Below are 230,686 nucleotides of genomic sequence, written 5' to 3'. Positions count from 1 at the left end.
TATTCTAAGACCACAGATAAAAGAGGTTTCTCCATTTCTGCTAAAACCATGTCATATACTTGAGATGGTTGCTCACCTTGCAACTGTGCAAAATAATGACGAACTGCGCGATCTACATGGATGCGAAGAGCGACATCAGATTGAGCCGTAAAAATAGGAGATTTGCTATTCATGCGTGTTAATCCGAAAAATCAAATATCACTTGGGTAAAGTGATATATAAATGTGGTCTAAATTACTGAGCCCTGTTTTAGATCCTAAAACAGTGACTCTAAAACAAAAGGACTATTAGCTTGCCACAAATCCTCGAATTGTGTAAAAAATAAGCGTAACAATAGTTAAATATTTGTTACAGCCTACTTTCAAAAACAAAAAAAACAACAATGCGCTTATAGGATTAAAGCACAGTTCGTTTAACGATTTTATTGTTTATAAATAACGAGGAGTAAGTAGGTCAAAGCATTCGTGGCGCGTATCATACCACTGTCTGCGAAAAAGTGAGCAAATTAACTGCACTTTTTTTTATTTTTTTGTCACTTTTTTATGCTTTTAGGGCTGTACAATTTCTAAACTATAGTTGTCGAAGCTATTTTTGCTTTTTTCAACGGTAAATTCGAATTTAAATGGGCTGTTTGAAGGGATGCGTTGAATCGGTTTTAGACTGTCTACTAAATAGTCTTGGGGTTTGAGTGTGATATCCGTAACTGTCTCACCTTTGTCTTTAAGGATGAGTCTAATCGAAGGAATCAAGACACTATCTTTATGATGATTGATCAACACACCCGAAAACATTGTTTCGTTTTTACTGTAGCGTTTAACTTTAACTTTCTCAAAACTTAGATATTTATATTGTTCATCAAGTGTTTTGCAAGTCAAAACACTACATGCATAGTTAAAGATACGGTTTAAAGCAGGGCTTTCATGCATAAGCTTTGGGTTAAACCATAAGATTTGAAAAGCGAAAACCAAAATGAGGACAATATTACCGATTCCCCAAAGACTGTAATATAGCCAACCGTGTTGTTTCGATGTTGGTTCATGATCAACCAATAAAGCATCTTCGGATAAATTTAAATTTGGTAAAGCCGTGACTGGCTCAGTATTAAAATAATTTAAATTGTTTAGATAGGTCAAAAGATCGATATTTGAGTTTTCAATTTTTTGATCGAAAATACTTAAAATTTGCATTTGCTTTTCAGCAAAGCTGCTATCAGGTTGGATAGAGGAGAATAGTGAACGATTGGTTTGTGTAGGAATCGTTTCGTTTGTCTCTGTATTTAAAAGATTGGTCAGTGCATTAAAGTTAATAACGCACTTGGGACAACAAACCATGCCCTGAGCAACACTGAGTTGTGAAGGGGTCACTTTATACACGGTTGAGCATTTAGGGCAGCGGGTTTGTTTTTCACTCATGAGGAACAATATTCTCAAATTGTTGTTTTGCGTTTTCCTGAAATGCGACACCAGTTCTCTTCGCGCTTTTCGATCTCTAATATATCAAAAAACTCAGAGTAAACACTAGAAACATCAGCAACTTGCTCTTCTATTACACCAGCAAGTGCGAACTCTCCCTCATTTTTAATTAAAGTTGAGAATTCAGGCGCTAAAGCCATTAGAGGTGCAGCTAGAATATTTGCAACTAGTATGTCCGATTGTTGACCTTTAAACTCGTTATTGAATTCTTCTGGTAAGCCAACGTACAGACGCTCAAGTACACCATTCAACTCTGCATTTTGTTTTGTTGCTAGAACAGCCTGTGGATCAATGTCTGTGGCATATACTTTTTTAGCACCTAATAGAAGGGCAGCAACACCCAAGATGCCTGACCCACAGCCGTAATCAATCACGATTTTATCTTTTACATCAGTCTTACCTAGCCATTGTAAGCATAGGAATGTACTGGCATGGTTACCTGTACCGAATGCTAAGCCTGGATCCAGTTTAATGTTGGTTGCATCTGCTTCAGGTGGCTCTAACCATTCTGGTACGATCCAATATTTTTCACCAATTTGAATTGGTTCGTAATAATCCATCCATGCGCGTTCCCAAACTTGGTTTTCTAAATACTCATGGCGCATTGGAACATCAGGGAGTTGTGCTTTTAAAAAAGCTTCTAAAGTATCAACATCAATTGGGTCATCTTCTTCTTGTTGATAAATACCCGTTACAATGACTTTATTCCAAAGAGGGGTTTCACCTGGTAATGGCTCAAGCAGTGCTTGATCTTCGGCATCATCTAGCGTAACGCTGACAGCACCCAAAGAAAGGAGCAAAGTTTCAGTTAGTTCAACTTGTTCTTGATCGACAGTAATATGAATTTGTAGCCAGTTCACAGGAAAACCTAAGTTAATGTATTTTGGTTATTGTAATAGATTCAGACCATGCAGAGGGATTATAAAATAGACTGATTACAATTTTAAGATGTTTTTTCAAACATAATTCTTTGATATAGCCTGAACAAAAAATAAGGATGCTGAACAGCATCCTTAAATAACTATATATAGGTGTCCAATTTCTTATGGAGCTGTTTGTTCAATTTGTGGAGCTGATTGTTCCATTGGAGGAGGTGTCATTTCCATAGGCTGAACAGGCGCACTCACTGGTCGAGGCTCTGATTGTGTTTCAGAAATTTTCGTTTGAGTTTCAGGCGTTGCATTATTTGCAGGCATTGGAGGTTGGAATGCTAATTTACCAGCTTCATTTGGCTCACATGTGCCATTAAAGACAACACCTTTGTAGGCAAATGAAATCATATCACCTTGTTTTTTGCCCTTACATACTTGTTGATACTTTTGAGTTTGTGCATCAACTGTGGTTTTTGCATTGGTTTGTGCTGTTACAGCAAAACACAGGCTACAAATAAGCGTCGAAAATAAAAGCTTAGCGTTCATATCATTTTCCTAAAGTATTTGTTGTGCACTAACAATGATAAGAATTTTTTAAATTGGAACAGTGGATATCAGGTTAATAGTTATAAGCCCATGTGTTAACAATGCATGAAAAGTGCAACATTAAGTTTTATTTTGTATATATTTAAATCAAGCTAAGCAGATGGGGATTACAAGAATATTGACGGATTTTGTCAACTTAATAGAAAACTTCTGTATAATACTCTGTCATTTTTTAAATACACATTACCACTATGCACTATCCTAAAGTTTACGACGTTATCGTAATTGGTGGCGGTCACGCTGGTACGGAAGCTGCGCTTGCGGCGGCTCGTATGGGAAGACAAACATTATTGTTGACGCATAATATTGAGACTTTGGGGCAGATGAGCTGTAACCCAGCGATTGGTGGTATTGGTAAATCGCACTTAGTTCGTGAGATAGATGCGCTTGGCGGTGCAATGGCGCTTGCTGCTGATAAGGGCGGTATTCAATTCCGTATTTTAAACTCGCGCAAAGGTGCTGCTGTGCGTGCGACGCGTGCTCAAGCAGATCGTGTTCGTTATAAAGCTGCGATTCGTCATACTTTAGAAAACCAAGCGAATTTGGATATTTTCCAACAAGCTGCTGACGATTTAATTGTTGAAGGCGATACCGTGAAAGGTGTTGTGACCCAAATGGGTATTCGTTTTGATACCAAAACCGTTGTACTCACCACGGGTACTTTCTTAGGTGGTGTCATTCATATCGGGTTGCAAAATTCGAGTGGTGGTCGTGCAGGTGATCCTCCTTCAATTGCTTTGGCGCATCGTTTACGTGAGTTAAAACTTCCAGTAGGTCGTTTAAAAACGGGTACACCACCGCGTATTGACGCGCGTACCGTTGATTTCTCTGTGATGACACCACAACCGGGTGATTTCCCATCTCCAGTGATGTCATTTATGGGTGATGTATCGATGCACCCTGAACAAGTGAACTGCTACATCACTCATACCAGTGAAAAAACACATGAGATTATTCGTGGTGGTTTAGATCGTTCACCTATGTATACAGGTGTGATTGAAGGGGTAGGTCCTCGTTACTGTCCTTCGATTGAAGATAAAATTCATCGTTTTGCTGATAAAGATTCGCATCAGGTGTTTCTTGAGCCTGAAGGTTTAGATACGCATGAGCTTTATCCAAATGGTATCTCAACCTCATTGCCATTTGACGTTCAGTTCAATCTTGTACGTTCGATTCGCGGTATGGAAAATGCTCATATCTTGCGTCCAGGTTATGCAATTGAATATGACTATTTCAATCCGCAAGCATTGAAATTTACGCTTGAAACTAAAGCAATTCAAAACTTGTATTTTGCTGGTCAGATTAATGGTACCACTGGTTATGAAGAAGCAGGTGCTCAAGGTTTACTTGCTGGTTTGAATGCAGCACGTCGTGCTTGGGAACAAGAAGAGTGGACACCAAAACGTGATCAAGCATATATGGGCGTACTGGTAGATGACTTGATTACATTAGGGACTAAAGAACCATATCGTATGTTTACCTCACGTGCAGAATATCGTTTGATGCTTCGTGAAGATAATGCAGATCAACGTTTAACTCCAATTGGTCGTGAACTCGGTTTAGTTGATGACGAACGTTGGGCTGCATATAGCGAAAAAATGGAAGCTGTTGAGCGCGAGACATCACGTTTACAACACTTATGGGCAGCACCGAATAACCCGATGGGTAAAAAGTTTGTTGAAATGACTGGTGCAGACCTAAGCAAAGAGTGCAGCGCGATTGATTTATTGAAACGTCCAAATATTAATTTTGGTCAAATTGCTGAACTTACAGGCTCAGAGGTTTCTGAACAGGTCGGTGAGCAAATTGAAATTGCTGTGAAATATGAAGGTTATATCAACCGTCAACATGATGATGTTGCTCAGATGAAACGCCTTGAAGAAACGAAGATTCCAGCTGACTTTGAATATGATGGTGTTTCAGGTTTATCTCGCGAGATCACTCAAAAGCTTAAAACAGTTCGCCCTGAAACTTTAGCGCAAGCAAGCCGTATCCCAGGTGTCACTCCTGCAGCAGTTCAGTTGGTGATGATTACGATTCGTAAAAATAATATGGCGAAGAAATCTGCTTAAATATTATTAATAGATTCTTGATCTTAGAACTAGAAAACACCCTTTTTATTAAAGGGTGTTTTTTTATGATTGAATTAATAGATGTGAAATGTTTGTTTGGATAGAGCAGGTGTGGTAAATGAAAAGTTGGATATTTTTATTTGTAGCGATCACAGCAGAAGTGATTGCGACATCTGCACTGAAAAGTAGCGAAGGGTTTACAAAGCCATTTGCTTCAATTGTTGTGATTTTAGGTTACATCATTGCATTTTATTGCTTATCTATGACACTGAAAACAATTCCAGTTGGTATTGCTTATGCGATATGGTCTGGGGTAGGAATTGTATTGATCACGACCTTTGCTTGGTTTTTCTATGATCAAAAATTGGATCTATGGGGAATTATCGGCATAGCATTAATTATGTGTGGTGTGTTGATTCTAAACCTTTTATCAAAATCTAGTCCGCATTGATTTATTTCCGAATAATAATTAAAACAGAACGAAGCGTTCGGTTTTAATTTAATGTTTAATCATTTTTATAAAGTAACTTCGATACCTAGACGCAGATTTTTCCTATCAAATTGAGTATTTGTATCAATTTCCGCATAAGCTTTTGGTAATAAACGACGAGCTAATTTATTGACCCTGTTTTCCATCCATCAGGAAATTTGTTTATTCGATATCTGCCAACAGATCAAATCTATACTGAGCTAGGTGCTACATATGTGGGTGATACAAAAGTTCATCCAAATGGTAATCTCAATAGTACATCCACTGATTTAAAAGGTTTTACAAGACTTGATGCTGCGATTGGTTATAGTGCAAATCCTTGGAATATTACGCTTGCCGTGAATAATTTAACCAACAAAGAATATTGGCGTTCGGACTCTATGCCTGGAACACCACGTAACTTCTTAGTAAGAGTTAACTATCAGTTCTAAAAGCGATTTTTAGCAATATCAAATAGAACCTTTAAGCGATAAAGGTACTTTTTAAGCTTAAATTATTACTGATTTAATAAATATTAATTAATCAATTGGTAAAATATTAAAATTATCTAATTGAATTTATGCAAAAGTTGTTGATTAAAATACTTTATTATTCTAGTATTTAAGTGTGTAAAAAATGTTCAAATTCAGCTTTTATCGGAAAAAATTATTGTGACATTACATTTGTTTTTGATTTAAAAGTGTTAATTGATAACATTTTTGTACACATTTGTTAGTATTTAAGAAAAGCATACATTAGAGATAATAATAATGAAGATAGTACTTTCAATACTTATTCTCTGTTCTGTTTTTATTTTGGGTTATGCGGTTTATGTTGATTCGCAGAACAAAAAAAGACAAGAGCTGATAAAGATTGTGAACGATGCAGAACATAGCCTAAATTCGATTCAACACAATCCAAATTATCTGAAGCATTCTCGATTAGCGACCTACCGAAGCGAATAATTAAGTTCTCAGGTTAAATGTCACAGGTTCATAGTGAACCGTACCGGGTTTGTCGGAGACCACTTTTCTTGAGAGAATGTCCCGATGAAAAAAGTAAAATACACCCCTGAAATCAGAGATAGAGCGGTTCAATTATTGATTGAATCTGAAAAAGATTATCCTTCTACTTGGGCTGCAATCACCGCTATTGCTCCCAAGATAGGTTGTACTCCTGAAACTCTACGTGTTTGGTATCAAAAATATTTAGATAAACAAAACCCAATTAAAGTACAGCAACTTTCAGATCAAGAACGTATTAAACAACTCGAACGTGAAAATAAAGAACTGCAACGTGCTAACGAAATTCTACGTAAAGCAGCCGCTTTTTTCGCCCAGGCGGAGCTCGACCGCCCACACAAATAATGGTGGATTTTATCCAGAACAATAAAGATCGATATGGTGTTGAAGCGATTTGTAGAATTTTACCGATTGCAGCTTCGACCTATTATCGGGCTTTAGATCTCGTTGATAACCCAGAACATCGAGCGAAACGTGCTCTGCATGATTTACATCATGCAGAGCAAATCAAACGTATTTGGAAAGAAAGTTTAGGTCGATATGGTGTGCGTAAGGTCTGGCAACAATTGAAACGTGAAGGTTATGTTATCGCACGTTGTACAGTTGCTCGATTGATGCAGAAGCTAGGTATACAAGGTGTTTGGCGTGGTAAGAATAAACAAACCACCCGTAGCCGAGATGATCAAAAACGAGCAGATGACTTAGTAAAACGCAATTTTAATGCAGATCATCCTGACCAGCTGTGGGTCGCTGACTTCACGTATATTCAAACTCATTCAGGCTGGGTCTATACCGCCTTTATTATTGATGTGTTCTCGCGAGCAATTGTTGGATGGAAAGTATCAACACGTATGAATACAGATATGGTGCTCGATGCACTGGAGCAAGCATTGCATGATCGAGGCATGCCAAAGAACGTGATTCATCATAGTGACAGAGGCGTGCAATATCTTTCCATTCGTTATACCAATCGTTTAGAAGCAGCAAATTTACGAGCATCAGTCGGTACGACCGGTGATTCATACGATAATGCTTTGGCTGAAACGGTGAATGGCTTATACAAAACAGAGGTGATTGAATATTTAAAAGCGGATTGGCAAGGTTTAGCGGATGTACAACTTGCGACACTAAACTGGGTAGATTGGTTCAATAAAGAGCGTGTACACAGTGCACTGGGTTATGTATCACCTTTTGAGTTTGAAGCAATGTACTATGATAAGATTAACCCGTTAGGTCAGGTGGCCTAACTTAAATAAAAAAGTCTCCGACAAACCCGGTACGGTTCATAGCTTTTTTTATCGGGTTGTGTCCAAGTTTTTATTAGAATCTGTTAAAATATTTACCATTAAATAAAAAAGCTGCATCTTGTTATGCGGCTTTTTACATTTTGAAATCGGAACCAAATTTATACATCTCCTCTGTATAGCAAGCGTGAAACTGGCATGTAGATTGCTTTTAGCCTTGTATACCATTTTGTGTACATTCAAAAAATTATTTGAAACACAAGCGTATAGATTTCATATTCTACGATCTTAGATTTTAACAGGTGCTATATGACAACGCCTAATGCTTCAGTTGGACTGTTAGAACGCTTATTTAAATTAAGTGATAACAAAACCAACTTTAGAACAGAAGTTCTAGCAGGTGTAACCACATTTTTGACCATGTGTTACATCATCATTGTAAATCCACTCATTCTTTCTGAAACCGGAATGGATCATGGTGCTGTGTTTGTTGCAACCTGTTTGGCTGCTGCAATCGGGTGTTTGGTCATGGGGATTGTGGCGAATTATCCGATCGCACTCGCACCAGGTATGGGTTTAAATGCATATTTTACCTATTCTGTGTGTTTGGGCATGGGGGTGCCTTGGCAAACTGCTCTAGCAGCGGTATTTGTCTCAGGTCTTGTTTTCCTTGCTATCAGTTTCTTTAAAATTCGTGAGGCAATCGTCAATGCAATTCCGATGTCTTTAAAGTTTGCGATTGGTGGGGGAATTGGTCTTTTCCTTGCATTGATTGCGCTTAAAAATGCAGGAATTATTGTAGATAATCCAGCGACATTGGTTGGATTGGGTGATATTAAACAGCCAACAGTATTGTTAGCATTATTCGGATTTTTAATGATTGTTGTTTTGCATCAATTAAAAGTTCGTGGTGCAATCATCATCAGTATTTTAGTTGTCACTGCAATAGCGACTGTTCTGGGGTTGAATGAATTCAAAGGTGTTGTAGGACATATCCCATCAATCGCACCTACTTTTATGCAAATGGATTTTGAAGGTCTATTTACTGCAAGTATGGTCGGGGTTATTTTTGTATTCTTTATCGTTGACTTGTTTGATAGTACCGGGACTTTGGTTGGTGTTTCACATCGTGCCGGGTTGCTTCAAGATGGTAAATTACCACGATTAAAGAAAGCCCTATTTGCTGACTCAACTGCAATTGTAGCGGGAGCTGCATTGGGTACATCATCTACCACCCCGTATATTGAATCAGCTTCTGGTGTAGCAGCTGGTGGTCGCACAGGTTTAACTGCGGTTGTGGTTGCTTTACTTTTCATCGGCTGCTTATTCTTGGCTCCTTTGGCACAATCCGTACCAGGTTTTGCAACTGCACCAGCACTATTATTTATCGGTGTGTTAATGATTCAAGGAATTACGCACATTGATTGGGATGATATTACTGAAGCTGTACCTGCATTTTTAACGATCGTATTTATGCCATTTACCTATTCAATTGCCGATGGTATTGCAATGGGTTTCATTAGTTATGCATTGGTTAAGCTGTTTACGGGTAAGGCAAAAACAGTACCTTATATGGTGTGGATTATTGCTGCACTTTGGGTATTTAAATTTGTTGCATTTGGTGGCTAAGCCACTTAAAACTAAGTGATAAAACCTTAAAAGGGTGTACCGTGTTAGGCAGCACCCTTTTTTATTTAGACGTGGAGTTTATATGGATCAAATCGAGCTGATTCGCGCTTTGCCCAAAGCCGAATTACATGTGCATATTGAAGGGACATTTGAGCCAGAGTTGATGTTCGCTATTGCACAGCGTAATCAGATTCAGATTCCTTATCAATCTGTTGAAGAAGTGAAACAGGCTTATAACTTTCATAACCTTCAATCGTTTTTAGATATTTATTATGCTGGCGCCAATGTGTTAGTGCATGAGCAAGACTTCTACGATTTGGCTTGGGCATACTTTGAAAAATGCGCAGAAGATCGAGTGGTACATACAGAAATGTTCTTTGATCCACAAACACACACTGAGCGTGGTGTTAAGTTTGTTACCGTTTTAAATGGTTTAAAGCGTGCATGCACCGATGCAAAAGAAAAGTTGGGTATTAGCTCTCAATTGATTATGTGTTTCTTACGCCATTTAAGTGAAGAAAAAGCGTTTGAAACGTTAGAACAAGCCTTGCCATTCAAAGATGACATTATTGCGATAGGTTTGGATTCGAGTGAAGTCGGGCACCCACCATCAAAATTTGAACGTGTTTTTGCCAAAGCACGCGAAGCTGGTTTCTTGATCGTCGCACATGCTGGAGAAGAAGGTCCTCCTGAGTATATATGGGAAGCTTTAGATTTACTTAAGGTGAATCGTATTGATCATGGTGTTCGTTCAGAAGAAGACGAGCAACTGATGACGCGCCTGATTGCAGAGAAAATGCCATTAACAGTGTGCCCGTTAAGTAACTTAAAGCTCTGTGTCGTGAAAGATATGGCTGAGCATAACATTCGTCGTTTGCTACAAAAAGGTGTGCATGTCACTGTAAACTCGGATGATCCTTCATATTTCGGTGGATACATGAATGATAATTTTATTGCGATTCAACAAGCTTTGAAGTTATCAAATGAAGAATTAAAGCAGCTTGCGATTAACTCTTTTGAAGCTTCGTTTATTTCTGATGATGATAAGCAGAAATGGATTACCGAAGTTAGAAAAATCTAATGCATAAAAAAACCGCGATAAGCGGTTTTTTTATATCAATTTTTATTTGGGTTGTCTTAGCATGCTGAGCAATACATTATCTTTGTCGATGAGATGATGTTTAATCGCTGCGAGAATATGACCTGCAATGAGTAAGCCCGCAAACCACGATATATAAATGTGTAGGGGTTTAACGATTGCTAATAAATCTGGATTGTCTTGAACTAGACGGGGAATTTCAAATAAGTATAAAACAGGGGCAGGATGACCAGCGCTCCAACTAAATAAACAGCCTGTAATTGGTAGAGCTAATAACATTAAATATAATAGAAAATGACCAATATGTGCCAAGGTTTTCATCATTGGTGACATGGTATTTGGTAGTTGTGGAGCTGGATGCGTATAACGCCAAAAAATTCTTATAACGACTAAAAAAATAATGGTTGTTGCAATATTCTTATGAAGTGTAATAACAGTGCCTTTAAACGTTCCATCAACTTCATAACTTAAAAAATTTCCACTGTAAAATCCAATAAGCCATGCAACGATAAAAATAACGGCCATGAGCCAATGTAATACTTGTGCTGTGCGAGTGTAGTACTGTGCTGAGGTTGACATCGCAACATCCTAGCTGTGATATGATTTTGTAGATTTTAAATAGCGTTATTTATTCCTCATACGGTGTATATGTAACAGAGCGTCTTGTCCTTGCAACGATTATTAATCGAAATCGATATGTTTAAATATGTAATAAGTCTGCACGGTCAATTGCTTAATAAAAAGCTTTGTGCAAAATACGCCTGCAATTAAGTCGCTATAAGGTTAAAAGTTGTGAAAAAATTATTGTTGGTTCTGCCGGTATTATTTGTTTTAAATGGATGTGTTGCACCAAATACAAATACTTCTACAACCCCATCTACATCTCAACAGTTAGGTGTAACGGCATTAAAGGTTGCGGTTAATGCTAAATGCATGAGTGAAATCAATACATTACCTGCATGGAAAACAGCAACACGTTTGATGACCACTGAACAGCGTGAAAATATTCAGATGGATGTTTGTGGGTGTGTAAGTGAAAAAGCGCCCAATAGTGTAACGACTTTAGAGTTGGCTACAGCTGCAATTGATCCAACTGCAAGAGCAACAATTGTCAATCAAGTGGTTGCTGAAACTGTTAATGCCTGCGTGTCTGAAGCATTGAAGAAATAAAAGTAAGATATATAAGCAAAGCTGAATGATTTTCAGCTTTGTTTCTTAGCAAAATAATTTTATATTTTCTTGTAATTTTAGATCGTTTTCAGATGCTTAAAACCTTAAATTAATCATGATATTATTCAACTAAAATGGTAATTACATGTATAAAAATAAATTTGTTTTGGCAATTTCAATGGTCTTTGCTTTGGCGGCTTGTACTACTGTGCAAAGTGGCGAGCAAAGTAATTTAAAATTAGGAACATCTGCAATTCAGTTTGCTGCACAGACTAAGTGTAATCATGATATTGATGATTTTGCAGCTTGGAAAATTGCAAGTAAATTAATGACAAAGACCCAGAAGAAAGAGAAGAAAACCCAAATTTGTAAATGCGTTGGCAAAAATGCACCTACTGTTTTATCACCTTCAGAATTGGCACTTGCTGCAGTGGATTCTAAAGCGCGAACAACTTTAACAGGTGTAGCAGTAGCTAAAACTATGAATGCTTGCGTATCAGAAGTGGTAAAATAGTTCTGTATTCAATTGACTTTGATTGGCTGCTAAAATGCAGCCAATTTTTTGCGAGTAAATTATGTTTGTTGCTGGTGTAGATGAAGCAGGGCGCGGTCCTCTAGTGGGTTCAGTTGTTGCAGCTGCGGTGATCCTAGATCCTAATAATCCAATCGAAGGATTAAATGATTCTAAGAAATTAACTGAAAAGAAACGCGAAAAGTTGTTTATAGAGATTAAAGAAAAGGCATTAGCTTGGTCAATTGCTGAAGCTACACATACTGAAATTGATGAAATGAATATTCTGCAAGCCACATTTCTTGCAATGCGCCGTGCGGTCGAAAATTTAAAAACCACGCCACACAAAGTAATTGTAGATGGTAATCAAATTCCAAAAGGGATTGAGATTGCATGTGAAGCAATTGTGGGAGGTGATGCGACTCATGCTGAGATTAGTGCAGCCAGTATTTTAGCTAAAGTTACACGTGATCATCAAATGAAGACCTTAGATGAATTATATCCTGATTATGGGTTCGCAAAGCACAAAGGTTATCCTACAAAAGCGCATTTTGAAGCTATTGCAGCACACGGCGTAATTGATCAACATCGTCGTAGTTACGCGCCTGTAAAAAAAGCTTTAGGTTTATAATTTCTTATAAATTGAGGTTTTAAATACAATTAAAGCGACCATCTTGTGTCGCTTTAATTATGTGGGGAGAATTCTGAAAATTAACGATTAAAGTTATTATGTCGCGGAAAATCGCTATTATCTTCTTCATACGAAAGTTGATAATCCTGATCAAGATGTTGTAAATGCTCATGCATGGCACGTTCATGTTGGATACGTTGGTAAATTTCCTCACGATGCACAGAAACTTCTTTTGGAGCATTAACACCAATACGCACCTGATTGCCTTTTACGCCAAGCACAGTAACACTGACTTGATCCCCAATCATTAATGTTTCTCCGACACGACGGGTCAGAATCAGCATGTTTATCTCCTTGCTAAACGCTTAAACTTGCGACAGGGAATTCATTGTTCGAAAGCACAGCCTTAATATACAGAAAATTCCAACAGAAATATGTAAAAAACATTATTTTTCGTACGTTCTGTTGAGAATCACTGAAAAACCTCTAAGGTTAATATAACAGAGCCACTGTAGTAAAAACTATAGTGGCTCTGTTTTTTTTGCTATTTACTTGAAAGTAAATATGTTTAACAAGCTATTAATTAAGCACGTGCACTGCTTTCGCCGTGTTCACGATCTAGACCAAAAGCTGTGTGTAAACAACGTACGGCAAGTTCTAAATAGTTTTCTTCGATAAGTACAGAAATTTTGATTTCTGATGTTGAAATCATCAAAATATTAATGCTTTCATCAGCTAATGCAGTAAACATTTTGCTTGCAACACCTGCATGTGAACGCATACCCACACCTACGATTGATACTTTAACGATATCATCACGAGTAACAACTTCACATCCTTCAATGCTGCTTGCTGTTTGCTCTAAAATCGCCTTAGCTTTTGCTAAATCATTGCGATTTACAGTGAATGTGAAATCAGTTGTACCATCTTCTTCAACGTTTTGGATAATCATATCCACTTCGATGTTGGCATTGCTGATAGGTGACAAGATTTTAGATGCAATACCTGGTTCATCAGGAACACCTAAGATCGTTAATTTTGCTTCGTCACGGTTAAATGCAATACCTGCGATGATTGGTTGTTCCATATCGTCTTCAGCCTCAGTCGTAATTAGTGTGCCTACATTTTGTTTGAATTCTTCATCGAATGCGCCGTCATCGTCATTATCAAAACTTGATAATACACGTAATGGAACTTGATATTTACCTGCGAATTCAACAGAGCGAATTTGTAAAACTTTTGAACCCAAAGATGCCATTTCTAGCATTTCTTCAAAAGAAATACGATCAACCTTTTTCGCTTTAGGTGCGACACGTGGATCAGTTGTATAAACGCCATCAACATCAGTGTAAATCTGACATTCATCAGCTTTTAATGCAGCTGCAATTGCAACACCAGAGGTATCAGAACCACCACGACCTAAAGTTGTGGTATTTCCTTCGGCATCAAAGCCTTGGAAACCTGCAACAACGAGAACACGACCTGCATCTAAATCTTTGGTCATGACATCAGTATCAATAGATTCAATACGCGCTTTGGTAAAAGCACTGTCCGTTTTGATACCAACTTGACGACCAGTATATGACTTAGCTTCTACACCAATTGAATTCAGTGCCATAGCTAACATGGAAATCGTTACTTGTTCACCCGTTGACACCATTTGATCTAATTCACGTGGGTCAGGGGTGTTGGTAATGGCTTTTGCAAGCGCAAGTAAGCGGTTCGTTTCACCACTCATTGCAGACACAACAACGACCACTTTGTGACCGTGATCATGCCAGCGCTTGACACGACGAGCAACATTTAAAATGCGCTCAGGAGTACCCATAGAAGTACCGCCATATTTTTGAACGATTAATGCCATAGTTGTTCCATATAAGCCATGACCCTGAGAGGCATCAGGGTCAGTTACACAAAAGTGAAGTTCTTATTGCTCAAGCCAAGCAGGCAATGCTGCAAAAACTTGATCAAACTTCTCGTTTAGTGGCGCGCCACCTTGTGCTAAGTCAGGTTTACCACCACCTTTACCACCTAGCTCTTGAGCCAAGTGTTTGATGATGTCACCCGCTTTTAGATTTGCAGCATATTGTTTAGCGACGGACGCGATTAAACTCACTTTATCGCCTTCAACGCCAGCTAAAATAATGACTGCATCTTCCAATTTTGATTTTACGCTGTCATGCAAATTGCGTAATGACTTTGCATCTAAACCTTTTACGGTTGTGATTAACGTTTGACGACCAGCGATTTCTTTAACTTGGTCTAATAAATCAGCAGCTTGGAAACTTGCTAATTTTTGATTTAGCTGTTCAATTTGTTTTTGCAAACTTGATGTAGTCTCAACAATTGCTTCAACTTTTTCTACAGTTTGGTCTTTCTGAGCTTTCAATAAACCATTAATTGTTTGGATATCGTTGTCAGCTTTTTGAACGGCTTCTAAAGCTTTAGTTCCTGTTACAGCTTCAATACGACGAACGCCAGCTGCTACACCACCTTCAGAAGTGATCTTGAATAAGCCGATATCACCTGTACGTTTAACGTGGATACCACCGCAAAGTTCGATTGAGAAGTTTTTCTCTTCGATAATTGAACCCATCGACAGAACGCGAACTTCTTCGCCATACTTCTCACCAAACAGCATCATCGCACCTTTGGCTTTAGCAGACTCGATGTCAAGCAATTCAGTTGTCACAGGAGTGTTTGCAATAACTTCAGCATTCACTAGACGTTCGATTTGTTGAAGCTGTTCAAATGTCACTGGCTGGTCGTTAGCAAAATCGAAACGTAAAATATCGCTAGCAACCAATGAGCCTTTTTGCTGAACATGATCACCTAAGATTTGACGTAAAGCTGCATGTAGAAGGTGAGTGGCAGAGTGATTACGCGCTGTTGCAGCACGAATATCTGCTTTAACTGTTGCTTCAACATTTTGAGTTGCTTTTAAGCTACCCATCGTCACGATACCTTGATGCACAAAAGCACCACCAGATTTCTTAGTATCTTGTACTTCGAAAATACCTGTATCGTTTTTGAATATACCTGTATCGCCGATTTGACCACCGCTTTCTGCATAGAAAGGTGTTTGGTTTAAAACGATAAGCGCTTCATCGCCCTCATTGATTTCATCAACTTGAGTACCGTCTTTGTAGATTGCAACGATTTGACCTTGACCTTGAGTTGCATCGTAGCCATCAAATTGAGTTTCACCTTCGACTTTGACAATACTATTGTAGTCAACTGCGAATTTACCTGCGTCACGTGCACGTTGACGTTGTGCAGCCATTTCAACTTCAAAGCCAGCTTCGTCGATGGTAAAACCACGTTCACGTGCAATATCAGCAGTTAAGTCAGTTGGGAAGCCATAAGTGTCGTAAAGTTTAAATACAGTTGCACCTGGAATCACAGTATCTTTCAACTGTGCAAGCTCAGCTTCTAAAAGCTTCAAACCTTGCTCAAGTGTTTTTGCAAATTGTTCTTCTTCACGTAGTAAAGTCGCTTCAATCACATCTTTTCGTGATGCAAGCTCTGGATAAGCTTCACCCATAACTTCGACTAATGGTTGTAGCATCTTGTAGAAGAATGTACCTGTAGCGCCTAGCTTATTACCATGACGTACTGCACGACGGATAATACGACGTAGAACATAACCACGACCTTCATTTGATGGGTTTACGCCATCAGCAATCAAGAAGCAGCAAGAACGAGCATGGTCAGCCAGTACACGTAATGATGGTTGTCCCTCATCTTGAATGCCGATGATATTTGCAGCAGCTTTTAATAAATGTTGGAACAAGTCGATTTCGTAGTTGGAATTAACATGTTGTAGAACAGCAGAAATACGTTCCAAGCCCATACCTGTGTCTACAGATGGAGCTGGGAGAGGATGCATCACACCATCAGCAGTACGATTGAACTGCATAAATACGTTGTTCCAGATCTCGATAAAGCGATCGCCATCTTCTTCTGGAGAACCAGGTAATCCACCCCAAATGTGATCACCATGATCATAGAAAATTTCAGAACAAGGACCACACGGACCAGTATCACCCATAGCCCAGAAATTATCTGATGCGTACTGACCACCTTTGTTGTCACCGATACGAATGATACGGCTTGCATCTAAACCAATTTCTTTGTTCCAAATATCAAATGCTTCATCATCAGTATGGTAAACAGTGACATATAAACGATCTTTAGGTAATGCTAGCCATTGCTCGTTCGTTAAAAAATCCCAAGCAAATTTTAATGCATCACGTTTGAAGTAATCACCAAATGAGAAGTTACCTAACATTTCAAAGAAAGTATGGTGACGTGCTGTGTAACCTACATTGTCTAGGTCATTATGTTTACCACCTGCACGCACACATTTTTGAGAAGAAACAGCACGTACATAGTCACGCTTTTCTAACCCAAGAAAACAATCTTTAAACTGGTTCATACCAGCATTTGTGAATAATAAAGTAGGGTCGTTGGCGGGAACGAGTGAACTCGAAGCGACACGTGTATGCCCTTGCGATTCAAAGTAACGCAAAAATGCTTCACGAATTTCAGCTGATGTCATAAAACGAGTACTCACAACCAAGACACTCCATAATTTTGAATTTGGCTATATGTAAAATAGGCGAGTTGTTTTTGAATTTTTGCAAACAAAGCGCATTTACATGGCGTAGATTTTAAAAGTGCTAAATTATAACGGAAAATGTGTGCCCGACCAACGATTTTGCAAGCAATATCATATAAAACTGTGTTTCAGCTAAAAATCTATATTCAACAAGGCTGATCATGTTTTACCATATAGCAAGAAAATATGATGTTTTGATGAATATAAGGGCTTTGCATGCAACGTGTCGCTATCAATGGATTTGGTCGAATTGGTCGAAATGTATTACGAGCATGGTTTGAAAGCCCTAAGCAATTTCAATTTGATATTGTAGCGATTAATGATATTGCTGATGTTCAAACATTAGTTCATCTCTTTAAATATGACACAACGCATGGTCGTTTTGCTGGTCAAGTCGATATTGAGATTGAGAACGAACAAATTTTTTTAAATATTCATTCAAATCAAAGACAACTAAGGCTGCAAGTATTTAAACAAGCGCAGCCTGAACTATTACCTTGGGCTGGTTTAGTTGTAGATGTTGTGCTCGAATGTACAGGTTTATTTCGATCGAGAGCTGATGCAACACGTCATATAGATGCAGGAGCAAAGCGAGTAATTATTGGTGCAGCACCATTTGATTCTGTTGATGCAGCTATCGTCTATGGTGTTAACCATGCTGATGTCAAACCTACTGATCAAATTATTTCTAGCGTTTCTTGTACGACACAGGCCTTAGTGCCTTTAGTCAAGATTATTGATGACGCTTTTGGCATTGATACTGCTCTCATGACCGAGATCCATGCAGTGACTGCAGATCAATCAGTTTTGGATCATGCTCATCGTGATTTACGAAGAGCCAGAGCGTCTGGACAAAATATTATTCCTACCACTTCAAGTGCATTGGGCGCATTAAAACGCGTGATGCCAAAAATGGATGGTCGTATAGATGGGTACTCTATTCGTGTACCTACTATCAATGTTGCAGCGATAGATCTTTCATTTGTTTCACATTCACCGATCACAGTTCATAAAATTAATGAAGTTCTAAGTAAAGCTGCTAAGTTTGACTATGCTCAAATTATGCAAGTGACCGATGAAGATTTGGTATCAAGCGATTTTAATCATTCGCCATATTCATTAATTGTTGACCTGACGCAAACGATGGTCGTGGGGCATCAAGCAAAAGTTTTTGCATGGTATGATAATGAGTGGGGTTATGCGAATCGCTTATTAGATTTGTGTGAATCTTTTTAATATTTAAATAATAAAAAACAATTTATTGGGGAATGTAATGGGCTTAATGATGGTTTGGGGATTTATTGGATTATTGCTATTGGCAGTTTTATTTTTGTTTTGGTTCTTGTTTAAAAGTAATCAACCTACTGATGCTGCAAAAGATATCGTTAGGCTAGAGGAAAAAGTCTTGCATTTAGAGCTGCACCTCAAAAAAGGTCTTGAAATTATGCAAGATATGGCAAAAAAAATGCATGTCCAACAAGAAGTATTAGATAAGACGATTGCGAATGTTGCTGCTTTAGAAAAGCAGAATGCTGAATTGGTGGGGGTTCTAGAAATCGTGGTAAAGGGCACAAAAGGCAAAAGCTAAGTTCATTTGTTTATTTGAGTTGTTTTATAAATCTACTACTTAGTCAAGCAGTTTCTTATTTGGAAAAATACTATAAGCATATTTTGCTTTAATTGTTTAAGTAACATTCGCCATCAAAAAGTAATATCTCACCAATCGAGAACAGTTCAATAGTATAGATGCTGGGCACTTCTTTTCATGAAACATAAGTGTTGTTTGTATTGATGAGTGATCTTAATATATTGAATCTATTTGTTAAATTTAAAATAACAAGTTGGTGGTTTGCTAGTTAAATGGTAAAGAATTATTCAAATTCGAAGGTGCATCACATAAATCTTCATGCTACACTACGCTGAATCGGGCATTCACCCGATTTTTTTATGTGGTTGCTTTTTATGTGGATGCCTCCACGTTAAACAGATTTTAGGTTTGGAACATGACCATTTCAGAGACATGGTTGCTCCCTGACGGGGTGGCAGATGTATTACCCGAACAAGCGCAAGTTGTCGAAACATTGCGCCGAGAAGCTCTAGATTTCCTCGCAGTTCGAGGTTATCAATTGGTGTATACGCCATTTATTGAATACATCGAATCGTTGTCTTCACTTTCAGAATCAAATCAAGATTTAGATTTAGTTACTTTCAAAGTTATAGATCAACTTTCTGGTCGCTTGTTAGGTGTTCGTGCTGATATGACACCTCAAGTAGCGCGTATTGATGCACATGTACGACCAATTGAAGGCGTCGCTCGTTATTGCTACGCAGGCACAGTCCTTCATACTAAACCACAGAATTTCAATGCAACGCGTGCGCCTTTACAGTTGGGTGCTGAGCTATATGGTCATGATAGCATCGAAGCTGATGTTGAAATGATTGATGTGATGTTGGGTTTAATTGAACAAGCGCATACTTTAGAAGGCGCTCATTTAGACTTAGGTCATGTAGGTTTATTCCGTAGCTTAGTTAAGCGTGCTGGTTTAAATAAAAATACAGAGAATCAACTTTCTGATCTTTATCAGCGTAAAGCTTTACCAGAATTAGCTGATTTTACCCAAGACTTACCAATGGGCTCTGATTTTTATGCATTAGGTCGTTACGCAAGTGATTTGGGTGCATTAAAAGCGAATCTTAGCCAAGATATTTTAAATGACGCTGACTTCAAAGCTGCATTTGAGGCTTTAGAAAGCACATTTACACAAATTCAATCTAAATGGTCGAATTTAAACATCGGTATTGATGTGATTGAGCTTCGTAGTTATCACTATCATACTGGTTTAATGTACGCCATTTACGCGCCAAATCGCGCAGCACCACTAGCTCAAGGTGGTCGTTATGACGGAATTGGTGAACACTTTGGTCGTTCACGTCCAGCGACTGGTTTTAGCTGTGATTTATATGCATTAGGATCTACTCAGTTTACTGAAATTGAAACGATAGTAGCTCCTCGTGGAAATGATCAAAATTTATTGAAAGCAATTGCAGATGCACGTCATCAAGGTATGCGTGTAGTGCAACTGTTAGGTAAAGATGATTTAAACTCTGTTCCTTATGCGACGCATCAAATGGTGTCACAGAATGGGCAATGGGTAATTGAAAAAATTTAATTGCTAAGTTTTGACTTAGTTTCCAATTTTAACAGCATGATGTAATGAGGCTATTATGGGCAAAAATGTTGTGGTACTTGGTACCCAATGGGGCGACGAAGGTAAAGGTAAAATCGTCGACCTGCTCACAGACCAAGCGGCTGCGGTAGTTCGCTATCAAGGTGGACATAACGCGGGTCATACTCTAGTGGTCGGTGGTAAAAAGACTGTATTACACCTCATTCCATCTGGTATTTTACGTGAAAACGTATTGTGCTTAATTGGTAATGGTGTTGTGCTTTCACCTGAAGCATTAATCAAAGAAATGGCGATTTTGGAAGCTGAAGGCGTACCTGTTAAAGAGCGTCTTCGTATTTCTCCAAACTGCCCATTGATTTTGCCAAATCATATTGCACTTGACCAAGCACGTGAGAAAAAGCGTGGCAATGCTAAGATTGGTACGACTGGTCGTGGTATTGGCCCTGCTTATGAAGATAAAGTTGCTCGTCGTGCTGTACGCGTAGCTGATCTTGTTCGTGGTGGTGCAGTACTTGAAGAAAAACTCAAGGAAATGCTTGAGCTTCACAACTTCCAACTTTCTCAATTCTATGGTGTTGAAGAAGTTAAGTTTGAAGATGTGATTGCACTTTGTAATGAATGGCGTGAGGTTCTTGCGCCATTAGTGATCGATGTAACTAAAGTGTTACATGATTATCGTAAAGAAGGCAAAGCAATCATGTTCGAAGGTGCACAAGGTTCATTACTTGATATCGATCATGGTACTTATCCTTATGTAACTAGTTCGAACACAACTGCTGGTGGTGTGAGTTCTGGTTCGGGTATGGGTCCATTACATTTAGATTATGTACTCGGGATTACTAAAGCATACACAACACGTGTAGGTGCAGGTCCATTCCCTACAGAGTTGCACTATGATGCAGCAACAGATACAGGTGATGCAATTGGTCGTCATTTAGGTACAGTGGGGCATGAGTTTGGTGCTTCTACTGGACGTCAACGTCGTTGTGGTTGGTTTGATGCCGAAATTCTTCGCCGTTCTGTTGAAGTGAACTCTTTATCTGGTATTTGCTTAACTAAGCTAGATGTACTTGATGGCTTAGAAGAAATTAAAATCTGTGTAGGCTATGAAGATGTTGATTCAGGCTGTGCAGGTTCTTCTGACGCGATTTCATTTGAAAGCTTGAAGCCTATCTATGAAACTATGCCAGGTTGGAGCGAATCTACAGTAGGTTTAACTCAGGTTGATCAACTTCCTGCAAACGCTTTGGCATATGTCAAACGCCTTGAGCAGTTGATCGAATGTCCAATTGATATTATTTCAACTGGTCCTGATCGTGCGGAAACAATTATTTTACGTCATCCATTTTCAGCTTAAGCTGAGTGAATGATTAAAAGCTCCCTTATAGGGAGCTTTTTTATTTTTAAAGCTTTATATATTTAAAATCCCTAGCAGATAATTAGATTTTCATTGCGATCTTTGTTATTTCACAGCTTGAAAAATCTTGATTATATTGATTGTACGTTCAAACAAAGAGGGCTTTAACTATGACGAAAAAGACGATTCGCTATAATGGATATGAACTTGCATGCCGATGTTAATTCATTATCAGCTTTTCATCGTTGGTGGGACTTATTTTGATCTGGCGGGTGAAAAAATAAGTCCTATACAATATGTATAAAAATAAAAACCTTATCTTTAAATATAAAAATTTTAATAAGTCTAAGAGAACCAAATGGTTCTCTTTTTTATTCATTATTTTCAATCTCTCTCACTGCATTATAAACAGCCGCAGGTTCGATATTGAGTAATTTTTTACCAAAACTTCTCAGCCACCAAACGAGTTGTGATGTAAATGGAACTGTTGCCACAACTTCTACAATATTTTCTTCTAGAGATGTAATCGTTTGATCTTTGCTAAGTTGGCTTTCATAAAAGCTTTGAGCTGTGCTTTCGCTCATTGTGAGTTTTAGCTCAATTTGTTCGGTTGGTTTGCTGTAGTCCACTCTAAAACCAAGAGCACCCGAATCAATATAGTGATCAATATCAAAGTTAACGGGATGTAGAGCACGACTTTCAAGAACAGTCGCTGCTTTAAAACGGTGCAAGGCAAATGTTTGAACTTCTGTTTTATCATTACGTGTACAAATAAGATAAATTACAGCACCTTTTTGAACCAATGCTAGGGGATTTAAGATATAGGTTTTATCTTCGCCTTGATTAATTCTGGCACGATAAACACATTCGATTTGTTTATCTTGCAATAAGCCTTCATAGATGGCTTGTTGCGCATTTTTATCGACCATTGGTGGTATTAAAGGTTGGTTCGCTGGCACGATACGAACTCGATTAATCCATTGGCGCACGTTATTTTGTGTTGAAAGACTACGTTTCGCTAAATCAAACCAAGGCGTCATCTCTTCGAGTAGACTCGGCGGTAGTAAATGGCGTAGGTGTTCTTCTACCATCATAAAAGTTACCGCTTGGGAACTAGTCATATGCGGTAAGCTTTGGATCGGTGCATCTGAACGCCAGCGCCAACCTTGTGGTACGGTTTTGTTGCTCTCAATCGGGAAGCGTTGTGCAATTTGATTTAAATCTCTTTGAATGGTACGCAAACTTATATCAATGCCTTCACGTTCCAATATTTCTTGTAGTTCACGTGTACCCATCCATTTACCAGTAGATAGGCGAGACAAAATTTGCCATTGGCGATAAAGGCTATTTGAAGTTTCTTTTTCTTGTATGGATGACATAAGTTCTGAATTTAACTCAATGCTCTAAAGTGTACACAATAAAAAAACTCACTTGATTTAGCAAGTTCATAACACAGAGATTACGCATTTACGAGTGAAACATGGCTAAGTTTAATAGAGTATATAAGTATTGGTTAAAAAATATACATATATTATAAGTGGCATTGAAATTGCTTATTAGAGATATAAATAAATGATGAGACGAGGTTTCTATGTCAGAACAAGAACACGATCTATTTATCACGACTGATTACTATGCGACGGAGCAAACAACAGCAGTAAATTTACAATCGTCTACATTTATTTCACAGCTCAAAGTTAATACAAATTTGTTTGAGCAGCTTAAATCAAAATTCTTTAATGAGATGCTAGATGATAAAAGTTTTAACGGTGAAGCTTCTAAGAAGATCGAGGAATGGTTAAGTCAGCGTAGTCTTGATGAATTAAAAAATCTAGGTGCAGCCGCTAAACAGCATTTTCTATATGAAGGGATTACGTTTAATGTTTATGGAGATCAAGAGGGCACTGAACGTACCATTCCTTTTGATTTGATTCCACGTGTTATTGAAAAAAAACAATGGGAAAAAATTTCTTCAGGCTGTGAGCAGCGTGTTAAAGCTTTGAATTACTTCTTGGATGATATTTATCACGGTCAAAATATCCTAAAAGAAGGCATTATTCCTGCGCAACAAATTATGACTCATGAAGCTTTTCAGCCTCATATGCTGAAGCACCACCTCAAAGGAAAGATATATTCACAAATTAGTGGTATCGATATTATCAGAGATGATCAGGGTGATTTTTTTGTACTTGAGGATAATTTGAGAACACCTTCAGGTGTGTCATATATGCTTGAGAGTAGAAAAATTAGCCAAAAATTGATGCCTGATTTATGTGTGAGTAATAATTTACAAGGTATCGAACACTATCCGAGTCTGTTGAAGCAATGCTGACGGAGAATGCTTATGTGGATCAACCTTTAATCGTGGTGTTAACACCAGGGCGTTTTAATAGTGCTTATTATGAACATGCATTTTTGGCACGGGAAATGGATGTACCCTTGGTTACGAGTCGAGACCTATTTGTTGAGAATGATAAAGTATTCGTAAAAACAATTCGTGGACGTCAACAAGTGGATGTAATTTATCGTCGTGTTGATGATGATTTCTTAGATCCTTTAGTCTTTAGACCTGATAGTACTTTGGGTGTTGCAGGATTAATGTCAGCATATTTGCAACATAATGTTGTGATTGCAAATGCACCAGGTACAGGTGTTGCTGATGATAAATCGGTTTATCCCTATGTTGCTCAAATGATTGAATATTATCTGGGTGAAAAACCAATTCTAAATAACGTACCAACATATCAATGTCGTGAAGATGATCAATTAGATTATGTATTAAATCATTTAGAAAAATTAGTGGTAAAAGAGGCCCAAGGCTCTGGTGGATATGGAATGCTGATCGGACCACAAGCAGATCAGGCACAGATAGAAGCATTTAAATTAAAGATTATGGCGACGCCACATTTATATATTGCTCAGCCTACTTTAGCGTTGTCTGTGGCGCCAACACTAACTGCCGATGGGCTAGCTGAACGACATATTGATTTACGACCATTTGTATTGAGTTCTCCTTATCGTACTGAAATAGTACCGGGAGGATTAACGCGAGTTGCGATGCAAGCAGGTTCGCTTGTTGTAAATTCCTCACAGGGTGGGGGTATTAAAGATACTTGGGTGGTAGAAACGTTACGTTCCTAATTTCCTTCTCATTGTTCAATCGACTCACTCATTTAATTGACTTGAATGAGTGATTTGAAAATTTTAAAAATAAAGGAGGATATCTATGACGTTACTCAGTTCAAGTGCTCAACATGTATATTGGTTGGGTCGTTATTTATTTAGAATCGGTTATGTTGCGGAGCAACTCCCTTTTGTGGATGATCAAAAAGCAGAAGTGTTTGCTCAAGGTTTGTGTTTGCGTATTGAAGATGCAGAAAATTTGAATCAATTTATGCTAGATGAGAAACAACCTTACTCATTAATTAATCAACTCGAAATTGCTCGTAATAATATCCAAGAACTTAGAGCTTTGTTTTCAGCAACTGCATATGCTGAATTAAACACGTTGATAAAAAATGCGACCAATACACCTGACATGATTTTAGAGCTAGTTCAAGATTGTCGAGAGATTTTAAAAAATGAGAAAGAGGAGATTTTTCTATTTTTTCATCTAGGTCAGTCAGTTGAACAAATCGACACACATTTTAGATTCCATAAAAATATACATTCTGTTCTTGATTCAATTGATCCGATGATAGTTCAGCTTTCTAATTTGGGTTGGAGTGATCTTCAACACAGCTGGAATGGATTGAAAGAACAACCATATCTGAATCAGTTTTATGAATTTACTTATAAATTGGAAAATCAATTTGAGGTGTATGCATGAAACTTATGGTAAATCATCAAACACACTATCGATATACACAAAATGCACGTAATAGCGTGCAGTCAATTAAGATGATGCCGCAAAGTTCTAAGCATCAGATTATTGAGAATTGGCATATCAGTGTACCAGGCGAATATCGTTGCCAACGCGATGCCTTTAATAATCTCTGGTTAACTGCAACACAGCGTCATGATTACCGATATTTGACGATCATGGCTCAAGGAATTGTAGACCTATTTGACACTGAAATCGGGCATTTCGAAAATGAAATTTCGCCTTATATTTTTCTGCAAAGAACCAGTCTGACTCATTGTGATCAAGAGATGTTATATTTCGCACAAGATATCGTTCGCACCAAAGATCGACAGCATTTAATTCTTTTATCTGAGAAGATATTAGAAAAAATGCCATACCAACCTGAGAGCACATCTGTCACAACATTGGCTACAGATGCATTTTATGCTGCTAAAGGTGTTTGCCAAGACCATGCACATGTCATGATTGCAATGTGTAAAGCATTACATTTACCTGCACGTTATGTTTCTGGTTATTTGTATGATCAGAATCAACCGCACCTTGCCAGTCATGCATGGGCAGAAGTATTTGTTGACAATCAATGGTATTGTTTCGATGTTAGTAACCAGATATTTAGCCCTCAAAATCACATCTATGTTGCAGTTGGTCGAGATTATCTTGATGTTGCTCCTATTCGTGGGGTTCGTGAACAGGGTGGTGTGGAGAGTATGATGTCGGTTGTTCAGGTTTTAGCGTGTTGAAGAAAAGAGAGCAAGATGACCTATTGTTGTGCATTAAGATTGGAGCAAGGTTTAGTACTCATCAGTGATACTAGAACAAATGCAGGGGTCGATCATATTTCAGTATTTCGTAAATTACATACTTTTGGTATTGAGGGTGAGCGTTTCATCGCACTTCAGACCGCAGGTAATTTAGCGACAACACAAGCAGTTTTAGGGCATCTACAAAATTCTTTAACACTGCATCAAGAGCCAAATCTATACACTGTAAATACAATGTTTGAGGTAGCTGAACTTGTTGGTAAAACTTTGCGCAGAGTTTTAGAAGACATCACAAGTAATACGCAAGAACAGATGAATTATTCATGTAGTATCTTGGTGGGTGGACAGATTAAAGGTGAGGAAATGCAGCTTTATAATGTTTACCCTCAAGGAAACTTTATTTGCGCGACTACGGATACACCTTATTTTCAGATTGGTGAAAGCAAGTACGGTAAACCTATACTAGATCGAGCTTTGCACTATACGATGCCACTTGATGATGCTTTGCGCTGTTCTTTGATTTCATTTGATTCAACGCTACGCTCAAATGTATCTGTAGGTTTACCTTTGGACGCTTTGGTATACCACAAAGATAGTTTCGTTATTCCTGAAGGTAAACGAATTAGTGAGGAAGATCCATATTTTACTCAAATTAGTAAACAGTGGTCAGAGACGCTACGTCGAGGTTTACAAGAGTTGCCAAAACCTACAGCGGATTACGGCTTATAAGAAAAAATCCAAGCTTTTGCTTGGATTTTTATTGATTAGATACGTTGTCTTTGTGGTCTATTACTTAGTCGGCATAAAAGTTCATAACCGATCGTACCATTTGCATTTGCGACATCATCAACCAATCGTGTTTTACCCCAAAGTTCAACTTTGGTGCCGACTTTAACTTGAAGATTAGTTGTGTCGATCGCAATCATGTCCATACTTACTCGACCAATAACAGGAGTCAGTTGCTTATCAATCGCTACGTAATTAGGTTTTATATATGCACGTGGATAGCCATCACCATAGCCAATAGAAACAATTGCAATTTGCATACTATTCGTTGCTGTAAAAGTAGAACCATAACCTACGCTTTCGCCTGCTTGTATTTGATTTAATGCAATAATTTCTGCTTCAAAACTCATTACAGGTTTTAAATCAAGTTCATTAACATCTTTATCTGCAAAAGGTGTTGCACCATAAAGCATAATTCCAGGACGTACATAATCAAAATGTAAGTTTGGATATTTATAGATAGCAGCAGAATTACAACAAGAGGCTAATATTGGTTCGCATGCATTTTTTACGTCTAAAAATTGTTGAATCTGTTGCTCATTTAACGGGTGATCTACATCCGCATTTGCAAAATGCATAGTGAGTACACAGTTAAAATTCAATGATTTTAGTTGATGAATAACGGCTATAATTTCATTACTCTTAAAACCTAAGCGATTCATCCCGCTATTTAGTTTTACCCAAACCTTAAGTCCTAAGGCATTATAGGCTTCTTTATTTTGGATTAACCATTCTACTTGCTCATGTCGATGTACAACGCATTCAAGTTTCTGTTGAATAACATCTTCCATCTCATCTTCAGTAAATACACCTTCAATTAAGGTGATCGGTTGCGTATACCCTAGTCGCCTAATCTCTAAAGCTTCTTCCAAACAAGCTACACCAAAAGCATCCGTTGCATTTAAGGCGGCTAAACAATCCTGTACTCCATGCCCATATGCATTGGCTTTCACCATACTTACAATTTGGGAATGTGGTGCAAGTTGTTTAACACGGTTTAAATTATATTGTAGTGCTTCACTATCAATATAAATTGTTGCTTGGCGCACCCTGAGTACTCCTTTGGGACGGCTAGAAAATAAGTCAGATTACAAAATATTATGCGTTATTCTTCATCATCAAATTGTGCATAGAATTCAGGTGAAAGATTACTAAAGCGAGTATATTGTCCTTCAAAGGCGAGACGGACAGTACCAATAGGTCCATTACGCTGTTTACCAATGATGATTTCTGCTGTTCCAGCCTCTTTAGATTCTTTGTTATAAACCTCATCACGGTAAATAAACATGATCAAGTCGGCATCTTGCTCGATCGCTCCAGACTCACGCAAGTCAGACATTACTGGCCGTTTATTTGGGCGATTTTCCAGGCTTCGGTTAAGCTGAGATAATGCAATTACAGGGCAGTTCATTTCTTTTGCTAATGCTTTTAAGCTTCGCGAAATTTCAGAAATCTCACCAACACGGTTATCACCCATACCTGGAACTTTCATCAACTGTAAATAGTCGACCATGATGCAACCGATTTTTCCATCATGCATTTTGGCAATACGCCTTGCACGTGCACGAACTTCAGTTGGAGGTAATGCAGAAGAATCATCAATATAAAGATGTTTTTCCTGTAATTGTAGAATAGTACCAGTTACTTTTGACCATTCGTCGCCGTCCAATTTACCTGAACGTAGATGCCCTTGATGAACCTTCCCATAAGAGGAAATCAAACGCATTGCGATTGAATCTGCTGGCATTTCCATAGAGTAAACAAGAGCAGGGAGGTTGCAATTAAACAGTACACTCTCGACTAAATTCATGGCAAACGTGGTTTTACCCATCGAAGGACGTGCAGCAACAATAATTAAATCGCCCGCCTGCATACCATAGGTTTTATTGTCTAATTCAAGAAAACCTGTAGAAAGTCCTGTGATGTTGCCATCCATTTTGGAAAGCTCATCTAATTTGCTAATTACATCAGCTGTTACTGAGCTGATCGACTTTGGACCTGAATCTTTTTTATTGTTGTTGTGCTGTTCCGCTAAAGAGAAAATATTAGTTTCGGCTAAGTCTAGAATTTCACTAACAGGGCGACCTTTGGTATCGTAAGCATTTTGTAAAATATCAGTACTGACTTTGATCATACTGCGTAAGGTTGAAAATTCCTTAATTTTGCTGGCATAGATCTCAAGGTTATAGAAGCTTGATGGTGAATCCGCCATCAATTGCATTAAGTATTCTTCACCGCCAATCGCATCGAGTAGATTCTGCTTAAGTAACCAGTCATTGACTAAAACTGCATCATAAGGTGAGTTTTCTTGCGCTAATTTTTCAATAGCTCGATAAATATACTTATGTCGAGTTGCGTAAAAATCATTTTCCTTGAGTAAGTCACCCACTTGTTCAAATGATTCTGCTACCGTCATTAATGCAGCTAAAACAGCTTGCTCAATCGCAAGATTATGAGGAGGCGTTCTAAACTCTTTTAGTTGACTTGAGTCATTCACTTTACTCTCAGCGTTGGGAGTATTTTTTGCAAAATTGGCATTTGCCTGTGACATAACAAGACCTAATAAAAAGTTGAAACCGTGAATGAATGACTATCTTAATCCAAATGGATACCAACAGGATAAGTTTATTAAAGAAAATTGTTTAAGTGATGAAAAAGTAGAATCAAAGCTTAAATCTAAATTATGGACATAAAAAAAGAGCATGTAAAAACATGCTCTTTTTTTGGAGAAATTACTCAGATACGATAGTAACGAGAACTTCAGCAACAACATCATGATGCAATTGGATTGCGATGTTGAATTCACCAGTGTGACGAAGCGCACCGTTTGGTAAACGAACTTCTGCACGATCTACTGCTAGACCAGCGTTCGTTAAAGCGTCAGCGATGTCACGAGTACCGATAGAACCGAAAAGTTTACCTTCATCACCAGCTTTAGCAGTGATAACGATATTTACTTCGTTCAATTGTTCAGCACGTGCATTCGCAGCAGCTAAAATAGCAGCTTCTTGTTTCTCAAGTTCAGCACGACGAGCTTCAAATGCAGCAGTGTTTGCTTCAGTTGCAGCTACAGCTTTACCTTGAGGGATCAAGAAGTTACGACCGTAACCAGCTTTTACTGATACTTTGTCGCCTAATTTACCAAGGTTCTTAATGCGTTGTAATAAGATAACGTCCACAGCTCACCTCACTTACTTATGGTTGTCAGTGTACGGAATCAAAGACAAATAGCGAGCTTGTTTAATAGCTAACGCTAATTGACGTTGATAACGAGCTTTAGTACCTGTAATACGGCTAGGAACAATCTTGCCGTTTTCAGTGATGTACTGTTTTAAAGTGTCGATATCTTTGTAGTCGATGTACGCAACATTCTCAGCTGTAAAGCGGCAGAACTTGCGACGACGGTAAAAACGTGCCATTGATGTTCTCCTTATTCAGCTTCTTGAATTGCTTGTTGTGCTTCTTCACGTTGAGCTTTACGCGCACGTTTTTCTTCAGCACTCTTAGCAAGTAAAGATTCTTCAGTAATTGCGTGTTCACGACGGATGATGATGTTACGAATGATTGCATCGTTATAACGGAACAATTCTTCTAATTCATCAAGAGTCGTTTGACCACATTCAACATTCATAAGAATGTAGTGTGCTTTGTGAATCTTGTTAATCGGGTAAGCCAATTGGCGGCGGCCCCAATCTTCTAAACGGTGAATTTGACCATCAGCTTCTTTGATCTGAGAGATATAGCGTTCAACCATACCTACAACTTGATCGCTTTGGTCTGGGTGTACCAATAGTACGATTTCGTAGTGACGCATTGTCAGCTCCTTACGGTTTAAGCAGCCCCTAACTTAAAATGAGTCAGAAGCAAGGAGTCATAACTTAAAAAGTTATGTCGCAAATTGCGAAGCTGCGATTTTAGACACCTTTCACCCAAATCGCAAGTAAATTCACGGTTTTTCACGCAGTAAAAAGATCACATAGCCTTTAAAATGCGGATCATAAACTGTCTTTAAGTCACTATATAATTTTCCATATTGCACAAAACCAATTTTATAAGGCAGTTTAAGACTTGCTATACGTTTTAAATATTCAGGATAATTGGGAATGGAGGTGGTGCCTTGATAGGTTTGGATCACTAGTTCATCAATATTTTGTCTAAGAAGTTTTAGGGTGCCTTGCTCTTTAAAATTTGTCCAATCAAGTAATCCTGTAATACTTAGTTTATATTGAGCGGGAAGTTGACTTCTGAATTGACTTAAAAAATATGCGTATTCATTTAGATTGCGGGTTTTACTGTCAAAATCAATTTGAATCCCTTCAATCTGATTGCCTAGATTTTTCCAATGGTTTAAGCGAGTTAAGATGGTTTGGTAATTTTGTGAACTCCAATCTAAGTGGTGGGTTCTAAAAACGAGCCAAATTTTTTGATTGGGTAGTTTTAAAGTACCAATACCTTGTGGTATCAAAATTGAAGTCTGTTTTTGTTTTGAATAACGGATTTCACCTTGCAGAATATAAAGCTCTTTAGCCTTTGAAAGATAGGGGGCAGATTTTATCTCACCCCAAATCCAAAAGGATTGAAATTGATTGGCATCGATAGTTGGAGTTGCTGGTCGACTCGGTTGGTTTAGTCCTAATATCAACAGCAACACACTAAAAAGAATACACCTTAACCACATCAAAGGATAAACCTACCAATAATATTTTAGTGATTTAGCCCATGTACTTGTTGGATAATCTCTTTTGATTTGATCGTACCATTGCTTACGTGTGTTTTTAGTCACTTCGATACCCCCGCAATCATTTATTCCACTCGGCGCATAACATTGAATTGCCCTATAAAGTGCATAAGCATGTAAATCATCTTTTCGAGAAGATTTGATAATGTCTTTATAAATTTCACCGCGAGCAAAAATTTTCCCACTTATAGTTGGTTTTTGTTGCTCGTCATAGCTGAGTTGTTGCAGGCTATAACCTTGTTCACTGCGCATAAACTCTCCCAAACAAATGTTGAGTAGGGGATCATTTGACAATTTACTGAGTTGTTGGGTCAATGTTAAGAGATTGTCGCATTTGAGTTGAGCCGTGATGTTTGATCCATTCCAAATAAAATTAGCAAACTCAGGTTTGTTTTTTAAGTGTTCTTTTGCACTTGAATATCCTTTGTATTCACTCGCATTTTTAGGCAAATATGAATATTTTTGTTGAAATAAATCGAATCTCTGGTGAACTAAACTTTTGCTTAATAAGGTATGAATAGCAGCTTGCTTTTGATCGACTGTGCTTTGATTTGATTGAATAATAGAGGTGGTCCCACATGTTTGAACAACTAAAAGCTTATTTATAAGTGATACTCTGCTCTAGTTAAGCTACCTTATTTTGTTGTGGTAGCTGGTCATAGTAAAACTCATCTGGAGTCATTTTGTCCAGACTCGAATGAGGTCGTTTCAAATTATAAAATTCAAAATATGCGTTTAATTGCTTCTTCGCATCCAAAACATTGCTGTAGGCTTTGAGATACACCTCTTCATATTTAACGCTCCGCCATAATCGTTCAACCATCACATTATCAACCCATCGACCTTTACCATCCATGCTGATTTGGATGTCATTTGATTTCAATACATCAATAAATGCATCACTGGTAAACTGACTGCCTTGGTCTGTATTAAATATTTCAGGTCGACCATATTTTTCAATAGCTTCATTTAATGTTTCTATGCAAAATGTAACCTCCATACTAATCGATACTCTATGCGCAAGTACCTTGCGGCTATGCCAATCAATCACAGCACATAAATAAACAAAGCCTTTTGCCATAGGGATATACGTTATATCCGTAGACCACACTTGATTACTGCGCTGAATAGCCAATCCTTTGAGCAGATATGGATATTTGCGGTGAGCTTGATTAGCCTGGCTTAAATTTGGTTTGCAATATAACGCATTAATGCCCATTTTCTTCATTAAAGTACGTGTATGACGTCGTCCTATATGATGTCCTTGACGATTCAACAAATCACGCATCATACGGCTACCTGCAAAAGGGTATTGCATATGTAATTCATCAATACAGCGCATCAGCTTCAGATCTGATGCACTCACAGGTTTTGGGCGATAGTAATAACAACCACGGGAGACTTTCAGCAGCTGAGCTTGCTTAGATACTGAAATCTGAAGTGAGTCATCGATTAACTTTTGTGGTTGAAGCGGCCCAGTTTCTTCAACACACCTTCTAAAAAATCAATTTCTAATGCCTGCTCACCGATTTTTGCATGTAGTTTTTTTAGATCGATGGGTGGTTCTGTTGGAGCTTTTGATTGATCGAAAGCTTGCGAGGAAGCTGAAATCAGTTGATTTTTCCAGTCGATAATTTGGTTTTGATGAACATCAAATTCAGCACTCAATTCAGCAAGTGTTTTTTCTGCTTTAATCGCAGCAAGTGCTACCTTAGCTTTAAAATCATTTGAATGATTTCTTCTTGGTCTACGTGCCATAAAATACTCCATATATTGATGTTTATAACATCATTTGGGGAGCAAAATATCACTTATAAGTGTTGTTCAAATTTCCTGATCCACCTCTTAATCTTGTCTAAACTATCTATATTTGCTTGTTGAGTTATAAATTGTTTTTGTAGATTTGGTTGGCTTATTTTCGCCTGCTTTCCTATAAAAGCTGAATAATCTTGTTTGATATTCAAATGTTTAGATAATGCGGTTTCAAATAAGCCTTTCTGATAAAGTGTACGTGCTTGAGCAAGCAGATTAGTCCAGTATTCTTCAGCAGTTTGATTTTGACCGAGTTTTTCCAATATTTGACCTTTTAAAAAAGTTTGGCTTAGTTGTAAATAATTAGTATTTTTAATATTTGACTTTGGTAAATAATTTAAAGCATCTTGGGGTTTATTCTGAATAAAAAATAAATGAATCGCTCTTAAATAGTTAAATAATTCAGGTTGAGTTTTAAAGAAATCTTTTTGTGCATTAAGTTGAGACCACGTAATAGGTTGGTAATGTTCAGTTTTGTAGTCACGCATATTCATTAAATTATATATCGTCAAGAAAAAAGGGTCCTTGAGATTTTTGAGTTCAAATGAATTGCTACTAAAAATGCGTCTGTCAATTTCCGCAGGAAGTTGTCCCATATCTAAATTGTAAAATTTAGATTTAGGATTTTGAATTTGCCATACGATCTCATTGACTAAAAGATCTTGGCGTTTAGATAACCAAAAACCACGACGTAAAAATCCACGTGCACTTGCTACATAACGACCATTAGGGTATGTATTTAGATAGTTCGTGATATGACCTAAGAACTGTTTTAGTAAATTTTGATTAATATTATCAAGGTATACATCACCGTATTGATCAACACCTGTTGCATAAGCTGAATTAAGTGTCGTCCGAATCAACATATATTGAGCTGTTTCTTTCAACCATGCATCTTCAACCGAAGTTAATACCGTAAAAATTTTCGTAGAAGATGAATAGTTAGCGTTATAAAACAAAATACTCGCATTTAAATAAGATGCGTATTGACGCGTGGTTGTTGACCAATTTGGATCGATAGAGATCAATGCAATTTTATTGTCACATTGATTCATCTTCTTGCGTTCATTGATCAGAACCAGCTTTTCATTTGCTGGAATTAGTTTATGGGTTTTAACTTGATCAATAAAAGCATTGTTGCCTGAATTAAAACTGTAACAACGTTCATCAAATATGATTTCGTCTTTTACTGCTAATTCATTTCTCTGATTCTGAATTTTATTCTTCGTTGCCAACGATACATTTGCAGCATCAAATGGCACATAACCAAAAGTCGCATCCCATAAGTTTTGATCTATCTGCATTGGTTCGATTTCAGCTAGACCCAAATCACTTAGTAATAAGGCAGTATTAGTTTGACTATCGTTTGAAGGATATAGAACAGGTAAATTACTGCAACCATTTAGATCGCGATCATCTAAGTGTAGATTTGGTTCACAGATATTTTCAGCTCCAGCATAAATACTTTGAGCTTGAATAGAAATTGCTGTGATAAAAGTATAAAAAATGGGTTTTAAAATCGATATATTTTGAAGTTTCATTTAGGCAATAAAGTATGAATGTTTTTATTGCACGAAATGATAACAATTGAAGCAGAGAATAAAAAGATAGAGGTTCCTCTATCTTTTTAGAAAATAGGGAAGGTGGGTGCAGGACTATTAAAAGTAAAACTGAAACTTAAACTAATTACAGTAATCAAAATCACTGAAAATAAGAAAAAGCGTTTTGCCCAAAGTTGGTCATTTTCAGCTTTAAAACCTAAAATACCAATGTAGAACCAGTATGCACACAGTAAATTACAAATCACCAAGAATACAATATTGGTATATCCATAGGCATATAAAGCATTCATCGCAATAGTAAATAAAATCACATAAATTAAGGATTCTATTTTCGTGCGTAGAATAGAGCGTGCTACAGGTAAAATTGGTACTCCTGCGTTTTTATAATCATCAAAACGATAGATAGCAATCGCCCAAGAATGTGGCATTTGCCATAAAGCATATGCAACAAAAATTAATAGGGCAGCCATATCAAATTGTTGAGTTACAGCCGTATAACCAATAACAGGAGGACTCGCTCCAGAAATACTACCAATTACAGTTTGATGGATTGTAGTACGTTTAGTCCACAAACTATAAAAACCGACATAGACAACAAAACCAATGACAGCAAACAAGAATGCATATGCATTTACAAAGAACCATAAAATGCCAAATCCAATTGCTCCTAAGACCAATGCATAGAGCATTGCAATTGTTGGAGAGATTGTCTTTTTAACAAGAGCACGATTCATCGTACGCTGCATTTTTTGATCGATATCTTGGTCAATCACATTATTCACGACACAACCAGAAGCAACTACAAAAGTTGTCCCTAGTAAGGTCAATAATAATAAGAGGATATCTATAGCGCCTTGGGCGGCTAAAAAGAAGCCGCCCAAGGTGGTAATAAAATTACCGAAGAGAATTCCTGGTTTAGTCAGGAATAAATACTTTTTCCACATGATAATCAGTTTAGATCATCATGTTGTAGTGTAGGTAATTCATAATCCATACTGAACCAACAAGAAGAACAGCGATACATAGGATTGTGTAGATGAATGCAATCAAGTTCCAGCGTTGTTCTGATGATGTATTCATGTGTAGGAAATACACAAGCTGTACAAGCACCTGAGCAACCGCTGTAATTGCGATTACAGTCATTAAAATACCACGACTAAAACCACCCGCCATCACCATTCCAAAAGGAATGATGGTGAGGACAACAGACAGGATGAAACCAACCGTGTACTGTTTGAAGTTACCGTGTGATGCACCTGCAGCATTATGGTCATGACCACTCATTAGAGAACTCCCATTAAGTAAACGACGCTGAATACACAGATCCAAACGATGTCAAGGAAGTGCCAGAACAAGCTTAAGCAAGCAAGACGACGTGTATTCGGTAGTGTCAAACCATTCTTTTTAATTTGATACATAAGTACCAGCATCCAAACTAAACCAGAAGTTACGTGGATACCGTGTGTACCAACTAAAGTAAAGAATGCTGATAAGAACGCACTATGAGTTGGACCATGGCCAGCATGTACAAGGTGCTGGAATTCATAAATTTCCATCCCAATGAACGTTGCACCAAATAAGAAAGTAACAAACAACCAAGCAATCACTTGATTAACGTTCTTTTTATAAGATGCAAGAACAGCGAATCCAAATGTTACCGAAGAGATCAAAAGGGCAAAGGTCTCAGTTAAAACAAAACCTAAAGAATCACCAAAAAGATCTTTCGCACTTGGAGTACCAGGCGGAATATGACTGCTTAATACAGCGAACGCAATGAAGAGTGATCCGAAAAGAATCAAGTCACTCATCAAATATGTCCAGAAACCAAAGACCGTTAAGTCTGTGTCATCGTGTTCGTGATGACCGTCATGACCGTGGTTGTCGTGATGAAGTACTTCAGCCATTTCCTTAGTCCTTCTTCAAGTGTTTTTCAAGTAACGCATAGCGTTCATTTTCAATACGTTCAACTTCTGCAGCAGGTACGTAGTAATCAACATTCTTAGTGAATGAGCTTACGATCAAGCTAACAACTGAAGCAACGAAAGAAACAACTACAAGCCACCAAATATGCCAGATCAATGCAAAACCAAGAACAGTAATGAACATTGCAATGATGAAACCAGCTGCACGATTAGTCGGCATATGGATATCTTCATATTTAGTATCGCGAGCGTAAGCTACACCATTTTCTTTATCTGTCCAGAAGCGGTCGATACCGTCAGCTGCTGGTAGATGTGCAAAGTTATAGAATGGAGCAGGAGATGAGGTAGCCCATTCAAATGTACGACCATCCCATGGATCGCCTGTGTAGTCCATATTTTGATGACGTTGTAAGAAACCAACGATAATCTGCATAAGGAAACAAGCAATACCGATAGCAATCAATACTGCACCGAACAATGCAATTGCTAAGTATGGATCCCATTCAGGGTTGTCATATGTATTCAAACGACGTGTCATACCCATGAAGCCAAGGATATAAAGAGGCATGAATGCAAAGTAGAAACCAATAAACCAGAACCAGAACGCAGCTTTACCCCAAGCTTCATTGAGTTTCCAACCAAACATTTTCGGCCAGTAGAAGATGATGCCGGCAAACATACCAAACACCACACCACCGATAATTACGTTATGGAAGTGAGCAATCAAGAAGAGTGAGTTGTGTACAAGGAAGTCCGCAGGTGGAACAGCCATAAGTACACCAGTTAAACCACCGATACCAAAAGTCACAAGGAAGCCAAGTGTCCAAAGCATCGGGGTAGTATAAGTAATGCGTCCCTTATACATTGTGAATAACCAAGAGAAGATTTTCACACCTGTAGGAATCGCAATAACCATCGTCATAATACCGAAGAATGCGTTAACGTTTGCACCCGCACCCATGGTAAAGAAGTGGTGAAGCCATACAACGAACGCAAGTACAGTAATTGCGATAGTTGCATATACCATTGATTTGTAACCGAACAACGTCTTACGAGAGAAAGTTGCAACGATTTCTGAGTATAGACCAAATGCTGGTAATACTAAGATGTAAACTTCTGGGTGACCCCAAGTCCAAATCAAGTTCACATAAAGCATTGGGCTACCGCCAAGCTCATTTGTGAAGAAGTGGAAACCGAAGTAACGGTCTAATGTCAACATTGCAAGCGTACCTGTTAATACAGGGAAAGATGCAATGATTAACACAGCTGTGCAGAGTGATGTCCAAGTGAAAATAGGCATGTCCATTAATTTCATGCCAGGTGCACGCATTTTAATAATGGTAACGAAGAAGTTAACACCAGATAAAAGCGTACCTAAACCTGAAACTTGCAGTGCCCAAATGTAGTAGTCAACACCTACACCAGGAGAATATTGGATGCCAGATAGAGGTGGATAAGCCATCCAACCTGTCGCAGCGAATTCACCTAACGCTAGTGAAGCCATCATCAACCCAGTAGCACCAGCAAATAACCAGAAACTTAGTGAGTTCAATAATGGGAATGCAACGTCACGAGCACCAATTTGTAGCGGTACTGAGATGTTCATCATACCTACAACTAGACCCATTGCCACGAAGAAGATCATGATTACACCATGTGCGGTAAAAATCTGATCGTAGTGTTCTGGGTGTAGGTAACCTTCACCACCGCCTTTAGCGAGGAAAAGTTGTAAACGCATCATGATTGCATCAGCGAAACCACGCAATAGCATGATTACAGATACAATGATATACATAATACCGATTTTTTTATGGTCTACTGATGTGAACCATTCGTTCCACAGATAGCCCCATTTTTTGAAATAAGTAATACCAGCAACAAGCGCGATACCACCTAAAACCATCATTGCAACTGTGACCAACACGATCGGATCGTGCGGAATTGCATCATGTCCTAACTTTCCAAACATGTCTTATTCCTCTGCAGAAGCTGTGGCATGTTCATCATTGGTATGAGTTGCTTCAGTTGCATGCTCAGCAGGAGCTGAGTGGTCTGCACCATGATAGTTGCTCATATAATGATTGATAACAGATTCGAATAATTTAGGCTCAACTGAAGAATAATAAGTCACAGGATGTGGCTCTGTAGGGTAAGGCTTCATTTCTTCAGCCTCTTGCTTTTCTTCTGGAGTCTTTGCTTTTGCTACAAGTGCTTCGATCTGATATTTAGAACGATTGCCATCTTTAAGAGTCGCTAATTCAGCTTGGTCAAGTGTACCTTTTTGAATTGCTTCAGCATTGATACTTGTACCATTACCCGCTTTAACAGCTTCTACCCACTGTGCAAACTCTGGTTCAGTTACACTATGTGCCTTGAAGCGCATTTGTGAGAAACCATAACCTGAATAGTTAGCTGAGAAACCACGGAATACACCTGGTTCGTCTGCTAAAAGGTGAAGATGAGTCTGCATACCCGCCATTGCATAGATCTGACCACCTAACTGTGGGATGAAGAACGAGTTCATCGTAAAGTTAGAAGTAATCTTAAAGCTTACAGGCGTTTTTTCTGGGAAGCGTACTTCGTTTACCGTTGCAATATTTTGCTCAGGATAGATAAAAATCCATTTGAATTGTTCAGCAATGGCTTGAACAGTTAAAGGCGCTTTATCTGACTCTAACGGACGGTAAGGGTCGTACTTGTGGGAACCCCACCAAGTTAACCAAGCTAAAATACCAATAATAATGACAGGAACACCCCAAACAACGATCTCAATTGTCGTAGAGTGTGCCCAAGTAGGTTTATAGTCTGCATCTTTATTCGATGCGCGATATTGCCAACCAAACCATAATGCCATGATAATTGATGGAATTACCACCAAAAGCATTAGATAGATCGCAGTCATCATGAGGTCACTTTGACCTTGACCAACTGGACCTTTATTGTTTAGTAGTACCATATCACCGCCACACCCAGTCAAGAGTGCAGCCATCGTTGATAAAGACAATACAGCTAAAATCGTTTGTCTCATTTTACAACCTCGGTGAAGAGTCCCATTCCCTAATTAAATTATGGGATAGCGATTAAAGTGTCGCATGATTGATAAGAATTTTTTGTGAAATGCTTGTCAATTATCCGACACCGCTACGTTGTAGGGCATTATGCCTCATATTGAAAAACTAAGCTACTGATAAAGTACGCTGAAATGTTTGTTTTCAAACCCGATTTATCTTGTAGGGATTCGGGTTCAGTTGTTATTTTTCTCTATAGATATCAATTTAATATATAAAAAAAGAGGAGTAAATCCTCTTTTTTATATCTTCACTTATTTATTGCTTTACGACTTTCGTTTTGGCTAATTTATCATGCAAAGTTTGACGTTTTTTGTTCAACATGAAGAATCCATAATCAATAATTGTGATAAAAGGCATAAATAGTAGATTCAGAATGATGAAAAGTATGCTTCTCACCCAGAAAGCACGAATTGTATTTACATTTGTGGTTGTCTCAGCATCTACGATTTTGATTTTGGCAATTTTCTTTCCAAGACTTTGACCTGATTTTGCAATCATGAATGCTTGTAACATCAACATGATAATAAGATATGCAAAAATACTGATCCATGCTTCATTTGGAATTAATTGAATAAGTTGTTGTTGCAGTTCAACAGCTTTACTAGATGCTACGTCTGTAGCCTGTAATTGTTTTTGAATTTCAAACAATTGAGTGTATTGGCTTTGATCAAAAAAGAAAGAGGGAATTGCTGCCATCGGTAGCCATAGCATTAGATCAAATATTTTTGCCAACGCACGCGACGCAAATGACGCCAGTTCAAAATTATCAGACTTCGTTTCAACTTTAATTTTGAAGCTTGAATTTTCAGCTTCATTTTTAATTGGTGTATTAAAAGTTGAATAACCTACAGGTTCGTATACAAGTTTGCCTTGAGTTAATTCTCCAAGAGTTTTCCATTCAGTCATACCTTCATGCCATGCTAAGTCAGTAAGTAAAACTTGTTGACTTGCGAGCATTTGGTTTACTTGTTCTAAACTGTAAGGTCCAGCTTGTTGATTGTTACGAGCCAAGTAAATTTGCATAATTTTAAAATCTCAAGAACTAAAGATGAAAAAAGACCCTACGAAAGAGGGTCTTTTTCTAATAAAGATTAAGCCTTTTTGATCTGCTCTTCTGCAAGGAAGAACCATGTATCAAGGACTGAGTCTGGGTTCAATGACACAGATTCAATACCTTGTTCCATTAGCCATTTAGCAAGATCAGGATGGTCAGATGGACCTTGACCACAAATACCAACGTATTTGCCTGCTTTGCGACAAGCATGAATTGCCATTGAAAGAAGCGCTTTAACTGCTGCATCACGTTCATCAAACAAGTGAGAAACAATACCCGAATCACGATCTAAACCTAGTGTTAACTGCGTTAAATCGTTTGAACCGATAGAGAAACCATCGAAATGCTCAAGGAATTGTTCAGCCAATAACGCATTGGTTGGTAATTCACACATCATGATGATTTTTAAACCATTCTCACCACGTTTTAAGCCGTTTTGAGCAAGTAGTTCGATAACACGTTTTGCTTCAGAAACTGTACGAACAAATGGAATCATGATTTGTACGTTAGTTAAGCCCATTTCATCACGCACTTTTTTCAATGCGCGGCATTCAAGCTCGAAACAATCACGGAAGTTATCTGATACATAACGACTTGCACCACGGAAGCCCAACATCGGGTTTTCTTCCTCTGGTTCGTATAATTTACCACCAATTAAGTTTGCGTATTCATTTGATTTGAAATCAGACATACGAACAATGACTGGTTTTTCCGCAAATGCAGCAGCAAGAGTCGAAATACCCTCAACTAATTTTTCAACATAGAACTCAATCGGAGAGGTGTAGCCAGCAGTTCGTGTCATCACTGCTGCACGTGTTTCGCGTGGCAAACTTTCAATATTTAATAAAGCTTTAGGGTGGACGCCAATCATTCGGTTAATAATGAACTCAAGACGTGCAAGACCGATACCTTCATTTGGAATTTGTGCAAAGTCAAATGCACGGTCTGGATTACCAACGTTCATCATAATTTTGAACGGTAGTTTTGGCATAGAATGAATTGAGTTACGTTGAACTTCAAAGTCTAACGCACCTTCATAAATAAAGCCTGTATCACCTTCAGCACAAGAAACAGTGACTTCTTGACCATCAGTTAATACTTCAGTTGCATTACCACATCCAACAATTGCAGGTACACCAAGTTCACGAGCAATAATGGCTGCGTGACATGTACGACCACCACGGTTAGTTACAATCGCAGCAGCACGTTTCATTACTGGTTCCCAGTCTGGGTCAGTCATGTCAGATACAAGTACATCACCGTCTTGTACTTTATCCATTTCTTTAATCGAAGTTACGACGCGAACTTTACCTGAACCGATGCGTTGACCAATAGAACGTCCTTCACAGATAACTGTACCGCGTTGCTTTAACAGGTAACGTTCCATTGTGCCGACATTTTGGCGACTTTTTACGGTTTCTGGACGTGCTTGAACGATGTAGATTTGACCATCATCACCATCTTTTGCCCACTCGATATCCATCGGTGAACCGTAGTGTTGTTCAATGATTAATGCTTGTTTTGCAAGTTCATGAAGCTCATGATCATTTAATGCGAATTGTTGGCGTTCAGGTTTTTCTACATCAACCACAACAACAGATTTACCCGCAGAACCTTCTTCACCATAAATCATTTTTTGGTGTTTAGAACCAAGATTACGACGTAATACTGCATGTTTGCCATTGTTTAAAAGTGGCTTAGATAAGTAGAACTCGTCAGGGTTAACTGCACCCTGTACAACCATTTCACCCAAACCATAAGAGGCTGTAATGAATACAACATCACGGAAACCAGATTCTGTATCAAGTGTAAACATAACACCTGCAGCACCAGTTTCAGAACGAACCATACGTTGAACACCAGCTGAAAGCGCAACAACACTGTGTTCAAAGCCTTGGTGTACACGATATGCAATCGCACGATCGTTATATAAAGATGCAAAAACTTCTTTAATCGCGATCAGGATATTATCGATACCACGAATATTTAAGAAAGTTTCTTGTTGACCTGCAAATGATGCGTCAGGTAAATCTTCTGCAGTTGCAGAAGAGCGTACAGCTACAGCGATGTCTGGATTACCGTTTGAAAGTACTGCAAATGCCTCGCGGATTTCTTTTTCTAATGCGGCGGTCAGTGGAGTATCAACAATCCATTTACGGATTTTTGCACCAGTCTCAGCAAGTGCGATTACATCATCTACATTAAGTTGTGCAAGTTCAGCCTGAATACGAGCGTTTAAACCGCTTTGATCCAAGAACTCACGATAGGCAGCAGCAGTTGTTGCGAAGCCACCAGGTACCGATACACCAGCATTGGATAAATGGCTGATCATTTCACCCAAAGATGAGTTTTTCCCACCTACGAGTTCGACATCGTGTTTCCCTAATTTTTCCAGACCGATTACGCGCGCTTCCAAAGTATTTACTCCACTTTTTTTGCAGTATGAATGACCATCATTGGTATGAAATTATACGAAAGTGCCTAGATTAACCGTTTTACTAAGCGACAGTCATGTTAGATGAGTTTACTATAAAGATTATAGAGCACTAAGACAAATGTTTAAGGAGAATTTTGATGCCCGTAAGTAAAGAAATTAAACGGAGCGTATATTTTATTTCAGACGGTACAGCGATTACGGCTGAAACCCTTGGGCATTCACTACTTGCTCAATTTCCGAACGTTGATTTTGACATTCATATTATGCCTTATATCACCACTGAAGAAGCCGCGATGAACGTTGTTGCTGAGATCAATGCTTGTCAAAATAGAGACGGTTCTTTACCCCTTGTTTTTGACACTTTGGTTGATCCACATGTTCGTGAAATCATCAACACAGCAAAAGCTGTTAATTTGGATGTTTTTGAAGGCTTAATCAGTAAATTATCTGATGAGCTTGGGACACCACCAACGACTTTAGTTGGTCAAACACATGCAGTAACGGATTCTGAATATTATAAGGCTCGTATTGATGCGGTTCACTTTGCGCTAGACAATGATGATGGTGCAAGAACTCGACATTATGATAAAGCAGATATTATTTTGATCGGAGTATCGCGTTCAGGGAAAACACCGACTTCAATTTACCTTTCTCTGCAATTTGGTATTCGTGTTGCGAATTATCCTCTCACAGAAGAAGATTTGGATGACAATCGTTTGCCTAAAATTCTCAAAGAACATAAGAATAAATTGTTTGGCTTAATGATCGATGCTGAGCGTTTGGTTGCGATTCGCAATGAACGTAAAGCGAATAGTCGTTATTCGAGTTTTAGTCAATGCCAAATGGAGTTGCGTGCGATCGAAGGTATTTATATTTCTGAAGGGATTAAATACTTAAATGTGACTGAAATGTCGATTGAGGAAATTTCAACGCGTGTTTTACAGATGACGGGTTTAAAACGTCGTATTGGATAAGATGAATGTTTATTGAGTATAGATAAAAAATCTATACTCAAATTTCTAATAAGAAAAACGGACAGATAAAATGAAAAACATCTTCATTTTTATTGCATTAATATTTAGCTCAATTATTCATGCCGAGACTTTAGCCCAGTTTGAAAGTAGGGTAGTTAAAAATTATAAAGACAAATCTTTTTATGATGTGAATCAGTCAATAGAGACTGAGATAGTGGCTAAAATCCAAAATGATAAATCAAGCTTTAGTTACTCTTTTCCTGTATTTCAAGATCACTATAATTTGAGAACTCATTATTCTCCTGACAAAAAAATAAAATTTTATACCTTCGATATCGGTGGAGGAGGAACAATGGGAGAGTTCTCTTCTTATTCACAAACACTTATTTACGGAAAGAATGTAGTTACTCCCATTGAGACTGGTTTCATTTTGGATGTTAAACAAAGTTTGTTGAACAAACAGCCAATATATTTGATTGAAAGTTATTATAAAGGAAGCAGTTGTGTTGGAACCTATGCTATTCAAGGCTTTAAATTATTAGCATCAGGGGAGGTGGAGGTTACAAAGATTTTTCAAACCAAGAAATCGTTGTTGGATCAAATTACAGTTGATTATGATTGTAATCATCATATGGGCAGCAGTGACACACCTGAATATATTCGTATCAGTAAAGATTTGAGTACCATAGATATTCTTTTATTAAACCAAAATTTCAAACCACTAAATAAGTATTTAAGATATGTCAAAAAAGATGCAGCTTATCAATATTTGGGTACAGTGAAGTAAGTATTTTCTAAGTCATACTTACTTCATAATTTAGAGTACCTAACTGTGTTTAATTTCCATCAGTAGGCTAAAGTTGTCTAAACGTTTTTGGGTATCGTATATATCACACGTGAAAATAAACTCATCAACATCATATTGTTGGATAATTTTACTTAAGCCTACTTGAACAGTATCTTTCGAACCAATTTGAGCCATCGCATAAAAGTTTTGTATAGCTAGTTGTTCAGCGCTACTTGCAAGACCTTCAGTCGATTTAACAGGAGGTTTAAGTTTTAAACTATCACCACGAATCAAGTTTAAAATACGTTGATAAGAACTAGTTGCTAAATATTGAGCCTCCTCATCCGTAGATGCAACAACAGTTGGAATACCCATTGATACATACGGTTGATCAAGATATTCAGAAGCTTGGAAATTGTCGCGATAAAGTTGAATAGCTTGTCCTAGCATGCGTGGAGCAAAATGTGATGCAAAAGAATAAGGAAGCCCAAGTTTCGCTGCTAACTGAGCACTAAACAGACTCGAACCCAATAGCCAAACGGGTACATGAGTATTTTGTCCAGGTGTGGCAATAATTTTTTGATTGGGTTGAGGCGCTTTGAAATATTGCAGTATTTCTAATACATCCTGAGGGAATTGATCTTCAGTCTCTTGGCGACCACGTCGAAGTGCTCGCATAGTTAAAGGGTCTGTGCCAGGCGCACGACCTAAGCCTAAATCAAATCGATTGGGGTAAAGAGTTGCTAGGGTACCAAACTGTTCAGCTACAACGAGTGGTGCATGATTAGGCAGCATAATGCCACCAGAGCCTAAACGAATATGTTGCGTGTGTGCGGCGATAAAACCTAAAAGAACAGCAGTAGCCGAACTTGCGATACCATCCATATTATGGTGTTCAGCTAGCCAAAAACGTTCATAATTTAGTTGCTCTACATGTTGTGCGAGTTCAAGTGCATGATGAAGTGAAAACTCAATACTTTTATCTTCGCGAATAGGTGCCAGCTCCAAAACTGAAAACTTTATCTCTTGTAATGATTTCATCGATATAACCTAAAACAATATATCGAAATAATGCGATATATTGTTTTTGATGTATATCGAAATTTTTCGATATATTGCCTCAATAATAAAAAAAGCACCCGAAGGTGCTCATATTAAATATTTAAAATCAACGATTTTTGTACCAACCACGATGTAAACCATTGTCGTGACGGTATTTGTAACGAGAGTTGTAATAACGTCTATCATCGTATGAGCGACGATTTTCATAGCGGTCATCATATCTTCGATTGTCTAGATCACGATCTTGACCTACTTTTTGACCTAAAACAGCACCACCTGCAGCACCCAGAGCAGCACCTACATAACCGCCATTGGTTCCTGCTACATTACGTCCTACAGTATAACCACCGACACCACCTAATCCTCCACCAATAGCAGCTTCAGTTCGATCGCGTTTATTACTTGACGCGGCTGCACCACCTGCACCACCAATCGCTGAACCAATCATAGCTCCAGTATTACCACCGAGTTGTTGACCGATTGCAGTTCCAACAACACTACCCAATGCTGAAGTCGCGGCAACACGAGTTGAATTATCCGCATGAGCAACAGACAGCATAGATGAGGTTGCAATAATAGTACTGTATAACCAAATTTTAGATTTCATATTGAAACTCCTTGTCCATTTTTTTGGACAATATTTTTTGCTTGAAACAAATGTAACAAGAATTTTGAGCCAAAATATGGAGTGCAAGCCTCAAAGTTTGATTCTTTTAGAAGGGTTTTGTATTGCTTGTATTACAAATGGAGAAATTGTGAAGATTGCCTATATTGGATATACATACAGTTCAACATACAGCAGTATGGTTAAGGAATAGAGTACAATAAACGGAGTTTTTGATCGGATTTAAAAGATGTTGTTGGAAAAAATTTTGCAATCGCAAGGGTTTGGTTCTCGAAAATACTGTCAACAAATTATCAAAAATGGTTCAGTGACGATTGAAAACCAAATTTGTGATAATCCGAAGCAAAATTTCCCAACAGAACATTTAAGTTTTGAAGTTTTTGGCGAAGAGTATTTATTTCGCGAGAATGTTTATATCGTGTTAAATAAACCTAAAGGTTATGAGTGTTCTCACCAAGCAACGCATCATAAAAGCGTATTCAGTTTATTTCCCGAAATTCTTCTACATCGTGGTATTCAATGTGTTGGGCGGTTAGATCAGGATACAACAGGATTATTATTATTAACTGATGATGGTCAATATTTGCAAGCTTTGACCAATCCGCGTAAACATGTTCCAAAAGTTTATCATGTCACAACAGCAGACCCTATTACACAAGAGCAAAAACAGGCTTTAGAACAAGGTGTTGAGCTGAGAAATGAAAAAGGAATTTACGCTGCTACGGATGTTCATTTATTTTCTGAACATCAGCTTTCTATGACGATTCACCAAGGCGTCTATCATCAAGTTAAGCGAATGTTAGCTGCAGTTGGGAATAAGGTGGAAGATTTACATCGTCATCAAGTTGGTTTATTAGAATTGCCAAAAATTCCAGAGGGTGAGTGGCTGTATTTATCTGCTACACAAAAACAGCTTAGTCATAATATTGCACTGGAAAAGTAATTATTTGAGGAAGCAATGAAAGGTATTGAATTCATCATCCCGCATAAAACCCATTTGCTCATAAAGTCGATGAGATTCAATATTGTTTTTTTGGGTTTCTAAACTAATGCGTAAAGCATTTTCGTGTCTTGCAAATAAAATAGCGGTGTCGATGAGTTGTTTTGCTGAACCTTGTTTACGGTAGGATGGGGTTACATAGACATCATCCAAAATATAGTAGGTTTCACAAGCAACTGATGAGAACGCAAGATAAAGTAAGACAAATCCTGTAAAGACATTATCTTTTACGTGAATAAAGATAACACTTTCCTTATTGTCAAATCGGTGCTTCAAAAATTGGTAGGATTGCTTAATGTTTGCAGAGGCACCATAAAATTGACGATATTCATCAAATAAAACAGCAAGTTGCTCTAGGTCTTCACGTGTTGCTCTCTTGACAATCATTCCTAAATCCATGAGTTATAATTTTATTTGGATTGTCAGAATATCTAAAAAGATTCAGCTTAAAAATTAAAAACTTGTTTAAAAATGCAACATTGTTAACTTTTGTCACTTTCACCAAGCAAAGCATTTAGTTCTTCAAACAAATCTTCATGGTCATCTTCTATGTCTGTAGATGTTGAATGATCAGCGGTTGTAGCATTTTTTGATTTTCTTAATTTCAGTAACTGTTCCATGTTGATGTTTTGGTTTTCAATCGCAAACGGGATAGATTTTGTCAAAACTACTTGTTTGAAGAAAAGTCGAACTGCTTGAGCAGGGGAGATACCTAACTGCTTAAAAACAGCAAAAGCTTGTTTCTTTTCCTGTGAATCAAGACGAACCTGATAAACTTCTGTTTTTCTCATGAAAAATATGACCAAATATTTTTTAATTATCGCTAGGTATTTTAAACGATCAAAAGCTAATTTCAATCGTTTTGAGTTGAAATAATGCTTTTTTTGTCATTACGTCATACTTACAATGTCAATTCATGGTTGGATCTAAAAATTCTTTGTAAATTACTGATCGGATCAATAAAACTAATTTCTTTTGCTAACAGTTGAAGTGGATGATTAAAGTCATCGTCTGCTTTGTGTAGCACGGTTGGATAAAAAGGATCATTTAGAATAGGAATATTTAGATGGTTGAGATGCACCCGAAGTTGGTGTTGTTTTCCAGTTTTGGGTGAAAGTTGATATTTAGCATGTTGGAAATTGTGTTCAAGTAATTCTATAAATGTTTCAGTATTTGCTGTTTTGTCATAGTTCACTCGCATGGTATAGAAGGGATGACCTTTTTCCATGTGTAATTCCAAAGACATTGGAAATTTGATTTCTGGTCGATATGCAGCGATAGCATGATAAGTTTTTTGTACTTTTCGTTCGGCAAAAAGTTGCTGATAGATTCCGCGTGATTCTGCTTTCTTACAGAAAAGCACTACGCCTGCAGTTTCACGATCAAGTCGATGTATTGGTGTTAGTTCAGCATATCCCGTTTGTTTTTTTAGTCTTACCAATAATGTTTCTTGAACGTATTGACCTGTTGGAGACATCGTCAGGAAATGTGGTTTATCTACGACAAGCAAATGTTCATCTTCAAATAGAATTTGATGCTCAAATGGCACATGTATTTCATGCGCCAGAAAACGATAATAGAAAATAAAAGTATTGGGCGTATACCTATCTCGAATACTTAATTTCATACCGTCTGAGGCATAAATTAATCCATCCTCAAAGCGTTGTTGCCACTCTATTGCTTGTATATGAGGGAATTGAACACATAAGTATTCAAAAATAGTCAATTCAGAGACATCATTGGGTAGAAAGACTTTACTGGCACTAACACCATTTATTAACGGAGGAGTAAATAGTGATTTTGCTGCTTTCATCATAAGATATTAAAGTAGGTAATTTAAACTGAAGGATATGGGTAGATATTGTGTTTATTTTTAATGCTGTCATAGCATTCAATACACACTACTGCCATTTGGTTGAAATTACGAAATACATCAGTCATTTCTTGTTCTTGTGTAAAAACATATTCACATGCTAAACACCAACCTTGAGGATTGGTTCGATCTGAAACGTTTTCAATAAATCCTAATGGATGTCCATGATTTTGAACTAAATGCCCACATATGACAGCAGCATAGTTTTGACCGTGGCATGCACAGTCAATTAATAAAGCTTCAGAAGACATATTGATCCTTTAATTTTTGAGATCATAATTGCATTAAAATGTAGCAGCTTTTCTTTACGGATTAGGCTTTAAAGCAGGGCAATGTTATCATAGCTACCATCCCAATTTTGTTTTATTTGCCATGTCGTATTCAGTGAAATTTACCCTAAATCATGAACAAGACACTCAACGTTTTGCACAAGTCTTATCTCAGCAGATTCGTTCAGGCATTATTTATTTGATTGGTGATTTAGGTGCTGGTAAAACGACTTTCACACGCTATTTTCTTCAGAGTTTGGGGCATCAAGGTTCTGTAAAAAGTCCGACATATACATTGGTTGAGCCTTATACCATCAATGGTCAAGAAGTTTTCCATTTTGATTTATACCGATTAGATGATCCATATGAATTGGAGTTAATGGGTATTAGAGATTATCTTGAAACGCCAAATGGATTATTTTTATTTGAATGGCCATCAAAAGGTGGTGATGAAATTCCACAAGCTGATGTTGTTATTGATATACAAAAATCAGATGATGAGTTAACTCGTTTTGTGACATTAGATGTAAATTCACAGCAGCTAGCCGATACTTTGCAGGAACAATTGCATGGTGCATGATTCAATACGTCGTATTCATACTCTTGATGCCGCACTAGCGAACCAAATTGCGGCAGGTGAGGTAATTGAGCGTCCTTCATCTGTAGTAAAAGAATTATTAGAAAACTCAATTGATGCTGGTGCGAATGAGTTGATTATTCGCGTAGCTCAAGGTGGTTCAACACTGATAGAAATCATAGATAATGGTCATGGTATTCATTCAGATGATTTACCTTTGGCTGTAATGCGCCATGCTACGAGTAAAATTAAAACTTCTGAAGATCTTCATGCAATTGTCAGTTTAGGTTTTCGCGGGGAGGCGCTCGCATCGATTGCTGCGGTGTCACGTTTAACATTAACCAGTAGTCAAGATGATCAAGGAATTGGCTATCAGGTCGAAGTGAATGGCACTGCGTTTGATCATCAACAAGTTCAAGCTGTCGCTGCACAGAAAGGAACACATATTCGTGTGCAAGATTTATTTTTTAATGTACCTGCGCGCCGTAAGTTTTTAAAGAAACCTAGTACTGAATTTGGTCATATTGAAGAAATAGTTCGCCGTTTGGCTTTGACTCATTTTGATATTCGTTTTGTTTTAGAACACAACGACAATATTCGCCTGAATTTACCCGTCGCAGATAGTGGAGAGTTACGCTATCAACGTGTTCAACAACTATTAGGTCAACAATTCATTCAAAATGCGTATTGGATAGATGCTGAAAGTATCAATATGCGTTTGTCAGGTTGGTTAGGTCATCCATCTGATGCACGTGCTCAAGCAGACTTGCAATATGTGTATGTAAATGGTCGTATTGTAAAAGATAAAACAATTTCACATGCTTTAAGAATGGCTTATGACGGGATTTTGCATGGTCATCAGCATTCTTCGTACTTACTTTTTTTAGAAGTTGATCCAGAAAATATTGATGTAAATGTACATCCAACGAAGCACGAAATACGGTTTTTGAATCAGCGTGAAGTTCACGAGTTTGTGCGACACTATGCAAAAGAAACCTTGTCACAATTTCAAACTGCAAGTGCTGATTTAGCCCAAGCGATGAAAGTGGAAGAATCCACAACAAATTTTAATTATCAATCGCAACCTAAGTACCAAGAACAATTTAATTTACATCGTAATCATGTTGAAACTGAATCCTCAATAAATGATCAAAATCAGATTTCAACTGATTTACTTACAGAGTTTAATCAAAGTCGTCCACAAGCTGTGCAATATAATTCAGTACCGCAAGAACCTCGTTACAATGGCTCAGTTCAACTCAATAATGCACTAAAAACTTATCTCGCTCCTTTACGAGATGAGAAAACATCATTTGAGCATGAAGATACTTCATCTGTGAAAAATGGTGACCTAGAGGGATTTAAAACTCGAGTAGACGAATTTCCACTCGGTATCGCAATTGCACAGCTTCATGGAATCTATATATTAGCTCAGAATACTGAGGGTTTAATTATTGTTGATATGCATGCCGCGCATGAACGTATTTTGCTGCAACAAATGAAATCAGCATGGGATAAACCTGAATTTTGGACATCACAGCAACTCTTAATTCCAAAAGTTGTTTCTATAACCCGTATGCAAGCCGTGCGAATTGAAGAATTACAACCTCAATTACAGCGTTTGGGTTTAGAAATCAACCAATATGGTGATGAGCAAGTAATTGTGCGTGGTGTACCTGCCATTTTACAAAAAGCTGACTTTGATCGTCTGATTCCAGAGCTGTTAAATGATCTTGATCCAAATGATGAAGCAAGAGGCTTATTGCAAAAACGTGATGAACTTTTAGCAGGAATGGCATGTCATGGTGCTGTTCGTGCACATCGTCAATTGAGTTTATCAGAGATGAATGCCTTATTACGTCAAATGGAACTAACTGAATTTGCGAGTCAATGCAACCATGGCCGTCCAACGTGGCGTGCATTCCCACTTCACCAACTAGATAAATTATTTGCTCGAGGAGAGTAGTTCTACATGTCAAATCAATTGCCCGTCATCAATTTAATGGGGCCTACCGCAAGTGGTAAAACAGCATTGGCATGTGAACTTTATGAGCGTGGAAATTTTGAACTTATTTCAGTCGATTCAGCTTTAGTTTATAAAGACATGGATATTGGTACTGCAAAACCAACTAAAGAAGAGCAGCAACAATATCCTCATCATTTAGTTGATATTATTACACCATTAGAAGTTTATTCTGCAGCGCAATTCGTCGAGGATGTATGTCCGCTGATTGATGATATGCATACGAGAGGCAAGACCCCGATTTTAGTGGGGGGCACAATGCTTTATTTCAAAGCATTGCTAGAAGGGCTTGCAGATAACTTACCTAATGCAGATGCGAAAACGCGGGAAGAAATCGTAGCAAAAGCAGAACAAGAAGGTTGGCAAGCAGTTTATGATGAATTAGTAGCGGTTGATCCAATTGCAGGGCAGAAATTTAAAGTCTCGGATAAACAACGCATTATTCGTGCGCTCGAGGTGTATAGATTAACTGGCGAGCCGATAACAAAACTACAAGCAGAACAACCTAAAAATCAACCATACCGTTACACTTTTCATAACTACGCTTTGATGCCTGATCGGTTAGAATTACATAAACGCATTGAGCAAAGATTGAGCAAAATGTGGGATATTGGTTTTTTGAATGAAGTGGAGGAGCTAATTGTTAAATACGATTTAAATGACAATTTACCATCCATGCGGTCTGTTGGTTATCGTCAAGCTTTAGATTTTTTATTAAAAAGTGACTTAAGTCTCAAAAATAAAGTAGAAATGGAGAACAAAGCGCTATTTGCGACACGGCAACTTGCCAAACGTCAATACACTTGGTTACGTTCTTTGCAAGAAATACACGATTTTAAAACTTACGCGACGATAAAGCAGGCGAAAGAAGACTTGCGAAACTTCTTTGGATAAAGCAAAATTCGCAGGCTGTCTTTTTATAATTTTTAGTTGAAAAATAAAGATAGTTTTTTTGCGCTGATTTAAAATTTTTTTTGGAGTTAAAAATGTCTAAAGGTCAAACTTTACAAGATCCGTTCTTAAATTCTCTCCGTAAAGAACGTATTCCAGTTTCTATTTTCCTTGTGAACGGTATTAAATTGCAGGGGCATATTGAGTCTTTTGACCAATATGTTGTTTTGTTAAAGAACACTGTAAGCCAAATGGTTTACAAACACGCTATTTCTACAGTTGTTCCTGCGCGTAACCCTCGTCCAGCTGGTGCTCAAGGTACTGGTGGCTTCCCAGCTCAAGGTGCTGCTGGTGGCTTCGGTGGTCAAGGTGCTGCTGGTGGCTTCGGTGGTCAAGGTGGCGGCTTCGGCGGTCAAGGTGGCTTCGGTGGTCAAGGTGGCGGCTTCGGCGGTCAAGGTGGCTTCGGTGGTCAAGGTGGCTTCGGTGGTCAAGGCGGCTTTGGTGGTCAAGGCGGCTTTGGTAGTCAAGGTGGGTTCGGTGGTCATCAAGGTGGCTTCGACAGCGAAACTAAATTCGAAGATGGTCAAGAAGACGAAAATAATCGTTAATTGATAATGATCGTTAAGAAAATGCCAGTCTAATTTCAGACTGGTATTTTTTTGTGTTTAAAAAGTCAGAATAAATATTATGGAAATGATTATTGCTGCTGCGTGTTGCAGTGTACTGGTATCGATTTTATTAAAGTTTTTAAAAACAAAAGGGTTTGATGTCTTTCAAATGATCGCATGGAACTATTTGAGTGCAAGCATCTTGTGTTTTTATTGGTTTAAAACTGACATCACGCATATCTCAATTCAGAATACTCCTTGGTGGCTTATTTTTCTTTTAGCTATTTTACTCCCTAGCATTTTCTTATGCTTAGCTAAATCATTGCAATTTGCTGGAATTCTTAAAACTGAAATAGCCCAAAGATTATCAGTTGTACTTTCTTTACTTGCGGCCTACTTTATATTTTCAGAACAATTTAGCCAGTTAAAATTAATTGGTGTCGGTGTTGGAATAATCGCAGTCTTCGCTATTGTTCTTGGACAGGCGACTGAGAAATCGCTTAAAGGCACCAGTGTTAGATCAGCGCTTTTCCTGTTAAGTGTTTGGGCTGGATATGCTGCAATTGATGTATTGCTTAAATATAGCAGTACTTTAGGACTGCAGTTTGCAGTGACATTAAATTTAACATTTATAGCTGCATTTATTTTATCAATAGGCTATCTCGCATTTGCGCAACCAAATTGGCAACCTAAAAATATATTTATGGGTCTACTTCTTGGTGGGATAAATTTCGCGAATATTGCCTTGTATGTAAAAGCACATATGATTTTTAAAGAGTCACCTGCAATCGTATTTGCTGGAATGAATATTCTTGTCGTAATGTTAGGTGTAGTTAGTGGCGTAGTGTTCTTTAAAGAAAAACTAACTACTTACACATGGATTGGTTTATTTGCTGGAATATTTGCAGTGCTGTGTTTAGCTAAATCAATGATGAATTAAGGGAGCTTTGACTCCCTTAAATAAAAATTATAAGCGAGTGAATACGACTTGATCTGGCAGTCGAGATTTAGGCAATTTTGCATTAAAGTCATTTTCACTACGATAACCTAGAGAAACAACAACGGATGCCTTTAAACCTTTTTCAGCTAATCCAAATTCTTGATTGATAGTATCTCGATCAAAGCCTTCCATTGGGGTTGCATCAATTCCTTCTAATCCTGCAGCGAATAGTAGTTGCCCAAGTGCAAGATAAGTTTGATTTTCCATCCAAGCAGAGAGATTTTTAAGTTCATTGCGATAAAACTCAACATAGCCTTTACGAGTATCTCGTTGCCCTTGTTTTGCGGTTTCATCTTTGAAGCGACCATTTAGTTCATCTTGTTGTAGTAATTGTTCTAAGTATTCAGCGCTGATATCAGTACGGGTACAAAATACAAGAGTATGCGAAGAATTTAAAACTTTTGCTGAATTATAAATGTAATTACCAGTTAGGGCCTTCGCAATTCTTTGTTTTGCCTCATCGGTTTCAGCAATTAAAAAGTGCCAAGGCTGAATATTTACTGAAGAAGGGCTGAAACGTAGAACTTCGAGTAGTTTTTCAAATTGTTGTTGTGGAATTTTTTTCTCTGCATCATATGCCTTTGTTGCATAGCGTGTTTTGGCAGTAACTAGAACATCCATCCGTCTTTCACTCAATTAGAAATTTTAATGATTTTACTTGATATTAATTACATCGAAAGTAGCTAAATGTGATTTTTTATAGAGATTTAAGTTTTACGAACGGTGAATAAGTTAGTCAAAAATATTCTACGTATTTACTCGATTAATATGACCATTTTTTGAAATCGAGCTTAAAGTTTTCTTGCTCATTTATCTCAAGTATCCAAGCCGTATCTTCACGCCAATCACCAAGGACAATACGCTTTTTATTGAAAACTTCGTGAATTTCAGGGCGATGGGTATGACCGTGGATTAAGAAATCTACTTGATGAATTGCATTTTCAACGGCATGTAGATTCACATCCATAATGTCATAATTTTTTAGTTGTTTAGTTTCACTACTTTTTTTACGAAAACCATTGGCAAGTTTTTGTCTAAAATTTAAAGGTGTGCGTTTTAGAATGCCCAATAAGACTGGATTACGTATCACTTTGCGAAAACGTTGATAAGCAACATCATCGGTACATAAAGCATCGCCATGTTCGAGGCGAAACTTCCTATGATTAATTTCTAGAATATAAACATCAGGTAAAAGCGTAGCATTAAATAATGCTAAAAACTTCTTACCCAAAACAAAATCTCGATTTCCAACTTGGAAATAAACATGATTATTCGCAGCTGTAAATTCTTGTAAGGCTGTAATAATTTCATCTAGCCATGGGGCACTATAATCATCACCAATCCAAGCATTAAACCAATCACCTAAAATATAGAGTTGAGTGTTTTTATTTTTATATTCTTTTAATAAAGCCAAAAACCCTCGAACGAGTCGAGGGTGATCAGGTGACAAGTGTAAATCTGAAATAAACAGATAAGTCACAAAGAATCCTGTTGGATAAAATTATTCAGAGATAATTTTAGCAGATTCGATAACTACATTCTCTAAAGGAACATCAGCATGGTAACCACGGTTACCAGTACGCACACCTTTAATTGTAGCTACAACATCCATACCTTCTACAACTTTACCAAATACTGCGTAACCCCAACCTTGTGCTGTTTTACCAGTGTGGTTTAAGAAAGAGTTATTTTTTACGTTGATAAAGAATTGAGCTGACGCAGAATGAGGAGCTTGCGTACGTGCCATAGCAATTGTGCCTTCATCGTTGCTTAAGCCGTTGTCAGCTTCATTTTCGATAGAATCACGAGTAGCTTTTTCTTTGAAGTTTTCGTCCATGCCACCGCCTTGGATCATGAAACCATCAATCACACGGTGGAAAATTACGCCGTCATAGAAACCGTCACGTACATATTCTAAGAAATTTGCAACCGTTTTTGGTGCTTTTTCAGCGTTAAGCTCAAGAACAATACGACCTTTGTTGGTGTTTAATTCGACTTGAGGAAAACTCATTACATTAATCTCCTAAACATGGGCAAATTGACCATGGGTTTTTGGTTGAGAGAAGCATAAGCAAACTGTAAACTACAAGGCAAGTAAAAAACGTTAAAATCTTTGATAAAAACCAAAGTTTGCGTTTTAATTTTCTATTTTTTAACAAGCAAGAAGTGATTTACACCTTATGAAGCCAAATGATGTTGTTTCAGAACTGCCAAAGACCCCGACGAATACTCATGCCTCTGTCGATGCTGCGCAGCAAGAACAACAGGCAGGCTTAGATTTCATTCGCCAAGTAATCACGGATGATTTAAAAGAAGGTCGTACTCAGAAAGTTGTGACACGTTTTCCACCTGAACCAAATGGTTATTTACACATCGGTCACGTGAAAGCGATTTGTCTAAATTTCGGTATTGCCGAGGAATTTGACGGCTTATGTAATCTGCGTTTTGACGATACAAATCCTGATGCCGAAGATCAAGAGTATGTAGATGGTATCGCCAATGATGTGAAATGGCTCGGTTTCGACTGGAATGGTGAACCTCGTTATGCTTCTGGCTATTTTGATCAACTTTATACATGGGCGGTTCAGTTCATTAAGCAAGGCGATGCTTATGTCGATCTGCAAACACCTGAAGAAATTAGACTTAATCGCGGTAACTTTGTAGAGCCAGGTAAGAACTCACCTTATCGTGATGCGACCGTAGAAGAAAACTTAGCGCGTTTTGAACAAATGCGTAACGGTGAAATTCAGGAAGGTGGTGCTGTTTTACGTGCCAAAATTGATATGGCTAGCCCAAATGTTCACATGCGTGATCCGATCCTTTACCGTGTATTACATTCAGAACATCATCAAACAGGGGATAAATGGAAAATTTATCCAATGTATGATTACGCTCATCCATTATCTGATGCTATCGAAGGGATTACGCATTCTTTATGTACATTAGAGTTCCAAGATCATCGTCCATTCTATGACTGGATTATCGAAAAAGTTCACTCTGATGCAGTTCCTCGTCAGTATGAGTCTTCGCGTCTAAATGTGGATTATACGATCACCTCTAAACGTAAACTACGTAAATTGGTTGAGGGTGGTTATGTGAATGGGTGGGACGACCCACGTATGCCTACTGTTGTTGGTATGCGTCGTCGTGGTTTTACTCCAGAAGGTTTACGTGATTTCTGTAAGCGTGTAGGTGTGTCTAAAACGGATGGTATTGTTGATGTAGCAATGCTTGAATTCTGTATTCGTCAGTCATTAGAAAATACCGCAGCACGTGGAATGGCTGTACTAAATCCACTTAAAGTGACTCTGACGAATTTAGCTGAAGAGTTAGATCTAACGCATGCCCGCCATCCAAACGTAGATATGGGTGAGCGAATTATCCCTTTAACTCGTGAAATCTATATTGATCGTAAGGATTTTGAAGAAGTCCCACCTAAAGGTTTTAAACGTTTAATTCCTGATGGCGAAGTACGCTTACGTCATGCTTATGTGATCAAATGTGATGAAGTGATTAAGGATGCGAACGGTGAAGTTATTGAACTTAAATGTTCAATTGATCCTGAAACTTTAGGTAAAAACCCTGAGGGGCGTAAAGTTAAGGGGGTTATTCATTGGGTATCAGCAACTAAAGGCGTACCTGCAGAAGTTCGAATCTATGATCGTTTGTTTACTGAAGCGGCACCTGATGCAGATGATGACTTCTTAGCAAATCTTAATCCTGAATCATTAAAAGTTGTGCAAGCTGTTATTGAACCTGCTTTAGCTCAAGCAAAGCCTGAAGATCGTTTCCAATTTGAACGAGAAGGGTATTTTGTTGCGGATCAGCATGATCATAATGCTGATAAACCTGTATTCAACCGCATTCTTGATTTGAAAGATAGTTTTAAAGTCGATAAGAAATAAGACAGCAAAAAGGGGGAATATCCCACTGCTGTCCCATAGTTTGCTTTAAATAAAAAAACCTGAGTCTAAATAGTTAAAATATGAGTGCAAACAAACACTTTAACTATAAAGGACTCAGGTTTTGTCACACCAGAATACCGTATTTCATCAATTACTCAAACCCATTCTAAGACAAGATTTTGAACGTCTGGCTAAACTGCACCACTCTGGGCAAAAATTAAGATCAGCCACCCGCTGGGATCAGTTTGTTGCCATATTGATGTCCCAACTTTCTTGTCGGCAAAGCTTAAGAGACATTCAATCCAATCTCGAATCCCAGCAGGAAAAGCTCTATCATCTTGGCGCGAAGAGAATTGCGCGAAGCACCTTAGCAAGACTCAACGAAGAACAGCCCGCAGCCTGTATCAGCAATTGTTCACACAGCTGCTTCAGCGCTGTGAAAACTCTAAAACTGCACATAAATTTAGATTCAAAAATCCACTGTATTCACTAGATGCCAGTCATATTGATCTTTCACTGTCATTGTGCGCATGGGCAAAAGTACATGAATCCAAAGCCAGTATTAAACTCAGTGTTGGCTTAAATCACAGCAATACCATTCCGATGGTATTGAAAATGATATGGTGCAAGGCAGAGCATTTAAATTTCCTGCTGGCAGCATTATCGTCTTTGATAAAGGATATGTTGATTATCAATGGTTTGCTCAGTTGACACTTCAGAACGTCAGCTTTGTAACCCGGCTACGCCCAAAGACAGTTTATCAAGTTAAATCAAGCCGCAGCGTATTAGCGACTAAAGGGATTATTGCGGATGAATGTATTGAATTGAGCAGTGCGCATGCCAAGAAAAGAGGCGCACCTGAATTATTAAGACGTATAGAGTTTTATGATACAGATAAGAAAAGAACATTCGAATTTCTGAGCAACAACTTTCATCTGGCAGCATCCACCATTGCTGCAATTTATAAAGACCGCTGGAAGATTGAGTTATTCTTTAAAGCCATCAAGCAGAATTTAAAACTGAAGTCATTTCTAGGTCGAAGCCGCAATGCGATACAAACGCAAATATGGATTGCATTAATTGCCTATTTGCTGGTGAACTTCGCTAAACACATGGCACAAGAAGGATGGAGTGTTCAGCGTTTACTGAGAATTATTCAGGTCAATTTATTTGAAAGGAAACTTTTAAGGTCACTCTTTGTGCCTGATAAAAAATGGCGAAAACAAGAAGAACCTCAATTGAGGTTCTTCTTGTGATATTTGTGGGACAGCAGTGGGGAATATCCCCCTTTTTTTATATCCTAGATAGTTGTCTATCTTAAAATATCAATCAATCTTAATTTCCTGGATTTATGTGGTAAAAGTAAACTATTAAAGTTACTAATAAAAACACAGCAAGTGCTAGGTAGGTGTTAACTGTATGAAAGCTTTTAATAAATTTTAGGATGTTCATTTCTATACCACAACAAAAATAAGACAAAAATGTAATTTTTAATATACATTTCAATTATCATTGTAACTCTAACTAATTATTTTTCAATAATCGTTGTCATGAGAATTAAATAATTACGTGTATTAAATTGTTAATATTAATAATAGTTCTTATTTGTTAGATAAAATTAATATCTAATCAATACACAACGTAATCATGATTTAGCAAATTTGACATAAATATTGCTGAATAACCATAGAGCAACTTTGTTCTAACTTATCAGCATATAATTGATTATCTGTTCTTAGTTGTGAAATCGAAACGCCTGTTTGTCTTATTTCACAAGTATGACCGATTAACCATCGTTCGAAATTATCTTTATTAATTTCGATATGAAATTGTAATCCCAAAATATTCTTTCCAATTTGGAATGCTTGATTTGGGTAAAGTTCAGAGCTTGCGAGTAGCGTAGCTTCGTCTGGCAAATCAAAAGTATCTCCATGCCAATGTAAAACATGAATATTTTCAAGAGGATTTAAAAGATTATTCTCTTTCTGATTTATTTTTAATTTATCCCAACCGATCTCTTTAGTATGACCAGCATAAACTTTTGCACCTAGAGCATAAGCAATCAATTGCGCGCCTAAACAAATCCCTATAGTAGGTTTGTTGTCTTTTAAGCGTTGTTTTAGTCCTTCGATTTCATGAATTAAAAATGGATAATCTTCTGATTCATATACGCCAATTGGACCACCCAGGATAATCGTTAATCCTTCATAGTTTAGTGCTTGAGTTAGATCATCTACACCAGCCTCAAAATACCTTACTCTAAAACCTAATTGATAGAATACATCTTCAAGAGAGCCGAGGTCTTCAAACGCAAGATGTTGAATTGCATAAATTGTCTTTGGAAATGAAGTTTGAAGATTCATAAATTTGATTAAACTCTTTTATTAATTTTGATTGAATTTTTATTCAACAAGCTGAGCTTGTGATATTAACTGGTACACCAATCGGAACGCAGTAAGCTGTATTGTAGCAAATCATGAAACTGATGTGACCAATAACCACCTTCTCTAAGACAACCTTTAAAATCAGTGTATCACCTTGTTTGGTCAATGACAGGAAGAAACCGATGATACCTGGGATAATAATTGCCAAATAAGGCGCTTTGTTTTTATTGGTCAATGATAAGGATGTAGGAAGATAACCAGCGCGTGATAATGCAAAAAATTGGCGAGAATAAGCATAAATAATGGAAAAGAAGCTTGCAATCAGTCCAGCTAAACCAACGAAATTAACAAAAGTTGCTAACCAAGAATCCTTACCATACACAGTAATGAGTGCATCAACTAAAGGGGCTCCAGAATTTTTTAATGTATCTGCACCTGCGGCACCAACACCTAAGATCAAAATCAGTAATGCGAAAGTCGTCAGGATCAACATTGCACCAATTAGTCCACGAGGGAGAGATTTCTGAGGTTCTTTTGCTTCTTCAGCTGCTAGAGGGACACCTTCAACGGCGAGAAAAAACCAGATGGCAAAAGGTACTGCTGCCCATATGCCTATATAGCCATTCGGTAAGAAGGCGTTTGCACCTGCTGCTGAAGTGGTAGATATATTAAAAAGATTAGAAAATTGGAAATGTGGCAGCATTGCTGCAATAAAAACAATCAATGCTAGAACTGCAATCGAAGTGATTGCAAAAATAATACTTAGCGCTTCACCAGCACCCTTTAAATGAATCCCCATAAAAATGAGATAACAGGCTAGATAAATCATCCACCCATTGATACCAAATAATGATTCACAATAAGCGCCAATAAACACAGCAATTGCAGCAGGAGCGATTGCATATTCAATCAATATCGCTGTGCCTGTCAGGTATCCGCCGAAAGGTCAAAATGCTAAACGTGCAAAACTATATCCGCCACCTGCAGTTGGCATCATAGTCGACATTTCTGACATTGATAGGCATAAGCACAAATACATAATCGCAACTAAAATGGTGGCAATAAACATTCCGCCCCAACCACCTTGAGCTAGTCCAAAATTCCAAGCAGCGAAATCCCCTGAAATAACATAAGCTACACCGAGCCCAATCAATAACACCCAACCAACAGATCCTTGTTTAAGTTGGCGTTGTGAAAAGTATTCATCTGAGTTAATAGACGTATCATTTGCAGTAAATGAGGGAGATTTTGAGTGATTCATAAAACACTCCAAGAAGATTTATTCATCTTATGAAGTGCAAAACTGATGCCTAAAATGTCGTTAGATGGGTTAGAAGAGTGTTTTTTATTCCATTTGGTAAAATATTTGGGGTTTTTATAAATTTATGGCTATTTTTTATACGCTGAATTTGTTTGTTTTTAGCGCTGATGGCTTGGCTTTTTTTAGAAAATGCTAAAATTTGGTGCATTTTTAAATTGAAGCTGACCAAATCAGAACTAGTTCATAACTGCTCTGATTCAATCAGCCAAATATAAATATGATTATTGAATTTTTTGTTCTAACCATTGGAACAATTGTTGGTAAACGTTTTCACGAACAGGTGGCGCCGACAGAACAAGATCATGTAAACCATTATGAATTGCTAAAGTTTGTACATCACCTTTCATTTTCTTAGCATTGTGAATCATATCTTTCACATCAAGAATCACATCACTTTGCTGCGCATCTATACCCCATTTTTTAGGATATTTAGATTGATGGGAATGCATGATCAGCGTTGGAATTTTCAAACTTACACCACGATGAATTTCTTTTTGCGCTTCATGAATCGCGTGAACGAAACACAAATGTACAAATGGCATAGATTTAGGTTTCCAATCTAAATTGAAATCCCACTCTCCATAAAAGTCTTTATGCAAACTTGGGGTATACCAAGGGTTTAGCCCACTTGGAAATTTGGCATTGGGTAAATGTTTACCTGCTTCACTTAATAGAGGAATACCGACTTTTTTCTCAATCACACTTTTATAAAAGTCATAAAATGGGCTATTTGCCCATAATGCTTTAATTAAACGATGATCAGGATAATGCGCAGCATATAAGGTTGAGATGAGTCCACCCGTTGAATGTCCTGCCAATAGAACTTGATTATGATTTTCTTTAGCGATCATCTCGAGTGCTTTACTGATTTCAGCATCATATTCTCTTAAATCAAGTACATAATACAATTTCTGATGCGGAAGCTTCGAACGACCATATTTTCTTAGGTCGAGCGCATAAAAGTCATAACCATGTTGATTAAATTTTTCAGCCATTTCGGTTTGAAAAAAATAATCAGCAAAACCATGAATATACAAAACAGCTTTTTTTGTTGGGTTGTGGGCTTTTTTTCGAATTAATGTTGCCACGACTTTGCCATCGTAATCATCAGCAAAATTTAAAGTCAGTTGCTGATAATCCTCACCTAATATATCTGTTTGATATGTATGAAGGTTTGAAGTATTCATTGTTATAGATCGAGTCAAAATTCATTAGCAAACACATTAAATGAAAACTATAAGTTGTCAATCCAAATCTGCGACATTGGCAGTTCTCTAAACAGCTAGATTTTTATTTTTATTAAAAAATCGTTAAGCTATGTGCTGTTGTTTTTGACTGACGAAATTATGAAACAAGAAACTGCACTGAATATACTCAAAGCTGGGGAAAATGTTTTCCTAACAGGTTCAGCTGGTGCAGGTAAAACCTATACGCTCAATCAATACATCATGTACCTCAAGGCGCGTAAAGTTCCAGTAGCGATCACTGCATCTACTGGAATTGCCGCGACGCATATGAATGGTATGACTATTCATACTTGGGCAGGGATTGGAATTAAAGATAGCTTGAGTGATGATGATCTTAAGCGTATGAAAGAGCGTAAGTATTTAAAAGAACATTTAGAAAATGCTCAGGTTCTTATCATAGATGAAATTTCAATGCTGCACGCTAAGCAGCTAAATCTTGTTAATCAAGTCTTAAAATATTTTAAAGAAAGCGATGAGGCTTTTGGTGGCATACAAGTGATTGTTGCGGGAGATTTTTTCCAGTTACCACCCGTAGGTCGAAACGGTGAAGCCAACCGTGATAAATTTTGCTTTATGTCTGATGCATGGGTTGAAGCTAAATTTCGAGTTTGCTATTTAACCGAACAACATCGTCAAGACGATGAAATTCTTAACCAAATTTTAAACGCTATTCGTGCTCAAAGTATTCAAAATCACCATATCTCAGCATTGCAGCAGTCTAAACATCACGATATAGGTGAGACGTTTACACGACTTTATACACATAATATGGATGTTGATAACATTAATTATCAGCATTTGAATGAAATTGATAACGAGAGCCATCAATTCAATGCGGTTGTTGATGGAAATGAAAAACTGATTGAAACCTTGAAATCATCTGTTCGCGCTCCAGAAGAACTTACCTTGAAAAAGCATGCCAAAGTTATGTTTGTAAAAAACAATTTTGATATGGGATATATCAATGGAAGCTTGGGAGAGGTGATTGGCTTCGAGGAAGATGATACACAAGGGATCTTGCCAAAAGTTAAATTGACGGATGGAACAACATTATTGGTTGAGCCAGAAACATGGTCAATTGAAAATGAAGCAGGCAAAGTGATTGCAAGCTTTCAACAAATTCCATTGCGTCTAGCATGGGCGATTACGATTCATAAAAGCCAAGGAATGACTTTAGAAGCTGCTGAAATCAATCTTACCCATACTTTTGAAAAAGGTCAGGGGTATGTCGCGCTTTCGCGTTTAAAATCACTAACAGGTCTAAAACTTCTTGGATTTAATGAGCAAGCTTTAGAGTTGGATAGTTTAGCAATAAAAGCTGATCGCCGTTTTCAAGAGCTTTCGAGTGAGGCGGAAATCAACTTTGAACAAATGGATTTGACAACTCAACATAATGCCTTTATTCGACACTGTGGGGGGACTTTGAACCCGACTGAAATTAGTCGAAATGAGAAAAAATTAAGCAAAGGAGCTAAGCAAAGTTATGCGGCTGCTACTTTGGATGAAACGAAGGCATTGTTTGAGGGTGGTTATGAAATTGAAGATATTGCTCAGGAGAGAGGTTTGACTCCAGCTACCATCATCAATCATTTATCGCGCCTTCACAAAGAGCAAGGTTTGGATATTTCAGTTGCACATCCTGGTGATGAAGTTGTTGAGGAAGTTCGAAAAATCTATAAACGATTGAGCAAGCGTAAAAATCCAGAACATTTTACGGATGATGGCTCTATTAAATTACGCCCGATTGTTGAAGCCACTAGTCCGAGAATGGCTTATGATCAGGTGCGTTTGGCATTGTTATTTATAGAATAGGACGACCATATGCCTCATATCATAGTGAACTATTCAGCTAACTTGATTGATTTAGATGAACTTCAATTATTAGAGCAAATTAATTCAACATTGCTTGACTCGAAGCAATTTGTCGAACAGGACATTAAGTCACGAATTTTCAAAGATCAGAGTTTTTTAATTGGAATAAATCTGCCTTTAGAAGCATATATTCATCTCAAGTTATATCTGTTAAGTGGGCGAACTGCAGAACAGAAAAAGCAACTTGGTGAAGCACTTTTACAGGCACTTAAAATAAAAAAATATTTACAATCTGAATCAGATTTTAAAACACAAATTTGTGTTGAAGTTATTGATATAGATAAAGATAACTATTTTAAAGATATCATTTGAAGCTGGTTTTCAAATGACATCATAGATAACGTTATTCTAATTTAGAAGTTCAATATCGACATATTGCCGAATCAAATTATCATCCAACATATGTACATAATCTAAAAATGCGACATTGAAACTACCCACAGTTTGAGCATGTTCATACGCCAATTTTCCAGCTATAGCAAAATGTATATGTGAAGCAAGTGCAGCAATTATAGGCGTGCTAACAGCGTGATACGCAGCAGTCAATGCACCTAATGCGCATCCTGTTGCCGTTATTTTAGGTTGAAGATAGCAGCCACCATTCACTTGAATCACTGTATTTAGTTGTTTGGAAATGATGAAATCGGATTCACCAGAAATCGCAATACACTCTGAATATTGCAATAAACTCTTTGATTGTTCATAAACATCTTGGCTGTTTAATGTGCTGTCTACACCTTTCGATACTGTTTGATTACCAGCTAGGGTGCTAATTTCAGAAGCATTTGCCCGAATAATATTGGGTTTAAAGTTTAATAACTGGTCTACTGTCTCGCTACGCCATCGCAAAACTGCTCCATAACCTACTGGATCAAGTACCCAAGGCGTTTGCTGCTGCTGTGCTGTCCGTGCAGAAATGAGCATCGCTTGCGTTTGTTCCGTCGTGGGGGTCCCAGTATTGATACTAAGCGCGGAACTAATTTTAGTGAATGCTTCAGCTTCAAAAGGATTGTCGATCATGGCTGGAGAAGCACCGGCAGCAAGCAAGATATTCGCAGTGTAATTCGTTGCAACGCTATTGGTGATACATTGAACAAGTGGGGCTTTGTCTTGTAAGGAATGCCAAGCCTCAATCACTTGATCAATAAGCTGTTGTTTTAAAGACATATCGAATCCTTACTTTATGAAACTAGTTGCTAAATTTTAGCGTGTAAAATAGTGGTCTTGATGTTTACACTGGCGACAAATCAACGAAACATAATCTTTTGCATCATAATCAACCGCAAGATCATTCGAACCACAATACATACAACGCTTTACTGAATAAAAATTTAAACGTGGTTCAATCTTACGCCATGACTTCCAAATTGGTTGGAAAAAAATACTTTCATCATAACCAAGAAATTTAAATAACAAGACTTCACTCATTTTACTCAACGGAATGTTATGAGGCCTTGGTAAAGTGCTTGTTTCCCAACGCTCAGTTGTTGCTCGTTCTCGATACTGCTCTAAGGTTTTTTTCAAAAGATTGGTGTTAATAAACTTTTCATTTTTAACTTGTAGCGCTTTTTGCTTATACAAATATTCCAATGCAGTTTGAATCAAATAAAAGAGTTGACCAACAGCTAGATTTTCCATTAATCGATAGCAAAAGCTTTGAAAAGAGCGATTACCTGCAATTTGGATACCCCACGTACGACAGTAAAATTGCATAAACTGGACAATTTCTTGATATAAAACAAGATAAAGTGCATCTTTTACTTCATCTACTGTTTTAAATGGAATACCTAAACTTAAATTTTCGTAAAACCAATATCGAAGCTGCTGAGCAACACTGAATAAACTTGGATCAGAATAGCCATCAAGTCTTATATTTAAGTAAAAACTTTCTGTCTCGATACTTGAATCTGGAGATTTTAAGATTCCACTATTTAATAGCTCTTTAACAATTTGATTTTGAAATAAATAGTTTGGAGTAATCTCATGGTACTTAATATTTTTCCAATGAATGAGTTCATCATGTTGAACATCTTCACGGGCATATCCATCAAGTAGACTTAATAAGAACAACTTATGAATAAAGCTGAGCTGATTCAAGCTGTAGATGACTTCGTCTTTGACTTTGTATTTACGCTGTTCTTGAATTTTTGTTTGTTGTGTTTGTTTCTTACGCTGAGCTGTACATTGGTCACAATGGCAATTTAACTTACTGCTACTTGTAAAGACTCGATGTTGGCAATGGCTACATTCGTGAAATTGAATTTCTTGTGAATATTGTTCAGCTTCAACCCAATACATTGAAGCGTGGCATAAAGGGCAATGGCTACTTTCATCTAACTGTTTTTGTAGAATCTGTAATTCCATTGAATTATTACCTCTGAACCTCAAAACGGTAATTATACATGTAGAGCATATTCTATGATGTAAAGATTAAAATAGATTTACAACGATGAGATGAGTTGGATATGTGGCAATTGTCTTGATTTGAAATTGAAGATATTCCGATTGGATAAAATCTCAAATGCTGTTGTTGAACAATATTAAAGTGTGAATCGGTTCTTATTAGTTTATCAATATGTGATTTTATTGAAAAATCTTCTAATTTTAAGCAATTAAATATGCTTAAGTCTGATTGACTGTTACTCAGCATTATAATAAATATGTATCTCAGATGGATCTATTTTGCATTACGGAGCGATTTATGCAAAAAAACTCACTCATGAAAGGACTCATGGGCATGTCATTAGCTTTATGCAGTTTGATGACTTTTCCAGCTACACCTGAAGGTTTTTGGAAAAGTATTGATGATCGAACTGGTGAACAACTTTCAATTATCGAAATAAAAAAGAAACCTGATAATACATATACTGGAACGATTGTGTATCGCTATCCAGTGCCAGGTGGAGCAGTATTGACGAACTGTGTTAAATGTCCTGAACCTTTTAAAAATAAACCAATTTTAGGACTGCAAATCGCTTGGGGTTTGAAAGAAGATCCTAAGAAACCGAATCAGTATATTGATGGTCGGGTCTTAGAGCCTAAAACTGGTAATATTTACAAAGGTAAAGCTCAGTTAAGTGCAGATGGTAAGCGTATGCGTATGCGAGGCTATATGGGCATCTCTGCACTAGGTCGTACGCAGGTATGGATTCGTACTGATAGCGCAAATCCATAATTTATACTTATTAGGAAAGCCTGAACAAGAATGTCAAGCTTTTTTTATTTGAATAAAACATTGAAATTATGTGAACAATAACGATTAATCATGTTGCTTTTATAGTCAAAAGAACTCATGCGTACAGTGTAAATTGTTTAAAACTATGTTAGTTTTCGCGCATTAAATCTATAAAGATGAATAATTTAGTTTTTTAAAATGACGGGGTTAATATGTTGAATCAAATGCTCATGAAAGGAATCATGGGGCTAAGTTTATCGTTTGTGAGTGCGTTAGGTTTTTCTGCGTCTATCGAAGGTTACTGGAAAAGTATAGAAGAGCGTACAGGTGAGCAGCTTTCAATTGTTGAGATCCGTAAAGGAAATGATGGGCGTTATCACGGGAAAATTGTCTATCGTTATCCAAATTCACATGGTATTGCCTTAACAAACTGTTCAAAATGTCCTGCACCTTTTACCAATAAGCCGATATTGGGACTGCAAATTCTTTCAGGATTTAGAGAAGATCCAAATAAACCTGACTCATATATTGATGGTCGTGTGTTGGAACCGACGTCGGGTCGCATCTATAAAGGCAAGGGGGTTGTGACTGGCGAAGGAAAGCGTCTTCGTATGCGTGGTTATATGGGTGTTTCTGCACTTGGGAGAACGGTTGTTTGGCTAAGAACGGATAGTGCTAATCCATAACTTCTAAATGAATAAAAAAACCTCGATTAATTCGAGGTTTTTTGTTGGGTTGAATTTAATTAAACAGGGCATGGTAAATTTTCGTCCTCCTGACAGATTTTTTTAGCAGCGAGTAAGGCTTGTACCTTTTTGGTTGGGACTTTTTCTTTACCTAAGGCATCGTAAATATTCACAATATTTGTTACTTCAATTGGTGTAATACAAATGCCTTCTGCTGATAAAAAGACTGAAATAACTTGATGATCAATTCCAGCCGTTGCGAGATCGTGAATTGCTTTAATGTTTTCTAAACGATATAGATGCGCTTTTAATTCCATAATAAAACCCTCACTTGTTATTTTTACATACCTACTTTGGCATATATGATTAAGCAATAACCGTGCACAAAATGTTAAACACGGCGAAAAAATGTAAGTTAGTCGATGAGTGACATTTGCTTTTGTATTTTTGATTTAAGAATGGAAAACAGTGTTGTAATTTTGTCTAAACGATAAGTTGATTCAACGTTTAAATTTGAAATTCGTTTATACAAACCCAATAAAACTAATCAAAGTGATACTGTGGTTCTAAAGACAGGATTTATAAGTTGGCGTATGATTTGCAAATCAAGAAGTCTTGCCAACAAGACCATCTAACGACATGATGAAAGATTAAGGATTACTGATGAATATTGCGGCGCAACCTCCTGTACAAGCAGATCAAACCATTTATTTGAAAGACTATCAAAAACCATCTTTTTTAGTTGAATCAATCAACTTAGATATACAAGTCTATGATGATCATACGATTGTTGATTCAACATTAGTGATGAAGAGACAAGCGACAGGTGCTTTAGTTTTATTAGGACGCGATTTAGAACTTAAATCCATTCGACTCAACGGTGAATTATTAACTGCCGATCAATATGAGTTAGATACAGAGCAATTAACGATCACCGATGCACCAGATGAGGTCATTATTCAAACTCAGGTAATCATTCATCCAGAGTCTAATACCCAACTGGAAGGTTTATATAAGGCGGGTGATTTATTCGTTACCCAAAATGAACCTGAAGGTTTCCGCAAAATTACCTTTTATCCAGATCGTCCTGATGTATTGTCTGTCTTCACAACGCGTGTAGAAGCAGACAAAAAATATCCTGTGCTATTGGCAAACGGTAACTTACTGGAAACGGGTGAGGCAGGTGAAGATCGTCATTTTGCAATTTGGCAAGATCCAACCAAGAAACCAAGTTACTTATTCGCCTGTGTGATTGGAGATTTAGCGGTATTGAGAGATCGTTATACAACTTCTGAAGGTCGTGATGTTGCCTTAGAAATTTACGCGATCGAGAAAGATATTCCAAAATGTCATATTGCGATGGAAGCATTAAAGCATTCGATGCGTTGGGATGAGGAACATTATGGTCGTCCTTATGATCTAGACAACTATATGATTGTGGCAGTCAGCCAATTCAATATGGGTGCGATGGAGAATAAAGGCTTAAATATCTTTAATACCTCTTGTGTACTCGCTGATGAAGAATTTACGACTGATGCAGCAATCATGCGTGTTCAATCGGTGATTGCACATGAATATTTCCATAACTGGACTGGTAACCGTATTACTTGTCGTGATTGGTTTCAGCTTTGCTTAAAAGAAGGCTTAACTGTATTTAGAGATCAGTCTTTCTCTGAGGATTTACAGTCGGCAGCAGTACAGCGTATCGATGATGTTGCTGTATTAAAAGCACATCAATTCCCTGAAGATGCAGGTCCTTTATCTCATCCTCCTCGTCCAGATCATTTTGTGGAAATCAATAATTTCTACACAGCGACAGTTTATGAAAAAGGTGCGGAAATTAACCGCATGATGGCAACACTTTTAGGTAAAGAAAAATATCGTAAAGGCACAGATGAATATTTCCTTCGTCATGATGGTCAAGCGGTTACTGTTGAAGATTGGGTTGCGGCACTCAGTGCAGGCTCAGGTGTAGATTTATCAAATTTCCTTACGTGGTATAACCAACCAGGTACACCTAAGCTAGAAGCAAAAGGTGAATACGATGTGGCTGCAAAGACCTATCATTTGAACTTGAAACAAAGTCTAAAAGCACACCCTAAATATCCAAACTTGAAAGCTGTGCCAATCCCAGTTGCTTTAGCATTGTTCAATGCAAAAACAGGTGAGCAGTACACTTTGCATAGTGCTGATCTGTTTGTAAATGATGTAAAAGATGGCGTTTACCTATTTGATCAAGATGAAGCTACTATTGAATTCACAGATGTGACCGAACAACCAATCGCTTCATTACTACGCAATTTCTCTGCACCAGTGAATTTAAGCTTTGATTATTCAAATGATGATCTAGCTTTCTTGATTCAACATGAAATCAATGGTTTTAACCAATGGCAAGCGACACAAACGTTGCTAGAACGTATTTTGTTAGAAGATCATCAAGCAGATACCTACATCCAAGCAATTAAAAATACGCTGCCTGATTTGGTCAATAAAGATCCTTTACTAGCATCACGGTTGTTTGACGTTCCAAGTGAAAGTTATTTAGGTAGCCGTATCGATCAAGATTATGAACCAGAATTAGTACGTGAAAAACGTGAAGCAGTTATAAATCGTTTGGCGCGTGAACTTGGTTCATTCTGGAAAGAAACCTATTTAGCGCTTGATCCTGACTTGCAGAAAGAATTTTCTTTGGCAATGGGTGTACGTGCACTGAAAAACATCATGTTAAATATGTTGGCACGTCAAGGTGATGAATCTGCTTTCGATTTGGCTTATCAGCAGTATCAGCAAACAGGAAATATGTCTGAGCGTTTAGGTGCTTTGCGGGTTCTTGTTTGGAATGATGCACCTCAAGCCCAGTCGGTATTGGATGATTTCTATAATCGTTTCAAAGATGAAGCTTTATCTTTAGATCAATGGTTTACGATTCAGTCATCTAACCCTAATGCGACTGCAGAAACCATAGAATACCTCACTAAGCATCCTGATTATGATCTAGCTACACCGAATCGTATTCGCTCTGTGAGTGGTGGATTATCTAATAGTCCCGTGAATACATGGAGTTTTGGCGTTGAACATTTCATTAATCTTGCGACTTATCTAGATGAGAAAAATCCAATTTTAGGTTCTCGTTTATTACAAGTGTTGTCACGTTGGTACACCTTAGCCGAACCTCAGCGTTCTCAGGTACAGCAAGCACTTAAAGCAATGCAGCCGAAAGTTAAATCTAAGAATGTTTCTGAAACACTAAATTCTTTACTCAGTATTTAATCTAAAGTAAGTTTTACCTTTAACCACAATCGTTTACGGTTGTGGTTATTGTTTTTATCATTTATAGAATTTCCCTCAATTAAAAAATTATAAAAAATAGAAATGGGAGCATTATAGGAATAATCACACATGGCTTTGAGTGTATTTGATCTTTTTAAAATCGGTGTAGGTTAGAGGTGGTCCCACATGTTTGAACAACTAAAAGCTTATTTATAAGTGATACTCTGCTCTAGTTAAGCTACCTTATTTTGTTGTGGTAGCTGGTCATAGTAAAACTCATCTGGAGTCATTTTGTCCAGACTCGAATGAGGTCGTTTCAAATTATAAAATTCAAAATATGCGTTTAATTGCTTCTTCGCATCCAAAACATTGCTGTAGGCTTTGAGATACACCTCTTCATATTTAACGCTCCGCCATAATCGTTCAACCATCACATTATCAACCCATCGACCTTTACCATCCATACTGATTTGAATGCCATTTGATTTCAATACATCAATAAATGCATCACTGGTAAACTGACTGCCTTGGTCTGTATTAAATATTTCAGGTCGACCATATTTTTCAATAGCTTCATTTAATGTTTCTATGCAAAATGTAACCTCCATACTAATCGATACTCTATGCGCAAGTACCTTGCGGCTATGCCAATCAATCACAGCACATAAATAAACAAAGCCTTTTGCCATAGGGATATACGTTATATCCGTAGACCACACTTGATTACTGCGCTGAATAGCCAATCCTTTGAGCAGATATGGATATTTGCGGTGAGCTTGATTAGCCTGGCTTAAATTTGGTTTGCAATATAACGCATTAATGCCCATTTTCTTCATTAAAGTACGTGTATGACGTCGTCCTATATGATGTCCTTGACGATTCAACAAATCACGCATCATACGGCTACCTGCAAAAGGGTATTGCATATGTAACTCATCCATACACCGCATCAGCTTCAGATCTGATGCACTCACAGGTTTTGGGCGATAGTAATAACAACCACGGGAGACTTTCAGCAGCTGAGCTTGCTTAGATACTGAAATCTGAAGTGAGTCATCGATTAACTTTTGTGGTTGAAGCGGCCCAGTTTCTTCAACACACCTTCTAAAAAATCAATTTCTAATGCCTGCTCACCGATTTTTGCATGTAGTTTTTTTAGATCGATGGGTGGTTCTGTTGGAGCTTTTGATTGATCGAAAGCTTGCGAGGAAGCTGAAATCAGTTGATTTTTCCAGTCGATAATTTGGTTTTGATGAACATCAAATTCAGCACTCAATTCAGCAAGTGTTTTTTCTGCTTTAATCGCAGCAAGTGCTACCTTAGCTTTAAAATCATTTGAATGATTTCTTCTTGGTCTACGTGCCATAAAATACTCCATATATTGATGTTTATAACATCATTTGGGGAGCAAAATATCACTTATAAGTGTTGTTCAAATTTCCTGATCCACCTCTGTCCTTCAAGTTCACATACTGTCGCACCGATGCGAGCAGCATATCGTTTTGTCGAGGTATTGCAACAACGCCGTGATTTAGAAAAGGTCAAACAGATTAAAATTTACTTATACGGTTCATTATCTTCAACAGGAATTGGTCATGCTACAGACAAAGCAACTTTACTGGGGCTAATGGGTAATGATCCTGAAACAATCAATATTTTAGAAAGTCATTTAACTCTAGAACACGATTTAAACTCTAAAATTTTAAAAATTGCAGGGACTCACTCCATTCCATTTGATGCGAATCAAGATATCCTCTTTATAGATGAAGCTTTGCCTTATCACCCGAATGCAATGAAAATTATTGCATTTGATCAGCAAAACAATGAAGTCTATGCCAATACTTATTATTCGATAGGGGGCGGTTTTATCTTAGATGAGAGTCATATAGACCAAGGAAGTTTTATTGAAGATAAAACTCGGATTCCTTATCCATTTCAAAGCGCAAAGGAACTTTTAGCACTTTGCAAAAAGTATCAGTGCAGCATTAGTTATTTGATGCTAGAAAATGAAAAAAGCTGGCGAACTGAAACTGAGATACGTGAAAAAATCATGGCAATTTGGCATGTGATGCAATCTTGTATTCAAAGTGGTTTACAGCATGATGGCATTTTGGCAGGTGGATTAAATGTAAAACGTCGCGCGAAAAGTATTCACCAACGTTTATTAAGAAAAGAACATAGCAATCTGATCGCGACCACTTTTAATGCAATGGAATGGGTGAATTTATTTGCACTTGCAGTAAATGAGGAAAATGCAGCAGGTGGTCGAGTCGTGACTGCACCGACCAATGGTGCGGCTGGCATTATCCCCGCAGTTTTATCTTATTACGTGAATTTTTCCGAAGATGAATCTGAGGATACGATTGTAAAATTCTTTTTAAGTGCCGCAGCAGTTGGGATTTTATGTAAATTGAATGCTTCTATTTCTGGTGCTGAGGTTGGCTGTCAGGGTGAGGTCGGTTCAGCATGTGCAATGGCCTCAGCTGGTTTAGCTGAAATTCTAAATGGAACACCTGAACAAGTTGAACATGCTGCCGAAATTGGATTGGAACATAATCTAGGACTGACTTGTGATCCTGTGGGGGGCTTAGTACAAATTCCATGTATCGAACGTAATGCTATTGCTGCTGTAAAAGCCATTAACGCAGCACAGATGGCGCTCAATGGTGATGGTGAGCATTATGTTTCTTTGGATAAAGTCATTCAAACCATGAAAGAGACAGGCAAAGACATGTCCGATAAATATAAAGAAACCTCGAAAGGAGGTTTAGCTGTAAATTCGATAGAGTGTTAAGCATTATTTAAATGATTGAAAAACAGAAATTGGAAATCTCATAGAAAGGGTGTTTATAGCATCCTTTTTATTTGACAATTAGTATTGTCATAAATAGTATGTGATTAATTTTAAAACAAGATGGATCATTTACATGGAAATAAAAACAATCACATTACCCACACGTGACATAGAAGTAGAAGTTTATGCACCTGCTGAAAAATCAGAAAAAGTACCTGCTATTTTATTGCTACATGAGTTGTTTGGCGTACTTGATGTCTATCGTGAAGATGCTCAAGATTTAGCAGACCGCGGCTATTTGGTTTATGTACCCAATTTATTTAGTGGAGGTGCAGTTAAATACTGTATTCGTGCAATGGTCAGTAAGGCTGGGCGTATCAATGCCACTGATAGTGATGTTAATCAAGAGATTCATGTATTACTTGATGCATTAAAGGCTGACCCACGCTCAAATGGTCGACTTGGTATGCTTGGTCAATGCTTAACAGGTGGTTACGTTATCCAAATGGCAAAACGTGAGGATATGCTTGCACCTGTGGTCTATCATCATTCTTTGGGTATTCAGGGTGCAGGTGTACCGAAAAAAGAATCCTTGGATGATATCCGAATTCTACAAGGTCATTGGTCAACTGTAGACCCATTTTGCCCAGCAACGAAACGTAACAAACTCATCAATCAGTTAGGTGATCGTGTAGAAGCTTATACTTATAATATGCCGCATGGTTTCCGCAGTGTGAGTCGAGGTTTACCCGAGGCGAAAGTCGTTTGGCAGCGAACCTTAGATTTCTTTGAAAGAGAACTAAAACAAAATTCAATATAAATAAAATTAAGAGAAGTTTATTATTCTTCAATGTTTATGAATATTTACAAAGAAAAAGGAGGGGGGTAAATGTCTTATAAATACGAATATGCTGGTTTTTGGATTCGTTTAGTTGCTTCCATTATCGACTCAATCATTGTCGTTGTTGCTTTGCTACCAATTACGCTTTTATTTGGTAGGGAAGCAACGAGCTATTCATTTCAAATGACTACAGCATCAGATTGGTTTTGGCAAATTTTGATGGCAGTGTTCTATATTTTTTGTTGGGTTAAATTTGCAGGTACACCGGGTAAACGTCTATTACGCTTAAAAGTTTTAGATGAAAAAACTGGAAATCATGTCACTGTTGGGCAAGGGATTATCCGTTATATCGGCTACATACCTGCCACGCTTGTTTTGTTTATTGGACTTATTTGGGTTGCATTTGATTCAAAAAAGCAAGGTTGGCATGACAAAATGGCAAAAACAGTTGTTGTGAGAGAGTTGTAAAAATAAGGCTGACTGTTGCCAATATTATCTTCGTAAAAATCGCCGTATATGGCGATTTTTTTATATTTAAGTATCAAAATTCAGAACATTAGGAAAGATCATCCCACCAATGTTGTATAAGTCTCGAATAGATTCACATAGAATAATCGAGAATTGATAAAAATGAGAACGATATGAGTTCAGAGGCACATTCGATGAGTTTAATTGCACCAGTAGTTTTACTGGCGGCAGCCGTAATCGCGGTACCAATCTTTAAACGTATAGGATTAGGTTCGGTCTTAGGATATTTGATTGCTGGCTTGGTAATTGGTCCATTTGGGTTTGCCTTTTTTCATGATTCTGCCGCAATTCTGCATGTAGCCGAACTTGGAATCGTCATGTATTTATTCGTGATCGGTTTAGAAATGCAACCATCACATCTATGGAGTTTAAGACGGCAAATCTTTGGATTAGGCACCTTACAAATAATCGTCTGTGCTTTGGCGTTAACAGGTGTTGGGCTATTATTTGGATTCACATGGCAAGTTGCTTTTATTGGTGCGGCTGGTTTTGTATTGACTTCAACAGCCATCGTAATGCAACTGCTTGGTGATCGAGGAGACATTACTCAACCTCATGGGCAAAAAATTGTCTCAATTTTATTGTTTGAAGATTTGCTGATCGTACCTTTACTTGCCATTGTAGCCTTCATGGCACCGAACCACGTCGTGGAAAGTACCTCAACTCGTTTAGAAAGCATCGGTCTTGGATTAATTGCAATTGCAGGTTTGATTGCAGCGGGATATTGGTTACTGAATCCATTGTTTAGATTATTAGCGGCAGCTAAGGCTAGAGAAGTGATGACGGCTGCTGCATTACTCGTTGTGTTAGGTGCAGCACTGTTAATGCAAGTTAGTGGTTTATCGATGGCAATGGGAGCTTTTCTCGCAGGGGTCTTATTATCTGAATCCACATTTAGACATCAAATTGAAGCAGATATCGAACCATTTAGAGGGATTTTACTTGGGCTGTTTTTCTTAGGTGTAGGGATGTCTCTAGACCTATCCGTAGTGAAACAGAATTGGCAATTGATCGTCAGTGGTGTGATTGCAATGATGTTTGCAAAGGCATTGATGATTTATATTGTTGCTCGCGTAACTAAAAGTTCGCATACCGAAGCTTTAGATCGGGCTTTACTCATGGCTCAAGGTGGTGAGTTTGCATTTGTCTTATTCGCAGCCGCAGTAAGTGCGCAAGTCATCGATAATACTGTTAAATCAAATCTTACGGCTATCGTCGTTTTATCTATGGTGCTAACGCCAATTCTTGGGATTATTTTTAAACGCTACACCGTATCGAAACAAAAGCTATCTCTTGAAAATGTAAGTATTGCTGATGGATTAACAGGAAGTGTTTTGATGATTGGATTCGGTCGATTCGGTCAGGTTACCAGTCAATTGTTATTAGCCAGAGGTGTTGATGTCACGATTATCGATACTGATATTGACATGATTCAAAATGCAGAAAAGTTTGGCTTCAAAATCTATTATGGTGATGGATCACGACTCGATATTTTACATGCATCTGGAGCCGCAACAGCGCAAGCGGTTGTGGTCTGTGTGGATAGTAAAGAAACCACCAACAAAATTGTAGAACTGGTGAAGCACCAGTTTCCTCTTGCTAAGCTTTTAGTCCGTTCTTATGACCGAGAGCATTCATTACATTTGGTGAAACATAATGTTGATTATATGATTCGTGAAACTTTTGAATCTGCAATCAAATTTGGTGGCGTTATTTTGCAGCAGTTGGGCGTTGAACAGGAAGAAGTAAAACGCATTACGCATGAAATACGTGAACGTGATGAAGAGCGTTTTGAAACTGAAATCGCGGCAGATGATGTGTATGCAGGCGTAGGATTACAATATTCACATCGCCATCCAAGACCAACAGCTCCATTGATTCAACCTAAAAAAGCTGCTCGAATTTTAAATGACGAAGAGACTTTAAAGGATTTAGATGAAAAGTAAGTTTTCATTATTTTATTAGCTAGAAATAAAGCCTTAGTCATTCTAAGGCTTATTTTTTAACTTAAATTTAAACAAAATTAAAATGAAAATACCTAAAATTAATCCCCAAAATGCTGAACCTATACCCCAAAATTGAATACCTGAAGCACTGCACAAAAAAGTTAATAAAGCAGCTTCACGTTCTTCTACATTTGAGAATGCAACTGCAATATTATGGCTAATTGTTGCAAACAGTGCGATACCTGCGAGTGCGACAATAAAGATCTGCGGAAATGACATCAGTAAACTGACGAGAGTTGCAGCAAAAAGTCCCATTAAAATATAAAAAATACCGCAACTGATTCCTGCAATATAACGTTTACTCGGATCAGGATGAACTTGGTCATCTAAACTTACAGCAGCGCTGATCGCAGCAAGATTTACTGAAAAGCAGCCAAATGGTGCAAAAATCGTATGGGCAACACCTGTCCAACCTACCAGTTGATTGACATGAGGGTGATAACCATAACTTTTAATCATCGCAATCCCAGGCAAGTTTTGTGAAGTCATATTAATTACAAACAAGGGTAATGCTAAACCAAGAATTGCGGACCAAGAAAATGACGGCTGCATCCAAATCGGTTGAGTGAGTGACCAAGAAATTGCTTGAAGTTTAAAATCAATAAACAGTGGGCAAATTGCTGCACCTAAGATTACGGTAAGTACGATGCTATATCGAGGAAATAAGCGTTTTGAAACCAGATAAATAATGAGCATGCTAAGAATGAAACCAAGGTGAGTTTCTAAGCTACTAAATATCTGAATTCCAAATTTTAATAAAATTCCTGCCAACATGGCACAAGTTAGACTTTGAGGAATATGTGCTAATAACTTTTGGAAAATACCTGAAAATCCAACAAGTGCGATTGCAATCCCACAGACAAGAAACGCACCAATAGCCTCGTATAAATCGTAATGTCCTGTAGAGGCAATAATCAATGCAATGCCGGGTGTAGACCATGCAGTAGCAACGGGATATTTATACTTCCAAGAGAGGATTAATCCAGATAAACCGATTGCAAGCCCAAGTGCCCAGAACCAAGAGCTAATTTGTGCTGTATTTGCACCTAGAGATTGAGCGCCTTGAATAACTAATATTGCAGATACACTGATACCAATCAGAAAGGTAATAAAACCCGCAAAAACGGCTGGGATAGAAAAATCTTGGATTACACGTTGCATCTATGCATCTTTAATTGATTAAAATTTATTGAAAAGTATAGCGTTAATGTTCTCTAAATCGTAGCTAAAAGATGATTGAATAAATTGATTAGTTGTTCAAATATGTATTAAGAAATAGTAGAAGTAGCCAAACGCAAACCGAAACCAAAGAATAAAATGCCGACAATAAATATCCCGCTTGCCGCTAGTTTATAATTATCTTTAAAAAAGCCTGCCAATTTTACACCTGAAAAAATGAGTGCTGTTAAATAACTAAAACTAATGATTTGCAAAATGATCGCTAAGATCAAAAAACTTAATGCAGGATATGCATAATTGGGTTCTACAAATTGCACGAAAAAAGATAAGAAAAAAAGGATGGCTTTAGGATTGAGGAGGCTAATGCTCAATGCAGTACGATAGGGATGTACCTTATCAAGTTGAGGTAAATCAGCCAGTTCAGCATTGATTGGTGGTTTTTTCCAAGTTTGATAAGCACCTTGTAGTAATTTAAAACCTAAGTATGCGAGATAACATGCACCTGTTAATTTCAAAATAATAAATAGGATTGGAAATGCTTTAAGTAAAGATGCTGCGCCAAGTACCGTACAAAGAATTAATACGAAATCACCTGTAAAAACGCCACATGCAGCTAAATAACCAGTTCGAATACCATAGCGAGAAGCAACAGACATTACGTATAAAGAGTTCGGACCAGGTAATAACACAATTAAGATTGTACCAATAATATAAGTGGTTAAATCTGTTATACCAAACACGATGAACTCATAAAAAAACTGATTTTCGTTAATATAACAAAAATCAGTTTTTATAGGTGAAAAATCGACTAATTAAGCTTTGATTTCAGCATCAATACCAAAAGACTGACGTAGTAGTAAACTTAACTGATCACGTGCTTTGATAAAGCCATCAATACCGCCTTGTAGTAATTGAAACGCCATCAAATCTTGCTCTAATTCAGTCTTAAAGCTTTCTTTGGTTTGTGTATTACGCTCGATTTTCTCAGCTAGTTTTGCTGTTGCTTCGCTTAATTGTGGTTCAACAATTTGCTGGTCTTGCTCTAGTTGAGCCAAAAGATTTGGAGCAATCGTTAGTAAATCACAACCTGCTAAACCAAGTACTTGTGCTGTACTGCGGAAACTTGCACCCATCACTTGAGTTGGAATGCCTTGTTGCTTGTAGTAGTTATAAATCTTTTTCACTGATAATACCCCTGGATCTTTTTCAATCGGGTATTGGTCTACACCTTCAGCTTTTTTATACCAGTCTAGGATACGACCAACAAACGGAGAGATCAGCGTAATTTTCGCATCTGCGCATGCCTGAGCTTGATGCAAACCAAACAGTAAGGTGAGATTACATGGAATACCTTCAGCTTCTAAAACTTTTGCAGCTTGAATACCTTCCCATGTCGATGCAATCTTGATCAAGATACGTGATTGATCTATACCATATCCTTTATATAGTTGTGAAAGTTCACGCGCCTTAGCAATCGTTGCTTCAGTATCATAAGAAAGAGATGCATCCACTTCAGTTGAAACACGACCATCAATCAATTTTAAAATTTCAACACCAAATTTGACGGTCAAAATATCAATCGTACGCTCAATTAATGCATCACTTTGATAGCCTTCTTCTTTTGCTTGATAATAAGCATCTTCGATTAGTTCTTTGCTTTCAGGCTGTTCTGCTGCAGCAGTAATCAATGATGGATTTGTTGTTGCATCAAGAGGACGGAATTTTTCAATTGCTTCTAAATCACTACTATCAGCTACAACGGTTGTTAAATTCTTTAATTGGACTAATGCATTTTGAGTCATTGATATAACGTTCTTAATAAACAAAATTATAGGTAACTTCTTTATAGCACAAACTAAAAGAAAGCAAAGCACCGTTCACTGGATTTAAATAGCGAATTACTATTTTATATTTGATCTTTACGTTGTTTACGTATGTGCTCAATTAAAAATTGGGCAGCAGCTCCTAAATTACTTTCTCTGCTCCATACCAAATCAACATAATATTCAAATTTAGGTGTGAAGTCGTAGATCTCTAAAACCTTTAATTTTTTCTTCAGTTCTGGGTTCTCATTGAACATTTCTAATGGCAATACACCCCAACCCAGATTTCTCACAATCATCATGCATGCTGAATGATGGTTATCAGTACGCCAGTACTCTTTAGAAAATAGGAGTTCTGGCTTGATGGTATTGTCCCGACTTGCGACAACAATTTGGCGTGTTTGCACCATTTGCTCAAATGAAACTTTATTCAACTGTGCGATGGGATGATTTATTGAGATGACAGGAATTAAAGCTTCTCTTTTTAACTCAACAAATTGTTCGCGGCTATCCAATTGTTCACGTTCAAACATTAAAGCCAGCTGAGCAGATTGATCGAGCAACATTTGTAAAGCATCTTCCTGTGGAGCAGAGACGATATTGATAGCTAAACTCGGAAAGTTTTGTTCGAGCAATGTGATGTAATCTGTCCAATTGGTGTGCAATAGTTCTGATACCACGACAATATTTAATGTGGATTCCAGACCGTTACTCAACGCGTGCGCATGCTGCTTCCATTGATTCATTTCAATCAAAAGCAATTGAGTTTTTTCATACAGCACTTTTGCCGCATCAGTAGGAATAGGTTCACGTCCGATACGGTCAAATAAATTGAGGTTTAAATCAATTTCTAAGTTTGCAATTGACATGCTTACCGCAGAAGGGACTTTACCTAACTTTCGTGCTGCTGCTGAGAATGAACCTGTTTCCATGACGGTTTGGAACATGAGTAGTTGTTCTTGATTTATATTCATCTGTCAATAAAACTGAAAGAATCTGATTGGATTGATCAAAATTATAAAAATAAAATGAGCCATATCCAAACAAAAGAGTGTTTTAAAAATGTTGATTTCCAAAAGAAGGCTCATTCATGCGATCAGTTATGAAGTGATTTTATTGGTCATCATCGCTATCGCGTTAAGTTTTATTTTTAGTATGCCACTTGAAGTCACAGGTGTTTTAGGTGTGATCATGGCTGTTATTTCAGTGATCTGGAATATGATCTTTAATCACTATTTCGAGAAAGTTGAGTTTAAATATCAGTGGGAAAGAACGATACCTGTTCGTATTATGCATGCTATTGGGTTTGAGGGCGGTTTGATGCTCGCAACTATTCCAATTATTGCTTATATGATGAATATGTCATTTATCGAAGCATTGATTCTAGATTTTGGTTTGACCATGTGTATTCTGGTTTATACATTCATTTTCCAATGGTGTTATGACACGATTGAAAACCGTTTCTTTCCAAATGCAAAATTTGCATCTTAAAAGTAAATGAGTTTATAAAAAGCACTTTTCTGAGTGAGTTGAAGAGTGCTTTTTTTATGCAAAGAGATTCAATTTAGTGAGCATAAAGCTTGGATTATAAATTTAGATTTTAAAATTGAACTATCAAAATGCGATCTTTTTATTAATCTTCAAAAATAGCCTAAGTAAAATTCAATGATAATTATCAAATATAGAATTTCTTATTTATCTAAAAAACATCATGCTAAACTAAGCCAATTGTCCTTTAAATTGCACGATTTTCTCTATGTTTCAACAAGAAATCTCTCAATTAAACTTACAACAATTCAAAGCTGGCGAAAAACGCTGGATTGGTTCGCTACTTGGGTCATCTGCTGCACTACTATTCAAAGAAATTGCCACTCAGAATTCTAATTTATATGTAATTGTTGCACGAAATAATCAACATCTTGCACAGCTTGAAAGTGAGCTTGAATTTTATGGCATAAAACCAACAATCTTTCCTGACTGGGAAATATTGCCATATGATCGCTTATCTCCGCACCAAGATATTGTCTCCGAGCGTTTGGCTATTTTATCTAATATGCCACAAAAGGGGATTTTATTAATTTCTGCTAGTACTTTGGCTCAACGTGTTGCACCTTACTCATGGGTTGTTGGTGAGCATTTTGATATTAAAGTTGGTCAAAAACTTGATTTAGAAGCACAGAAAAAACAATTAGTCCAAGCTGGTTATCGCTTAGTTGATACTGTTTATGATCATGGTGAGTTTGCAGTTCGTGGCAGCATTATGGACATATATGCATCAGGACAAGATCAACCTATTCGTATCGACTTATTTGATGATGAAATTGAAAGCCTGAAGTTCTTCGATCCTGAAACGCAAAGAACAACTGAATCATTAAAAAATTTTACTGTATTACCTGCTAAAGAGTTTCCTCTCAAAGAAGGTAGATCAACATTCCGAGATCGCTATGCGGAAAGTTTCCCTACCGCAAATCCCAAGAAAAATCCTATCTATCAAGATGTACTCGAAGGTATAGCAACACCAGGGTTAGAGTTTTATTTTCCTTTATTTTTTGATAAAAAGTTAATGGAAGCGCAAAGTATGTTAACGACATACTTACCAAAGAATTGCGTTGTAATTACAAATAATGAAGTTGAAGATGAATTAATTAGTTTTTGGAAGGAAGTCGTTCGTCGTTACGAAGATCGTCGTCACAATATTGATCAACCGATCCTTCCTCCTGAAGATCTATTTTTAATGCCTAATCATGTTTTACAGGCATTAAATCAATTTCCAAGAATTCTTGCTTCGGCAGATACTTTCGACGAGAAAGCTGGTGTTCTAAATTTATCAGCAGAGCAACCTCCAAAACTCGCTGTAGATCCTAAAAAAGAGCAGCCTTTTCAAGCTGTTAAAAATTATATCGATCAAATTGAATTTCCTGTGCTTTTAGTCGCTGAAAGTGCAGGACGACGCGAAACTTTAAAAGATGCGCTGCGCTCAGTTTTAGGAGAAATTCAAACAGTCGATAGCTTTGCTCAATTCCAAAAGGATAAGCTAAAAGTTGCGATTACCAGTGCTCCTTTAGACCGTGGTTTACTTCTCACAGATCAATTATCAGTTATATCTGAAAATCAACTTTACGAACACAGAGTTGTTCAACGTAGACGAAAACGCCAGCAAGAAGTCTCCGAAGAGTTTTTAATTCGGAGTCTAACCGAACTGAGTATAGGTGCGCCTGTCGTACATATTGATCATGGTGTTGGACGTTATGCGGGATTAGTTACCTTAGAGATTGATCAGCAAGATCATGAGTTTTTACAACTTGATTATGCTGATGGGGCTAAGGTCTATGTTCCTGTCACCAATTTGCATTTGATCAGTCGCTATAGTGGTGGAGATCCTGATCTTGCGCCTTTGCACAAGTTGGGTACAGATACATGGAGTAAAGCTAAGCGCAAAGCCTTAGAGCAAATTCATGATGTAGCGGCTGAGTTATTGCATATACAAGCTCGTCGACAATCAAAACCAGGTTTTGCGTTTGAGCTAGATCACACGGCATATATGCAATTCGCAAGTGGCTTCGCTTATGAGGAGACACTAGACCAAGCCAATGCGATTGAATCAACTCTTCATGACATGCAACTTGCGAAACCTATGGATCGTTTGGTTTGTGGTGATGTTGGTTTTGGAAAAACTGAAGTTGCGATGCGAGCAGCCTTTGTAGCAGTACAAAACAATAAACAAGTCGCAGTTTTGGTGCCGACGACTTTACTTGCACAACAGCATTATGAGTCATTCAAAGATCGCTTTGCGGATACAGCAGTTCGTATCGAAGTTTTATCACGTTTCGGAAGCAACAAAACGCATCTAAAAATCATTGAAGATTTGGCTGATGGCAAAGTTGATATCGTGGTCGGAACCCATAAAATTCTGCAAGAAAATGTACAGTTTAAAAATTTAGGTTTAATGATCGTCGATGAAGAACATCGCTTTGGTGTGCGTGATAAAGAGCGTATCAAAGCACTTCGTGCCGATGTGGATATGCTTACGCTCACAGCAACCCCAATTCCTCGTACCTTGAATATGGCATTCTCTGGAATGCGTGATTTATCTATTATTGCGACGCCACCAGCACGCCGTTTAGCCGTAAAAACTTTTGTTCAAGAGCATACGGATGACTCTGTGAAAGAGGCAATTCTGCGTGAATTATTGCGTGGTGGACAAGTCTACTTCTTACATAATGAAGTCGATACAATCGAACGAGCTGCAGAAAGTATTCGAACTTTGGTTCCAGAAGCTCGTGTAGCAGTTGCTCATGGACAAATGCGTGAGCGTGAACTAGAACAAGTCATGCAGCAGTTCTACCACAAAGAATATAACGTACTCGTTTGCTCTACGATCATAGAAACGGGTATTGATGTACCGAATGCCAATACAATCATTATAGAACGTGCCGATAAACTAGGTTTAGCTCAGTTGCATCAACTTCGCGGTCGTGTTGGGCGTTCACATCACCAAGCCTATGCTTATTTGCTCGTGCCATCACTCAAACATTTGAAAGGTGACGCTGAAAAACGTTTAGATGCAATTCAAAGAGCTTCAACACTTGGTGCTGGTTTTATGCTGGCGACAGAAGATTTAGAGATTCGCGGTGCTGGTGAACTCTTAGGTGAGCAGCAAAGTGGTTCAATGCAAGCAATTGGCTACAGCTTGTATATGGAGATGCTTGAAAAGGCAACTAAGGCGATTCAAAAAGGTAAAACTCCTAATTTCGATGCTCCGCTTTCACTTACTGCTGAAATTAACTTACATATGCCAGCATTGATTCCAGATGATTATTTGGGCGATGTTCATCAACGCTTATTGTTCTACAAGCGTATTAGTAATACAGACACACAAGAGAAACTGGATAATATCCGAATGGAGTTGATTGACCGTTTTGGTATTCCACCTCAAGCAGTTAAACAGTTGTTCAGCGTTCATCAAGTGCGTCTTAAAGCGGAACAACTTGGAATTACAAAAGTCGATGTGAATACAAACGGTGGGTATATCGAGTTTTCTCCTGATACACCTGTACAAGCAATCAGTATCATTCAGTTGATGCAGAAGAACCCAACTCACTATCGTATGGAAGGTGGTCAGCGATTGAAATTGACAGTTCACTTGTCAGAATACGAAGAGCGTATCCAGTTTATTGTGACCTTGTTAAACAAGTTATTAAGTGAGTTGAATGGCTAATTAGAAAATCAGATTTGAGGGGAGAAGTATCATTCGATACAGAATCATTTTTTGGTCGGATGATGCGTCAATAACTGAGGAAAATCATTGTTATTTGTAATCAAACAGGTTACTAATAATATTCACATCACAACTGATGTGATAGTATTGACGATTATTATTTTGCATCATTTATAAAGATATGTTTAGTTTGCATCCACAACTTGCTCAAGATACATTTTTTGTAGGCGACTTTCCGCTTTCAACATGTCGTTTAATGAATGATATGCAATTTCCTTGGCTAATTCTTATACCACGTGTTCCTGGAATCACTGAGTTATATGAACTCAGTCAAGCCGATCAGGAACAATTTTTACGTGAATCGAGTTGGTTGTCTAGTCAGCTTTCTCGCGTATTCCGTGCTGACAAGATGAATGTAGCGGCACTTGGTAATGTTGTACCACAGCTTCATTTTCATCATGTTGTACGTTATCAAAATGATGTTGCGTGGCCTAAACCAGTTTGGGGTACTCCAGCTGTACCATACAGCAGCGATGTTCTTGCTCATATGCGTCAAACCCTTATGCTTGCATTACGTGGTCAGGGTGATATGCCTTTTGATTGGCGCATGGACTGATTTAGTCAAGAGGATTGTAGGTCTTCTTAGATAAGGAAGGAGTAGAGGGTGCCACTAGATAGGTTAATCGATAAAGAACCTAGACAGTTCGCTTATTTCCATCGTTTGATGGGATATTCGATTTTGTCATTAATTTTGGTTATTTATACTTTTACTTCTTCTAGCGCTAATCACCAACTCTATATTCTTCCAATTTTATTAGTTTTCTTTTTACTGTCTCCTAAGCTTGAAAAATGGCTTCAATACAAATTTGATCGTGATACAGAGAAGAACGTTTTATTTGGCATAGAGGCTGTTATCGTTGCCATTGTTTTAGCTGGATTACATTTAAGCCTAGTACCTACATTTACAATCCTATTTGCACTACTTTATGTAGGTTTAAACAATAAAATTACTTTGCCAGTAGCATCATTAATTATTTTGATTGGTGTGCTGACCTTTTATTTTTCAACATTTTTTATATTTGGTGCGGAAGAATATTTTGAACCGACTAATCCTGAACTTACAGTGGTGAGTTTACTTGGATTGATGATGTTCATTGTGATTGGTAACTACTATCAACATCGTCGTTTGAATATTCTAGGTCAGCAACGTCAGCATTATCATAATCAAATGACTCGTTATATTGCCTTTGCAAATCAACTAAGTCGTTATGCTCCATTACAGTTGTGGCAGTCGATTATGCGTGGCGAGGCTGAAGCTAAAATTGAATATAAACGTAAAAAATTAACGATCTTCTTCTCAGATATTCAAGGTTTTACAGAGCTTTCTGAAAGCTTAATTCCAGATGATTTAGCTTTCTTATTAAATGATTATTTAAGTCATATGACGGAAATTGCAAAACAGTATGAAGCAACCGTCGATAAGTTTATGGGTGATGCGATCCTGATTTTCTTTGGTGATCCAAACTCTCAAGGCGTAGAACAAGATGCGAAGTCTTGTGTTGAAATGGCTATCGCAATGCGCCAACAGATGAAATTGCTACGTGAGCGCTGGAAAAAAATGGGTTATCCAGCATTACATATTCGCATGGGAATAAGTACAGGATATTGTCACGTTGGGAATTATGGTGCTTCACATCGTATGGCATATACGATTGTAGGTCGTGATGTAAATCTGGCAGCCCGTTTGCAATCAGCTGCTGAAGTTGATGAAATTTTGATTGCTGATGATACACATCAGTTAATTAAAAATGAATTTCTGTGTGTTCCTAAAGTGCCGATTTATTTGAAAGGGATTCAAGGTCCTGTGAAAACATGGCAAGTCATGGAGAAATTCACAGGCAAAAAATCAGATACACAAAAATGGTTTGATTTTGAATATAAAGGTTTTCATTTGGTGCTGAATTTTGAAGAAGTACAAAATTATGAATACCCTGAGCTGGTAGAAATTCTAGAGAAAATGATTCAGAGAATCAAAACACAGCAAAAAATTACTAATGCACAAGGCATTCCACGTTTAAATCTCGATGATGAGGTTAAACAATAGATTGTTTTTTTCTTCTGTATTACAAAACTCTATCACATAAAAAACTCCTCATTTAGAGGAGTTTTTTATGTCACTAATTTTGAAAAATTTAGTGATTTTCTGAAGCATGGTTGATTGTGTATTTAGGAATTTCAATTTCTAAATCTTCATCAACAATTTCAACTTGACACGAAAGGCGAGAGTCTGGCTCCAAACCCCATGCACGGTCAAGTAAATCGGCTTCCACGTCATTCATTTCTTCGAGGCTGTCAAAACCTTTACGGACAATGACGTGACATGTGGTACATGCGCATGACATATCGCATGCATGTTCAATTTTGATGCCTTGCTTAAGTAAGCTTTGGCATAAATTTGCATTTTGTTCCACTTCGAATTCTGCACCTTCAGGACAGAATTGAGCATGAGGGAGAACTTTAATACGTGGCATATTGATCACCTATACCTTTAGTTTGAGTTTGACCAATCTTCGAGTTTTGTACCCTTTAAGGCATGGTCAATATGTCGATTCATACGAAGTGCTGCAAACGCATCGCTGTGAGTTTTAAGTTGTTGAACAGCATTTTCAATTGCTTCTAACTCATTAGTTTTTAAGCGAGCTTTAAGTGCTTCAGCAGCAAGAATTAAATCACGAGCTTGTTGCTGGGAAAGTAAATCTTTATCAGCTTTTAAAGCTTGTTCTAGAGCTTCTAATTCACGTTCTGCTTCAACTTTTGTTTCTTGCAAATGGCGAAGTTGTTTATCTTCTTCAGCATGCCGGAAACCTTCAATTAATAGACGTTCCGTATCTGCAGCTGATAAACCATAAGAAGGTTTGATATCAATTTGTGCTTGAACACCAGAAGTTGTTTCTTTTGCAGATACTGTTAGTAAACCATCAGCATCAACTTGGAATGTAACTTCAATACGCGCTTGACCAGCTGTCATCGGTGGAATGCCATGCAAAACAAAGCGACCTAGTGAACGACAATGTTCAACTAAATCTCGTTCACCTTGTACGACATGAATCAGCATGGCAGTTTGTCCATCTTGATAAGTCGTGAATTCTTGACGGCGAGCTACAGGAATTGCTGTATTGCGCGAAATCAAACGCTCTACCAGACCGCCCATAGTTTCTAAACCTAATGAGAGTGGAGTAACATCAAGCAATAAAGAGCCATCTTGGCTGTTACCGATGAGCTGATTTGCTGTGATTGATGCACCAATTGCAACTACTTCATCTGGATTAATTGTACATAAAGGTTCACGTTTAAATATATCGCGAACTGCTTTTTGTACTGCATAAGAACGAGTAGAACCACCAACTAAAACAACATGTTCAATTTCATCTAATTCAAGTTTTGCATCGCGTAATACGCGTTTACATACACTGATTGTTTTATCGAGTGCGACCTGAATGATTGATTCAAATGTTGGACGATCCAAAACTAGACGATCATCGAATAATTTTAATTCAGCAGATTCATGATCAGTGAGTTGTTCTTTAGCTTGGCGTGCAGCAACGACAAAAACTGCGTACTCTTCATCACTTAGAGTTTCAATGCTAAGCTGTTTTTTTGCCCACTTCACGATTAAGCGGTCGAGGTCATCACCACCTAATGCAGTATGACCACCTGTGGCTAATACTTCAAACACACCTTGTGAGAAGCGCAAGATAGATACGTCAAACGTACCACCACCTAGATCATAAATTACATAATTACGATCTGTACTGAGATTGGTATCCTGATCTAAACCATAAGCAACAGCAGCAGCCGTTGGTTCGTTGAGTAAGCGTAGTACATTTAAACCAGCTAATTGAGCAGCATCACGAGTCGCTTGACGTTGTGCTTCATCAAAATATGCAGGAACGGTAATAACTGCACCATTAACTGGATTTTTTAAGCTTGCTTCTGCACGTTCTTTTAATTCTTTTAAAATTTCAGCAGAAATCTCAACAGGTGTTTTTCGACCTGCAGCAGTTTCAAATGCTGGCATTTCATTTTCAGCACCAACAAGTACATAAGGATGTTGGAATTTAATATCTGCTTGAGAACGTCCCATGAAACGCTTAACAGAAACAATTGTATTTTTAGGATCAGTTAACATGTACGGCTTAGCTTCATAGCCGAATGTAGTTGTATCCTTTGCATAATGAACGATAGAAGGGAGTAAAACTCGGTCTTTATCGTCTTGTAGAACTTTCGGTTTTCCCGATAGCACTGTCGCCACTAAAGAGTGGGTTGTTCCTAAGTCTATACCGATCGCAATTCGATGTTCGTGCGGCGCAGTAGATTGACCAGGTTCAGCAATTTGCAAAAGTGCCATGCGTGAGGTATCCCTTGAAAATAATTGGTAACGGCAGACTAAAAATCATCATCTAGGTCGAAGCTATCTTCTTCATCTAACATGCGATCTTCGGCTTTATCAATATCGTTCATTACGCGTTGGAAAAAGCGTAATTTACGTACCGTATCACGAGCTTCAGCCCAATCTTCGTCAGCATAATCAATTTTGAATTCGCGAACTAATCCATCAATCCATTGTTGAACGTCTACTTTTAATGTACGTAATTGATCTGTTGATCTAGCCTCATCAAGTTGCTCGCGCATCTCAAGTGCTGATTGTAGAAATTCAAAATCACTGATGGATTGATCAAGATGATGATCTTGCTTTTTTAAGGCAAGTAAATATGCAGCACGACTATCAACTTGTGAAAGTACTTTAAACGCTTGATTGATTTCACTTGACTTAATTAACGCCTGATCTTTGTCAGCAGCTTTATCTGGATGATATTGCTGTTGCAAATTCAAAAACTGTTTTTTTAAAGCTGCCAAATCTATATCGAGTGCTTCGGGTAATTGGAACAACTCAAAATGATTCATGGGAGATGAATTCCGCTATTGATAAATACATTAAAACAGTGCGGAACACACTGTTTTAATGAATAAAAAAGAGGGTGATATGATTTTAGACTGTAAATGATTCACCACAGCCACATTCACCTTTTTGATTTGGGTTGTTGAACTCAAAGCCTTCATTGAGACCATTTTTAACATAGTCCATCTCTAAACCTTCGAGATAAACTAAGCTTTTAGGATCCACAAAAACTTTAACACCGAACTGCTCAAATACTTGATCATGTGTGTCAACATCGTCAACAAACTCAAGTACATAAGCTAATCCAGAGCAACCCGAAGTTTTCACACCAACACGAATGCCTTCACCCTTACCACGATTCTGTAGGTAATTGCTGATGTGAGTCGCAGCATTTTCAGTTAAATGGATCATGAAAACTCCAATGTGTTACGTCGTTAAACTATTAAGCTTTCGCTTTTTTGCCACGATAATCTTCAATCGCAGCTTTAATCGCATCTTCAGCCAATACAGAGCAGTGTACTTTTACTGGTGGAAGGGCAAGCTCTGTTGCAATATCAATGTTTTTGATTGCTTGAGCTTCATCAAGAGTTTTACCTTTTAACCATTCAGTTACAAGGGAGCTTGATGCGATTGCAGAACCGCAACCATAAGTTTTGAAGCGAGCTTCTTCAATTACGCCATTATCATCGACTTGGATTTGTAAGCGCATTACATCACCACAAGCTGGTGCACCGACCATGCCTGTGCCAACGTTTTCAGCATTTTTATCCAAAACACCCACATTACGAGGATTTTCGTAATGATCAATTACCTTTTCACTATAAGCCATTTCGCTTCTCCAAACCTCGGGGTCAGCCTAATATTAATATGAGGGTTAAAACACGTTTTTCAATTCAAGTTCAATGAATTAGTGTTCAGCCCATTCAACTGTTGAAAGGTCGATACCTTCTTTGTACATATCCCAAAGCGGAGAAAGTTCACGAAGTTTCTCAACAGCAGCTTTGGTAATTGTCAATACGTGATCGATATCAGCTTCAGTGGTGTACTTACCAAAGCTAAAGCGAATTGAACTATGTGCCAATTCATCAGATAAACCTAGAGCACGTAATACATATGATGGTTCTAGTGTTGCAGAAGTACATGCAGAACCACTTGAAACGGCTGCATCTTTCAATGCCATCATTAAAGATTCACCTTCAACAAAGTTGAAGCTGACATTTAAATAATTTGCAACGTTTTGAGTAGGGTGGCCATTTAAGAAAACTTGTTCTAAGTCTTGTAAGCCATTCCAAAGTTTGTCGCGTAATTTGCGTAGACGTTCTTGTTCAGCATGCATGGTTTTACCAGCAATTTCGAACGCTTCACCTAAACCAACGATTTGATGTGTTGGTAAGGTACCAGAGCGCATACCACGTTCATGACCACCACCATGCATTTGCGCTTTTAAGCGAACGCGTGGATTACGACGAACATATAATGCACCGATACCTTTAGGACCATAAATTTTATGACCAGAGAAACTCATTAAATCGATTTTCATAGTTGAAAGATCGATATCAACTTTTCCAGCAGCTTGAGCGGCATCTACGTGGAAGAATGTTTTATTCTCACGTGTTAATTCACCGATTGCAGCAACGTCAGTAATTGTACCAATCTCATTATTCACCATCATAAGTGAAACAAGGATTGTATCTGGACGTAAAGCAGCTTTTACCATTTCAGGTGTAATTAGACCTGTACGTGGTTCTGGCTCGAGATAGGTGATTTCAAAGCCTTCTTCCTCAAGCTCACGACATGGGTCTAAAACAGCTTTATGTTCAATTTTACTTGTAATAATGTGCTTGCCTTTTGAACCATAAAACTGAGCGATACCTTTGAGTGCTAAGTTATCAGATTCAGTCGCACCAGAAGTCCACACAATTTCACGTGGATCAGCTTTGATAAGATTAGCGACTTGTTCACGCGCGTATTCAACTTTTTCTTCGGCTTGCCAACCATAAGCATGCGAGCGGGAAGCAGGATTACCAAAAGTCCCTTCGAAGGTTAAGCATTCCATCATACGTTCTGCAACTTCAGGAAGGACAGGAGTGGTTGCTGCGTAATCAAGATAAATTGGACGTTTCATGTCAAATACCTGTAACCGATAAAAGAGCTGAGTCAAAGCTTGTAGAGTTTTGGCGCAGGGCGACAGTTTGTACATTGTCGCGTGCAATTAAATCTGCAAGTGTGATTTTGGCGAGATAATCGGCAATATGATGGGAGAGTTCTTGCCATAAGTCATGCGTTAAACACATTGCACCATTTTGGCAGTTTCCTTTATGGTCGCAACGAGTCGCATCAACAGTTTCATTTACAGCTTCGATGATTTCTAGCACTGTGATCTCACTTGCAATACGCGCAAGATGATATCCGCCATTTGCACCACGAACGCTTGAAACTAACCCATGGCGCTTAAGCTTTGCGAATAATTGTTCGAGATAAGCGACAGAGATGGATTGGCGTGCTGCTATTTCCGCAAGCGTGATCGTTTGTTCAGTTGGCTGCAAAGCTAAATCAAGTAGAGCAGTCACTGCGTAACGACCGCGAGTTGTAAGACGCATGATTCGGTACACATGGTTAGACTAGATGTCTAAATTTTATGAATTCCGACTAAAATAGTCAAGTTTTTTAATCGCCAATATGTGTGTGAAAAGTGAAATATAAAGTTTTTATTGTATCCACATATTATACACAAAAAAACCAATCAAAATAAAGCTAAATACAGCAAAGCTGATATTGATCAAGCGTTGGCGCTTTTGGAGTCTATGGATTCGATTTTGATATTGTTTTACTTCCACGAGTAATGAGTTTATTTCTGAGCGTTGTTGATCAATTTTATCTAGCAAAGGCGCAATTCTTTGCTGTGAGGCTAAGGTTTCAGCATCATCATTGAATGCACTAAACCACTGTTTCCAGTTAGCAAATATGCTTGGGAGTGTCAAATGCGGTGCTAAATCTAAAAACTCTTCGGCAAGTGAGGTTTCACCTAAAAGTCGCATGTTGTGAATGCTGCGCTGATTATTAAACACAAATATTTTAGTAAGATCGATCAGCGTACTATTGATTTCAAGATCAATTTTTCGATCTAAAGACTGCATATCAAATAGCAATCCTTTGTCTGTGAACTGAATATAAAAATCAAAGAAAGGGATATAGCTATTGATGCGTAAAGTTACACGCTGGTCAATAAATCGTTTCGCCTGTAGACGAAGTGCTGAATCATGAGTCAGGATAAATGAAAAAAAAGTTTCTAAAACAATGATAACAAAGTTTAGCAACAAATGAGGATGCCTATGTCTTTGTTGCGTTTCACTCATGAGTCTCTTTTTCCTTACCAGTCAATAGATATAACCATAAAGCATATAAACTTGAGCATCCTTGCTCAATGATTAATATTAATTTACATGACTTTGTAGCTTTGTAGAACAGTTTTTTAAAACGATCAAGTCTTAACTTTGATATTATAAAAACATTTTTATGGTTAAATACGACATACTGTTTGTAAAGTGCTTAGGAGCATTGGTCTATGGATAACACTAACCTTGAAAATTCAGGTGAAGAAGCTGAGGTGAAAACCAAATTAAAATCAAAGAGTTCTAAAAAATCTGCTTTGGATTTCAAAAAATATACACAACAAATTTGGCTGGCAGGTTTAGGTGCATTTTCACGAGCTGAAGAAGAAGGAAATAAATTATTTGACTCGCTTGTAAAAGTTGGTGAAGAGCTTGAGTCAAAAACTGTTGATTTTGCAGATAACACCGTTGGGAAAGTCACTGAAAAGGCAAAAGAGTCTGTGACTGACACTAAAGACAAAGTAGAAAAAATTTTAGATACAGGTGTAAATCACTCTTTAAATCGAATCGGTTTGGTTACTCCTAAAGATCTACAGCATATTGAACAGCTTTTGGTGCAGCTTCATATCAAAGTTGATGCTTTAATTGAAGAAAATAACCAATTAAAGGCCAAATTGAATAAAAAGTAAAAAAACTCCTGACGCTCGTCCGTTTATGTCGTATTTCAGTATTTATTTTGGTTAAAACGCCTTTCTAGTATTGCGTTCTCCCCTAAAGCATTGCTATAAAGGCGGCATGGCCTTTTAAACTATAGCCTTGGATCTTAACAAACGATATTAAGAGGATATTTTTTATCATGAATAAATCAGAATTAATTGATGCGATTGCTGAAAAAGGGGGAGTATCTAAGTCGGATGCTGGTAAGGCACTTGACGCAACAATTGCATCGATCACCGAAGCACTAAAAAAGGGTGATACGGTTACTTTAGTCGGTTTTGGTACTTTTAGTGTCAAAGAGCGTGCTGCTCGTACTGGTCGTAATCCTAAAACTGGTGAAGAGCTACAAATTAAAGCTAGCAAAGTACCAAGTTTTAAACCAGGTAAAGGTTTGAAAGATTCAGTTGCGTAATCTTTTTAAATCAATAAACGCACCATCTCGGGTGCGTTTTTTATTTATCGAATGAAAAAGTTGATTTGAGCTTTATTCTGCATTCATTCGCTTTTATTTTTCAGTTAAAATTGCCCCGAAATAAAATATTGGAATTCTCATGGAATCTTTTCGTACACTCATTAAGGGTTGGCTTGGCAAAGTCCTTCTAGTTTTGTTTTTGACCCCTTTAGCGCTTGTAGGTATTGAAGGATATTTTAGTGGAGGCAATAAAGCAGATGTTGCAAAATCTGTAAATGGCCAAGATATTTCTAATAAAGAATTAGAAACAGCAACTAAAAATTATAAAGATCAATATTTATCCTTAGTAAAGGGTGATGAGTCTCTTTTGAACCTCTCTCTTATTCAAGAAAAAGCATTAGATGCACTGATTGCTCGTAGCTTGTTACAACAACAAGCAGAAAAACTAGGGATTTCCCTAAGTGATACGCAACTTGAGCAAATGTTGGCTCAACAACCTAGCTTTCAAGAAAACGGACAATTTTCACAAAAGCTCTATGAAAATTATCTACGCTCTGTTGGTATGACCAATCAAGGCTTGGTTGCTAGTCTGCGTCAAGACCATGCTTTAAAAATGATTTCATCGACATTGATGGATTATGCTTTGGTAAGCAAATCTGATTTACAGCAACTTGCTAATTTACAAACAGAACAGCGTACTTTGCATTTAGCTAGCATTAAGTTAGATGATTACAAAAAGGGTATTACTGTTTCTAATCAAGAAATTGCAGATTATTACAACAAACATAAAAACCAATTTAAACAGGTTGCTAATGTTGATGTTGATTATGTGGTTTTAACACCAGCATTATTGCCACAAGCAAATGTAGCTCCTTCTGAAGCTGAGTTACAGCAGGCATATAAAGCATTCGTTGATAAACAACAGAAAGATGTGAAGCGAGAAGTTAAACATATTCTGATTACAACGGATTCAAGAGATGCAGCGACAGCTCAGAAATTGGCAAATGATGTATACGCTAAAATTCAGTCAGGCATGTCATTTGCTGATGCTGCGGCGCAATTTTCAGAAGACCCTTCTTCTAAAACACAAGGTGGTTTAGTTGAAGCTTATGCTCCTGGTGTGTTTTCAGCAGACTTTGATAACGCTGTTAATTCTTTGAAGAATGGTCAGATTTCTAAACCAGTTAAGACACAGTACGGTTATCATATTATCGCTGCAAACGCTCCTGCAATTGATATCCCATCGTATGAAGCTGAAAAACCGCGCTTAATTGCTGAAGTGCAGAAAACAAAACAAGCCAATTTATTTAGCGATACAGTGAATAGTCTAAATGAAATGGTTGTGGGGAATGATTCATTAGATGCCGTGGCTCAAGAAGTTAAAGGCGTTCGTGTTGAATCTGCTAAAGGTGTTACTTTAACAACGCAAAATCCTTATTTAAGCGATTTAAATGTAAAAGCAAAATTGTTTAATGATGATGTAAAAAATGGTGATCGCAATGCATCATCAAGTATTCAATTAGCAAATGGTGATACGATCTGGATCAAGGTGCGTGATTATCGTGCTGCTGGATTCAAGACACTTGCTCAAGCAACTGCTGAAGTCAAAGCTAAGGTGATTGAGGAAAAAGCATATAAGGCTGCCCAAGCGAAAATCGCATCAATTTTAGCTGAATTTAAGACTCAACCTGCTGCACAAGTTGTTGCAAACTCAAAAATTATTTTTGAGGATGCAGGTACTTTTGCTCGTTCACAAGGTTTAAAGCGTGCTATCGAGCGCGCAGCATTTAGTATCCCTGCGCCAACTAAAGAAGGTATGTGGTCAGTTACAACGACTCAACTACCTAATGAGTTGGTAATTGTGGCGGTCTCTACGGTCAATACAAATGCCGCAAGTGCTTTACAACCAGAACAGTTGAATGAGTTAACCAAGTTATATCAGCAGTTCCGTGGTCAGCAGATTTTAGAGGACTATACTGAGTATCTAAAATCACAAGCAAAGATTAAGTAAGACTTAAGCAAAAAAACCAGTTCAAATGAACTGGTTTTTTTATAGGTAAAAGTTTTAAATTACTTTTTCTGAATAAATTTTGCTTCTTCTGTTTGTGGGTATTGGCTTATCAGCTTGTTTTTATACTGATTTGCTAGAGCTGTGTTTTTGTCCACTTCTTTAGCAATGCTATACAGTTGGTAAATCGCTCTTGGTGCCTTAGCCGAGTTTGGGTAACGTGTAGCCACGATATTGTAATTCTGTTTTGCAGCTTTATAGTCAACAGGCTCTACAGCTAGATAAAATTCAGCTAACCAAAAATATGCATTTCCAACATAAATACCATTCGGATGATTTTTAATAAAGTTTTGCATCGGTTGGATCGCTTTTTTTGCTCCACCTTGTTTGTAAGCATCTAAAGCAACGGTATATGCGGCTTTTTCTAATTCGATTTGAGCGTTTGTCGTATTCGTGGTTGCAGTATTTTGTGTTGCCTGTACCACAGGTGTAGATGTTGAATTAGAGGTATTTTTAGGGGAATCTGGTTGTATTGTATTGGCTGGGGAAGGCGGTTCTGATTTTGGTGCTGCTGCAGCTTCTGCTGTTGACTCTGTTGTAGCTTCCGTTGTTTCTTCAGGTGGATCAATTTTTTGTGATAAAAGTTCTAAGCGTTGATCTAAGTCTGTATATCGATTAGCTAATTCTTTCTTTAATAGTTCAATAGAGTTTTCATGCTCTTCCAATTGACCACGTAATCTACGAACTTCTTCTTCGAGCTTCTGATTTTTCTGAATCAAATCCCAGTTTAGATTTGTGCTTACGGGTGCTGAAGTTGTGTTGTCATTAAATTGTTGGCTTAACGCACGAGATTCAATAGGAATATTTGCATACAAATGTGTACTGCTAAGTAGTGCAATAAAAATTGCAGAATGCTTTTTTAGCATGAAAATTCATCCATAAAGTTGAAAATAAAGCTGTGGGGTGAATAAGCTTTGTTTTTTACTTGAGACACACCAAACAAACATTTTTAGATTTAGCCATTAAAACAGCAACACATTTAAATGCAATACGTGTTTACAATCTTCAAGCACTTTTGGAGAAAATACGTTTTGTTTTGTATAAACATTAAACAAATTATAATGTTCTCAACGAGACAAAAACATAGTTGGTGTTGATTTAAGCAGTTGAATCAAAAACTGAATTAAAAATAGAGACAAGCCTTGCAACTCCAATAAAAATCTCTATACTTTGTCAGGCAATGGTAGCCCTGCTGGTAGCTTCGCAATTGTACTCTATGAACCCCGCCAGGACCGGAAGGTAGCAACGGTAGTAGATCTATGATGTGCCGGAGTCTTGCTGGTAGGGTTGCCACCAATTATTCTTCATCGCTCGTTCGAGCAATCGCTTTCATAATTACACTCATATCAAATCCTCTATACTGCAAAAATCGAATTTGTTTTGCCTTGATCTTCTGATCTTTTGAAACCTCAGTACCAAATTTTTTGACTTTTAGTTGATATGCTTGTTCTAACCAATCAACTTCTTTTAACTCTTCTGTAATAAGCTCTTCATCTAATTGTTTTGCTTTCAAAGCTTGTTTTATGCGTTGTAGACCTTTTCCTTTGCGTATTTGACTTGCTAAGGTTTGCTCAGCAACACGTTGATCGCTTTGATAGTTATTTGATGCTAGCTCTTCGACGAGTTTTGCAACTTCATCAGGATTAATCGCATATTGATTTAGTTTTGCTATAAGTTCAGCTTGTGAATAATCGCGACGAGTCAGTAAGGCAAATGCATAAGAGCGAAGTCTTTGACCTGTGAGTGTTTTAGGTTTTTCTGTTTTCTCAGAATTAAACAAGTTTTATATCCTCATGAAAGAAAAACGCCCCGAAGGGCGTTTCAGTTTAACTTTCTAAAAAATCTGGTTCTTCTACATCTTCTGTAGGTGCTGCTTCAGGATTGTTTTTGGTGAGTAATTGCTCGCGAACAACCTTCTCAATTTCAGCAGCGATTTTCGAATTCTCTTCAAAATAACGAATTACGTTGTTTTTACCTTGTCCGATTTTGTTGCCTTGGTATGAGTACCATGCACCCGCTTTTTGAACAATATCTTGTTGTACGGCGAGGTCAACTAATTCACCTAGTTGATTAGTTCCTTTACCGTACATGATTTGGAATACTGCTTCGCGGAAAGGAGGAGCCATTTTGTTTTTTACAACTTTGACTTTAGTTTCAGAACCAACGATTTCATCGCCTTCTTTAACTTGTCCAATACGACGGATATCTAAGCGCACTGACGCATAGAATTTAAGTGCATTACCACCTGTGGTTGTTTCTGGACTACCAAACATCACACCAATTTTCATACGAATTTGGTTGATGAAGATCACCATACAGTTAGAGCGTTTTGCGTTACCAGTGATTTTACGCAATGCTTGGCTCATCAAACGAGCTTGTAAGCCCATATGAGAGTCACCCATTTCGCCTTCAATTTCAGCTTTTGGTGTTAATGCTGCAACTGAGTCGACAACGATTAAATCAATTGCACCTGAACGAACGAGCATATCTGCGATTTCAAGCGCTTGTTCACCATTGTCGGGTTGAGAGACTAGTAGGTTGTCAATATCAACGCCTAATTTGCGTGCATATTGTGGGTCAAGCGCATGTTCAGCATCGATGAATGCACAAGTACCACCATTTTTTTGACATTGAGCAATTGCTTGCAATGTCATTGTTGTTTTACCAGATGATTCAGGACCATAAATCTCAATAATACGACCTTTCGGTAATCCACCAATACCTAAAGCGATATCTAGTGTTAATGACCCTGTAGATACAGCTTCAACTGCTTGTACAGTATTGTCACCTAAGCGCATCACAGTGTTTTTGCCAAATTGTTTTTCAATCTGGCTTAACGCAGCTTGTAACGCTTTACTTTTATTATCATCCATCTCAAAACCTCAAAACTTTATATTCTTAACGACTAACCCAAGTGGATGTATTGAATCTCAACTTGTTGGGACTTGAGTATAGTGGCAGATTCTAGTTGTTTATTCTACATCTGACCTGCGTCAATACGACACAAGATGACGCACCTTAAATTAGAAAAATTACTCATCATGATAAGACCATGATTGAACATTTTCTTGTTTAAAACGATTAATATCACGACGATCTTTTTTGCTTGGTCGATGATCAGGTCGGGCTAGATTATGCAATTTTCGTTGTGATGCATGCAACTCTCTACGCTCAATACTTTCGGTTGTTTCTTCATAGAGTAACTGAGCCATAGGAGCGCCGCCACGTATAGACGATAGGGCTTTTACGATGACAGTTTTCTTGTCAAATCCTTGTTGAATGGTCAGTTCCATTCCAACCCGAACATCTTTGGATACTTTGACGCGTTCATTATTGTGATGAACTTTACCACCTTCAATGGCTGCTTTTGCGATGGAGCGTGTTTTGAAGAAACGAGCAGCCCAAAGCCATTTATCAATTCGCATGGCTTCCATGCTTTCTGGTTCATGCTGTTTTGGCATCTGTTACCTGTAAATGGGTTTCTAGACAATCAAATAAATCAGTGAGTTCATCAAGTGCGGGGTAAGGAAGTTCATTGGAATTCCTTGCAGCTTTGCTACTTGATGGTTGTACTATGCTAAATAGTTTTGAAATTCCAAAACTTTCTGCACCTTTCAATACGGCAACTGTATCATCAATAAAAATTGCTTTCGTTGGATCAAATGGATGCAATTGCTGAAGTTCACGCCAAAAAGAAACATCTTCTTTTGCGTATCCTAATTCTTCACTACTAATCATAAGTTCAAAGTAAGGGCTCAGTGCAACATTCTCAAGTTTTATCTGTAATCCTGCTTTATCCGCGTTAGTAAGTAACCAACAACGATAGCCTTTTTGTTTGAGTTGTTCTAATAATTCAAAGCAACCGGAACGCGCTTTGATTTTTTCTCGATGCTCGTATTGGAGTTGCAAAACATCGACTCCAACTTTTGTAGTCCAGTACGCAGAAGAATACCAAGATAGTGTATGCTTATGTTGTTGGTAAAATTGAAATAGTGTCTGTTTGCTCTGTTCTAGAGTGCATTGATGTACTTGAGCATGGTGTTCAGGTAGACACTCATTCCAAATAAAATCATCAAAGGCTAAATCGAGTAATGTGCCATCCATGTCGAACATGGCAATAGGCTTTTGCTGTAAATCTGAATATGACATAAGGTTGGTCTATGTTTATAAAAACGCTCGCTCCACAAGATGACTTGATTATGCAACTTGTTCCAATTATGGCGCAGGCTAGTCAAATATTGTTGGAAGAATACCAAAGTTATTGTGCTGGTTGCGAGTTTAATATTCAGGAAAAAAGTGATGATTCTCCAGTGACTCAAGCTGATTTAAAGGTAAATCATTTTCTACTCAAGCATTTGGCAACAATAACGCCGCAATTACCTGTCTTATCGGAAGAGAGTGATTATTCTGAGCGGAAGTCATGGAAAAAATGTTGGATGCTTGATCCACTAGATGGAACGAAAGAGTTTATACATGAGCGTGATGAATTTACGACTAATTTAAGTTTGATCGAAGACCATCAGACAACTTTTGCGATTATTGCAGTGCCTTGTGAACAGGTCATGTATATCGGTTATCGCAATCAACTTCCTTATAAATACAGTTTTAGCCGTAATGAATGGTTTCAATACAAAATAGAAGAACATGACTTAAGTACGCCTCTCCAAATTGGATTAAGTCACAACAGTAAAAATCCTAAATATCAAAATTTTATTCAACCATTACTCAAACATCGTGCTGTTGAGCGACGTGAAGCTGGTAGTGCCTATAAGTTTTGTATGATGCTTGAAGGTGATATTGATATTTATCCACGGTTTCATCCAACATCGGAATGGGATACGAGTTCAGGTCAATCATTATTAGAAAGTATTGGCGGTGGCCTACTGACTCTAGAAGCTAAGCCATTTTTGTATAATCAGCGAGATACTGTTCTTAATGGTGGCTTTATCGCATTTAAAGATCAGTACTGCAAAAAAATTGCATATGAAGCATTACAGCATTCTGGGATTTTAGATTGAGAGTTATATTACCCATGTTATAGTGGGTTAAATTTTTATATTACATAAATATTATGGCGCTACATTTATTGCCTAAAAGTATGTTTGAAGCTGTGGATTTATTGCCAGACACTTCAACGCCAGTCACCTTATTTACACGTCATTCATTGCGAGAACTTGTCAATGGACAGGGTTTTGCTGGTTATGATTTGCAGTTGACTGAGCAAGGGCGAGAGCTTGCATATGCTTGGGGGCAATATCTCATACAAAATACTGATCGAGCTATACATCACTGTATTTCTAGTCCTATCCAACGATGTGTTGATACGGCGGCTTTAATGATTGAAGGTGCTGATCAGTTACGTAAGGGTGAAAACACTCATACGATAGAGATTGTTGAACAGCGATTATTGGTTGAGCCAGGTAGTTTTGTATTAGACATTCAACAAGCTGCACCATATTTTCGTAAACAGGGTGCATTGGGGTTTATCAATAGTTTTGTGAATAATGTTTTGCCTGGCATGAAACACCCTATTACAGGTGTATTTGATGTACTTGAGTTGCTTTATCACACACATCCAACACATCAAAATGGTTTAAGTATTGCTGTTAGTCATGACACTATTTTGGCTGCAATTGTAGCTGTCATTTCAGGTCAAACAGAAATTCAACAATCAGACTGGCCAGATATGATGGAGGGATTATTTGTTTGGTTTGAGGGTGAGGATTTTGCAAATAGCAAGTTAAAATGGATTTGGCGTGGTCAAAAACAAGAATTATTAATTAAAGATTTTAAAGAAAAATAACTAACCCTTAGAGCTGACTAGATCACGATAACTAAATCTTTTAGATATTTTAAGATATCCTAAATTCATATTTTTTATCTTTTAGTAAAGATGATATTATTTTTAAATGCATGATTTTATTAATATTAACTAATAATCATAAACTTATCTTTATTGATAATTTATTACGGTTTATTGGGGGAAATGTGATGTATTTAAAACTTAAATATTTGTCATTATCTGTTCTTGCAGCAATGTTAAGTGCTTGTGGCGGCGAGTGCTTGTGGCGGCGGAAGTGGTGGTACTTCATCAACAGAAAGTAATATGGGGTCAGGAAGTTTGGGTGATTCTCATCCATCTTTTTCTGTAAAATACCCTGAGCCAACAAAAGATGTTATCGATGATACGGTTCTTGGTTTTTATGATTACGATAAATTAGGTTTAGCTCGTACTTTGAGGAATGATTTGAATGGAAGCTTTTCAGCTATGATTCAATTTGCTCAAAGTCATGTGGTTAATCCAAAAAATAATGAAAAAGATTACATGCCTCGTTTAACCTCTGAGAAAGAGGCTCTTTTATTGGTGACACCATTAATCGAGATGGGGAATATTCAATCTTTAAAAGCTGAAATTTATCAGGGCAATCAATTACTGAGAACGGTAGATTTAGATGAGCCATCTCGTTTGGCTGCATCTGATCAATCAAATAATGATGGACGACCACAGGTGAACTATTCAAAACGTGCTTGGAGCACTGCTTTGAATTGGAATGAAGTTAAAGTTGGTTTGCATATTCGAATTATTGATCCCTTAACTAATCGTAGTGGTAACTTAGCAGAGATAGATATTGATTTTGCCGCTCCAGGTGAGTTAGTTGTGCAAAATATTCGTTTGGGATTACTTACCGATCCACCTCAGTCTAACGGTCACTATATGCTGTTAGAACCAGCAAAAGCAGGAACAGATTATTTTCAGACTATTCCAGCTGCTCGAATGATTGTCACCAAATATGACGATTTAAAACTCGATAAAGTCATGGTTGCTAGTGGGGTAATTTATGATGCTGCCAGTGTAACGACTGGTGATGTCTATAGTGGTGATATGCGAGAAAACACGGCAAAGTCAACTTTTGGGGTAGGTATTAATCTAGCAAATTGGGGAATTACCAGTGCCTCTATGGCGAGTCAAGAACAGCCTCAACTGACACAAAGTGTAGTTACACATCATGCTCGCGGTAAATACAGTAATGGTGACGTCACGCATGGTTTGAGTGGTGGTAATGGAATGCTAACACTGATTGACTCTGTAGGTAATGAGTTTAGTCATGAGATTGGACATCACTATGGTTTGGGGCATTATCCCGGTTCCGTGAATAATAATATGTTTTGGGCTGCACATCATGCAGATAGTGGCTGGGGATATATCGCCTTTAGAAATAAAATGCGTGGTAATCTCAATTGGACATCGACAAATCTTGGAGATAGTAGTAATGGCGTTCCAAACTTTTTAAATAAGTATGCTTATGGTTGGGATGCGATGTCTGGCGGTTCGACTGCGAGTTCGATTTCGAAATATACACATTACACAGGCTATAGTACGTATCTCAAGATTCAACCTGCCTTTGATCGATATGTCTGGGATAAAAACTCACTAACTGGTTATAAAAAGTGGAATGCTACAACACGAGCTATGGAAGTTGCACAGCCCAAAGTACTGAACCGTACCGGGTTTGTCGGAGACTTTTTTATTTAAGTTAGGCCACCTGACCTAACGGGTTAATCTTATCATAGTACATTGCTTCAAACTCAAAAGGTGATACATAACCCAGTGCACTGTGTACACGCTCTTTATTGAACCAATCTACCCAGTTTAGTGTCGCAAGTTGTACATCCGCTAAACCTTGCCAATCCGCTTTTAAATATTCAATCACCTCTGTTTTGTATAAGCCATTCACCGTTTCAGCCAAAGCATTATCGTATGAATCACCGGTCGTACCGACTGATGCTCGTAAATTTGCTGCTTCTAAACGATTGGTATAACGAATGGAAAGATATTGCACGCCTCTGTCACTATGATGAATCACGTTCTTTGGCATGCCTCGATCATGCAATGCTTGCTCCAGTGCATCGAGCACCATATCTGTATTCATACGTGTTGATACTTTCCATCCAACAATTGCTCGCGAGAACACATCAATAATAAAGGCGGTATAGACCCAGCCTGAATGAGTTTGAATATACGTGAAGTCAGCGACCCACAGCTGGTCAGGATGATCTGCATTAAAATTGCGTTTTACTAAGTCATCTGCTCGTTTTTGATCATCTCGGCTACGGGTGGTTTGTTTATTCTTACCACGCCAAACACCTTGTATACCTAGCTTCTGCATCAATCGAGCAACTGTACAACGTGCGATAACATAACCTTCACGTTTCAATTGTTGCCAGACCTTACGCACACCATATCGACCTAAACTTTCTTTCCAAATACGTTTGATTTGCTCTGCATGATGTAAATCATGCAGAGCACGTTTCGCTCGATGTTCTGGGTTATCAACGAGATCTAAAGCCCGATAATAGGTCGAAGCTGCAATCGGTAAAATTCTACAAATCGCTTCAACACCATATCGATCTTTATTGTTCTGGATAAAATCCACCATTATTTGTGTGGGCGGTCGAGCTCCGCCTGGGCGAAAAAAGCGGCTGCTTTACGTAGAATTTCGTTAGCACGTTGCAGTTCTTTATTTTCACGTTCGAGTTGTTTAATACGTTCTTGATCTGAAAGTTGCTGTACTTTAATTGGGTTTTGTTTATCTAAATATTTTTGATACCAAACACGTAGAGTTTCAGGAGTACAACCTATCTTGGGAGCAATAGCGGTGATTGCAGCCCAAGTAGAAGGATAATCTTTTTCAGATTCAATCAATAATTGAACCGCTCTATCTCTGATTTCAGGGGTGTATTTTACTTTTTTCATCGGGACATTCTCTCAAGAAAAGTGGTCTCCGACAAACCCGGTACGGTTCATACCGAACTCTGGAAATGTTTGGTACAACACAGCTGATGGGAATTACTTAAAGCCAAGATTATTCGGTGTTCCTGTTTATACGATTCTGGGTGGATATGATCCTGTGAATCAAGTGGGTTTAATTTATCCAGCAGCAAGAGGGAATTGGGGTAATGTGTTTAACTTGTCTCAAATCAATCCAAATGATTCTACGGCAAGCTGTTGGTTAAATATTCGATTCGCATCAAATGAGCAAAATATTGCTCTAGCACCTCAACGTATGAATACGAATAGTAATGCCAATAAGTTCCATATCAATGTGGCTCAAAGTGAATCACCACAGCAAGTAAATTTGTATTGTAGAAAAGCCAATCAAAAAGCAGTTTTACTTTCAACAATAATGATTCCAGCAAACAATGTACAAATTTCACCTTATGCAGAAATTGGTAAAAATGTTGGGTATTCAGCATTAAAACAAATTGAACTTCCAGTACTTGAGCAAGCCCTTTTGGAAAATGCTACAACACCCGTGGTGAATTTGTCAGCTGATAATAAATTGTTGTTCGATTCATATCAAAAATTCAAAGATCAGCTTTCGATTGCAGCGCAAAGCGAAATGAATCGTTATACCCAACAGCAAAACACGCTGTATCGTTTGAATCGCTGGATGAATGTATATCGCTCTGATTTAGTGAATCTAAATTCTGATGCAGTTAACGCTTTTCATGTTTTCCTAGATAAGCTAGAACTGAAAAGTGATTTTAATTTAGGCTCTGCGATGAGTTTAATGAATCGAACAAATTGTTTGAAAGCTGAAAAACTTGAAAATGGTCAATTCAATGCATTTATTAGTGGTGCTTCGGGTTGTATAGGCGATGACTCAGAAAAATGGGTTTACGATGCATTAGGAAAAATTCACAGCAAAAAATATATAGATCAATGCTTAGCAACTACTTCGGGTAATGTGATTAATTTACAGCCTTGCAGTAACAACCAAGCTAATCAAGTTTGGACTACTGATATGAGTGCTCAAGCGATTAAGCAGGCTAATCAATGCTTCGATTTGGAAGGTGGCTATCTGACGAATAATCGCGCACGTTTAATTCGTTATCGTTGTACAGGAGGAGCTAACCAGAAATGGACGATTCCAACTGCTAATAATAGTTTGATTCTTTCAGGTCTAACGGCTAAGAATTTAGTATTAACGACAAAAGTATTTGGATTAAACGAATAGCTTACACAAAAGAAAGGGGTGGTAGATCTGCCTCTTTCTGTTTTGATAAAATTTGAAAATCAAGAGACAATAAAAAAGCCCGAAAATCGGGCTTTTTTATGTGCAACAAATTAGTTAGCTAATGCTTTAATTTGAGCGTTTAAGCGGCTCTTGTGACGAGCAGCTTTATTTTTGTGGATGATGCCTTTGTCAGCCATACGGTCGATTACAGGTACAGCTGTTTTGTAAGCTTCAGAAGCTACAGCATAATCACCAGCAGCGATCGCATTTACAGTACGTTTGATGTAAGTACGAACCATAGAACGCAAGCTTGCGTTGTGTTTACGTGCTTTAACGTTTTGACGAGCACGTTTTTTAGCTTGAGCAGAGTTTGCCACTCGTGCACTCCTTGAAAATAAGTTGGTCTGGGCGGGCTGAAGTTAAAACCAATAAAATATTAGCAACATTCACCAGCCCGTAAACAAGTGCCATATTTTGAGGAAACTAAGCCCCGAAGTCAAGCCTTGTGATACTTTTAAGTACATTTAACAGGTGATTATCTTGCAAGAAAACGTTACATTAGTCCAAGTGATAACTTGAGCGAAATAAAAATGAAAATAGGTGCGAAGAAGGCAATTATTATTGGTGCGACAGGTTTAGTCGGTTTGGCTTTGATTGAACAATTACAATCGTCTGATGACTTTGAATCAATCACGGTGGTTGTTCGTAAAAAAACTGATAAATTAGATGCTTATACTAAAGTGACGCAGTTCGTTCTTGAAGATTTTTTATTACTTAATGACGAAGATGTAAATGGTTTTACCCATGCTTTTAGCTGTTTGGGAAGTACGATCAAACAGGCTGGTTCTAAAGATAAATTTTATGCAATTGATTATGAAATTAATGCGCATTTTGCAGATTTAATTCAAGATAAAAACATTCATCTGTTAATTGTTAGTGCGCTTGGAGCGAATGCTAATTCGCCGATTTTTTACAATAAGGTAAAAGGTCAGTTAGAAGATTATTTAAAAAAATTGTCAATTTATAAGTTATCGATCTTTCAGCCTTCTTTGTTGATTGGAAAACGTAGCGAAGTTCGTTTATTGGAAGATACAGCGCAAACACTGTTTAAGCTTGTAGAAAAAACGTGGACTAAGCCGTTTAAATATAAGCCTATCAGTGCAGAACAATTGGCGCATACTATGGTGATTGCGGCTCAAACACAAACAGCAGCATTTAAACTATATGATAATTTAGCGATTCAGCAGACCCAATAAAGGAGAACTTTTGTGACAACAGTATCTTTCGTTACCTGTGACTTATTAGATGATAATCCAGATAAAGAGTTGCAAGTTGTAACACCTTGCATGGATGGTAAATTTTTTAAGAGCTACGGCGCACGTAAGACGTTTGGCGGTCAGATCGTTACCGTTAAATGTTATGAAGATAACTCTCGTGTTAAAGAACTTTTAGCGACCGATGGTACGGGTAAAGTCTTGGTTGTTGATGGGGGTGCATCAATGCGTTGTGCTTTGATGGGGGACTTAATTGCTGATTCGGCTGTAAAAAACCATTGGAATGGGGTGGTAATTTACGGTTGTGTACGTGATGTCGATGCAATTGCGGAATTAGACCTGGGTGTGCATGCATTGGCTGCAATACCGCAAAAAAGTAATCGTAAGGGCATAGGTGAAGTAGACATCACATTGTATTTTGGTGGTGTGACCATTAATTCTGGGGATTATATCTATGCAGATAATAACGGAATTGTGATTGCCAAAGAAAAACTAGTCGACTGCTAAAAGGATAACAGTATGCTTAAAATGGTAAGCCATCAGTTTAAAGTTTTACAATCAGTAGCTGCAACACTTATCGAAGGTGGGCGTGGTGTGTCAGGAACACCATTTCCGAATCAGCCTGAAAAACCAATCAAGCTATATGAATTTGAAGGTTCACCATTTTGCCGACGTGTTCGTGAAGTTATTACGCTTCTGAATTTGGATGTTGAAATCTATCCATGTCCGAAAGGTGGTGAAAAATACCGTCAAATCGTAAAGCAAAAAGGTGGGAAAAAGCAGTTTCCATTTTTAATTGATGAAAATACAGGTGATCAGTTATACGAATCACAAGACATTATTCATCATTTATTTAAGCATTATGGAAAAACGGGACAAACTCCAAAAAAATATAGTCATTATCCTAAATTGCCGTATGTATCGACTTTGGCTACTGTTGCAAATGCAGCTCGTGGTGTTTGGATTAATAAGAAAATTATTAATCGCCCAGCGCCAACAGAGCTTTTAGAGTTATGGAGTTTTGAAGCTAGTCCGTATACGCGTTTAGTACGTGAAGTATTATGTGAATTAGAATTGCCTTATGTGTTGCACAATGTGCCGAAAGAGCGTTGGCAAGATATGGGTCCTGCGATTTTGCGTTTAAAACCGGGGAAATATATTCCACTACCAAATGGTAAGCGTGAAAAGACTGTTGAAATCATGGGGCGTGATATTCAGGTTCCATATTTGGTTGATCCGAACACGGGTGTGAAAATGTTTGAATCAGCTAAAATTGTTGAGTATCTAAAGAAACAGTACGGACAATAAATATTGAAAAAGCACCTTCAAGAAGGTGCTTTTTTTATCATTTGGTTGTTGCACTCATGATTGTTTTACAGGTTAAATACTTTGGTTAATATTGTGATGTGATCAACTAATGTTCAGTCAGTTATCTAGTTTATTCAAAAGCTCAAAAGAGACACCAGAACAATTGTTTTTGAAAGAGCATGCTTTAACCTTTGATAAGGAGTGTGGTGCTATATTGAAGGGTGTAAAACTGAATGAACTGTGTTTTCGTCTGGAGTATTTTTCAAATCGAAAATTAGATCACTTTGATGATTTGGCAAAGTTGTTTGAAATCAGTCCACAGATAAATGAAAAAATTGATTTAGAAATTCATTCGCAACGTTTTGTAGAACGTTTGGGGAATACAGAAGAAAATCTCAAAGAGTTCAAAGAAATGATCAAAATTTTGAATGATTATTATGTGAAATTTCAAAGACCAAGATAAGCCAATATGTCCTTATGAATAGTAGTATAAAAAAAGCTGAATCAGATGATTCAGCTTTTTTGTGGGTAATCTAGCAATTATTTTTCAATAATAGCAGTTACACCTTGACCACCAGCAGCACAGATCGAAACTAAGATACGACCTGAACCTTTTTGGTTTAAGATTTTCGCAGCAGTCGCGATGATACGACCACCAGTAGCAGCGAATGGGTGACCAGCAGCTAAAGAAGAACCTTTAACGTTTAACTTGCTACGATCAATTGAACCTAAAGGTGCATCTAAACCTAAACGCTCTTTACAAAATTTCTCATCTTCCCAAGCTTTCAAAGTAGAAAGAACTTGTGATGCAAATGCTTCATGGATTTCATAGTAATCGAAATCTTGAAGTTTAAGGCCAGCACGCTCAAGCATACGTGGAACTGCATAAGCAGGCGCCATCAATAAGCCTTCTTTCTTGCCAACGAAATCAACTGCAGCTGTTTCAGAGAAAGTTAAGTAAGCTAGAACTTCGTGACCATTTGCTTTAGCCCATTCTTCAGAAGCTAAAAGTACACATGAAGCACCATCAGTAAGTGGGGTAGAGTTACCCGCTGTCATCGTTGCAGCTTCGCCTTTACCAAATACTGGTTTTAATTTTGCTAATTTCTCAGCAGTAGAGTCAGCACGTAAGTTGTTGTCACGGCTTAAACCTAAGAATGGAGTAATTAAGTCATCGAAGAAACCTTCTTCGTATGCTTTTGCCATTTTTTGGTGAGAAGCTGCAGCTAAAGCATCTTGATCTTCACGAGCAATACCCCACTCAAGAGCAGTAATTGCTTGGTGATCACCCATAGATAAACCAGTACGTGGTTCACCATTTTTAGGTGCATCCATAAGATCTTTAACATTGATTTTAGATAAAGCTTTTAAACGATCTTTACCAGTTTTAGCAATGTTAAGTTCAAGCAATGCTTTACGTAAACCATCACCGAAAGCGATTGGAGCGTCAGATGTTGTATCAACACCACCAGCGATACCTACTTCGATTTGACCTAAAGCAATTTTGTTTGCTACTTGGAATGCTGCTTGCAAACCAGTACCACAAGCTTGTTGAAGATCACAAGCTGGAGTTTCAGGAGCAAGTTGAGTATTTAACACACACTCACGTGTCATGTTGAAGTCACGGCTGTGCTTTAATACTGCACCTGCAACAACTTCACCTAAGCGTTGGCCTTGTAGGTTGAAACGCTCAACCAAACCGTTTAACGCAGCTGTAAACATATCGATGTTTGAAGCTGTGAAATATGCGCCGTTAGAGCGAGCGAAAGGAATACGGTTACCGCCGATAATGGCTACACGACGAACGGTGTTTTGGCTCATGGTTTTATCCTGTTGAACAGAAGGTTTGGTTGTTTTAGCTGAAGCTGCTTTAGTAGATGTTGAAGAAGCAGTGCTTTTGGAACTACGACTGGTAGAACGAGTACGAGTCGTTTTAGTTGTCGTATTAGCTGCTTTAGGAGTTGTGTTAGCAGCTTTACGTGTAGTAGAAGTTGCTTTTGATGTATTTGACACATTCTCTTGAGCAGAATTTTCGACTGCTGGATTTTCTTGAGTTGTTTTGCTCATAAGGCTTTTCCAAGCATAATTGCGATATTCTCACTATAACATTAGCATATTTCAAATACTGCTGTATTGACTAGAATGACGCTTTAGACCACATTCAGGTCAAGACATCATGACATGAACTCAAGTATGATTTGCTACGAGTCAATCAGACATTGATTTTGTGTTCTAAGGTCAACACGTCATAAATGTTTGAAAAAAATTCATTTGTATGAGAGATAATAATCATGACTGATCAATACCAAGCATTTACACAATCTCCTTTGGGTAAATTTGTTGTAAAAAATTTAGGTTTGCCATCGCCAGCTGCTCTAGACCGTTTTGAAAGTGCGCAACCAGTTGTAAATGGTGCAGTATTGCTTGGCGCAGCACCTTCAAGCACGATTTCTGCTTCTATTGCTCAAATTCTTAGCAATATCCATGCAGACAGCTATGTAGGTAATAATGTTGAATTACAACAAACAGCTGCAAAAGTTGGTTTAAATCTTCGCCCTTTAAATGCAGATGATAAAGAGTCTAAATTTAAAGCAGTTGTATTCGACGCTTCTGGTATCCAAAATTCAGAACAATTAAAAGAGTTGTACAACTTCTTTAATCCAATCGCTCGTCAAATCTCAAATTCTGGCCGTGTGATTGTAATTGGTACAACGCCTGAAACAGCTAAGACTGTAAAACAAGCAATTGCGCAACGTGCACTTGAAGGTTTTATCAAGTCTGTTGGTAAAGAATTCAAAAAAGGTATCACTGCTCAAGTGGTTTATGTTGATCAAGGCGCTGAAGCAAATCTTGAATCAACTTTACGTTTCTTAATTTCTCCTCGTTCAGCATACGTTTCTGGTCAAGTGATTCGTGTATCTAAAGCAGATAATGTTGACCTAGATTGGGCTAAACCTTTAGCGGGTAAAACTGCTTTAGTTACTGGTGCAAGCCGTGGTATCGGAGAAGCGATTGCAAATGTATTGGCACGTGACGGCGCGCATGTAATTTGTTTAGATGTTCCACAACAACAAGCTGACTTAGAGCGTGTTGCTGGTTCTATTGGTGGTTCAGTATTAGCAATCGATATTACTGCTGCTGATGCAGGTGAAAAAATCAAAACTGCTGCTGCGAAGCAGGGCGGTTTGGACGTGATTGTTCACAATGCTGGTATTACACGTGACAAAACTTTGGCGAATATGAAGCCTGAGCTTTGGGATTTAGTGATTAACATTAACTTATCTGCTATCGAGCGTGTTAATGATTACTTACTATCTAATGATGGTTTAAATGCAAATGGTCGTATCGTTTGTGTATCATCTATCAGTGGTATCGCTGGTAACCTAGGTCAAACAAACTACGCTGTTTCTAAAGCAGGTGTAATTGGCTTGGTTAAATTTACTGCACCAACTTTGAAGAACGGTATTACGATCAATGCTGTAGCACCAGGCTTCATTGAAACTCAAATGACAGCTGCGATTCCATTTGCGATTCGTGAAGCGGGTCGTCGTATGAACTCAATGAACCAAGGTGGTCAACCAGTCGATGTAGCTGAAGCGATTGCATGGTTTGCTTCAACGGGTTCAACAGGCGTAACGGGTAATGTTGTGCGTGTATGTGGTCAAAGCTTACTAGGTGCTTAAGCATTAGGGTTTTGAAGAGGGGTGCGATAGCATCCCTTTTTTATAGAAAAATATCAAAAGGTTAACTATGAATACTCGTCATTTTAGTGAATTACCAAAGCCTTACTTAGCTTATCCAAAAGTTATTCAAGGTCTTATCTTTAAAAAGCCAAAAGGCGAAAAAGTATTACCACAAGTTGAATACGTGGTTGATACTCTTAAAATTGATACGAAACATTTAGAAAGCTATAACGAAATTTGTGGTTTCAAAAATGATGGTTTCGTACCAGCAATTTACTTAGCTGTGTTATCTCAAAGCTTACAAATGCATATGATGACCAGTGAAGCATTTCCATTTGCAATTTTGGGTTTGGTTCATATCCGTAACCAAATTAAACAAACTCGTAAAATCGGTGTGAATGAGCAAATTACGCTTTCTTGCAAATTTGGTGAGCTTAAACCACACGATAAAGGTTTGCAGTTTGATTTTATCACGACTGCAAAAGTAGGTAGCGAAGTGGTGATGGAAAGCTTAACGACTTATTTATCTCGTCAAAAGGTTGAGAAAAAAGCTGCTGAAAAATCTAAAGAAGCTCAAGAACCTTCATATCAACCTCAAGCTGAATGGAATATCTCTGAGAATACAGGTCGTCGTTATGCGATGATTTCTGGCGATTTTAACTTGATCCATATCCATGCTGTTACAGCAAAAGCATTTGGTTTTAAACAAGCGATTGCACACGGGATGTGGAGTAAAGCAAAAGCTTTGGCGAACGTTCAACTTCCAGATGCTTATGAAGCGGATGTATGGTTTAAATTGCCTATGTTCTTACCATCTACAGTTGAATTTTTAACTGCTACAGATGCTAAGCAAACTGATTTCCTGATCCGTAACGTGAAATCGAAAAAACCTCATGTCGCTGGGACTGTAAAAGCAATTTAAGATGTAATTTTCATTGAGATCTATCTCTTCTGTTCGCAGGAGAGATTTTCTTAAAAATAATATTATAAGGATGTGTGCTTTGATTAAAGAATTTCTTTTTGCCAATACTGAAAACTACCATGGCACTGTTGATGAACGATTCAAAGATTTAGCAACTCAATTTAGCCGATTCCAAGATGCTCGAAGCCATGAAGGCGGAGCTGCTTTGGTTGTGTATTTCCAAGGTCAAAAAGTTGTTGATATTTTTACTGGTAAGAAATCACAAAATGAAGCTTGGCAAGCTGATACTTTAGCAATGTGTTATTCAACGGGCAAAGGAATTCTAGCGACTCTTGCACATATTTTGGTCAGTGAAGGTCTATTAGACTATGATCAGCCAATTGCAAAATATTGGCCTGAGTTTTCTCGAAACGGAAAAGAAAATATTACCTTACGTCATGTCCTTTCGCATCAAACTGGTTTATTTGATATTCGTAATCTCATCGAGACCGCAATAGAAATGCTCGATTGGCAACATATGTTAGATGTTGTAGCTGCTGCGACACCGAGATTTGCAGCAGGACAAAGTTATGCTTATCAACCATTAACCTATGGATGGATTCTTGGTGGTGTAATAGAGAAAGCAGCCAAGCAACCTTTAAGTTGGTTGATGCAACGTTATCTAGTCCAACCTCTTGAATTAGATGGTGCTTATTTTGGAACTCCGACTAGTGAATTAAGTCGAGTGGCTCGCTTATTGGAAAGACCGAAACCTGCAACATCAGCTAAACCTCATTCCAAAAAAGACAAGCAACCACGTAAAGCCTCATTGTCTGAAAAATTATTAGAATTATCTGGTCAAAGCCCGCAAGATTTTCAGGATGCCATGATTCCAAAAGGTATGCGGAATTTTAGTTTTTATAGTGATGAAGGATTGCAAGCTGTTATTCCAGCAGCAAATGGCGTATTCACAGCGAATAGCCTTGCTAGAGTCTATGCAATGCTTGCAAATAAAGGACAATGGAAAAATCAGCAACTGATTCGCCCAGGTGTATTTGAGCAGTTAAGTTCAGTTCAAACCACTTCACGAGATCGTGTTATGCCAATTCCGATGCACTGGCGTTTAGGTTATCATCGTATTTTGACGATGGGTAAACGCGCACCACATGGCTTTGGACATGTCGGCTTTAATGGTTCTGGTGCTTGGTGTGATTCAGATCGAGAGCTTAGTTTTGCTTATACGCATAATTTTAATATTACCTCCGCAACTGGAGATTATCGTTTGTGGGGGCTAAGCCAAGAAGCTTTACGCTGTGCAGATGCAGTGATTAAAGGAAGAAAAGGGTGGTTTTAACCACCTTTTTTTATTATTAGAACATAAAGCTGCTTCTAGTTTCTCTTAGAAAACAACTCATTTTCAATCATAAAGTATGGCTGCTTATAATTAATAATTGTTAAATAAAACTTAATAAATAACTGCATCGTGTGCGGTATTAGACATTGTTTTTATGATTTTAGATTTAGTCCTAATTAATCAAGTTAAGCTTGCATTAATTGTAGGTTTTTGAAGTAAATTTGAACGTATATGCAAAAAATATAAAAATATATTCAAAATAAGTTTATGATATATATGTTTATATAGTGAAAAATAAACTTAATTGGTGTGGTTGGTTTTTGATATTGTTGATCGTGCAAAAAAAACACAAAAAGGATTATTATATGAAATTTGGATTAAAAGCCATCTGTTTTGCTGGGATGATAGCTGCTTCTGCCGTGTATGTATCAACAATTTTATCTCCAAATCAGATTAACAATACAGGTAATATCCCAAGCGGATACAGTGACTTAACTTTTGTATTGTCGAATGGAAATTGGGTAAAAAATGTTTATTTGCCGACGACTGCTAACCATCTTGATAAAGTGACGATTCAATCAAGTGCAGCTTATAAAAGTTATTTAGATACATCGAATACCAATTTGCCGATTGAAGTATTAGAAATCCAAAGTGGTGATAGTTTTCAATTTGTATACGATGCAAACTTAAAGAAGTGGTTAGTCCAGCTCACCACAGTTAGCCCAGTAAGTGGTTCACAATATGAGCAAGTTGCACTCTCAACAGCAAAAATTCAGCATGTGCTTATTGCTGATGGTAAGTGGGCAGGCACAGTTGCATTACCTTCGAACGTAAATAATGGCACTTTGGTCCAAATTACTTCAACTGCTGGCTATCCATCACAGTTAGCAAAAGATAATTTACTTTTCCCGAGCAGTTTTAACTTAAATAAAGGCACTGAATATTGGTTTAAGTACAATTCAGCATTACAAAAATGGGTGCCTGAATATATTAAGCCATTGAAATTAAATGTGAAGAATATTGGTAGTTCGCTTAGTAGTGTAACCTCACCATTAACTGAAGTAAGTTTTGGTGATGCAAATTGGGTTCCAAACTTCACGCTACCATCAACTGCAAATGATCGAGATCGTGTAGTCATTAAGTCCTCAGCGACTTGGTCAGCAAAAATCGCAAATACTCATGTAAATACTGCAGCTACCTTAACTTTGAAAAAAGGGGATCAGTATGAATTTATGTACGTGAGTGATCGAGCACACTGGGTATTAATGTCATCTCCGATCAAAACAATCGATGCAAATACAACTGTTCCTTCAATTTTACCTAGTATGACTGAGCCAACTTTAAAGGTAAAAATCTCTAATACAAATTGGAAGCAAACATTGAATCTGCCGAGCTATGCACAGGTAGGTGATAAAGTGATTGTGAGCTCTACGGCTGATTCGAATAGTTTTATTGTAGCAGCGAATGGTCTTTCTGCAACGATTAAAAATGGTGAAAACCGACGTTTTGGTTATACTAGTCAAGGTTGGGTTGCTGACAGTTATGTCGTAGATATGTTGTTGGTTAATAGTCCTGAAGTCACAACAATTTTAGGAGAAAGTGCAGCCAAATTACGTTTGATCGAGGGTTTAAATTTAACCAATCTAACAGCTGAAAACTCATCTGCTAAGTTCTACCTACGTGAGGTTGGCTACATCACTTATAAGATTCCTGCTGCATCTCTACTAGATGCGATCAGTGTAGGGCGTTCTGATACAACAGTTCAGTCAGAGCGTAAACGTGTATTAGCTGATGGGGTTTATTATCAAGGTAATGAACCAGGTGCTGGTGGGTGTGGTTGGGCTTGGATCAATGCTAGTTCTTACAATATGATTGGTGCAAATGATGTTGCAGATTGTTCAGTTGCTGCGATGCGTCACGATGTTGGACATAACTTGGGTATCTATCATGGTGACTCAACTAATATTGGTTCAGGATTTACACATCCATTGGGAAGTACGGCATTAGGTGGAAATAACCTAAACTTCTACTCTAGTCCATATTTATATAATCCGAAATATGGTGTTCGTCTAGGCGAAGAGGGTGTGAAAGATGCGGTAAGTGTCATCAATACAAATGTTATCCGTATTTCCCAATACAACTAAGTGGTTATTTTGAATGAAAAATAAAAATATTCTACTTTTGCTTGCAGTCACGCTAGTCGTGGCTGTGGGTTTGGTATTTTTCTTAAAGCCAGACCAAGCAACAGCATCTGCCCAAAATATAAACCCTGATAAAAGTTATTCAAAAACCTCTGTGGCGAATGGTGAATATGCCCGCAAAGATTTGAAGCTGTCATCTGCTGATTTAGCAAAAGTGAAAACTGAAACGGTTTTATTTCATGAGATTCAAGATCAAGATTTAAAGAATAGTGAGGCATTACCTCTAGCGAAAAGCGGTAAAGGGATGATGATCTCCTATAATCAAAATATTATCGAAACTAAAAATGTTGGTGATACTGTTAAATTTCAAATGCTTGAATATGGTGTTAACCGAGAAGGCAAGATTGTTGAAATTGAGAGAGTAGATGATGATATTTTGCGTTGGCGCGGTCAATTTAATCAAGGAAGCCCTGAGAGAAATTATTTTACGATTACGCAGAGTCAAAAAGATCAATATACGATTATTCAAATATATAGCGATAAAGGCAATTACACTGCGGAAATAAAAAATGGCCAAGGTGTTGTTCAAAGTATGGATCAAGGGGTAGAAGATGAGGAGTTACATGCGCATGATCATTAACTTAACCATATTACCTTGCTTAACTCATTACTCTTAAGTCTACTTCTTTGAAAACCTTCTAAGGACAGGTAGTGGTTAGTTTTAACTTAATTAGCTTGAATGGGGAGGAATATGATAAATCACTGCTTGATATTTTTTCTCATTCTTTTTACCCGTTACTACTCCACCCAAAAATTCCGCAAGTTTTCGACTCGCATGATTATCAATAGCAACAGGATATAAGAAATATTCAGGTTGTATTTTTTGAGAAGCCCATCGAAAAACTTCAAAAAGAGCCTCTTTTGCATATCCTTGACCATGATGGTCTTCTCGTATCCAAAGACCCAGTTCAGGTGTAGTTGTATGAACGCGATGTACGCCAATCAGTCCAATAAAAGTATGAGTCTCTTTGCAACGCAAAACAAAGTGATGATCTGTATTTTTAGATTCTGCTAGTACCCATTGCTGTCCAATTTGTTCTAATGCTTCAAAATTCTCAGCAGGTTCCCATGACATATAACGAGTCAATGTTTTAGTTATACAAGGGTAAATATCTACTAAGTCTTTTATTTGAAATACAAATAGGCTAACTCTTGGGCTATGTAATATTGGTAATTCGAAATTCATTTATTGAATAACTCAGCTTGCAAAATAGCTTCAGTATGTCGTTTAAAGTCTAAATCATTTAGACCATTCAGACCTAGTTTATATATACCTTCCAAACCACACACAAAAGCAATTAATCGCCAAGCTATGTCTTGGCTTTTTGATGTGAAGGAAAATTCATGAGCTGCTTTACCTTCTTCAATCATGTTGACTATAGAAGTATGCCAATCTTGCATCGCAATATTGTAAGCATTTTTAATTTCAATATCTTGATCAATTAAAACTTCGGCTTCGTTCCATAATCTTAAATAGGGTTGAACTTGTTCAATATTTTCACAACCGAGTAGTAAGGAGACGCGTTGTAGATAGCTAGTAGTAATTACTTGGGTCTCGATTTCATCTAATTGTTGCATTAGCTTAACAAATGCTTCGGCTTTCAAATGTGAGTTCGAAGCAAAGTGGTGGTGTACTTGACCTGTTGATGTTTGAGCTTCAGTAGCTATGCGACGCACAGTCATCGCAGAAAAGCCTTCATTCAGAGCAACGTTCATTGCAGCTTGCAAAATCATTTCACGACGTTGATCTTTATTTAAATAAGCCATATTTCCAAAACCTTAGAGTTGATTTCACAAGCTCATACAAATTAACGTACATTTATAATTTGGACAAGTGTTCAAAATAATCTACAATTATTCAAATTTGAACATATGTCCAATTTGGAGGCGTTTATGTCCAGCAAGTGGTTAATTCTTGCAATCGTTGTTTTGATCTATCTTCCTGTGTCGATTGATGCAACTGTTTTACATGTAGCGACTCCAACTTTAAGCGAGTCTCTATCTTTATCTTCCAACGAGTTATTGTGGATCATTGATATCTATTCGTTGGTCATGGCTGGTCTAATTTTGCCAATGGGGGCGTTAGGTGATCGAATAGGTTATAAACGTCTAATGATGATTGGTGGAACTTTATTTGGTCTTGCTTCACTAGCGGCAGCTTATTCTTCGACGGCTTTTGCCTTAATTGTTTCACGTGGGTTACTTGCAGTTGGGGCTGCAATGATTTTACCTGCAACTTTATCTGCAGTACGCAATACTTTCCTTGATGAAAAACAACGTAATATTGCCTTGGGTATTTGGGCAACTGTTGGTGGTGGAGGAGCTGCTTTTGGACCGCTATTAGGTGGGTTTTTATTAGAACATTTTCATTGGGGTTCGGTTTTTCTGATCAATCTACCAATTATGCTTACCGTCCTCATTTTCACTGTATTCATCATACCGAAGCAGATAGGGCAGCCGAAACAAAGCTTAAATTTACTCCAAGCGATTATTTTGGTGGTTGCAATTCTGAGTATGATCTATGCAGTTAAATCGGTCATGTATGGATTTACAATTTGGACTGTATTGATTTTTGCGATTGGATTGGGTCTTTTGGTTTGGTTTGTTCGAAAACAGTTGCGATCAGAATCCCCAATGATTGATATTGAGTTGTTTAAACACCCTGTCATTGCAACGGGCGTAGTTATGGCAATTGTATCCATGATGGCATTGGTTGGTTTTGAGTTGCTCATCTCTCAAGAACTTCAATTTGTTTATCAACTTTCGCCGTTGGCAGCAGGGGCATTTATTTTACCCTTCATGATTGCGATTAGTTTAGGTGGTCCAATCGCAAGTATGTTGGTCAATCGTTTCGGTCTACGTTCAGTTGCATCTATTGGTATGTTGATGAGTGCAATAAGTTTGTGGGGTTTAGCCAATACTGATTTTATGCAAACAAAAATACAGGTATGGGTATGGATGGTTGTTTTAGGTCTGAGTGTAGAAATTGCATTACTTGCTTCAACGTCTGCGATTATGTCTTCAGTTCCACCAAGTAAAGCGACAGCTGCATGAGCGATTGAGGGTATGGCTTATGAACTGGGTGCAGGTTTAGGAATTGCCTTTTTCGGCTTGATGCTTTCATGGTTCTACGCAAACTCGATTATGCTACCAACTAATGTACCGCATAGCATGATTGAACAGGTGAGCAGTTCGATTGGTGAGGCAGTTCAAGCTGCTAAGCAATTAGATTCCACGATTGCTCATCATGTAATTACAGCTGCGAAGCAGGCATTCAGTCAATCGCATCGTTCAGTATTGAATGTCGCTGCTTTATTGTTTTTGATTTTATCGATTTTTATTTTGTTTACATTGCCAAAGAAAGTAATCGCAATTGATGATTAGCAATCACCCTTATCCAAAGCAAGCTTGGATAAGGGAACTCTTAAGGAACATTGATTCTAAGCTCTCGTAATATCTTACAAAGTTGAATCATTGGTAGTCCCATTAAAGTGGTTTGATCATCACCAATCATTTTTTCAAATAGGCTGATACCCAAGCTTTCACATTTAAAACTACCAGCACAATTTAAAGGCTGATCAATTTCAATATACCGTTTTATTTCGTTTAATGTGAGCTCTCGAAATTTAACTTGATAATGTTCAACCAGTGTCGTCTCAAAACCTGAATTTAGGTGTTGAACACTAAGCGCCGTACTGAAAAAAACAGTTTTTCCTGAGTTTAATTGGAGCTGTTGAATTGCTTTTTCAATAGATAGCGGCTTGCCAATAAACTCAGATGGGTTATGTTCACGCCATGCGACTTGATCAGAACCAATCACAATCGCATTGGGATGTTGCTGTGAAATAACTTTTGCTTTTTCATAAGCTAAACGTTTTGCTAAATCATCAGCATGAATTTCATCTTTAGCCGATTCATCAATATCTGGTGAAATGCAACGATAATCCAAGCGTAAACGATCCATTAAATCTTTACGTGTTTGGCTGCTTGATGCCAATATTAATTCAATATTGCTCATTAAACTGCGTATTCCACTAAAACATTCAGTGGTACGTAATGTAGAACGGCATTGTGGCAGGCATTTAACTTAATAGGTGGAGCATGCCCAGCTTGATAAGCTTCAACCCAACGAGTCACACATATACACCAAAAATCACCAGGTTTTAGCCCAGGAAAGCCTACTTCAGGTAATGGTGTAATTAAATCATTACCAACTTTTTGAGAGAAGTTCAAAAAATCTGAGGTCATTTGAGCACACATGGTATGTTGACCTAGATCGGTGATCGCTGTGTGGCAGAAACCATTGCGAAAATATCCAGTTATCGGATCGTAACAGCAACTCGCTAAAGGCTCACCAAGTACATTTAAACGATTAATTTTAGGATCTGGATGTATAGACATAATATGTATATAGATTTAATGACGATGTTTATCATAATCAAAAGTGACGCTTTCGCCAGCTTTTCTGCAAAAAAACTCACCTTTATTTTTGAGAATCATTTAAAATTGTGCCGTTTTTAAAATCAACTAGAGAGCCATCCATGAATTTTCAGCGCATGACTGATCTTGATTTAGCAGGTAAACGTGTTCTTATTCGTGAAGACTTAAACGTACCTGTAAAAAATGGGGAAATTACCAGCGATGCACGTTTACGTGCTGCATTGCCAACCATCAAAGCGGCTGTAGAAAAAGGCGCAGCAGTTATGGTGTTTTCTCATCTTGGTCGTCCTGTAGAGGGTGAGCCAAAACCAGAACAATCTCTTGCACCTGTAGCAGCGTATTTAACGAAAGCTTTAGGTCAAGAAGTAAAATTATTTACCGATTACTTAGATGGTGTGGAAGTTGCTGCCGGTCAAGTCGTTTTGCTTGAAAACGTGCGTTTCAACCATGGTGAAAAGAAAAATAACGAAGAGCTTGCAAAAAAATATGCAGCACTTTGTGATGTATTTGTTATGGATGCATTTGGTACGGCACACCGTGCTGAAGCATCAACTGAGGGTGCAGCACGTTTTGCTCCAATCGCAGCAGCAGGACCTTTATTAGCGGCTGAATTAGACGCTTTAGGTCGTGCAATGCAAACACCAGAAAAACCAATGGTTGCAATTGTTGCTGGTTCTAAAGTTTCAACTAAATTAGATGTATTGAACTCACTTTCTACAATCTGCGATCAATTAATCGTAGGTGGTGGTATTGCGAATACTTTCCTTGCAGCAGCGGGCTTCAATGTAGGTAAATCACTTTACGAAGCTGATTTGGTAGAAACTGCAAAACAGATCGCTGCTAAAGTAAGCGTTCCATTACCAACGGATGTTGTTGTTGCTGATGCAAGTCAAATTGATTTTGGTGACTTCCTAGGTTCTTTAGCAAATGCACAAGCAATTGTTAAAAAAGTAGAAGATGTTGCTGATACTGACATGATTTTAGATGTTGGTCCTGAAACAGCGAAAGCATTTGCTGAGATCTTAAAAACATCTAAAACAATCCTTTGGAATGGTCCAGTAGGTGTGTTTGAGGTAGATCAGTTTGGTGAAGGAACTAAAGTGCTTTCATTAGCAATTGCTGAATCTGCAGGTTTCTCAATTGCGGGCGGTGGTGACACACTTGCTGCGATTGATAAATACGAAGTTGCAGATCAAATCGGTTATATCTCGACAGGTGGTGGTGCTTTCTTAGAGTTTGTTGAAGGTAAAACTTTACCAGCTGTTGCCGTTTTACTTGAGCGTGCATAGTCGTTACTAATCTTTTGATTTATATAGAAAGACATAAAAGAAGAGCCGATATAAATCGGCTCTTTTACTTTTATATTACAAATCAGTCATAAAACTGTCACATATTTGAAATATCCTTGTCATCAACTTAACCAAGTAACTGTGGAAAGCCGTGATGAAATTTAAATTAACTCTTGCCGCTTTAATTATTGCTCCAATCATGTTAACTGCATGTTCAAAAAAAGAAGAAGCGAACAACGCTGAACAGCAAGAACAAGCAGCTTCAACTGTATCTACACAGACTACTCCAGAACAACAAGCTGCGATTGATGCAATCGACAAACCGAATTTAGATGAGAAAAATACTGATGTTGTCGAAAGTGCAGCATCAGAAGTTGCAGCGAGCGAAGTTCAATAAGCTCCTCGCTAATAAAGAAAGCCGATGTGATAACATCGGCTTTTTTTATTTAAGTATTTGCTTTGCAGTAGAAGGTCAATGTTGTTTGATAATCATCATCTTTGGCTAAAGAGGCATTCTTACCTGTTAACGTACCAATTACGCCAGCAGCAGCTTCAACTAATCTTCCAGTTTCTTCATCCACAACATCTTTTAATACACCTTGATATGCTGTTTTTTCGTCCACAACAACAGGGCTAGTATTTCGCGTACAGGTCTTTTGAGCTGCGCTAATCGCATTATTTTTAGAGATTAGGTTGGTTTTACCAATCCCAGTGACTTCATATTGATTATTTTCTTTTTGTATTGCCAAAGTGTTGGTTGGGGTAGATGCACAAGCTGTTAAACCGATTGCCAAGCCGCCAATTAAACTCATTACTAATGCTTTATTCATTGCTTATTCTCAGGTCGTTAGATAATTGTATTATTTGAACATATAATTTTTGAACGCTTTTGCAGGTTATGTACAGTTTGTAGTGAGGCTCTGTTAAATTTCTCAAATTGATGATTAAGCAGGGATTAAACGTGGTGGAAAATAGTGAGATTATGCTAATCTAGCAAAATCCATGTGTTAGTTAGATTCATTTAAATGACGGACTCAAATATAGAGACAATTCATCAAAATATTCATCAACGTCAATCTATTGGGCAATTAATTGAGCCAGCACCAAATACACAACAACTTGAAAAAGCAGTGCAAGCTGCACTTACTGCTCCTGACCATCATCGTTTGAAGCCTACTAGATTCGTTGTAGTAACACCTGAATTACGTGCCGCTTTTGGTGAGCATTTAGCTAAAGCTTTAGCTGATTTAGGTGAAACTGATTCAGCTCAGTTAGAGCGTGTAAAGCAGCATCCTTTTCGTGCACCGTTATTAGTATTAGCATTAACAACTATCCAAGATCATCCAAAAGTTCCGCATTTTGAACAGATTCTTAGTACTGGAGCTGCTGTTCAAAACTTCTTACTCTCTTTGCAAGCGCAAGGTTTTGCTACGATGTGGCGATCTGGTGCTATCGTGGAGTCTAAATGGCTCAAGCATCAATTGGGTTTAAACGACCAAGATCTTATTTCAGGTATTATTTATATTGGAACTGCTGCTAAAGCGATTGCTCCACGCGCAGAGATTGCTACTGAAGATTTCTTAAAAAATTGGCAAGCAAGCTAACTTTTAGATTGAATGATGAACTAAACGAATAAATGAATTTCAGGATAAAAAATGGCAGAGTTAAAATTTAGTGATTTAGTTGAACCAGTTGCAGTAGATCAAACAACAGCATTAAGAATTACCGTATTAGGTGGTGGCAGCTTTGGTACAGCAATGGCGAATTTGGCTGTACGTAATGGTTGTGACACGATGATTTGGATTCGTGATGCAGCTGCAGCTGAAGAGATCAACCAAACACATATTAATAAACGTTATTTACCTGATTACACCTTAGAAACGGGTTTGCGTGCGGTTTCTGATTTGGAAGTGGCTGTGCGAGATCGCGATATTATTTTAGTCGCGATTCCAAGTCATTCATTCCGAGATGTGCTCAAGCAAATCGCACCATTTATCACAGCTCAAGCGGTTGTTTCGCTTACTAAAGGAATTGAAGCAAAAACTTTTAGTTTCATGAGTGACATTATTCGCGCAGAGTTGCCTGAAGTACCTTATGGGGTTTTATCAGGGCCAAATTTGGCAAAAGAGATTATGGCTGGTATGCCATCTGGTACGGTGATTGCGAGCGAATCAGAACTAGTGCGATATGCGGTTCAGCATGCATTACACAGTGCGCTATTTCGTGTATTTGGTAGCGATGATGTACATGGTGTTGAGCTGGGCGGTGCATTGAAAAATATTTACGCAGTCGCAATGGGGATGGGGGCTGCTTATAATATTGGTGAAAATACTAAGAGTATGATTTTAACTCGTGCTTTAGCAGAAATGAGTCGTTTTGCTGTCAAGCAAGGTGCTAATCCATTGACGTTCTTAGGACTGTCAGGTGTTGGAGATTTGTTTGCAACTTGCAATAGTCCATTGAGCCGTAATTATCAAATTGGTTATGCACTTGGTTCTGGAAAAACACTTGATGAAGCAACTAAAGCATTAGGTCAGACTGCTGAAGGGATTAACACGATTGTACAAGTGCGTGCCAAAGCTCAAGAATTAGATGTATACATGCCAATTACCAATGCATTGTATGAAGTTATTTTTGAGAATGCACCGCCGATGACAATTGCGCTTTCTCTAATGAAAAATGGTCATCGCAGTGATGTTGAATTTGTTTTGCCTCACCATGAAGTCTAATCAAAAAAATGTCATCATATTTGGTTAAACTCAAGCATTAATAATAAGGTATTTATATGCAATTAACATTAGTAAGACATGGTGAAGCATCTCCTGCGATTAATGGTGATGATACGCAACGTCCTCTGACAGAGCGTGGACATCAGCAAGCTGAAGAAACAGGAAATTTCTTAAAAGATATTATTCAACCAGAAATTTTTGTAGTTAGTCCATTGCTACGTGCACAAGAAACTTTGGCACATATCAAAGCGCATTTTGAGGGTGTTCCTGTTTTAATTTGCGATAAAATTAAACCAGATGATGATGCTAAAGATGCGATAGAATGGCTATCAAAATTATCATATGAATCAATTGCAGTTGTATGCCATATGAATGTAGTAGGGCATATTGCGGAGCAATTAACGCATGAGAATTTTAATCCATTTGCATTAGCTGAAGCTCGAATTTATGATCAGGCTGTGATTGCAAATGGCTTATCAACACAGAAAAAAAGTTTTACGCCAACAATATAAAATCTTATATCCTATATTTGGATAAAAAAGGGTACTAAACACCGATGCTGTATTTATGGATGCCTGAAACCAATGGAACATGGTATTGGTCGACTGGAGAAAATTGGTTACAGGCCAACAGCCTAGAACAATTAATTCAAGACTTACATGAGCACAACGGAAAAGAAACAGTTGTTTATTTTCCAAGTCGAAATGCTCAATTAATGCAGCAAACTATGACGAAGTTGCATTTCAAGCAATTAGGTCAGGAAGGCGTTAAGTTTTTGCTTGAAGAGTTTGTTACGCTTCCGATTGATCAAATGAAAATAGTACATCATTTTCAGAGTGATCAGCTCAGTGTGCTCGGTGTTGCTCAATCTACTATTGAAACTTGGCAACATGCTTTAAGCCTATTACCAATACAAATTATCGCTTTTTTACCTGATTTTTTAATATTGCCAGAACCTGAGCCGAATCAAATCATCATTGCAAATTTGTACGGTAATCTACTTGCAAGAGAAAATGAATGGTCAGGTAATTCAATAGATGATTTGGCACTATTCTTAGAATTTCAAAATCCTGCTACTGAATACAAATTTGCAAATTTAAGTCCTGCACAATTGGACTGTTTAGCTGCAGCATCAACACAAGATCAAGTAACAGAATTTAGTTATCAATTTCATAGCCTAAATCGTCCTAAGCAACATCCATTGAATGTCTTACCAAAAGCAAAAAATAAAGAAGTTGAATGGTCAGGTTACTGGAAAGCTGCTGCATGTGTATTGGTTGCAGTCATTTCTGTTCAGTTAGTTTATGATGGTTTACGCTGGTCTAAATTAAAACGCGTTGCTGATCAAACTGCGGTTCAGGCGATTGATCAATATAAATATTGGTTTGGTGAAAATAGTCGAGTAACTGAGCAAAATATTAAAAGCCAGTTTGAAAGCCAGTTAAGAATGAGTCAGCTTGGAGATACACAGGCTTTATCTTTATTGAGTCGAGTTGGTCCTATTCTTATGCAAAAGCAAATTGTGGCTCAGCAAGTGAGTTATGATGCATCTGTGTTAGCGATGTCGCTCAAGGCAAAATCAGCGGATGATCTTCAGGGCTTAACGCAACAATTAAATCAACAAGGATTTCAGGCTGAACTTGGTAATGTTCAAGCTGATACAGTCGGCGCAATTGGCTTGGTTAAGATTAAATAATGAAAGCATTGAATAATATACAAAACCGTATTGATCAAAATATTGAAAGATTAAATCACTATCTTCAAGGACTATCGGTTCGTGAACGAGTCATGGTTGTTTTTACAGCAGTGTTTTTAACTGTTGTCATTATAGGTTTTGCATTGTGGAAAATGCATTCTCTTGCCGATCAGCAGCAAAATCGTTTAAATGAGCTGAAAGATTTAACGGTTTGGATGCAAAGTAACGCAGCAACAATGAAACCAGCAAATGATCTGGATCTTTCTCCTGCAGATAAGATACAGCGTACTGCTCAGCAACAGGGTTTAGCAGTATCATCTCAGCAAAATGGCGATCAAATACAATTGATTGCAGAACATCAAAATTATGCAGTACTTGCGAATTTCTTGATGCAACTCTCTCAAATGGGTTTAAGTATTCAAAAAATGGATATGATTTCTACCAATAATCAGATCAAATTAACGGCAACGGTGCAATAAATCATTTCTAATTTCTAGATATTTATTTTTACTAAAAATTGAGATATGCCAGCATTTAGCTTTTTTAAAGGCTTTTACATTAAGTACAGCCATATTTTTAAATCTAGATTTTTCCAATTACTGTTTTAAGTATTGATTCAAGGCGCATTAAAGCAACGACTCTACAAAATAAGCGCCTGTCAAGCATGGTGTTTTGTTTAGCCTAAGCCTATAATACGCATACTTGAAAAATCAGTAGACTGTGATTGGTATGTTATATTCATTGGCCCGCCCTCTGTTGTTTACTTTAGCACCAGAGCGTGCACATGAACTCACACTTTCTATGCTCGACAAAGCTTATAAGCTAGGTTTTATGCATCAAAAAGTTGCAAATAAACCTGTAACTTGTATGGGAATTGAATTTCCAAATCCAGTAGGTTTAGCTGCTGGTTTAGATAAGAATGGTGCACACATTGATGCATTGGCAGCACTAGGTTTTGGTTTTATTGAAATTGGTACAATCACACCACGACCTCAAGCAGGAAATCCTCAACCACGTTTATTCCGTATTCCAGAAGCCAAAGCAATTATTAACCGTATGGGATTTAATAATGATGGGGTGGACAAGCTTGTTGAGAATGTCAAAGCTTCAAAATTCAAAGGTATTCTAGGCATTAATATCGGTAAAAATGCGGATACCCCTGTCGAAGATGCAGTATCAGATTATATAATTTGTTTAGAAAAAGTTTATAACTACGCATCATACATCACTGTGAATATTTCATCTCCAAATACAAAAAACTTACGCAGTTTGCAAAGTGGCGATGCATTAACAGAGTTGTTACAAACATTGAAAGATAGACAACTAGAACTTGCTGAACAATATAATCATTATGTTCCTTTGGTTCTTAAAGTTGCACCAGATTTAACGATTGAAGATATTAATTTTATTTCTACACAATTACTGAAATTTAAAATTGATGGCTTAATTGTAACCAACACTACGCTTGGAAGAGACGGTGTTGAAAATCTCCCGAATGGAAATGAAGCTGGTGGATTATCAGGTGCACCAGTGTTTGAAAAAAGTACTGAATGTTTACGCCAATTTTCTAAGATCCTAGATGGGCGTATGCCTTTAATCGGTGTTGGTGGAATCGTTTCTGGTGATCAAGCCGTTATTAAACAGCAAGCTGGCGCAAGCTTAATACAAGTCTACAGTGGATTGATTTATACAGGTCCAACACTTGTTAAAGATTGTGTTGATGCGATGACAGTGTGAAATGAACACGCTTGATATCATTATTCTGATCATTTTGCTCATTGGAGGGCTAAACGGTTTGCGTCAAGGATTTATCAAAGCCTTTGCGAACTTGATCGGATGGATATTTGCATTGATCATTGGGGCAAAATACGCAGTCATACTGGCACCTGCCATGAGCAGTTTAAGCCAAGACCCTGTAGTGCAAAAAATTGCAGCATTTGCATTTATTGTGCTTATTATTGTTGTTTGTACATGGGTTATTACCGCACTTTTAAATGGTCTCTTGAAAAGTTTGAAATTGGGCCCATTAAATCGTTTAGCAGGTGGTGCTTTTGGTTCTTTAAAAGGTCTACTTATTGTTTTGATTGCTATGCAAGGTGTGGGGCCATGGGTTGACAGCTCTCCGCATTGGAAACAATCAAAATTTGTACAAATCTTATTGCCATATGCTCCTTTAGCGACAGAGTTGTCTAAAGATGCTGCAAATCAAGCGATACACGAAATGACATCTGAAGGTGCTTTGTTACATCGCCCTTCTTCAGAAATGGACGAATCGGAGCGTGCTTCCACAGAGCAAGCTGCTGATCATTCGACAAAAAACCCTTTTTATTAAGTGGGGTTGAACCCCATTCCAAGCTTGTCGCGAGGTTATTATGTGTGGAGTTGTTGGGATAGCCGGTAAATCACCAGTGAACCAAATGTTATTTGATGCCTTGACGATGTTACAACATCGCGGACAAGATGCAGCAGGTATAGTAACTTGTCATCAAGGGCGTTTATTCCTCCGCAAAGATAATGGTATGGTGCGTGATGTATTCCATACTCGTCATATGCGAGCTTTACTTGGCAACTATGGTATTGGGCATGTTCGTTACCCTACAGCAGGCTCTTCAAGTAGTGCAGAAGCTCAACCATTTTATGTAAATTCACCATATGGTATTACCCTTGCTCACAATGGTAACTTAACCAATGCGGCAGAAATTCATGATGACCTGTTCAAAACAGATCTACGTCATATGAATACTGATTCTGACTCAGAGGTCTTACTTAACGTATTTGCTCATGAATTACAGAAAATTGGTACTTTAAATCCAACGCCTGATGATATTTTTCATACAGTTACTCGTGTACATGAGCGTTGTAAAGGTGCTTATGGCGTTGTAGCGATGATTACTGGACATGGATTAGTTGGTTTCCGTGATCCAAATGGTATTCGTCCTTTAGTTTATGGTTCTCGTGAAACTGATCAAGGCGTTGAATATATTATTGCCTCTGAGTCAGTTGCAATCACCGCACTTGGCTTTAAAGTAGAGCGTGATATTGCACCTGGTGAAGCGGTCTTCATCAACTCAGATGGTCAATTGTTTACTAAACAATGTGCAGCAAATCCAGAATACCGTCCATGTATTTTTGAATATGTTTATTTTGCACGACCAGATGCAACGATTGATGGGATTTCAGTCTATAAGTCTCGTTTAAAAATGGGCGAGAAGTTAGCCTATAAAATCTTAAAAGAATGGGGCGAGCAACACGATATTGATGTAGTTATTCCAATTCCAGATACAAGCCGTACATCTGCTTTAGAACTTGCTAATATTTTAGGTGTGAAGTTCCGTGAAGGTTTTATGAAAAACCGTTATATCGGGCGTACCTTCATTATGCCAGGACAACAGCAACGTAAGAAATCAGTTCGTCAAAAGTTGAACCCTGTTGAACTAGAATTTAAAGATAAGAATGTATTACTTGTTGATGACTCGATTGTTCGTGGTACAACCTGTAATGAAATTATTCAAATGGCTCGTGATTCTGGTGCGAAAAAAGTGTTTTTTGCATCGGCTGCACCTATGGTCAAATATCCAAATGTGTATGGTATTGATATGCCAGCAAAATCTGAATTGATTGCTTCAGATCGTACTGTAGAAGAGATTCGTGAGATTATTGGCGCTGATCGTCTAATTTTCCAAGATTTGGAAGATTTGAAAAATGCAGTTCGCACAAGTAAAGTTCCGCATCTCAGAGAGTTTGATTGTTCTGTATTTGATGGTGTATACGTTGCTGGCGGGATTGATAGTGATTATTTGATTAATCTTGAACAAAAACGTAATGATAGTGCGAAGAAAAAAGCTGATGGCTATATCGATGTGAACATTGATGCTGCTTCAGTGGATTTAACTGGTATTCGAGAAGAGTAAAATTACTTTAATATCGAGAAAAGCGGGAATTTCCCGCTTTTTTATTTTATGATACTCAAGGCATAAAGCCTCTTACCCAAACAATGTAATAAGGAAAATTTACATTGAAAGAAATGAGCCATTATTTAATTGAAAATAAGAATATTGCTTGGTCAGTAAGCTTTTGTATTCTTGCAATGTTACTTACATTATTTATTCTCAATTGGATTTTGGGTTTAGTTGTACATTTCTTTGATTATACTCAGCCGATTTGGTGGCATTTTCTAAGCCCTTATTTTATTTGTTTATTATTTTTAGTATTAGTATGGTCAGTTGGTGCTGAGCTGTATGTCCTGCGTGAGGGTGGACACTCTCTAGCAAAGCAATTAAAAGCACGTCGATTGGTTTTTGATGAAAGTACTCCTGAAGAAAATACTGCTCTGAGAGTCGTTGAACAAGTTGCGAAAAGTTTTTCGATAGATACACCTGCTGTGTATGTGCTGCCAGATGAGATTGGCGTAAATGCGCTAACTGCTGGTTTTAAGTCGCAAGATATCGCAATTATTTTGACATGGGGTGCATTGCAGAACTTGGATGAGCTTGAGCTATATGGATTGCTAAGTTATGAGTTTAATCAAATTCTATCAGGCGAAGCTGTTGAAAACACGAAGTTAAAAATCTTATACAGTGGTCTAACAACATTTAGTCAGTGGGGCAGTAAATTAGCTCAAGCGGGATACAGCCCGTATGCCACATCATATAGAAATAAATTTGAAACTATTTTTGTCGCGATTGGTGGTGTGATTTGGTTGATTGGGAGTTTAGGTATTTTAATTACCCGTCTAATCAAATATTTAACTCTAAGTGGACGTACATTTAGAAATGATCTGAAGACCATGAAACTAATGAATAATAATGCCAACGTTCAAACATTGTTGCGTATTTATGTTCATCACTCAGGTTCACAAATTCATAGTGCATATTCAGAATCAATTTCTCATATGTGTTTTGCAAACTCATTAAGTCCACAAAGCTGGATGAATATTCATCCAAGTATTAAAGATCGAATCTTTGAATTAAATCCAACGTTATTGCAAGACCTACAATTAGAAAACCTGAGAAAATTGCGTAATCGTCCTTTATTTAGTCTGTTTCGTTCTTTAGAAGAAGAGCTGACAGATATGACAGTTCCTTGGAGTTCACCTCAGCCTTTACCTTTACTTAGATTGTCACCCATTAGTTTTGCCTTAAATGATGCAATTAAACCACTCAATCCAGAGCTTCGAAAAAATAAAAAACGTCCTGAGCTGATTCAGCGTGCGATGCAAACAGCAACGGGTTCTAGAGAAGTCATGGTTGCAATTTTAATGATTCGTCAATATCGTGAATTTATTCCACAAGAAGCGGCAGTGAGTCATGCAATCGTAGATGCATTACTCAATTTAGATGGTCGTATCCATGTTCAGATTTTTCACGATGCTTGTAAAAACATTGGGCACATGCCGACAAGTATTGCACGTCAGTTTCTCACTAAGCTTGCTTGTATTATTCAAGAAGATGGAGAGGTTGGTTTATTAGATGCATTGCTTCTAGAGAAAGTGAAGCATGAATTGAATTTGATGCCAGCCCATCTGCCTACAGCATTTGAAGATGTAAAATCACAAATTGTTCATTTAATTGATGCGCTGTTGCATGTCCAGCAAATTAATAGTCCAAACCAATTAGAAGTTCGTGAACGAATTTTACAGCAAATTTTGACAGTTGAAGAAATGCAAATTTATGCGGATATTTCTGACGAACCTTTAGACCTAGCGGAAATTCTAAATGATGTTTCAGGTTTGCTATTACGAGATCGGCTCAATATTTTGGCAATTGCAGAAAGATGCTTATGGAGTGATCGTATCATCACTCAAGATGAATTAGATGTTTTGGAACTTTTATATTGGCGCTTGGGTTTTGATACTCAGGATGTAGTTGAACAGATGCTGAAGAAAAATAGTTTGATGATTATTTGATGCTGCTATCAAAAATTGACTATTTATTTGATCAAAGGTTACGTGACAAACACATAATTTGGTCTGATTTCAGAGTAAACTTGCCATTTATTTTTATTTTGTATTGTGTGTTTTGAGTAAGTTATGGAACATATTGAAATTTTAAAAGCTTTGTTTCTAGGTTTTATTGAGGGTCTCACCGAATTTCTACCGATTTCAAGTACAGGACATTTAATCCTATTCGGTCATTTAATTGATTTCCATTCAGATGATGGTCGAGTATTTGAAGTCGTTATTCAGCTAGGTGCAATTTTGGCAGTATGTTGGTTATATCGCCAAAAAATCTTAAATTTACTCAAAGGTTTTTTTAGTGGGGACGCAGAGGCTCGACACTTTGCATTTAGTGTTTTGATTGCATTTTTCCCTGCTGTGATTATTGGGGTTTTCGCTGTTGATTTCATTAAGAGTGTGCTTTTTAGTCCTTTAGTGGTCGCGATTGCTCTAATCGTTGGTGGTCTTATCATTTTCTGGGTTGAAGCCAAGAATTTTGATCATAAAACAACTGAAGCGACAAAAATCACCTATAAACAGGCGTTATTAGTGGGTTGTGCGCAATGTGTGGCGATGATTCCTGGAACATCTCGTTCAGGTGCAACCATTGTTGGTGGTATGTTTGCAGGCCTATCGCGTAAAGCAGCAACAGAGTTTTCTTTCTTCTTGGCGATGCCAACGATGTTAGGTGCTGCGACATTTGATTTAATTCGTAATGCTGATGTTCTCACACAAGACAATATGCTGAATATTGGTGTTGGTTTTGTTGCTGCGTTTATTTCTGCATTGTTAGTGGTTAGTGCTTTAGTTAAATTTGTTGAACGTCATACTTTGCGTGTGTTTGCTTGGTACCGCATTGTTTTGGGTGTAATTTTACTTTTCGTATTCTTATAAATATAAATCAGCCTCTTTTTTTTGATTAGAAAAGGGGCTTTTTTACTAATTTTTGGATCGTATTTTCTATATTCACCAGTGATGTATCGGTTAAAACATACTATGACAATAGCAAAACTGAATGCCCGTGATTTGATTGTTGATCTCCTGTTGGGGTTACAAGGACGAGAAATTTCAATCAAGCAGATCATCATTGCAGCTCGACTTTTTGAGATTAGTGAAAATAGCATCAGGGTTGCTGTGACTCGATTATCGAGTGAAGGAGTCATTGAGGCGATTGAGCGCGGCGTCTATCAGTTTACCAATCAGTCACGTGAGTGGGCTGATGTGATGTTAAATCGAAAAAATGGTATTAAACAAACCAAACCATGGAATCAGCAATTTATCGGTGTATTTACAGGGGCTTTGGGAAGAGTCGATCGAACGGCTTTGCATAGAAGAGAACGCGCTTTGAAACATTTGGGATTCAAAGAGTTAGAGCAAGGCATTTATATTCGCCCAGACAATTTAGCAATATCTTTTGAGCAGCTTGTTACTGAACTACATGCTACGGGTCTGGAGCAAACTGCAAAAGTGTGTGCGATCCAGTTTTTCGATGCTCAAACTATAAAGATAATAACTGAACTATGGTCCACCAAGACATTAAATCAAAATTATCAAAAATACGCTCAAATGATTGAACAATGGTTAGAAACAGCGAATGAGTTGGATTTAGATATCGCAACGAAAGAATCTTTATTACTTGGTCGGCAAACAATTTCACAATTAATGAATGATCCATTGTTACCAGAAGATTTTGTTGACGTAAAATTACGCGATCAATTTGCTCAAAGTGTTCAGAGGCTGGATCAAATAGGTTTAGAACTATGGCGAAGATTTTATGAACAGCAAGATGAATAGTTGGTTTCAAATATTACAAAAAATACAATTGTATTTTATTGACAGAAATATTACATGTTTTAAAATAAAAATATAAGTTGTGTAGTTTTAAAATTAAAAAAATATGGGATAAGGATATGAATACGCGTGTTGCTATCAGTGATCTATTCACAAGAGATGAAATCAGTGAGCTAACTAGTAAATCAGATTTACATGGGGGCTGGGCTGTTTTTTCAACTTGGGCTGTGATTGGCGGTACCTTTGCTGCCGTTGCTAGCTTTTGGGACTATGTGCCAGCTTGGGGAAAATTATTATTGTGTATTGCAGCTCTAATCATTCTTGCTGGTAGGCAATTAGCGCTGGCTATTCTTATGCATGATGCTTCCCATCAAAGTTTATTTAAAACTAAGTGGTTGAATGACACATTAACTGATTGGTTATGCGCTCGTCCGATTTGGAATGATTTACATAAATATCGCGCTCATCATATCCGTCATCACAGTAAAACCTCTACTGTTGATGACCCTGATCTAACATTGGTTTCGGGCTTTCCAACTTCCAAAAAATCATTAATGCGCAAATTTATTCGGGATTTATCTGGTTTAACGGGAATTAAATTTGCGATTGGGCGAGTGTTGATGGATATTGAGAAGATGGAATGGACAGTTTCAAATGATCGCCGTTGGATTCCTCAAGATGGGCGACATTGGAGCGATTATGCAAAAACATTTATAAAAAACAGTGGCGGAGCAATAGCCACTAATGCAGCTATTTTCGGAGCATTGTGGGCTTCAGGTCATCCTAAATTGTATGCATTGTGGATCTTGGCATATCTCACCCCATTTCCTTTGTTTCTCCGTGTCCGTTCAATGGCTGAACATGCAGGAATGCCAACGAGCAATAGTGCTTTAACAAATACACGTACAACTAAAGCAGGATATTTAGCACGCGCATTAGTCGCGCCAATACATGTTAATTATCATAAAGAACATCATCTTATGGCTGCTGTTCCATATTTCAAATTACCGAAAATGCATCAGATGTTACGTGAGCGCGGACATGTAGAAGAACCGCCAACGTATTGGCAAGTTTTACATGAACTATCTAACCAAGCTGATTAATTCAAGAATAGAAGAATAGATATGCTATTAGCAAAAGAACAGATCATTAGTTTTTTAGCCCAAGAGTTTCCACAAGCACTGGAAAAAACATCAATTGTTGAGATTACCCCAAAAGGTGCAGAGCTATTATATCGTGTCGATCAAAGTGACTTACGTCCCGGACAAACTGTGTCTGGGCCAACATTAATGCTTGTAGCTGATTTTGCATTGTATGTTGCGATTTTAGGTGACTTGGGATTAGTGGCTATGGCAGTCACAACCAATATGACGATTAACTTTTTCCGCAAACCAAACGGAATGCAAAATATCAAAGCTGTTTGTAAATTGATTAAAGTCGGCAAAACTTTAGTGACTGGAGAGGTATGGCTGTATTCAGTTGGAGACGATGAACCTGTTGCTCATGTTATCGGTACATATGCAATTCCAAAGCAATAAAAAATTTTAGAAATAACAACGAATAGAGCAGCAAAACATAACAACAATTCAGTATGAGAATTGGTAAGAACATGCTAAAACTAAGTTTGTTCAAATTTATTTGTTCTTACCATTTTTACTTATATGCCCATAGAACTCGACTTGATACCTCTGTCTCAGATTTCGCTTGACCACGAGCAACTTTTAGCGATTAAGCGAAATGATCTATTGCCTTTGATGGATGATCCGCATCGTTTGAATGCCTATGCCGATCATTTAGTTCAAGCTCAAAGTGTTTTACTGAATGGTATTGACCCTAAATTAAATCAACAGTTAAGTGAAGTTATCTCACAGATTATTCAACAGCTGTCACTTTCAAAAAAGTATCTACGTGGTCGTCGATTCAATGCATTGCAAAAATGGCTCGGCATTGATGTGGAGTATGATGCAGGTCAGGTCAAATATTTAAAAGACCTTGATCGCTTAATTGATGAAGCAAATCATTTAAGTCAAAAACTGCAAATAGAAATACAGAAGTCACAATCACGAATACAGCAGGTATTGGGCTTACGCGAACAAATGGCAGCCTATATTGGCGCAGCTCAAGAGTTTTTGAATGAATATCCTGAGTTTAGTCGCCAAAAAACTTTAGATCATTTTCTTGAGCGATTGTCTAAGAAAGTGAATACTTTGCAAACTTTACAAACGAGTAATGATATTGCGATCAAACAAATGCAGTTATCTCAGCATTTATCTTTTAGTTTATTAGATCGATTTAAAGAAGCTCAACAAGTTTTGATTCCAGCATGGCAATATCATTTACAGCAAAGTCGTCACTCAAATTCAAGTATCACTCTTGAAAAATTGGATAGAAGTCGAGAAGATTTGATTCAAAATCTTAAAAAATCATTAGAGAAATAAGAGGGGAAAAGTATGTCAGGTTCAGAATTGACTCAAGCGTCAACTCAAGTCGAATTAAAACAAGAGGAACGCTTTGAACAATTGAATTTAAAAGAGCTAGGATTGCAACCGCATGATTTTGCGGAGGTGATGGATGCACATAAGGAACTCGCTGAGATAAGCACAACTGTTGTAGCTGAATATGGGAAAAATATTGCCAATAAAACATCGACTTATACAGACGAGTTGCTTGATCTAGTTCAAAATAAAGATTTAGATGCAACAGGGCAAAAATTAAATCAGGTCGTTCAGGTTGCTCAGCAATTAAATACTTCGAGTATTTTGAATAAGTCTAAAAGTTCAGGATTTTTTGGTGGTTTACTTAGTAAATTTAAAAGCGCAAAGCAAAGTTTTGATCAGCATTTTAATACGACCAAAGAACAGATTGATGCTTTAGTCAAAGAAATTGAGAGTTCACAATCTGGTTTGAAAGCACGTGTTGGAACTTTGGACAAAATGTTTGATGCTGTGCAGGAAGAGTATAAACAGTTGGGTGTTTATATCGCAGCAGGACAACTGAAGCAACAAGATATTCAACAGCAAATTGCGACATTGGCTAATCAAGAGCAAGATCAGCAGACCACGCAACAAATTTATGATCTCAATCATTTAGCGAATAATCTTGAAAAAAGGGTGAGTGATTTACAGGTACTGCAACAATCTGCAATGCAAACTCTACCCATGATTCGTATTATTCAATCTAATAATTTGATGTTGGTTGATAAATTCTATGCAATAAAAAATATTACATTGCCAGCTTGGAAGAATCAGATTAGCTTAGCGATTTCATTGCAAGAACAGAAAAATAGTGTGCAATTAGCGAAAGCGATTGATGACACGACCAATGATTTACTTCGTCGAAATGCGGAATTATTGCATCAAAACTCAGTTGATACTGCAAAAGCGAATCAACGTTCAGTGATTGATGTTGAAACACTTGAACATGTTCAAAACACCCTCATTAAAACAGTAAATGATGTAATCCAAATCCAGAAAGAGGGAATGCAAAAAAGAGCTGAAGCAACAACGCGTTTGCGTGCATTGCAAGAAAGTCTTAATCATCTCGTTCTGGAAAATAGTGGGCAAACGCCTAAATCTTAAAATTTATTATGAAAGGAAAGATCATTGTCACCCATAAATGATTTAAGTGTGGAACCTATTGATCAGCGTTTGCAGGTGTTGAAAAAACGCCAACGCAATATAGTCATTGGGCTTGCTGCAAGTATAGTCTTGATGGTTTTAACTATTGCGGCATTCTTTCTACAAAAAGAATTTATTTATCGGTTTTTTGATCTTTCATTGCATGTTCAGAGTTTAGATTTACCATATCAAGTACAAGATTTGGTACCTTTTAAACAACCTGTGGATTATTTTTTCAATCTTCTTTCTTGGTTTGGTTGGCTGTTTCTGAAAGTCCTTGTTTCCTTTGTTGGTGCATTTCTAATTGTGCGTTGGGTGAAGAAATTTAAGTTCTTCCAACAGCGATTTCAAGCTTGGACGCAGCGATTTTTGGCATGGATCATTTCGTTTATATTGCTATGGTCAGGATTAAGCTATATTCAATATGATTGGAAGAACGAAACAGATGAAGCTTATCGGCGTTGGATGAGTTATCAAACAAATATTGTCGAAAGCCAAATTGCTCAAGATTTACAAGATATAAATATTTCTCAAACAGAAAAAGCTTATGTCTTAGCTCAGGTTGCTTTGTTACATGATCCGATTGATCGCAAAACTGCGAATATTTATGTCAATCAATTGATCGAAGCTGAGAAAAAGGTTCCCACTGAATTTAGTAAATATGATTTTAAGCCTGAACAATTGTGGGTGATGCAACAACAGCTGTATGGAAAAAGTATTACTTTGATTACTCAACCGCTAGATATCCAAGCGCAGCAAGCAGAAAAAATTTCAAAGTACGTGAATTTCTTTTTGTTGGTCTTTCTAATTATCAATCTCGCAATGAGTGTGGTTTTGTACATGCTAGCTAAGCATTTTAAAAACCGTCTATATCGAATTACGCAGAAACTTGATCTATAAGTTTGTTATGTTCGGTTTGTTCGATTGATATTATGAAAACAACCTGTTTTACCTATTTAAATAATTTGCGTACTATAGCCCCATTGAAAGAATTTAGCTGATTGAATTGCTGAGAATTTGGAGAAAGACATGTTAGATCAAAATATTAAAACTCAATTAAAAGCTTACTTAGAACGTTTAGAAAGTCCAATCGAGTTAGTGGCTGCTTTAGATGAATCCGATAAAGCTGCAAAAATCAAAGAACTCGTGACCGAAATTGCTGAACTTTCTGATCAAGTTACGGCGCGTTTTGACGGTTCAAACGCTCGCCGTCCTAGCTTCGGTGTGGCTAAAGCAGGTGAGCAACCTCGTGTGTTCTTCGCTGGTCTACCGATGGGACATGAGTTCACCTCTTTGATCTTGGCATTGTTACAAGTTTCAGGTTATGCACCGAAGGTGTCTGATGAGGTGTTAAATCAGATTAAAGGTTTGAACTTAAAATCAAACTTTGATGTGTTTGTATCGCTGAGTTGTCACAACTGTCCAGATGTAGTTCAAGCGTTGAACCTGATTGCGATCTATAACCCAGATGCAACTGCGACCATGATTGATGGTGGTTTCTTCCAAGAGGAAGTTGAGGAACGCAAAATATTAGCAGTCCCAATGTTGTTCCAAGACAATGAACATATTGGTCAGGGTCGTATGACTTTGGAAGAAATCATCGCGAAGTTAGATAGTAACTCAGCGGAAAAAGATGCAGCACTTCTCAATGCGAAAGATGCTTTTGATGTATTGGTGATTGGTGGTGGTCCTGCAGGTGGTACAGCTGCGATCTATGCAGCGCGTAAAGGGATCAAGACAGGGATTGTAGCTGAACGTTTTGGCGGTCAAGTCATGGATACCATGGATATTGAAAACTTTACCACGATCAAAAAAACAGTTGGTCCTAAGTTTGCTCAAGATATGGAAGCGCATGTTCGTGAATATGGCGTGGACATCATGAACTTACAAAGAGTCAGCAAAATCACAGGTGCAGACCAAACGGCGAATGGCTTGGTTGAAGTTGAATTAGAAAATGGTGCTAAGCTTGAGTCTAAGACCATCATTCTTTCAACTGGTGCTCGTTGGAGAGAAATGAATGTTCCAGGTGAAGCTGAATACCGTACACGTGGTGTTGCGTACTGCCCACACTGTGATGGTCCATTATTTAAAGGTAAACGAGTTGCAGTGATTGGTGGAGGTAACTCGGGTGTAGAAGCTGCGATTGATCTAGCAGGGATTGTTGAGCATGTGACTTTGGTTGAGTTTGATACCAAACTTCGTGCTGACCAAGTCTTACAGGATAAGTTGAATAGCTTATCGAATACCACAGTTATTACCAATGCTTTAAGTACTGAAGTGGTTGGTGATGGTTCACAAGTGACAGCATTGAAGTATAAAGATCGTGCGACTGATGTAGAACACACAGTAGAACTTGCGGGAATCTTTGTACAAATTGGTTTATTGCCAAATACGGATTTCCTAAAGAACAGTGCAGTTGAACTCAGCAATCGTGGTGAGATTGTGATTAACGATCGTAATGAAACCAATGTACAGGGTGTATTTGCAGCAGGTGACTGTACGACAGTACCATACAAGCAAATCATCATCGCAACAGGCGAAGGTGCGAAAGCAGCATTATCTGCCTTTGATTACATGATTCGTTCTACGAATTAATTAGAACTAGTAATAAAAAAGCCCAAAGTTAACTTTGGGCTTTTTGTTTAGTTTTGAGGTTTATATAAACCGTGTTCCACAAGATGTTGTCTTAAAATTCGTCTTAATTCGAGGACTGCTTCGGGAGTTTCTTGAATTGAATGACCACCTTGAATAATTTTTTCAGAAACAGCTCCATCTAGGTGAGCACTTTTATACGGAACTATTCCATCTGTCATGATGTTAGGATCTTGGCTCTTTGTGATATTTCCCATGATGGAATGAAACAGTAGACCTTTTTGTGGAGGAATATCAGCCGTTAACTCCATAAATTTGGATTTTTTACTTAGATCACTTGGACCATTCTGAATAACATCATTAGTAAGTGTTTTTACAAAATCTTTAAGCTCAACATCATTACTTGTTAAAGTATCTGCCAGTGTTGTGAGAAATGTGGTCGGTAGTTTAATGATTTTCCGTGCTGCGAGAGTAAACCAACGATCAGCGTAATCTGTACCTTTATGCGGTGCTGCAAGAAAAATCGCACGATCAAAATTAGATATAGGTTGCATTTTTAGTCGCTCACCAATTACGGGATGCTTGCGTAAACGAGTTTGCTGACGACTACTCATCATCACTAATGCTTCTTTTGATATATCAGCATTGCTCACTAAAAGACGACTGATAATACCACCCATACTATGTCCAATAAGAACAGCATCTTTGGCTGCAGCATCTTGCATATTCACCGAGCCAAATGCTTGTTTAAGTAGAGCATATATTTGAAAACGACTTTCTAAGATTGGCATATTGGTTGAATAAAAAACTTGCCAGACTTGATAATGTTCACGAAGTACAGGATCACCCATAATATCGTTTGTTACCGCAATCCATGCTTCAGGACTACTAGCTAAACCATGAACCAATACAATGACTTTTTTATTAGGATTGTAAGGTTCCAGCATATATAAATGTGGCATGGTTAGGTGTTGATCACGATCAATTAAAGTTAAGTAAGCTGCTGCGCCTAAATTATTTTCAGACAACCATAAACCATATGGAGCAGAGAAATTTGCAGCTAATGAATAAGGTTTTCCAGCGATATTAACTTTTTCAACGCTATATGGATCGTAAACTTTAATCTCAAATTCTGGGCTATTTAATACTTCATCGGCTGTTGCAGCGGTGCGTTTAGGTTGAGCAATAATAGTCGCAGCTAAATAACGAGCTTTATGAATATTCGGATTTGTACCTCTAGGGTAGTTGTAGTTGAGAGGATCTAAAATATATTTATTCTCAAACTTATTGGCATTGTCAGCAGGGAATACTGCTACAAAATCAGAACCAAAACCATCGCGTCGGTTAATTGCTCTTAATCCTGAGAAGTTCATGTTATAGCTAGAGACAAATTTTTCTAGCTTCATATTCTGTAAACGTTGATAAGCTTGGATATCAATCGTATACGTACTTTTACCAATTTTAATAGTTGGTGCGAGATCTTTGGATGGATTTCTTAGACTATGAATATTGACCAGTTGAGTTAATGCTTGGTTGTAAAAGTCACGAATTTGTACTTGGCGGTTATCAAAAAGTCGTTCTTGTGGTGCGCGACTGGTTTTAAATAGATAAGCATAACTATAGCGAATACTTTTATCTAAAGCTTCTAATTGTTGATCTAAGCACTGCTCATAATTTTTCTGAATATTCTTTTGTTCTTCCTCGGATTTGTGTTTGCTTAGTTTACTTATTTTGCATTCTGATGAGTCCGCTAGGGCTTTGGATTTCGCTAGAAATAATTCACTGCTAGTCGATAAGAGCTGTTCATCTAAGATTTGAGGAATCTTATGTAAATCTGCAATGCACTCATCAGCAGATTGCATGCAATACTTTGCTTCTTTACCTGACATCGATAAAACATTGAGACTTGCTTCGCTGAGTCTTTTTTGAGTCAGGATACTATTTCTCTCATTAGCAATTGTGACATCAATGGCTTGCTGTTTTAGGCTTACAACTTGGCAACCACTCATGACGACTGTACTGAGTAGCGTTATTGCAAATAGGCGATGTGAAGAATTAAATGCACGCATTAGGGTTTCAGTAAATTGAGAGCAGGATTACCGCTATAATACGAAAAAAGGATGCATTTTCAATCAACATAAAAAAATAGACCGTATAAAACGGCCTATTTTTACAAAAAAGAGAGTAATTTAGTTAAGAACTTGCCACATGTTCCAACGTTTTCCTGATTCAACTTCTTGAATCAAACGGTCAACTACTTCTGCTTCATCAGGATAATTAATTTTGTAATTTTTGAGCGTTTGAAGCGCATTTTTCTTCTGTTCAAGCCATAAGAAATTGTTTGCAGCAGAAAGATATGCCTCTTGCACTCCACCTTTGATCGCTTTATCTAGGTATGGAATCGCTTCACGTTGTCCACCACCTTCTGATAATCCAAAACCGAACCAAAAATTGGTTTCAGGATCGTTAGGGTTAATCGCTAAAATTCGTTGAGCATAAGTTAAAGACTTAGATGTGTAAGCTGTACCCAAGTCAAGGTTGCGAGCCATCACACTGGCTTTAAATGCACGGGTTAAAATATCCATAGATGCATTTGGTTTCTCAGCGAGAGCATCTAGTTTGTGTGTGATTTCTTTTAACTTTACTTCATATCCTTTGCGTTCTTGGCGTTCAGTAAATCGAGGAGGGTAATGGCGTGCTTTTCCTTCAACTAGTTGTAAGAAGTCATCAATTTCCGTTACATCAATTTCATTTTCGCCTGCAAGAACCGCATATTTCATCCGTCTTTCAGAGCTATCAATTGTTGGGACAATCAATTTATTAATATCTAAAGTTGCAGATTTTGTTGGGTCATTTTGCAAAGAAACAACCATCTTTGTCACTGGTTGTGTAGAGGCATCTTTGATGGCAACTTCAAAGCTTGGTGGTGCATCATATTTGATTGGATTTAAAGCATAGAATGGTGGTGTCGGATCTGGTTCTTTGAACACAAATGGTTCAACAATCTTCTCTTTTTTGGTCGGCGCAATACCACATGCGGTTAAAAATGTGGTTGAAATTACAAGTAATGCCAAAGGCTTAAAATTCATGCTTTACATCCATTAATTTTAGTAAAATGAGAAGTAGTTCGTTGGTTTTACCAGTCTAGGAAAAGCAAAACCAACTTGAAATGAAAAGCTTGTTACATTTCTTATAAATTATATTATGTTGTTGATGTTTTGCTTTGTGCTTCACACTCTCTTCTAACTTCTTCAATAATCTTAAGTTCTTCTTTACTCAATGGTTGATTTTTACCACCTTGAGGTTTGAATGTTGGGTCAAGCTCAGATAGACGCTGACATAGAATATTCATACGCTTTTCATTTTTCTGCATACGATCTAATAACACGCGTATGCCTTCTAAAATAGGATCTGATTGATCTTGAGTTGTTGCATAAGGTTGGAAACCGATGCTTTCTGCATAGTCGCGACGGTTTGCTTCATCTTGCTCAACTTGATTTTTATCTTTAAAGATATAACGTGCTGGGTTACCTACAGCGGTAACTCCTTCCGGAACTTCTTTGGTCACAACAGCATTTGAACCAACTTTCGCCCCTTTATGTACAGTAAATGGTCCTAATATCTTAGCTCCAGCGCCAACAACAACACCATCTTCTAGAGTTGGGTGACGTTTACCTTTATTCCAAGTAGTACCACCAAGCGTAACGCCATGGTACAGGGTGACATCATCACCAATTTCAGCTGTTTCCCCAATCACAACGCCCATGCCGTGATCAATAAAAAAACGTTTTCCAATTTTTGCACCTGGATGGATTTCTATCCCAGTTGCAAATCGACTAAATGACGAGAGCAGGCGAGCTGTACCTTTGTGATCTTTTTTCCAGAGTTCATGTGCTACACGATGCATAATTAATGCATGAATACCAGGATAAGTGGTTAAAACCTCAAGTGTATTTCGAGCCGCAGGGTCACGTGCAAATACAGCTTCAATGTCTTCTTTTAGCTGTTTAATCATGAGAGTGATCCTCCGTCTGTGTTTTTTTCCATGAACCATTGGCTAGAGCTTGTACTCGACTGAAAATACCGCGCAATAAATGATATTCCATACGATCTAATTGTATTCTTCCAAATAAACGACGCAAACGCAAAGGCAATAAACGTGGATTATTTGGATCTAAGAATTCAATTTCAGTTAGCATTTTTTCTAAATGAGGATAGAACTCTTCCATTTGTTTCTGTGTCACTAATGGCTCGTCCCATTGCATACTTTGATTTTGCTTTAGTTGCATATGTTCTTGCGGGTGACTCTGATCAGTGTTTTGCTGATTGAGCTCAAGTGCTGCCATCCTTAATTCATAGCATACCACTTGAATTGCCTGAGCTACATTTAAAACGCCATAACTTGGATTGACTGGAATAGTTAAATGGTAGTTTGCTAATGCTAGCTCTTCATTGGTTAGACCACGATCTTCGCGACCAAAGACGATTGCAATATTTTGATCTAAATTGGCTGCTTTTAAACTTTCTTGAGCTGCAGGGCGAACATCAAGCAGAGGCCAAGGAATAGTACGGCTGCGAGCACTGGTTCCAAACACCAGATGGCAGTCTTCAATTGCTTGTTCCAAAGTATCAACGATTTGTATTTTTTCGATTAAATCTTGGGCGCCAGCGGCTAAAGCATCAATATCAGGATGAGGATAGGTTTTAGGTGCTACCAATACTAATTTAGACAATCCCATCGTTTTCATGGCACGAAGTGCACTACCGATATTGGCAGGGAGAGTCGTATTTACCATAACAATACGAACATGATCCAATTGTTTGGACACGTCATTTTGGTCAAACAGGTTCATAAATGATCCAATTTTTAAGAATATTGAGAAACTTCGGCTTGATACAGATCTAAAGCATCATCTATAGACATATTTGCAGGTGGAGGAGGAACCACACTTACTTTGGGTGTTTCAATGACTTTTGCTGCTTTGGATTTTACTTGATATTCAATATATATCGCATCTTTGCCAAAGTAGTCACGTAATTTACCGAGCAGTTCATCTAAAGGAGCAACTTTCCACTGAGCACCTAAATGTAACTCAGCTGTCGCAAAACTTTGATCGATAAAAAGCTGTATACCGATATGCTGACACATATCTACATTGCAATATGGTAAGAGAATGTTTTGTATATCTTTTGCTAAAGATTTAGTCATAAGATCGTGTGGCATACGTATTTGAATGGATTGAGCACGTTTTTGACGAATTTCATTCAAACTAAATGCTTTACTTAAACGTGCCATTGGGCGGTCAAAGCCTTCACGCTCATAAATCTCGCCTTCGATCACGACGACTTGTTCTAAGCGCACAATATCTTTATATCGTTGAAAACGTTCATGATTGCAACTAACTTCAATTCGTGCAGTACCATCGTCTAAAGTGATCATGATACGGTTTGGAAAGTTTGCTACATCGAGTACCAAACCAGCAAATACGGTGGTTACACCACGACGTGTCGGGGTAACTTCATTCAGTTTTGCAGGAATGAATGCTTTTAATTCTGAACGATAGACATCGATTGGATGTCCTGTTAAGTAAAGTCCAAGTGTATCTTTTTCACCTTTTAAACGAACTTCATCTGACCATGGTTTAACAGGTTTAGCTGGTTTACGCTGAACTTCTTCAACTTCACCAAATAAATCCATAATTCCTGTTTCACGATTGCTTCGTGCTTGTTCCGCAGCTTGAACGGCTTCAGGAAGCTGAGCCATAAGACTAGAACGTTCTATTCCTAAACAGTCGAGTGCACCAGCACGAATAAGCGCTTCGAGTGTACGTTTGTTAATTTTTTTCAGATCAATACGATGGCAAAAATCAAACAAATCTTTATATGGTCCATCTTTAATACGTGAATCGATCACAGACTGCATTGCCTGCTCACCAACACCTTTGATTGCACCTAAACCATAGACGATTGTACGCTCATCAATAGCATGGAAATGATACAAGGACATATTTACAGAAGGGGGAAGAACTTCGAGTTTGTTATTACGACAGTCATCAATTAAGAATACGACACTATCCGTATTCTGCATTTCCGATGACATTACCGCTGCCATAAATTCAGCTGGATAATGCGCCTTTAACCATGCAGTATGGTAAGCAACTAAAGCATAAGCGGCCGCATGTGATTTGTTAAAACCGTAACCCGCAAATTTTTCCATGTAATCGAAGATATGATTCGCTGTTGCTTCATCAATATCTTTTTCTGCCGCACCTTTAATAAAGATTTGGCGTTGTTTTACCATTTCTTCAGGTTTTTTCTTACCCATTGCACGGCGTAATAAGTCGGCTCCGCCAAGCGTATAGCCAGCGCAGAACTGTGCTGCCTGCATTACTTGTTCTTGATAAACCATAATCCCATAGGTTGGTTCTAAGACACTTTCAAGCAAAGGATGCAAATATTCGAATTCTCCACCGTGCATACGATGGATAAAGTCTGGAATGAGGTCCATCGGACCAGGACGATACAAGGAAACGAAAGCAATAATCTCTTCGAATTTGCTTGGTCTAGCTTCCTTCAACATCTTTTTCATGCCGACGGATTCAAACTGGAAAACCGCAGTCGTATTTGCCTCAGCAAAGACGAGATAAGCATCTTTATCATCTAATGGTACATTAGCGATATTTAGTGGGACATCTGATTGAATTCTTTTATTAATATTTTGAACAGCATCTTCAATTACTGTTAAATTTCGCAGTCCTAAGAAGTCGAATTTAACTAAACCTGCTGCTTCAACATCATCTTTATCATATTGAGCTACACGGTTTGTGCCATCAGGATCACAGATAACGGCCGAGTAATCTGTAATTTTTCCAGGTGCGATGACAACACCACCCGCATGCTTACCTGTGTTACGTGTAATGCCCTCTAATTTGAGCGCCATTTCCCAAATTTCAGCAGCATCATCATGATCAGGGTTTGCAGGGTTGGTGACGATATCTTTCAGTTGTGGTTCAAGCTCTATGGCCTGTTTTAAGTCTACACCTAATGGTTTTGTTGGAACCATTTTTGAGATACGGTCAGCTAAACCATAAGATTTACCTAAGACACGTGCTACGTCACGAATTGCACCTTTTGCAGCCATTGTTCCAAAAGTTGCAATCTGTGAAACTGCTTCACGTCCGTAATTTTGTGCAACATATTCAATAACACGGTCACGACCTGCGATACAGAAATCGACATCAAAGTCAGGCATTGAGACACGTTCAGGATTTAGAAAGCGCTCAAATAATAGGTCGTATCGTAAAGGATCAAGGTCAGTAATTTTTAAACTATATGCAACTAATGAACCTGCACCCGAACCACGCCCTGGTCCTACAGGTACACCATTGTTTTTTGCCCATTGGATAAAGTCCATGACGATAAGGAAGTAACCTGGGAATCCCATCTTGAGGATGATATCGACTTCATATTTGATTCGTTCATCATATGGCTTTCGAATATCAGGCCAATCTTCATCGCGTTCATCAATTGGATAAAGATGATTTAAACGTTCTTCTAAACCTTCTCGAGATAAATGTTCGAAATAGGTATCAATGGTATAACCATCAGGAATAGGGAAATCAGGCAAGAAATATGTACCAAGCTGCAAGGCAACGTTGCAACGTTTAGCAATTTGGTAAGTATTTTCAATCGCACTAGGAATGTCAGAGAATAACTCAGACATTTGTTCTGCTGTTTTAAAGTATTGTTCAGGACTATAAGATTTAGGACGCTTATCATCACCTAATACGTATCCATCTGCGATACAAACACGCGCTTCATGAGCATAAAAATCGTCTTGTTCGATAAAGTGGATATCGTTATGAGCCACTACACCGATTTGGTACTTAGCAGCAAGTTTTACCGCCTCAACAATAAAATCTTCTTCCCCAACACGATCTGTGCGCGTCAAACTAAGATAGACACGATTTCCAAATTTACTAATCCAGTCTTCAAGAAGAGGTTCTGCTTTCTGAGGGTTGGAAGAGCAGAGCATTTTGCCTACATCACTGTGTTGCCCCAATAGAATGATTAAATCTTCTGCTTGTTCAAGCACCCATTCTTTTTGAACACAAGGAACACTAAGTTGCTGACCTTCGATGAATCCTCTAGACACGATTTCCGTTAAATTTCGCCAACCTGTATTGCTCATCGCAAGTAAAGTTGCACGATGTTCAGCATCATTCAATCGAATAACACTGCCCATTATAGGCTTAATCCCTTTACCTAAGCACGCACCATAGAATTTAACAGCGGCATGTAGGTTAGAAAGATCAGTAATTGCTAAAGCTGGCATTTCTTCAGCAACAGCAGCTTTGACCAAATCAGGTATGCGAACTATCGATTCTGTAATCGAAAACTCTGTGTGAATACCAAGATGAACAAACTGCATAAATCTATCCTAAACGCGATTGAAGAATATTCTAACACGCTCTGTTTAGGACAGTTGTCTAATATTTTTGCAATAGAATGCTGTTCGGAATGATCTAACCAAGAATAAATAAAAAACGATGCTAATCAGATCAACTGATTAACATCGATTTGGATTTCAGCTTAGCAATTAGTATTGCCAAAAGATTCGCTGAATTTCTTTTGCATCATTAGTTTTAGTCAGCGCTAAAGCAGTCAAAATACGAGCTTTTTGTGGGTTTAGATCATGTCCAGCCACCCAACCGTATTGATCATCAGGTTGTTCTGCATTTCGTAATACAAAACCTTGACCTACGCGAGATGAACGGACAATTTGAATGCCTTGTTCATCATGTAGTTGCTTCAATGTCGGAACAAGATATTTTGCTACCGAACCATTTCCTGTTCCTGCATGAATAATCGCTTTCGTTCCAGCTTTTGCATAAGCAAGATAAGCTTCTGGTGTCATTGAACCTGAACCATATGTGATTTGAACCAACGGAAGTTGATCACCTTTGATGTTTTCAATATTAAATTCGGAATTGTTAGTATGACGTTTGATACTATTTCTGAACCAATAAGGTTTCCCCTCAACGATTGTACCTAATGCGCCCCATTGGCTTATAAATGCATTGGTATGAATGTTAATCCCTTTGGTTGCATCACGCGCAGCAAAAATTGAATCATTCATCACGATGAAAACACCTTTATTTTTGGCTTCTTCAGATGCAGCGATTGCAACGGCACTATAAAGATTGAGTGGACCATCTGCTGAAAGAGCAGTTGATGGACGCATAGAACCAACAAGAACGATAGGTTTTTCAGTGTGAATAACTAGATTTAGAAAGAATGCCGTTTCTTCTAGCGTATCGGAACCGTGAGTAATCACAACGCCATTTACAGATGGTTTTTTAACTAAATCATTGACTTGGCGGGCAAGGGAGAGTAACTCTTTGTCAGTGATATTTTCAGAAGCGATTTAAAGGGCTTGAATACCACTTACATTTGCTAGATCTTTGATTTGAGGAACAGCATTAATTAAACCATCGACTGGAACTTTGGCTGCGGTATATGTGGCACTGTTCGTTGAGCTTGCACCCGCACCAGCAATTGTTCCACCTGTTGCTACAACTACGACATTGTTTTTCGCATGTAACGCAACTGATGAAGCAATCAGTGTTAAAGCTAATCCAAATGATTTAACCGTTTTAGTAATCATTAATCACAATCCTGTATTTTAATTTTCCATAGATGTGCTATGTCTACACACGACATGACACTGGAATATTATTCAAATTTTTATGGATCAAAATCATTGGCATTATATTTTTTTCGACTACATCTAATTTATGTCGAAGCAATGAGAAGTTGGGTTTTAAATTTATAATATTTAATTGCTATTTTAAGGTGTGAAAATCATGAATTTCATAAGGTATTTATGACCAAATGGTCAATTTTTTATTTTTCATATGAGGACTTTATGCTTTAGTCGTATTGTAAGAACCATAATTTTCAATACTTGTGCTATGGCAAAAAGCAAACATTGATATTTTTAAACACATTTATCCATTTCCCATTATTTTATTTTTCATGTGATATTGGGTGGTGAACAACTAGTTCTGAATCATTCAGCTCAAAGTGCTACGGTTATTGTAGTGAGCTTTTAAAAGATGGGTTTATTTCATCTAATTGGTAAATTTAAATTTAAGTTTACTTGGATGTTTTTGACGTTAAAATAGAGACCAATAAAAAATTTATCCATGAGAAATTTATAATGAAATTAAAGAATATTGTTCTTTCAATACTATTAAGTAGCAGTGTCACTATTCCGAGTATTGTTTATGCCGAAGATGTTCCGTTTAGCCAAGAACTCGTAGAGCAGGCAAAATCAGGTAATGCTGAAGCACAAAATAATTTAGGTGATGCTTATTACTACGGAAGTGATGTTGATCAAGATTTTGGTAAGGCTTTAGAGTGGTTCAAAAAGTCAGCTGCGAAAGGAAATGCAGATGCACTTTTTTCGGTTGGTTACATGTACGACTATGGTGAGGGAACAGAAGAAGATAATCTAACTGCATTGAAGTGGTACACACAAGCTGCACAAAAGGGGCAACTGTATGCTCAATACTACCTTGGTTTTCTCTATTTGTATGGAGATGAAGGAGTTGGGGTGAATAGTAAAAAAGGCTTGGAGTGGATGACTAAATCTGCTGATGGAGGATTAGATTTAGCTCAGGCTGAATTAGGTCACTTATATAATGATGGAAGTGATGGAGTCACTCAGGATTTCAAAAAGGCTCTCCATTATTATCAGCTAGCGGTAAAACAAGATGAGCCAACAGCGATCAATAATCTTGGGATTTTCTATCTAGAAGGTAAGGGTGGTATAAAGCAGGATTATAAAGAAGCGCTAAGATTATTTACCCTTGCTTCTGAGGCAGATAACGGTTTGGGGTCATCAAATATTGCTTATATATATGAAGAAGGCAAAGGCGTCGCAAAAAACTATAAAAAAGCGGCTGAATATTACGAGCTTGCAGTTGATCAGGGGGAGAATGAGTGTTTGTTGGATTTAGCTCGTATCTATGAGAAAGGTGGTTTTGGTCTGAAACAAGATCTAAAAAAATCTAAAGAATACGAAGCTCAGTGGGATGAAATTCAAAGTTCAGAATACTGATAAAAAAATCCCCCTTTAGATAGGGGGATTTTTTTAGATGCTTAGCGCATTTTTGCCAAGAAACGGCTTAAACGATTGATTGCTTCACGTAATTCATTTTCAGCTGGTAAAAATACAACACGGAAGTGGTCTGGTGTTGGCCAGTTAAATCCTGTGCCTTGTACTAAAAGTACCTTTTCAGCTTTCAGTAAATCAAGCATGAGCTTTTCATCATCTTCAACTGGATAAATCTCGGGATCAAGTTTAGGGAAACAATACATCGCCCCATCAGGTTTCACACAACTTACACCTGGAATTTCATTTAACATTTCCCATGCGATATTGCGTTGTTCATATAAACGACCACCAGGACGAATCAAATCATTAATTGATTGATAGCCGCCTAATGCTGTTTGAATCGCATACTGAGCTTGATGGTTTGAACACAAGCGCATTGACGCTAGCATATCTAAACCTTCGATATAATCAGCAGCTCGTGCCTTGTCACCTGTAATCGCCATCCACCCAGCACGATAACCTGCGATTCGGTATGCTTTAGACAAACCATTAAATGAAATACACAATTGATCACCAGCTAATGCTGCTAGAGCAACGTGTTCAATTCCGTCATAAACGATTTTGTCGTAGATTTCATCTGCAAATAAAATGAGATCGTATTTCTTCGCTAAAGCAACGATCTGTTCTAAAACGTGTCTAGGGTAAACAGAACCAGTTGGGTTGTTTGGGTTAATTACAACAATACCACGAGTATTTGGTGTAATTTTACTTTCAATATCTGCGAGATCTGGATACCAATAATTTTCTTCATCACACTTATAGTGGATCGCTGTGCCGCCTGACAGATTTACCGCAGCTGTCCATAAAGGATAGTCTGGCATTGGAACAAGCATTTCATCGCCATCATCTAGCAAACCTTGCATTGCCATTACGATTAATTCTGAAACACCATTACCTACATAGACATCATTGACATGCATGTCAAAGACGCCTTTTTGCTGATAGTACTGACAAATGGCTTTACGAGCAGGGAAAATCCCCTTTGAGTCTGTATATCCAATTGCATTCGGTAGGTTTAATGCTACGTCATTAATAATTTCTTGTGGCGCTTCGAAACCAAATGGTGCAGGGTTACCAATATTTAGCTTAATAATTTTATGCCCTTGCTCCTCCATTTCATTGGCGGCGCGTAATACTGGTCCACGAATGTCATAGCATACATGCTCAAGCTTTGAAGACTTTTTAATTTGTCGAGGCGTTTGAGCTGAGTGGGGTGTAGCAGTATTTTTAGGCATAGCGGGATTCACTTTTGCATATCGATATAGATAACTTTTAAATGTTTCAACTGTAACCAGATCAAGATCATGTTGATCTTTCAGTAATTCAACAATTTTTTCATGCGTAAAACCAGATTGTTGATACTGTCTGATGGTTGGTAATAGATTTTTAAAAACCACACTTTTTTTCTGTGACATTTTTTGTCCAATACAACCGCGCTGAACAAGAATACCACTATGACTGCTTACTTGAAAGGTGTTTTAAATGAAAATTGCTTACTTATGTAAAAATATTTTGCTTACTATTTGCTATTTTAATATAAGTGCTTAAATTACGATAAATTACACATTGAAAGACTAGAGTTTTTTTTTTGAATGGCGTAAATATAAAGCATGATCATCAAGATATTTTTTACAACAAAATAATAGGTGCTGGCTATGGGAAAAGTGAATAAAACAGATCGAGAATGGCAAAGAGAGTTGTCACCAGAAGAATATCGTATCACTCGTAAAAAAGGCACAGAACCCGCATTTACAGGTCAATATTGGAATAGCAAACAACATGGCATTTATGTATGTCGTTGCTGTGGTGCTGAGTTGTTTTCTTCAGAAACGAAATACGACAGTGGTTCGGGCTGGCCAAGTTTCTATCGACCGATTGATAATAGTGCAATAGAAGAGCACGAAGACATATCACATGGTATGGTCAGAACAGAAATTGTCTGCCATGATTGCGATGCACATTTGGGCCATGTGTTTGAGGATGGTCCACAGCCGACAGGACTGCGTTATTGCGTGAATTCGGCATCATTACAACTTAAAACAGAAGAAAAGAATGACGAGGAAACGTATCCATGAGTAACATTTATCAGTTTGAAGCTGAATTGTTAGAGGGAGAAACAAAGGCGCTCGCTGATTATAAAGGCAAGGTCATGCTGATTGTGAACACCGCAAGTAAATGCGGTTTCACTCCGCAATTTGCAGGACTTGAGAAGCTTTACGAAAAATATAAATCTCAAGGATTAGAAATTTTAGGGTTTCCTTGCAATCAATTTGGAGGGCAAGATCCAGGGACAAATAAGGAAATTGGAAATTTTTGTCAAAGGAACTATGGTGTAACTTTTCCAATGTTTGCAAAGGTTGATGTGAAAGGGCCGGAAGCACACGTTATTTTTAGATTTTTGACACGTGAGGCAAAAGGTATTTTGGGTAGTCAAAATATCAAATGGAACTTCACAAAGTTCTTGGTTGGTCGTAATGGTGAAGTTCTGGGGCGTTATGCACCGACTACTAAACCTGAAGCTTTAGAAGCTGATATTGAGAAAGCTTTGGCGAAAAAGTAACAATAACATAAGTATTAAAAAAAGACGGTCATAAGACCGTCTTTTTCACATACAGATCAAAGCTGTTCAACCGCTTGATCTTTGGTTTTTCTAAAGCTATGCAGCTTGCGATTAATATCATCAATAAAGGTATACACCACTGGAATAACCAATAAAGATAAGAAAGTGCTAGTGATTAAACCACCAATTACTGAAATTGCCATTGGTGCACGGAAGCTTGGATCTGTTCCGATACCCAAAGCGATAGGTAGCATACCTGCACCCATAGCAAGGGTTGTCATAATAATCGGGCGCGCACGTTTATGACAGGCATCAAGCAAAGCATTAAATCGTGAATAATCTTTCTCTTTTCTTGCGATGATCGCGTAATCGACTAAAAGAATAGAGTTCTTACTTGCAATCCCCATCAGCATAATTAGTCCAATCAAACTTGGCATTGAAAAGCTGCTTTTTGCCAAAAGCAACAATACAAATGCACCGCCCAAAGACAATGGTAATGCGACCAAAATGGTAATAGGTTGTAAGAAGTCTTTGAATAAGAGCACTAAAACGACATAGATACATAGCACCCCTGTGAGCATTGCCAATCCAAAGCTTGAGAAAAGCTCCTGCATCACCTCAGCATCACCAATATTGGTACGTTTCACAGTAGGTGGTAAGTTTTTCATCGTTGGTAATTGATCAACTTTTGCTGCTACATCACCAAGCGGTTGGTTATTCAACTCAATATTAAAATTAATATTGCGCAGGCGATTGAAACGATCGATTTGTGATGGACCGCTTTCAATATTGACATCAGCAATTGTGCCTAACATCACTGGACCATGACTTCCTTTAATCATTAAGCGTTTAATCAATTCCTGATCTTGACGTGCAGAAAGCGGAAGTTTGATCACGACAGGAACTTGTCGTTGCGATAAATTTAATTTTGCTAGGTTTTGGTCGAAATCACCTGCAGTGGCAATCCTCAGTGTTTCTGCGATATCAAAAGTTGTAACCCCAAGATCAGCTGCTTTAGCAAAATCTGGGCGAATAACCAACTCTGGACGAATGAGTGCTGCACTGGAAGTAATACTGCCGATGTTTGGAATTGTGCGTAATTCGCGTTCCAGCTTACGCGCTGTTGAGATAAGAGCTTCAGGATCGTCACCTGATAAGGCGAGTTGATATTGGCTATTGTTCCCTGCGATACCGACTTGAATACGAGCACCAGGTAAAGGAGCGAGTCGCTGACGTATTTCACTTTCGATTTCTTGCAAACTTAAGCTACGATCTGAGCGCTCTGAGGTTTGGATTGTTAGAGTTGCTTTTCGAGGTTCACTGGATGCACCACCAGAAAAAGGATCTGAACCTGCTGCACCACCGCCGATGGTTGTATAGATGCTTTTGATTTCTGGATGATCTTTAATAAGATTTCGTGCGTATTCGGCAGTTTTTAAGGTGTCTGCGAATTGTGAGCCTGGGGTGAGTTCTAATCTTACTTGAGTTTGTCCTGTGTCAGGTGGTGGAACAAAACCTGTAGGTAGAAGCGGAATCAGCATAATTGAGCCGATGAAAAACAGAATAGCACCTCCAAGCGTAACCCAACGGTGATGTAGACACCACGTGACTAGACGCATATAACCACGCATAACACGACCATCTTTTTCTCGGTCACGTGCAAGCTTGGATGTCCCTTGATCATTTAATCTATCTGCATCTGAGTTTTCTGCTGTGTTTTCAACTTTGCCAATCCAAGGCTTCAGAATATAAGCTGACATCATTGGTGTTAGTAATCGAGCAACTAAAAGTGAGGCAAATATTGCTAGCGCTGCTGTCCAACCAAATTGAACAAAGAATTTTCCTGCGATGCCGCTCATGAATGCGGTGGGAAGGAATACAGCAATCAAAGTAAATGTGGTTGCTATAACAGCTAGCCCAATCTCATCGGCTGCTTCCATAGCAGCTTCATAAGGTGTTTTACCCATCCGTAGATGCCGAATGATATTTTCAATTTCAACAATTGCATCATCCACCAAGATACCCACGACGAGTGACATAGCGAGTAGTGTTACGGTATTTAAGGTAAATCCAAAATAGTACATGCCGATTAAGGCAGGCAAAATAGAGAGTGGTAAAGCGGTTGCTGCAATAATCGTAGCTCGCCAATCACGCAGAAACAGCCAAACCACTAAAATTGCAAGAATTGCACCTTCATAAAGTAGTGACATCGAACCTTTATAGTTGTCAGCAACAGGCTTAACGAAGTTAAAGGCTTCTGTGATTTTGATATCAGGATGAGATGCCTTGAGCTTATCTAATGCCTCAATAACGCCTTTTTCAACATCAACTTCACTTGCACCTTTGCTTCGTGTGATCTCAAAACCGATTACTGGTTGTCCATTCAGTAATGCTGCAGAACGTCGTTCCGCTATTCCATCTCGAATTGTAGCCACTTGATCAAGTCTGATATGTCGACCATCACTTAAAGCAATATCCATGGCACCAATTTCAGCAGCTGTTTTTACAGTTGCAATCGTACGAATGGATTGTTCACTGCCACCAATCTTGGTTTGCCCACCTGAAGCATCTTGTTGAACCAAACGAAGCTGGCGAGTGATATCCGTTGCAGACGCATTGAGTGCCAGTAATTTTTCAGGATCGAGTTCGACTTCAACTTGGCGGGTGACACCACCAACACGTGCAACAGCACCCACACCTTTAACCTGTAACATAGCACGAGCAATATCGTAATCCACGAACCACGAAAGAGCTTCTTCATCCATTTTAGGGGATTGGATGGTATAGGTGAGGATAGGTGAACCAGATAGATTAATTTTACTAACAATCGGGTCTCTTAAATCAGCAGGTAGGTCTGAACGTACTTGTGAAACAGCATTACGCACGTCATCAACAGCTTCTTGTAGTGGCTTTTCTAGCTGAAATTCTGCGGTGACAGTCACAACACCATCTTGAATGTTTGTGTACTGATTTCTTAGACCTTGTAGCGTTGCAATTGAGTTTTCAATTTTTCGAGCAACTTCTGTTTCTAACTGTGGTGGAGCTGCACCTGGTAATGCGGCGGAAACAGTCACCATCGGTAATTCAATATCGGGAAATTGTTGTATTTTCATCCAGTGAAAACACAACAGACCTGCCAATCCAAGCATGATGAATAAAAGAATTCCTGGAATTGGATTTCGGATTGACCACGCTGAGAAATTCATTTTATTTCTCCTGCGATTTCACTAGTTTTTGAGTAAGTGGTGTTTCAGGAATTGCTTGCGCAACATTCACTAAATCACCATCGGTCAAGAAACCTGTACCAGAAGAAACCACTTTTACATTTAACGGGAGGTCTAAGATTTCAACTCGATCATTTTGTCGACGTCCTGTTGTTACTTTTTTCTGTGTTACACGGTTGTTTTGATCAAGTACAAAAACATAGGAAAATCCATCACGTAGCAGTAGAGCGGTCTGAGGAATAGTGATCGCTGTTTTTTCACCTAGATCAAACTCTCCCTTTACAAACATTCCCATACGAATTGCTTGAGTTGTTGGCAAATCAACATATACCAAACCATAACGTGTTTGAGGATCAATTACTGGTGCAATCATTCTAACTTGACCTGTCACTTTGGGTTGTGAAGGATCAGGTGAAATAACGTGAGCAGTCATACCTTGTTGAAGTTTGTATAAATCTGTTGTTGTAACTTCAGCTCTCCACTCCAAGCGATGATCTCTAATCAAGCGGAATAATTCTTGACCTGTTTGTGCTAAAGAGCCAACGGTTGCAGTTCTAGCAGAAATGACACCGTTGTCAGGAGAAATGACTTGTGTTTGGGCTAATCGCAGTTGATTGCTTTCAATTTGTGCTTTTGCTGCATCTAAACGTGCTTGAGCTGTTGCTTGTGATGTTTGATATTGTGTTGATTCTTGAGCTGAAATAGCACCAGTATTTTTGAGCTGCTGAATGCGCTTATTATTGGTAATTGCATCCGCCAAAACAGCTTGAGCTTCTGCATAGCTTGCTTTCGCTGCCGCTAAATCAGCACGAATAGTTTCACTATTGATTTCAGCTAAAATCTGACCACGTTTTACTTCATCACCGACATTTACATTCACACGTGTTAATCGCTGTCCAGATAGCTCACTACTAATTACAACTTCTTGCCAAGCTGCAATATTTCCATTCGCAGTAAAAACTTGTTTCCAGTTTTGTTGTTCTGGTGAAACTACTGTTACGGTTAGTGCAGCTTTTTGAGTGTTTGTTTGAGCATTTTTTTGCTTATCATCTGTATCTGAGTTTTTACTTGAACTCGTTTTCCACATTAAAAATGTAACGGTGATAAGTACAATAATGATTGCAGCAATCAACCAAACCTTTTTCTTTGTATTTTGTGAAGTTTGAGGAGCCATCTTTCCATAGTCACCAAATTTTGATGCCTAAGTATAGACGAACATTTCAACAGATGGTCAATAGTTAATAGACAGATGAATAGCTTTTAAATGCACTATATGTCGGGAGACAAATGAATGGAAAGCGGCTACATATTATGAATATTTAAAGAGGTAATAAGCGGTTGATCACCACATTTTTCATCACAATTGTTGATGTGAGTCGTTGCACATTTGGTAATGCCGATAAACTATCATCATAGAGTTTCTGAAAACTAGCTAGATCTTTGGCAACCACATGGAGAAGATAATCAGGATTACCAAACAGACGTTGTGCTTGAATAACGTTGGCTATTTCACTGACTTTTTCTTCAAATTGAGATAGTGCGCTTTTATCTCCATCTTTAAGTGTCACAAAAATGATAGCTGAGAAATTAAATCCAATTTGAGATGCTTCCAAATCCGCATGATAGCCTTTGATTACACCTGATTCTTCCAGAGCCTTTACTCTACGATGGCAAGGAGACAAGCTTAGACCTACTTTTTCAGCGAGTTCTGTGATAGATAGTCGCCCATTTTTTTGTAATTCAGCAAGAATTTTCTTATCTGTGCGATCCATTTAGAAGAATCTCCTGAATAAATAGAAATAAAAGAAATTAATTAGGAAAACATTTTAACCATTTAAGCATATTCTCTCCAATATATTTTTCAACACATGGTTGAAATAAAAATTCATTTCAATCGTAGTGTATTGAAATAAATAGAGTTATGGATATGGATTTAAATGTAATTATTGCCTTTTGGTGTGTTTCAATCTTGTTTGTTTTAACACCTGGTGCTGACTGGGCGTATGCAATATTGGCGGGAATAAAAGGGAAGTTTATTGTTACAGCAGTTTCAGGGCTTGTACTGGGGCATTTTTTAGCGATTTTGTGTGTTGCAGCTGGTGTTGGCACTTTAGTTAGTCATTATCCAATTTTATTGACATCTTTAACGATTGTTGGCGCATGTTATTTACTGTGGATGGGTATAAGCTTGTTGATCCGACCAGCTACTATCTCAAGTACTGAACAGCAGACATCTGCGTTTGATTCAGCAAAGTCTTGGTTCGTTAAAGGTGTGGGAATTAGTGGTTTAAATCCAAAAGTTTTATTGCTCTTTTTTGCATTATTGCCGCCATTTATTCACCCAAACTTGCAGTTTTCAGCTACAGCTCAGATCCTTTCTTTAGGCATTATTCATCTAATTAGTTGCGCGATTGTTTATGTATTGGTTGGATTGGCAGCAAAGAAACTATTAAGTACCAGACCCCATGCGGTTAGGGTGGTAAGTCGAATTTCAGGTACGTTGATGGTTTTGATAGCCACAATTCTAATTATTAGTCAGGTTTAAGTTTTATTTCGGAATCTGTAATAAAAATCACTTACAGATTCCGAACTCATTGTATTTAAAGAATTGCTTTTAAGCGTTTAACAACTTCTTCACATTGAGCGAGATCAGCAACTAAAGCCATGCGCACGTGACCTTCGCCTGGATTACCTTGTTCAGTATCACGAGATAAATAGCGACCTGGAAGAACTTTGATATGTGCTTTTTCCATTAACATTTGAGCAAAAGTTTCATCATTGTCAACTTTTAACCAATAGTAGAATCCAGCATCTGGCTTTTGTAGTGGTAATAAATGACCAAGTTCGCTTTGGAATAATTCAAATTTCGCACGGTATTGTTGGCGGTTTTCTTCCACGTGTGCTTCATCATTCCATGCTGAAATAGATGCAAGCTGATGTTGAACAGGCATTGCTGCGCCATGATAGGTACGATACTGTAAATAAGGTTTTAATAATGCTGCGTCGCCTGCAACGAAACCCGAGCGCATACCCGGAAGGTTTGAGCGTTTTGATAGTGAATGAAATACGATGCAATTCTTATAGTCATCACGTCCAATTTCAGCGCAGACTTCTAAAAGGCCAATTGGTGCTTGGTCAAACCAAAGTTCTGAATAACATTCATCAGAAGCAATAACAAAACCATATTGATCAGACAGTGCGATTAGCTTCTTAAATTGTTCTTTTGAGAGTACGGTTCCAGTTGGATTTCCTGGTGTACATACAAACAATAAAGCAGTTTTTTCCCAAACTTCTGCAGGTACAGCATCAAAATCGCCTAAATAACCATTTTCTTCTGTACAGTTGATGAAATATGGTTTTGCACCAGCAAGTAACGCAGCACCCTCATAAATCTGATAAAAAGGGTTTGGCATCACAATATAAGGTGCATCTTCTCTTTTAATTAAAGCTTGTACAAAAGAAAAGATTCCTTCACGTGTGCCAGAAACAGGCAAAATATGTTCTTCTGCACTGATTTGATTCAGTGAAAAGCGATTTGTAAGCCATTGTGCAATACTTTGGCGCAGCTCAGGTAAGCCCTTACTGTTTGGATAGGTTGATAAATGTGCAAAGTTTTCAATAATTGCTTGTTTAACGAACTCAGGTGCAGGATGTTTCGGTTCACCAATAGACAATGGAATCAAAGGTAAATTGGCTGGTTGCACATTTTTAAAAAGTTGATTTAACTTTTCAAAAGGATACGGATGCAATAAAGACAAGCTAGAGTTCATTTAAACAGTTACCGAACAATAAAAATTAAGAGGGTGGATTACAAATTTGGTTTGATGCTTCATCAAGAGCCGCTTTTAGTGTCTCAGCAAAGAGTTTGACCTCTTCATCAGTTAACAACACACCATTTTTTTTGGTCACAAAGAAAATATCTTCAGCACGTTCACCTAGGGTAGCAATCCTCGCTGAGTGGATATCTAAACCTTGTAGCATGAAGAGAGCACCAATACGTGCAAGTAAACCGGGTTGGTCAAGTGTGGATATTTCAACCATATGCTGTTGTAAAGCAGGGTTTAGTGCGATATCGACAGTGTTCTGAACATCGAAATGACGCAAATGTCTTGGTATACGGCGTTGCATGATACCAGGATATTGGTCAGGATGGCTGAGTGCTTCAACCAATGCCAATTTCACTTTTCGTTCCCGTTCTGGGTCAGTCAGTAAGGTGCCAAAACGATCTAAGACTAAATATGTGTCTAAACTAAAAGCAGTACTTGCCGTAATAATTCGGGCGTCTTGAACATCAAGGTTCATACGATCTAGTACGGCTACTGTTGTGGCAAATAAGTTTGGTTGATCACGGGTATAAATAAAAATTTGTACTGCATCTTGCGCAGCATTGCGGTGAGCACGTAACAATACCAACGGAGCAGGGTTATCCCCGTGTTGTAATATTGCTTGAGTATGCCAAGCGATTTCATTTGCAGATTCTTTTACAAAGTATTCATCGCCAAGTTCTTGCCAAACCTTTTCTACTTCAGCGAGTGAAAAATCATTCACTAATAATTCACTTGCAGCGAACTTGGTATCTTCAATCAACATTTGATAATCAACTGGTCGACCTAGACCTGAACGAATCACATCACGTGCATAGGTATACAACTGGCGCATTAATGAAGCGCGCCATGTATTCCACAGTTTTGGATTTGTCGCATTGATATCTGCAACCGTAAGGGTGTATAGATAATCAAGATGCTCCATATCACCAACTTTTTCAGCGAATTCCTTCACTTCATCAGGGTCAGAAATATCTTTTTTCTGAGCAGTGAGTGACATCAGTAAGTGATTGTTGATTAACCATGCCACAAGTTTACATTCACGTTCAGTAAATCCGTGTGTGCGACAGAATTCAATGGCATCCAAAGCACCGAGTTCACTGTGATCACCGCCACGACCCTTGGCAATATCATGGAAGATTGCAGCAAGATAAACGATGTCGTGACGTGAAATACGTTGGAACACTGAACTCACGACAGGAAACTCTTTCGCAAATTCAGGCTCTTTAAAACGACTTAGGTTGCGTAGCAATAATAAAGTATGAGCATCGACTGTATAAATATGGAAAAGATCATATTGCATCAGCCCAGTAATTTGACCGAAAGCTGGGATGTAATTACCTAATACACCATAACGTTTCATCGCGACCATAGTGTCATATAAATCGGGTGAACGAATGATCGACATAAAGAGTGCTTGATGCTCAGGATTATCGCGGAAGCGTTGATCGATTCGTTTAGCTGCGAGCACAAGTAGTCGTAATGTACGCGCACGAATCCCTTTAATTTCAGGACGATTGGCGAGTAAATAGAATAACTCTAATATTGCACTTGGCTCTTCAGAGAAAACTTTGTGGTGCTGTACAGCAAGTTTGCCATCTACGATTTTGAAACGTTCATTGATGTCTTCGATTTGACGTTCATAGTCTGGTAGGCGAGGTGTAATCACTGATTCGTTAAAATAAGCTAAAAGCATTTCGTTCAGTGTTGAAACTTGCTGTGCTGTTCGATAGTAACGTTTCATGAATTGTTCAACGCCATAATTGGCAGGTTGACCTTCTTCTCGAATATAGCCGAATTTAGCAGCTATTTCTCTTTGATGATCGAATAAAAGTCTGTTTTCATCACGTTTAGCTAAACGATGTAAATGGCTACGAATTTCCCATAAGAAGCTCTCTGCTTCTTCTAAAACTGCAAGTTCAAATTCTGTAATAAAGCCTAAATGCACAAGATCATAAATACGATTTACACGAAAATGGCGTTTAGCAATCCAACCAATTTGATTGATGTCACGGATACCGCCAGGCGCATTTTTAATATCTGGTTCGAGATTGCTTTCAGTATTATTGTGTTGAGCATAACGCTTAGCTTGCTCTTCCATTTTCGCATCATAGAAGGTTTTATCCGTCCATGTCTGTGCGACAATTCGACGTGGCCATTTTGCTAAGTTTTCATTGCCTGTGATCAAGCGTGCTTCAATCAAGGTAGTAGCGACTGTTAAATCATTTGATGCTTGATCAACACAGTTTTGAATCGTGCGTACACTGGTACCTGGTTTAAAATTACCAACATCCCATAAAGAGGAAATGAAAGAAGAAATAAGCTTTTCATGTTCTTCACTGATCTCATCCTCAGACAAGATCATAATATCTGTATCTGAATATGGCAGCATTTCACGGCGACCATATCCACCTACAGCGAACAGCCCTAAATTCGTTTGATCTAAACCTGCATGATTCCATAAAAAAATCAATGCTTCATCAATAGAGTTTGATCGAGCTTTAATAACTTCACGAATAGATTGCCCATTTTCATAACTCTCTTGTAATTGCTTTTCTACATCGGTTCGCCATTGGTTAATAGCTTTAATATCATGATGACTGGTGACATAGTTCAGCAATGGAGATGTATTGATCATGAAAATGGGTCTACTCAATTTAGGTTAAACGTTGGTTTGAACATTCACTTGATCTGCGGCTTGTTTTGCCAGTTCACGAGCCAAGTCTGTATTTTCAGCACGTGCCGTAGCAACACCCATACGGCGGCGTTTGAAACCTTCAGGCTTACCAAACAAACGCAAGTCAGTGTTCGGGTTTGCTAAAGCAAAATTCAAGCCAGAAAAGTTAAGATTTTTTGCATCAACACCCGCATAAATCACTGCGCTTGCAGCAACACTATGGCGTTCAGTATTGACTGGTAATCCTAGAATCGCACGTGCATGAAGTTCAAATTCACTTTGGAACTGAGAAGCGAGGGTAACTAATCCAGTATCATGAGGACGAGGCGATACCTCACTAAACCAAACTTTATCGCCTTTAATAAATAACTCTACACCGAAAATACCACAACCACCCAAAGCAGTCGTAACTTTATTAGCAATTCGTTTTGCTTCTTGTAAAGCTGCAGCAGTCATTGCTTGAGGTTGCCAGCTTTCTACGTAATCACCAGCGTCTTGGCGATGCCCAATTGGATCACAGTAATGTGTTTCAATCTCACCAGTTTGAGGATTTTTAGCACGAACTGTAAGTAGGGTAATTTCGAAATCAAAATCAATTTGTGACTCAATGATCACCGTGCCTTGATTAACTCGACCACCTTGCATTGCATAATCCCAAGCTGCATCAACTTCATCAAAGTTTTTTACTCGAGATTGACCTTTGCCAGAAGATGACATTACAGGTTTTACAAAGTTTGGATAACCAATATCATCGCATGCAGCACGGAAGCTTTCCAGAGTACTCGCGAAACGATATGCAGAAGTTGGTAAACCAAGTTCTTCAGCAGCTAAACGGCGAATACCTTCACGATTCATCGTAAGGTTTACAGCTTTTGCTGATGGGATCACCGTTGCCGTTTGAGACTGTTCGATTTCGACGAGAACTTCAGTCGCAATTGCTTCAATTTCTGGGACGATTAGGTTAGGTTTGATTGTTTCAATCAGTTGTTTTAATTCGGTAGGATCAGCCATATTCAAAGTATATGAATAATGAGCAACTTGCATAGCAGGTGCATCGTCGTAACGATCAGCAGCATGAACTTCGACACCTAAACGTTGTAAAGATATAACAACTTCTTTACCTAGCTCTCCAGAACCTAACAGTAAAACCTTAAATGCAGAAGATTGAAGTGGAGTTCCAAGAGTGACGCTCATGCGCATAATCCTATCCTGAGTAGTTTGTGTTTAAGCATAGCAGAACTTTTTGTTGAATTAAGCTTGCGAGGAACAAAAATACTAGGTTTTTGTTAGACAAATAATGGCTTTAAGTTTCTTTATCCAAGATGGAAAGACAACTATTTATATAAATTAAATGATTTTATTGTGTCTAAAACGATTAATGTCATAGCTGCATGATAATGTGTCAACAGCCGTTGAGAATTATGACTAAATTGACTAGCATAAAGACCAAATTTTTCATCGGCGAATTGATATGTTAAATGCAAGAGTTCATCTTTTAGCAGCACTGATGATTTGTCCTTTTTTAGCTGCATGTGGTAACTCAAACAGTGAAAGCGAGAAAAAGGTTGAAATCAAACCAGCTCCAAAATTAACGAATGACGCTACAACATATGCAAATGCTGCTTGGAAGTTAATTAATGAGATAGATGTACTTGTATACAACAAGCAAGTTACTGATATCGAAGAGAAGGTGAGAAAGCCTATCCGTCAGTTGAGTACAGATTGGCGTATTAATGTCAAAATGACTGATTCTGTGACGGAAGGTAAATATGCTTTATGCCGTAAAGCGCTCACAAGCCTAGATAGTTGGGCTAGAGATGTTAAAGACAATGCAAATAACTCAGGTCAGAAGCAATCAGATTATGAGCGCGATAAAGCCCAGTGTAAGGATGCAATTGACAATCCAGCATTAGGTAATACTTCACCGAAGTAAATTTAAATTTGCGCCTAAAGCGAGAATACGATTTTCGCTTTAGGTTTTATGTAGCTTCTATTTTTCAAATTTTTTATTTTCAGGTTCTTAGATTGCTAATTATTAGAAAAATAAATCTGGGATATCAAACAAACATTTTACTTTTAATGATTCAGATTATTCACCGCAGCTAAATGTCTCAACCCATCTAAATTTATAACGATGATTTTTTTAAAGCCTAATTGAATGATTCCTTGTTTTTCGAAAGCATTCAATTCTTGATTTACAGTCTGCCTAGAGACTGTCAGCATATTGGCAAGTTGATCTTGTGAGATTTGAATATTTAGATCTTGAATGGATGAGCGGTTACCGTAACCTTCTAATATAAATAACAAGCGTTGAGCAAGACGCTGACTGATCGTTTGAGTTTGAATTGCAATTTGCTCTAAAAAGACATAGCGAAGTTTTTGACTGGTCAGTAGGGCAAAGAAATACCAATAATAGGGGTTTTTAGATAAAAACTCGTTCAGAGGTTGAGCTGGGATTTGAAGCACAACACTTTTTTTCAATGCAATAGCATCATGAGAGCGTGGTTGTTTGTCTATGAGAGAAATCTCGCCAAACCACATGATTGGTTCAGCGATAGCAGCAATTGCTTCATTACCGTTAACGTCTATGTAACCCAAACTAATTGAGCCATCGAGAACACCATACACACCATCAAATTGATCTTGAGCATTAAACACAGCGGCATTTTTTTCAATTAAAAGTTTCTTACCATGATCCAAAATGAACTGCTTGAAAGGCTCAGCAAGATGACTAAACCACGAATTTTGCTGTAAATGGTGTATATGAAGGGGATCTAACACTCTATTTCCTTTTAAAAAATATATCCATTTGTCAGCTACATGACAATTTTATTTGCTGATTTGTAATAGATTAATAACATATAGAAATAATATGAGGAATTAAAAATGACAAATTTGGAGCGTCTACTCAGTCAGTATGCTGCATATCATTTGGATCAGAAAAATATTGTGACCCATTTTGTGGGCATTCCACTGATTGTTTTTTCAATTTTATGCTTAACTGCGCATGCGGGTGTGGAAATATCAGGAGTTTCAGTGACTTTGGCATCGATACTGATTGTATTGAGTGCGATTTACTATATATCACTAGATAAGTTATTTGGCATTCTAATGTTGATTATATTCATCGCAGCATATCCACTTGCAGTAAAAATAGCAGTATTACCGATATGGAGCTGGTTAGGAGCGAGTATCGGTATTTTTGTAGTAGGTTGGGTATTTCAATTTGTAGGGCATTATTTCGAGAAGAAAAAACCTGCATTTGTTGATGATTTGATTGGTTTAGCAATAGGACCTCTATTTGTATTAGCAGAGTTCGTTTTTCTACTTGGATTCCGTAGGCCATTACATCAACGTATTTTAAAAGAAGCACAAATGAAACGTGCAGAAATGGATATGAAACCGCAAACAGCGTCTTAATTGATCTATTGCAAGTTAAAAAGCCAAGCTCATAACGACTTGGCTTTTTCATTTACTGATTCTAAAAGCTTGATCTAATTGCTAAGCTTATTTTCAGTTTAGGTTGATGATTTATTATTAAAAAGCAAATGACAGGAATTTATGAATATTGGTCCTTACCTGAAAAATTAGAAATTAAATGTCCATGTTGTGTCGGTAAAGCTAATTTCGAGTTTGCCAGAATAGCCAAGATAACACTCAAGAAAGATGTCGAGTATTTCCAACAACATGCTGATTTTGAATATGAGCGCTTTCAGGATAGTTGCGGAGCTTATTGGCATGCGGCATTTTATTATCCAAATCTAGCAATTCCGATTGAACAAATTCAAGACTTACCTAAAGGCTATGATGCAACAGTTTGGCATGCACGATATTCCAGACTAAGTCATGGAGGAGTCGTTTGCGAATCATGTAATTGTCAACAAAAGCATCATTTAAACTGGCCGAATGATGCTTACTACACTGTGACGTATAAACAGCAAGTTTTATGGGCGTTTCATCGTGAGGCTGCTTTGGATCTGTATCATTATCTAAATGAAAACCTAAGAGACCACAAAAAATATCGACATTCTTTCTTTTTATTACATATCCCAACTATCTTTAAGCAGAAAAAGGCTAGATTGCATGTAACGCAACAATTGAAAAAGTTATTGTTATAAGTTGTTTTTAAAATTTAAGTGGTAATTAAAAAATAAAAAAACCGCCAATCAGGTCAAATTGGCGGTTTGGAAATCAAAACTTTGATTTATACGTTGAAACGGAAGTGAAGGACATCACCGTCTTGAACGACATAAGTTTTACCTTCTAGACGCCACTTTCCTGCTTCTTTCGCGCCGTTTTCACCGTTGTATTGAATAAAGTCATCGTAAGAAATACATTCTGCACGAATAAAACCTTTTTCAAAATCAGTGTGAATCACACCAGCAGCTTGTGGCGCAGTCGCACCCACTTTAACTGTCCAAGCACGAACTTCTTGTACGCCTGCAGTAAAGTATGTTTGTAAACCAAGTAAGCTATAGCCTGCACGAATCACTACGTTTAGACCTGGCTCTTCCATACCCATTGCTTCTAAGAATTCAGCACGGTCTTCATCTTCAAGTAATGAAATTTCGGCTTCGATCTGATTGCAAAGTGGTACAACGATTGCATTTTCTTCAGCAGCAAGTTTTTTAACTGCGTCAAGATGTGGGTTGTTTTCAAAACCATCTTCTGCAACGTTGGCAATATACATGGTTGGTTTAAGTGTCATTAAACCAAAACCACGAACAGCTTTACGTTCATCATCTGATAGATCAGCGGCACGTGCTGGTTTACCTTCATCGAGTAAAGGTTGGATTTTTTCTAAGGCTGCTTTAGTGGCAATAGCATCTTTATCACCACTTTTAGCTGCTTTAGTTAAGCGTAGTAATGCTTTTGCAACAGTATCAAGGTCAGCAAGTGCAAGTTCAGTATTGATGGTTGCGATGTCATCTAATGGGTCAATTTTACCATTTACGTGAATCACGTTTTCGTCTTCAAAACAACGTACTACGTGTGCGATTGCATCAGTTTCACGGATGTTTGCAAGGAATTGGTTACCCAAACCTTCACCTTTTGAAGCACCAGCAACCAAACCTGCGATATCAACGAATTCCATCGTAGTTGGAATAACACGTTGTGGTTTAACAATTGCTGTAAGTTTGTCTAAACGTGGATCTGGAACAGGAACAATGCCTGTGTTTGGTTCAATGGTACAGAACGGAAAGTTTTCAGCAGCAATCGCTGCCTTTGTTAATGCATTAAATAATGTAGATTTACCTACGTTTGGCAGACCAACAATACCGCAATTAAAACCCATGAAACCACTCACAAATGTGTTATTTAAAAATTGTCGCTGATTTTACATGAAAGCCATGACAAAGTCAGGTCATGGCTAGTGAGGATTCATAATTCAGGATCAAACTTTTCGTTTATCGAGTTGTTTGGCAATATTATCACCTATCGTTTGTACCAACATGACCAAAACAATTAGGACCAAAATCACCGCCAGCATGACTTGCATATCAAAACGCTGATAGCCATAACGATAGGCAATATCACCGAGCCCACCTGCACCAATCGCACCCGCAATGGCAGAAGAGCTGATCATGGTGACAATAGTCACGGTAAAACCTGCAATAATTCCGGGTAATGCTTCCGGAAGCAGCACGTGCCAAAGAATCTGCTTACGGTTACAGCCCATTGCTTGTGCTGCTTCAATCAACCCTTGATCGACTTCACGTAGACTGACCTCCGCAATACGGGCGAAGAACGGAATCGCAGCAATGGTTAAGGGCACAATTGCAGCCAAGACGCCGTAACTGGTGCCGACGATCCAACGGGTAAATGGAATCAAAGCCACCATCAAAATCAGGAAGGGGACTGATCGAGTGATGTTAATGATCCAGCCTAAGGATTGATTGATTTTCTTGGAAGGATAAATGCCAAAATCAGCAGTACTCACCAAAATTAAGGCAATGGGCAGACCAATCAAAAAGGCGAGAATTGCAGAAACACCGACCATGATTAAAGTATCGGTGGTTCCTGTGAGTAATAGATCAATGAGTTGATTGTACATAACCGATCACCTCAAGTTGTGTTATTGCTGGATGTTTTTCAGATTGTGGGTGGTTTAGATCAAATTCGAGATTGCGAATCCCGATGATCAATGAGCCGATGGTACGCTGCTGAATGCTATCAATTTGACTGTGATAAACTTGAACTGGACTATTAAAGCCATCCAATAGCTCATATAAATCAGGCACTGATTTCGATTCACTAACATATTTCAGTTTTAAAATCTGATGCGTACTCTCAGGCAGAATAGTTGGGCTCAGTTCAAAAGGTAAATTTACCTGCTCAAAATTGAGTAATTCCTGCGTGATCTGTTGTTGTGGATTGGAAAATACCGACCAGACTTGTCCAGACTCAACAATTTCACCTTGATCAATCACGATCACCTGATCACAAATCTCTTGAATGACTTGCATCTCATGAGTGATCAAGACAATGGTTAACCCAAGGTCCTGATTGATCTGTTTTAATAAGGACAGAATATTGGCGGTACTTTCAGGGTCCAGTGCTGAGGTGGCTTCATCACAGAGTAGGATTTCAGGCTGAGAAACCAAGGCCCGAGCAATACCCACACGTTGTTTTTGTCCACCAGACAGTTGAGCAGGGTAATCATTTCGCTTTGCCTCTAAGCCAACCAGCGTAAGTACCTCACTGACGCGTTGTTCAATCTCAGCTTTGTCATAACCCCCAATACGTAGCGGTAAAGCCACGTTTTCCCACACAGTTTTGGCAGACATTAAATTAAAATGCTGAAAAATCATGCCAATTTTCTGCCGGGTCTTGATCAACTCGGCATGTTTGAGTTCAGCAATATTTTGTTGATGAATCAGGATGCTGCCAGTATCAATCGACTCCAGTCCATTGAGGGTGCGGAGTAGGGAGGATTTACCCGCACCGCTTTTTCCAATAATCCCAACAATCTGTCCTTTGGGAATATCGAGATGAATGTCTTTTAAGGCATGTAAGCGTTGGCCCTGTACATCATAAAACTTATTTAAACCACGTATTTTTAGATGTGGAACTGAAAAATCGACCTGTGAACCAAAACTCACCATGATTGTTCTCCTTATTTCCAACCTGGGAACCACAACGTTGGACCGAAATCGCTATCCAAGGCTGTTTTAACTTTTGCTGAGTTTTGATAAATCTCGACAAATTTCTGTAGTTTGTTGTCTTTGTCCTGATAATCATCACGCACCACAAATAAAATCGCATAACGTTTATTGGTGTTGTCATCAAACAACAAGGCACTTTCAGGATCAGCCGTTTTGGCTAAACGTAAGTAATGTGGATAGCCAAAAGCGAGATCAACATCATCAATCGCACGTGCAGTTTGAGGGCCTTCAACTTCGGTAAATTTCAGGTTCTTCGGATTCGCTGTAATGTCCTTCAGCGCAGAAAGGTGATTATTGCTGTCTTTCAGCTCAATCAGCTTGGCTTGTTGCAATAGCAATAAAGCACGCCCTTGATTGACAGGATCATTCGGAATCGCAACAGTTGCACCATTCGGAAGTTCATCAAAACTTTTATATTTTTTTGAATACAGTCCAACATGTGAAGCCGCACCCGCAGCAAATGACTTTAATTTAAAGCCAGTTTCTTTAATGGCATTATCCAAAAAAGGTTGATGCTGGAAAAAGTTCGCATCAATATCGCCATGATTCAAAGTGATGTTTGGGGTATTCCAGTCTGAAAACTCGACCAATTTGACATTCAAACCTTGTTGTTTGGCTTCATCTGCTGCAACTTGCAGTGGATGAGCAAAAGAAGGACTGATCCCGATCACCAGTTCACTGCTATGGTTCTGTCTTTGTTTATTCCAAATCAATAAGGCAATAATCGCAACGACGATAACAAGGCCAATACCAATCCATTTTTTTGAGGCTGTTTGAGCCATATATTTCTCCAATTCTTTTCTTAAATGTTAAGCACTAATTTCTTCAATTATTTTTAGGTCATCTGCGTTGTTATGCGATCTACATCGGAACTGATCAGCAGGATGGCTTGCAGCTAAATGATCGCCTTGGGCAAACAGTTTGTTCCGCAGTGAACCTGTGGCATATTCAGTTTTATAACGTCCACGTTGTTGTAACTCAGGGATCACTAGTCGAATAAAATCATGGTGTGATTCAGGTGCAACTGTACGAGTCAGGTTAAAACCATCAATGCCCGTTTGATCGAGTAGTTCAATGATATATTCAGCAACTTCAGTACCACTACCGACAATGAGTGGATAACGTCCACCCAGAATATGTTGTGCTTTTAAGTCATTCTTGCTGATGCTTTGTTCTTTAAACTTTTCATTGACAGAAGCAATGCTATTGCTCTTTTGATAAGGAATCGTTTCATCATCTGCAAACTTGGCAAGATCAATTCCGACTGAACTGGCATAATGTGCTAGACCTGCTTCAGGGCTGGCATATTGACGGTATTCAGTCAGTTTTTGCTGGGCAAGTTCATGTGTTTCCGCGACGACAACGGTAATACCGACAAAGATTTTAATCGCATCTTCATCTCGACCTTGTTGTTGTGCTTGTAGTCGTATTTTATTGACCTGTTGACGAATCTTTTCTGGTTGATCACCACCAATAAAAATACATTCAGCATGGCGCGTGGCAAACTGTAGTCCTTTCGGGGATGCACCAGCTTGGAATAATGTTGGAGTACGTTGCACCGAAGGTGCAACCTGAAATACACCTTGGCTTTGGTAATATTGACCTTGATGATTGATCGAGTGAACTTTATTTGGATCAGTAAAAACACGCTGTTGCTTATCTTTCTTTAAGGCATCATTTTCCCAAGAGCCTTCCCAATATTGATAGCAAAGCTGTAAAAACTCCTCAGCTTGATCATAACGCGCATCATGATCTTTTAAACCTTTTTGCCCAATAAGCCGTTCGGCACTATCCAAATAGCCAGTAACAATATTCCAGCCCAAACGACCTTGGGTTAAATGATCAAGACTGGCAAATCGCCGTGCAAGTTGATAGGGCTGCTCATAGCTTAGATTGACCGTGACACCAAAACTTAAATTCTGTGTCACCAAAGCCATTGCCGAAATCAGGGTGGAAGGATCATGACTTGGTAGTTGAATTGATTCTTTTAAAGTCAGCTCAATCCCATTTTGATAAACATCATAAACACCTGTAATATCTGCAAGGAATAAGCCATCAAACAAACCTTGTTCTAAAGTTTGTGCCAGTTCAGTCCAATAACTCAGTTCATTAAAGCGATGTGATTGATCACGCGGATGCGTCCATAAACCATGATTGATATGACCGACACAGTTCATATCAAAGGCATTTAACAAGATTTTTTTAGCAGTCGTTTGACTCATTACAAAGTCCCCCGACGTGGAGGCAGAATGCCATTCAATACATAATTACCGATGAAGTAATATTTCCAGCGTGCAGCATCATGCAAGGTGTGTACACGTGCATTACGCCAATGACGATCAAGACCATCAGCACGTTGACTGCCACGACTACCTGCTAATTCAATCAGTTTCGATGATGCCTTTAATGCAGTTTCAGTACTATGCGCACGTACTTTTGCCACATCAATTGAGGCTTTGGCTAAGGTCTCCGCATTCAAATCTTGTTTGGCAATATCTACAGAGCGAGCTGCTTGTTTTAGTAAAAGTTCGCTGGCTTTGACATCGGTTGCCACACGACCCAGCTCAGATAGGGTTAGGGGGTCTTGAGTGGCGGAATCAATATTGGCATCAATCCAAGGGCGGGCAACACGCACACGTTCTAGGGTTTCTTCAAAAGCAGCACGAGCAATCCCGACTTCAATCGCGGCATGCATGATTTGAGCAAATGCTCCTACCAAAGATAGCTGCTTAAAGGCGGTATCAAAAGGAATCACATCCTCTTTGGCAACAAAGACCTGATGAAATTTGACTGTACCGCTGCCAGTAGTCCGTTGCCCAAAGCCAGACCAGTCATCAATCAGTTCTAATCCTTGGCTGTCTCTTTGTACAAAAGCCAAAAATTCGCGTCCAGATTCATCCACCACTAAGGTTGGAATACGATGGGCGAATAGGCTACCGGAGCAATAGAATTTTTCCCCTTGGATCAGATTACCGTTTTCGCTTTGAATCAATGTGGTTTGCTTATGTGCAGAAGTACGTGTTTTAAATTCAGCCAGTGCATTACCAAAACGCGCACCTTGTAACACTTCTTGATAGAGGCGTTTCTTTTGCGCTTCCGTACCAGTATTGCGTAATACTTCCAATGCATAAAAATGGTTTTGTGGAATCTGACCGATTGAACCATCCGCACCGCTAAACATGGCAATCACTTTAGCTACGGTTAAGCTGGAAACTTCTGCACCGCCATACTGTTTAGGTACGGTAATCGCCCATAAACCTGACTGGCTATAGGCTTCAATTTCTCTAAATGGCAAGTTTCGATTGGTATCACGTTCAACTGCCGTTTGTTTAAACATTTGACTGAGTTGAGTTGCAATTTCCAGTGCTTCGCTATCGCTCTGAATAACATGCGCTGCTTTAAAATTGGTTTTGGCAAAACCTTGTAGTTCTTGATAAGAGGTCATGATGATGTGCTCCTTAAATCCAAGCATGGCGGGCAGGCTGTGTACCATTGAGGTAATAGTCACCGATGGCATGGAATTTCCAACGCACAGGATCATGTAAGGTATGCACACGGGCATTACGCCAATGCTGATCAAGATTGTGTTGGCTCAGGCTGGCACGACTGCCACCAAGTTCGAGTAATTTTTCTGAGATATGCAGGGCAGCATCATTTGCATATATCTTTGCTTCTGCCACTAAAATAGAGGCGCGCGCGGCTTGCTCGCTAGAAATCTGAGTGAGTTGATCCAGTTCATCTAGATATTCTGCTGCCTCATCTAGTAATAAAATAGCTGCATCGAGCAGGATATTGAGCTTACCAACTTCTTGTAAGGTGTAATGTTCTTCACTGGCTTTTTCTACGCCTGCATCAATAATGGGACGTGCTTTACAAATGCTGAATAAAGTGTCATCAAAAGCTGCTTCGGCGATGCCAACATCAATGGCAACTTGTAGAAGCTGAGAATAGGCACCGCGAACATTTGGAGTATCAGCAATAATGCGCTCATTAAAAAATAGTGCAGGATCAACGACAACATTACGTAGTTTTACCGTTCCGCTGGCTGTAGTGCGTTGACCAAAGCCATTCCAGTCATTAATCACTTCCACGCCTTCGGCATGACGATCAATGATTACCAATACGGTATAACCTTCAGGATGTAGTGCGCGGATCGCTAACCAGTCTGCAAAGCTGGTTCCAGTCGAGTAAAACTTTTCTCCATTTAAAAAGTATTGCTCATTTTCCAACGTTAACTTGGTTTGAATGGATTTGGTATCTTTGGAATTTTTTTCAGGTCCACCATTTGCAATGCGTTTACCTGCAAGAATTTCAGTGTAGATAAACTGTTTTTGTGCATCTGAACCCGTGATATTAATAAAATTTAAAAGACCGAATTGGTTTTGTGGAATTTGCCCAACATTGGCGTCTGCTTTACTCAAAATACGAAACACATGGGCCAAAGTTTTATTGGAGACAAAAGCACCACCATATTGTTTTGGAATACGGATACCGCCTAAACCCTTTTGACTAAACTGATTGATTTGTTCCGTTGGCAAAATACGATTTTGGTCTCGTTTATTTCGTTCTTCTAATGCAAAGTCAGCAACTTGATAGGCAGCATTAATGGCCTGCTGATCATTTAAAATCAGTTGTACTGGAGCTTGGATCACTGATTGATTACTGGACATGTAGACACCTCTAATAGATAAGAGGAACTTTACAAAAGTTTTACTTTTCCACTAAACCATCAGTTTTGGCTTGTATATCACAATAATTGTTAAGCATTTTTTATGAGAAAAATGAAATAAAAAATGATATTTAAATTTTAGTGAAAACAATTATTTATCACTTTTGGTGTAAACTTTAAGCTACAAAAACAGTTTTTTTATCACTAAATAGAATAACTTCATCTAAAAAATGTATAGCAAGCTTTAGCCAAAATTAAAAAAGATAGAGCAAAAACGACATTGTAATCATTCACTTTTACTTCTAAAGTAGGGAAAACTTTATGTTTGATCGAATAGAAAAATAAATTTGGAGTGTCTATGCGGGTTTTATACCAATTTCCTTTATCTCACTATTGTGAAAAAGCTCGCTGGTTGTTAGATCATAAGGAATTGGACTATGTTGCACATAATTTAATTCCTGGTTTTCACCGAGCGTTTACCTATCTCAAATCAGGGCAATATTTTTTGCCAATGTTGAAAGATGACAAACGCTGGGTTGCAGATTCAACCAAGATCGCCCTCTATCTTGATGCGACTTATCCCGAACATGCATTATTGAGACGTGATGAACAGTTACGTGAGCAAGCTTTAGAAATTGATAAATTATCGGGTGAGCTGGGTGTGCATGTCCGACGTTGGTCATTGGCGCAAGCGTTATCTGTTGGCGATCATCCACTCGAAATTATGATGGGTGAGCAAGGCTATTTACGCCAGTTTGAAAAAATTTCTAAACCAATTTTGAAGAGTTTAGTTTCAACGAATTACAAACTGAATCCAGAAAAAGTTGAAAAATCGAAAATACGAATGACGGAATTGATCGCAGATTTAAATCAGCGTTTGATCGATAATCAAGGACGTTATTTGGTTGGAGATCGTTTGGGATTAGCTGATATAGCAGTTTGTTCGATTCTTGCGCCTTTACTCGTGATTAAAGGTACGCCGTGGGAATTGGAAAATGATGATATTGAACAATTCACGGGTGAATTGAAGGAATATCATGACTATTTATTAGATTTACCGCTTGGACAATATGCACAGCGTATTTATGCGACTGAACGTAATGCACGGGTTGATTGGCGCGGTTTATAAGATTTGTTGGTGAATAAAGCCCTGATTGAAAATAATCGGGGCTTTTTTATGAGAAAGAAAAGAGCAAAATAGTCAATAAAGTAAAAAATTATCGGTGAATAAAATTAATTATTAAAAGAAAATTCGTTTTAAATAGAAAATATTAGAAATTATTGCCAAATTTACTTTAAAAAAAGTTAAAAGAGGGAAATAATTATAAAAAGTCTTTGCTATCTTATGTTTCAGGGTGTGATGGGGATCGAAACGAGTTGTTCACTATTGGGAGATGAGTTGAACAGTTGCTCAAAAGGTCTTGTTTCGGCTTTGAGACAAAGATAAACCAAAAGTTTATCGGAATCATGTTTGCGTTATCCATGCAGCATCGTCAAAAGTTAAACGAATGTTTTCCCTTGACCCTTAAAAATTACTGAGTGAGCAGTTCCGATAGAAGCATAAATTCAGAGTGAGAACTGTAGAATGGAATTGGATCGTTTTGATAAACAAATTCTTGAAATTTTGACCCATGAAGATGTCAATCTAAATGAGCTTTCAGAGCGTATTAATCTATCTGTAAGTTCAGTGCATCGCCGTATTAAAAATTTAATTGAATCCCAAGTAATGGGGCAACTTAAACGAGAAATTAACTTTAATAAGCTTGGTTTTAGTCTGCACATTCTTTTGCAAGTGTCGCTTAGTAAGCATGACAGCGAAACTTTTGATAAGTTTTTAGAAGAAATTGAAGATATTCCAGAAGTGACCAATGCATTTCTGGTAACAGGGCAGAGTGCAGATTTTATTTTAGAACTGGTAGCGAGAAATATGGATGACTACAGTGAAATTTTATTACGCCGTATTGGTAAGATCGACAGTGTAGTCGCACTTCATTCGAGTTTTGTGATCAAAGAATATAATGTTTTCAACTGTTATAAGCTTTTAAATAAGCTATAAAAAATGCATCTAAAAAGATGCATTTTTTACTCACTTGAATCAGTTAAGCATCGAGTTGAGCTAAAACTTCTTCTGTAAATTCCACGTTTGTATAAACGTTTTGAACATCATCAAGATCTTCAAGCATATCAATCATTTTCATGATCTGTTTAGCTTGATCGATATCGTTGATTTCAGCTTTAGTCGATGGGCTCATGACCACTTCGGCATTGTCAGATTTTAATCCTGCTGCTGTAAGCGCATCTTGAACATTACCAAAACTTTCTGGACTAGTGATAACTAAGATACTGTCTTCATCGATCTCGATGTCATCAGCACCAGCTTCTAAGGCAACTTCCATCACTTTGTCTTCTAATGAAACATCATCAAAAGAAATTTCGCCGCGCTTAGTGAATAGGTACGCTACTGAACCGTTGGTACCCAAGTTGCCATTGGTTTTACTAAAGCAATGACGAACATCTGGAACAGTACGGTTTAAGTTATCAGTCATGGTTTCAACGATAACTGCAACACCACCAACACCATAACCTTCATAGGTTACTTCTTTTAAATCATCATTATCTTCGCCACCAGCACCACGTTGGATCGCACGGTTGATGGTGTCACGTGTCATATTCACCGAAAGTGCTTTTTCAACAACGGCACGTAAACGAGGGTTACTCGCTGCATCTGGCCCGCCTAAACGTGAAGCTGTTACGATTTCACGGATGTATTTAGTAAAAACTTTACCGCGACTTGCATCTTGTTTAGCTTTACGATGCTTAATATTGGCCCATTTAGAATGACCCGCCATGGAAGTAACTCCAAAAAATTAAAACTCAAAAAAGTGCGTGAATATTAGCATAGCGATAGTTTTGTTGAAAACCACCGCATTAAGCATTCAAAATTTAAATTCCTGATCATGTATTAAAGATTGATCAGAAAGAATGCAAAAATTAGTTAATCTTTACGTCAATGTCGTATTCAGCATAAAGAGCTTTGATTTGTTCCAAATCTTTTTGTAAATCTGTAGGATAAATTTTTCCTAAAATACCACCTTGTTTTGTACGTGCATTGGCATACATCAAAATAATAGGTACGTTGGCTGCTTTAGCAATATGCCAAAATCCTGTACGAATTGGTTTGCGATCTTCACCATTTTTTGCGCGTGTTGCCTCTGGAGCTATGACTAAATTAAAGCGCTCATTACGCTTAAATAAGTCGACCATTTGCGTCACTATGTCTTTATTTGCTTTACGATCAACAGGAATGCCACCTAGCTTTTCTAAAATAGGTTTAAGAGGACCTTTGAAGAGTTCCTTTTTAATCAATGTATGAACTTTAAGTTCTAAGATTTCAAACAAAGCGAGTGAAAGAATAGTGTCTAGATTTGATGTATGTTCAAATCCAATAATTACTTGTTTCTGTTCCAAAATTGCGGGATCAACTTGATATGTCCAGCCTGCTGCCTTAAAGATTGATTTTCCAATAATTTTTTTCATAGCAGTCATTCATCGTTCAAAAGAATCACAGCAGTTTAATATGACTTATTGTGAAAATATATATCCTTAACAACCACAACTTCATGATTTCGGCAAATTGAATATTTTTCAAGGAATAGCAAATAATTCTGATCTGTTGATTCAGTGATATGTAAGGTTGTTACCATAACAAACTCGTAATCACAGCATGAATATGCTGAACTCACTTAATTTAGATTCGAGAAAAACTTGGTGAAAAGATTTAAGAAGTGGCTAAAACAAATGATCAATCAATACCAAGTGAGTTCTAGATCAGAGACATCGAACTCTAATATAGCAACCGCATATGATGAAACTGAAGTTGAAGCCATAGTGCCCATGCAAATAAGCCATGCTGGAATGCGCTTCATCATGGAGTTTGAAGATCTGAGATTGAAATCTTATGATGATGGAGCAGGCACTTGGACTATTGGATATGGAACAACGATTTATCCAAATGGAGTGAGAGTTAAAAGAGGTGAGACCTGCACTGAAAGTGAAGCAAAAGCTTATTTTCAACATGATTTATTAAGGTTTCAGCGTACAGTAAATCACCTTGTTAATGTTTCATTAAAGCAAAATCAGTTCGATGCCCTTGTATCATTGACTTATAACATTGGTGAAAATGCATTTAGAACATCAACATTATTAAAGTATCTAAATATGGGTGAATATTCAGCAGCAGCCGAACAATTTGGGGTTTGGAATAAGGCTGGAGGGAATGTGATGCGTGGATTAGTGAGACGTCGACATGCTGAAAAAGAACTATTTCTAAAATAATTATTGGAATTCTATTCAATAAATTAAGATTGAAACAGTAAATACGTTAAGGGGGACTTTCTAATAACGAATAGAGCTATCGTAACTCTAACTGGTGATCATCTTGAGTTAGCTTAATTTTAATTTTTCTGTACTTACGCTTATTGGGTTCTATAGCAGAATTTTTTAATTCGTCTGAAAATTTCTTTTGATTCATAAGTTCAGTATAGGTTTTATAACCTAAAATAATTCGACTTGGATATTGCCCATTTCTATTTAAATAGTACTCAATAGATTGGTTTAATTCTTCTAATATACTAATATTGCACATATTTATAAGATAATCTTAGATTCGATCTTATCCTAACATAAAAAATAAGCTTTGTAATGTAAATGCAATATTTAAATTCTATGAAAATTTTATTCGAGAGATTTTAATTTTATATTCTATTTAATGGTTTATCTAATAAGAAATAAGCCCACTTCTATAAGTAGGCTTACTGAGCAAATTTAGTAATATTCTAAGACCGTAAGATGAAAAGTTTATGGTATTTTCAGCTATAAGTTTTGATATTTTTGACTGGAATTAACTAAATTAGCAAAAGGAGTTAAGAGTTCAATGCAAGAACAGAAATATTACTTGCTTGTAAACCTTTTTTACCTTGCATTACGTCAAATTTAACGCGTTGACCTTCAAAAAGTGTTTTAAATCCGTTGTTTGCAATTTCGCTGTAGTGAGCGAAAACATCTTGACCATTATCTGACTGAATAAAACCAAAACCTTTAGTTTCGTTAAACCATTTAACTGTACCATTCATACCATTTGACATAATAATATCCTTTCTCTTGATGAGAATAAATTTATAAAAGACTGATTTTAAAATAATAAACTTGAAACTAAAATATCAAATAAGCGGGAAGTATTCATGCAAAATGAGAATTTTAATGAGACAAAAATATATTTTCTTATCGTGTATATTCACTATACGCTTTATATGTGAATTAGCAATCTTTATTTTTAGATTAAAAAATGAACCAATATTAATGTTATGAATTACATAAGATTAATACAGAATATTTTTCTAAAAAAACTTAAATAATTGGATGCGGGGGTTGGATTTGAACCAACGACCTTCGGGTTATGAGCCCGACGAGCTACCAGACTGCTCCACCCCGCACCAGTGAGTTGACGTTATACGCGGTATAATTGATAAGGTCAAATAAATCTTCAATAAAAAATGCTATCTGAAGTATTTTTAACCTCTATTGAGGTTTTAACATGATTTTATCTATAATTAATAGATCTTATCTTGACCTACTAATCGTGTTTTAAAGCGGCGATGGAACCACATATATTGTGTTGGTTGAGTACGAATTTGATTTTCTAATATTAAATTTACACGAGTCGCATCATTAATTTCATCATTTGTAGGAAAATTCTCAAGCTGCTTCTCTAATAAAATATGATACTGAGGATTTTTAATATCACCAGTTCGATAGAAAAATAAAGGAATCGCTACAGCATTTGCAATTTTAATTAGACGCCTATGTGCGGTTAATGTTGCTGCCTGTACACCGAAAAAGGGGGCCATCACACCTTGTTTCAGTCCAAAATCTTGATCGGGACTATACCAGATAGCTCGTCCAGCTTTTAGACTGCTAATTAACCCTTTCATATCATCTTTTGAGATTTGATGTTTATAGCTAGATGCTCTGCATCTTGTAATCATCATATCAAGTAGAGGATTGTTTTGAGGGCGATAAACTACATCTAGATCAAAGAAGCGACTACTGATAAATCCTCCAGCATCCAGTAGCGTGGTATGACTTCCTAATAGTAATATTCCATGTCCTTTTGCTGATTTAATGTGTTCGATACCATGAATATGAATCCTATTTTCATACCATTTAGGGCAATACCATGCATTTAATGCTTCAAATACCCCAAGCATGGTATTGAAAAAGACCTCTTGACCATCTTTGTATAATGATTCAGCATCTTTTTCGGGAAAACATATCATTAAGTTTTTAAGTGTAGTTTTTCTTCTTGAATGAAGATATTTCCATGCAAATTTTGCTAAACAATTTGCAACTCTGTGCTGAATAGACCAAGGTAATATTGCACCGATCATAAGTAAGGATATTGCAATCCAAATACCCCAGTATTTGGGCAGTAAAAAAGCCCACTGAAACTTTCCTGCCTCATAATGTTTGTTGGTTTTCATAGCAGTCTGTTTCGTTTAAAAAACTCACCAGCCTAGCATATTTTAGATTTATTTGTTTTAGAGAAATCTTTATTTCTAGAAAAGTATATTCACTATATTCTTAAGTTATTATTTTACATTAGATTAATGTATCTAGAATTGAGGTGTTATTCACGGTCCAATTCTTTGGGTAACGTTCATCTGATGGCGAACAGTACTTATATTTTCGTAAATGATTTTACGCATACGATTGATAGCGCCTAAAGGTTTGTGTTCAGGCAAGGAATGCCAAGGTGTAAATGAAAGATTCTCACAGAACTGATTTTGTTCTGGGGTGTCAAACTCTTGTTTAGGAATATTTATGATTGCAACAGTATAAAATGGGGCGATTGACTCTTTCCACTCGGTCATTGAATCTTCGACAGACATGTTAGATGACGTTCTTGGTTGAACCATAAATTCCATACAAACATTTTTTTCCTGTAAGGTGCTTCTAAGCGCTGTTCTTAAATAATCAGGGTTTGTTTGTTTAGTTATAAACTCGGAAGTCTGTGTACATGGTTTAACCGAGTATTTTACTGCTTTTCTATCAGCTCCTGATCCAAGTTGATAGGGAACCATCGACCAATAACGACTATTTATTGGATTAGTTATTTTTGAGTTCGCGGCACTAAAAGCATTTTTTGTACCTTTAAAACCAAGTGTAAAAGGGAGTTTTAGTTTTTTTAAGATACTATCACTGCTGGTTGCATCCACAAATTTAAGATATCGACTTGCATTATCTGCAAAGAAAACAGGATGATTAATCATAATAAAATCTTGAGTCGTGGCATTTTTTTCATTTTCTAGAATTTTATTGCCTTTAACGCCTAAAATTTTAATCGCCATGCCACGAGCATCTTTTTCATAGTCTGCTTTTGAAGCATCGCTAGATGCATTTGAAAAACGGATCCAAGCATCATAATTTTTATTGGGTATGAAAATGCCATGTGCAAATTTTTCGGCTAAATTTGGTAAAACTTTGAATTCTGCTTTCACACAACCATGGGCTTTAGGATGAGCGTCTCGTAGTGCTAATTTTGTCGCGTATCGTTTGCGAATAGTTTCTTCAATATGTTGAGAAATTTCATAAGCTAGTTTCTCTTCGTTGTCTTGAAGCTTCTCACCTAAAAAATGATCGGGTGTTGGGTATGAGAAATTTGTTTTTTTTGGGGAGTTGGGCGTATCTACATCATTTAATTTGATAGGAGCTGAGCTACAACCTATGCTAAAAAGTGTTGAAGAAGTAACTAAAATGAATAAAGCATTTCGACAAGTATTTTTGATTATGTTCATAGTTTTAACTCATTTAGCATTATCAAATTCTAGTCCTTATTCTGAATAAAGTATATTTAAACACGAGTGTTTTTATTATTCATATACAATTGCTTGTGCAAATATCATCGTAAAAGTCTAGGAAATTTCCCACTCTTAAATAGATGATTGTAGATTTTATAGAATAAAAAATTGCAATATTTGCTTGTCCAATCGTTAGATGGATTAGATTAAAAATTACATGAATCATTAATTTTTTCCATGCTTATAATAAAATCGTTAAACTGAATATTACGTCAATCCTTTTTCACAGGTAATGTTCACGAAAAACAAACAAGAGTTGCTTTAAACTCAGTTAGAAATGATAAATAATTTAACAAGAAATCTTTTTGCTATAAAAATACAAGTATAAGATTTTTATATTATTTTTATAATTTAGGAAGCGGTGATAAGTATCCATTAAAAAGTAAACATGTATTCTTTTCCGAATTGGTTTGATACTTTCTCCACCCATTGCTCTATTTTGTCAGCTGTCATGACTTGAAAATCTCGCCAATAATATTTCATCTGCTTCCATACCATCTCGATTCGATTTAACTCAGGGCTATAAGCTGGAATAAAATACAGATTCGTCGAAAAGTTAGTTTTAAGTAGCTCTCTGTAATCAGCCATCTTTTTACTTCTATGAATCGAGGCATTATCAACAATAAGAACCAATGGAAGGTTATATGTCTGTTTTACTTGTTGAGCTATTCCAGTTAAATAGGCATAAAACCAAGTACTTGTCACTGACTCTTGTAAACAGCTTGTCACCAGTTTCCCCGTTGAAAGCAAACACCCCATGACATTAACTCGTTTTAATCTTATTGCATCAACCGCATGAACATCACCTATCTTTGTCCACGCATAGCGGTTATCAGGTGTAGATGAAAATCCTGTTTCATCAACATAACCTAATATAATTTCACCACGTGCCGCTTGCTCTCGTAATTCTTCAATCTGCTGTGTTGCTTGTTCAAATGCAATCGGATCTCTTTTTTTTCAAGCTATGACGGGTACGCTTGAAGACCATACCTGAATCACGTAAAAACTTACGAATGGTTTCAACAGACACGGACACTTCGTATTCTTCATGTAGTTTGACTCGGATTTGTTCTGCATTGAGTGGACTTGTATTGACCCAATCTAGGATTTTCGCCTGATAGTCTGAGATCAATGTATTGGGTCGACCTGAGCGATGACCTTCTTTAATCGATTCAAGCTCATACAATTCCCAACGTCGGCGTTGTAGCCTTATGGTTTCTGGGATACGTTCTTGTAGAGTGGCAACTTCCGCAACACTTTTACCTTCGGAAAGCCAGAGAATAGTTTGGGCACGTTGCCTTTCACGCCAATGTTTTGCATGCTTGACCAGAAAAATGAGTCGTTCTCGCTGTTCTAAACTAAGTGGTACAGAAACAATTCTAGGCATGTGTGAACATCTGTTAACTAAAAAAACCTTTTCGCATCATTAGTTATTTTTGTCAACTTATGAAGTTGATTGCAAAAATTAACACAACGGGAATGCTTTTTCTCAGTTTAATTACAACTGCGTTTGCGCATTCGGATATTTAACAAACTTCGCAGGCAAGTACCAAAGAACCAGATGGAGTCCTATTTAAAAACGTACAAATTTTTGATGGTAAATCCAATAAACTAACTGCACCTATGAATGTCTTAGTTCGAGGGAATAAAATACAATCAATATCTAGAAGTCCAATCCAAACCACGAATGACACGATTGTTATAGAAGCTAATCAAAAAGTACTCATGCCAGGATTAATTGATGCACATTGGCATGCGATGATGGCAGCAATGCCAGTTTCAAAATTACTTACTTCAGAAGTAGCTGACTTTAATTTTAGTGCCGCAGCAGAAGCAAATAATACGCTGATGCGAGGCTTTACTAGTGTACGTGATATGAGTGGACCAACATTCTCTTTGAAGCGTGCGATTGACTCAAATATTATTAACGGTCCAAGAATTTGGCCATCAGGTGCAATGATTTCACAAACTGGTGGTCATGGTGACTTTCGTATGACTTATGAAATACCATCATCAAGTGCGTCACATAGCCGTGGTGAACAAATTGGTGGCGGCGTTATCGCAGATGGGCCATCTGAAGTGACTAAACGAGCCCGAGAACAATTGATGCTCGGTGCAACTCAGATCAAACTCGCTGCTGGAGGTGGTGTATCTTCTCAGTATGATCCAATTGATGTAGCTCAATATTCAGAAGAAGAATTTAGAGCGGCGGTAAATGCGGCTGAAAATTGGGGAACATATGTTTCAGTTCATGCTTATACACCTCGAGCAATTCTAGCGGCACTTAAAGGTGGTGTTAAAGTAATTGAGCATGCACAACTGATAGATGAACCAACGATTAAAATGATGGCGCAAAAAAATGCTTGGTTAAGTAGTCAAGCATTTCTTGATAATGAATAGACTTCTTGCAAAAATCAAAAAACGATCAACGTTTTGTTTGTTTTTTGCAAGAAGTCTAATGCTTTGGATTTTTTATTTAACGATCTTTAAATTATAAATAAGATTGACATAATTTATTATAAAGGAAATTTTAAATTAATATATGAATTTATATAAAACTGGTTTTAAAGTTTTTAATAAATTGGATTTTTAAAATGATAAATTTAATCCAGTAAATAAAATATATTAATTTATAATTTTATGATGTACTAAAGTACCTATTTATTTTGTTTTTATGAAATGAGCTTGGTTGAATAATGAACAAATAATTTCTAAGACTTAGTCCTTAACTATTTCCCAGTATATGAACGCAACTAAGTAAATCGATGCATTAACGTACAATAGAGCTGAACATCTGCATAAAAATTATTGCATTGCAAAACTGAATTATGTAGAATCTGCCACAAGTTAAATTGTTGTATTCAATCATTTTAACGTTTTAGGGCCTATAGCTCAGTTGGTTAGAGCAGCGGACTCATAATCCGTTGGTCCCGTGTTCAAGTCACGGTGGGCCCACCAAATTCAACCTTATAACTTATTGAGTTATAAGGTTTTTTAATGCCTGAGATTCTTAGGTATCAATTTTTTCGGTCAATTATCAGGTCCATCCGTTTAATAGTCCGTTGGTTTCATCAGTGCGGATGCCAACATTTCACCAACACATTTTTTGTTATTGGCTAGTTCGGTTAATCATTCTATATTTGAGATGAACTATCATTTATCTATACTGTAAATGTAATTAGCTAATTGGAAGAATGGGTTCACAGAGCTTTAGATTTTCTTTTTTCATCCATTTCTTGATAAAGTTATTAGATAGAGAACATCGAGCGAAACGAGATCTACATGATGAGCATCATGCTGAACAAATTAAACGAATTTGGAAGGAAAGTTCAGGTCGATATGGTGTACGTAAAGTCTGGCAAAAATTAAAACGTGAGGGTTATGTTATTGCACGTTGTACAGTTGCTCGATTGATGCAAAAGCTAGGTATACAAGATGTTTGGCGTGGTAAGAATAAACAAACCACCCGTAACCGAGATGACCAAAAACGGGCAGATGATTTAGTGAAACGTAATTTTAATGCTGATCATCCAAACCAACTATGGGTGGGTGACTTTACCTATATTCAAACTCATTCAGGCTGGGTATATACCGCATTTGTTATTGATGTGTTCTCACGAGCAATTGTTGGATGGAAAGTATCTACACGGATGAATACAGATATGGTGCTCGATGCATTGGAGCAAGCATTGCATGATCGAGGCATGCCAAAGAATGTGATTCATCATTCCGACAGAGGTGTGCAATATCTTTCTATTCGCTATACCAATCGTTTAGAAGCAGCAAATTTAAGAGCATCAGTCGGTACGACTGGTGATTCATACGATAATGCTTTGGCTGAAACAGTGAATGGCTTATACAAAACAGAGGTGATTGAATATTTAAAAGCAGATTGGCAAGGTTTAGCGGATGTACAGCTTGCGACACTAAACTGGGTAGATTGGTTCAACAAAAAGCGTGTACACAGTGCACTGGGTTATGTATCGCCTTTTGAGTTTGAAGCAATGTACTATGATAAGATTAACCCGTTAGGTCAGGTGGCCTAACTTAAATAAAAAGTCTCCGACAAACCCGGTACGGTTCAATTCCACTAGTTTCATTAGTTTGATCTGATAGTTTTTGCAGAATTGCTAGTCTTTCTATTTTTTTAGGTTCTTGCTCCCAAGCGCTCATTAGCAACTTGTAAGTCCTATCACCTACAATATAACCACCGTAAATATCTAATTTAATGAATTTTTCTTGCTCCAAAGTTTGAAGTAAACGATGGATACTTGGTTTTGGAATATCTAGCTCAATAGAAAGGTCCAAGGGTGTAGGAGGATGCTTTGCGGTTGAGATCGCCTCAATAATATCTAAAACTCTGGTAATTGATGAGCCTTTCTTATTCATATCGAAAACCTAGTATAATCAAGTGCATATGCAGGAAAAACCTAAAATAATTAGTTCTACGAAAATTAGAGATAAAGTATAAATTTCTTTACTAGAAGAATTTTAAGCCCATATTCATTATTAAGTCATGAGGGTTATAATATTATTATCATTAGACTTCTTGCGTTAGTCAAAATTTAAACAGCCCAAAGCTACATTTTATAAGGTTTTAGCCAATTCAAAAATTAGGTAAAACGATACTTTCGCAAGAGGTCTATTAAATAAATAGCTATAGAATAACTATATTCCTAAAACCACCTGATACGGTTTAAATCCTTCGATTACTGCATCCGAAACCAATTGAATAAAAGCTTCAGTCTTTTCATATGCCATCCATTGATCAAGAGCCTCATAGTAAGCCAAACGATTTTCTACTGTAATCACACAAGGCGGATAGCCTGCTTTTAATAGTTCAAGATTCATCAAAAGACGTGACGTGCGACCATTGCCATCAATGAATGGATGAATGCCAACAAAATCAGCATGTACTTTGGCTGCACGTTCAATTGGATGTAGCTTATGTGCTTCACTATTATACCAGTCTACTAATTGAGCCATCTTGTCATTTAATAACGTGTAATCAGGCGGGGTAGATGTAGCACCAGAGATCAATACGTTTTGCTGGCGATAGCGGCCAGCATTATCATCATCAATATTCTTTAAGATAAGCTGATGGATATTACGAATTTGCCATTCAGAAAAAGGCTCCTCTTTCCGAATGATATCTTCAACATAGTAAATTGCATTTCTATGGTTGATCGCTTCGAAGTGTTCTCTTAATGCCTTTCCACCAACAGTAATACCTTCGAGTACTACTTTTGTTTCTAGCAGGGTGAGGGTATTACCTTCAATTGCATTGGAATGATAGGTCCAGCGGACAATAAGATCTTCTTGTAAATTTTTGACAATTGACGGAGAGAGAGGGCGATGTTGATCTAATTTTTTCTTTAAATCATCAATAGTTTCAAACATAACCTTATCCTTGAATTTGTCTTAGTCGATCATACATGAAAAAAGAAATATCAGAAATGTAGTGATATATCATTACATTTTGTATTGACTGTAAAAGTAGTAGGTTAGCCTTTCGTTGTCCGGTAGATTTTAGGTATAGGCTTATTCATTTGGGAATTATATTGTTGAATAAGCTTTCAAGAATAGGTTTGTGCAACAAAACCACGTATTACTTAAGTTTTTAATAATGTATAAGATTTTAATAGATTCTAAAATTGGTCACACCAAAAAAATAAATTAAAGCTTGTCTATTGCGTTTTTCGGCTAGGGTCTGTTGAGAATTACCGAGAGTTAATTACACTCGCGCACAATTGAATCATGGCTTCAAAACTCGTATCTGTTTTACAACTACGCATCGCTATACGTTTAAATTCTTTTAACTTACAGAAATAGTTTTCAATGAGATGACGCCATTTATACATAGTCGTATCAAATGCTCTCATTACTTTTCGATTAGATTTGGGTGGGATCACCACTTTCACTTTACGTTCATTGAGTTCTTGGATGAGCCAATCTGCATCAAATGCTTTATCAGCTAGTAATGCTTGAAAATCAACATCTTCAATTAAAGGTTTGGTTTCTACTAAATCGTGATATTGACCAGGCATTAATCGAAACTTAATGAGGTTGCCTAGACTATCCACTAAGGCAAGAATTTTACAGGTCATTCCACCTCGAGATTTACCTATAGACTGTTTGAAAGTCCCCCTTTTGCACCTTGCCCATGTCGATGAACTTTAACAATCGTTCCATCAATCATGGCGTATTCCAAATCAACATCTTCATTTACAGATGCAAAAATAGTTTCAAATACACCAGCTTTAACCCAGTCACGGTATCTTTTAAAGACGGTATTCCATTTACCAAAATGAGCAGGTAGATCACGCCATGGACTGCCTGTACGGGCAATCCATAGGACTGCTTCTAAAAATAATCGATTATCTTTTCCACTACGACCTCGATCGGTCACTTTACCTAGGCAAAAAGGTTCCATTTTTGCCCATTGGGCATCAGTAAGTATGTATCTATCCATAGTACTATTATAAATTAATCAGTAGTCTTTGTTAATTCTCAACAAGCCCTAATATTTCTAATATAAAATGTACATTTTATCTCTTAATTACTAAATTGGTCATACCAGTTTAGTGTATAAGTGTAATAAACTATTCAATCTAGTAGTTAAGCATTTCAAGGAGTAGACAATGCTTCAACAGTGGCAACAAATTTATGATCCCATGGGCAATATTTGGATTTCGAGTGCAATAGCGCTAGTTCCCATTGTTTTCTTTTTTTTGGCATTGGCTATTTTTCGTATGAAGGGGAGTGTAGCCGCGACAATTACCGTTTTTTTAGCCTTTCTGGTCTCATTATTTTTATACAAAATGCCAATCGGAATGGCATTGGCATCAATGGTCTATGGATTCTTCTACGGACTGTGGCCAATTGCATGGATTATTATCGGTGCAGTTTTTATATATAAGATTTCAGTAAAAACAGGACAGTTCGATATTATTCGCTCCTCTATTCTGTCAATTACAGAAGATCAGCGTCTGCAAATGCTATTAGTTGGGTTTGCTTTTGGTACGTTTTTAGAAGGTGCGGCAGGTTTTGGTGCGCCAGTCGCAATTACTGCGGCACTGTTGGTGGGACTCGGTTTTAAGCCTTTATATGCGGCTGGGCTATGCCTGATAGTTAACACTGCACCTGTTGCTTTTGGTGCAATGGGAATTCCGATCATTGTCGCTGGGCAGGTTTCAGGTGTTGACACTATGGAAATCAGTCAAATGGTGGGTCGTCAGTTACCCTTTATGGTGCCAATTGTATTGATCTGGATCATGGCAATTATGGATGGCTGGCGTGGGGTTAAAGAAACTTGGCCTGCTATTTTAGTCGCCAGCTTATCTTTTTCTTTAGCGCAATATTTAACATCAAATTTTGTTGGTCCAGAGGTGGATCAGGAAATTTGAACAACACTTATAAGTGATATTTTGCTCCCCAAATGATGTTATAAACATCAATATATGGAGTATTTTATGGCACGTAGACCAAGAAGAAATCATTCAAATGATTTTAAAGCTAAGGTAGCACTTGCTGCGATTAAAGCAGAAAAAACACTTGCTGAATTGAGTGCTGAATTTGATGTTCATCAAAACCAAATTATCGACTGGAAAAATCAACTGATTTCAGCTTCCTCGCAAGCTTTCGATCAATCAAAAGCTCCAACAGAACCACCCATCGATCTAAAAAAACTACATGCAAAAATCGGTGAGCAGGCATTAGAAATTGATTTTTTAGAAGGTGTGTTGAAGAAACTGGGCCGCTTCAACCACAAAAGTTAATCGATGACTCACTTCAGATTTCAGTATCTAAGCAAGCTCAGCTGCTGAAAGTCTCCCGTGGTTGTTATTACTATCGCCCAAAACCTGTGAGTGCATCAGATCTGAAGCTGATGCGGTGTATGGATGAGTTACATATGCAATACCCTTTTGCAGGTAGCCGTATGATGCGTGATTTGTTGAATCGTCAAGGACATCATATAGGACGACGTCATACACGTACTTTAATGAAGAAAATGGGCATTAATGCGTTATATTGCAAACCAAATTTAAGCCAGGCTAATCAAGCTCACCGCAAATATCCATATCTGCTCAAAGGATTGGCTATTCAGCGCAGTAATCAAGTGTGGTCTACGGATATAACGTATATCCCTATGGCAAAAGGCTTTGTTTATTTATGTGCTGTGATTGATTGGCATAGCCGCAAGGTACTAGCGCATAGAGTATCGATTAGTATGGAGGTTACATTTTGCATAGAAACATTAAATGAAGCTATTGAAAAATATGGTCGACCTGAAATATTTAATACAGACCAAGGCAGTCAGTTTACCAGTGATGCATTTATTGATGTATTGAAATCAAATGGCATTCAAATCAGTATGGATGGTAAAGGTCGATGGGTTGATAATGTGATGGTTGAACGATTATGGCGGAGCGTTAAATATGAAGAGGTGTATCTCAAAGCTTATAGCAGTGTCACAGATGCGAAAAAGCAATTGAGTGCATATTTTGAGTTTTATAATCTGAAACGACCTCATTCGAGTCTAGACAAAATGACACCAAATGAGTTTTACTATGATCAGCTACCCCAACAAAACAAGGTGGCTTAACTAGAGCGGAATATCACTTATAAATACGCTTTTAGTTGTTCAAACATGTGGGACCACCTCTGTCCTGAATTACCCGATATTACTGCTGCAATTGCATCATTGGTCAGTTTGACAATCTTACTTAAGTACTGGAAGCCAAAACATATTTTTCGTTTTCAGGATAAAGATTTACAAGTAGATGAAACTATTATCAAGCAAGCTCGTAAACAATATAGTGTGGCACAGATAGCCAAAGCCTGGTCTCCATTTCTGATACTTACAGCAATGGTGACGGTCTGGAGCATCAAACCTTTTAAAGATTTATTTGTTAAGGACGGTGCACTAAGTGATTTAGTAGTTTTAATTAAAGTGCCGTATTTGCATCAATTGATTCAAAAGCTACCGCCTGTCGTGCCTGAAATTAAAGATTATGATGCGATTTATAAGTTTGATTGGTTATCGGCAACGGGTACGGCGATTATGTTGGCGGCATTGATCACGATCATTTATTTAAAAATGAAACCTAAAGAGGCAGTTTCGACATTCTTTGAAACCGTGAATGAACTAAAAACACCAATTTATTCGATTGGTATGGTGCTGGCTTTTGCCTTCATTGCAAACTATTCAGGTCTGTCAGCAACGCTTGCTTTAGCACTGGCACATACCGGTCAGGCTTTTACCTTCTTCTCACCATTCTTGGGTTGGGTTGGGGTGTTTCTTACAGGTTCAGATACTTCAGCTAACGCATTGTTTTCAGCGTTACAAGCCACTACAGCACAGCAAATCGGTGTGCCTGAAGTCTTGTTAGTTGCTGCCAATACCAGTGGTGGGGTAACAGGTAAGATGATTTCCCCTCAATCAATTGCGATTGCTTGTGCGGCAGTGGGTTTAGTTGGTAAAGAATCTGATTTATTTAGATTTACAGTAAAACACAGCATTATCTTTACGGTGATGATTGGTATTATTGTGACCTTACAAGCTTATGTTTTCCCGTGGATGATTCCATAAACGGGTCAAGGAAAAAAATGAAAGTCTCCGACAAAGTGGTACAGCGTTTACGTCTATTGATTGAAAAAAATAATGTGCAAGTCGGAGAGCGATTGCCTGCTGAACGGCAACTCTGTGAACAGTTGGGTGTGTCTCGTAGCTCTTTACGTGAGGCGATTCAACAGCTGGTTACCGCAGGGATTATTCAGAGCAAAGCGGGTGCAGGCACCTATTTAAAGCAGTTGCCTGCACATTGGTCACAGCATCAAATCGTTGAGCCATTATCCGGTTTGATAGATCAAGATCCTGAATATCGTTTTGATGTACAAGAAGCTCGTATGGTGCTTGAAGGTGGTACAGCATGGTATGCCGCACAACGTGCCACACCCAGTGATTTGATCAATATTCGTCAGTGTTTTGAGCAGATTAGCCATTTTCAGGCTTTAGGTGATGATGCCCACGCAGCAATAGCAGATGCGAAGTTTCATCTAGCGATTGCAGAAGCATCCCACAATTTAGTACTGATCCAAATGATGCGTAGTTTGTTTGATTTATTGCAAGACAACGTGATGTTAGGGCGACGTAAAGTCTACACTACACCACAACATTTTGAACAATTGCATGACCAGCACTTTGAGGTGATGGACGCAATTGAACGTCAAGACTCAGAGACTGCACGTAAAGCAGCTTGTGGGCATATTGAATTTGTTGTTCAACGCGTACGTATGATCGATGAAGAAGAAGCTCGTCGTCAACGTTCGAGTCGATTAAATAGGACATAAGTTATGATTATTTCTTCTGCAAATGACTATCGTGAAGCTGCGAAACGTCGTTTACCGCCATTTTTATTTGAATACATCGATGGTGGCGCCTATGCGGAATATACCTTAAAGCGTAATGTAGAAGATTTATCAAAAATCGCTTTACGTCAACGTGTGTTAAATGACATGTCTGAGCTGAGCTTAGAAACGCAATTGTTTGGTGAAAATTTGGCGTTGCCAGTGGCATTGTCACCTGTAGGTCTAACGGGTATGTATGCGCGTCGTGGTGAAGTTCAAGCCGCGGTTGCCGCAGATAAAAAGGGCATTCCATTTACCTTATCAACAGTTTCAGTTTGTCCGATTGAAGAAGTGGCACCTGCGATTCAACGTCCAATGTGGTTTCAACTGTATGTACTACGTGACCGTGGATTTATGAAAAATGCCTTGGAACGTGCTAAAGCCGCAGGCTGTTCTACCTTAGTATTCACAGTCGATATGCCTGTTCCAGGTGCACGTTACCGTGATGCACATTCAGGAATGAGTGGTAAAAATGCTGCAATGCGTCGTTATATGCAATCGTGTATGCATCCACACTGGGCTTGGAATGTCGGTTTATTGGGTCGTCCGCATGATTTAGGTAACATTTCGAAATATTTAGGTAAGCCGACAGGTCTGGAGGATTATATCGGTTGGCTGGGCAATAACTTTGACCCTTCAATTTCTTGGAAAGATCTTGAGTGGATTCGTGATTATTGGGAGGGTCCCATGGTTATTAAGGGGATTTTAGATCCTGAAGATGCCAAGGATGCAGTACGTTTTGGCGCAGATGGAATTGTGGTCTCCAATCACGGTGGTCGCCAGCTTGATGGTGTTTTGTCTTCTGCTCGTGCGCTTCCTTCAATTGCAAGTGCGGTCAAAGGTGACATCAAAATTTTAGCAGATTCAGGGATTCGTAACGGTCTTGATGTAGTACGTATGTTGGCTATGGGTGCAGATATTTGCATGCTTGGTCGTGCATTTGTATACGCACTTGGTGCTGCCGGCGGTGCTGGGGTAAGTAATTTACTAGATTTGATTGAGAAAGAAATGCGTGTGGCAATGACATTGACTGGTGCAAGAACCATTGCAGATATTACATCGGATTGCTTGGTCAAGTTAGAGAAAGAGTAAGCGATTTAATTACTCACATTAGTAAATTTCTGCCAACTTTCCTTTGAAAAAAGAGATTCTTATCCGAATAATTTAGGTAAACAAAGCTTTCTTTTGAAAAAGGGGCTTCGATAGTTTAGAAAGAATCTCTTCTAATCTTCACTTGTGCTGAATTTTAAAGCCGTGTTTTAAAAGATACCTAGGAGAGAGAATTATATTATTTGGGCATTTATACAATAGAAGACTTAAAAATGATAAACACTCAATCCTCTTCTCGACAGACTATTCAAAAACTAATAGATATTGTTGGTAAAAACAATGTGCTGACTGATGACAAAGATACTCGTTTGTATCGCCAAGGCCGCCGTTACGGTACAGGAAACGTCTTAGCTGTCGTTGTTCCTGGGACATTGGTCGAACAATGGAAAGTGCTTGAAATAGCGGTAGATGCTGGTTGTATCGTAATCATGCAAGCCGCTAATACAGGACTCACAGGTGGCTCAACTCCATTTGGCGATGATTATGATCGTCCAGTATTATTAATGAGTACCCGTCGTCTAAGGGGCATTCAAGTAATCAATGAAGGTAAGCAAGTCATTTGTTTACCAGGTGCGACTTTGGATCGTTTAGAAAAAGAATTAGCAGTTTTTAATCGTGAACCTCATTCAGTCATTGGTTCATCTTGTATCGGTGCTTCAGTTTTAGGCGGCGTATGTAATAATTCTGGTGGAGCATTGGTGCGTCGTGGGCCTGCGTACACAGAACTTGCATTATATGCGAGAGTGAATGATCAAGGCTCGCTTGAATTAGTCAATCATTTAGGTGTGAATTTGGGTCATTCTTCTGAGGAAATCTTATCGAATTTGGAACAACAAAAATATCAAATTGCCGACATCGAAAATGAGAGTCAGTGCTGTGCATCAGACCATCGTTATATTAAAGATGTGGCGAAAATTGATGAAAACACGCCGGCACGTTTTAATGCTGATCCATCCCGTTTATTCGAAGCATCGGGCTCAGCGGGTAAAGTCTGTGTGTTTGCAGTGCGTTTAGATACGTTTGAGAGAATTTCAAGCCAAGTGTTTTATGTGGGGAGTAATCACCAAGAAGATTTAACCAAAATCCGTCGTTTTTTACTGAAAGATTTGCCGCGTATTCCTATTGCTGGTGAGTATATTCATCGTGTTGCTTATGACATTGGTGCTGAATATGGTAAGGATACTTTTATGTTTATCGAGAAGTTCGGTACAGCCAAAGTGCCTGCTGCGTTTGCGATGAAAGATAAAATAGATGGTTATCTTGAAAAAATGAAAATGCGAGGTCTTTCTGATAAATTTCTGCAATTGCTGACAAAATTTCTACCGTCACACTTGCCGAAGCGTATGAATGCATTTCGAAATTTATATGAGCATCATTTGGTACTACGTATTGAAGATCAAGATGTTGCTGCGGTAGAGGCATTTTTAGAAAGCTACTTTGATCATCACGAAACTGGTGATTATTTCCTTTGTGATGAAGATGAAGGGCGAAAAGCATTTTTACATCGTTTTGCGGTCGCAGGTGCTGCAATTCGTTATCGAGATACGCACCGATCAGAAGTTGAAGATATTGTTGCATTGGATATCGCACTTCGCCGTAATGATCGTGAATGGGTAGAAACTTTACCTAAAGAAATGGATGAGCAGATTTTACATAAATTGTATTATGGACATTTTTTATGTCATGTATTCCACCAAGATTACATTGTTAAAAAAGATGTTGATCCTTTAGCTATGGAACATGCAATGTGGCGTTTGTTAGATAGCCGCGGCGCTGAGTATCCAGCAGAGCATAATGTTGGACATTTATATGTGGCTAAACCTGCGCTGAAAAATCATTATGAAAAACTTGATCCAACCAACAGTTTTAATGTCGGTATTGGACAGACATCTAAGCTTAAAAATTGGAAGTAACAGAAAATATTTTTAATGCATCGTATATTGGTAATAAACAGCCTAAAATAACGATATCTAGGATCTATAACCCTAAACCCATTTAAGCCAATGATTTCTTAATCTGAATGGTTGGCTTATTGTGAGAGCATATAGAGATGCACAGATACCGCTTAAAAAGCCCTTCATACTACGGACTCTACTCGTCATTAAATTGTATTACCCTTTTAATAAACTGAATGATATTGATCTAATTTATTTTTTAAATCATCAATGATTTCAAACATTGCCTTGTCCCTGTATATGTCTAGGATCACCGACAAACCCGGTACGGTTCATCCATCGCATCTCTTGAGAAAAAACGAAGAACATACAGTGCTGAATTTAAACAGCAGATCGTTCAGGCTTGTAAAGCACCGGACCTTTCAATTGCTTCGGTTGTCAACAGCATTCTAAAATTGCCCCCTTTGACCTCGTATTAAGTTTCAACCTGTGGCTGAATCCCTATTCTTTTTTTACCCTTCAAGCGATAACTCTCACCCGATATTTGTACCACATGACAGTGATGCAATAACCGATCTAACATCACAGCGGTCAACGTGACATCATCCGCAAAGGATTTGGACCATTGGCTAAATGGTAAGTTACTCGTCAATATAGTACTATAGCCAAGTTCTAAATGGGATATTCAAAAGATTTTAAAGACAAAGTCATTGAGATTTTGACTAGAAATAAAATGTCTGTGCGAAAAACAGCAAAGCATTTCAATGTTTCTACACGTACGTTCCAACTGTGGCAAAAGTCCACAGAGCGAAAACCTCTTCTTAGACCCTATTATTTTTAGGGGGGGATTACCCAATGTACTATGATAAGATTAACCCGTTAGGTCAGGTGGCTTAACTTAAATAAAAAAAGTCTCAGACAAACCCGGTACGGTTCACTCAAAAAAATAGGAGCTTAGAGCTCCCATTTTTATATTAACTTTCTAAGTCTCTATGTTAATTTGAAGAATACTTCATCATAACGTCCGAATACAGCTATATTTTTTTGATTTCTACAATATCACTTGATTCAATGAGCGATTGGATATTACCAAATAAACTTTGAATATAATCAGACGCTATATGGATATCTAAATCCTCTCTGCTACGCCATTCTTCTAAGAAGAAATATCTACTCGAGTCATTTTCGCTAATATAAAGCTCATATTTCAAGCACCCTTCTTCGTGAAGCGTAGGCTCTATTACGCTATTTAAAAGCGCTTCTAACGTCTCTTTTTGATCTGATTTTGCCTTAATGTTCGCAATTACTGAAATAGTCATTATTTCACCTTTAATTTGTTTTAGAAGTTTTCTAGTACAATTTTGCCTTTTGACTTGCCTGATTCAAGCAACTTATGCGCCTTCTCCAAGTTTGCAGCGTTAATATTGCCTAGATTTTGGTTAAGCGTACTTCTAATTTTTTGCTGGTCAACTAATTGAGCAACCTGTTGCAACAGTTCACCTTGCTTTTCAATATCATCGGTTTCAAACATTGAACGGGTGAACATCAACTCCCAATGGATAGAAATAGATTTAGTCTTAAACGGCATAATATCAAATGTTTGTGGATCATCGATCAATCCAAGCTTGCCTTGTGGTGCAATCAGAGAAACTATTTGCTTGATATATGTTTCTGTATGATTTGTAGAGAATACGTATTTTGGTTTTGCAATACCTAGTGCTTCGATTTGTTCGTTTAAATCTTTGCTATGGTCGATGACATGGTCGGCACCCAGTGATTCCACCCAAGATTTCGTTTCTTCACGTGAAGCTGTTGCTATAACAGTCAGATTTGTTTTTGCTTTTAGGAGTTGGATAGCGATTGATCCTACACCACCTGCGCCACCAATAATTAAAATACTGCCAACTTCTGTTTCTGAAATTTGAAACCGATCAAACAGCATTTCCCATGCCGTTATTGCAGTTAATGGCAATGCTGCTGCTTCTGCATTAGAAACTGTAATTGGTTTAAGACTGATAATTCGTTCATCGACTGCTTGAAACTCAGCATTACTACCATCTCGGGTTAAATCACCAGCATACCAAACAGAATCTCCTACTTTAAACGAGGTAACTTTTGAGCCAACTTCAATAATTTCCCCAACGGCATCCCAACCTAAAATACGATTATTTGCTTCAGACGAATTTTTTCTCACTTTGGTATCAACTGGATTCACAGAGATTGCCTGAACTTTTACCAGTACATCACGCTCCTTAAGCGTAGGCTTTGCTTTTTCAATATCTACCAATGAATTTTTAAAATCATCATGGTTATTGATAACATACGATACGGCTTTCATAAATTTGTCCTTAGCTTTAAAAAAAATATAGTAAAAATGGGAGCGAGGTGCTCCCATTTTATGTTATTCAATCGTTAAAACTTTTGGCTCGTTGGGCGTAAAACAATTTCATTAATATCTACATCCGCAGGCTGTTCAATTGCATAAGCAATTGCTCGAGCGACTGAGTCAGCTGGTATGGCTTGTTTGTAGAAATCAGTAACAAACTCTGAACTTTCTTTATGAGAAGAACCGAATTTTAGTTCTGACTCAACTGCACCAGGCTCAATAGTCGTCGTTCTAATTGTGCCCCCAACTTCATGACGAAGTCCTTCAGAGATGGCTCTTACAGCAAACTTAGTACCGCTATAAACAGTACCTCCTGGACTAAATACTTTTATCCCTGCAACAGATGCGAGATTAATAAAGTGTCCAAAGTTTTGTTTTTGGAAAACAGGTAGGGTAGCTGCTATACCATAAAGAACACCTTTAATATTAATGTCGATCATACGATCCCATTCATCAACTTTTAGCTCACTTAATGGTGCAATAGACATTAATCCAGCATTGTTTACCAATACATCGATTTGACCAAATGCGCTTAATGCCTTTTCAATAAGTGCTTGTACTTCCTGTGGTTTGGTTATATCCATACCAATAAATTCAGCTTGACCACCTTCAGCACGAATGTCGTGAACAATAGCCTCTAATTTTTCAGTACGTCTAGCACCAAGGACAACCTTTGCACCTTTTTTAGCAAGTAAGCGAGCAGTAGCTTCACCTAAACCACTACTTGCACCAGTGATAACAATAACTTTATTTTCTATATTATTCATACAAGTGCCCTTCAACCTATCTGTCAATCATATTTGATGGATTAAGTATTACAGCCTTGTTAGGTATAATAAATGAATAATATTATCTTTCAGAATTCCTATTTACGGAATAATTGCCATAACACAGGATTGGACATGCATAACAAATTGGAAATGATGCGTATCTTTTGTGTCGCAGCAGAGTCTCGAAATTTTAAAGAGGCAGCAACTCAGCTGGGTATTTCCCCACAGGCAGTGACACGGGCAATAAAAGAACTAGAAGAGCAGCGCGGAGAGATTCTGTTTTACAGGAGTACTCGACAAATTAAAATTACCGCTGATGGTGAACGTCTGGCAAAGCAAGCACGTTTTGCGGTGGGATCGATCGATGCTTTGTTTGTAAAAGACACCAAGGAAAAACGAGATGAAATGCATGGGACTGTCCGTCTTACTGTGTCGTCTGTGTTAGGGCGCAAATTGGTAGTACCCGCACTAGCAGAATTTGCCACACGTTATCCAGATATTGTCGTGGATTGTGTGCTCACAGATTCACACTCGGATGTGATCGATGAGCGGATAGATATCGGGATCAGATTTGGATTTTTGCCGGACAATCGATATGTGGCAAGGGAATTGGCTAAAGTGAACTTTTATTCTGTGGGTACGCCAGAGTTAATTGATAAGGTCGGAATGCCTAAAAAAATTATTGACCTTGATAAATACCCTCTAACAGCACTATTCGATCATAAAACAGGGCGTTACTGGCCATGGACATTCACCGAAAGTCGAAGCTTCACGCCATCAAAGCCTCGTTTTATTACAGATGATCTAGAAGCTGAATTTCAAGCTATTCTCGCTGGAGTTGGATTCGGACACATGCCTGGATTTCTAGTTTTGCCGTGGCTTAGGAGTGGTAAGCTCATTCAGATACTTCATGAGGAAACCTCTCCCGTTTGGCGCCTGTATTTATATCGTCCACAGCGGGGCCCGACACCTTTGCGAATCCGAGCATTGTTTGATTACTTAGCGGAAGTGCTGGGCCGTATAGAAACCTGAATCAGATAATACCATCACGTATCTAGAGTAACTACAATTTTTCCTATTTGCTGATTTGATTCAAGATAGCGCTGAGCGTCATGCATGTCCTCAAAGTTAAAGCAACGGTCGATCACTGGACGAAGATATCCTGCACCTATACTGCTAAGAATAAATCGTCTGGCTTGCTCCCTTAGAACAGGGTCATGCAGAACCTCAAGGAACAAAAAACCTCGCATGATTAAGCTCTTGCGTAATGCAACTTTAAGGGGAAATGGTGTGATCTCAGGGCTAAGTGCACCATGCATAACCATAGTTCCTCCCACAGACATCGCTTTTGCAATCTGTTGAATATGTGGCCCTCCTACAGCATCGAAGGCGACATCAAGATATTCTCCACCCAAACGTGAAACAAGCGCCTCATACAAATCTGGTTCATCTTCACTGGCTATAACATTTTTAACACCGAGATCTAATAAGCGTTGCTTTTTCTCTATCGTCTGTGTACTTGCAATGACCTTAGCACCCGCTGCTTCAGCGATCTGTATCGCAGCTAGTCCTACACTGCTTGAAGCTGCTGTGATCAAGATCGTTTTTCCTTTCGAAACTCCACCAGCATGGATTACACCACCCCAAGCCGTCAAATACTGCATCCAGATTGAAGAAGCTTCTTCCCAGCTTAAACTATCGGGTTTATGAACTAAAAAAGTTTCTGGAATCAGAAGCTTGTCCGCATATGTCCCATATTTGGCTAGATTGTCAGTTGGAAGAATCGATACTGCATCTCCTGGAGAAAATTGGCGTACACCTTCACCTATCGCCAGAACTACGCCTGCTCCCTCATATCCCAGACGAGAGGGGAATACTGCCTTTTGAATATAAGTACCACGCCGAAACATTACATCAGCCCGGTTGAGTCCGATCGTTTTCATCTGGATTAGAACTTCTCCTGCGGCTGGTAAAGCCACAGGAAGTGTTTCTAATGTCAGAACATCTGTATCTCCAATACTATTGAAGCGCCAAGTCTTGGCCTGAAGTGCGTTAAATGACATCAATCACGACCTTAATATTGGCAGAGCGATCTTGAACAGCATCATGAGCCTCAATCGCTTGGTCTAGAGTAAAATGACGAGGATCAACAATAGGACGCAGTTTACCTTCCTCAACAAGACGAGTAGCGATCTTAAGGATATCACCATGATGAGCACGGCGATTGCCTGTTAACATCGGCATGAGGACGAATACGCCAGACACTGTGGCACAACGTAGAGATGAACTCGCTAAATTATGATTACCAAATGCAGCACAGCTGGTAATGTGGCCATAGTGAGTTGTCATGGAAAGTGAAGCTTCGAGTACCGGACCACCCACAGTATCGTAAACAATGTTAAAACCTTGACCCTCAGGGCTTGCAGCAATAATGTCATCGGAAGATGCTGTTGTGTAATCGAGAGGTGTTGCACCGAGTTCTGAAATCAGTGATTGATCAGCTGTACGACCAGTCGCCCAAACATTTGCATCAAGTGCTTTTGCAAGCTGAACCACCATATAACCAACGCCACCAGCACCACCCTGAACCAGTACAGTTTGCCCTGGTTGGACCTTCGCATGATCCACTAAACCCTCCCAAGCGGTGAGGAACGTCAATGGTAGTACTGCTGCCTCGCGCATAGAGATATTCCGTGGCTTTAATGCGATCAGATCAGTATCTGCTACAACATATTCTGCTAAAGATCCTTGAAGACCACGAACGCCACCAATCAGACCGTAAACTTCATCTCCGACGTTGAAGTCGGTGACACCTTCACCAACAGCAGTGACAACCCCAGCCATATCTGTTCCCAACACGGCAGGAAGCTCTGGCATAGCATATGGTGCTTCACCAAGACGAATTTTATAATCAATAGGGTTTACACCACTCGCATGAATACGTACTAGAACTTTCCCAGCCTCTGGTTGAGGTATAGGGAGTTCTGTACGTGTAAATTTATGATCACCATAATTTTCTAAGATAAGCGCATTCATCATCTTATTCATAATTGTTCCTTATTTTTAACTGGGGGATGATATGCACAGTACCAAAGTAAATTAATCCAATAAATGATATTTATAGGATTTAATAATTCCTAAATAATGAATAATAAATATCATCCGCTCACTAAAAATATTCTAGTACAGTCTGTAAAGGCAGTTTAATCTAAACTGTCGGTAGTATTTTCAAGGCTTGAAACGTTCAAAATATCTACAAAGTGGCTAAAATTTGAAACATAATTCTAAAAGGTCACAGCATTACAAAGAACATGAGACAAAATAAAAAGTGGGAGCTAAAAGTCCCATTTTTTTTGTGACCTTCGCATAAGCTCTACGATGTTAATTTAAAAAAACTAAAAACAGGGATAGAAAATTTTCGCTAAAGACCTTTTTGATTTTTCGATTTATAAAAATTATTGCTTTTTTGATACTATGGGGTACTATAGTATTAATGTTAGCAAATAAGGAGGTCTGATGCCTAATCAGGTTGAAGACAAAAAAAAGATTCTTCTACGCGTCAGAAAGATCAAAGGTCAGACGCAAGCGATTGAAAAAGCGTTAGAAGACAATGTGGAATGTGGTGCAATTCTGCAACAAATATGCTCTGTGCGTGGTGCTATTAATGGTTTAATGAATGAAATGTTGGAGGTTCATTTAAAGGACACTTTAGTATCAGGTGAAACCACAGAACAACAACGAAAAGAAGAATTGGCTGAAATCGCCAAGATTCTAAAATCATATTTAAAATAGATCTGTATAAGGAATTATTGCATGAAGTCACGTGCTGCCGTTGCGTTTGGTCCTGGTCAACCTCTTCAAATTGTTGAAGTTGATGTTGCACCACCGAAGAAAGGTGAAGTATTAATTAAGATCTCCCATACCGGTGTGTGTCATACAGACGCATTTACTTTATCTGGCGATGATCCTGAAGGTGTTTTTCCCGCTATTCTCGGGCATGAAGGTGCTGGTGTTGTCGTTGAGGTGGGTGAAGGCGTGACTAGCGTCAAACCAGGTGATCATGTAATTCCACTTTACACCGCTGAATGCGGCGAGTGCTTATTCTGTAAATCTGGAAAATCGAACTTGTGTATTTCCGTTCGCGAAACTCAAGGTAGAGGCGTAATGCCAGATGGTACCACTCGTTTTTCCTACAATGGTCAACCGATTTACCACTATATGGGCTGCTCAACGTTCAGTGAATACACGGTAGTGGCAGAAGTATCATTGGCTAAAATCAATCCTGAAGCCAATCACGAACATGTCTGCTTACTGGGTTGTGGGGTAACAACGGGTATCGGTGCAGTACACAACACAGCTAAAGTACAAGAAGGTGATAGTGTTGCGGTCTTTGGTTTAGGTGGTATTGGTCTGGCAGTCGTACAAGCCGCACGTCAAGCTAAAGCAGGGCGTATTATTGTGGTTGACATGAATCCAGATAAATTTGCGCTGGCAAAAGAGTTTGGTGCAACGGACTTCTTGAACCCTAAAGATTACGATAAACCAATCCAGCAAGTCATTGTCGAAATGACTGGCTGGGGTGTAGATCATTCATTTGAATGTATTGGTAACGTGAATGTAATGCGTGCAGCCCTTGAAAGTGCACACCGTGGCTGGGGACAATCCGTAATTATTGGTGTAGCTGGCGCAGGTCAGGAAATCTCTACCCGTCCATTCCAACTGGTTACTGGTCGTAAATGGCTAGGTACTGCCTTTGGTGGCGTAAAAGGTCGCACGCAACTACCAGGAATGGTTGAAGATGCCATGAAAGGAAAAATTCAATTAGAGCCATTTGTGACACATACGATGGGCTTGGATCAGATCAATGAAGCCTTTGATCTAATGCATGAAGGTAAGTCAATTCGTACTGTAATTCATTACGAATAATTCCGTCAGACCTTATAGTTTTCCATGCATGTGCATCATGAATGACATGCATGGAATCCTCTAAAACGGCACATCATCTGTAAAACTGATCTATCTGTGTGGGCATCGAGTATAGGTTCAACAAACCTGCCTACATTTTAAATCTTAATCACTATTCTCTGTGGAGAATGTCAGACTCTTTGTTTACTCGATTTCTCATGAAGTCTTGCTCAACATAGGTAATTGATTATGGAAATAATTGAGAAACATGCTTCTTTTGGTGGATCGCAAGAAGTGTATCGCCATCAGTCAATAGCATTAAACTGTTCAATGAAATTCTCAATATATCTGCCACCTCATGATAAAGATGAGCGCTTGCCAGTTTTATATTGGTTATCAGGACTGACTTGCAACGAACAGAACTTTATTACTAAAGCCGGAGCACAAAAGTATGCGGCTGAACATAAAGTCATAATTGTTGCACCAGATACCAGCCCACGTGGAGAGGATGTACCAGATCATGCAGATTATGATTTAGGCCAAGGCGCAGGATTCTATGTGAATGCAACACAAGCACCCTGGTCACAGCATTTCAAAATGTATGATTATATTGTGGAAGAGCTCAGAAATCTGATTGACCTGAATTTTCCGACCAACCAAGTCCAAAGTATTATGGGTCATAGCATGGGTGGTCATGGTGCATTAGTCATTGGGTTAAAAAACCCTGAGCTGTATAAAAGTATTTCTGCTTTTGCACCAATTGTTGCACCTAGCCAAGTACCTTGGGGGGAAAAGGCTTTTACACACTGCCTAGGTGAAAACGAAACTTTATGGAAAAGCTATGATGCGATTGAATTAATCAAAAACGCTGAAGTTCATTTACCTATTTTAGTCGATCAGGGAACAGCTGATGATTTTCTTGAAGAACAGTTAAGACCTAAGCTTCTTAGTAATATTTGTTTGGAACAAGAATATCCTCTTACACTTAACCTAAGAGAAGGGTATGACCATAGCTATTACTTCATTGCGAGCTTTATAGAGAAACATATAGAGTTTCACAGCAAATTCCTAGCAAAATAACTCTCATGGATATGAGGATGTGCAATGTTGTTCTTGAATGCTTCTTGAGCAATATTTTTTGATTCAAATGTTAATGATATTAACTTGAATAAATTCATAGCATTATGTCGAAATAAAAATCTAAATTTTTGGCTCAGCTATGATAATTTTTTTAACTTTTATACAACAAAACTTTCTGACATGCATACATTAGCAATGTCAGAATCGTTTTAATTCTAATCAAATGTGGAGTTTTAGTCATGCTTAAAACAGCTTTATATGTCCGCCTTGAAGCTAAACCAGGTAAAGAAGACGAAGTGGAAGCTTTCCTTAAAGCCGGTTTACCTATTGTAATGGAAGAACCTGCGACAGTTGCGTGGTTTGGCCTACGTCTTGGACCTACAACATTTGGTATTTTTGATGCATTTCCTGATGAGGCGGGTCGCCAAGCACATTTATCTGGCAAGGTTGCAGCTGCGTTGATGGCTCAGGCCGAAGAGCTATTTTCAGAGCCACCGTCTATTGAAAAAGTAGATGTTTTGGCAAGTAAACTACCAGCTTAAACCGACGCTTAAATGTATGAATGTGCTGCCTGAAATTTTGAATGAAAGGCAGCACTTCAACCCTGTGAGGTTTGTCAAAGGCTTTTTATTCAAGTTGGGATACTTTATTGAATGGCTTAATCTCATCATTTACATGGGTCAATATCAAAACAGGGTAAATAAACGAATGCACCCATGTACATGCTTTATATTGAACTAAACTATCTAATTTAGCGTTGCATTTGTACATCTGCTAAACCGTGCCAATCTGCTTTTAAATATTCAATCACCTCTGTTTTGTATAAGCCATTCACTGTTTTAGCCAATGCGTTCACGACCATGTCAGTAGTCATACGTGTTGATACCTTTGATCCAACAATCGCTCGTTAAAATACATCAATAATAAAAGCGGTATAGAACAAGCCTGAATTTTTTAACTATCACTAAAGTCGCAAGCTGAAATAATTTTTATAAAAATAGACGACTGGTCTATTTTTATGTATAGTTAGGATATGGTGTAGGCAAAAGCCGCAGTGTTGTCCGATTTTTTAAAAGTTTATTTGATGAATAACGGTGGTTTTTCAAATCAATTAACTGATCATCCTAGGATAAAAATATGCTGAATTTTAACTTTTATAATCCGACCCGCATTATTTTTGGTGGCGATACAATAGCTAAAATCAATGACTATGTGCCTACAGAAGCAAAAGTATTAATGCTGTTTGGTGGTGAAAGTGCACGTAAGAATGGTACTTTAGCTGAAGTGCGTGAAGCATTAGGTGCAAGAGAAATTCATGAATTTGGCGGAATTGAGCCGAATCCGAGTTATGAAACCCTCATGAAAGCTGTAGAGCTGATTCGTGAACAAAAGATTGATTTCTTGATGGCTGTCGGTGGTGGATCGGTAATTGACGGTACTAAATTTATTGCAGCAGCAGTCAATTATACAGGGGATACATGGGAGATTTTAGAAACCCATGGTACTAAAATTACTCAAGCTTTGCCTTTTGCGAGTGTACTCACCCTTCCGGCAACTGGTTCAGAAATGAATAGCGGTGGGGTAGTCACCAGAAAATCGACCCAAGCCAAATTGTCATTTAGCAGTCCCTATGTTTTTCCGCAATTTTCCGTACTGGATCCGAATAAAACCTTTAGCTTGCCGACGCGCCAGTTGGCTAATGGTGTGGTGGATGCATTTGTTCATGTCATTGAACAGTACTTAACTTACCCTGTCAATGCACAAGTACAAGATCGTTTTGCCGAAGGTCTATTGCAAACTCTGATTGAGATTGGACCGAAAATCTTGGAAGATTCAGCAGATTATGACACGCGTGCGAATTTGATGTGGACCGCCAGCATGGCACTAAATGGGCTGATTGGAGCTGGTGTACCACAAGATTGGTCAACCCATTTGATTGGACATGAGCTCACGGCTTTATATGGTATTGATCATGCTCGTACCTTGGCCATTGTGTTGCCGGCCAATCTACAAGTGCGTCGTCAAGAGAAGCGAGAAAAATTACTACAGTATGCAGCTCGTGTCTGGAAGATTGTCGAAGGTGATGAAGAACAACGTATTGATAGTGCTATTGCTCGTACTCGAGCTTTCTTTGAGCAACTTGGATTGCCGACTCGTCTTAGCGATTATGGACTGGGGGAGACAGATATTGAGATCATCATTACGCAACTTAAATCACACAATCTTACACAGCTAGGCGAACATAAAAATGTTTCATTAGAGATCAGTCGCCAAATTCTCGAGATGAGCATCTAAGCTAAATGCGCGTATTTGGCATGCTCTGACCCTGTAACAATGCTCCTCAATCATGAAAATTATCGGAGAAATAACATGAAAATTTTAATCGTTTTAACCTCACATGATCAACTTGGCAATACTGGTAAGAAAACAGGTTTCTGGCTAGAAGAACTTGCTGCACCGTATTACACCTTTATTGACTCTGGTGCTGAAGTTACGCTGGCGTCGCCTCAAGGTGGGCAGCCACCACTAGATCCGAAAAGTAATTTAGCCGATGCGCAAACTGAAACTACTCATCGGTTTGAAGCTGATCCAACTGCAATGCAAGCATTGGCACAGACGCATAAACTTAGCGAAATTTCTGTAGCTGATTATGACGCAGTGTTTTATCCAGGCGGGCATGGCCCATTGTGGGATTTAGCAGAAGATCCGATTTCAATTTCTCTGATTGAACAGGCGATTCAGTCTGGCAAACCTGTTGCAGCAGTGTGTCATGCCCCAGGTGTTCTTCGTCATGTGAAAGCAAGTAATGGAGCGCCTTTAGTCAGAGGTAAATTGGTGACTGGTTTTACCAATACTGAGGAGGAGGCTGTAGGTTTGACTAAAATTGTACCATTTTTAGTTGAAGACATGCTTAAAGAAAACGGTGGTCATTATTCTAAAGTAGATGATTGGCAAGTTCATGTTCAAGTAGATGGCTTGCTGGTTACTGGACAAAATCCAGCCTCTTCTGCTGCAACCGCTACAGCATTACTTCAATTGTTGAAATAAAGTGTAGCTAGTGTCTGTTGTGGTGCTTTGCAGTGAATAAAACTTCTGACTTTGAGCAACTGGCGCAACAAGCAAAATAATCGTCACTTAATGGTGAAGGGCCTGAGTTAATAGCTTTCCTTCCTTTATTTTTCTATATACAGGAAGGATGGGTATTTAATTTAGATCAATTAAGTCATGATGACTTGGATACAATGAATTGAATGACAGTAAACTTTTTCAAAACTTAAGCTTAGGCCCTTATGTTTTGCAAAACCGTATTGTATTGCCACCATTAACGCGGTCGCGTAGTACTCAACCAGGGAATATTCCAAATGAATTAATGGCAACCTATTATCAACAGCGTGCTGGGACAGGATTTATGGTTACCGAAGGTACGCAAATCGAGCCACGTGGTCAAGGCTATGCTTGGACTCCTGGTATCTACAGCCCTGAACAGATTGCTGGATGGCGTAAAGTGACGGAAGCAGTGCATGCTAAAGGAGGCATTATTTTTGCACAACTTTGGCATGTTGGGCGTGTTTCACATACATCTTTGCAACCCGATCATGCACCACCAGTCGCGCCTTCGGCTATTAGGGCTGATAGTAATGTTAAAGTCTTTATTGAGACCGGGCCCTATGCAGGGGCCTTGGCTGATCCTTCAATGCCACGTGCTTTAAGCAATGCAGAAGTTAAAGAATTAGTGCAACTCTATGCTCAAGCTGCACGCAATGCCTTGGCTGCTGGTTTTGATGGAGTTGAAATTCATTGTGCAAATGGTTATTTGGTGAACCAATTTATCTCTGCACATAGTAACCACCGTGAAGAATATGTTGGATCACTAAACAATCGTTTGCGTTTTTTACGTGAAGTAGTACAGGCAGTTGCTGAGGTGGTTGGTGCAGATCGTTTAGGAGTGCGTTTTGCCCCGCTATTTGAAAGTACAGAGGAAGATCGTGTTTACATGGGGTTAGTTGAAGATGATCCACATGTGACTTATATTGAAGCAATAAAAATACTTGAAGAAGTTGGGATTGCCTATTTATCGATTGCAGAAGCTGATTGGGATAATGCACCAGAACTTCCTCATGATTTTCGTAAAGATGTCAGAGACACTTTCAGTGGTCGGATTATTTATGCAGGTCGATATACGGCAGAAAGAGGGGCTCGAATTTTAGAGGCAGGGCTGGCCGATTTAATTGCATTTGGACGCCCATTCATTGCGAATCCGGATTTACCCGATCGCATCGCCAATGGCTGGCCATTGAATGCAGTAGATGCAAGCACTATGTATGGTGGGACGGAAAAAGGCTATATTGATTATCCAGCTTACGCAGATTAATATTGACTTAATGAGTTATTTTGCCAACCTTTGTGGTTGGCAAAATAAGGACTTAGGATTGCTGTTGCCAGCACAATTTCTTCTTAAAACAAGTTCTTAAAATTTCTTAGCTGTGTAATGAGCCAACCTGCCAGTGGGAAAGAAATCAGTTGCGTTACTGGCACTAATACTATGACTTCAATCAACACCATCATCGGGAAACTTTGATGCTCAGTAATTGGCTTTAATAAAGTGAGTACTAGTAATAGTGTGGGATATAAGCCTAAATATCCGACTAAAATACGAGTCATGAGGGCTTTAGAAGAAGAATTCATTGTGCGCTATACTCATTCATGGATTGTAAATTGATCTAATAGCAATACATGAATAAGTCATCATTGGGCTGCTGTCATTAATTATGTGATTGATATTCAATTCAATTTTTATGAATCTTCACTTTTTAATAGAAATTTAGTTGCTCTCAGAGCTTGATGTAATGGTGTTTTATCTTTTTGCAACTTACTCAGTAATGCTGCACCTAACCACATTTGGTAAAGTACTTGTGCCAAAGTCGAGGCCTCAGTATCTGCTTGGATAGACTGATCCTGTTTACCCAAATCAATTAAACCAGCAATACGTTCGATTACATCATCGACGCCAGCGGACATAATGGAGCGCATATCTTCAGATAGATCGGCAACTTCTGCGGCAAGTTTCACAATTAAACAGCTATCCGCCCAACCACACTGTGTTTCAGGATCTTCTATCCATAAATTAAAATACTCAATCAGCTTTTGATAAGGGGATTTATCACTACGCCATACATCATTTAAACGGACTTGGTAATTATCTACATAATGCTGTACCAATTCACATCCGAAAGCTTCCTTGGATTGGAAATAATGATAAAACGAGCCTTTAGGGATTTCACAGCTCTGTAAAATTTCCTGTAATCCTACGCCAGTAAAACCTTTATGCAAAATCAGGTCTGAACTGGTGTTAAGAATGTGTAAGCGCTTCGCTTCAGACTTTTTAATAGGATTAGGCTTCATATTAATTGTTTACTCTATTGTAAAAATAGACCAGTCGTATTGTTTTTTATTATAACTCATCTACAATGGATGTAAAGAAATTTTAATCACAGTTTTTGATTGTGAAGAGAAATACTTCTAAATAAAACATGGAGTTATATGTGTGAAAACAGTTGTTAATCAACGCATTGTTTTAGCTAAACGGCCAGTGGGTGAGCCAAAACACAGCGATTTTCGTATTGAGCAAGTTGAACTCAATGAACTTAAACAAGGCGAGATATTGTTGAAAACCATTTACTTGTCACTCGATCCTTATATGCGTGGTCGTATGAGTGATGCTCCTTCCTATGCAGCACCGGTTGAAATTGGCGAAGTTATGGTCGGTGGAACAGTCAGTCAAGTGGTGGCCTCTAAAAACCCAAAATTCAAAGAAGGCGAGTGGGTTCTTTCAGGAAATGGCTGGCAGAGCTACGCAATTTCTAATGGGACTGCATGTCAAAGCTTAGGTATGCAACCTGAACATCCATCTTGGGCATTGGGTATTTTGGGAATGCCAGGATTTACTGCTTATATGGGGTTGTTGGACATTGGTCAGCCTAAAGCTGGTGAAACTTTGGTCGTTGCAGCTGCAACAGGACCTGTTGGTGCTACGGTTGGACAGATTGGCAAAATTAAAGGTTGTCGCGTGGTTGGCGTCGCAGGTGGGGCTGAAAAATGCCGTTATGCAGTAGAAGAACTCGGCTTCGATGCTTGTATCAATCATCATGATGAAAATTTTGCAAAACAATTACAACAAGCAGTTCCCAACGGTATTGATATTTATTATGAGAATGTAGGGGGTAAAGTGTTTGATGCGGTATGGCCATTGCTTAACTCTGCGGCACGTGTACCGGTGTGTGGTGTGGTTTCCCAGTATAACGCTACCGAGCAAGCACAAGGGCCAGACCGTTTACCGGGCTTTATTTCCACTCTTTTAAAAAAGCGTATTCGCATGCAAGGCTTTATTATTTTTGATGATTATGGCAGTCAGTATCCGGAATTCTATCAGCAAATGTCTGAATGGTTGAAAGACGGAAAAATCAAATATAAAGAGCATATGGTGCAAGGTTTAGATAACACAATCAATGCTTTCAATGGTATGTTGAAAGGCGAAAACTTTGGCAAAGTCGTTGTAAAGATTTAAAAAATAGGAATTATCATGATTACACTACATCATTTAGATCAATCACGTTCTTTTCGCATTTTGTGGTTACTTGAAGAAATCAAGCAGCCCTATGAGCTGAAACGCTATTATCGTGACTCACGCACGCATTTGGCCCCTGACTCTTTAAAAACCATCCATCCTTTAGGGAAATCTCCAGTATTGGAATGGGATGGCAAAGTTATTGCAGAGTCAGGCGCAATCGTTGAGTTATTAATTCAGAAACTTGCGCCGCATTTAGCACCAGATATGGATGAACCTACCTATGTCGATTATCTACAGTGGATTCATTTCTCAGAAAGCTCTGCCATGCTGCCATTTTTGTTAAAAACGTTTAATGCGATTGAAACCAAGCAGGGCACGAAGTTGGTATTTCTAGAAAATTATACTCAAGTTGAGTTTGATAAAGTATTTAGCTATTTAAATGAATATTTAAAAGATAAAGAATTTCTAGTGGCAGACCGTTTAACCGGTGCTGACTTTATGATGGGCTTTGGACTACATGCTTTAGTTCATCATATGGGACAAGGTGAAAATTATCCCCATATCCAACGTTATGTAGCAGGTTTAAGCCAACTACCTAGCTGGCAAGCCGCAGTACAAATTGAACAAAATGGTGTGAAAAGTCAAAAATAGTAAGATTGATTTTTTAAAGGTAATTTAGAAAAACAATCATGATTGACAAGTACATCTGGTTAAAAAATAAGCTGATACTTATTTAAATTAAACGCCCAATGAATTCATCGGGCGTTCTCTATTTTAAAGATAAGGAATTACCATTATTTAAGACAAGTTTCGCCTATTCTTCCCCTGCAAATTCCTATCAAAAGAGTTTGAATATCACGACGGTTACGTTGAAAGATATAATCAACTTTTGAAAGAAAGAAACGTGACTAACGCACAGCAAGATTAAATTATTCCTCGGGGTATTAAACAAGTAAACTACATCATTTTACTAACATAAACACATACACGTAAAAAATCACGCCCCAGTTTAACTGACAATAGTTTTTGAACCTTGTATTAAAACTTAAACGAATCTTGCAATTCTTTATTTGATGTTAATACTCATCCAGTATTGAGGTTTTTTATCTTTTCTTGCTTGTGATCTAGGTTGAAATACTCTAATTTCATACTCACCTGACGCAGGTAAAATATAAATACCATTATCATCAAGCTCTGGAGAATATTCTCCAAGATTGATAGAGTCTTTTAATTGATTACCCCATAAGTAAGTTTCAACATTTCCTCCAGTCAACGTCACTTTTAACTTTTGCCCTTTTTTAGCATAAAATTTGTAGGAATCATACTTGTATCCATCTAGCCTTCCGTAATAATTTGCAGAGTCAGCTTTTTTTGCAAACTTAACTACTACAGTCTTTCGTATATCATTGTTATCATTTGCAAGTACGGCAGGGCTAAGCATAGTTAAAGTTAGGGCCATACAAGCACTAGCTAGTAATTTCGTATTCGCTATTTTCATAAGTTACCTTAATTCTTGTATCGCTCCTGACATAGTAACATAAGTAATAAACTCGAATCGAAAATTGGCGTTTAGCAATTAATTGGTTTACGATTCAGTTCGATGATCCATTAAAAGATTATTTATAAAAAATGGAACTTACACAAAATAATTTACAGGCTCAATTAATGCCATTTCGTACTTGTTGCAAAATCCAATCCTCATATTCTTGTAGTGTTTCTTGTAGCATATCCATAGGTCGTACGATGTAGTGCCTTTCAACTAATGCACTAGGTTTATGACCTGATATCTGTGCTAAAGATCCTTCATTGATTTTTGCCCAAATAGCTAACGTTTTATATGATCTCCTCAATCCATGGGGAGTAAGTTCAATATTTAGTTTTTTACATATTTTTTCTAAGCTATCGTAAGGATTAACAATATGGCCACATTCAGCGCCCTTACTACTAAATATGAATTTAGAATCAGAATTTTTCTTTAGTTCTAATAATAAGCTTTCAACATATGCAGTTAGAGGGTTTAGGCGACCTTCATCTTCAATTTTATCTCTGACTTTTGCTGTTTTCCAACGAAAATCGATATCTGTCCATTTTAATGAAAGTAGCTCATTCTTTCTGCAACCAGTGATTAAACTACATATCAAAAAAATCGCAATTTTTCTACTAGTTAACTTATTTACCTCTTCAAACCATGGTTTTAGGTGCTGTTTCATCAAACAATCCTTTTTGGCTTTGGAGGAAGGGACTTTATCTTTAACCTTCTTGGCGTTATATGATTTTGGAGGTATTAAGTTTTCATAGTCTTCATGTTCCTCGCACCAATTCAGAAAAGCGCATGTAAGTCGATATGCTTTAGCTGATAATGTTTTTATTAATAAAAATGATTACTAATAATTCAAAAAAACTCATCGTTCTAATTTCAATAACAACGCTTATGTATTAAATTAGCTACAAAATGTAAATTTATTTTTGGATGGTGTAATGCTAAAACATAAAAGGATATGGCTAGGTGTGCTTCTTGCAACTGTTACAAGTTCAAGTTTTGCAGAGGTGTCTGGTACTCTCGAGAAAGATGGAGAGGATTTATTTTTCATAACAGAAGAAAGAATTGCTTCCTCTTGATACACTTAACCACGAATCTCCTTTGGTTAAGTGTTTTTTATATAGCTGTTTTAAGTAAATTTATTCGTTATGATATTTTTAATTTAGTTGAAAATATTGAATCTCATGAATAAAGACTTCAATTCTGACACTTATACGGTTGATGAAAATATTGCCAATACAATTCTTTGGCTTATGCAACATCAAGATATTTTTGATTCATTTCATTTTGATGTACATACACAGGAATTATCCGTAACGCATGCTGCTGGCGTAGACATTATTCGTCAAGGTATGTTTCTAAATGCAAAATATGGAATTTTAGTTACTTCGATCTAATCTCAACAGTACAGAAAAAAACCTTGTCGATTGACAAGGTTTTTATATTTTATGCACTCATTGCATCTATAGAGAGTTCTGCCACCGTTGGTTTAGGTTTTTCAGCAGTTAAACCTAATTTAGCAAATAAGACTTGATCTTTACCTTCACCAGCGTTTGGTGTTGTTAGTAATTTATCACCAGAGAACAAAGAGTTTGCTCCAGCCATAAATGCTAAGGCTTGATCAGAATCACTGAGGGATTCACGTCCAGCAGATAAACGGATATAACTGTGAGGCATAATAATACGTGCAACAGCAATAGTACGAATCCATTCAGTAACATCTAACTTTTCTACATCTGCAAGCGGAGTACCTTCAATTGGAACAAGCATGTTAATTGGTACGGATTCAGGGTGAACGGGCATAGTAGAAAGTTCATGTAATAAACCAATACGGTCATTACGAGTTTCACCTAGACCAACAATCCCACCACTACAAACTTTCATCCCAGCCTGACGCACGTGATCAAGTGTATTTAAACGGTCATCAAAACTACGAGTACTGATGATGTGTGAATAATATTCACGAGAAGTATCAAGGTTGTGGTTGTAGTAATCTAAACCAGCATCTTTTAAGCGCTCTGCTTGAGATTGGTTTAGCATCCCCAAAGTCATGCAAGTTTCTAAACCTAATGCTTTTACTTCACGAACCATTTCGAGAACATAAGGCATATCACGTTCATGTGGATTACGCCAAGCAGCACCCATACAAAAACGTGAAGAACCAGATTCTTTTGCTGAAATAGCTTCACGAATAACTTTATCAACAGCAATGCGTTTTTCCGCTTCTAATTTAGAATCGTAATGAGCAGATTGAGAGCAATACTTACAGTCTTCAGGACATTTACCTGTTTTGATTGAAAGTAGTGTGCTTACTTGAATGGTATTTGCTTGGAAATGTTGACGATGAACGCGTTGTGCTTCAAATACTAAATCTAAAAAAGGTTGGTCATATAAGGCTTGGATTTCATCACGAGTCCAGTCATTACGTAGGGTCATTGTTATATCCATGATGATTGATTACAAAGATTGAGATTAATCATACAGAAATCATGCCAAAGCCAAAGGGCAAAAAACATCATTTTTCTATGTGATGGACAATTGGTTGTCGCAATTGTTGTTGAATTGCCCAATCAATATGTACGTTTACAATCTCATCGTGCCAAGGTTTTGCTTCTTGCAACTTAGCAACGATTTCATTCGAGTATGGCGCATTTCCAAGTCCGATTGCAATATTACGTTTAAATGATTGATACCCTGTGCGACGTATAGGGCTGCCTTCAGTATTGGCTAAAAATGTAGCTTCATCCCACTGCCAAATATCGAGCAAGCTAATATTGTCTAAACTATGTCTTGGATCAAAATCAGGAATTGTGGCTGTTTTAGCAAAGCCATTCCAAGGGCAAATTAACTGACAATCATCACAACCAAAAATTCGATTACCAATTCCAGCGCGGTATTCTTCTGGGATTATGCCTTTATATTCAATGGTTAGATATGCAATACATTTTCGAGCATCTAACATATAAGGTTCAACAATCGCTTGTGTAGGGCAGATATCAATACACGCTGTACATGAGCCACAATGTGCTGTCGCAGGTTGATCAAAAGGTAGATCGAGTGAAGTAAATAACTCACCTAAAACAAAAAAGGAACCTGATTTTTTATGAATGAGTAAAGTATGTTTCCCTGTCCAACCCATACCTGCACTTTCAGCAAGCGATTTTTCAAAAATTGGTGCTGAATCAGCAAATGGACGTGATTCGAAATCTCCAACTTTTTCTTTGATGCGTGTAGCTAAAGTTTTAAGTCGACCACGCATAACTTTGTGATAATCGCGACCACGTGCATAACGTGCGATAATGGCTGAATTTGGTTCAAATGGTACATAACGGGGCTTTGGCGATGCTACAAGATAGTTCATACGCACACAGATAATACTTTTTGTGCCTGGCACGAGCAAAGTTGGGTCGGCTCGTTTATCCAAGTTTTCCTCTAAATAGTGCATGTCAGCATGATAGCCGCGTTTTAAATATTCTTTAAATCTCGGCATTTGATCTTGAGCATCTGGTTTGGCAATGACACAATCAGAAAAACCCAATTCCAAAGCTTGTGCTTTTATCCATGTTTTAAGTTCTTGAGGATCAAGCTGCTGAATCTCAATCTTTTGAGAAGTGTTGTGAGATGAGGAAGTGGAAGCCATAAACCAATAATAAGGAGAAAATCATGCAACGATCAGTTTACCATAGCCAAGTTTATGATAGTCAAAGTATACAAGCATGGGAGCGTCGATGGTTTGCTCAACAGAATTCCTCTTTAGGTTTAATGCAGCAAGCAGCTTGGACAATAGCGCAAAACTTAAATAAACAATTTCTAGCTAAAAAAATTAACCATATCGCGGTCTGGTGTGGTCAGGGCAATAATGCAGGTGATGGCTATTATATAGCTGCATTTTTAAAGCAGCAGGGATTTAAAGTAACCGTATTTGCTACAGAGCTAGGTCATTCTGTGGATTTACAACAGGCATTTCATTACGCACAAAGCCAACAAGTTGATACACAAACAATTGACTATTTATTGTCTGAACATGAAATAAAGCAGGACTTCCCCATATTCGATTGTCATATAGATGCTTTATTTGGGATCGGATTAAATCGAATGCTGGATCAAAAATGGCAAAATATTATTCACCTCTATAATTTGCAAACAGGTTTCAAAGTGTCGGTTGATATTCCTAGTGGAATTCATGCTGATACTGGTCAGGCTTTACCTTGTTCAATAGAGGCAGATCAAACTTTTACCCTATTGGGATATAAAGCTGGATTGTTTACAGGTCAAAGCAAGGAGTATGTGGGAAAACTGCATTTAGTCAGCTTGATCCCAATTGATGCAGAGTTAAAACCACTTGCTTATTTATCTCCTGAACGAATTGCTTTACCGAAGCGCAAAGCCTTTGGTCATAAAGGAAGTTATGGACATGTGCTGGTCGTCGGTGGACACGCCGATATGGGAGGTGCAGTCATTATGTCTGCTGAAGCTGCTTTTCATGCTGGTGCTGGCAAAGTTACAGTGGTTTGCCATTCTAAACATCATCAAGCAATTCTAGCACGTTCACCTAATATTATGGTGAGAGATATTAATGCAATTGATCAAGAGCTTATTCAACATTTATTAGCACAAGTCGACGCAGTTTGTTTTGGAATGGGTTTAGGACGAGATGAATGGGCTGAAAAGATTTATCAATTATGGTTTGATTTACTTAATAAAAATTCACATTTAGAAGTTGTATTAGATGCTGATGGATTATGGTTTTTGGCACGATATCCGCAGCAATTAACTGCACATGTTTATGCAACTCCACATTCAGGTGAGGCAGCAACTTTGTTGGGTTGTAAAGCAGCAGATATTGAACAAGATCGGATTGCCGCGATTTATCAGCTACAACAAAAATATGCAGGACAATGGGTGCTTAAAGGTGCAGGGAGTCTGACTTTGGATGATCGATTATGGATTTGCACTCAAGGTAATGCGGGGATGGGAACGGGTGGAATGGGGGATGTGCTGGCAGGCATGATTGCGAGTCTAAAAGCACAATTTCATGAGCAAATCGCATTACATGAAATTGTCAGCTTACATGCACAGGCAGGGGATTTACTCGCTGAACAAGGGATCAGAGGCTTGCAAGCACATGAAATGGGGAAGGTAATTTATCAAGTTGTAAATCAGTAAGTCTTAACGCCTTCTACTACTCGAACGACTGCGTCCACGAGCCATCCCGCCTAATGCATTTAAAACAGCCATTTTGCTCATACTTCCCGAAGCGTGTGCATGGCAAATTGCAGCAGCTAGAGCATCGGCTGCATCGGCTTGCGGTTGAATAGTAAGATTAAGTAATTTCATCACCATCATTTGCACTTGTTCTTTTTCGGCTGCACCATAACCAACCACAGACTGTTTAATCTGACGTGCTGTGTATTCAGCTACTTGTAAGTCTAAATTCACCAAGGCGGCAATCGCAGCACCGCGTGCCTGACCGAGTTTCAAAGCTGAATCAGGATTTTGAGCCATAAATACCTGTTCAACAGCAGCTTCGGTGGGACCGTGAAATTTAACGATACGCTCAATACCTGCAAAAATTCTTTTTAAACGCTCAGGCATTTCTTGTGTTTCTGTACGAATGGTACCCGCATCGACAAAGCGTAGCTTATTACCATCCTTTTCGATAATCCCGTAACCTGTTAAGCGTGAACCTGGATCAATACCAATAATGAGTGACATGCAGCACTATAAAAATAAAAGAATGTTAATATTGTTACATATAGCCTTTTGCCTTGTACAATTTTTTGTTGGATAAAAATTTCAGTCATTTAAAGCGTCGATTTAAAAGATTTTGACTAGTAGGAGTGTGATTTAAAAAATTCGTTTGAATTATTTGAATGACGTAAAGAATTTCCTTTTTTGTATTAAATATGAGCAAGTATTTTAGTTTTTAAAGATTTATGGAGAAAAAGTTTGCATTAAATTAGCTAAGGGCGTATAAAGCTAACTCGCTGATGCGGGGTGGAGCAGTCTGGTAGCTCGTCGGGCTCATAACCCGAAGGTCGTTGGTTCAAATCCAACCCCCGCATCCAATTTATTTTGCTCTGTGATCTATAAAAACGTTTTTGTTTTCTTAAACAGTAACGAGTTAGCTGAAATAAACCTAAAAAGCTAAAATTATTATTAAATCCTAGTTATGCTCTGTTTCCTTACCTAGTGTTGTAGTAAATCCAAGTTGTCACTTGAGCTCAGTCATGAGTATTTAAGTTTTGAAAATTATCAATGAATGGCATATTGCCACTGCCACAAATGGCAATGAAATTAATGTAAAAATTATTCCCCTCAAACGTCAGCAAAGCACGCTTAATGGCTTTAAATGGGTTGAGGTAGGAAAAAAAATCCTTTTACAATCTGGTCAAGAAATTGAATTTAATCTTGATGGTAGAAGTTTTTATACATCACCAAACCAGTTATATCGACTAAATTAGTCATATTTGAGCCTAACATAGAAATATTGTTACATTTTTGGGTTGGGCTTTATTTTGATTATTGCCTTAGTTACAATTGTTTTTTTAGCTTTTTTATCAATAGAAAATCCTTATAATTCAACAATTAAATATAAAAAATCTAATTTTCGAAATAATAATTGAAAATTATCTATATAAATAAGCAGATATTTATTGCTTGTAAAAAGCAAACTCGTGTATAGTGGTTCTTAACTAGAAGAATAACACTGTTGATTCAGCAAATCTTTAATTTCGTAGTTTAGTTAAACCTCTCGTTTTATCAGATTTTAGTCTCAAAGTTTTATTACTCCAAGTTATTTGCTGCTAAGCATCCCGAATTTTTTAAATAGGTTAAAGATATGTCTAACACTGCGACTGGTACAGTTAAATGGTTCAACGAAACTAAAGGTTTTGGTTTCATCCATGCTGATTCTGGACAAGATGTTTTTGCTCATTTTAGCGAAATCCAAAGCAATGGTTTCAAAGTTCTTCATGAAGGACAACGCGTGTCATTTACTGTTGCTCAAGGCAAAAAAGGCCCACAAGCAACTGGTATTACTGTAGTTGCTCAAAACTAATAGTATGCCGCAGAAAAAAGCTCACTTTGGTGGGCTTTTTTTATGGTAAAAAAACCATAAATCTATCAAATTTCTTATCCTGCTAAATTAATTGTTTAAACCCAATGGTAAAAAAGTATTGCATGCTCTACGACTTTTTGCTAATTTCAATTCGACGATTATTTCGGCAGATTAAAGATTAGCGTACATTTGATGAGCATGCGGTTATGGATAACATAGAGCAATACACTCAAGGGTTTGAACATGAAGTTCACGTGCAGTGTAAAAGATCATTAGGCACATTGTTATTTAGCTTTGTTGTCTTGCTAGTAACAAGTTTGTAATTAAAAAGCACCTAAGGGTGCTTTTTTATGCGTTATGAAAGTGACTGTTGAGGGGAAATTTTATCTTCCTGACCGTGTTTGCTATGTGATAGGCTTTATAAAAAAGGATAAGCCTATGGATGCCATAGAAACAAAAGATTTTTCTGCTATTGCTGGTTACACACTTGCACTTCTAGAGATGGATGAGTGGATTAATACTCGGCCTTTTTTTTATAAAATAAAGACGCATTATTTGGTTGACCAAGCGATTAGGCTTGAATACATCATTATCCAGTAGAGATAATCTAGAAACTTTAGCCTGCTAAGAATGATCTTTGAATGGCATAGATCATAAATACATCTAAAGCATATATTTTTAATAAGTTGTATTGCTGAGCTAAAATCCTACAAATATTCAAATTATTTTTCTGTTTCAAATCATCGACATAATTTCTAAATTTTTTTGATATCTTTAATTTTTTACACATAAGAATTTAATTTCATGAAAAATTTATTCATCATCTGTACGGTATTCCTTTCAATATCAGCATGCTCATCTACTCCAAATAAAGATGTGTCTCCTCCTAAAATTGGTATGCCTAATCCAGCCAGCCAATATTGTATTGAGCAAGGTGGGCAATTAGAAATTAGAAATGAAGCGAATGGTCAGGTCGGATACTGTAAATTACCGAATGGTAAAGTTGTAGAAGAGTGGGAGCTTTTTAGAGCAAATCAACCTAAATGCGATGCGGAAGAGGCTCAAAAATTAATTGGTCAGTCTGGGTTAAGTGATCAACAAATTAAACAAAAAACTCAATCAGAAATTGTTCGCACAGTTGCACCAAATCAGCCTGTAACAATGGATTATCGTGAAAATCGAGTTACTGTTACGATAGACCCAAGCTCTAAGAAAATCTTAAATGCGAGCTGTGGCTAATATTTATAAAAAATATAAGCTCTCATCTTGAATGTCTTCAGATGAGAGTGTTTCTGAAAATAGGGTAAGCCGTAAAACTTGATAAATTCGAAATTGTACCCATATCTTAATTTATTGAGTTCGTATTGATTAATATGTAAGAATGATCAATTGAGCTGACACAAGTTTTTTATTTTTTGAGATTTGAGATGAATCTACTTCTTATCGTGGTTTTAGGTACTATTGCTGAGGTTTTAGTATGGATTGGCGTGGGTGACCTCGTTGGAAGTATGTGGTATGTCTTCTTCTGGTTTGTGCTTGCTTTCTTTATTGGTTTAAACCTTGTTCGCTCTAGCACTGCTAATATCATGCCTCAATTGCAGCAGATGCAAATGACAGGGCAATTAGGCGCAGATCCTGCTGTTACTAAGAAACTTGCATTAGCAATGTCTGGTTTCTTTTTAATGATTCCAGGATTAATTTCTGATGTACTTGCTTTATTGGTGTTGATTCCTTCTGTACAAACAGCTTTTCGTAATGCTTTGATGAAAACAATGGCCAAACGTCAGCAAGCGATGATGGATCAAATGATGGGTGGTATGGGCGGCGGCGGTGCTGCTGGACAAAATCCTTTTGCTGATTTGATGCGCCAAATGCAAGAAATGCAAAATCAACAGGGCGGTGGTCAATACCGTGATTCAACCATTATTGATGGTGAAGCGAGAGAAGTGAAACCAGATCAAAAGAAAATCGAATTTAAAGATGTAAACTAAGTTGTAATTTTTTAAAAAAGCACGCTCTTCTAAAGCGTGCTTTTTTATTTTTGTTTGCTTTTATCTGTATCTGTGCTTTGTTCTAAATTTTCAGATAGGTTTTGTGTTTCAGCACTCTTTTTATATTGTGTTGGAGCTAATGTCGTAACTTCATTTTCTGATTGTTTGTATTTTCTACTGCGATTTGCTCGTTCGCGAAATCCACCTTTAGTAATTAATTGAGTCATGATATTTACTCTTTGATCCTAGCCCAATATTTTAGCAAAATTATGTGAAAGATCAAAATAATACCTAATTACTGAATTTACCTCGATTGTAATGATTTCATAAAAATGACATATTATTTTTGTTAAATGAGCTGGTAAGGTCATAAATCAAGATTGAAATCTTGATTTATTTCTCATAGGATAAAAGTGCGACGGTAAAAATTGTTGTAAAAAGAAAATAAAAAATAACAATCGGGAGGAAAAATGATGTTATATCAATATCATTGTGCATGCTGTGACAAGGTTGTTGCTTCAACTGATAAAGAGTGTCCACATTGCGGTTCGCAACACATTAGGAGTCCGTATGGGCTTTGGATGTTTTGTGTGGCAGCATGTTTGGCTGTAGTTGTTATTGTGAAGCTTGCGCATATGTATTCGCAACATCATCAAGAAGAACAGCCTATTCAAAATACGTCTATTTTTGAAGTTCTAAAGCAAGACAATATGAATTCGGGAAATTAAAAATTGGGGAATAAAAAAGCTCGCATCATGCGAGCTTTTTTATGTGTGGGTTTAAAGTCCAGCAGCATCCTTAAGGATCTGAACTTTATCTGTCTTTTCCCATGTAAATGCAGTGTCAGAACCTTCGCGACCGAAGTGACCATATGCTGCAGTTTGTTTATACATCGGTTGAATTAGATTCAACATACGCGTAATACCATACGGACGTAAGTCAAAATGTTCACGTACTAGCTGAACAATAAGCTCATCTGATACTTTGCCTGTATTAAATGTATTAATTGAAATAGAAGTAGGTTCTGCAACACCAATTGCATAACTGACTTGAATTTCACATTTGTCAGCAAGACCTGCAGCAACAATATTTTTCGCAACATAACGTCCCGCATAAGCTGCAGAGCGGTCTACTTTTGATGGGTCTTTACCAGAGAAAGCACCACCACCATGACGAGCCATACCACCGTATGTATCAACAATAATTTTACGACCAGTTAAACCACAGTCACCTACAGGACCACCAATCACAAACATACCTGTAGGATTGATGTGGAACTTGGTTTCAGCATGAAACATTTCAGCAGGAATAATTGGTTTAATAATTTCTTCGATAATTGCTTCTTTTAACTGAGCTTGGCTGATTTCAGGATCGTGCTGAGTTGATAATACAACTGCATCTAAACGAACTGGCATACCATTTTCATAAGCAAATGTAACTTGGCTTTTTGCATCTGGACGTAACCAAGGTAAAGCACCTGAACGACGTAATTCTGCTTGACGTTCCATGAGGCGATGAGCGTATGAAATAGGCGCAGGCATAAGAACATCTGTTTCACGGCTTGCGTAACCGAACATCAAGCCTTGGTCGCCAGCACCTTGATCTTCTGGTTTTTGACGGTCAACACCTTGTGCAATCTCAGGAGACTGTTTACCAATCATGTTGATGACAGCACATGTAGAGCCATCAAAACCTAAATCAGAATGATGGTAACCGATTCCGTTAACTGTTTGACGTACAATCGCTTCAAAGTCCACGTTTGCTGTAGTCGTAATTTCACCAGCAAGAACAACAGCGCCTGTTTTTACTAATGTTTCACAAGCGACACGCGCATACGGGTCTTCTTTTAGGATTGCATCTAAAATAGCATCACTAATTTGGTCAGCCATTTTGTCTGGATGACCTTCGCTTACAGATTCTGAAGTAAAAACAGCATACTCGCGCATGAACGTCCTATCATGGTTATTTTCAAAAAGACAGAGTATGTTACATCGACTTGGCGTATAGGACTAGCAAAAGCTGACTAAAAAGCATGAAATTATTTCATTTTCATCATGTTTTTATTGATATGTGTATAAGTAAAACTAATATTAATGCTTTAATTAATAAAGTTTTTCTGAATTGTAAATTTTCATATTTGACTGATTGTATTTACATGTTGTTTATACGGTGAACATTTACATAAAGAATTGTATTTGAATGATCAAAATATAAGAAATATCGTGTATTGCACTTTACCCCATCTTGTTTTTTTAAGACAATAGTCGCAGTTTTTGAAAGATGATTTCTCATCTTCTCTCATCTTATTGATTTAATCGGATTCTGACTTATGACAACCCCTTTAAATGAACGTCGTATTGCAAATGCAATTCGTGTCTTGGCTATGGATGCTGTGCAACAAGCAAACTCAGGGCATCCTGGTGCTCCAATGGGGATGGCAGATATCGCTGACGTAGTTTGGCGCGAATTTTTAAATCATAACCCAACAAACCCACAATGGGCGAACCGTGACCGTTTTGTATTGTCTAATGGTCATGGCTCAATGTTGCAATATGCATTATTGCATTTGACTGGTTATGATTTGTCTATTGAAGATTTAAAGCAATTCCGCCAATTACACTCTAAAACTCCTGGTCATCCTGAATATGGCTATGCACCAGGTATTGAAACAACAACTGGCCCATTAGGTCAGGGTATTGCGAATGCAGTAGGTTTTGCTTTAGCTGAAAAAACGTTAGCTGCTCAGTTCAACAAAGACGGTTTAGATGTTGTTGATCACTTCACGTACTGTTTCCTTGGTGATGGCTGCTTGATGGAAGGTATTTCGCACGAAGTATGTTCACTTGCAGGTACTTTAGGTCTTGGTAAGTTGATTGCTTACTACGATGACAACGGGATTTCAATTGATGGTGAAGTAGAAGGTTGGTTTAGTGATGATACTGAGCAACGTTTCAAAGCTTATGGCTGGCAAGTGCTTCGTGTAGACGGGCATGACGCTGATGCGATTCGTCAAGCAACTGTTGAAGCGAAAGCTGAAAGCAATAAACCAACGATCATTATCTGTAAAACGATTATTGGTTTAGGTTCTCCAAATAAGCAAGGTAAAGAAGATTGCCACGGCGCTCCACTTGGTAAAGACGAAATCGCTTTAACACGTGAAGCATTAGGTTGGAAAGAAGAAGCGTTTGTTATTCCGGAAGATGTATATGCAGCTTGGGATGCAAAAGCTAAGGGTCAAACTTCTGAAGCCGCTTGGAATGAATTGTTTGCACAATACCAAGCAAAATATCCAACTGAAGCAGCTGAATTGTTACGTCGCATCAACGGTGACTTACCTGCAGAATTTGCTGTACAAGCCGATGCATTCATTGCTGAAACAAATGCAAAAGCTGAAACAATTGCAACTCGTAAAGCAAGCCAAAATACGTTACAAGCATTTGGTCCATTACTCCCTGAATTATTAGGTGGTTCGGCTGACTTGGCTGGTTCTAACTTAACACTTTGGAAAGGTTGCCAAGGCGTACAA

Annotated in this window: 211 protein-coding genes, 3 tRNA genes, 1 other RNA gene, 17 pseudogenes and 2 other annotated features (2 of these 234 cut by a window edge); of the genes and pseudogenes, 117 read left to right on the top strand and 115 right to left on the bottom strand. The window is 38.0% G+C overall.

The window, feature by feature from the left end:
- The 4 genes from fis to Q9Q86_RS07455 form a co-directional block, all read right to left on the bottom strand.
- Positions 1-173, bottom strand: partial view of a DNA-binding transcriptional regulator Fis gene (gene fis, locus Q9Q86_RS07470; protein WP_001086304.1) — the 5' portion only. Its footprint begins 97 nt before the window's first position; only the first 173 of its 270 coding nucleotides appear in the window; it begins with the start codon at positions 171-173; its stop codon lies beyond the left edge, outside the window.
- A gap of 375 nt (positions 174-548) precedes the next feature.
- Positions 549-1,412 (bottom strand): DUF3426 domain-containing protein, encoded by an 864-nt coding sequence (locus Q9Q86_RS07465; RefSeq protein WP_112986556.1) that lies wholly within the window; start codon positions 1,410-1,412, stop codon positions 549-551.
- A gap of 14 nt (positions 1,413-1,426) precedes the next feature.
- Positions 1,427-2,332, bottom strand: a complete 906-nt coding sequence (prmA, locus tag Q9Q86_RS07460) for a 50S ribosomal protein L11 methyltransferase (RefSeq protein ID WP_004955154.1) — start codon at positions 2,330-2,332, stop codon at positions 1,427-1,429.
- Positions 2,333-2,515: 183 nt separating this feature from the next.
- Positions 2,516-2,890 carry a hypothetical protein gene (locus Q9Q86_RS07455; protein ID WP_099948891.1) on the bottom strand — a complete coding sequence of 125 codons (375 nt, stop codon included), beginning with the start codon at positions 2,888-2,890 and terminating at the stop codon, positions 2,516-2,518.
- Positions 2,891-3,141: 251 nt separating this feature from the next.
- Between Q9Q86_RS07455 and mnmG the strand changes: the two genes are divergently transcribed.
- The 7 genes and pseudogenes from mnmG (at position 3,142) to Q9Q86_RS07420 (ending at position 10,467) form a co-directional block, all read left to right on the top strand.
- The gene (mnmG, locus tag Q9Q86_RS07450) at positions 3,142-5,022 is read left to right on the top strand and encodes a tRNA uridine-5-carboxymethylaminomethyl(34) synthesis enzyme MnmG (RefSeq protein WP_099948890.1); all 1,881 of its coding nucleotides are present in this window, start codon (positions 3,142-3,144) and stop codon (positions 5,020-5,022) included.
- 118 nt (positions 5,023-5,140) lie between these two features.
- On the top strand, positions 5,141-5,473 hold the full coding sequence (locus Q9Q86_RS07445) for a multidrug efflux SMR transporter (RefSeq protein WP_112986555.1): 333 nt from the start codon (positions 5,141-5,143) through the stop codon (positions 5,471-5,473).
- 188 nt (positions 5,474-5,661) lie between these two features.
- A pseudogene (locus Q9Q86_RS07440) lies at positions 5,662-5,943 on the top strand (TonB-dependent siderophore receptor); the annotation flags it as partial.
- Between the two features lie 318 nt (positions 5,944-6,261).
- Positions 6,262-6,456, top strand: coding sequence for a hypothetical protein (locus Q9Q86_RS07435; RefSeq protein ID WP_112986554.1), 195 nt, complete (start codon positions 6,262-6,264; stop codon positions 6,454-6,456).
- Positions 6,457-6,540: 84 nt separating this feature from the next.
- Positions 6,541-7,760 (top strand): IS3 family transposase gene (locus Q9Q86_RS07430; protein ID WP_100833221.1). Its coding sequence is split into 2 segments (ribosomal slippage): positions 6,541-6,817 and positions 6,817-7,760, totalling 1,221 coding nucleotides; the frame shifts between segments, so codons are not numbered across the junction.
- Positions 6,816-6,932 (top strand) — a sequence feature (AL1L pseudoknot). It overlaps the preceding gene by 117 nt.
- 306 nt (positions 7,761-8,066) lie before the next feature.
- Positions 8,067-9,386: an NCS2 family permease gene (locus Q9Q86_RS07425; RefSeq protein ID WP_004912229.1), complete on the top strand. Its 1,320-nt coding sequence runs from the start codon at positions 8,067-8,069 to the stop codon at positions 9,384-9,386.
- 82 nt (positions 9,387-9,468) lie between these two features.
- Positions 9,469-10,467, top strand: coding sequence for an adenosine deaminase (locus Q9Q86_RS07420; protein ID WP_112987282.1), 999 nt, complete (start codon positions 9,469-9,471; stop codon positions 10,465-10,467).
- Positions 10,468-10,509: 42 nt separating this feature from the next.
- Here Q9Q86_RS07420 and Q9Q86_RS07415 read toward each other — a convergent pair whose 3' ends face one another.
- Positions 10,510-11,064 (bottom strand): cytochrome b, encoded by a 555-nt coding sequence (locus tag Q9Q86_RS07415; protein ID WP_004912224.1) that lies wholly within the window; start codon positions 11,062-11,064, stop codon positions 10,510-10,512.
- 213 nt (positions 11,065-11,277) lie between these two features.
- Here Q9Q86_RS07415 and Q9Q86_RS07410 point away from each other — a divergent pair, with 213 nt between their 5' ends.
- The 3 genes from Q9Q86_RS07410 (at position 11,278) to rnhB (ending at position 12,797) form a co-directional block, all read left to right on the top strand.
- Positions 11,278-11,655, top strand: a complete 378-nt coding sequence (locus Q9Q86_RS07410; RefSeq protein WP_112987281.1) for a hypothetical protein — start codon at positions 11,278-11,280, stop codon at positions 11,653-11,655.
- A 145-nt stretch (positions 11,656-11,800) separates the two neighbouring features.
- A complete protein-coding gene (locus tag Q9Q86_RS07405) occupies positions 11,801-12,169 on the top strand; it encodes a hypothetical protein (RefSeq protein ID WP_112987280.1) in 369 nt (122 codons plus the stop codon).
- Between the two features lie 61 nt (positions 12,170-12,230).
- Positions 12,231-12,797, top strand: a complete 567-nt coding sequence (gene rnhB, locus Q9Q86_RS07400) for a ribonuclease HII (protein WP_004912218.1) — start codon at positions 12,231-12,233, stop codon at positions 12,795-12,797.
- 80 nt (positions 12,798-12,877) lie between these two features.
- On the opposite strand, the gene csrA is transcribed toward rnhB, so the two are convergent.
- From csrA to alaS, 3 genes are all read right to left on the bottom strand, one after another.
- A complete protein-coding gene (gene csrA / locus Q9Q86_RS07395; protein WP_004912217.1) occupies positions 12,878-13,141 on the bottom strand; it encodes a carbon storage regulator CsrA in 264 nt (87 codons plus the stop codon).
- Between the two features lie 239 nt (positions 13,142-13,380).
- Complete coding sequence (locus Q9Q86_RS07390; RefSeq protein WP_004955120.1) at positions 13,381-14,661, bottom strand: aspartate kinase; 1,281 nt, start codon at positions 14,659-14,661, stop codon at positions 13,381-13,383.
- Between the two features lie 63 nt (positions 14,662-14,724).
- Positions 14,725-17,373, bottom strand: a complete 2,649-nt coding sequence (gene alaS, locus Q9Q86_RS07385) for an alanine--tRNA ligase (RefSeq protein ID WP_171293848.1) — start codon at positions 17,371-17,373, stop codon at positions 14,725-14,727.
- A gap of 261 nt (positions 17,374-17,634) precedes the next feature.
- On the opposite strand from alaS, the gene Q9Q86_RS07380 reads away from it, so the two are divergent.
- The 4 genes from Q9Q86_RS07380 to Q9Q86_RS07365 all read left to right on the top strand — a co-directional run bounded on the left by Q9Q86_RS07380 (position 17,635) and on the right by Q9Q86_RS07365 (position 21,963).
- Positions 17,635-18,654, top strand: coding sequence for a type I glyceraldehyde-3-phosphate dehydrogenase (locus tag Q9Q86_RS07380; RefSeq protein ID WP_004912211.1), 1,020 nt, complete (start codon positions 17,635-17,637; stop codon positions 18,652-18,654).
- A gap of 37 nt (positions 18,655-18,691) precedes the next feature.
- Positions 18,692-19,006 (top strand): hypothetical protein, encoded by a 315-nt coding sequence (locus Q9Q86_RS07375; RefSeq protein WP_112987278.1) that lies wholly within the window; start codon positions 18,692-18,694, stop codon positions 19,004-19,006.
- 415 nt (positions 19,007-19,421) lie between these two features.
- Entirely contained in the window at positions 19,422-20,588 is a 1,167-nt protein-coding gene (locus Q9Q86_RS07370; protein ID WP_112987277.1) for an ATP phosphoribosyltransferase regulatory subunit, read from the top strand.
- 55 nt (positions 20,589-20,643) lie between these two features.
- Complete coding sequence (locus Q9Q86_RS07365) at positions 20,644-21,963, top strand: adenylosuccinate synthase (protein ID WP_004912203.1); 1,320 nt, start codon at positions 20,644-20,646, stop codon at positions 21,961-21,963.
- Between the two features lie 371 nt (positions 21,964-22,334).
- Here Q9Q86_RS07365 and Q9Q86_RS07360 read toward each other — a convergent pair whose 3' ends face one another.
- Positions 22,335-23,342 carry a YafY family protein gene (locus tag Q9Q86_RS07360; protein WP_004912201.1) on the bottom strand — a complete coding sequence of 336 codons (1,008 nt, stop codon included), beginning with the start codon at positions 23,340-23,342 and terminating at the stop codon, positions 22,335-22,337.
- Positions 23,343-23,554: 212 nt separating this feature from the next.
- Here Q9Q86_RS07360 and Q9Q86_RS07355 point away from each other — a divergent pair.
- From Q9Q86_RS07355 to Q9Q86_RS07340, 4 genes and pseudogenes are all read left to right on the top strand, one after another.
- Positions 23,555-25,104 (top strand): annotated as a pseudogene (locus Q9Q86_RS07355) (circularly permuted type 2 ATP-grasp protein).
- Positions 25,105-25,189: 85 nt separating this feature from the next.
- Positions 25,190-25,792, top strand: coding sequence for an alpha-E domain-containing protein (locus tag Q9Q86_RS07350; protein WP_112987276.1), 603 nt, complete (start codon positions 25,190-25,192; stop codon positions 25,790-25,792).
- Complete coding sequence (locus tag Q9Q86_RS07345) at positions 25,789-26,568, top strand: transglutaminase family protein (protein WP_112987275.1); 780 nt, start codon at positions 25,789-25,791, stop codon at positions 26,566-26,568. Before Q9Q86_RS07350 ends, Q9Q86_RS07345 begins: the two co-directional genes overlap by 4 nt.
- Positions 26,569-26,583: 15 nt before the next feature.
- On the top strand, positions 26,584-27,318 hold the full coding sequence (locus Q9Q86_RS07340; RefSeq protein ID WP_004955098.1) for a proteasome-type protease: 735 nt from the start codon (positions 26,584-26,586) through the stop codon (positions 27,316-27,318).
- Positions 27,319-27,353: 35 nt separating this feature from the next.
- Here the strand turns inward: Q9Q86_RS07340 and alr are convergent, their stop codons facing one another.
- The 16 genes and pseudogenes from alr to ppsA form a co-directional block, all read right to left on the bottom strand.
- The gene (alr, locus tag Q9Q86_RS07335) at positions 27,354-28,424 is read right to left on the bottom strand and encodes an alanine racemase (RefSeq protein WP_112987274.1); all 1,071 of its coding nucleotides are present in this window, start codon (positions 28,422-28,424) and stop codon (positions 27,354-27,356) included.
- A gap of 56 nt (positions 28,425-28,480) precedes the next feature.
- Positions 28,481-29,926 (bottom strand): replicative DNA helicase, encoded by a 1,446-nt coding sequence (dnaB, locus tag Q9Q86_RS07330; RefSeq protein ID WP_004912188.1) that lies wholly within the window; start codon positions 29,924-29,926, stop codon positions 28,481-28,483.
- Between the two features lie 181 nt (positions 29,927-30,107).
- The gene (gene rplI, locus Q9Q86_RS07325) at positions 30,108-30,554 is read right to left on the bottom strand and encodes a 50S ribosomal protein L9 (RefSeq protein ID WP_004912185.1); all 447 of its coding nucleotides are present in this window, start codon (positions 30,552-30,554) and stop codon (positions 30,108-30,110) included.
- A gap of 12 nt (positions 30,555-30,566) precedes the next feature.
- On the bottom strand, positions 30,567-30,794 hold the full coding sequence (rpsR, locus tag Q9Q86_RS07320; RefSeq protein WP_000090661.1) for a 30S ribosomal protein S18: 228 nt from the start codon (positions 30,792-30,794) through the stop codon (positions 30,567-30,569).
- 11 nt (positions 30,795-30,805) lie between these two features.
- Complete coding sequence (gene rpsF / locus Q9Q86_RS07315) at positions 30,806-31,189, bottom strand: 30S ribosomal protein S6 (RefSeq protein ID WP_004912183.1); 384 nt, start codon at positions 31,187-31,189, stop codon at positions 30,806-30,808.
- A 132-nt stretch (positions 31,190-31,321) separates the two neighbouring features.
- Complete coding sequence (locus tag Q9Q86_RS07310; RefSeq protein WP_112987273.1) at positions 31,322-32,053, bottom strand: DUF3142 domain-containing protein; 732 nt, start codon at positions 32,051-32,053, stop codon at positions 31,322-31,324.
- Positions 32,054-32,065: 12 nt separating this feature from the next.
- On the bottom strand, positions 32,066-32,365 hold the full coding sequence (locus Q9Q86_RS17475) for a hypothetical protein (RefSeq protein ID WP_305155931.1): 300 nt from the start codon (positions 32,363-32,365) through the stop codon (positions 32,066-32,068).
- A gap of 373 nt (positions 32,366-32,738) precedes the next feature.
- Positions 32,739-33,871, bottom strand: a protein-coding gene (locus tag Q9Q86_RS07300) for an IS3 family transposase (protein WP_227555100.1) whose coding sequence is annotated in 2 segments (ribosomal slippage) — positions 32,739-33,619 and positions 33,619-33,871 — 1,134 coding nt in all. Because the reading frame shifts where the segments join, the coding sequence is not laid out codon by codon here.
- Positions 33,872-33,960: 89 nt separating this feature from the next.
- A pseudogene (locus tag Q9Q86_RS07295) lies at positions 33,961-35,466 on the bottom strand (hypothetical protein); the annotation flags it as partial.
- Between the two features lie 86 nt (positions 35,467-35,552).
- Complete coding sequence (gene cyoE, locus Q9Q86_RS07290; protein WP_112986849.1) at positions 35,553-36,431, bottom strand: heme o synthase; 879 nt, start codon at positions 36,429-36,431, stop codon at positions 35,553-35,555.
- 10 nt (positions 36,432-36,441) lie between these two features.
- Positions 36,442-36,771 (bottom strand): cytochrome o ubiquinol oxidase subunit IV, encoded by a 330-nt coding sequence (locus tag Q9Q86_RS07285; RefSeq protein ID WP_004912170.1) that lies wholly within the window; start codon positions 36,769-36,771, stop codon positions 36,442-36,444.
- Complete coding sequence (gene cyoC / locus Q9Q86_RS07280) at positions 36,771-37,391, bottom strand: cytochrome o ubiquinol oxidase subunit III (RefSeq protein ID WP_004962899.1); 621 nt, start codon at positions 37,389-37,391, stop codon at positions 36,771-36,773. The genes Q9Q86_RS07285 and cyoC overlap by 1 nt, the downstream gene beginning before the upstream one ends.
- Positions 37,392-37,395: 4 nt before the next feature.
- The gene (cyoB, locus tag Q9Q86_RS07275; protein ID WP_112986848.1) at positions 37,396-39,378 is read right to left on the bottom strand and encodes a cytochrome o ubiquinol oxidase subunit I; all 1,983 of its coding nucleotides are present in this window, start codon (positions 39,376-39,378) and stop codon (positions 37,396-37,398) included.
- Positions 39,379-39,381: 3 nt separating this feature from the next.
- Positions 39,382-40,437 carry a ubiquinol oxidase subunit II gene (gene cyoA / locus Q9Q86_RS07270; protein ID WP_004912161.1) on the bottom strand — a complete coding sequence of 352 codons (1,056 nt, stop codon included), beginning with the start codon at positions 40,435-40,437 and terminating at the stop codon, positions 39,382-39,384.
- A gap of 298 nt (positions 40,438-40,735) precedes the next feature.
- The gene (locus tag Q9Q86_RS07265; protein WP_112986847.1) at positions 40,736-41,503 is read right to left on the bottom strand and encodes an RDD family protein; all 768 of its coding nucleotides are present in this window, start codon (positions 41,501-41,503) and stop codon (positions 40,736-40,738) included.
- 68 nt (positions 41,504-41,571) lie between these two features.
- A complete protein-coding gene (gene ppsA, locus Q9Q86_RS07260; protein WP_004912155.1) occupies positions 41,572-43,950 on the bottom strand; it encodes a phosphoenolpyruvate synthase in 2,379 nt (792 codons plus the stop codon).
- 158 nt (positions 43,951-44,108) lie between these two features.
- On the opposite strand from ppsA, the gene Q9Q86_RS07255 reads away from it, so the two are divergent.
- Positions 44,109-44,945, top strand: a complete 837-nt coding sequence (locus Q9Q86_RS07255) for a pyruvate, water dikinase regulatory protein (RefSeq protein ID WP_004912152.1) — start codon at positions 44,109-44,111, stop codon at positions 44,943-44,945.
- Between the two features lie 70 nt (positions 44,946-45,015).
- Complete coding sequence (locus Q9Q86_RS07250; protein ID WP_112986846.1) at positions 45,016-45,732, top strand: hypothetical protein; 717 nt, start codon at positions 45,016-45,018, stop codon at positions 45,730-45,732.
- A 39-nt stretch (positions 45,733-45,771) separates the two neighbouring features.
- Here the strand turns inward: Q9Q86_RS07250 and Q9Q86_RS07245 are convergent, their stop codons facing one another.
- Positions 45,772-46,773: an LLM class flavin-dependent oxidoreductase gene (locus tag Q9Q86_RS07245; protein WP_112986845.1), complete on the bottom strand. Its 1,002-nt coding sequence runs from the start codon at positions 46,771-46,773 to the stop codon at positions 45,772-45,774.
- 127 nt (positions 46,774-46,900) lie between these two features.
- Positions 46,901-47,401, bottom strand: a complete 501-nt coding sequence (locus tag Q9Q86_RS07240; RefSeq protein WP_004955072.1) for a hypothetical protein — start codon at positions 47,399-47,401, stop codon at positions 46,901-46,903.
- A gap of 247 nt (positions 47,402-47,648) precedes the next feature.
- Here Q9Q86_RS07240 and Q9Q86_RS07235 point away from each other — a divergent pair, with 247 nt between their 5' ends.
- Entirely contained in the window at positions 47,649-48,362 is a 714-nt protein-coding gene (locus Q9Q86_RS07235; RefSeq protein WP_112986844.1) for a pseudouridine synthase, read from the top strand.
- On the opposite strand, the gene Q9Q86_RS07230 is transcribed toward Q9Q86_RS07235, so the two are convergent.
- From Q9Q86_RS07230 to Q9Q86_RS07215, 4 genes are all read right to left on the bottom strand, one after another.
- A complete protein-coding gene (locus Q9Q86_RS07230; RefSeq protein ID WP_004912141.1) occupies positions 48,363-48,806 on the bottom strand; it encodes a GNAT family N-acetyltransferase in 444 nt (147 codons plus the stop codon).
- Between the two features lie 95 nt (positions 48,807-48,901).
- Positions 48,902-49,210 carry a type II toxin-antitoxin system RelB/DinJ family antitoxin gene (locus Q9Q86_RS07225; protein WP_004912139.1) on the bottom strand — a complete coding sequence of 103 codons (309 nt, stop codon included), beginning with the start codon at positions 49,208-49,210 and terminating at the stop codon, positions 48,902-48,904.
- Between the two features lie 110 nt (positions 49,211-49,320).
- Entirely contained in the window at positions 49,321-50,235 is a 915-nt protein-coding gene (locus Q9Q86_RS07220) for a pseudouridine synthase (protein WP_112986843.1), read from the bottom strand.
- Between the two features lie 20 nt (positions 50,236-50,255).
- The gene (locus Q9Q86_RS07215; protein WP_075696652.1) at positions 50,256-50,543 is read right to left on the bottom strand and encodes a hypothetical protein; all 288 of its coding nucleotides are present in this window, start codon (positions 50,541-50,543) and stop codon (positions 50,256-50,258) included.
- A gap of 121 nt (positions 50,544-50,664) precedes the next feature.
- On the opposite strand from Q9Q86_RS07215, the gene tsaE reads away from it, so the two are divergent.
- The 5 genes from tsaE to Q9Q86_RS07190 all read left to right on the top strand — a co-directional run bounded on the left by tsaE (position 50,665) and on the right by Q9Q86_RS07190 (position 55,600).
- A complete protein-coding gene (gene tsaE / locus Q9Q86_RS07210; protein ID WP_004912134.1) occupies positions 50,665-51,141 on the top strand; it encodes a tRNA (adenosine(37)-N6)-threonylcarbamoyltransferase complex ATPase subunit type 1 TsaE in 477 nt (158 codons plus the stop codon).
- Positions 51,131-53,104 (top strand): DNA mismatch repair endonuclease MutL, encoded by a 1,974-nt coding sequence (gene mutL / locus Q9Q86_RS07205; RefSeq protein ID WP_112986842.1) that lies wholly within the window; start codon positions 51,131-51,133, stop codon positions 53,102-53,104. The genes tsaE and mutL overlap by 11 nt, the downstream gene beginning before the upstream one ends.
- A 6-nt stretch (positions 53,105-53,110) precedes the next feature.
- Positions 53,111-54,055, top strand: coding sequence for a tRNA (adenosine(37)-N6)-dimethylallyltransferase MiaA (miaA, locus tag Q9Q86_RS07200; protein ID WP_112986841.1), 945 nt, complete (start codon positions 53,111-53,113; stop codon positions 54,053-54,055).
- 92 nt (positions 54,056-54,147) lie between these two features.
- Positions 54,148-54,660, top strand: a complete 513-nt coding sequence (gene hfq, locus Q9Q86_RS07195) for an RNA chaperone Hfq (protein WP_004955041.1) — start codon at positions 54,148-54,150, stop codon at positions 54,658-54,660.
- Positions 54,661-54,739: 79 nt separating this feature from the next.
- The gene (locus Q9Q86_RS07190; protein WP_112987633.1) at positions 54,740-55,600 is read left to right on the top strand and encodes a DMT family transporter; all 861 of its coding nucleotides are present in this window, start codon (positions 54,740-54,742) and stop codon (positions 55,598-55,600) included.
- 27 nt (positions 55,601-55,627) lie between these two features.
- Here the strand turns inward: Q9Q86_RS07190 and Q9Q86_RS07185 are convergent, their stop codons facing one another.
- The 3 genes from Q9Q86_RS07185 to Q9Q86_RS07175 form a co-directional block, all read right to left on the bottom strand.
- The gene (locus Q9Q86_RS07185) at positions 55,628-56,281 is read right to left on the bottom strand and encodes an oxygen-insensitive NAD(P)H-dependent nitroreductase NfsB (RefSeq protein ID WP_004955032.1); all 654 of its coding nucleotides are present in this window, start codon (positions 56,279-56,281) and stop codon (positions 55,628-55,630) included.
- A 142-nt stretch (positions 56,282-56,423) separates the two neighbouring features.
- Positions 56,424-57,140: a UDP-2,3-diacylglucosamine diphosphatase gene (locus Q9Q86_RS07180; protein WP_112987634.1), complete on the bottom strand. Its 717-nt coding sequence runs from the start codon at positions 57,138-57,140 to the stop codon at positions 56,424-56,426.
- 21 nt (positions 57,141-57,161) lie between these two features.
- A complete protein-coding gene (locus Q9Q86_RS07175; protein WP_004912121.1) occupies positions 57,162-57,671 on the bottom strand; it encodes a peptidylprolyl isomerase in 510 nt (169 codons plus the stop codon).
- 169 nt (positions 57,672-57,840) lie between these two features.
- On the opposite strand from Q9Q86_RS07175, the gene Q9Q86_RS07170 reads away from it, so the two are divergent.
- Together Q9Q86_RS07170 and Q9Q86_RS07165 are read left to right on the top strand one after the other, a co-directional pair.
- On the top strand, positions 57,841-59,565 hold the full coding sequence (locus Q9Q86_RS07170; RefSeq protein WP_112987635.1) for a glutamine--tRNA ligase/YqeY domain fusion protein: 1,725 nt from the start codon (positions 57,841-57,843) through the stop codon (positions 59,563-59,565).
- Positions 59,566-59,686: 121 nt separating this feature from the next.
- Positions 59,687-60,821: pseudogene (locus Q9Q86_RS07165) on the top strand (IS4 family transposase).
- Positions 60,822-61,217: 396 nt separating this feature from the next.
- Here Q9Q86_RS07165 and Q9Q86_RS07160 read toward each other — a convergent pair.
- The 3 genes and pseudogenes from Q9Q86_RS07160 to Q9Q86_RS07150 all read right to left on the bottom strand — a co-directional run bounded on the left by Q9Q86_RS07160 (position 61,218) and on the right by Q9Q86_RS07150 (position 64,457).
- Positions 61,218-61,928: a glutamine amidotransferase gene (locus tag Q9Q86_RS07160; protein WP_099948857.1), complete on the bottom strand. Its 711-nt coding sequence runs from the start codon at positions 61,926-61,928 to the stop codon at positions 61,218-61,220.
- Between the two features lie 148 nt (positions 61,929-62,076).
- Positions 62,077-63,210: pseudogene (eat, locus tag Q9Q86_RS07155) on the bottom strand (ethanolamine permease); the annotation flags it as partial.
- 281 nt (positions 63,211-63,491) lie between these two features.
- A complete protein-coding gene (locus Q9Q86_RS07150) occupies positions 63,492-64,457 on the bottom strand; it encodes an alpha/beta hydrolase (RefSeq protein WP_004962832.1) in 966 nt (321 codons plus the stop codon).
- 159 nt (positions 64,458-64,616) lie between these two features.
- Here Q9Q86_RS07150 and Q9Q86_RS07145 point away from each other — a divergent pair, with 159 nt between their 5' ends.
- Positions 64,617-66,329, top strand: a complete 1,713-nt coding sequence (locus tag Q9Q86_RS07145) for an AAA family ATPase (protein WP_112987569.1) — start codon at positions 64,617-64,619, stop codon at positions 66,327-66,329.
- 9 nt (positions 66,330-66,338) lie between these two features.
- The gene (locus tag Q9Q86_RS07140; RefSeq protein ID WP_112987568.1) at positions 66,339-66,701 is read left to right on the top strand and encodes a 5-carboxymethyl-2-hydroxymuconate Delta-isomerase; all 363 of its coding nucleotides are present in this window, start codon (positions 66,339-66,341) and stop codon (positions 66,699-66,701) included.
- Between the two features lie 36 nt (positions 66,702-66,737).
- Here Q9Q86_RS07140 and thiM read toward each other — a convergent pair whose 3' ends face one another.
- Positions 66,738-67,556: a hydroxyethylthiazole kinase gene (thiM, locus tag Q9Q86_RS07135; protein ID WP_112987567.1), complete on the bottom strand. Its 819-nt coding sequence runs from the start codon at positions 67,554-67,556 to the stop codon at positions 66,738-66,740.
- Positions 67,557-67,592: 36 nt separating this feature from the next.
- Positions 67,593-68,753, bottom strand: a complete 1,161-nt coding sequence (locus tag Q9Q86_RS07130; RefSeq protein WP_112987566.1) for a hypothetical protein — start codon at positions 68,751-68,753, stop codon at positions 67,593-67,595.
- Positions 68,754-69,090: 337 nt separating this feature from the next.
- Between Q9Q86_RS07130 and Q9Q86_RS07125 the strand changes: the two genes are divergently transcribed.
- The gene (locus Q9Q86_RS07125; RefSeq protein WP_112987565.1) at positions 69,091-69,564 is read left to right on the top strand and encodes a DUF2147 domain-containing protein; all 474 of its coding nucleotides are present in this window, start codon (positions 69,091-69,093) and stop codon (positions 69,562-69,564) included.
- Positions 69,565-69,776: 212 nt separating this feature from the next.
- Positions 69,777-70,250 (top strand): DUF2147 domain-containing protein, encoded by a 474-nt coding sequence (locus tag Q9Q86_RS07120; RefSeq protein ID WP_004955003.1) that lies wholly within the window; start codon positions 69,777-69,779, stop codon positions 70,248-70,250.
- A gap of 59 nt (positions 70,251-70,309) precedes the next feature.
- Here the strand turns inward: Q9Q86_RS07120 and Q9Q86_RS07115 are convergent, their stop codons facing one another.
- Positions 70,310-70,567, bottom strand: a complete 258-nt coding sequence (locus Q9Q86_RS07115; protein ID WP_112987564.1) for a hypothetical protein — start codon at positions 70,565-70,567, stop codon at positions 70,310-70,312.
- A 346-nt stretch (positions 70,568-70,913) separates the two neighbouring features.
- Here Q9Q86_RS07115 and pepN point away from each other — a divergent pair, with 346 nt between their 5' ends.
- Entirely contained in the window at positions 70,914-73,520 is a 2,607-nt protein-coding gene (gene pepN / locus Q9Q86_RS07110; RefSeq protein ID WP_112987563.1) for an aminopeptidase N, read from the top strand.
- A gap of 233 nt (positions 73,521-73,753) precedes the next feature.
- Here the strand turns inward: pepN and Q9Q86_RS07105 are convergent.
- Positions 73,754-74,886 (bottom strand): IS3 family transposase gene (locus Q9Q86_RS07105; protein WP_223235881.1). Its coding sequence is split into 2 segments (ribosomal slippage): positions 73,754-74,634 and positions 74,634-74,886, totalling 1,134 coding nucleotides; the frame shifts between segments, so codons are not numbered across the junction.
- Positions 74,887-74,904: 18 nt separating this feature from the next.
- Between Q9Q86_RS07105 and Q9Q86_RS07100 the strand changes: the two genes are divergently transcribed.
- From Q9Q86_RS07100 to Q9Q86_RS07085, 4 genes are all read left to right on the top strand, one after another.
- Positions 74,905-76,314 (top strand): L-serine ammonia-lyase, encoded by a 1,410-nt coding sequence (locus Q9Q86_RS07100; RefSeq protein ID WP_305155930.1) that lies wholly within the window; start codon positions 74,905-74,907, stop codon positions 76,312-76,314.
- 133 nt (positions 76,315-76,447) lie between these two features.
- Positions 76,448-77,134: a dienelactone hydrolase family protein gene (locus Q9Q86_RS07095; protein WP_112987094.1), complete on the top strand. Its 687-nt coding sequence runs from the start codon at positions 76,448-76,450 to the stop codon at positions 77,132-77,134.
- 69 nt (positions 77,135-77,203) lie between these two features.
- On the top strand, positions 77,204-77,623 hold the full coding sequence (locus Q9Q86_RS07090) for an RDD family protein (RefSeq protein WP_004954991.1): 420 nt from the start codon (positions 77,204-77,206) through the stop codon (positions 77,621-77,623).
- Positions 77,624-77,796: 173 nt separating this feature from the next.
- Positions 77,797-79,629 (top strand): monovalent cation:proton antiporter-2 (CPA2) family protein, encoded by a 1,833-nt coding sequence (locus Q9Q86_RS07085; protein WP_112987093.1) that lies wholly within the window; start codon positions 77,797-77,799, stop codon positions 79,627-79,629.
- Positions 79,630-79,671: 42 nt separating this feature from the next.
- On the opposite strand, the gene Q9Q86_RS07080 is transcribed toward Q9Q86_RS07085, so the two are convergent.
- From Q9Q86_RS07080 to Q9Q86_RS07065, 4 genes are all read right to left on the bottom strand, one after another.
- The gene (locus Q9Q86_RS07080) at positions 79,672-80,850 is read right to left on the bottom strand and encodes a benzoate/H(+) symporter BenE family transporter (protein ID WP_112987092.1); all 1,179 of its coding nucleotides are present in this window, start codon (positions 80,848-80,850) and stop codon (positions 79,672-79,674) included.
- Between the two features lie 107 nt (positions 80,851-80,957).
- Positions 80,958-81,608 carry a leucine efflux protein LeuE gene (leuE, locus tag Q9Q86_RS07075; protein WP_005402397.1) on the bottom strand — a complete coding sequence of 217 codons (651 nt, stop codon included), beginning with the start codon at positions 81,606-81,608 and terminating at the stop codon, positions 80,958-80,960.
- 72 nt (positions 81,609-81,680) lie between these two features.
- Positions 81,681-82,670 (bottom strand): transaldolase, encoded by a 990-nt coding sequence (gene tal / locus Q9Q86_RS07070; RefSeq protein ID WP_112987091.1) that lies wholly within the window; start codon positions 82,668-82,670, stop codon positions 81,681-81,683.
- Positions 82,671-82,774: 104 nt separating this feature from the next.
- Complete coding sequence (locus Q9Q86_RS07065; protein WP_099948839.1) at positions 82,775-83,665, bottom strand: LysR family transcriptional regulator; 891 nt, start codon at positions 83,663-83,665, stop codon at positions 82,775-82,777.
- Positions 83,666-83,753: 88 nt separating this feature from the next.
- Between Q9Q86_RS07065 and aceI the strand changes: the two genes are divergently transcribed.
- From aceI to Q9Q86_RS07045, 4 genes are all read left to right on the top strand, one after another.
- The gene (aceI, locus tag Q9Q86_RS07060) at positions 83,754-84,182 is read left to right on the top strand and encodes a chlorhexidine efflux PACE transporter AceI (RefSeq protein ID WP_112987090.1); all 429 of its coding nucleotides are present in this window, start codon (positions 83,754-83,756) and stop codon (positions 84,180-84,182) included.
- 265 nt (positions 84,183-84,447) lie between these two features.
- Positions 84,448-87,909, top strand: coding sequence for a transcription-repair coupling factor (gene mfd / locus Q9Q86_RS07055; protein WP_112987089.1), 3,462 nt, complete (start codon positions 84,448-84,450; stop codon positions 87,907-87,909).
- A 181-nt stretch (positions 87,910-88,090) separates the two neighbouring features.
- Positions 88,091-88,525, top strand: coding sequence for an HIT domain-containing protein (locus Q9Q86_RS07050; protein ID WP_004912054.1), 435 nt, complete (start codon positions 88,091-88,093; stop codon positions 88,523-88,525).
- A 48-nt stretch (positions 88,526-88,573) separates the two neighbouring features.
- On the top strand, positions 88,574-90,013 hold the full coding sequence (locus Q9Q86_RS07045) for an adenylate/guanylate cyclase domain-containing protein (RefSeq protein ID WP_004954970.1): 1,440 nt from the start codon (positions 88,574-88,576) through the stop codon (positions 90,011-90,013).
- 88 nt (positions 90,014-90,101) lie between these two features.
- Here Q9Q86_RS07045 and fdx read toward each other — a convergent pair whose 3' ends face one another.
- From fdx to Q9Q86_RS07005, 8 genes are all read right to left on the bottom strand, one after another.
- Positions 90,102-90,440: an ISC system 2Fe-2S type ferredoxin gene (gene fdx, locus Q9Q86_RS07040; RefSeq protein ID WP_038345517.1), complete on the bottom strand. Its 339-nt coding sequence runs from the start codon at positions 90,438-90,440 to the stop codon at positions 90,102-90,104.
- 17 nt (positions 90,441-90,457) lie between these two features.
- Positions 90,458-92,317, bottom strand: coding sequence for a Fe-S protein assembly chaperone HscA (gene hscA / locus Q9Q86_RS07035; RefSeq protein ID WP_112987088.1), 1,860 nt, complete (start codon positions 92,315-92,317; stop codon positions 90,458-90,460).
- Between the two features lie 38 nt (positions 92,318-92,355).
- Positions 92,356-92,874 (bottom strand): Fe-S protein assembly co-chaperone HscB, encoded by a 519-nt coding sequence (gene hscB, locus Q9Q86_RS07030; protein WP_004954963.1) that lies wholly within the window; start codon positions 92,872-92,874, stop codon positions 92,356-92,358.
- Between the two features lie 85 nt (positions 92,875-92,959).
- The gene (gene iscA / locus Q9Q86_RS07025; protein ID WP_004912036.1) at positions 92,960-93,280 is read right to left on the bottom strand and encodes an iron-sulfur cluster assembly protein IscA; all 321 of its coding nucleotides are present in this window, start codon (positions 93,278-93,280) and stop codon (positions 92,960-92,962) included.
- A gap of 31 nt (positions 93,281-93,311) precedes the next feature.
- Positions 93,312-93,698 (bottom strand): Fe-S cluster assembly scaffold IscU, encoded by a 387-nt coding sequence (iscU, locus tag Q9Q86_RS07020; protein ID WP_004639432.1) that lies wholly within the window; start codon positions 93,696-93,698, stop codon positions 93,312-93,314.
- Positions 93,699-93,776: 78 nt separating this feature from the next.
- Positions 93,777-94,994 (bottom strand): IscS subfamily cysteine desulfurase, encoded by a 1,218-nt coding sequence (locus Q9Q86_RS07015; RefSeq protein ID WP_112987087.1) that lies wholly within the window; start codon positions 94,992-94,994, stop codon positions 93,777-93,779.
- A gap of 1 nt (position 94,995) precedes the next feature.
- The gene (locus tag Q9Q86_RS07010) at positions 94,996-95,469 is read right to left on the bottom strand and encodes an Rrf2 family transcriptional regulator (RefSeq protein WP_004912027.1); all 474 of its coding nucleotides are present in this window, start codon (positions 95,467-95,469) and stop codon (positions 94,996-94,998) included.
- A 108-nt stretch (positions 95,470-95,577) separates the two neighbouring features.
- Positions 95,578-96,225: a hypothetical protein gene (locus Q9Q86_RS07005; RefSeq protein WP_112987086.1), complete on the bottom strand. Its 648-nt coding sequence runs from the start codon at positions 96,223-96,225 to the stop codon at positions 95,578-95,580.
- 209 nt (positions 96,226-96,434) lie between these two features.
- On the opposite strand from Q9Q86_RS07005, the gene Q9Q86_RS07000 reads away from it, so the two are divergent.
- From Q9Q86_RS07000 to Q9Q86_RS06990, 3 genes are all read left to right on the top strand, one after another.
- Positions 96,435-96,890: a phasin family protein gene (locus tag Q9Q86_RS07000; protein WP_004912022.1), complete on the top strand. Its 456-nt coding sequence runs from the start codon at positions 96,435-96,437 to the stop codon at positions 96,888-96,890.
- Positions 96,891-97,057: 167 nt separating this feature from the next.
- The gene (locus Q9Q86_RS06995; RefSeq protein WP_004878739.1) at positions 97,058-97,330 is read left to right on the top strand and encodes an HU family DNA-binding protein; all 273 of its coding nucleotides are present in this window, start codon (positions 97,058-97,060) and stop codon (positions 97,328-97,330) included.
- Between the two features lie 139 nt (positions 97,331-97,469).
- Positions 97,470-99,341 (top strand): SurA N-terminal domain-containing protein, encoded by a 1,872-nt coding sequence (locus Q9Q86_RS06990; RefSeq protein ID WP_112987085.1) that lies wholly within the window; start codon positions 97,470-97,472, stop codon positions 99,339-99,341.
- 59 nt (positions 99,342-99,400) lie between these two features.
- On the opposite strand, the gene Q9Q86_RS06985 is transcribed toward Q9Q86_RS06990, so the two are convergent.
- A complete protein-coding gene (locus tag Q9Q86_RS06985) occupies positions 99,401-100,264 on the bottom strand; it encodes a YbgF trimerization domain-containing protein (protein ID WP_004962751.1) in 864 nt (287 codons plus the stop codon).
- 324 nt (positions 100,265-100,588) lie between these two features.
- Here Q9Q86_RS06985 and ffs point away from each other — a divergent pair.
- Positions 100,589-100,685: signal recognition particle sRNA small type (ffs, locus tag Q9Q86_RS06980), an RNA gene on the top strand.
- 10 nt (positions 100,686-100,695) lie between these two features.
- Here the strand turns inward: ffs and Q9Q86_RS06975 are convergent.
- The 4 genes from Q9Q86_RS06975 to Q9Q86_RS06960 form a co-directional block, all read right to left on the bottom strand.
- Positions 100,696-101,178, bottom strand: coding sequence for a regulatory protein RecX (locus Q9Q86_RS06975; protein ID WP_112987084.1), 483 nt, complete (start codon positions 101,176-101,178; stop codon positions 100,696-100,698).
- A gap of 46 nt (positions 101,179-101,224) precedes the next feature.
- The gene (gene recA, locus Q9Q86_RS06970) at positions 101,225-102,271 is read right to left on the bottom strand and encodes a recombinase RecA (RefSeq protein ID WP_004912011.1); all 1,047 of its coding nucleotides are present in this window, start codon (positions 102,269-102,271) and stop codon (positions 101,225-101,227) included.
- Between the two features lie 159 nt (positions 102,272-102,430).
- Entirely contained in the window at positions 102,431-102,859 is a 429-nt protein-coding gene (locus Q9Q86_RS06965; protein ID WP_004912009.1) for an RNA-binding S4 domain-containing protein, read from the bottom strand.
- Positions 102,843-103,547: an HAD-IA family hydrolase gene (locus Q9Q86_RS06960; RefSeq protein ID WP_112987083.1), complete on the bottom strand. Its 705-nt coding sequence runs from the start codon at positions 103,545-103,547 to the stop codon at positions 102,843-102,845. Before Q9Q86_RS06960 ends, Q9Q86_RS06965 begins: the two co-directional genes overlap by 17 nt.
- A gap of 11 nt (positions 103,548-103,558) precedes the next feature.
- Between Q9Q86_RS06960 and Q9Q86_RS06955 the strand changes: the two genes are divergently transcribed.
- From Q9Q86_RS06955 to Q9Q86_RS06945, 3 genes and pseudogenes are all read left to right on the top strand, one after another.
- A complete protein-coding gene (locus Q9Q86_RS06955; protein WP_004962737.1) occupies positions 103,559-104,416 on the top strand; it encodes a 3'(2'),5'-bisphosphate nucleotidase CysQ in 858 nt (285 codons plus the stop codon).
- A 53-nt stretch (positions 104,417-104,469) separates the two neighbouring features.
- On the top strand, positions 104,470-105,201 hold the full coding sequence (locus Q9Q86_RS06950; RefSeq protein ID WP_112987082.1) for a histidine phosphatase family protein: 732 nt from the start codon (positions 104,470-104,472) through the stop codon (positions 105,199-105,201).
- A 188-nt stretch (positions 105,202-105,389) separates the two neighbouring features.
- Positions 105,390-106,899 (top strand): annotated as a pseudogene (locus Q9Q86_RS06945) (M66 family metalloprotease); the annotation flags it as partial.
- A 34-nt stretch (positions 106,900-106,933) separates the two neighbouring features.
- Here Q9Q86_RS06945 and Q9Q86_RS06940 read toward each other — a convergent pair.
- Positions 106,934-108,153, bottom strand: a protein-coding gene (locus Q9Q86_RS06940; protein ID WP_100833221.1) for an IS3 family transposase whose coding sequence is annotated in 2 segments (ribosomal slippage) — positions 106,934-107,877 and positions 107,877-108,153 — 1,221 coding nt in all. Because the reading frame shifts where the segments join, the coding sequence is not laid out codon by codon here.
- Positions 107,762-107,878 (bottom strand) — a sequence feature (AL1L pseudoknot). It overlaps the preceding gene by 117 nt.
- A gap of 52 nt (positions 108,154-108,205) precedes the next feature.
- On the opposite strand from Q9Q86_RS06940, the pseudogene Q9Q86_RS06935 reads away from it, so the two are divergent.
- Positions 108,206-109,417: pseudogene (locus Q9Q86_RS06935) on the top strand (TagA domain-containing protein); the annotation flags it as partial.
- 110 nt (positions 109,418-109,527) lie between these two features.
- Here Q9Q86_RS06935 and rpsT read toward each other — a convergent pair.
- Positions 109,528-109,794, bottom strand: coding sequence for a 30S ribosomal protein S20 (rpsT, locus tag Q9Q86_RS06930; protein ID WP_004639414.1), 267 nt, complete (start codon positions 109,792-109,794; stop codon positions 109,528-109,530).
- Between the two features lie 213 nt (positions 109,795-110,007).
- On the opposite strand from rpsT, the gene Q9Q86_RS06925 reads away from it, so the two are divergent.
- The 4 genes from Q9Q86_RS06925 to Q9Q86_RS06910 all read left to right on the top strand — a co-directional run bounded on the left by Q9Q86_RS06925 (position 110,008) and on the right by Q9Q86_RS06910 (position 112,462).
- Positions 110,008-110,673, top strand: coding sequence for an NAD(P)H-binding protein (locus Q9Q86_RS06925; protein WP_004911991.1), 666 nt, complete (start codon positions 110,008-110,010; stop codon positions 110,671-110,673).
- Positions 110,674-110,685: 12 nt separating this feature from the next.
- A complete protein-coding gene (gene rraA / locus Q9Q86_RS06920; RefSeq protein WP_004962721.1) occupies positions 110,686-111,198 on the top strand; it encodes a ribonuclease E activity regulator RraA in 513 nt (170 codons plus the stop codon).
- 12 nt (positions 111,199-111,210) lie between these two features.
- A complete protein-coding gene (locus Q9Q86_RS06915; protein WP_004911986.1) occupies positions 111,211-111,999 on the top strand; it encodes a glutathione S-transferase N-terminal domain-containing protein in 789 nt (262 codons plus the stop codon).
- Positions 112,000-112,108: 109 nt separating this feature from the next.
- Positions 112,109-112,462 (top strand): hypothetical protein, encoded by a 354-nt coding sequence (locus tag Q9Q86_RS06910; RefSeq protein ID WP_099948828.1) that lies wholly within the window; start codon positions 112,109-112,111, stop codon positions 112,460-112,462.
- Positions 112,463-112,539: 77 nt separating this feature from the next.
- Here Q9Q86_RS06910 and Q9Q86_RS06905 read toward each other — a convergent pair whose 3' ends face one another.
- Positions 112,540-114,066 carry an acetyl-CoA C-acetyltransferase gene (locus tag Q9Q86_RS06905; RefSeq protein WP_004954925.1) on the bottom strand — a complete coding sequence of 509 codons (1,527 nt, stop codon included), beginning with the start codon at positions 114,064-114,066 and terminating at the stop codon, positions 112,540-112,542.
- Between the two features lie 224 nt (positions 114,067-114,290).
- On the opposite strand from Q9Q86_RS06905, the gene Q9Q86_RS06900 reads away from it, so the two are divergent.
- The 5 genes from Q9Q86_RS06900 (at position 114,291) to cpaB (ending at position 120,718) form a co-directional block, all read left to right on the top strand.
- A complete protein-coding gene (locus Q9Q86_RS06900) occupies positions 114,291-115,682 on the top strand; it encodes a 3-oxoacyl-ACP reductase (protein WP_004911977.1) in 1,392 nt (463 codons plus the stop codon).
- Between the two features lie 67 nt (positions 115,683-115,749).
- The gene (locus Q9Q86_RS06895; RefSeq protein WP_004962709.1) at positions 115,750-116,604 is read left to right on the top strand and encodes a MaoC/PaaZ C-terminal domain-containing protein; all 855 of its coding nucleotides are present in this window, start codon (positions 115,750-115,752) and stop codon (positions 116,602-116,604) included.
- Between the two features lie 79 nt (positions 116,605-116,683).
- Entirely contained in the window at positions 116,684-117,937 is a 1,254-nt protein-coding gene (locus Q9Q86_RS06890) for a serine hydrolase (RefSeq protein ID WP_112987069.1), read from the top strand.
- A gap of 365 nt (positions 117,938-118,302) precedes the next feature.
- Positions 118,303-120,081, top strand: a complete 1,779-nt coding sequence (gene cpaA / locus Q9Q86_RS06885; protein ID WP_112987067.1) for a metalloendopeptidase CpaA — start codon at positions 118,303-118,305, stop codon at positions 120,079-120,081.
- 13 nt (positions 120,082-120,094) lie between these two features.
- Positions 120,095-120,718 carry a metalloprotease secretion chaperone CpaB gene (cpaB, locus tag Q9Q86_RS06880; RefSeq protein WP_112987066.1) on the top strand — a complete coding sequence of 208 codons (624 nt, stop codon included), beginning with the start codon at positions 120,095-120,097 and terminating at the stop codon, positions 120,716-120,718.
- 90 nt (positions 120,719-120,808) lie between these two features.
- Here the strand turns inward: cpaB and Q9Q86_RS06875 are convergent, their stop codons facing one another.
- Positions 120,809-121,324, bottom strand: a complete 516-nt coding sequence (locus Q9Q86_RS06875) for a GNAT family N-acetyltransferase (RefSeq protein WP_112987065.1) — start codon at positions 121,322-121,324, stop codon at positions 120,809-120,811.
- Positions 121,321-121,905, bottom strand: a complete 585-nt coding sequence (locus tag Q9Q86_RS06870) for a TetR family transcriptional regulator (RefSeq protein ID WP_112987064.1) — start codon at positions 121,903-121,905, stop codon at positions 121,321-121,323. Before Q9Q86_RS06870 ends, Q9Q86_RS06875 begins: the two co-directional genes overlap by 4 nt.
- 126 nt (positions 121,906-122,031) lie before the next feature.
- On the opposite strand from Q9Q86_RS06870, the pseudogene Q9Q86_RS06865 reads away from it, so the two are divergent.
- A pseudogene (locus tag Q9Q86_RS06865) lies at positions 122,032-123,522 on the top strand (SmvA family efflux MFS transporter).
- 40 nt (positions 123,523-123,562) lie between these two features.
- Here Q9Q86_RS06865 and Q9Q86_RS06860 read toward each other — a convergent pair.
- On the bottom strand, positions 123,563-124,156 hold the full coding sequence (locus tag Q9Q86_RS06860; RefSeq protein ID WP_112987063.1) for a nucleoside triphosphate pyrophosphatase: 594 nt from the start codon (positions 124,154-124,156) through the stop codon (positions 123,563-123,565).
- Positions 124,156-124,539 carry a DUF2237 family protein gene (locus Q9Q86_RS06855; RefSeq protein WP_004911941.1) on the bottom strand — a complete coding sequence of 128 codons (384 nt, stop codon included), beginning with the start codon at positions 124,537-124,539 and terminating at the stop codon, positions 124,156-124,158. Before Q9Q86_RS06855 ends, Q9Q86_RS06860 begins: the two co-directional genes overlap by 1 nt.
- A gap of 140 nt (positions 124,540-124,679) precedes the next feature.
- Between Q9Q86_RS06855 and Q9Q86_RS06850 the strand changes: the two genes are divergently transcribed.
- Both Q9Q86_RS06850 and Q9Q86_RS06845 read left to right on the top strand, forming a co-directional pair.
- Positions 124,680-125,867: a phosphoglycerate kinase gene (locus Q9Q86_RS06850; protein WP_112987062.1), complete on the top strand. Its 1,188-nt coding sequence runs from the start codon at positions 124,680-124,682 to the stop codon at positions 125,865-125,867.
- A gap of 154 nt (positions 125,868-126,021) precedes the next feature.
- Positions 126,022-126,264: a hypothetical protein gene (locus tag Q9Q86_RS06845; RefSeq protein ID WP_112987061.1), complete on the top strand. Its 243-nt coding sequence runs from the start codon at positions 126,022-126,024 to the stop codon at positions 126,262-126,264.
- 49 nt (positions 126,265-126,313) lie between these two features.
- Here Q9Q86_RS06845 and Q9Q86_RS06840 read toward each other — a convergent pair whose 3' ends face one another.
- Complete coding sequence (locus Q9Q86_RS06840) at positions 126,314-126,697, bottom strand: hypothetical protein (protein WP_004911933.1); 384 nt, start codon at positions 126,695-126,697, stop codon at positions 126,314-126,316.
- Between the two features lie 195 nt (positions 126,698-126,892).
- Between Q9Q86_RS06840 and Q9Q86_RS06835 the strand changes: the two genes are divergently transcribed.
- From Q9Q86_RS06835 to ahpF, 17 genes are all read left to right on the top strand, one after another.
- Positions 126,893-127,471 carry a nitroreductase gene (locus Q9Q86_RS06835; protein ID WP_112987060.1) on the top strand — a complete coding sequence of 193 codons (579 nt, stop codon included), beginning with the start codon at positions 126,893-126,895 and terminating at the stop codon, positions 127,469-127,471.
- A 51-nt stretch (positions 127,472-127,522) separates the two neighbouring features.
- Complete coding sequence (locus Q9Q86_RS06830) at positions 127,523-128,596, top strand: NAD(P)H-dependent glycerol-3-phosphate dehydrogenase (protein WP_112987059.1); 1,074 nt, start codon at positions 127,523-127,525, stop codon at positions 128,594-128,596.
- Between the two features lie 56 nt (positions 128,597-128,652).
- Positions 128,653-129,108: a phosphohistidine phosphatase SixA gene (gene sixA, locus Q9Q86_RS06825; RefSeq protein ID WP_112987058.1), complete on the top strand. Its 456-nt coding sequence runs from the start codon at positions 128,653-128,655 to the stop codon at positions 129,106-129,108.
- A gap of 44 nt (positions 129,109-129,152) precedes the next feature.
- Positions 129,153-130,292 carry a type II secretion system protein GspL gene (gene gspL, locus Q9Q86_RS06820; protein ID WP_087540992.1) on the top strand — a complete coding sequence of 380 codons (1,140 nt, stop codon included), beginning with the start codon at positions 129,153-129,155 and terminating at the stop codon, positions 130,290-130,292.
- Complete coding sequence (gene gspM, locus Q9Q86_RS06815) at positions 130,292-130,771, top strand: type II secretion system protein GspM (protein WP_004911921.1); 480 nt, start codon at positions 130,292-130,294, stop codon at positions 130,769-130,771. The genes gspL and gspM overlap by 1 nt, the downstream gene beginning before the upstream one ends.
- Positions 130,772-131,021: 250 nt before the next feature.
- Positions 131,022-132,029 carry a quinone-dependent dihydroorotate dehydrogenase gene (locus Q9Q86_RS06810; RefSeq protein ID WP_112987068.1) on the top strand — a complete coding sequence of 336 codons (1,008 nt, stop codon included), beginning with the start codon at positions 131,022-131,024 and terminating at the stop codon, positions 132,027-132,029.
- 1 nt (position 132,030) lies between these two features.
- Positions 132,031-132,624 (top strand): CvpA family protein, encoded by a 594-nt coding sequence (locus Q9Q86_RS06805; protein WP_004911917.1) that lies wholly within the window; start codon positions 132,031-132,033, stop codon positions 132,622-132,624.
- A gap of 40 nt (positions 132,625-132,664) precedes the next feature.
- Positions 132,665-134,203 carry an amidophosphoribosyltransferase gene (gene purF, locus Q9Q86_RS06800; RefSeq protein ID WP_004962671.1) on the top strand — a complete coding sequence of 513 codons (1,539 nt, stop codon included), beginning with the start codon at positions 132,665-132,667 and terminating at the stop codon, positions 134,201-134,203.
- 104 nt (positions 134,204-134,307) lie between these two features.
- Positions 134,308-136,197: a M48 family metalloprotease gene (locus tag Q9Q86_RS06795; protein WP_171293862.1), complete on the top strand. Its 1,890-nt coding sequence runs from the start codon at positions 134,308-134,310 to the stop codon at positions 136,195-136,197.
- A 123-nt stretch (positions 136,198-136,320) separates the two neighbouring features.
- Positions 136,321-137,121, top strand: coding sequence for an undecaprenyl-diphosphate phosphatase (locus tag Q9Q86_RS06790; RefSeq protein ID WP_112987056.1), 801 nt, complete (start codon positions 136,321-136,323; stop codon positions 137,119-137,121).
- A 102-nt stretch (positions 137,122-137,223) separates the two neighbouring features.
- Positions 137,224-138,021 (top strand): PaaX family transcriptional regulator C-terminal domain-containing protein, encoded by a 798-nt coding sequence (locus Q9Q86_RS06785; RefSeq protein ID WP_171293863.1) that lies wholly within the window; start codon positions 137,224-137,226, stop codon positions 138,019-138,021.
- A 116-nt stretch (positions 138,022-138,137) separates the two neighbouring features.
- Positions 138,138-139,121, top strand: a complete 984-nt coding sequence (locus Q9Q86_RS06780) for a fatty acid desaturase family protein (RefSeq protein ID WP_005402429.1) — start codon at positions 138,138-138,140, stop codon at positions 139,119-139,121.
- A 21-nt stretch (positions 139,122-139,142) separates the two neighbouring features.
- Complete coding sequence (locus Q9Q86_RS06775) at positions 139,143-139,556, top strand: PaaI family thioesterase (RefSeq protein WP_004911902.1); 414 nt, start codon at positions 139,143-139,145, stop codon at positions 139,554-139,556.
- A 123-nt stretch (positions 139,557-139,679) separates the two neighbouring features.
- Positions 139,680-140,456 carry a tellurium resistance protein gene (locus Q9Q86_RS06770; protein WP_112987054.1) on the top strand — a complete coding sequence of 259 codons (777 nt, stop codon included), beginning with the start codon at positions 139,680-139,682 and terminating at the stop codon, positions 140,454-140,456.
- A gap of 12 nt (positions 140,457-140,468) precedes the next feature.
- A complete protein-coding gene (locus Q9Q86_RS06765; RefSeq protein ID WP_099948814.1) occupies positions 140,469-141,596 on the top strand; it encodes a toxic anion resistance protein in 1,128 nt (375 codons plus the stop codon).
- Between the two features lie 24 nt (positions 141,597-141,620).
- The gene (locus Q9Q86_RS06760) at positions 141,621-142,535 is read left to right on the top strand and encodes a hypothetical protein (RefSeq protein WP_112987053.1); all 915 of its coding nucleotides are present in this window, start codon (positions 141,621-141,623) and stop codon (positions 142,533-142,535) included.
- A 129-nt stretch (positions 142,536-142,664) separates the two neighbouring features.
- Positions 142,665-144,230 carry an alkyl hydroperoxide reductase subunit F gene (gene ahpF, locus Q9Q86_RS06755; protein ID WP_305155929.1) on the top strand — a complete coding sequence of 522 codons (1,566 nt, stop codon included), beginning with the start codon at positions 142,665-142,667 and terminating at the stop codon, positions 144,228-144,230.
- A gap of 47 nt (positions 144,231-144,277) precedes the next feature.
- On the opposite strand, the gene Q9Q86_RS06750 is transcribed toward ahpF, so the two are convergent.
- From Q9Q86_RS06750 to Q9Q86_RS06725, 6 genes and pseudogenes are all read right to left on the bottom strand, one after another.
- On the bottom strand, positions 144,278-146,296 hold the full coding sequence (locus tag Q9Q86_RS06750) for an alpha/beta fold hydrolase (RefSeq protein WP_112986478.1): 2,019 nt from the start codon (positions 146,294-146,296) through the stop codon (positions 144,278-144,280).
- Between the two features lie 120 nt (positions 146,297-146,416).
- Positions 146,417-147,316 (bottom strand): ABUW_2363 family tetratricopeptide repeat lipoprotein, encoded by a 900-nt coding sequence (locus Q9Q86_RS06745; RefSeq protein ID WP_004911875.1) that lies wholly within the window; start codon positions 147,314-147,316, stop codon positions 146,417-146,419.
- A gap of 113 nt (positions 147,317-147,429) precedes the next feature.
- On the bottom strand, positions 147,430-148,242 hold the full coding sequence (gene cysE / locus Q9Q86_RS06740) for a serine O-acetyltransferase (RefSeq protein ID WP_004954858.1): 813 nt from the start codon (positions 148,240-148,242) through the stop codon (positions 147,430-147,432).
- The gene (locus Q9Q86_RS06735) at positions 148,235-149,080 is read right to left on the bottom strand and encodes an RNA methyltransferase (RefSeq protein WP_004954856.1); all 846 of its coding nucleotides are present in this window, start codon (positions 149,078-149,080) and stop codon (positions 148,235-148,237) included. The genes cysE and Q9Q86_RS06735 overlap by 8 nt, the downstream gene beginning before the upstream one ends.
- Before the next feature lie 14 nt (positions 149,081-149,094).
- The gene (gene dnaE / locus Q9Q86_RS06730; protein ID WP_112986479.1) at positions 149,095-152,658 is read right to left on the bottom strand and encodes a DNA polymerase III subunit alpha; all 3,564 of its coding nucleotides are present in this window, start codon (positions 152,656-152,658) and stop codon (positions 149,095-149,097) included.
- A gap of 168 nt (positions 152,659-152,826) precedes the next feature.
- A pseudogene (locus Q9Q86_RS06725) lies at positions 152,827-153,894 on the bottom strand (asparaginase).
- Positions 153,895-154,449: 555 nt separating this feature from the next.
- Between Q9Q86_RS06725 and Q9Q86_RS06720 the strand changes: the two are divergent.
- Positions 154,450-155,352, top strand: a complete 903-nt coding sequence (locus Q9Q86_RS06720) for a tetratricopeptide repeat protein (RefSeq protein ID WP_112986480.1) — start codon at positions 154,450-154,452, stop codon at positions 155,350-155,352.
- Between the two features lie 41 nt (positions 155,353-155,393).
- On the opposite strand, the gene Q9Q86_RS06715 is transcribed toward Q9Q86_RS06720, so the two are convergent.
- A complete protein-coding gene (locus tag Q9Q86_RS06715; protein ID WP_112986481.1) occupies positions 155,394-156,824 on the bottom strand; it encodes a pyridoxal phosphate-dependent aminotransferase in 1,431 nt (476 codons plus the stop codon).
- Positions 156,825-157,064: 240 nt separating this feature from the next.
- Here Q9Q86_RS06715 and msrB point away from each other — a divergent pair, with 240 nt between their 5' ends.
- The gene (gene msrB, locus Q9Q86_RS06710; protein WP_004911848.1) at positions 157,065-157,484 is read left to right on the top strand and encodes a peptide-methionine (R)-S-oxide reductase MsrB; all 420 of its coding nucleotides are present in this window, start codon (positions 157,065-157,067) and stop codon (positions 157,482-157,484) included.
- The gene (locus Q9Q86_RS06705) at positions 157,481-157,969 is read left to right on the top strand and encodes a glutathione peroxidase (protein WP_004954840.1); all 489 of its coding nucleotides are present in this window, start codon (positions 157,481-157,483) and stop codon (positions 157,967-157,969) included. Before msrB ends, Q9Q86_RS06705 begins: the two co-directional genes overlap by 4 nt.
- A 56-nt stretch (positions 157,970-158,025) precedes the next feature.
- Here the strand turns inward: Q9Q86_RS06705 and Q9Q86_RS06700 are convergent, their stop codons facing one another.
- The 3 genes from Q9Q86_RS06700 to Q9Q86_RS06690 all read right to left on the bottom strand — a co-directional run bounded on the left by Q9Q86_RS06700 (position 158,026) and on the right by Q9Q86_RS06690 (position 162,965).
- Positions 158,026-161,175, bottom strand: coding sequence for an efflux RND transporter permease subunit (locus Q9Q86_RS06700; RefSeq protein WP_112986482.1), 3,150 nt, complete (start codon positions 161,173-161,175; stop codon positions 158,026-158,028).
- A gap of 1 nt (position 161,176) precedes the next feature.
- Positions 161,177-162,367 (bottom strand): efflux RND transporter periplasmic adaptor subunit, encoded by a 1,191-nt coding sequence (locus Q9Q86_RS06695; protein ID WP_112986483.1) that lies wholly within the window; start codon positions 162,365-162,367, stop codon positions 161,177-161,179.
- 145 nt (positions 162,368-162,512) lie between these two features.
- A complete protein-coding gene (locus tag Q9Q86_RS06690) occupies positions 162,513-162,965 on the bottom strand; it encodes an Lrp/AsnC family transcriptional regulator (RefSeq protein ID WP_004962624.1) in 453 nt (150 codons plus the stop codon).
- A 155-nt stretch (positions 162,966-163,120) separates the two neighbouring features.
- Here Q9Q86_RS06690 and Q9Q86_RS06685 point away from each other — a divergent pair, with 155 nt between their 5' ends.
- Positions 163,121-163,738, top strand: coding sequence for a LysE family translocator (locus tag Q9Q86_RS06685; RefSeq protein ID WP_112986484.1), 618 nt, complete (start codon positions 163,121-163,123; stop codon positions 163,736-163,738).
- A 55-nt stretch (positions 163,739-163,793) separates the two neighbouring features.
- On the opposite strand, the gene dapC is transcribed toward Q9Q86_RS06685, so the two are convergent.
- Genes dapC through purT form a run of 3 tightly spaced genes read right to left on the bottom strand, consistent with a single transcriptional unit; the run spans position 163,794 to position 168,897 of the window.
- On the bottom strand, positions 163,794-164,963 hold the full coding sequence (gene dapC / locus Q9Q86_RS06680; protein WP_087540779.1) for a succinyldiaminopimelate transaminase: 1,170 nt from the start codon (positions 164,961-164,963) through the stop codon (positions 163,794-163,796).
- A 25-nt stretch (positions 164,964-164,988) separates the two neighbouring features.
- Positions 164,989-167,655: a [protein-PII] uridylyltransferase gene (gene glnD, locus Q9Q86_RS06675; RefSeq protein WP_112986485.1), complete on the bottom strand. Its 2,667-nt coding sequence runs from the start codon at positions 167,653-167,655 to the stop codon at positions 164,989-164,991.
- Between the two features lie 24 nt (positions 167,656-167,679).
- Positions 167,680-168,897, bottom strand: coding sequence for a formate-dependent phosphoribosylglycinamide formyltransferase (purT, locus tag Q9Q86_RS06670; protein WP_171293847.1), 1,218 nt, complete (start codon positions 168,895-168,897; stop codon positions 167,680-167,682).
- Between the two features lie 268 nt (positions 168,898-169,165).
- Between purT and Q9Q86_RS06665 the strand changes: the two genes are divergently transcribed.
- Positions 169,166-169,627, top strand: coding sequence for a hypothetical protein (locus Q9Q86_RS06665; protein WP_004911833.1), 462 nt, complete (start codon positions 169,166-169,168; stop codon positions 169,625-169,627).
- A 143-nt stretch (positions 169,628-169,770) separates the two neighbouring features.
- Here the strand turns inward: Q9Q86_RS06665 and Q9Q86_RS06660 are convergent, their stop codons facing one another.
- On the bottom strand, positions 169,771-170,475 hold the full coding sequence (locus tag Q9Q86_RS06660) for a Crp/Fnr family transcriptional regulator (RefSeq protein ID WP_112986486.1): 705 nt from the start codon (positions 170,473-170,475) through the stop codon (positions 169,771-169,773).
- A 105-nt stretch (positions 170,476-170,580) separates the two neighbouring features.
- Here Q9Q86_RS06660 and Q9Q86_RS06655 point away from each other — a divergent pair, with 105 nt between their 5' ends.
- The gene (locus Q9Q86_RS06655; protein ID WP_112986487.1) at positions 170,581-171,114 is read left to right on the top strand and encodes a DUF962 domain-containing protein; all 534 of its coding nucleotides are present in this window, start codon (positions 170,581-170,583) and stop codon (positions 171,112-171,114) included.
- A gap of 128 nt (positions 171,115-171,242) precedes the next feature.
- Positions 171,243-171,812, top strand: coding sequence for a hypothetical protein (locus Q9Q86_RS06650; protein WP_112986488.1), 570 nt, complete (start codon positions 171,243-171,245; stop codon positions 171,810-171,812).
- An 86-nt stretch (positions 171,813-171,898) separates the two neighbouring features.
- Here Q9Q86_RS06650 and ychF read toward each other — a convergent pair whose 3' ends face one another.
- From ychF to Q9Q86_RS06615, 7 genes are all read right to left on the bottom strand, one after another.
- Complete coding sequence (ychF, locus tag Q9Q86_RS06645; RefSeq protein WP_112986489.1) at positions 171,899-172,990, bottom strand: redox-regulated ATPase YchF; 1,092 nt, start codon at positions 172,988-172,990, stop codon at positions 171,899-171,901.
- Positions 172,991-173,089: 99 nt separating this feature from the next.
- Positions 173,090-173,749, bottom strand: coding sequence for a methionine ABC transporter permease (locus Q9Q86_RS06640; protein ID WP_112986490.1), 660 nt, complete (start codon positions 173,747-173,749; stop codon positions 173,090-173,092).
- Positions 173,730-174,800 (bottom strand): methionine ABC transporter ATP-binding protein, encoded by a 1,071-nt coding sequence (locus Q9Q86_RS06635; protein WP_112986491.1) that lies wholly within the window; start codon positions 174,798-174,800, stop codon positions 173,730-173,732. Before Q9Q86_RS06635 ends, Q9Q86_RS06640 begins: the two co-directional genes overlap by 20 nt.
- Before the next feature lie 11 nt (positions 174,801-174,811).
- Positions 174,812-175,642, bottom strand: a complete 831-nt coding sequence (locus Q9Q86_RS06630) for a MetQ/NlpA family ABC transporter substrate-binding protein (protein ID WP_112986492.1) — start codon at positions 175,640-175,642, stop codon at positions 174,812-174,814.
- Positions 175,643-175,669: 27 nt separating this feature from the next.
- Positions 175,670-177,082 carry an LLM class flavin-dependent oxidoreductase gene (locus Q9Q86_RS06625; protein ID WP_112986493.1) on the bottom strand — a complete coding sequence of 471 codons (1,413 nt, stop codon included), beginning with the start codon at positions 177,080-177,082 and terminating at the stop codon, positions 175,670-175,672.
- On the bottom strand, positions 177,082-178,305 hold the full coding sequence (locus Q9Q86_RS06620) for an SfnB family sulfur acquisition oxidoreductase (RefSeq protein ID WP_112986494.1): 1,224 nt from the start codon (positions 178,303-178,305) through the stop codon (positions 177,082-177,084). The genes Q9Q86_RS06625 and Q9Q86_RS06620 overlap by 1 nt, the downstream gene beginning before the upstream one ends.
- Positions 178,306-178,318: 13 nt before the next feature.
- Positions 178,319-179,530 (bottom strand): SfnB family sulfur acquisition oxidoreductase, encoded by a 1,212-nt coding sequence (locus Q9Q86_RS06615; protein ID WP_112986495.1) that lies wholly within the window; start codon positions 179,528-179,530, stop codon positions 178,319-178,321.
- 357 nt (positions 179,531-179,887) lie between these two features.
- On the opposite strand from Q9Q86_RS06615, the gene Q9Q86_RS06610 reads away from it, so the two are divergent.
- Positions 179,888-180,658: a glutathione S-transferase family protein gene (locus tag Q9Q86_RS06610; protein ID WP_112986496.1), complete on the top strand. Its 771-nt coding sequence runs from the start codon at positions 179,888-179,890 to the stop codon at positions 180,656-180,658.
- Between the two features lie 456 nt (positions 180,659-181,114).
- Positions 181,115-181,585, top strand: a complete 471-nt coding sequence (locus Q9Q86_RS06605; RefSeq protein ID WP_004911804.1) for an Lrp/AsnC family transcriptional regulator — start codon at positions 181,115-181,117, stop codon at positions 181,583-181,585.
- Positions 181,586-181,628: 43 nt separating this feature from the next.
- Here the strand turns inward: Q9Q86_RS06605 and Q9Q86_RS06600 are convergent, their stop codons facing one another.
- Both Q9Q86_RS06600 and Q9Q86_RS06595 read right to left on the bottom strand, forming a co-directional pair.
- On the bottom strand, positions 181,629-182,378 hold the full coding sequence (locus Q9Q86_RS06600; protein WP_112986497.1) for a YebC/PmpR family DNA-binding transcriptional regulator: 750 nt from the start codon (positions 182,376-182,378) through the stop codon (positions 181,629-181,631).
- Positions 182,379-182,520: 142 nt separating this feature from the next.
- Positions 182,521-183,075 (bottom strand): 1-acyl-sn-glycerol-3-phosphate acyltransferase, encoded by a 555-nt coding sequence (locus Q9Q86_RS06595; RefSeq protein WP_039048249.1) that lies wholly within the window; start codon positions 183,073-183,075, stop codon positions 182,521-182,523.
- 222 nt (positions 183,076-183,297) lie between these two features.
- Between Q9Q86_RS06595 and Q9Q86_RS06590 the strand changes: the two genes are divergently transcribed.
- Positions 183,298-183,864, top strand: a complete 567-nt coding sequence (locus tag Q9Q86_RS06590; RefSeq protein ID WP_112986498.1) for a lysozyme — start codon at positions 183,298-183,300, stop codon at positions 183,862-183,864.
- Positions 183,865-183,940: 76 nt separating this feature from the next.
- On the opposite strand, the gene Q9Q86_RS06585 is transcribed toward Q9Q86_RS06590, so the two are convergent.
- From Q9Q86_RS06585 to Q9Q86_RS06555, 7 genes are all read right to left on the bottom strand, one after another.
- Complete coding sequence (locus tag Q9Q86_RS06585; protein ID WP_112986499.1) at positions 183,941-184,174, bottom strand: hypothetical protein; 234 nt, start codon at positions 184,172-184,174, stop codon at positions 183,941-183,943.
- 277 nt (positions 184,175-184,451) lie between these two features.
- Complete coding sequence (locus Q9Q86_RS06580; RefSeq protein WP_004911781.1) at positions 184,452-184,673, bottom strand: cold-shock protein; 222 nt, start codon at positions 184,671-184,673, stop codon at positions 184,452-184,454.
- A 271-nt stretch (positions 184,674-184,944) separates the two neighbouring features.
- Positions 184,945-185,021, bottom strand: a tRNA-Met gene (locus Q9Q86_RS06575).
- Positions 185,022-185,138: 117 nt separating this feature from the next.
- Positions 185,139-186,068 (bottom strand): lauroyl acyltransferase, encoded by a 930-nt coding sequence (locus Q9Q86_RS06570; RefSeq protein ID WP_087540799.1) that lies wholly within the window; start codon positions 186,066-186,068, stop codon positions 185,139-185,141.
- A gap of 150 nt (positions 186,069-186,218) precedes the next feature.
- On the bottom strand, positions 186,219-187,382 hold the full coding sequence (locus tag Q9Q86_RS06565) for a catalase family protein (protein WP_112986500.1): 1,164 nt from the start codon (positions 187,380-187,382) through the stop codon (positions 186,219-186,221).
- A 438-nt stretch (positions 187,383-187,820) separates the two neighbouring features.
- The gene (locus Q9Q86_RS06560; protein WP_225554437.1) at positions 187,821-188,360 is read right to left on the bottom strand and encodes an IS630 family transposase; all 540 of its coding nucleotides are present in this window, start codon (positions 188,358-188,360) and stop codon (positions 187,821-187,823) included.
- A gap of 16 nt (positions 188,361-188,376) precedes the next feature.
- On the bottom strand, positions 188,377-188,832 hold the full coding sequence (locus Q9Q86_RS06555) for a helix-turn-helix domain-containing protein (RefSeq protein WP_004730277.1): 456 nt from the start codon (positions 188,830-188,832) through the stop codon (positions 188,377-188,379).
- Positions 188,833-189,170: 338 nt separating this feature from the next.
- On the opposite strand from Q9Q86_RS06555, the gene Q9Q86_RS06550 reads away from it, so the two are divergent.
- The 3 genes and pseudogenes from Q9Q86_RS06550 to Q9Q86_RS06540 form a co-directional block, all read left to right on the top strand.
- The gene (locus tag Q9Q86_RS06550; protein WP_227540296.1) at positions 189,171-189,845 is read left to right on the top strand and encodes an amidohydrolase family protein; all 675 of its coding nucleotides are present in this window, start codon (positions 189,171-189,173) and stop codon (positions 189,843-189,845) included.
- A gap of 481 nt (positions 189,846-190,326) precedes the next feature.
- Positions 190,327-190,403, top strand: a tRNA-Ile gene (locus Q9Q86_RS06545).
- A 299-nt stretch (positions 190,404-190,702) separates the two neighbouring features.
- Positions 190,703-191,491, top strand: a pseudogene (locus Q9Q86_RS06540) (IS3-like element ISAba19 family transposase); the annotation flags it as partial.
- A 37-nt stretch (positions 191,492-191,528) separates the two neighbouring features.
- Here Q9Q86_RS06540 and Q9Q86_RS06535 read toward each other — a convergent pair.
- The 3 genes and pseudogenes from Q9Q86_RS06535 to Q9Q86_RS06525 form a co-directional block, all read right to left on the bottom strand.
- Positions 191,529-191,834, bottom strand: a pseudogene (locus Q9Q86_RS06535) (helix-turn-helix domain-containing protein); the annotation flags it as partial.
- 279 nt (positions 191,835-192,113) lie between these two features.
- Entirely contained in the window at positions 192,114-192,845 is a 732-nt protein-coding gene (locus Q9Q86_RS06530) for a Fic family protein (protein WP_004915280.1), read from the bottom strand.
- Positions 192,846-193,165: 320 nt separating this feature from the next.
- Positions 193,166-193,878: pseudogene (locus Q9Q86_RS06525) on the bottom strand (IS5 family transposase).
- A gap of 208 nt (positions 193,879-194,086) precedes the next feature.
- Between Q9Q86_RS06525 and Q9Q86_RS06520 the strand changes: the two are divergent.
- The 6 genes and pseudogenes from Q9Q86_RS06520 to dld form a co-directional block, all read left to right on the top strand.
- Positions 194,087-194,836: pseudogene (locus Q9Q86_RS06520) on the top strand (lactate permease LctP family transporter); the annotation flags it as partial.
- A gap of 69 nt (positions 194,837-194,905) precedes the next feature.
- Positions 194,906-196,050, top strand: a protein-coding gene (locus Q9Q86_RS06515) for an IS3-like element ISAba14 family transposase (RefSeq protein WP_100833519.1) whose coding sequence is annotated in 2 segments (ribosomal slippage) — positions 194,906-195,170 and positions 195,170-196,050 — 1,146 coding nt in all. Because the reading frame shifts where the segments join, the coding sequence is not laid out codon by codon here.
- A 63-nt stretch (positions 196,051-196,113) separates the two neighbouring features.
- Positions 196,114-197,037 (top strand): annotated as a pseudogene (locus Q9Q86_RS06510) (lactate permease LctP family transporter); the annotation flags it as partial.
- A 17-nt stretch (positions 197,038-197,054) separates the two neighbouring features.
- Positions 197,055-197,798 carry a transcriptional regulator LldR gene (gene lldR, locus Q9Q86_RS06505; RefSeq protein ID WP_112986597.1) on the top strand — a complete coding sequence of 248 codons (744 nt, stop codon included), beginning with the start codon at positions 197,055-197,057 and terminating at the stop codon, positions 197,796-197,798.
- 3 nt (positions 197,799-197,801) lie between these two features.
- Entirely contained in the window at positions 197,802-198,947 is a 1,146-nt protein-coding gene (gene lldD / locus Q9Q86_RS06500; RefSeq protein WP_004961411.1) for an FMN-dependent L-lactate dehydrogenase LldD, read from the top strand.
- A 230-nt stretch (positions 198,948-199,177) separates the two neighbouring features.
- Complete coding sequence (gene dld, locus Q9Q86_RS06495) at positions 199,178-200,878, top strand: D-lactate dehydrogenase (protein ID WP_004915291.1); 1,701 nt, start codon at positions 199,178-199,180, stop codon at positions 200,876-200,878.
- Positions 200,879-201,335: 457 nt separating this feature from the next.
- Here dld and Q9Q86_RS06480 read toward each other — a convergent pair.
- From Q9Q86_RS06480 to Q9Q86_RS06465, 4 genes and pseudogenes are all read right to left on the bottom strand, one after another.
- Positions 201,336-201,521 (bottom strand): annotated as a pseudogene (locus Q9Q86_RS06480) (ATP-binding protein); the annotation flags it as partial.
- Positions 201,522-201,894: 373 nt separating this feature from the next.
- Positions 201,895-202,179 carry a putative quinol monooxygenase gene (locus Q9Q86_RS06475; RefSeq protein ID WP_112986598.1) on the bottom strand — a complete coding sequence of 95 codons (285 nt, stop codon included), beginning with the start codon at positions 202,177-202,179 and terminating at the stop codon, positions 201,895-201,897.
- A gap of 20 nt (positions 202,180-202,199) precedes the next feature.
- Positions 202,200-203,198 carry a zinc-binding alcohol dehydrogenase family protein gene (locus Q9Q86_RS06470; RefSeq protein WP_112986599.1) on the bottom strand — a complete coding sequence of 333 codons (999 nt, stop codon included), beginning with the start codon at positions 203,196-203,198 and terminating at the stop codon, positions 202,200-202,202.
- Positions 203,199-203,272: 74 nt separating this feature from the next.
- On the bottom strand, positions 203,273-204,013 hold the full coding sequence (locus Q9Q86_RS06465) for an SDR family oxidoreductase (protein ID WP_112986600.1): 741 nt from the start codon (positions 204,011-204,013) through the stop codon (positions 203,273-203,275).
- Positions 204,014-204,148: 135 nt separating this feature from the next.
- Here Q9Q86_RS06465 and Q9Q86_RS06460 point away from each other — a divergent pair, with 135 nt between their 5' ends.
- Positions 204,149-205,048: a LysR family transcriptional regulator gene (locus Q9Q86_RS06460; protein WP_112986601.1), complete on the top strand. Its 900-nt coding sequence runs from the start codon at positions 204,149-204,151 to the stop codon at positions 205,046-205,048.
- A gap of 14 nt (positions 205,049-205,062) precedes the next feature.
- On the opposite strand, the gene Q9Q86_RS06455 is transcribed toward Q9Q86_RS06460, so the two are convergent.
- Both Q9Q86_RS06455 and Q9Q86_RS06450 read right to left on the bottom strand, forming a co-directional pair.
- Complete coding sequence (locus Q9Q86_RS06455; RefSeq protein WP_112986602.1) at positions 205,063-206,079, bottom strand: zinc-dependent alcohol dehydrogenase family protein; 1,017 nt, start codon at positions 206,077-206,079, stop codon at positions 205,063-205,065.
- Positions 206,069-207,064: a zinc-dependent alcohol dehydrogenase family protein gene (locus tag Q9Q86_RS06450; RefSeq protein ID WP_112986603.1), complete on the bottom strand. Its 996-nt coding sequence runs from the start codon at positions 207,062-207,064 to the stop codon at positions 206,069-206,071. The genes Q9Q86_RS06455 and Q9Q86_RS06450 overlap by 11 nt, the downstream gene beginning before the upstream one ends.
- A gap of 468 nt (positions 207,065-207,532) precedes the next feature.
- Between Q9Q86_RS06450 and Q9Q86_RS06445 the strand changes: the two genes are divergently transcribed.
- From Q9Q86_RS06445 to Q9Q86_RS06430, 4 genes are all read left to right on the top strand, one after another.
- Positions 207,533-207,808: a metal/formaldehyde-sensitive transcriptional repressor gene (locus Q9Q86_RS06445; RefSeq protein ID WP_001133624.1), complete on the top strand. Its 276-nt coding sequence runs from the start codon at positions 207,533-207,535 to the stop codon at positions 207,806-207,808.
- A gap of 21 nt (positions 207,809-207,829) precedes the next feature.
- Positions 207,830-208,942, top strand: a complete 1,113-nt coding sequence (locus Q9Q86_RS06440; protein WP_112986604.1) for an S-(hydroxymethyl)glutathione dehydrogenase/class III alcohol dehydrogenase — start codon at positions 207,830-207,832, stop codon at positions 208,940-208,942.
- Positions 208,943-209,170: 228 nt separating this feature from the next.
- A complete protein-coding gene (fghA, locus tag Q9Q86_RS06435) occupies positions 209,171-210,001 on the top strand; it encodes an S-formylglutathione hydrolase (protein WP_112986605.1) in 831 nt (276 codons plus the stop codon).
- A gap of 239 nt (positions 210,002-210,240) precedes the next feature.
- Positions 210,241-210,543, top strand: coding sequence for a putative quinol monooxygenase (locus tag Q9Q86_RS06430; protein WP_000920558.1), 303 nt, complete (start codon positions 210,241-210,243; stop codon positions 210,541-210,543).
- A gap of 218 nt (positions 210,544-210,761) precedes the next feature.
- Here Q9Q86_RS06430 and Q9Q86_RS06425 read toward each other — a convergent pair.
- Positions 210,762-210,953, bottom strand: a pseudogene (locus tag Q9Q86_RS06425) (IS3 family transposase); the annotation flags it as partial.
- 185 nt (positions 210,954-211,138) lie between these two features.
- On the opposite strand from Q9Q86_RS06425, the gene Q9Q86_RS06420 reads away from it, so the two are divergent.
- The 3 genes from Q9Q86_RS06420 (at position 211,139) to Q9Q86_RS06410 (ending at position 214,373) form a co-directional block, all read left to right on the top strand.
- Positions 211,139-212,296 (top strand): iron-containing alcohol dehydrogenase, encoded by a 1,158-nt coding sequence (locus Q9Q86_RS06420; RefSeq protein WP_112986606.1) that lies wholly within the window; start codon positions 211,139-211,141, stop codon positions 212,294-212,296.
- A 75-nt stretch (positions 212,297-212,371) separates the two neighbouring features.
- Complete coding sequence (locus tag Q9Q86_RS06415; RefSeq protein WP_109104334.1) at positions 212,372-213,049, top strand: type 1 glutamine amidotransferase domain-containing protein; 678 nt, start codon at positions 212,372-212,374, stop codon at positions 213,047-213,049.
- A gap of 199 nt (positions 213,050-213,248) precedes the next feature.
- Positions 213,249-214,373, top strand: coding sequence for an alkene reductase (locus tag Q9Q86_RS06410; RefSeq protein ID WP_112986607.1), 1,125 nt, complete (start codon positions 213,249-213,251; stop codon positions 214,371-214,373).
- A gap of 83 nt (positions 214,374-214,456) precedes the next feature.
- On the opposite strand, the gene Q9Q86_RS06405 is transcribed toward Q9Q86_RS06410, so the two are convergent.
- Positions 214,457-214,687: a hypothetical protein gene (locus tag Q9Q86_RS06405; protein ID WP_002050964.1), complete on the bottom strand. Its 231-nt coding sequence runs from the start codon at positions 214,685-214,687 to the stop codon at positions 214,457-214,459.
- Positions 214,688-214,795: 108 nt separating this feature from the next.
- Positions 214,796-215,404, bottom strand: a complete 609-nt coding sequence (locus Q9Q86_RS06400; RefSeq protein WP_005093648.1) for a TetR/AcrR family transcriptional regulator — start codon at positions 215,402-215,404, stop codon at positions 214,796-214,798.
- 142 nt (positions 215,405-215,546) lie between these two features.
- On the opposite strand from Q9Q86_RS06400, the gene Q9Q86_RS06395 reads away from it, so the two are divergent.
- Positions 215,547-216,566, top strand: a complete 1,020-nt coding sequence (locus Q9Q86_RS06395; protein WP_112986608.1) for an NADP-dependent oxidoreductase — start codon at positions 215,547-215,549, stop codon at positions 216,564-216,566.
- A gap of 15 nt (positions 216,567-216,581) precedes the next feature.
- The gene (locus Q9Q86_RS06390; protein ID WP_087545655.1) at positions 216,582-217,220 is read left to right on the top strand and encodes a glutathione S-transferase family protein; all 639 of its coding nucleotides are present in this window, start codon (positions 216,582-216,584) and stop codon (positions 217,218-217,220) included.
- A 415-nt stretch (positions 217,221-217,635) separates the two neighbouring features.
- On the opposite strand, the gene Q9Q86_RS06385 is transcribed toward Q9Q86_RS06390, so the two are convergent.
- Both Q9Q86_RS06385 and Q9Q86_RS06380 read right to left on the bottom strand, forming a co-directional pair.
- A complete protein-coding gene (locus Q9Q86_RS06385) occupies positions 217,636-218,067 on the bottom strand; it encodes a PPC domain-containing protein (protein ID WP_112986609.1) in 432 nt (143 codons plus the stop codon).
- A 160-nt stretch (positions 218,068-218,227) separates the two neighbouring features.
- A pseudogene (locus Q9Q86_RS06380) lies at positions 218,228-218,932 on the bottom strand (tyrosine-type recombinase/integrase); the annotation flags it as partial.
- A gap of 361 nt (positions 218,933-219,293) precedes the next feature.
- On the opposite strand from Q9Q86_RS06380, the gene Q9Q86_RS06375 reads away from it, so the two are divergent.
- Positions 219,294-219,506, top strand: a complete 213-nt coding sequence (locus tag Q9Q86_RS06375) for a hypothetical protein (protein ID WP_099948783.1) — start codon at positions 219,294-219,296, stop codon at positions 219,504-219,506.
- 49 nt (positions 219,507-219,555) lie between these two features.
- Here Q9Q86_RS06375 and bioB read toward each other — a convergent pair whose 3' ends face one another.
- Both bioB and queG read right to left on the bottom strand, forming a co-directional pair.
- Entirely contained in the window at positions 219,556-220,545 is a 990-nt protein-coding gene (gene bioB / locus Q9Q86_RS06370; RefSeq protein WP_004961484.1) for a biotin synthase BioB, read from the bottom strand.
- 79 nt (positions 220,546-220,624) lie between these two features.
- Positions 220,625-221,749 (bottom strand): tRNA epoxyqueuosine(34) reductase QueG, encoded by a 1,125-nt coding sequence (gene queG, locus Q9Q86_RS06365; protein WP_039046965.1) that lies wholly within the window; start codon positions 221,747-221,749, stop codon positions 220,625-220,627.
- Positions 221,750-221,772: 23 nt separating this feature from the next.
- Between queG and Q9Q86_RS06360 the strand changes: the two genes are divergently transcribed.
- On the top strand, positions 221,773-223,275 hold the full coding sequence (locus tag Q9Q86_RS06360) for an NAD(P)H-hydrate dehydratase (protein ID WP_112986610.1): 1,503 nt from the start codon (positions 221,773-221,775) through the stop codon (positions 223,273-223,275).
- A 3-nt stretch (positions 223,276-223,278) separates the two neighbouring features.
- Here the strand turns inward: Q9Q86_RS06360 and ruvC are convergent, their stop codons facing one another.
- Positions 223,279-223,824 carry a crossover junction endodeoxyribonuclease RuvC gene (gene ruvC, locus Q9Q86_RS06355; protein ID WP_004915352.1) on the bottom strand — a complete coding sequence of 182 codons (546 nt, stop codon included), beginning with the start codon at positions 223,822-223,824 and terminating at the stop codon, positions 223,279-223,281.
- A gap of 276 nt (positions 223,825-224,100) precedes the next feature.
- Here ruvC and Q9Q86_RS06350 point away from each other — a divergent pair.
- From Q9Q86_RS06350 to Q9Q86_RS06325, 6 genes are all read left to right on the top strand, one after another.
- Positions 224,101-224,177 (top strand) — tRNA-Met (locus tag Q9Q86_RS06350).
- A 177-nt stretch (positions 224,178-224,354) separates the two neighbouring features.
- Positions 224,355-224,573: a transposase gene (locus Q9Q86_RS06345; protein WP_112986611.1), complete on the top strand. Its 219-nt coding sequence runs from the start codon at positions 224,355-224,357 to the stop codon at positions 224,571-224,573.
- A 377-nt stretch (positions 224,574-224,950) separates the two neighbouring features.
- Complete coding sequence (locus Q9Q86_RS06340; protein ID WP_004915353.1) at positions 224,951-225,169, top strand: cold-shock protein; 219 nt, start codon at positions 224,951-224,953, stop codon at positions 225,167-225,169.
- Positions 225,170-225,526: 357 nt separating this feature from the next.
- Positions 225,527-225,769 (top strand): hypothetical protein, encoded by a 243-nt coding sequence (locus Q9Q86_RS06335; protein WP_004954745.1) that lies wholly within the window; start codon positions 225,527-225,529, stop codon positions 225,767-225,769.
- Between the two features lie 204 nt (positions 225,770-225,973).
- Positions 225,974-226,408, top strand: coding sequence for an I78 family peptidase inhibitor (locus Q9Q86_RS06330; RefSeq protein ID WP_112986612.1), 435 nt, complete (start codon positions 225,974-225,976; stop codon positions 226,406-226,408).
- 188 nt (positions 226,409-226,596) lie between these two features.
- Positions 226,597-227,160 carry an FxsA family protein gene (locus Q9Q86_RS06325; RefSeq protein ID WP_039046961.1) on the top strand — a complete coding sequence of 188 codons (564 nt, stop codon included), beginning with the start codon at positions 226,597-226,599 and terminating at the stop codon, positions 227,158-227,160.
- Between the two features lie 44 nt (positions 227,161-227,204).
- On the opposite strand, the gene Q9Q86_RS06320 is transcribed toward Q9Q86_RS06325, so the two are convergent.
- Positions 227,205-227,387: a hypothetical protein gene (locus Q9Q86_RS06320; protein WP_112986613.1), complete on the bottom strand. Its 183-nt coding sequence runs from the start codon at positions 227,385-227,387 to the stop codon at positions 227,205-227,207.
- Between the two features lie 243 nt (positions 227,388-227,630).
- Here Q9Q86_RS06320 and Q9Q86_RS06315 point away from each other — a divergent pair, with 243 nt between their 5' ends.
- On the top strand, positions 227,631-227,888 hold the full coding sequence (locus tag Q9Q86_RS06315; RefSeq protein WP_099948779.1) for a hypothetical protein: 258 nt from the start codon (positions 227,631-227,633) through the stop codon (positions 227,886-227,888).
- A gap of 51 nt (positions 227,889-227,939) precedes the next feature.
- Here Q9Q86_RS06315 and metK read toward each other — a convergent pair whose 3' ends face one another.
- Positions 227,940-229,106, bottom strand: coding sequence for a methionine adenosyltransferase (metK, locus tag Q9Q86_RS06310; RefSeq protein WP_004954738.1), 1,167 nt, complete (start codon positions 229,104-229,106; stop codon positions 227,940-227,942).
- Between the two features lie 383 nt (positions 229,107-229,489).
- On the opposite strand from metK, the gene tkt reads away from it, so the two are divergent.
- Positions 229,490-230,686 carry the 5' portion of a transketolase gene (gene tkt, locus Q9Q86_RS06305; protein ID WP_112986614.1) on the top strand. It continues 792 nt past the right edge of the window, so 1,197 of the gene's 1,989 nt are visible here — the first part of the coding sequence; the start codon lies at positions 229,490-229,492; its stop codon lies beyond the right edge, outside the window.

Origin of the sequence: Acinetobacter sp. A22 (assembly GCF_030913345.1) — a bacterium.
GTDB classification, from domain to species: Bacteria; Pseudomonadota; Gammaproteobacteria; order Pseudomonadales; family Moraxellaceae; genus Acinetobacter; species Acinetobacter junii.
This window is presented reverse-complemented; position numbering and strand designations above follow the sequence as displayed.

Coding starts and splice junctions, on each gene's coding strand:
- Q9Q86_RS06780 (WP_005402429.1), top strand. CDS start 138,138: ATGAATACGCGTGTTGCTATCAGTGATCTATTCACAAGAGATGAAATC.
- Q9Q86_RS07190 (WP_112987633.1), top strand. CDS start 54,740: ATGGAAATGATTATTGCTGCTGCGTGTTGCAGTGTACTGGTATCGATT.
- Q9Q86_RS06690 (WP_004962624.1), bottom strand. CDS start 162,965: ATGGATCGCACAGATAAGAAAATTCTTGCTGAATTACAAAAAAATGGG.
- Q9Q86_RS07170 (WP_112987635.1), top strand. CDS start 57,841: ATGAAGCCAAATGATGTTGTTTCAGAACTGCCAAAGACCCCGACGAAT.
- cyoB (WP_112986848.1), bottom strand. CDS start 39,378: ATGTTTGGAAAGTTAGGACATGATGCAATTCCGCACGATCCGATCGTG.
- msrB (WP_004911848.1), top strand. CDS start 157,065: ATGGGAAAAGTGAATAAAACAGATCGAGAATGGCAAAGAGAGTTGTCA.
- iscU (WP_004639432.1), bottom strand. CDS start 93,698: ATGGCTTATAGTGAAAAGGTAATTGATCATTACGAAAATCCTCGTAAT.
- dld (WP_004915291.1), top strand. CDS start 199,178: ATGATAAACACTCAATCCTCTTCTCGACAGACTATTCAAAAACTAATA.
- Q9Q86_RS06955 (WP_004962737.1), top strand. CDS start 103,559: ATGTTTATAAAAACGCTCGCTCCACAAGATGACTTGATTATGCAACTT.
- Q9Q86_RS06325 (WP_039046961.1), top strand. CDS start 226,597: ATGAATCTACTTCTTATCGTGGTTTTAGGTACTATTGCTGAGGTTTTA.
- Q9Q86_RS06750 (WP_112986478.1), bottom strand. CDS start 146,296: ATGCGTGCATTTAATTCTTCACATCGCCTATTTGCAATAACGCTACTC.
- fghA (WP_112986605.1), top strand. CDS start 209,171: ATGGAAATAATTGAGAAACATGCTTCTTTTGGTGGATCGCAAGAAGTG.
- glnD (WP_112986485.1), bottom strand. CDS start 167,655: ATGATCAATACATCTCCATTGCTGAACTATGTCACCAGTCATCATGAT.
- Q9Q86_RS07185 (WP_004955032.1), bottom strand. CDS start 56,281: ATGGATGTTCTAGTTACTGCCAAAACACGCTATGCAACAAAGGCATAT.
- Q9Q86_RS07435 (WP_112986554.1), top strand. CDS start 6,262: ATGAAGATAGTACTTTCAATACTTATTCTCTGTTCTGTTTTTATTTTG.
- Q9Q86_RS07130 (WP_112987566.1), bottom strand. CDS start 68,753: ATGGAATTACAGATTCTACAAAAACAGTTAGATGAAAGTAGCCATTGC.
- ruvC (WP_004915352.1), bottom strand. CDS start 223,824: ATGTCACTCATTATTGGTATTGATCCAGGTTCACGCTTAACAGGTTAC.
- Q9Q86_RS06635 (WP_112986491.1), bottom strand. CDS start 174,800: ATGGTGAGTTTTGGTTCACAGGTCGATTTTTCAGTTCCACATCTAAAA.
- Q9Q86_RS07220 (WP_112986843.1), bottom strand. CDS start 50,235: ATGATGAAAGCAGCAAAATCACTATTTACTCCTCCGTTAATAAATGGT.
- Q9Q86_RS07230 (WP_004912141.1), bottom strand. CDS start 48,806: ATGATTGTCAAGAGAGCAACACGTGAAGACCTAGAGCAACTTGCTGTT.
- Q9Q86_RS06985 (WP_004962751.1), bottom strand. CDS start 100,264: ATGCTAAAAAAGCATTCTGCAATTTTTATTGCACTACTTAGCAGTACA.
- Q9Q86_RS06685 (WP_112986484.1), top strand. CDS start 163,121: ATGGATTTAAATGTAATTATTGCCTTTTGGTGTGTTTCAATCTTGTTT.
- dnaE (WP_112986479.1), bottom strand. CDS start 152,658: ATGCAGTTTGTTCATCTTGGTATTCACACAGAGTTTTCGATTACAGAA.
- Q9Q86_RS06745 (WP_004911875.1), bottom strand. CDS start 147,316: ATGAATTTTAAGCCTTTGGCATTACTTGTAATTTCAACCACATTTTTA.
- Q9Q86_RS06900 (WP_004911977.1), top strand. CDS start 114,291: ATGACTGATCAATACCAAGCATTTACACAATCTCCTTTGGGTAAATTT.
- Q9Q86_RS06990 (WP_112987085.1), top strand. CDS start 97,470: ATGGAATCTTTTCGTACACTCATTAAGGGTTGGCTTGGCAAAGTCCTT.
- fdx (WP_038345517.1), bottom strand. CDS start 90,440: ATGCCACGTATTAAAGTTCTCCCTCATGCTCAATTCTGTCCTGAAGGT.
- Q9Q86_RS06450 (WP_112986603.1), bottom strand. CDS start 207,064: ATGAATAAGATGATGAATGCGCTTATCTTAGAAAATTATGGTGATCAT.
- Q9Q86_RS06375 (WP_099948783.1), top strand. CDS start 219,294: ATGAATAAAGACTTCAATTCTGACACTTATACGGTTGATGAAAATATT.
- sixA (WP_112987058.1), top strand. CDS start 128,653: ATGCAATTAACATTAGTAAGACATGGTGAAGCATCTCCTGCGATTAAT.
- cyoC (WP_004962899.1), bottom strand. CDS start 37,391: ATGGCTGAAGTACTTCATCACGACAACCACGGTCATGACGGTCATCAC.
- Q9Q86_RS07015 (WP_112987087.1), bottom strand. CDS start 94,994: ATGAAACGTCCAATTTATCTTGATTACGCAGCAACCACTCCTGTCCTT.
- mfd (WP_112987089.1), top strand. CDS start 84,448: ATGTTTCAACAAGAAATCTCTCAATTAAACTTACAACAATTCAAAGCT.
- Q9Q86_RS07250 (WP_112986846.1), top strand. CDS start 45,016: ATGAAAAACATCTTCATTTTTATTGCATTAATATTTAGCTCAATTATT.
- Q9Q86_RS07455 (WP_099948891.1), bottom strand. CDS start 2,890: ATGAACGCTAAGCTTTTATTTTCGACGCTTATTTGTAGCCTGTGTTTT.
- Q9Q86_RS06735 (WP_004954856.1), bottom strand. CDS start 149,080: ATGAACCTGTTTGACCAAAATGACGTGTCCAAACAATTGGATCATGTT.
- Q9Q86_RS06855 (WP_004911941.1), bottom strand. CDS start 124,539: ATGTCTATACATCCAGATCCTAAAATTAATCGTTTAAATGTACTTGGT.
- Q9Q86_RS07265 (WP_112986847.1), bottom strand. CDS start 41,503: ATGCAAATTTACTTGGCTCGTAACAATCAACAAGCTGGACCTTACAGT.
- Q9Q86_RS06580 (WP_004911781.1), bottom strand. CDS start 184,673: ATGTCAAATGGTATGAATGGTACAGTTAAATGGTTTAACGAAACTAAA.
- Q9Q86_RS06625 (WP_112986493.1), bottom strand. CDS start 177,082: ATGAGTCAAACGACTGCTAAAAAAATCTTGTTAAATGCCTTTGATATG.
- Q9Q86_RS06770 (WP_112987054.1), top strand. CDS start 139,680: ATGCCCATAGAACTCGACTTGATACCTCTGTCTCAGATTTCGCTTGAC.
- mnmG (WP_099948890.1), top strand. CDS start 3,142: ATGCACTATCCTAAAGTTTACGACGTTATCGTAATTGGTGGCGGTCAC.
- Q9Q86_RS06385 (WP_112986609.1), bottom strand. CDS start 218,067: ATGAAAATAGCGAATACGAAATTACTAGCTAGTGCTTGTATGGCCCTA.
- Q9Q86_RS07465 (WP_112986556.1), bottom strand. CDS start 1,412: ATGAGTGAAAAACAAACCCGCTGCCCTAAATGCTCAACCGTGTATAAA.
- Q9Q86_RS06775 (WP_004911902.1), top strand. CDS start 139,143: ATGCTATTAGCAAAAGAACAGATCATTAGTTTTTTAGCCCAAGAGTTT.
- Q9Q86_RS07350 (WP_112987276.1), top strand. CDS start 25,190: ATGACGTTACTCAGTTCAAGTGCTCAACATGTATATTGGTTGGGTCGT.
- Q9Q86_RS07125 (WP_112987565.1), top strand. CDS start 69,091: ATGCAAAAAAACTCACTCATGAAAGGACTCATGGGCATGTCATTAGCT.
- Q9Q86_RS06640 (WP_112986490.1), bottom strand. CDS start 173,749: ATGTACAATCAACTCATTGATCTATTACTCACAGGAACCACCGATACT.
- Q9Q86_RS06570 (WP_087540799.1), bottom strand. CDS start 186,068: ATGAAAACCAACAAACATTATGAGGCAGGAAAGTTTCAGTGGGCTTTT.
- Q9Q86_RS06700 (WP_112986482.1), bottom strand. CDS start 161,175: ATGAATTTCTCAGCGTGGTCAATCCGAAATCCAATTCCAGGAATTCTT.
- gspM (WP_004911921.1), top strand. CDS start 130,292: ATGAAAGCATTGAATAATATACAAAACCGTATTGATCAAAATATTGAA.
- Q9Q86_RS06860 (WP_112987063.1), bottom strand. CDS start 124,156: ATGAGCAATATTGAATTAATATTGGCATCAAGCAGCCAAACACGTAAA.
- Q9Q86_RS06595 (WP_039048249.1), bottom strand. CDS start 183,075: ATGACTGCTATGAAAAAAATTATTGGAAAATCAATCTTTAAGGCAGCA.
- Q9Q86_RS06790 (WP_112987056.1), top strand. CDS start 136,321: ATGGAACATATTGAAATTTTAAAAGCTTTGTTTCTAGGTTTTATTGAG.
- Q9Q86_RS06850 (WP_112987062.1), top strand. CDS start 124,680: ATGAATTTTCAGCGCATGACTGATCTTGATTTAGCAGGTAAACGTGTT.
- Q9Q86_RS06655 (WP_112986487.1), top strand. CDS start 170,581: ATGACAAATTTGGAGCGTCTACTCAGTCAGTATGCTGCATATCATTTG.
- purF (WP_004962671.1), top strand. CDS start 132,665: ATGTGTGGAGTTGTTGGGATAGCCGGTAAATCACCAGTGAACCAAATG.
- Q9Q86_RS07215 (WP_075696652.1), bottom strand. CDS start 50,543: ATGTCTTCTGAAGCTTTATTAATTGACTGTGCATGCCACGGTCAAAAC.
- Q9Q86_RS07065 (WP_099948839.1), bottom strand. CDS start 83,665: ATGAATATAAATCAAGAACAACTACTCATGTTCCAAACCGTCATGGAA.
- Q9Q86_RS07420 (WP_112987282.1), top strand. CDS start 9,469: ATGGATCAAATCGAGCTGATTCGCGCTTTGCCCAAAGCCGAATTACAT.
- Q9Q86_RS06785 (WP_171293863.1), top strand. CDS start 137,224: ATGACAATAGCAAAACTGAATGCCCGTGATTTGATTGTTGATCTCCTG.
- Q9Q86_RS07160 (WP_099948857.1), bottom strand. CDS start 61,928: ATGAATCTTCAAACTTCATTTCCAAAGACAATTTATGCAATTCAACAT.
- Q9Q86_RS06455 (WP_112986602.1), bottom strand. CDS start 206,079: ATGTCATTTAACGCACTTCAGGCCAAGACTTGGCGCTTCAATAGTATT.
- Q9Q86_RS07005 (WP_112987086.1), bottom strand. CDS start 96,225: ATGAGTGAAACGCAACAAAGACATAGGCATCCTCATTTGTTGCTAAAC.
- Q9Q86_RS06320 (WP_112986613.1), bottom strand. CDS start 227,387: ATGACTCAATTAATTACTAAAGGTGGATTTCGCGAACGAGCAAATCGC.
- cpaB (WP_112987066.1), top strand. CDS start 120,095: ATGAAAAATAAAAATATTCTACTTTTGCTTGCAGTCACGCTAGTCGTG.
- Q9Q86_RS07150 (WP_004962832.1), bottom strand. CDS start 64,457: ATGAATACTTCAAACCTTCATACATATCAAACAGATATATTAGGTGAG.
- queG (WP_039046965.1), bottom strand. CDS start 221,749: ATGGCTTCCACTTCCTCATCTCACAACACTTCTCAAAAGATTGAGATT.
- dnaB (WP_004912188.1), bottom strand. CDS start 29,926: ATGTCACAGGCAAATGCCAATTTTGCAAAAAATACTCCCAACGCTGAG.
- Q9Q86_RS07085 (WP_112987093.1), top strand. CDS start 77,797: ATGAGTTCAGAGGCACATTCGATGAGTTTAATTGCACCAGTAGTTTTA.
- hscA (WP_112987088.1), bottom strand. CDS start 92,317: ATGGCACTTTTGCAAATTGCTGAACCTGGTCAATCTACTGCGCCGCAC.
- cyoA (WP_004912161.1), bottom strand. CDS start 40,437: ATGAGACAAACGATTTTAGCTGTATTGTCTTTATCAACGATGGCTGCA.
- rpsR (WP_000090661.1), bottom strand. CDS start 30,794: ATGGCACGTTTTTACCGTCGTCGCAAGTTCTGCCGCTTTACAGCTGAG.
- cysE (WP_004954858.1), bottom strand. CDS start 148,242: ATGATTAAACAGCTAAAAGAAGACATTGAAGCTGTATTTGCACGTGAC.
- lldR (WP_112986597.1), top strand. CDS start 197,055: ATGAAAGTCTCCGACAAAGTGGTACAGCGTTTACGTCTATTGATTGAA.
- Q9Q86_RS07425 (WP_004912229.1), top strand. CDS start 8,067: ATGACAACGCCTAATGCTTCAGTTGGACTGTTAGAACGCTTATTTAAA.
- Q9Q86_RS07370 (WP_112987277.1), top strand. CDS start 19,422: ATGACCATTTCAGAGACATGGTTGCTCCCTGACGGGGTGGCAGATGTA.
- iscA (WP_004912036.1), bottom strand. CDS start 93,280: ATGATCCATTTAACTGAAAATGCTGCGACTCACATCAGCAATTACCTA.
- pepN (WP_112987563.1), top strand. CDS start 70,914: ATGAATATTGCGGCGCAACCTCCTGTACAAGCAGATCAAACCATTTAT.
- ahpF (WP_305155929.1), top strand. CDS start 142,665: ATGTTAGATCAAAATATTAAAACTCAATTAAAAGCTTACTTAGAACGT.
- Q9Q86_RS07090 (WP_004954991.1), top strand. CDS start 77,204: ATGTCTTATAAATACGAATATGCTGGTTTTTGGATTCGTTTAGTTGCT.
- Q9Q86_RS07115 (WP_112987564.1), bottom strand. CDS start 70,567: ATGGAATTAAAAGCGCATCTATATCGTTTAGAAAACATTAAAGCAATT.
- Q9Q86_RS07245 (WP_112986845.1), bottom strand. CDS start 46,773: ATGAAATCATTACAAGAGATAAAGTTTTCAGTTTTGGAGCTGGCACCT.
- Q9Q86_RS06600 (WP_112986497.1), bottom strand. CDS start 182,378: ATGGCGGGTCATTCTAAATGGGCCAATATTAAGCATCGTAAAGCTAAA.
- Q9Q86_RS06630 (WP_112986492.1), bottom strand. CDS start 175,642: ATGGCTCAAACAGCCTCAAAAAAATGGATTGGTATTGGCCTTGTTATC.
- Q9Q86_RS06650 (WP_112986488.1), top strand. CDS start 171,243: ATGACAGGAATTTATGAATATTGGTCCTTACCTGAAAAATTAGAAATT.
- Q9Q86_RS06965 (WP_004912009.1), bottom strand. CDS start 102,859: ATGCCAAAACAGCATGAACCAGAAAGCATGGAAGCCATGCGAATTGAT.
- Q9Q86_RS06915 (WP_004911986.1), top strand. CDS start 111,211: ATGCTTAAAATGGTAAGCCATCAGTTTAAAGTTTTACAATCAGTAGCT.
- Q9Q86_RS06925 (WP_004911991.1), top strand. CDS start 110,008: ATGAAAATAGGTGCGAAGAAGGCAATTATTATTGGTGCGACAGGTTTA.
- Q9Q86_RS06620 (WP_112986494.1), bottom strand. CDS start 178,305: ATGACCTCTTATCAAGAACTACAAGGTTTTGCCAAAACCAATTTTAAA.
- Q9Q86_RS06720 (WP_112986480.1), top strand. CDS start 154,450: ATGAAATTAAAGAATATTGTTCTTTCAATACTATTAAGTAGCAGTGTC.
- Q9Q86_RS07445 (WP_112986555.1), top strand. CDS start 5,141: ATGAAAAGTTGGATATTTTTATTTGTAGCGATCACAGCAGAAGTGATT.
- Q9Q86_RS06420 (WP_112986606.1), top strand. CDS start 211,139: ATGCTGAATTTTAACTTTTATAATCCGACCCGCATTATTTTTGGTGGC.
- Q9Q86_RS17475 (WP_305155931.1), bottom strand. CDS start 32,365: ATGCGCAGTGAACAAGGTTATAGCCTGCAACAACTCAGCTATGACGAG.
- Q9Q86_RS07000 (WP_004912022.1), top strand. CDS start 96,435: ATGGATAACACTAACCTTGAAAATTCAGGTGAAGAAGCTGAGGTGAAA.
- Q9Q86_RS06530 (WP_004915280.1), bottom strand. CDS start 192,845: ATGTTTGAAACTATTGATGATTTAAAGAAAAAATTAGATCAACATCGC.
- tsaE (WP_004912134.1), top strand. CDS start 50,665: ATGTCGTATTCAGTGAAATTTACCCTAAATCATGAACAAGACACTCAA.
- Q9Q86_RS07225 (WP_004912139.1), bottom strand. CDS start 49,210: ATGAGAAAAACAGAAGTTTATCAGGTTCGTCTTGATTCACAGGAAAAG.
- Q9Q86_RS07375 (WP_112987278.1), top strand. CDS start 18,692: ATGGGCTTAATGATGGTTTGGGGATTTATTGGATTATTGCTATTGGCA.
- Q9Q86_RS06465 (WP_112986600.1), bottom strand. CDS start 204,013: ATGAATAATATAGAAAATAAAGTTATTGTTATCACTGGTGCAAGTAGT.
- Q9Q86_RS06805 (WP_004911917.1), top strand. CDS start 132,031: ATGAACACGCTTGATATCATTATTCTGATCATTTTGCTCATTGGAGGG.
- Q9Q86_RS06765 (WP_099948814.1), top strand. CDS start 140,469: ATGTCAGGTTCAGAATTGACTCAAGCGTCAACTCAAGTCGAATTAAAA.
- Q9Q86_RS07380 (WP_004912211.1), top strand. CDS start 17,635: ATGCAACGTGTCGCTATCAATGGATTTGGTCGAATTGGTCGAAATGTA.
- Q9Q86_RS06615 (WP_112986495.1), bottom strand. CDS start 179,530: ATGTCCAGTAATCAATCAGTGATCCAAGCTCCAGTACAACTGATTTTA.
- rpsF (WP_004912183.1), bottom strand. CDS start 31,189: ATGCGTCACTACGAAATCGTACTATTGGTACACCCAGACCAAAGCGAT.
- Q9Q86_RS06565 (WP_112986500.1), bottom strand. CDS start 187,382: ATGAACATAATCAAAAATACTTGTCGAAATGCTTTATTCATTTTAGTT.
- ychF (WP_112986489.1), bottom strand. CDS start 172,990: ATGGGTTTTAATTGCGGTATTGTTGGTCTGCCAAACGTAGGTAAATCT.
- Q9Q86_RS07365 (WP_004912203.1), top strand. CDS start 20,644: ATGGGCAAAAATGTTGTGGTACTTGGTACCCAATGGGGCGACGAAGGT.
- tal (WP_112987091.1), bottom strand. CDS start 82,670: ATGACTCAAAATGCATTAGTCCAATTAAAGAATTTAACAACCGTTGTA.
- Q9Q86_RS06445 (WP_001133624.1), top strand. CDS start 207,533: ATGCCTAATCAGGTTGAAGACAAAAAAAAGATTCTTCTACGCGTCAGA.
- Q9Q86_RS06870 (WP_112987064.1), bottom strand. CDS start 121,905: ATGGCTTATTTAAATAAAGATCAACGTCGTGAAATGATTTTGCAAGCT.
- Q9Q86_RS07405 (WP_112987280.1), top strand. CDS start 11,801: ATGTATAAAAATAAATTTGTTTTGGCAATTTCAATGGTCTTTGCTTTG.
- Q9Q86_RS06895 (WP_004962709.1), top strand. CDS start 115,750: ATGAATACTCGTCATTTTAGTGAATTACCAAAGCCTTACTTAGCTTAT.
- Q9Q86_RS06835 (WP_112987060.1), top strand. CDS start 126,893: ATGACGGACTCAAATATAGAGACAATTCATCAAAATATTCATCAACGT.
- Q9Q86_RS06995 (WP_004878739.1), top strand. CDS start 97,058: ATGAATAAATCAGAATTAATTGATGCGATTGCTGAAAAAGGGGGAGTA.
- metK (WP_004954738.1), bottom strand. CDS start 229,106: ATGCGCGAGTATGCTGTTTTTACTTCAGAATCTGTAAGCGAAGGTCAT.
- Q9Q86_RS06475 (WP_112986598.1), bottom strand. CDS start 202,179: ATGACTATTTCAGTAATTGCGAACATTAAGGCAAAATCAGATCAAAAA.
- Q9Q86_RS07010 (WP_004912027.1), bottom strand. CDS start 95,469: ATGCGTCTTACAACTCGCGGTCGTTACGCAGTGACTGCTCTACTTGAT.
- Q9Q86_RS06605 (WP_004911804.1), top strand. CDS start 181,115: ATGGAATTGGATCGTTTTGATAAACAAATTCTTGAAATTTTGACCCAT.
- Q9Q86_RS07285 (WP_004912170.1), bottom strand. CDS start 36,771: ATGAGTGGTCATGACCATAATGCTGCAGGTGCATCACACGGTAACTTC.
- Q9Q86_RS06910 (WP_099948828.1), top strand. CDS start 112,109: ATGTTCAGTCAGTTATCTAGTTTATTCAAAAGCTCAAAAGAGACACCA.
- csrA (WP_004912217.1), bottom strand. CDS start 13,141: ATGCTGATTCTGACCCGTCGTGTCGGAGAAACATTAATGATTGGGGAT.
- Q9Q86_RS06830 (WP_112987059.1), top strand. CDS start 127,523: ATGGCAGAGTTAAAATTTAGTGATTTAGTTGAACCAGTTGCAGTAGAT.
- bioB (WP_004961484.1), bottom strand. CDS start 220,545: ATGACCCTACGTAATGACTGGACTCGTGATGAAATCCAAGCCTTATAT.
- Q9Q86_RS06405 (WP_002050964.1), bottom strand. CDS start 214,687: ATGAATTCTTCTTCTAAAGCCCTCATGACTCGTATTTTAGTCGGATAT.
- Q9Q86_RS07340 (WP_004955098.1), top strand. CDS start 26,584: ATGACCTATTGTTGTGCATTAAGATTGGAGCAAGGTTTAGTACTCATC.
- Q9Q86_RS07120 (WP_004955003.1), top strand. CDS start 69,777: ATGTTGAATCAAATGCTCATGAAAGGAATCATGGGGCTAAGTTTATCG.
- Q9Q86_RS07240 (WP_004955072.1), bottom strand. CDS start 47,401: ATGAAATCTAAAATTTGGTTATACAGTACTATTATTGCAACCTCATCT.
- Q9Q86_RS06875 (WP_112987065.1), bottom strand. CDS start 121,324: ATGAATTTCGAATTACCAATATTACATAGCCCAAGAGTTAGCCTATTT.
- Q9Q86_RS07310 (WP_112987273.1), bottom strand. CDS start 32,053: ATGTGGTTAAGGTGTATTCTTTTTAGTGTGTTGCTGTTGATATTAGGA.
- Q9Q86_RS06905 (WP_004954925.1), bottom strand. CDS start 114,066: ATGAGCAAAACAACTCAAGAAAATCCAGCAGTCGAAAATTCTGCTCAA.
- Q9Q86_RS07360 (WP_004912201.1), bottom strand. CDS start 23,342: ATGTCATCCATACAAGAAAAAGAAACTTCAAATAGCCTTTATCGCCAA.
- Q9Q86_RS06960 (WP_112987083.1), bottom strand. CDS start 103,547: ATGTCATATTCAGATTTACAGCAAAAGCCTATTGCCATGTTCGACATG.
- Q9Q86_RS07390 (WP_004955120.1), bottom strand. CDS start 14,661: ATGGCATTAATCGTTCAAAAATATGGCGGTACTTCTATGGGTACTCCT.
- Q9Q86_RS06400 (WP_005093648.1), bottom strand. CDS start 215,404: ATGAAGCCTAATCCTATTAAAAAGTCTGAAGCGAAGCGCTTACACATT.
- Q9Q86_RS06360 (WP_112986610.1), top strand. CDS start 221,773: ATGCAACGATCAGTTTACCATAGCCAAGTTTATGATAGTCAAAGTATA.
- Q9Q86_RS06315 (WP_099948779.1), top strand. CDS start 227,631: ATGATGTTATATCAATATCATTGTGCATGCTGTGACAAGGTTGTTGCT.
- Q9Q86_RS06440 (WP_112986604.1), top strand. CDS start 207,830: ATGAAGTCACGTGCTGCCGTTGCGTTTGGTCCTGGTCAACCTCTTCAA.
- Q9Q86_RS06585 (WP_112986499.1), bottom strand. CDS start 184,174: ATGTGCAATATTAGTATATTAGAAGAATTAAACCAATCTATTGAGTAC.
- Q9Q86_RS06715 (WP_112986481.1), bottom strand. CDS start 156,824: ATGTCACAGAAAAAAAGTGTGGTTTTTAAAAATCTATTACCAACCATC.
- cpaA (WP_112987067.1), top strand. CDS start 118,303: ATGAAATTTGGATTAAAAGCCATCTGTTTTGCTGGGATGATAGCTGCT.
- Q9Q86_RS06340 (WP_004915353.1), top strand. CDS start 224,951: ATGTCTAACACTGCGACTGGTACAGTTAAATGGTTCAACGAAACTAAA.
- Q9Q86_RS06950 (WP_112987082.1), top strand. CDS start 104,470: ATGGCGCTACATTTATTGCCTAAAAGTATGTTTGAAGCTGTGGATTTA.
- Q9Q86_RS06665 (WP_004911833.1), top strand. CDS start 169,166: ATGTTAAATGCAAGAGTTCATCTTTTAGCAGCACTGATGATTTGTCCT.
- Q9Q86_RS07235 (WP_112986844.1), top strand. CDS start 47,649: ATGTTGTTGGAAAAAATTTTGCAATCGCAAGGGTTTGGTTCTCGAAAA.
- Q9Q86_RS07095 (WP_112987094.1), top strand. CDS start 76,448: ATGGAAATAAAAACAATCACATTACCCACACGTGACATAGAAGTAGAA.
- dapC (WP_087540779.1), bottom strand. CDS start 164,963: ATGAACTCTAGCTTGTCTTTATTGCATCCGTATCCTTTTGAAAAGTTA.
- Q9Q86_RS06550 (WP_227540296.1), top strand. CDS start 189,171: ATGCCAGGATTAATTGATGCACATTGGCATGCGATGATGGCAGCAATG.
- Q9Q86_RS07140 (WP_112987568.1), top strand. CDS start 66,339: ATGCCTCATATCATAGTGAACTATTCAGCTAACTTGATTGATTTAGAT.
- Q9Q86_RS07050 (WP_004912054.1), top strand. CDS start 88,091: ATGTTTAGTTTGCATCCACAACTTGCTCAAGATACATTTTTTGTAGGC.
- Q9Q86_RS06390 (WP_087545655.1), top strand. CDS start 216,582: ATGATTACACTACATCATTTAGATCAATCACGTTCTTTTCGCATTTTG.
- Q9Q86_RS07175 (WP_004912121.1), bottom strand. CDS start 57,671: ATGAGTTTTCCTCAAGTCGAATTAAACACCAACAAAGGTCGTATTGTT.
- thiM (WP_112987567.1), bottom strand. CDS start 67,556: ATGTCTTTAAAACAACAGCTTATTGATCAAGTGATTGAGGCTTGGCAT.
- Q9Q86_RS07100 (WP_305155930.1), top strand. CDS start 74,905: ATGTTTATAACATCATTTGGGGAGCAAAATATCACTTATAAGTGTTGT.
- Q9Q86_RS06555 (WP_004730277.1), bottom strand. CDS start 188,832: ATGCCTAGAATTGTTTCTGTACCACTTAGTTTAGAACAGCGAGAACGA.
- lldD (WP_004961411.1), top strand. CDS start 197,802: ATGATTATTTCTTCTGCAAATGACTATCGTGAAGCTGCGAAACGTCGT.
- aceI (WP_112987090.1), top strand. CDS start 83,754: ATGTTGATTTCCAAAAGAAGGCTCATTCATGCGATCAGTTATGAAGTG.
- Q9Q86_RS06460 (WP_112986601.1), top strand. CDS start 204,149: ATGCATAACAAATTGGAAATGATGCGTATCTTTTGTGTCGCAGCAGAG.
- Q9Q86_RS06810 (WP_112987068.1), top strand. CDS start 131,022: ATGTTATATTCATTGGCCCGCCCTCTGTTGTTTACTTTAGCACCAGAG.
- mutL (WP_112986842.1), top strand. CDS start 51,131: ATGGTGCATGATTCAATACGTCGTATTCATACTCTTGATGCCGCACTA.
- recA (WP_004912011.1), bottom strand. CDS start 102,271: ATGGATGATAATAAAAGTAAAGCGTTACAAGCTGCGTTAAGCCAGATT.
- Q9Q86_RS06705 (WP_004954840.1), top strand. CDS start 157,481: ATGAGTAACATTTATCAGTTTGAAGCTGAATTGTTAGAGGGAGAAACA.
- Q9Q86_RS06335 (WP_004954745.1), top strand. CDS start 225,527: ATGAAAGTGACTGTTGAGGGGAAATTTTATCTTCCTGACCGTGTTTGC.
- Q9Q86_RS06840 (WP_004911933.1), bottom strand. CDS start 126,697: ATGAATAAAGCATTAGTAATGAGTTTAATTGGCGGCTTGGCAATCGGT.
- Q9Q86_RS07415 (WP_004912224.1), bottom strand. CDS start 11,064: ATGTCAACCTCAGCACAGTACTACACTCGCACAGCACAAGTATTACAT.
- gspL (WP_087540992.1), top strand. CDS start 129,153: ATGCTGTATTTATGGATGCCTGAAACCAATGGAACATGGTATTGGTCG.
- Q9Q86_RS06330 (WP_112986612.1), top strand. CDS start 225,974: ATGAAAAATTTATTCATCATCTGTACGGTATTCCTTTCAATATCAGCA.
- Q9Q86_RS06470 (WP_112986599.1), bottom strand. CDS start 203,198: ATGAAAGCCGTATCGTATGTTATCAATAACCATGATGATTTTAAAAAT.
- cyoE (WP_112986849.1), bottom strand. CDS start 36,431: ATGTGGAAAAAGTATTTATTCCTGACTAAACCAGGAATTCTCTTCGGT.
- hscB (WP_004954963.1), bottom strand. CDS start 92,874: ATGAATCATTTTGAGTTGTTCCAATTACCCGAAGCACTCGATATAGAT.
- Q9Q86_RS06415 (WP_109104334.1), top strand. CDS start 212,372: ATGAAAATTTTAATCGTTTTAACCTCACATGATCAACTTGGCAATACT.
- Q9Q86_RS06695 (WP_112986483.1), bottom strand. CDS start 162,367: ATGGCTCCTCAAACTTCACAAAATACAAAGAAAAAGGTTTGGTTGATT.
- rnhB (WP_004912218.1), top strand. CDS start 12,231: ATGTTTGTTGCTGGTGTAGATGAAGCAGGGCGCGGTCCTCTAGTGGGT.
- miaA (WP_112986841.1), top strand. CDS start 53,111: ATGTCAAATCAATTGCCCGTCATCAATTTAATGGGGCCTACCGCAAGT.
- Q9Q86_RS07255 (WP_004912152.1), top strand. CDS start 44,109: ATGCCCGTAAGTAAAGAAATTAAACGGAGCGTATATTTTATTTCAGAC.
- Q9Q86_RS07080 (WP_112987092.1), bottom strand. CDS start 80,850: ATGCAACGTGTAATCCAAGATTTTTCTATCCCAGCCGTTTTTGCGGGT.
- Q9Q86_RS06430 (WP_000920558.1), top strand. CDS start 210,241: ATGCTTAAAACAGCTTTATATGTCCGCCTTGAAGCTAAACCAGGTAAA.
- Q9Q86_RS07345 (WP_112987275.1), top strand. CDS start 25,789: ATGAAACTTATGGTAAATCATCAAACACACTATCGATATACACAAAAT.
- hfq (WP_004955041.1), top strand. CDS start 54,148: ATGTCTAAAGGTCAAACTTTACAAGATCCGTTCTTAAATTCTCTCCGT.
- Q9Q86_RS06610 (WP_112986496.1), top strand. CDS start 179,888: ATGCGGGTTTTATACCAATTTCCTTTATCTCACTATTGTGAAAAAGCT.
- Q9Q86_RS06845 (WP_112987061.1), top strand. CDS start 126,022: ATGAAATTTAAATTAACTCTTGCCGCTTTAATTATTGCTCCAATCATG.
- Q9Q86_RS07145 (WP_112987569.1), top strand. CDS start 64,617: ATGAAACAAGAAACTGCACTGAATATACTCAAAGCTGGGGAAAATGTT.